Origin of the sequence: Mucilaginibacter sp. SG564, from assembly GCF_013149275.1 — a bacterium.
Taxonomy (GTDB): domain Bacteria; phylum Bacteroidota; class Bacteroidia; order Sphingobacteriales; family Sphingobacteriaceae; genus Mucilaginibacter.
In genome coordinates this window covers 1-230,686 of sequence record NZ_JABGNA010000008.1, presented here as the reverse complement: position 1 = coordinate 230,686, position 230,686 = coordinate 1, and the positions used below count along the sequence as shown (strand labels likewise).

Genomic DNA, 230,686 nt, shown 5'->3' with positions numbered 1-230,686 from the left:
TTAAAATAAAATGGGTTGAGTCGGCCACAGCTCCAGTAAAAACAGCTCCCTGTGATAGTTTCATTTTAAAAAAGGACATAAAATCCTTATCAATGGCCATAGGGTGTACAATAAATGTTTGATTAGCCGCTTTACCATCCCAATCATTATCGCCCGAGACGCCGCCAAGTCTTACAATGTTGGAGTTGGACCGGGTAACACCCAATACGCCTGGCTGTTTTAAGAGTTCGGCTTTTACGGCATCATAATGTTTGGCCATATCGCGCATCCAGAAAGCAAATACATGACTTTTATCATAGCCCAACTGTTTTGACCGGATAAAATTAAGCTGGCTGGTGATCACCATTGTGCCAATGATAAGTATAACCGAAAATGTAAACTGGGTAACCACCAATATTTTCCGGAAAGTAACATCACCAATCCCGGCAGAAACTTTACCCTTTAATGCTTTAAGCGGCTCAAATGACGACAGCAACAAGGCAGGGTAAATACTTGATACAATAAGCGTACCCGATATGGTTGCCAATATAACCATCCATACATGATAATCATTCAGGTTAAATACCAGTTGTTTACCCGATAGTTCATTAAACGCCGGCATCAGGGCATAAATAAGCATGATGGCCAAACCTGCGGCAATTAAAAACAGCAAAGCGGTTTCTACAATAAATTGCAAAAACAAGTGTGCTTTTGCTGCCCCGATAATTTTACGCATGCTGATCTCTTTTGACCGCAGCATTGAGCGCGCGGTTGAAAGGTTTACATAATTAATACAGGCTATTACCAATATTAATAAGGCTATAACAATAAATATCCTTACAGTGCTTATACCCCCATCGCTACCATCAAGATGATATAAGTGCATTTTGGTTAAGGGTAACAATAAATATTCCACATCAGTATCTTCTTTTTTATGGCTGATGTGAATGTCAAACAACTTGGTCTTTAAGCTTTGCGGAGCAATATCCGGGTTAAGTAAAAGATAAGTTTCATAATTAAAATTGCTAAAATTGCTATTTACGTCTTCCTTGTTATCCGTGAGTTTTTTGTTGATATGGTAACTCATCGGCATGATCAGATCCATATTAAAGCTTGAATTATCCGGAAAATCGTTAATAACACCTCCTACCGTAAAACTGGCTTTATCATCAGCTATAATTACTTTACCCATCGGGTTTTCGTCCCCAAAATATTTCTTAGCCGTTTTTTTGGTAATTACCACGGTATTATCGTTTGCAAAAGGCTTTGCTGTATTGCCCTGCACTAATGGAAAGTCAAAAACCGAGAAAAATGATGGATCGGCAAAAACAACGTTCTCATTACCAAAAACTTTATCCCGGTATCTGAACATCGAAAAAAATTCGTTGCCTGTGATACGTACCTGATCCTTTACGCCCGATAATTGTTGCTTGGCCAGCGGCCCCATCGGGGCAACATCCTGCGTCCAGATCTGCCTGCTGGCCCCGGTACCGCCAAAAATTGCCATTCTGTAAATATTAGGCGCTTTTTTGTGAAAGCTGTCAAAGCTTAACTCGTTCTGCACCCATAATAATATCAGTATCCCGATAGCCAGGCCAACAGTTAAACCAACGATATTGATAGCAGAGTAAAATTTGTTTTTTAACAAATTACGCCAGGCGGTTTTGAGATAATTTTTCAGCATTGTACAAATTTATATCAGCGTGCCTGCTAAGATTATGCCATTCGCATAAACAATTAATTATCAACCAATTAATACAAAACACATTATAAAGCTCCGTACGGATATATTATAGTAATTGTTCGGATGCGGACGGTTTATCATATGTTAGGTAAACGTAAGGTAATTGGAGCATGCTTGAAAATAACCTCGGTGCCTCTATTTCGAAAAAAGTAAAATAAATTTGGATATCTACGAAATATTCGTAGATTTACGAAACAATCGTAAAAACAATGGAAAAATTATCGCAGCAAGAGGAAGAGGCCATGCAGGCGGTGTGGCAGTGCGGCCCCGGTTTTATAAAAGATTTTCTGGATCAGCTGGCAGAACCCAAGCCTCCTTATACCACCCTGGCATCAACGATCAAGAACCTGGAACGCAAAGGCTTTTTAACAAGTGAAAAGATGGGTAATTCGCTCCGCTATATTCCTGCTATTAAGGAAGAGGAATATAAAAAACGCTTCATGAGTGGTTTTGTGAGCGATTACTTTCAAAATTCATACAAAGACCTGGTTACCTTTTTCGCCAACGAAAAAAAGATAAGCGCCAGCGATTTGCAGGAGATCATTAAACTAATTGAAAAACAATAAAACCTAATACCATGCCAGCATTGTTTGTTTTTTTACTCAAAGTAAATACTGCTCTCTTGCTATTTTGCGCCGGCTATTACCTGGTGCTCAGGCCACTTACTTTTTATACGCTTAACCGTATTTATCTGCTTGCAGCCATCGTTTTTGCCAGTGTTTACCCATGGCTAAACTTTTCGGCATTTATACAACGGCACGAGGAACTGGTAAAACCGGTACAAAAGGTGGTTATCAACTGGCAGGCACCTGTACAAAATCTGGTAAAGCCCTTAAGCCAACCCGATTACTGGCGCTGGGCCGAGGTTATTTTCTGGTTAGGCGCTTATATACTGGCCCTTAAACTGGTAGTGCAATTATTTTCGCTATACAGATTATATAAAAGCTCCAAACCGGCCACTATTAACAACCACCAGGTGCGAATTATGGATAAAGACGCAGCACCTTTTTCTTTCTGGCAAAGCATTTTTGTAAATCCTTCAAAACATGAACCCTCAGATCTGAAAGCCATATTGTTACATGAACAGATACACGTGAACCAGTGGCATACCGCTGATATATTACTGGCCGAAATAAGCAGTATTTTCTATTGGTTTAACCCAGGCATATGGCTCATGAAAAAGGCCATCCGAGAAAACATAGAATTTATAACCGACCGCAAGATATTGAATCAGGGTATCGACAGTAAAACTTACCAGTATAGCCTGGTTTCGGTAAGTTTTAATAACCGGCAACCCGGTATAGTGAACCATTTTAATATATCAACCATCAAAAAACGCATTATCATGATGAACGCTAAAAGATCTTCAAAAATAAACCTCACCCGGTATGCCTTCCTGGTACCCGCGGTGATTACTTTGCTGCTGGTATTCAGTATATCAAAAGCCGATTTTGCCAAACCAATCAGGATAAAACTGGTTAACGTGGTTAAACCGCTTCAAAATATGGTTACTGTTGCAGCCTTACCCAGCCCTGTGGGTAAGATTTTGTTCCCTAAACCAAAAAAGGTTAGCCGCCAGGCAGCTAAAACTATGCTGGTTGTAAAACCGGATACCATCAAAAAAGTACTCGTTATCAGAGATAAAAACACCAGGGACTCTGTAGTTTATTATATCAATGGTGTAAAAGGCAGCCTAAAAAATGTAGACCCGGATAATATATCAAACGTTACTGTTTTAAAAGGCGACCGTGTAAGTGACTTGCCTCCATTTGTTAACCCGGATGATGTAAAAAATGCAGGTGTAGTGGTGGTTGTTACCAAAGATTCGCCCGAAGGAAAGGTATACTTGAAAAAATCAGATAATACATCTAATTCTGGTACGGTTTTATTAAGAGGCTCCTTAAATTATAAGCCACTTCATAAAAATTCATCTGCATCTACTGTAAAGGCCTATCCTCCAGCCTCAGCTACTACAAGCACTAGTGTAAGTGTTGCCCAGTTTGCAACTACTGTTGATACTGCTATAAAGGCAAACGTAAAAAACAATACAAAGGCCCACATTATAAGGGTTTCATCCTCTTCGAGCGTATCAGTAGATGGTAAAAACACCTCTTCTCAAAACATTTCCGTAGATAATGACAAAGGCATGCATATCGCTTTTGATAAGGATAAAACACCGCTGGTTATTATAGATGGAAAAGAAGTGCCAGCCGCTGATATAAATAAAATAACCCCTAATGCAATTGAAAGCATGACTGTTAGTAACGACGAAAGCACCCTAAAAAAATACGGTAACAAGGCAAAAAATGGGGTTGTACAGATTGCAACTAAAAAGAATACTGAATAAAGATTGTCTGAAAGGCTATTATACCTAAGGACTTTCACAGAGGAATCCAGAGGCAAAAAGTGGGTTTACATAAAACCCCATTAAACGGTAAAAAATAAAACATAAACGCCTAATTATCAACAATATAATACAGTGTAAACCATAAAAAAGTGTAAACCATGTAAACCCACTTTTGGGGTAAAATAATGGTTTGCATGTCAAAATTTGTTATACCAACTAACTGGCTTCGGCCAGTTTTTCTGTTTCCAGGAGGGTAAGCAAGGCCTTTTCGGCCTGGTTAAGTTCGGTGGCTTTTTCATCCTTAGCTTCATCAAGGCCGCTTATGTATTTAAACAGGGTACCATCCTCATAGCTTTTGATCACCGAGGGATGCACGTAATACTTTTTACAAACCGAACGGGTATTACCCAAAGTAACAGCCACTTCGTCAATTACGCTGATTATTTTTTTACGGCACTCGGTTACATTAGCAAATTCACCAGCTGCTTTAAACGCGTATAAGGCGCTTACACTGCCTGCCCAGGTACGGAAGTCCTTGGCTGTAAAATCTTCGCCGGTAATTTCTTTGAGGTAATTATTAATATCGCCAGAGTCGATACTGTGTCGTTCGCCTGCTTCATCATAGTACTGAAAAAGCTCTTTTCCCGGAATATCGCGGCACTGCTTGATCAGTCGGGCCAATTTTCGACTTTGCAGGCTTATTTTGTGCTGAATACCCTTTTTGCCTTTAAACTCAAACCGGATAGTTGCCCCTTCAATTTTAATATGCCGGTTTTGCAGCGTGGTTAATCCAAAAGAGCCGTATAGTTTTTGATAGGATTCATTTCCTACCCTGATGCTGGTCAGTTCCATCAGGCGTACGACAAGGGCCAGTACTTTCTCATGACCAAGGTTATGCCGGGCTAGGTCCTTATCCACTTGCTCACGTATCACAGGCAAATAAGAAGCGAAAGCCTGTAGCCGATGATATTTGGATTGATTGCGTATCTGGTTCCAGCCCGGGTGGTAACGGTATTGTTTCCGCCCGGCAGCGTCGATCCCGGTAAACTGCAAATGACCATTTTCATAGGGCGATATCCAAACGTTGGTATAAGCCGGAGGGATCACCAGATGGGTAAACCTGTTTATCAGTTCCTTATCTTTTACCAGTTTGCCCTCGGCATCGTAAAAACTCCAGCCTTTTCCCGATCGTTTACGGGTATAACCCGGTGATGAATCTGATACATACCTTAAACCAACAGCCCTCGCGCTGACCTTAGGGTCGCGACCAATTTTTTCCAGTTTTCGCAGCAATCGGTTCATAATGATAAACAACAAAGGCTTTATAATTAAGTTTTGCAATGGTTAGTAACGACTTAGGTACACAAGCCAACTTTTACTTAATAATGATGTTTACATTTTATAAACTTTGGTATTGTAACTAATTTCACATCAAACAAAAAACCACCAACTTATGAAATACAATTTTTTAGGCAACACCGGTTTGCTGGTTTCTGAGCTTTGCTTTGGCACTATGACCTTTGGCGGTACGGGTTTGTACGAAGCCATTGGTAAGGCTCAGCAAAAAGAGGTTAATGAGATCATGAAAACGGTTGTTGACTCGGGTATCAACTTTATTGATACCGCCAATGTATATTCCTTTGGCGAGTCCGAATCGCTGCTCGGCCAATCTATCAAAGACGTGGGGCTCGATCGCAACCAGTTGGTTATTGCCACCAAAGTACGCGCTTTTTTAAACCAGGGACAAAACAGCGGGGGCCTATCCCGGTACCATATATTTCAATCGGTTGATGCCAGCCTAAAACGGCTTCAGCTTGATCATATCGACATATTGTATGTGCACGGTGTGGATTATCATACCCCGGTTGAAGAGATCATGCGCTCATTAAACGATATTGTTTTAAGTGGTAAGGTACGTTATGTAGCCGTATGCAACTGGCCCGGCTGGATGGTGATGAAAGCCATGGGTATTGCCGAGAACAATAGCTGGAACAAATTTGTGGGTATGCAGTGCTTTTACTCATTGGCAGGCAGGGATATTGAAAGGGAGATATTACCGGTTGCCATTGATCAAAACATGGGTATGATGCCCTGGAGCCCGCTGGCCGGCGGCTTTTTATCGGGCAAGTTTACCCGGGATAATCAAAATGCCGAAGGATCACGCAGGGCAACCTTTGACTTTCCACCGATAGATAAAGAAAAAGCCTATAATATAATCGATGTCATTATAGAGATAGGCAAACAGCATAATGTATCGGCAGCGCAGATAGCCCTGGCCTGGGTGCGCCTGCAAAAAGGTATCACCAGTACTATCATTGGTGCAAAAAATAATGATCAATTGCTGGATAATATCAAATCGACCGAAATTACATTATCTGACGATGACCTGAAAAAAATTGATGAGGTAAGCGCACTCCCGGTTGAATACCCAGGCTGGATCATTGATTATCAGCACCGCTTCAGATAGGCAGGTGAGTTAATGAGTTGTGAGTAGCGAGTTTTGAGGGCCATTACACAGCTTAACAAAAAAGGGAAGCCATGATGTAGCTTCCCTTTTTTGTGTTAGATAGTAAAATTATAAGCCAAATCCATAAGCTATGCGTAAGGCAAATATGCCCAGGTGATCTTCTTTATGAGTTAAGTAATCATAATGAATACCAAAATCCCAATGTTTAGTGGCATAACCTAAGTTAGGCGACAGATCTAAACGATGAGGGCCCCAGTCCGGACCTTCCAATTTCTCAAAGGCAACACCAATTTCGCCGCCTACATATATATTGGGCAGAAAAAACTCTTTAACACCCGCTTTTATAGGTATCTCACCATAGCTTTGATATCTTTTGTCCTGTCCGGGTATTTTTTTCGGAAAGAAGTGATAGCCCCCGGTAGTAAAGGTGATAGCCAGATCGTTAGTAACACCGTACTGCAGGCGTGCGGTTCCGCCAAGACTAAAGTTTGTACCCAGTTTGGCAACTCCAGTCGGCAGACCCGATTCAATACCTAAGCTTAAAACAAAGTCTTTGGCTGGGGTAGTTTGTGCTTTTACGTTGGTTGCAAAAAACAAAATAGTTGCCATAAAAGCTACACCTATTAGTTTTGATAGTTTTTTCATTTGTAATGATTTTTAGTAAACAATATTTATATACATTACTATCTCATTTACAAATAGGTTGCCTCATTCCTAATTTATTTTTTCAAATAAGGCAAAAAGAACCTCACAAAGGAAATTTTCGCCATAGGCAACCTATTACCAAAACCCTTCGTATTTTTTGTAACGATCATCATTTAACAGAGGTTATATATCAAACCAAAAAAGTACTGACATGAAAAAAACTATCTATCCCGCGCTAATTATATTATTCATTAGCGTTTCGGCTTTTATTGCGGCAACAACCTGGAAAGTAAAGGATCCTTATGAAATAAAATTTTCTAACGGTAAGATACACGGAGAGTTTCAAGGCTTAAAAGCCAATATTCAGTTTGATAAAGCGCATCCTGAAGACGCGAAGATTTCGGCAACTATCGATGCCACTACTTTAAGCACTGGCTTTTTTATTAAAACCAGTCATTCTAAAGACGCTATCGATGTTGACCATTATCCTACTATCAGCTTTACATCAACTGCCGTGAGCAAAACCAGTGCAGGTTATGATGCCAATGGCAAGCTTACCCTAAAAGGTGTTACCAAACCTATTACCATTCATTTTACGTTTGACGACAAAGGGAATGAAGGTATTTTTAAAGGCGATTTTAAAGTGATCACCAAAGATTTCGGCATTACCAAAAACGGCTCGCCCGATTACCTGGATATTGCCTTGAGCGTTCCGGTAACCAAATAAGATATTCATGAACTTTGAGTTATGAGGGGGAAAGTGTGTTAATAACTCAAAAAGAAGGCCCGGAGCTTAAAACTCCGGGCTTTTGATTTTACATAGTTCTTATAAACTCTTTAACACTTTAATAACGTGTTCTACCTGCTCTGGGTGAAAATCCAGGTGAGTTACAAAGCGGATACGGTGTTTATCCGTGTCGATGGCTTTGATACCATGTATAGCCAGTTTGGCCAATACGGAAGTTGCAGGCTCAACGGTATCAAAAAGCACAATATTGGTTTCCACAGGCAATACATTGCTTACCCAGGATAATTTGCTTAGTTCTTCGCCTAAAATAGCGGCATGGGCATGATCAATTTTCAATCGCTCTACATGATGATCCAACGCGTAGATACCTGCGGCTGCTAAAAAACCTGCCTGGCGCCATCCGCCACCCAAAACTTTACGGATACGACGTGCGTATTTAATGGTTGCCGCATCGGCCAGTAAAACCGAGCCTACAGGCGCACCCAGTCCTTTTGACAAACAAACAGATATCCCGTTAAAGTATTTGCCGTAATCAACTGCTTTATCGCCGGTATGTGTCAAAGCATTAAATATACGTGCGCCATCGAGGTGCAATTTTAAGTCTTTTGTTTGACATAGTTCGGCGATAGGCGCAATATCGGCCAGTGTATAACAGCTGCCACCACCCTTATTTACTGTATTTTCCAATACCACTAAGCTGGTATGCGGGTAATGGATATTTTCGGCATTGATCTCAGGTGCTATCATCTCGGCGGTGATAATACCCCGGTAACCATTTAACAAACGAGTAGATACACCCGAATTGAAAGCGATACCCCCGCCCTCATAACGGTAAACATGCGCGGTTTGGTCGGCTATCAGCTCATCCAGGGGCTGTGTAAAGCATTTAATAGCTATTTGGTTGGTCATAGTGCCCGAGGGGCAAAACAAGCCTGCTTCCATCCCAAAAATGGCTGCGGCTTTATTTTCCAGTTCGGCAACGGTTTCGTCTTCGCCAAAAACATCATCGCCTACTTTGGCGCTCCACATGGCTTCGAGCATTCCGGGTGTCGGTTTGGTAACCGTATCGCTGCGTAAATCAACAGTTAATTGCATGGTAATTTTTAATTCCTATTTTAGATATTCAAATCTAAATCATATAGGTACAATTTTACTATTATTGTGTATTTTATGTGTTACAGGTACACAGCAATCATATTAAATTTCACAAAATCACGTTCTTCGTTTTTAAACTCATTATGCGCACAACTATACTTCTTTCATTGATCGTATTGAGCTTCACATCGGCACAGGCTCAAAAATGGCAGCCCGGTACTTTTACTGATGTAAAAGGCAACCGCGAAACCGGCTTTATCAGGCTTAACCCTCCCGGGAAAGGACCTATAAAAGATGAAGGCTTTATTGAATTTAAAGAAACCGAAAAGAACAATCCCTATAAATTAAGCGCCAGTGATTTGCGGTCATTCATCGTAGCTAAAGATAGCTTTGTAGTGGCCCATGCCCCTCAAAATGGCGCCTGGGGCAAAGAGGAGACCGATTTTGTAAAAGTAGTGATAGACGAACCTACCAAACTCTATGTAGCAGAGGGTGGCAAAGGCAGCGGCGGTGGAAGCGGCTTCGGCATTTCACCGGGTGTTGGTCTGGGTTATGGCACCGGTGGCTATGGCGGTGGCGTAGGCGGTGGTATTGGGATATCACTTGGTGGCGGGCGTGGCCGTAAAGGTGGTAAAACAGTTTATTATTATGGCACCAATACTGCCGAAATGAAACAATTGACCGACGAGAATTTTGAGGACATCATGACCGACATTATGGGCGATGACCCCGATGTGGTTGAAAAAATACATGCTCACCAATATGGCTTAAAAAATATAGATAAGCTGCTGAAGTATTATAACGAAACAAGGCTTAAAAGTGCCGCGCCCTAAATAAGAAGCGTCAGGCCGAATTTATTTCGGCATCCCACACGTTAAGCTGCGTCATATATGATTTAATATCCTAATGAGATGCTGAAACGAGTTCAGCATGACAGTGCTTTTTCCTAATCTATCTTGATGCCCTTATAATATTCTGCATTCTTATAATCTTTCCGGAGCGGGAAACCCTCCCAGTCATCGGGCAGCAATATCCGGCGCAGATCGGGGTGGCCTTCAAAAAATATACCCAACAGATCATAGGCCTCGCGCTCATGCCAGTCGGCGGTACGGTATACGGTGGTTATGCTTTTAAATTCGGGCAATTCGGCGCTTTCCCTGTTGTGTGGTTTGCTCACTTTAAGTGTGAGCTGTGTTTTATAGGGTATTGATGCCAAATGGTAAACCACACCGTAACGATTATCCTCATCATTGTAATGCACACCACTCAGGCTCGACAAAAAATCGAAATAAGTTTTATCGTTATTGCGCAGCTCCAGGCATACAGCCGTAATATCATCAGGTTTGATCAACAAGGCAGGCTGCAGCCCGCCTGTTTCTTCGCCTGTAATTACAGTTTCGCCAAATTTTTGAATAAGCAATTGCTTAATATCGTTAAACATCATGGTGCCAAACGTACTTTTTTCCAGCTTTTTTTATCAACTTTTTTATACAGGATCCGATCGTGTAAACGGCTTGAACGTCCCTGCCAAAACTCAACCAGTTGCGGGTTCAGGATATAGCCACCCCAAAATGATGGTTTGGGCACTTCCTTACCTTCATATTCTGCTTCCAGCTCGCTCCATTTTTTTTCCAGACCTTCACGACCTTCGATCTCCTGGCTTTGCGGCGAAGCTACAGCCCCTATCTGGCTGCCTTTTGGGCGCGAATGGAAATATCTTTCGGAATCTTCCTTGCTCAATTTTTCTATCGTACCCTCAATACGTACCTGGCGTTCCAGTTCGCCCCAAAAAAAAGTAATAGCTCCCTGTGGGTTCTTGGTGATCTCTTTGCCTTTACGACTTAAGTAATTGGTATAGAATATAAAACCATGCTGGTTAAACCCTTTTAATAATAAAATACGAGCTGATGGCTTTCCGTTGGTGGTAGCTGTTGCCAGCGTCATGGCATTGGGTTCATGCAATTTTGCGGCTAAAGCTTCGTTAAACCATTGTTCGAACTGATTTATTGGGTCGCCCTTGGTATCATTTTCGGATAATGTAGCGGCAGTATAATCCTGCCTTAAATTTTGTATTTCCTGCTGATTCATTGTATGCAAACTTACAAATTAGTATCAAGTAGTTAGTATCAAGTATCAAGACAGTTTTTAAAAGTAACATTTATAATATAAAAGCATCTTAATACTAACACCTTGATACCGAAAGCGGGTACAGAAATTTTAATTTAATAATTGAACATATTTTTATTATGCTTGTTGTACTTTTTAAAAACTGAACCTTATGTTAAGTCCTATACCTGCCGCCGCGGGGCGTCTGCTTATTTCGGAGCCTTTTATGATGGATCCGAATTTTAAAAGATCGGTTATTTTACTGACGGAATACTCTGCTGAAGGTGCTATGGGGTTTATTTTAAACCATCACAGTGAATATATGCTGGGCGATGTATTACCTGATGTTTCTTACTCAGAAATGCCGGTTTATGACGGCGGACCGGTAGCCAAAAACACTTTACATTTTATGCATTGCTGCCCCGAAAAAATAGAAGGTGGTATTGAAATAGCCGAAGGGGTGTTTTGGGGCGGAGATTTTGAACAGGCAAAGGAATTAATATCCAACTACCAACTGACAGAAAACGAGATCAAATTTTTTGCAGGATACTCCGGCTGGACCTCACAACAATTGGAAGAAGAAATACTACAGGACAGCTGGATAGTAGCCGAAAAGTTCAAATCAGAAACATTATTTTCCAATGACGAGCAAAACCTATGGAAAGAGGTTGTTATAGGCCTGGGCCAACGTTATGCCCACATAGCCAATTTCCCGGAGAACCCGGCTTTGAATTGAGCTTTTAGATGAGGTTTTACGTTGGACGTGTTACGTTATATGTATAAAAAACGTATAACGTAACACGTAAAACATATAACGTTCACTATCCTTCCATTTCCTTAGCAGAATCTTCTACTTTTTTCTTAAGATCTTCTTTAAAGTTGATGAGGTTTTTAACCAGGTATTCATCAGCCGTAGATAATATCTGCGCGGCAAGGATACCGGCGTTTTTTGCCGCGTTAAGGGCCACAGTAGCCACAGGGATGCCATTTGGCATTTGCAATATAGATAGTATCGAGTCCCAGCCATCAATAGAGTTGCTTGATTTTACGGGCACGCCGATTACCGGCAGATGCGTTAACGATGCAACCATACCTGGCAAATGCGCGGCACCACCGGCGCCGGCAATAATCACCTTAATACCCCTATCAGCTGCAGCACGGGCATAACTGAACATCCTGTCGGGCGTACGGTGTGCCGATACTACGGTGATCTCATAATCAACACCTAATTCTTTTAAAACATCAGCGGCATCCTGCATTACGTTTAAATCCGATTTGCTGCCCATAATGATGGCTACTTTTGGTTCTTTCTCTAAGTTCATAGTTGATGGTTCATGGTTCATGGCAAAAAATCGTCAGATTGAATTTCGGAGTGCTGTGATCATTTTTACCAATACCTCATATTCATTATATAGTACGTTAAAATCCTCTTCTTTCAGATAGGCTCTTCTTCTTGCGATAAATAAACAACTAACAACTTCTATCGCAGATCTTAGTGAGTAGCCTAAAAATACTTTAAAAACAGCTTTGCTTTGCCCTGTTGAGCCTTCGGCAATATTTAGCACTACCGAATCAGCGGCCCTTTTTATCTGGGATATTAGGATATATATTTCTTCTTTGGGAAAGGTTTTAGTCAACTGGTTGATTTGTTCATCTAAGTCCATGGCCTTCTGCCACACCTGGAGATCTTCAAACCTAAATGCCATTTATCTTTTATTTATTGAATATCTAAATAACCTGTTCTACTATGAACTATGATCCATGAACTATGAACCAAAACCTAACTAATCACCTTCAACGTCTGCTGCACTAATCTTGCTTTTTCGATGGCTTTTTTCCGATCGGCATCAACAATGGTTACGTGACCCATTTTGCGGAATGGCTTGGTTAAGGCTTTTCCGTATAAGTGTACATATACACCCGGAATTTTCAATATTTTTTCGATGCCCTGGTATATGGCCGGACCTTCATAACCTACTTCACCTAAAATATTCACCATAATGGCATTGTTGAGGCAGGCTGTATCGCCCAGTGGCTGGTTAAATATGGCCCTTAAATGCTGTTCAAACTGCGAAACCACATTGCCTTCAATAGTTTGGTGGCCGCTGTTGTGTGGTCGTGGAGCCAGCTCATTCACCAGTATTTTACCATGCTTATCTAAAAACATTTCTACCGCCAGTATACCTACAATTTTAAGACTCTCAGCAATCTTTTTGGCTACCTGTTCAGCTCGTTCCAGTATTTCGAATGGTAAGGTTGATGGCGATATCAGGAACTCAACCAGGTTGGCCTGTGGGTTAAACTCCATCTCCACTAAGGGGAATGTGCTTATGTCGCCATTCTCATTCCGGGCTACAATTACGGCTATTTCCTTTTCAAAATCGATCCATTTCTCGATCAGGCTGGGTTCTTTAAACGCGCCTGATAAGTAGCTTTCGTCGGCTACTTTATAAACACCTTTACCATCGTAACCGTCTTTACGCAGCTTTTGAATGTACGGGAATGGTATAAAGCTTTGCTGTAATTGCTGTGGCGATGATATGATCTGGAAATCGGCCGTAGGGATACCGTTTTCTTTAAAGAATTGCTTTTGCAAACCCTTATCCTGTATCAGCCGGATAATCCGCGACTGCGGATAAACCATCACGCCCTCTTTTTCTAATTGTTCCAAAGCGTCAACATTCACCTTTTCTATTTCGATGGTGATCATGTCTACATTTTTACCAAAATTGTAAACAGTTTCATAATCGCTCAGAGAGCCTATAGTAAACTCATCACAGAGTTTACGACAAGGCGCTTCCCGGTCGGGATCAAGAACTTTTATGGTAACATTATAATTTATGGCCTGTTGTATCAGCATACGACCAAGCTGGCCGCCGCCCAGGATACCTAATTTTAAATCTCCGTAGAATGCTTTCATGTTGAAGATGCAAGTTTACCTGAAATCTTTCAAAAAGCCATAAAATGCTTAAAACATCTATAGCAAACTACCGCTTTTTAACCAGCAAATAATAAAACACAGCGTGTACAACCAGGAATATGCCACCTGTTATGAGGTAAACCATTCTGCCGGCAGGAGTCATTTTCATGCTCAGGGCGGTAATAATAAACACTACCGATCCGCCAAAATACAGCAGAAAACGTACAATGCGGTTATTCCAGTATTGTGGGTTAACCAGGAACATGGCAGGCAGGGTCATTACAAAAATGATGATATTTAAAAAGGTGACATTCTCCATGATCTTAGGTAATGTCTTGGTATAGTCGTCGCTCTTTTGCTCTATATTGTAATAAACGCATACGGCAGCTATAGACAGGATAACTGAGAATAAGAAGACCCTGAAAAGTTGTTTAGGAATTGTTTTCATCTTGATATCAAATATAATAAATAAGCCCGGTTATGCGCCGGTATTATGGCTGCAAAGAAACGCATATGCGCCCGAAAAGCTTTAATCCTATTGTCACAAATTGGGATACAGTAAGCCTTATGTCCCCCGAATACCCCAAAAACAGCTACCTTAGCGCCGTTTTTACATATAAATACACGTTCTATGAAAACCAAAATAGCAGTAGCCAACGGCGATGGGATAGGTCCCGAGATAATGCAGGCCGTACTTAAAGTTTTTGAGGCCAATGATGTACCATTGGAGTATGAATTTGTGGAGATGGGTAAGTCGTATTTTGATGCGGGGCACTCTACCGGCATGACAGCTAAGGCAAAAGAAACCATTGAAACCCTGGGCCTATTGTTCAAAGGCCCTATGGAAACCCCAAAAGGTAAGGGCGTAAAAAGCATCAACGTAACCGCCCGTAAAGTTTGGAATACCTATGCCAACCAGCGCGATTTCAGGACTTTAAATGGTGTTGATACCGTTTTCTCCAAAGCAGGTATCCCGATCAACCTTACCATCATCCGCGAAAACATTGAGGATACCTATGGCGGCATTGAGCATTTGCTGACTTACGACGTTGCTGTTGGTCGCCGTATTATTACCCGCCCGGGCTCGGCGCAGGTGATCCGCTATGCTTTTGAAATGGCCAAACGCAAAGGCTTAAAAAAACTAGCCTGCGGCCATAAAGCCAATATCATGAAGCTTACTGATGGTCTTTTCCTGGAAACTTTTCAGCAGATAGCCAAGGAATATCCTGAAATTGAGGCATCAGACATTATCGTGGACGACCTGTGCATGAAGTTGGTAACCCGCCCGGAAACGTTCGAGGCCATTGTTTTAACCAATTTACAAGGCGATATCGTATCAGACCTTTGCGCTGGTTTAGTAGGTGGATTGGGCTTCGCGCCATCAGCCAACATTGGCGATAATATATCCATATTTGAGGCCGTACACGGTACCGCTCCCGATATCGCGGGCAAAGGCATAGCTAATCCTACCGCTCTATTGCTGTCGGGTATTTCGATGTTACGCTTTTTAGGTTTCTCCAAAAACGCGGCGGCCATAGAAAATGCGCTGCTGTATACCCTGGAGCAAGGCGTACATACAGGTGATTTTGGCAACAGGTCCATCCCAGCATCCAATACCAATGCCTTTACCGATGCTATTATTGCCAATATAGGCCAGGTACCGGCCAACGGCGGTGTTTTTTCAAATCCCGATTTTGAGGCCCGCGTGAGCCATCTGCAACCCATAAAAAACAAGCTTACCGTTACCAAAAACATCAAAGAAGAGATGATTGGTGTAGATGTGTTTGTGGAAGCACGGGTACAACCCAATGAGCTTGCCGAAATGGCCAAAAAGGTACTGACCGACAATTTTGAACTGGTGATGATATCCAATCGTGGCACCCAGGTTTGGCCTACAGGCTCCATTTATACCGAGCTGGTGAACGAGTACCGCGTACGTTTTGAAAAGAAGGCCGGTAAAGAGATCACCCAGAAAGAACTGCTGCACATAGCGGCCGATTTTTCGGAATTGGCCAAAGTTTGCTCTGTAGAATTCCTGATGAACTTTGATGGTAAAATTGGTTACACGTTGGCACAGGGTCAATAAGTATCTGCTTTACATCAATATAAAATGAGCCTGTGACTGATCACGGGCTTTTTTATGCCATTTAACTAATAAGGTATATCAACCAAAAATTGATAAAAAGTGGGTTTACATGGGTTTACACTTTTTAAGGTCAACATTAATTCAATTAATTGATAATCAGATAATTAAATTCTATTTTGCCAGATTTTCTCAAAAAAGTGTAAACCGTGTTTTTGGGGTAAAAAGGCTGTCATGCTGAGCGTCGTCGAAGCATGGTGGCCAGGCCTCTGCGCCCTACCCTTCGACGGAGCTCAGGGTGACAGTTCACCTTTTTGAACATTTTCATCCATTCTCTTACATCATAGGGCATTTCATCATGGGGAGGGGTTTCTTTGCGCGATGATAATCCTGTTTCATAAACCCCTTCCTCCCCTTCCCGCACTATTATTTAAGTTAAGGAATTTTTCAAAACCCATCGGGGTTAAAGCTTTGTAGAAAAAGTCGATTCCCTTGCAGTGCCGTAGGTACCGTACTCAGGTTGCATACCTACAGCATGCTAAATGATGGTTGTTTGCTTTCTACAAAGCTTTTACTCCTATGGAGTATCTTAAATAATGGCATTACCCTTCCCCCGACGGAAGGAATCGCACGGGGCCGGGGCTTTTTTGGAGGGCTGTCATGCTGAGCCCCGTCGAAGCATGGTGGGCAGGCCTCTACGCCCTACCCTTCGACGGAGCTCGGGGTGACAGCCCTCCTTTTGAACATTTTCATCCATTCGCTTATATCATAGGGCATTTCATCATGGAAAGGGGTTTCTACCCGCGATGACTGATCTATCCCATAAACCCCTTCCTCTCCCGCACTATTATTTAGGTTAAGGGACCTTGCAAACCCCATCGGGGTTAAAGCTTTGTAGAAAAAGTCGATTCCCTTGCAGTGCCGTAGGTACTGTACTCAGGTTGCATACCTACGGCATGCTAAACGATTTTTGTTTATTTGCTACAAAGCTTTTACTCCTATGGAGCATCTTTAATTAATGGCATTATTCCTTCCCGAGGGAAGGAAGCGCACAAGGCTTTGGTTTTTTGATCGGCTGCCGTGCTGAGCTCCGTCGCAGCATGGTGGGCAGATCCTAATAAACCGTGTAATTCGCCCCCATTTGTGTAATTCGTACAATTTTTACTTCCCTCTTTCTTAGCGGTTTATACATGAATTTTAATTATTTAAAAACCATTCATTGTAATTATAAGTTATAAATCTACATAAATCGAAATGAACTATTAATTTAAACGATAATTTATAAGAGAAACTGCTACTCATTTACATGCTAATTACTAACAAAAACAAAAGAAAGATGAACATGAAAAAGTCAGTTTTAATTGCTATTGCATCACTTACTATCGGTTTTTTATCAACCAATGCAATTGCCCAAACACAGCAACAAGACACAACTAAACGCGATACAACTAACAAAACCGCTCCTGCCTCAACTGCTGCTCCTTCCGCAGCATCGGGCGATGTGGTTGGTGTGCTTTCCAGCTCTACCGCTTTTGCTCCAATGGCTCTGGCCATTAAGAATGCCGATTTGGAAGCTACCTTAAAAGCTGCCGGACCATTTACCGTTTTTGCACCAAACGATGTGGCCTTCAGTAAAGTACCCAAACCAACTATGGACGATCTGATGAAGGATCATGCCAAGCTGGCCAAAGTTTTAAAATATCACGTAATAGCCGGTAAATACACCAAAACCGATATCATTAAAGCGCTTAATGCCGGTAAAGGCAAGGCTGTTTTAAAAACTATCGACGGTGATGCCATAACCCTATCGGTTAACGATAAGAGTAACCTGCAACTCACAGATGCCAAGGGAGGTACCGCGGTTGTAGTATCATTTGATGCATTGGCCAGTAACGGTGTTATACACGGTCTCGATGCAGTGTTGTTACCTCAGTAAAAAGTTCGTTTTGTTTAATTCTAAATCCAAAAGAGTCTCGGTATGCAGGTACCAGACTCTTTTTTTTTTGATTATTTTTTAGATAGAGCAGCAAACTTACCTTGCTTCAGGTGCCTGTCTGCTATAAGGGCTATGGGCAAGCCCAGGCAAATGATCAGGATGGCTATACCGGTTACCAAAACAGGTAATTTAACAACCGGAAAGGCCTTTTGCGTAACCGGTATAACGCCCAGGTTCATGATGATCCAGGCGGTAAAGCCGTACAAACATGCAATGAGGTAGGCGTTCCTGAGCCCTTTTTTAAAGAAAGGGTACAACAGATAAAACGCGCTGGTAAACAAAATAGCGATCAGGTAATGAAATACCACGCCGGCAACCACCATTTCGGCCCCGCCTTTAAAAGCAGCCTTGCCAAAGGCGGCGCTGGCTATAAATTTAAAAATTATGGCAGGCTGTATTTTGTAGTTCAATAACAGGGCTGCTAAACCATCAAGCGTGCCGGTTATTAACCCAATACCCAAAATATTGAGCACAATGTTATTTATACGAGGTATAGTAGCTTTTTCTTTTTGCATCAGGAAATTTGATTTGGCTAATTTATGTTTTTTATAAAGTTACGATATGAACATTATTAATTTATTTTTTGCGTTTAAGTAAATTTTTGTAACAGATGCTTATTTTTATGGCAATGAATAATAGCACCTGCCTTATTGAGGTTCCGGCTTTGCTGAGTAAAAAAACGAGCAGGATACTGACGTTTAAAACAGAAAGCCTGATCATCGAAAAACCCACAGGTATAAAACCGCCCGATTTTATACCCGCAGCTACCATTGCAGGTTTCCGGTATGGTGTTAGTTGGGTGCGCGGCTATGCATTTACCATTGGCAGACAGTACTTTATTGAAATTCAAACCGATCAGCAAAAAGTCATCAGCATCAAATTGGGCAGTTATTACAGCATCCGTAAAAAGCTGTATGACCAGCTCTGGTCAGAGATCATTCATCAGTTGTGGCGCTATTACTTTGTAAACCAGTACAATTACTATTATGATCTGTACAAGATAAACCAGGCTTTTGAACTTTGCGGCATTTATTTTCATCCCAATGGTATTGGCTGGGATGCGCTCAACATTTTGCAATGGAACGAGGTAGGTATTAGCAGCTACTACAATTATTTCATGATCTACAATCGTAAAAACAAAAAACAATACAAAAGCCGCAGTTTTGCCAAAGACTGGAACGCCGTGGTGCTGCAAGCTGTTTTGAAAGAGATAGTCGACGAGAAAAAAGTAGTGTTCTAATTGTTAATTTCTTACCTTCTCAACACTTTTTAAACCTCGGGTTTTAACAAATTTCTATTCAAAATTGAGTCAAAAACAGCTTAAAGTCCTTCCAATAATTTTCATTTTACCGCTTTTAACAAATTTCAATACGGTTTCGGCAGGTTTTAAAAAGTTTAAAAAGTATTATTTATCGGCTATCAAACACCTACATACCAAACGGTCGGTTTTTTTTTCGTTTAATAAAACAGCCGGGGCGCTGTTAAAAGGTGCCCGGGCTGCTGATATAACTATACGAAATTTCTGGTGGAGTGTTGATGACTCCGATAAAATATTGTCATGCTGAGTGGAACGAAGCATCTGTTTGTGCATTATGTATGCTAACTGAAGAAGATCCTTCGTTACTCAGGATAACAAAAATGGTGCTAAAAGCTCCCAACTAACTTACCCTTCCAAAATCATAACTTCATCGGGGATGATCGATTTGCCGCCTTCGGCTTTCTTTTTGGTAAGATTATCAACCCTGCGCATTAAAAGGATAGCGATGATGGAGATCGCGACAATGACATAGCCTACTATGTTATAATGTTGCAGCGGGGCGCCTTTGCCCGGCTGCGTTACAATCATGCCCGCAACCGCGGCGGCAACACCACCCGCAATTTGCTGTAACGAGGAGTTGATGCTCATGAAGGCGCCACGATCGGCCATATCGGGTATGGCGCTGGTTAAGGCCGATGATGGTATCATCCTGCTCATTACGCCCATCATCATTAATATATTGTAAAAAATAACCAACGGAAACGCGGTAACTCCCAAATTGGTATACAATACACACATCAGCATCATCCACACGGTAGCCATTGTAAATATTTTAAACTTGCTCATCTTATCGCTTAGCTTACCCACCACTGGCATGATCACCAATGCGCTCAGGCCCGATATCATAAACAGGATAGGCAATTGTCCGTTGGTTAGTCCCAGGTTATTGATAGCAAAAGCGCTGCCGAAAGGCATCATCATAAAGCCACCTATAGACAGCAAGGCTGTAGCCGCAAAGCCTACACGATAATTGCTTTTGGTAACCGTGTGTAACAAATGTTTAAAAGCCGTTTTTTCGGTTTTTATGAGTAAATGCGCTACCACGGGTTTCATTTTAATGGCTATTAAGGCTGCAATGCTGATGCTTAACAGGGCTACCATCCAAAATGGAGCTTCCCAACCCCAGGCGTTGGCTAAATAAAGACCGATAGGCACGCCAAGAACCTGGCTTGCGCCAAAGCCCATCTGTACAAAACCCATCACCCGTCCGCGTTGTTGCAGGGCAAACAGATCGGTAATAATAGCCATGGATATAGAGCCTATAACCCCGCCAAACAGGCCGGTAATGATACGCGCGGCAACCAGCACGGCATATGATTGCGCCAAACCGCAAAAAACAGTACCGGTAATAAAGCCCAGGTAAAAGAACAGCAGCAGCTTTTTACGATCAAACTTATCGGCAAAGCCAGCGGTTAGCAAGCCTGATATACCCGCGCTAAAGGCATAAGCAGATACTGCGATACCAAAGGCCGAAGGTTTCAGGTTAAGCGATTTCATCAATATATCGCCCAGCGGCGACATTACCATAAAATCAAGTATCACGGTAAACTGGGTGATAGCCAGCAGAAATATAATGAGTTTTTGGTAACCTGTAAAAGCTACCGGTTGTTGATTATCCATAATGTACTTTAAGTTAGTTCACAGCATTGATAGCCATGATGATTTATAATTTCAATAATTTGTGTATGCGACAATGTTTCTGATATGATGCGCAATACATAGTCGCTATCCTCCATGTCGATATTCCAGCATTGTACCGCAGGATGCTTATCCAGTAGTGTATGCAGCAGCTGCTTACCTTTATGGCTGCTGATGTTGGTTTTAAACAGCAGGATATGATTAAAATTTAAAGCTGTTTCCATCAGTTTTATTTTTTTAAGGATTTCACAACCAGGTCAAACGCCCGCCAGAGTACCTCGTCGGTCATTTTAAAGGGCTTGCCACCAAGGCTTTTCCCCTCCATATCAAAGCGGATAAGGTTATATAAAGTACCGAACGCTATTGACCAATACACCTCAAAAGGCATGGTTTCTATTTCGCCACGCTCTGTAATATTGTGCATAAACCTGGTCATGGCGCTGATGAAGCCGGGCATAAAGCCCGAAAGAAACTCTTCCTGGTAACTTGAACTGCGCAGCTGATCAAAAAACTGGTTCATCTTAGGCTTTTCCCTGGCGTAACGGTAACGGTTTTCCCATTGTTTACGCAAGCCCTGTTCAAAAGGCTCTTCCGGATCAAAGTCTCTGATAAAAAATTCTTCCATCACCCTCAGCTCCTCCATAGCCACTTTCATGATCAAATCGTCGCGGTCTTTATAATATATATAGGGCGTACCTACCGAAATTTTACAAGCCCTGGCCAGTTTATTCATACTAAAGCCTTCTAAACCATCCTTGATGATGAGCTCGATAGCTTTTTGCTTTACCAATTCTTCCTTGTCTGTATTCCTTGATCGCATAACGATACAAAGATAAATAAATATTCATTCATTTATAATGATGTTTTATTTATGTGACTATTTTGACAATTAGAAAGCATACGTTTTTGCTCCTGACGGGAGATTCCGGGAGTGGTAGCTCATGATTAGACTCAGGAGAAGTTCTACGCGGGATGATCATCCTATTCCATAAACCTCTTCCTCCCCTTCCCAAGGGAAGGAATCGCACAAGGCCTTGCTCTTTGAATCCTCAAGTGTGGGAGTTCTTAACCTTTGTCGAAAAACACTATGGTCAATTTACCATAAGGTAACATTACCGCTTTACTTTTAAGTGTAAGTATGGACCACCATTTAAAACAAAAACCATGAAAAATTTAAAATTGAAAGCATTAGACCTGGGTGCCAGCGAAGTGCTGAACAGAGCTCAATTGAAAAAACTGACAGGCGGTGCCAGCGGCCCAACCTGCAGCATTAACCAGGGTGGCTGCAATACCAGCATTACCTGTGCCGGCGGCGAAATATGCCGTTGTACCGAAAACCCATGCTGGTGCGGCTGCAGGGGTTAAGCTAAGGTTCCCAGACTATTTTTCCCCTCCTCTCTGGCTCTCGCTGAGAGGAGGGAGCTTAGACAGAAGCAGAAACCCCTTCCTACCCTTCCCCAAGGAAGGAATCGCACGAGCCAGAGCTTTTTTAGATCGTGTTTTCCAGTTCCCTCCCTTGGGAGGGGTGCGGTTGGTTTGCGCGATGGCAGGGAGGGGTTTATACGTGCGGCAGATTAACCAATTTATTAAACTCCGCAGTCGCTCGGCTCCAGCCGAGTGACGACTATTTGCAGGCCTTTGACCTGCTAAACAAATATAATCTTGCTTTTTACAGCGGCCGGAGGCCGGGTAATAATCGTCACTCGGCTGGAGCCAAGCGACTGCGGGAATTTTTAATTAAATTTCTTCATAAAATGCAAATACAGTAAAATCGTGCTTTTCATTTTCACTGTACTCATTCACTAATTTAATTTTTAAATAAACCAGCAGATCCGGGATGTGTGTCTGGCTATTAGTTTCTATATCATCTAATAACTCCAGCTCCAATTCTGAAGGAGGAGAGGTGTAATAAGCCGTTAAATGGATCTGGTGCATATCCAAATCGACATCAAGATATATACGCCTTAAATTTTCAGTTATCTTATGTGATAGAAACCTGAGAACTGTCCGGTACAATTCAAATTTTTTCTCTTCTTGTGTCATATTGTATTTTGTCCCCTGCTGGATTTTACCCATCAATATAACAACCGTCATCATCATATCTATCCCAATTAACCGATGGCTTTATACTTTTGATGATATCATACTCGAATATAATATCAAAGTCCTCGGGATTTTCGTAATTACAATGCGGGCAAATATTATTTTCCAGGGCTCCATTACATATAACCCGGGGTAAGTTGGGCTTGCCCCTATCGTAATATGGTTCTGCTCTTTTAATTTTGTCACCAAGTTTATACTCATATTGCCAAACCTCACCAAATTTAAACTGTACACGGTACATCATTACACCACCGCAATTGTTACAATTTGCCTGAATAGTCAATATGTTAAATGCGCCCATAGCCTGTTAAAAAACATTTAAAGCTTTATTAACTCTTTTATATATGAATAGCTTTCTGCGGTCCGTTTTAACTTATCTCCAATATCGCAAATCAGCAGATAAGTTGCCTCAGTTATCTCGATATCATATTCGTGCATTTGTATGAGGATATGATCAAAACACAAGCCTGTTTCATTGTATTCAAGAAACTCTTTCGCGATTATGATAGCTTGATTATTTAGTCCGGATTCTTCGGCTACATCCAGTAATGCTTGTAATTTTTTTTTAAGCTTGTTCACAAACCACTTCATTCTGCTTACCCTCTCACCCAATGTTCCTGCTCAATTTTCTTTTGCAGTTCAAGGATGGAGCCGATGAGGGCCTCGGGGCGGGGTGGGCAGCCTTGCACGTATACATCCACAGGGATCACTCTGTCCACGCCTTTTACAACATGGTAGCCATGCTGCCAGTATGGACCGCCGCAATTGGAGCAGGAGCCCATCGAGATCACATATTTAGGGTCGGGCATTTGTTCGTACAGGCGTTTAATGCGCTCGGCCATTTTAAAGGTAACGGTACCGGCTATGATGATCACATCGGCCTGACGGGCTGATGGGCGCGGAAATACGCCAAAACGATCAAGGTCATACGTAGATGCCATCGACCCCATCATTTCAATAGCACAGCAGGCAATGCCAAAGCTCAGGGGCCACAGGGATGACAGGCGCGCCCAATTAAGCAGATCGTCCAGTTTGGTTACTACAACACCGCCGCTTTCACTTGTTATATCACTGCTCATTTCCTGGCTTTTTAAAGGTGGGTTTAAACATGGGTTTGCGGATAGGCGCGGCTTCGGCAGGTGCTTCGGCAACGGCTGCTTCGGCAGCTACAGGCTCATTACCCATGCTAAAGGGTTTCACCACAAATTTCCCTTGCTCCATATTTAATTGTTCGTATAAAGATGCGGGAATGGTGACATCGGTTACAGGTACTACGGGTTTGGCTTTTATCCATTCCAGGTCGCCTTTGCGCCAAACGTACACCAGGCCCAATATCAGGATGCCTAAAAACACAAACATTTCGGCCAGCGAAAACCATCCCCAGCGGGCATCCTGCGCGATGATTTCATGACTGCCAAATACCGTTGCCCAGGGAAAAATGAATACCATTTCTACATCAAACAGCAGGAATATGAGGGCAATCACATAAAAACGCGAATTGAAGGGCAGCCAGGCATTACCGGTGGGTTCTTCGCCGCATTCGTACGAGGTTAATTTTTCGTAATTCGGATTTTTTGGAGCAAGCAGGCGGTTAATAAAAAATATAACACATACCATAATTATTCCGGTAATCAGGAAGATGAGTATCTTGCCAAATTCTGATATTTGCGAAACATCGGTCATGACTACAAATTTAACAAAACAAACCCATTTTGATGCAATAATTATTGGCGGCGGCGCCTGCGGGCTCATGTGCGCCGTACAGGCGGGCTTTTTGGGAAAGCGCACGCTGATACTGGAAAAGGCCGATCGTGTGGGTGCCAAGATACTGATCAGCGGGGGCGGCCGCTGTAACTATACCAATTTGTATGCTACCGATCAGCAGTTTATATCGCAAAACCCGCATTTCTGCAAATCGGCATTTTCGCAGTGGACGGTGGAGGATACCATCAGCTTTTTTGAAGCTTATGGTATTGAAGGCAAGGAGAAAACACTGGGCCAGCTTTTCCCGGTGAGTGATAAGGCTAAAGATGTGGTACAGGTTTTTATTGATCTTTGTGCCGATATGGATCAGGAGATCTGGTGTGATGCCGAAGTAAAAATGGTGGAGAAAACTGCCGATGGCTTTACCGTTCGGGCCGAGGTTGATGGCCGGCAGGAATACATCAGTGCGCCCAGTGTGGTGATTGCGGCGGGTGGTTTGCCTATCCCCAAAATGGGCGCTACCGATTTTGGCTTGCGTACGGCCCGCAATTTCGACCTTAAAATTGTAGATACCGCCCCTGCCCTGGTTCCGCTCACTATTACCGGGAAAGATCAGCCCTGGTACGAACAGCTGAGCGGCAACAGTATTTTTTGCCGGGTTTGGAACGACAGGATCAGCTTTGAAGAAAATATACTGTTTACGCATTGGGGACTGAGCGGACCAGCCATCCTACAGATCTCCTCCTACTGGAAACCCGGCGAATACATCAACATCGACCTGCTCCCTAACCAAAACATTGCTGATCTGCTGCTGCAGGAAAAAGAAGCCAACGGCAAAAAAATGCTGCTGGCCTACCTGGCAGGCCTTTATACCCGCAAATTTGCCGAGGCCCTGAGCGATAAGCTGCCCGTGGAGAAAAACCTGGCCTCGCTCACCAAAACCGATATCGAAAACATCAGCGAGCTGATACACGAATTCAAAGTAAAACCTGCCGGTGACAAAGGGTACGACAAAGCCGAAGTAATGCGCGGTGGCGTATCCACCGACGAATTATCCTCCAAAACGCTGGAAGCGAAGAAAGTGCCCGGTCTGTTTTTCGGCGGCGAATGCGTGGATGTTACCGGCTGGCTGGGCGGCTACAATTTTCAATGGGCCTGGGCCAGCGGTTTTGTGATAGCGCAGAATCTGTAGGGTTGTCTGAATCAGAATTTCCAGAATTTTAGAATTAACAGAATTTTTCAGTTCCCTCCCCACGGGAGGGGTGCGATGGGTACGTGCAATGGCAGGGAGGGGTTTATGCGCGATGCAAATTTATATGGTGTAGAAACCCCTTCCTCCCCCTTTCCGAGGGAAGGAATCGCACCAGGCCCGGGCTTTTATTTTCAAGCCAAAAATACAAGCCATCCTCAACTTATTTCAGGATTCCACAGGACAGGTTGACCTTCAGGCTGTACACCTTGCATATGGGGTTCCGAAACAAGTTCGGCATGACTTGGGGAGGTAATCAGAAAATCTTTTAATCTCGAAAATCACGGTTCTGACAAATAACGTATAAGATCTCTCCTCGTACCTCGTTCGAGATGACACTTATTGCTATTCTATCAGCCCAAACTGTTTCATATGATGGGTAAAGTGCTTACCGTGCCATATAAGCCATTCGTGATGATTCATGGGGCCGAAACCGCCATGGATAGCCACGATGCCGGGCTGCTCAAAATAACGGTCAAAGGCTTCCAGTTCTTGCATCAGTTGGTTAACGGCGGTTGCTATATTGGGGTACTGGTAATACTCAGGGGGCTCTTGAAAAACTACATTTCGCCCGATCTCCTTGTCGGAGTATACCATTAGCTGTTTCATTTGGGAAGCCTTGTCGGCCGGCTGCTCACAAAAAGGTGTTTTTTTGCCGTTTGTCCATTCCACCTGGTCAACCAGGTGCTCTACCATTTGCTGTGCCTTCATTTTACCCCAGATAGGCGTGGTATCCGGATCAAGTGACAATAATAATCGGCGTAGTTCTGCCCGGTTGTTGATATCAAAAAACTGAGCCATAATTACTTTATCGTTCAACAATTTCATAATTCCGGTATTCGCCTATGCGCCAGCCGGTCAGCTGTTCAACCCTTTGCAGGAATTTACGGCGAAAGGTCATGTTTTTACGAAGCGCCTTGGTGCTGAAATCGATCTTCCAGTTGGTGGCGGCTATACGTTTTTGCATGGGCGCTGGGTGTGTGCCGGTAAAGTGCACCAGCTTATCGGCATTGCCATAGTCAAACTCATAGGTTTCGGGCAGGTTTTGCTCCATCCAGGCATCGTCGTGATAAAACTTATTGAAATTTCGGATCTTATTATTCAAGCCTTGTGGTGGTTTGGCCCAGCCGTAATGATAGATGTATGCATCGATGAGTTTTACCTTAATCTTACGATCATTAAGCCGGAAACCTTGCGCATCGCGATAAGCGCGGATACCTTTAATATTCTTCACCAAACGGATTTCGCGGCGATACCAGCGGCGCGAATCGCCATAATAATCATAGGAACCATAAAAGTGCAGGTATTTAAACAGCAGGCCCTCGATGTTTGGTTTATTCAGTGCCTCCTCCATTTCTTTTTTAATGAGGGGATGATATTTTTCGTGCACGGCCTCATCGCCCTGAATGTAGAAAGCCCAGTCGGCATCGGGCGATATGGCATCAAAGGCCTTGTCGGTTTCTACGGCAAAAACCCGTCCGCCATCTTTCAGGGTATCGTCCCAAACCGAATCAATGATCCTGATCTTGGGCGAGCCAATAGCTTCGATCAACTGGCGCGTGCCATCATCAGAATTTCCGGACATCACGATAAACTCATCGCACAGCGGCAAAATGGAGGTGATGGCTTCAACAATGGGGTAATCATTTTTAACCGCGTTTCTGATAAAGGTAAATCCGGATACTTTCATTAAGCCAAAGGTATTTAAACAAGGGGTAATTTTGATAAAAAGTAAGATGATATTTGTTGAAGCTAAATTTACCTTGTGCATTTTGTTCACTCAATCTTCATGTTATTTTACAACCTTCAGTTGTTATTTACGTAATACAGTTAAATATCCATCTGCCTCATAATTTTAAAGAAATCAATTAATTATTAAGCTAAAGGTTTAATCTTTTACTAAACCTGTATCGTCCCTGCAACCAATTTACATATGGATATCATCAGAAGAGATAACATTACTTATGAGGAATTTATGGAAGAGCATTATAAACCCGGCATACCGTTGGTGTTTACCAATGCCGCCAAAGTGTGGAAGGCTAACGGATTGTTTAGTCCCGATTGGTTCCGGGCCAATTACCCCGACCGTAAAACCGATTGCCGGGGCACCACCTATACTATGCAGCAGGTGATGGATATGGTAGAGGCCGCTACCGAAGATAAACCCGCTCCCTACCCCATTATTTTTGATATTCCAGCAACCCTGCCCGAGATATTGCCCCTGTTGGATCCGCTGGATCTGAACTATGCATCGCCCAACTGGCTCAAAAATAAAATGTTCAGCGTTGGCAAATGGGGCGGCGCTACCGAAATGTTTGTGGGTGGCCCGGGCGGCAGGTTCCCCTACATGCATATTGATTATTACCACCTGAATGCCTGGATAACGCAATTGTATGGCGAAAAGCGCTTCACCGTTTTTCCGCGCGGACAGGAACATATGCTTTACCCCCGCCCGGATGATCCATGGCGCTCGGAGCTCAATGTATTTGAACCCGATTATGAAAAATACCCGCTGTTTAAAGATGCCACGCCCATAAATTTTGTGGTTGGCCCCGGCGAAACTTTATTTATACCCTTTGGTACCTGGCATACGGCTTATTCGCTTACGCCAACCATTTCGGTCGCTTTTGATACCCTCAACAGCAAAAATCACAAGGAATTCATGAAGGATGTATGGACCTTTAAAAAACGCGACAGCAAGCTGAAAGCTGTAGCCATGTACGCTTATGCGGCGCTGGCTACGCAAAGCTGTAAAATTGGGGAGGTGTTGAAAGGGAGGTAGCAGAGTCGACTCACCCCGACATCGCTGCGCTCGCCACCCCTCTCTCCGCCTTTGGCGCATAGAGGGAATTGAAAAGTTATAAAAGAAATTTGTCATCCTGAGGAACGAAGGATCTATTCTGCGATTGCATAATGAACAACAGATCCTTCGCTTCGCTCAGGATGACAAAAAAGAAGTAAAGCCCCCTCTATGCGCGAAGCGGAGAGAGGGGTGGCGAGCGCAGCGATGTCGGGGTGAGTCGACTATATACCCTCTAAAGACTACAATTTTTATAGATTTTTATCCCGATAAAACCAAAAAAATGTTGATTTTTGAAACCTACAAAACAGCATACAACATTGGTGATCACAAACCCGAAATACGAAGAAGCTTTAAATAACTACCATAAAAAAATAGCGGAAGCCAGCGTGGAGGATATGGTGCTCAATATGGGCCCGCAGCATCCGTCTACACATGGCGTTTTGCGTTTGGAGCTGATCACCGATGGCGAAATTGTAAAAGAGGTTATCCCGCATATCGGTTACCTGCACCGCTGTTTCGAGAAACATGCCGAATCATTAACCTACCAGCAAACTATTCCATTTACCGACAGGCTGGATTACCTGGCATCCATGAACAATAGCCATGCTTTTGTGATGGGTGTGGAACGGATGATGGGCATTGATAAAGATATCCCCAAACGGGTGGAGTACATCCGCGTGCTGGTATGCGAACTCAACCGCATTGCATCGCACCTGATAGCCATTGGCACTTATGGTATTGATATAGGCGCTTTTACCCCTTTCCTGTGGTGTTTTAGGGACCGCGAACATATTATGGGTATGCTGGAGTGGGCCTCGGGCTCGCGCATGCTATATAACTATATATGGGTGGGCGGTTTATTTTACGATCTGCCGGTAGGCTTTGAGGAACGCTGCCGCGAGTTTGTAGAATATTTTAAACCTAAAATGGCGGAGCTTAACCAGCTGCTTACCGATAACCAGGTGTTTATATCGCGCACGGCCAATGTGGGTGTGCTGCCATTGGATGTGGCTATTAATTATGGCTGCTCGGGCCCCATGCTGCGGGCATCGGGTTTAAAATGGGATCTGCGGCGCATTGATAATTATTCTGCTTATCCCGAACTTGATTTCGAGATCCCAGTTGGCACAGGCTTAATGGGTAGCGTAGGCGACTGCTGGGACCGCTACAAAGTGCGTGTGGATGAGATTGAACAATCCCTGCGCATAGTGGAGCAATGCCTTGACCGCCTGCAAAACGAGCTAAAACGCACCCCCGATTTTGACCCGCGGGCTAAAATGCCGCGTAAAATAACCCCCAAAGCGCAGGATTACTATGTGCGCTGCGAAGGCGCCAAAGGCGAACTGGGTTTTTATTTTATGGCCGATGGACGATCGGAGATCCCTACCCGTGTAAAAGCACGCGGACCAAGTTTTAACAATCTTTCCGTATTACCCGAAATTTCCAAAGGCGTACTCATCGCCGACCTGATAGCCATTGTAGGCTCCATTGACTTTGTACTGGGCGAAGTGGACAGGTAACATCAGTTTCACATTTTGTCATCCCGAGCGCAGCGAAGGATCTATTATTGAACAGGCACCTCGCATAATAGATGCTTCACTTCGTTCAACATGACAATTTATTTTATATAGAAATCCATCAAACAAAAAAAGAGGTCCCTTACGACACCTCCTTTTCAATTATTAATTTTTATTGGTTGGGCAAATTATTGATTGTAAACTTTAACCATGAAAACATAGTCTTTAAGTTTTTTCAGCTGTTGCTTACGGCTTAAACCAGCCAGCGTGTTTTTGGTGCTTAAGGTTAATGATTTACTTAATGAATCTGAAGGTATATTCTGGATAGCTTTTAACAGGTATGCTGATTTTACAGCAAATGCTGCTCCTGCTATCTGTGTTTGTTTAGCGTTGATGATACCGATCACATTACCTTTCTCATCCAATAACGGACCGCCGCTGTTACCCGGATTAACAGGAATAGAAACCTGATACTCGGTAGTATCACCTTGATAACCGGTGGCTGATGTTAAAGCCCCCTGTCCAAAAACAACCTTACCATCCGGATAACCAAAAGTAATTACGTTTTCGCCAAGGTCTGTAGATGAGCGTTTAAAGTAATAAGGTATCGCACCCAAACCTGTAAATGCATCATCATTGATCTGTAATACAGCGATATCATTTACAGGTTCGGTATAAATTACTTTACTGTGAAAAGATTCACCGGCAGCGTTTTGAACATATACAGAATCGGCGTCTTTAATGACATGATAATTGGTAACAATATATCCGTTTGACGAAAGCGCGAAACCGGTACCTCTGAAATTACCGGGGTTAGATGGCCTGGCTTTGGGTTTAACAGGTAAATTATTAATAAAAGTATTTGCCTGACCTTCCAACTTATCTGTTTTATACTTAAGCCTGCCTACTTCCTGGCTCAACTGCTCAAAATTCGATTCATGATTATTCAGTTTACCGGTAAAAAACAGCGTACCCAAAATAGCAAAAATAGCTATAGATGCCGCTACAGATATTTTGGAGTGGTGGTTGCGCCACATACGTACTACCCAGGTTGGATGGATGGTTACTTCCTCTTTCAGGGCGTGCACATCTATCTCATCGTGAATAGCGTTCAGGCGTTTTTCCAGCTCCAGGCGTTCGCCGTATTGTTTTAGTAAACCAATAAACTGCATGTGCTCGGTAACCCGGCTTTCTACAGTCGCGTCGTTTTTGCGGAGCAATTCAAACTGGGTACGTTCGTCGGCGGTCATGCTGCCGTCAAAGTACCTTTCAATTAATTCCGTAAGTTGGTGATCACTCATCTCTTTGCTTTCCTTCCTTATTTTTGCTGAAAAAACAGCTTTTTGAGCCTTTGCAAGCATTTATATTTTTGTGTTTTGGCATTATCGGCATTGGTATAGCCAAAACGTTCGCAGATATCCTGCATAGATCTGTTATGTATATAAAAGTCTTCCATAATGGTTTTGCAGGGTTCACCCAGCAATTGCAGGGCACTTTCCATTTTTCCAAACTGCACATCCCGCTCATTATGGTCGTCAACCTCTTCGTCAACAGGCAGGTACTCTTCAAAATCACGAATATCGCCTCCGTACCTGTTCATGTGGCTCAGTCTTTTAAGCCAGAGCCTGCGGCAAACCGAATAGATATACGTTTTAAGCTTACTGCTCAGTTCAAATTTGCCCGACTTTATCTTATTATAAAGAACGATGATCGCTTCCTGATATACATCTTTGGCATCATCCTCATCCCCGTTGTTATTGATAATTAACTGCAGTATCATCGGAAAATAGGTAGTGTATAACTTTTTTAACACTATCTCCGAGTTGTTGAGTATACCAAGAACTATCTCGCTATCTGTTGGTGCCGAAGCTTTTAACTCTTTATTCACTCTTAATACTATTTATATAAAATTGTAACCCATCATCATAAAAAATAATTTACCTAAAATAAATCATTAGCATCAACATGGATATTTAGTGTTGTAACAATTATACGCCCGAATGTTCAATTCGTTTTTTAATACCCTAATTTCAACAAGGTAACCCATCGCCTCCGCCCCTCCATTTTTTTTATAAGATGGCAAATCTGCAATAAAAAAAACCGGCCTCAAAACATTTCGTCAATCGCCGGTATTCGCAGGTCATCTCCTTTAATGTAAGGCTAAGGTTACCTTTTTATTTCCACTGTATTAATACCAAAAAAACAATTAAAACTTAAAACGTACTAAAATGAAAAATTCAATCAAAACCGGTTTAGCCGCGTTAGCTATCGCTATTTCTTTTACCGCTTGTGGTGGCGATGCATCAAAAACACCTGTCGATTCTGCTAAAACCAACGCAACAAAAATTGATTCAGCTAAATTAGACTCGGCCAAAACTCTTGCTGCCGATTCTGCTACCGCTGTTCTTTCTGATTCGACTAAAAAATAACCGAAGAATACAGTAAAAAAAAAGCCTGTTTACTTTTCCCTTGTTTATCAATCATTTATAAACAAGGGAAAAATATTTTTATTTTTTTTAAAAACTTGGGTTACCTTTTTTACATACCGGTATTAATACCTGAAAACGATCACAAAATATTTAAATTTTAAAACTCACAAAATGAAAAATTCTTTCAAATTAGGTTTCTTAGCTTTAGCTATCGCTGTTTCTTTCGCTGCTTGTAAAGGTTCTGGTTCAGCTTCAAACGCTGATTCTGCTAAAGCTGATTCAGCTAAAGTTGACTCTGCAAAAACTGATTCAGCTACTAAAGTTGATTCTACTGCTAAAGCTGGTGCTGCTGCTGTTGATTCAACTAAAAAAGATACTGCTGCTAAAAAATAATTATACCATGATATAAAAGTGCTTGAAACATAAATTTCAATCGCTTTTTATTGGTATTTTAGTTATTCTTTAACTTAAAAGGTAACCCGTGATTTTTAATTAAAAATTATGGGTTACCTTTTTTTGTTTTAGGTATTAACAAGAAAACTATATAATCACTTATTAAAAATTAAACATGAAAAATTCATTCAAACTTGGCTTTTTAGCCCTGGCTATCGCTGTTTCATTTGCTGCTTGTAAAGGTTCTGGTTCAGCTTCAAACGCCGATTCAGCTAAAATGGACTCAGCTAAAATGGACTCAGCTAAAACTACTGCTGTTGATTCGGCTAAAGCTGACACTGCAAAAGCTGACACAGCTAAAAAAGACACAGCTAAAAAAATGTAATTTCTCATTTTTTAGAAACAAAAAAACGCCCTGGCTTACCGGGGCGTTTTTTTGTTTCCTTAATTTTGTTGCGTAAAACAATTTGGATAGATATTACTTCATATGATAAGTTTAAATTATATGAAATATTCCGAATGGCAATCACTCAGTACAGACGAACGCAAAAGCATAGGCTGGCACCGGCATCCGCATATTAAAACTGCTACACTTTTCAGCATCGCTTTTATTATCGCTTTTATAGCTGTGGTTTTCGGCATCAGTAAAAATAGCATGGTACACCTTAACCGTAAGCCCACTGCACAGGAAGCCTTCAATATGGCCAGGGGTATTGTAAAAGATCATCTGAAACAACCTTCAACAGCGCAATTCCCAGGTCATGATTTTAAGCCGGTGATTGATACAGCCAACAACAATTACCAGATCCGGTCGACCGTAAAAGCTTTAAATATTCAGGGCAAAACCATAAACGCGGAGTGGGTTGTGGACATGCATTACACCGGCGGCGATTGGTCTGAAAAAACAAGCTGGCAGGTTAAATCAGTAAGCATATCGCCCGACATCAATTAGCAAACTTATTTCCTAAAAAAAAGACCAGCTGTTTGGCTGGTCTTTTTTTTAGGAAAGGCAATAATTATATTTCTATCGAACCTGGTCGCGCAGCGCTTTTATTTCATCATGAGCATCGAGCAGTTTATCCAGTTGTGCACTCACTATCTGGAGTAAGTGGGCGGGCAGGGATTCTTCTTCCAATGCTTCACGATAAGCTTTTACAATAGCATCTTCTCCAAATTCACATTCCTCCAGTATATCGTGTGTATCATGAGCGGTGAAGGCAGCTTTAACATCAAGCCACGTTCTGTGAATTTTACCACTGGTGCTTGTGCTGGTATCTATGTCTTGTCCTAACACCTGAATCTCGGTACCCAGTTCAATTTTAAACCGGTGGCTATCGCCGATGAGCGTAGTGAAAAGATCCTTAAGCCCACCCTCATTATCTTTCAAGTCTTTCAAAGCGCGTTGATACCCCTCAATGCGATCATTATTAATTTGTACCAGGTCATTTAATATCCCGGCTGTTGCTTGTGCATTTTCCATAGTTATAAGTTTTATACAAAATCAACAGCACAAAGGTTAAATTGTTTAATTTTAAATAAAAATATTATCCTATTTATAAATAAAATTCTATGATTTCCCTCTGAATAAAGAGATGATCCAAACTAATATCAAGATAACTACGATTACAGCTACGATACCCGCAACCGCGCCGGCTTTAAAGATCCCTTCAATCACCGAACAGCCGCTCAAGGTGAACAGTAGCAGGGTAATAAATATCAAATGTGCGTTTTTCATATGTTGGTTATTTGTGATTATTTGTTTAACTATACTATTTACTACACCACTGCCCTGTTTTTTGTTTGCCATGAAATAAGATGAAGGTAGCTGCGCTAAAAAAGACGACCCAGAAGTTAAACTTTTATACTGTTGATTAAAAAAATAGACTGCCGCTATAATTTAATGTTACACCAAATATTGGAACGATTTATGCATACAGCTTAGATATAATTAATAAAAATTTTAATTAAACCTTCGGGCGGTTTAACAGTCGAAATGAGCAACGTTGGAAAAAATAATCCGGGTGAACAATGTATAAGTGATTAGGATATTAACTATCAATTAGCCAAAAAATAATTTTCAGTATTAAAATATAGATTTTGCTAATTGAAAGTTAAAGCTTACATACTTATAGTGCATGTTTTGATCAAACACTAAAGCTAACTGAATTAATTTACATAAATTTGCATTACATTTTCCTTAATAAAATATACCTAATAATATGAGTTTACAAATACAGCCAAATATCCATTGCGAAAATTGCATTAAATGTGGTGCACGTCCACAAGTTCAGCAAATAAAAAAGTATTGGATCATTTCATGCCCTAATAACGATTGCAAAAATATTGTAAAAGACGAGATCGTTAATTTTGCGGCCTGGAACAGACTGAATAAAACCAACACCAATATTAAGCCTAACCAAACGCTTAAAAAAATAGCTTAAGTATCAGGCTTATAGTACTGCATTACTAAAAATTAAGTAAAACAGTACGGCTTTTTAAGGCAGATAAGTATTTTTACCCCTTACTTATAAAGCCATGCTCAAGATGCTTTTTTCAATAAACAATGCTACCGTAAGATTTCTGACCAACACCCTGTTCAATAATCTTACATTCAAGATAAATAAAGGCGAACACTGGGCTCTGATAGGCGAAAGTGGTTCAGGTAAAAGCGCTCTGCTACAAACTATAGCAGGGCGCTTTAATATTACCGGAGGTACCATCAATTACTATTTCCAGAATGATGTTTCGGGATTGCAGGTGGCGCAAAATGGCCAAAATCTGCACAGCAAACTCATATCCCTGGTTGAACCCAAACACCATTTCCGCAACCTGTCAAACACTACTGATTTTTATTACCAGCAACGATACAATTCCTCAGACTCCGAAGATGCCTTAACTGTTAATGATTACCTGTTATCGGTAAAAAGCATTCCGCGCCCTGGAATACACTGGACGCTGGAGAATATCCTTAGCTTGTTAAACCTGCACGCCTTACGCGATAAGCAGCTTATTAAGCTCTCCAACGGCGAAACCAAACGTTTAATGCTGGCCGCCGCCCTGCTTAAAAATCCCATATTATTACTGCTCGACAATCCCCTGACCGGTTTGGATGTAAAAACCAGACAGGAGTTTAATGGCATTATTGAGCAGATCACCGCGTCGGGTATCAGCATTATCATGGCTACCTCTGTACATGAAATACCCGAAGCCATTACCCATATAGCCGTTTTAAAAGCCGGCGAAATTGTTCATGAAAGCACCAGGGAAGCCTTTACCCCCGAACTGTTTGCGACAGACACATCAGATCATATTGACAAACAGGAACTTGCAGAACTACTCAATATCAATAAAAACCCGGTTACGTTTAACCAGGTAGTAACCATGGATAAGGTACATATTCAGTATGGCGACAAGGTGATATTGGATAATGTAAACTGGCAGATAACAACGGGCGACAGGTGGGCACTACTTGGACCCAACGGCGCGGGTAAATCAACCCTGTTGAGCCTGATCAATGGGGATAACCCGCAGGCCTATGCCAATAACATTATCCTGTTTGACAAAAAACGCGGTACCGGCGAAAGCATATGGGATATTAAAAAGAAGATCGGTTTTGTATCGCCCGAGCTGCACCAGTATTTCCCTACCGATAACAGTTGCCTGCAGGTAATTGAATCGGGCTATTATGACACCCTTGGGCTATTCAGGCCAAGTAACCCCGAGCGGGCGGCCATTGCTCTGCGATGGATGAAAGCCCTGGAGATTGATCGTTATGCCCGCACCCTTTTAAAAAACATTCCGGCCAGCGCCCAGCGTTTATGTTTACTGGCCCGGGCGCTGATCAAAAACCCCGCTTTGCTTATTTTTGATGAACCCTGTCAGGGCATGGATGATCATCAGCAGCAGCATTTTAAAAACCTGGTTGATACCATTTGCAGCCTGAGTAATGTTACCCTTATCTACGTAACCCACTACCAGCACGAAATACCCAACAGTGTTGATAAAGTACTGCGACTAGATAAAGGTAAAGTAGTTAATTAGCGTGTACAATAAACACTACATGCGCTGTAGTATATCCCCGTCATTGAAAGTTAAATTTTACATAATAGTTAAATTAAACTTTATTAATTCTTATCAATTTTTTCTTTTAAATGCCATTTATTCATTCATTTTGTTCATTAATTTAAACACTATATCCTTCTGATAAAACACACGTAATAAACCGTAAATTACTTATTAGTTTAATAGCTGATAGGAATATCTGTGGTTATAACCTGCGTTTTATGAAAAGCTTTTTACGTTACTGGATATTGTTGCTGATACTGCTTGGCTTACAGGTAACAAATGTAAAAGCGGCTAATAAATCATGGGCAGGCGGAGCCGCGGGTGATGTGTCTAACTGGAATAACGGAGCTAATTGGCAGCCGGCAGGAGTACCCACAGCCGCAGATGACGTAAACATTGGTGCGTTGCTTTTTTTCACCAATCCTCCTATCGTAAATGCCGGGGATAACGTATCCTGTGCGTCCATTACGTTTGGCGTGATACTAACTTTAACCACTGTACCTTTAACAGTGAACGGCACCTTAAATGTAACCAATTCCATTACCCAGCAACCAACTTTATTAATTTCCTATTCGGTTCCATTATCCGGTACCGGTACCCTTAACTGCGGTTCTATCCAAATTAACAATAATTCAAACCCCGGTAGCGCTTTATTAGGTATCTTCCCGAGTTTAAATTTTATAGTAACTCTTCAAAATTTAAATGTTAGTGGAAACGTAACTGTTAATTCAACTACTGTTGTAGCCCTTGTTATCCCATTGGGGGAAATTGACGGAAGGTTTTCATTAGTAAGCGGAACTACTACTATTGGCGGACAAATACTTACACAAAACACCCTGTTTCGCATACTCGGCCTCAGCAATAGTGTAGGAAATCCCGTATTTAGTATCGATCCTCCTACTGGTTCCACTGCTACATTAATACTCACCAATGCAAATCCTATCAATACAACACCTGTTTCCGGATCAACGTATGCAGGCTCTATCGATTTTTATAACAGCACAGGAACAGGGCAAGCAACCGTTAATTACGCGTATCCAGGTGCAGGCATACAAACGGTATATGCAACAACCGGTATTAGTAATTTAGATATAAGCCCGGCATTATATCAAAATCTGACATTTACAAGCACAGGTAATAAGCGTCCTACTGTTACATCCGGCTTGCTAACCGTTGCCGGTAATATAGATAATTCTGCAAGCTCGCCTATTGATTTTGTTACCAATACCAATACAGTTCAATTAACCGGTCCGACTGGTATTACCCAAACCATCGCCGGTGGGTCATATGTCAACACAGGTTTGCCCGCCTCACCCGTTGGTACTGTATTCTATAATCTTACTTCATCAGCCACAACTGCAACCTTAAGCGGACGTAATAATATAGCCGCCAAGGGAACTTTGGCCTTTTTAAAGACGAACAACACTACCATGAATGTGGATGCTACAGCATCCAATAGCCTCACCCTATTATCAAACAGTACCGGCGACGCCAGTATTGCCAGTTTAAGCGCCGATGCCAGCGCCGTCGCCATCACAGCCACGGTTACCGGTACCATTAACGTACAGCGCTGGGTAAAAGGCGGTGGTGGATCAACCGGGCCGCGCCGTTATATGCTTATTTCCTCGCCGGTTGCCAATGCTTCGGCCAGTACATATAACCTGCAGCCATTTTTTGCCACTACCTATATTACCGGTCCGGGTGGTACGGGCAATGGTTTTGACACCTCGCCTCAGAACAACCCATCCGTTTTTATATATGACGAAAATGCGCCGACTACACCAAATCCCAATGTAGTAACTGGCAACGAATTTAAAGGCTTTGCTACCATGAACGAAACCGTACCCATGGGCAATGGTGTAGAATTTTATTTCAGGGGCAGCCGTACGGGTGTGCCTGCTTCTACGGTATTTCTGAGCCCCTTCCCTGCTCCTGATAATGCTACGTTAAATTTTTCGGGCGCTGTGTATAAAGGCGCTGGTACAAACGGTGCTTTCACGGCAAGTATAATTAACTTCCCTGCCACCCCACCACCTTATTATAGCTCATCGGCGGTTACACTTTCAAACAATTTATCACGTAATAGTTCGGCATCAACAAAATTGGGACTTAACCTGGTTGGCAATCCTTATCCATCGGCAATTGACCTGCAAAAGGTTTATTCTGTTAACGCTAATAAATACAAGTTTTACTATATGCTGGTTAAAAACGTAACTACTGGCCCCAATAGCTTCTCCACTAAGTATGCTGTTTATGACGCGACGAATGCAATTATACCTGCTGGAGCAAGCAGATACGCCGTATCCGGACAGGGCTTTTTTATAGTTGCCCCTACCACAACTTCAACGCTAACATTTGATGAAACTATGAAGGCGCCTTATACTTCATATTCTTCAACCAGTCCGGTGTTTAATGTGATACGTAACCCATCTGTGGTGGCTAAAACTTTGGCGGTTAGCCCTGATAAAAATGCGACGCAGCAAATTGCCGCTTCCAGCTCACCGGCATCTGCCGAAACCGTTACAGACCCTATGCCCCGGTTACGCTTAGAAATGATGCGGGATACCAACATTTTGAATACCGCCGACATCGCCTTTGATAAAAACTCCAGCGCCAAATTTGTGCCCGGCGAAGATGCACCATACATAGCTGCGTCGGGGCAGGGCGATTTCTTCTATTCACAATCGGCCGATTCTGTTGCTTGTTTTGCAAACTATACCGCTAACCTCGAGAAACTGAAACGCATCAATTTGTTTATCGCGTTTTCGACTTTTGGCCAGTACAAAATTACAGCGCCCGTTAAATCAAACATCGACGAACGCTATACCATCTATTTAAAAGATAAATACACCAACGATTCCCTGGATGTGGTACACAACCCGGTTTATACTTTTAATGTTGATCAAAACCCGGCCAGTTACCCCCGCGACCGCTTTTACCTGAGCATTGGCATCGCACCGGGGCATGATTATAAACTGTTGGACTTTAGCGGCACAAAAGTAACAAGCGGTATACAACTTACCTGGAAAACCGATAATGAAAGTAATTTTACAGGCTTTGCGGTTCAAAAAAGCATTAACGGGGGTAAGTCGTTTATGATGATCGATAGCCTGCAATCAACCGGATCCGGGAATTATACCTTTACAGATCCGGCGCCGGGTACCGGCCAGATCACTTACCGGCTGGCGCAGAGCCTGGTAACCGGCGATATGCAGCTGTCAAAAAACCTGGTATTTGATTACAATAGTGATTTGAATGTTTTAAAATTTATGGTATATCCTACAAGCACGGCCCAGGACATCCACATTAAACTGGGTAAAACCTACACCAATAACATCAAGATCAATATTATAAGCGCCACCGGCGGCATGGTAAAAACCTTAACCTCTGCCAACACCGATTCGGTACAGGAAAACGTGGCCGGGCTTATTAAAGGACTTTACATTGTAGAAGCTATTGATACCAACACGGGCAAACGCATCGGCAGCGCCAAATTCTTTAAACAATAATAAATCCAAAAACCGGTTTGTTATAATTTGGCAAGCCAAGTTGGTCTGTTTCTTTAAAAATTGACTAAAAGCTCTTGTCTTGTTCATTTTATTCACTCAAAAAGATGTCTTTAGGCAACAAAAATGAAACTCTGACGAAAGTTTGGTCGTATAAGTTCTATATTATAGAAGCTTAATATACAAAACATTGTTACTCCCGAATTCGCAAAATCGTTTACCAAAAATCCTCCTGACTTTTATTTTCCTGATCATTATCCAAAGTAGAGTTCTTGCTGCCTATACTTTTAATTGGGATGGTAGTAGCTCAACCGCCTGGACAACCACCGCCAACTGGACAGTTACCGGAAGCGGAACCGGTACAGCAGACTATCCCGGAAGCGGGGGCAGAACAGATGATATTGTGCTATTTGGGGTAAGTACTTCGATCGGGGTTTATACTAACCAGCCAACTTTAACCCTAACTGCCAATCAAACCTTAACTATAGCCTCTATTACGTTTGGGACAAGGCAATACAGTTCCTCAACACCCGGAACAACGTTAACTGTAAATGGCAACACCGGAACATTGATAGTAACGGGCGATATCACCCAAAACCCCAACACAAGCAACGGCAACGGAACAACCATCAATAACTTTATAAACGGCACCGCAACAGTTAAATGTGTTAACATCAGGGTTGGGTTAAATGGCACTACTGGTGGGCAAAATAGCTTTTTATTTTCTCATATAGCCAATTTGAATGTATCAGGGAATGTTATTATCATACCCAGTACCAGCTTAATAAACGGCAGTGGTTTCCGGTTGGAAGATGGTATTATGCGACTGGATGGACAGATAAGCATTACCAATCCAAATGGCTATACTTCTGGTAATAACCTAGCTTACTTTACCGTAAATGGCACATATAACACCAGCGCGCCAAAGAGTAGTCCTACATTATACCTGAACAACGCCAATGCGATAGGCGCTCTGGCGGCGCCATATGGCTCTATAAATCTGGATGGTAACAGACAAAGCGGAACGCTTGGTGGACGGGTAACCATTTATTACACAGCTCCTAACGCGGTTGTATATACTTCTTCAACACAGGGTTTTGGCCCAAATGGCGGCAAAGTAAGTACAACCGCCTCAACCGATGTTACTTATGATAATCTGGTTATCCAGGGGAGCAACGCTGTCATTGGTGGTCCGGTTGTTGGCAGCACAATTCCGGCTCAAACCAGTTATTTAAATATAGATTCGACATTTACCACATCGGCCAATGTAACTTTCGGTACCGTTAATACTACTACAACGATTGGAATAAGTACTTCAACAGCAGCTACCTGGACAAATAATTCGCCCGCAGTGATCACAGGTGGGGCAGGCAGCACAGACATCAACGGGAGCCTCATCAACGCCGGAACCATGAATATGGGTACAGGCAACCTCAATATAGCTAAAGATTACAATAATACCGGTGTATTTACGCCAAATACCACTGCTATTATCACTTTTGATGGTGCCGCCGGACAAACTTTAACTGATAAAACCACTGCAGGCACAAAATTCAACAATGTGTTTTTTACCAATGGTTCAACAAGTGCCACAGGCAAGCGGATGATAGGAGGCAGTAATTTTTTTATTAATCCCACTTATACCATCAACGTAAACGGATCGGGTATATTGACGGTAGAAAATACGCCTGCAACCTATACTTCGGCCCTAACGTTGCTTTCTACATCTGCTGGTGATGCCAGTATCGGCAACTTAACCGCCGGTACCATCGCCGGTAAAATTGAAGTGCAACGCTTTATAAAAGGCGGCGCCCGCAGGTATATGCTTATTTCATCGCCGGTTGCTGATACTACCAATACCGCTATAAGCAGCACCTCCAACAGCTACAGCCTGAAACCAATCATATTACCGGGGGCGGCAGGTACCAGCACCATTGTTACCGGGTTAAATGGCGCTGCTAATGGTTTTGACAGCGCCCCGGCTACGGGTAACAGTCCCTCTGTTTTTGTTTATAATGAAAACGCGCCAGGCTCAACAGACCCTAACCAGGTGGCCGGCAACGAGTATAAAGGGCTAACCAATACCAGTGTATCTATACCCATGGGTAACGGCATATTGCTTTATTATAGAGGAAGCAGGGCTCTGTTAAACGCGGCCACGGGAGCGCCTTTTGTAAAACCCTTCCCCGCTGCCGATGATGGCACATTAACGTTTTTCGGATCGGTTATCAAGGGAACAACAGCCACCAACTCCCCGATGACGCCTAATATTATTAATTTACCCGCCACCACGTCAGCAGACGCGTCAACATATCCTTTAACAGGCACTGCCTTTAATCTCAACACGTTATCATTTCATACCACAACTTCAACGACAAAAAGAGGGTATAATTTAGTGGGTAACCCGTACGCCTCTGTTATTGACCTGGCCAAAGTTGGCGCCGGTAATACCACCTTGAAATTTTATTACTTACTCATCAAAAACGCTTCGACCGGGCCAAACAGTTCATCCACACGGTTTGTGCTATGCAATACAACTAATACGGCTTCACCGGCTGTAGGAACCGGGGGCAGTCAATACGTATTATCGGGTCAGGGCTTTTTTGTGGTGGCACCGGCTGCAAATACCAAGATCACCTTTGATGAAGGCATGAAAGTAGGCTACTCAACTTATACCGGTACTACCCCTCCTATTTTTAATGTTAAAAAAGGCGGCCCTTCGGTTGTAAAAACACTGGCTGTTAATGCCCGTCATGATATTAACCAGGCAGCCAGCTCATCAACTACAGCAGCATCGGCCAATAGCGATACCACCCCTTGGTTAAGGTTGGATATGATGCAGGATTCGAGCACCTTTAGTTCAACCGATATTTATTTTGATAAAAACGCACAAACAAAATTCGTTCCTGGTGAGGATGCGCCTTACCTGGCTTCATCGGGCCAGGGAAACTTCTTTTTTTCGCAAACAGCCGATTCTATAGGCTGTTTTGCCAACTACACCACCCAACTGGAGAAACTAAAGCGGGTGAATCTGTTTATTGCCTATGCCAGCTTTGGCACTTATAAACTTACCGCGCCCATAAAACAAAACATTGATGCACGCTACTCCGTTTATTTAAAAGATAAGTTCACAAACGATTCTTTAGATGTGATACATAATGCCGGATATACTTTCAACGTAACCACCGATAAGGCCAGTTATGCCCGCGACAGGTTTTATTTAAGTATTTCTATAGCCCCGGGTCACGAATATAAATTGCGTGAATTTAATGGGATTAAACAAACCACCGGCATAAAACTAAACTGGCAAACCGATAATGAAAGTAATTTCACCACATTTATTATCGAAAAAAGCACTGATGGCGGCAATTTATTTATAGCTATTGATAGTTTACGATCAACCGGGGTGGGTAATTATAGTTATACCGATATAACACCCGGCAGCGGCCAGGTACTTTACCGTTTAAAACAGGAATTAGTAACAGGGCATACCGACGTTTCGAAAAACCTAACATTTAACTACCTCAATACAAATCCTTTAAGGTTTGTTGTTTACCCCAGCACGGCTTCGCAAAGCATCAACATCAACTTTGGCAAAACCTATAGCAACGCTATTAAGGTGACTATCGCGAACACATCCGGAGCGGTGGTAAAAACCATAACAGCCAGCAATACCAATTATTTACAGCAAAATATTGGTAACCTGTTGAGCGGCCTTTACGTAATAGAGGCAGTTGACGAGTCTACCGGAAAAAGGATCGGCAGCGCTAAATTTTATAAACAATAACATCACCATGAAATTAACTGCCTTTGTAAAAACTATGTATAAAGTTTTACCGGGGATATGTCTTTTATTGCTAACCAGTAATTGTTTTGCCCAATCAGATCCGGGTGGTGGCCTTTGCGACGGAAATGATGGTGGGCCCGATGGCTGCCCATTGGATACCTGGGTAATTGTATTGGTAGTGATGGCCGTTATTTTTGCTGTTACCCATTTACACCGCCAAAAAAAATCCCTTCAGGCTTAACCTAAAAGGGATCTCTTCATTATATTTTCTTCTTGCAGGAATGAATGTGAATGTGTTGTTGGCCTTATACTTTTCGTATTTGCGATGGGCTGATCTGGTTTACTTGTAATTGTTTCAATACACCATCAACCACTTTAGGTAATTCGTCGAGCGTTCTTTGCGGGTTACGCAATTCGCCTACACCAAAACCTCTCCATACTATACGGCCGGTGTTACGGTCAATCAGGTCAATAATAAGGGTACCCTCTTTGTAAGGCACACGGGCATAAGTACCGCCGTAGCCGTATGGATAGCCCCAGCCACCCCAGCCGCCGTAGTAGCCGTAAAATCCGCGTGACCGCCAGCCCCAACCCCAGCCCCAGCCACCCCAGCCGCCCCAACCGAAGCCGCCATAATAAGCCGGATAAAATTCTGTTTTAACACCTCTGCCGGTAATAGTAGAGTAGCTTACCAACAGATCGGGATTGTTTTCCTGTAGTTTTAAGCCTTTGTTTTGTAGTGCGAAGATGGTAGCATCTTTCACCCTTTCATCAGCGATTTCTTTTTTAACAACACCCCCTGCCTTGTTACTTGTTTCGGGTGCTACCCAGGCAAATGTGCGGTAAGATGAGAGATCGGTTTTGTTGCGGGCTGCTGTGTAGTAATTGTAACTGCTGCAAGCAGACAGGGCCGAAACCAGCAATAATACCAGCCCTGTGTAGATAGTTTTTTTCATTTTAATTCACTCCCTTATATTTATTCATTAGACTATTGAGCAAACAAAGGTTTAATTTAAATAATTATTTATTTAAATTAACTAACTGAGCGTATAACTTTTCTGTAGGCAGCCCCACCACGTTGGTATAAGAGCCATTAATGCGTTCGATACCTATCAGGCCAATACGCTCCTGTATGCCATATGACCCGGCTTTATCAAGCGGGTTATACTCAGTTACGTAACTTTCTATCTCCTGGTTGCTTAGTTTACGAAAAAACACTTCAGATACATCAAAGAAGTTGTTATAACGGCCCTTATATAACAAACAAACCCCGGTAATAACCTGGTGTACCTTGCCCGATAAAATCTGGAGCATTTCAACAGCATGTTGTGGTGTTTCGGGTTTGCCTAATATCAGGCCATCTATACAAACAATGGTATCGGCGGTAAGCACAACCTCATCGGTTACGGTACCATCAAATGCTTCGGCTTTTTTACGGGCGATGTAAACCGCCACCTCCTGTGGTGTTAACCCATCGGGATAGGATTCGTCCACGTCCTTTAAAACAACCTCAAACTCCATATCCATCAGTCGGAGCAGATCCTGCCTGCGCGGTGATTTTGATGCCAGGATGATTTTGGGAATAGACGTTTGGTTCATAGTTGATGTTTTTATAGTTGATAGTCCATAGATCATGGTTCATAGTAAAAAGCTAACTATTTATACCTTGATCACGTAAGTTGATCCATGAACCGAAATTACACTTCAATCACATAGGTTACCATGAACCATCAACTATGATCCATGAACCTCCTCCCCTACCAGCTATAAGCCTGCTCGCTCATCCACTTGCCTTGTACTTTAAGTACTTTTTCGATGATATCACGGGCGCAGCCTTTACCACCGCCATAAGGCGATACATACGTGCTTACCGCTTTTATTTCTTCAACAGCATCGGCAGGGCACACTGGTAAACCGGCCAGTTTCATCACTTCCAGATCGGGTATATCATCGCCCATGTATAACACATTGGTAGCAATAATAGCCTTTTCTTCGAGGTATAAATTAAAGCGCTGTGATTTGGTATGTGTACCCATATAAACATCCTGAATGCCCAGGCTGTTTAAACGATATATAGCGCTTTTAGAGCGGCTGCCCGATATGGCGCATACGTTATAGCCGCATTTAACAGCCAGTTGCAGGGCGTATCCGTCTTTGATATTAAAAGCCCGGCTTTGCTCTCCGCTGTCTGTTACAAAAACAGAACCATCTGTAAGCACACCGTCCACATCGAAAATAAACGTGGTAATATCTTTTAATTTTTGTAAAAATGACTCCAACGAGGTAATTATTGAATTAATGAATTAGTGAATTAGTGAGTTTTGAATTAAATTAAACTTAATCCACCCACCACTCATTACTTACTACTCTCCATTATTGATTATCGCGCCATTCATAAACCCAGGCCGATTGGATCTGCTCCAGGTGCCCTTCGTTTGATTCGGCTTTTGTGCCTGCAAAGTTAGGTAATGATAAAACCCATTCCAGCAATTCGGTAAAACGGATGCGGTATATTTTTGATTCGTCAAAATCATCGCCAAACTTTTCATAAAGTTCTATAGCAATGTCCTCGTAATCGTTCCAGTGAATAGGTAAGGCAAATTTATTGTCGCTCATTTTTTTGTTGTACGTTTTACGTGGTACGTTATACGTTCTTTTATATTCTTATGTTTATTAGCTTCACGTCAAACGCAAAACCACTGTTTAGTGCCCCAGGAATTGTGACTGATCTGGCAGGGTTACTTCTATATCACCGTCAACTATCACGCACTGGCAACCCAGCCGGGAGTTAATACGCGGATTTACAGCCCTATCAATAAAATCTTCCTCTTTATCAGATATTTCCTGGATGTTATCCATCCCTTTATTTACGTAAATATGGCAGGTACTGCATCCGCAAACACCGCCGCAATTATGTTGTAGTTCTATGCCGTTTTCCAGGCAAACATCCAATGCAGATTCTCCTTCGGCTATGGGCAGTTCAACTGGTTCGTGCCCTTTTTCCTCGAAATTTATCTTTATTTTAAAAACGTTCATTTAGGCAAAAGTAACAAAATTACTTGTCCCCGTGCCCTTCATTATTGTTTTTGATAATACCCTGACTTAATAAAGTATAAAGCTCCTGCCAATGCGGCTCAGTCTTAAGCATTTGCAGATGCGCATTCATGGTAACGCGATCGTTTCGTACAGCAGGACCGGTTTGTACACTTGCAGGTAATTGTGTCTGCACTTTCTGCGCTGTTTCCAGTATCAACGGTTTCAGCATATCAAAGCTCAACTCATGCGCCGCCAGTAACTGTTGTGCTACCGCATATAGGTAATTGGGGAAATTACAGGCAAATACCGCGGCCAGATGCAATATTTTACGATCAGCTGAGTTTACATCATATACATTATTGCTGATCGTGGTGGCCAATTGTTTCAGAACGGCTTTGATATCATCATTAGCCGCTTCTATACATAAGGGCACAGTCCAAAAATCAACTTCTTTGATTTTACTGAAGGTTTGCAGCGGATACAGTACCCCCGCTTTATCTGTAAAAGCCATTATATCATTCAAATTGGTTGAACCTGATGTATGTACTATCAATTTTTGATATCCGGCCAGTGTTTTTACCATTTCTATAATGGCATCGTCCTTAACAGAAATGATAAATATATCGGTATCGCTGTTTATAGTTGCCAGGTTATCAATAGCTTCGGCGCCAACATGATAAGCCAACAGGGCGGCATGCTGGGCATTGCGGCTGTACACCTGTATTATACGATGGCCCGCGTTTTTTAAGGCCGCGGCCAGGTGCGTGGCCACATTGCCAGATCCGATCAGGGTTATACGCATACTATTTTTACAATTTAAATATTCTGTAATCTATTGTAATTTAAATATTTCTGTATTTTAGCGATCATCATCTCTATCTACCTGCTGCCTATGAAAATACTTAAAGTAAGTATCATCATTATCATTTTCCTGTCGGGAGCTTCGGCCCTGATATTATATGGATTTTACGAATATAACAACAAGGAAAAAAAAGTTTTAACCGACGCCGATCGCAAAAATATCGATGGCAAATTTATTAAATTAAGTCAGGGCATTACGCATTATCAGCTGGAAGGACCTGAAAATGGCGAAGTGGTGATATTGGTTAATGGCTTTAGCGTTCCGTACTATATCTGGGATGGCACCTATGAGTTCCTGGTGAGGAATGGCTACAGGGTATTACGATATGATATGTACGGCCGGGGCTATTCGGACAGGCCCGCGACTGTTTATGATAAAAACCTGTATAACACTCAATTGCTCGACCTGATAACCGCCCTCAAATTACAAGGTCGTGTAAACCTGGCCGGTATGTCATTTGGCGGCCAAATGATAACCAATTTTACCTGCCAGCACCCGGCTATCATCAACAAAGTGATCCTGATTGATCCGGCTTATGAAAGCTTAAAGCCCGGAGCCCCCCGTTATGTTACCCTTTATAACGAGGCTGTAAACTCCAATAAGCGGGCCAGGGATCAGCTGAACGATTTTTTGTACCCTAAAGAGCATCCGGGATGGGTAAAACGCTATCTGCCGCAGATGGAGTATAAAGGTTTCCGCCACGCGCTGGTATCAACCATGTATGATTATGACCAGCACGGCAGGCAGAGCAACCTATGCCTTAACAGCGCCAATAAACCGGTATTACTTATCTGGGGCGAAAAAGATGGTGTTGTACCTTTCCGCTACAGCGACTCCATCCGCAATGTATTGAAGGTTGATTTCTTCCTGGTTAGAGGAGCTGCTCACCTGCCATCTGTTGAAAAACCCGATACCGTGAACAATAAAATATTATCGTTTTTAAAGCAGCGGTAAAGATTGGCACTGGTCTACACCGCAAAAATTTTGTAATATTAGGTAATGAACCCTAAGTTACTCCTGTTTTTATTTTTATTGATGCATCCTGGCAGCTACGCCTGCAGCCGGGAATTGAGTTGTGGATTGGATACAATCAAACATCATCAAAAGAAACGGGTTTATACTCCGCATGTACAATATACCCGGTCACATACTAAAGGTTACAAGCCCTGGTTTGATGACTGCAAATTCAGCAACCGGTATAGTCTGCAACAGCGGCTAAAGCAATATCCTTTTACTCAGGCAACCAAAATTCTGGTAGTGTCTTATGCCGGCTCCGATGATAATTCTCCATTAAATCCATCCCATCTGGATGAACAGCATTTAAAAGGACTGGTGATTATAAAAAACCGGTTGGATTACTCAACACTATTAGAAATAAGAACAGCAAATGACAGCCTTATACGGCGATTAACCAATATCATTTATAATTACGATTATAAGGTAACCATTAATGATAAAAACGTTGCAGAACCTGGGCACTCTTGTTATAATCCGCATAATGCTTTTATATTTCTCGACCGCCAGGGAAATGTAATTGATTATTTGGAGGTTTGTTTTGAATGCGAAAATTATAAATCAATGCATGACAAAATATTTATCGGGGATGATTGTAATCAGAAATACGAAATGCTTAGAAAATGTTTTGTTGACCTGGGCATAAAACATGGCACACAGCCTTCGTCTCGCAGAAAATAACGATATGCATAAACCCTTATCCATGAAAATAAAATTACTCACCTACCTGCTCCTGCTCGGCAGTTGGAGTTATGGTTTTGCCTATACACTTACAACTGATACCGTTAAGCATCAAAAAACAAAATCTGTAAAAAACCCGGCTACCAGGAAACTCACCATCCAGGAGCTTGAAAAGATGCACAAACCGTGGTTTGATAATTGCACCTTTACCAACCAATACACACTTGGGCAACGTTTAAAAAAATATCCTTTTTCAAAGGCGGCAAAAATACTGGCGGTTTCGTTTCGTTGCCTCAATGTACCAGATGCCCCCTCAATGCAGGACAGTTTAAAAAAAGGCCTATTATCGGCCAAAGCAAAAAAACTAAGAGGCGGCCTGCATATCGTCAAAGACAGTTTGGATTATGTTACCTTACAGGAATTTAAACAATTAAAGCAGGACCAGATCAACCATCTTACCAATATCATTTATAACACTAATTACCGAAAAACAGGTTTCAACACCATAGAAGGAGCCTCTTGCTACGATCCCCGTAATGCCTTTGTATTTTTTGATAAAAAGGGTAAGGTTTATGATTATCTTGAAATTTGCTTTGCCTGCCAGCATTACGCATCTAAATCAGACAGATTAGATGTGGGGGTTGTATGCACACAAAAGTACGATATGCTCCGCAAGTATTTTATAAATATAGGCGTAACCTATGGTACGATAAAAAACATGAAAAGGAATTAACCATCTCCATATAAACTAACTATGGCATTAAGCATCACCGGCTAAAACCGGCAATACTTAATAACCATAGCCATATTCAGCACCTACCTACGGCACTATGCTCCATAGTTCGGCATCGTATTGATTTTCGTACCATTGCTCTAATTTTGTGCCTGGTGTAGTATTGCTATTGGGTACGTTAAGCGCCAGCAGACTGCGGCGGCTAATAATTTTGAAATAACCACTACCCATGTCCTGTACGCGCCATTCCTGCGCAGTACCGCCAATGTCGTTCCATTCAATAAGGATATTGCCCGCGTTTAATGAGGCGCCCGCATCATCCAAACATAAATTACTGGCAGCCGATTTAACTTTATAATAGCCATTACCCAAACTGGTGAACACCCATTTTTGCGCTATGTTGCCATTGTCCGTCCACTCCTGCAACTGCGTTCCTGGTGTTGTTGAACCGCTGGGCACATCCAGGCACTGGCCGGTAACTTTTGATTTGATGCGATAGGTACCGTTGGCTATAGGCATGCTGTAACTTGGGTCGATAGCGGGTGCAGGTATGGGGATCCCTTTTTCGATAGGATAACCAAAGTAAGGCACATCGCCATCCCATGAAAACTGTTGGGTCATGACCCTTCTGTCCCAGCCCGAGCCGTCGGCATTGGCGGCATGGTATACGATCCACCACTGGAGATTATCCGGCGATTTCACAAACGACGCGTGGCCCGGACCAAATACATTACCAAACTTTAAAAATGCCGGGGTGGATAGCTTTGTCCAGGATGCTTTTGACATTAAATTACCATTAGTACAGGTTAAACGGCCCAGGCAATAGTCATTTGTCCAGCTACCGCTGGCCGAGTAAATAATGTTAACTGTATTGCCGCTTATCAGTGTTTCGGGTCCTTCATTAACGGTTGGTGTACCCACCTTTTCCCAGGCATAATCGGGACGCGAAATTTCAACCCTTTCGCTATTGATAGTATAGGGGTTACTCATGGTAGCGATATACAGGTATTGCGATACATTGGTAGTCCCTTCCCATCCCGACCATATAAAATAGGTTACCCCGTTATAAACAAACGGCGAACCATCAATCGCCCACCTATCGGTAGTAGCGGCTAATTTAGCTTTATAGTTATAGGCGCCATTCAACGGATCGTTAGCATCGGCCCCGCCCTCTAAAACATGCATACGGTGGTTGTTATTATTACCGTCATCAGCCGCGAAATATACATACCAGCGCCCGCCCAGGTAATGCAGCTCGGGCGCCCAAAGATCGCCGGAGTACATTGTACCCGAGGGTGGTGTAAAAATGTAGGTTTTACTTTGCTGCAGAATGTTTTGTAACGTAGCTGATTTGGTTATCCAAAGCCGGCCACCATCCGAGCCGCAATAATAGTAGTAACCGCCAACCCGTATCACCCAGGGATCATAATAACTACCATTATCAGCCGATGGCAAAGCATTGGTAAAGATGGCCGACTGGCTGTTTCCCTTTGCTTTTGATGCCTTAGCCTCAGCAAGGGCATTAGTTTTTGATTTTTGGCAGCTGTTAAGTAGCACCAGCGAAGTCGCAGCCAAAAGAATAAAAAAGTTGTTTTTCATATTTTAAGTGGTTTTGGTTAGCATACTTAAAATTCACGAACAATGCTTTCATCTACCTCACTGGCAAATCAGCGCAACCCGTACTACTTGACCAGAAGGTTTTCCCCATCATTATGATGAACGAAACATACCCACACGGATTTAACCCAGGAAGATGTTAAGCAATAATTATTGTTTATAAATTGGTGTAGACGGCTTAAGAATAAGCCAGACAAATAAATTGATTTATTTAAAAACCACTGAGTATCAGCGTATCAATAGTTAGCAAAATCGTATCAATTTTATGGGGACCGATGGAAAGATCTTCCTTTATAATGCAGAAACCCCTTCCTACCCTTCCCGAGGGAAGGAATCGCACAGGGCCTGCGCTTTTGATCGTGTTTTTAATTCCCTCCCCGCGGGAGGGGTGCGATGGCTTGTGTTGTGGCAGGGAGGGGTTTATACGCCCTGTAACAGAGATATTCAAAAGCCTTCTCTTTTGGAGAGGGCTTTTGATACCTTAAACCACCTTCAATTCCTTTTTCCTACGGCGGATAGACATGAAGAAACCGATCACCATAATGATGGTACCTGCCCAGAAAAAGTTGATATATGGGAACTGGATGGCTTTCATCACAATAAATTTCTTCTTGCTTTCGGGTTGCTGGTACACCATGATCTCTACCTTCTTGTTCTCGGGTATCACCTTGCTGAAACGCAGTTTCAAGCCTGCATCATCAACTTTACGGGCAAAATCAAACACGTTGCCATTTTTAATCATGTATACCGGCACAACGTTATAGTGGTTACCATGGGTTACTACCTCCAGGTTGGCGCCAATGGCCACATCGCTGTCGCTTAGCGGGATGTTTTGTACTTTGGCTTCTTTGTTTAGCGCTTTTACTAAAATATAACCGTCACGATATTTGATGGTATCGCCGGGTTTTACTTCGTGGCTTACCGGTGTATCGTAGTTTTTATCATCATCAACCTCGTCATGAGCGCTTTCGGAACCACCCTCTGTGGCGCTGATAGCGTTTGACATGGTGATGTGCGTGTACATGTCATGAAACAGATAATGCTTGGTATCTGGTGATGAAGCCAGCTGACCTTTATTTACCTGAACTTTGGGTTTCAGCACAAACTCGTTGGTCACCTTACCATTAGCATCTACTTGTTTGTAATCAACCTTAAAGAAATGATTAGGGGCCGAGATTGAGTCGCCGGTATAGGTTACCAGGAAGTCGCCCATTTTTACGGGCTGATTGCGGTAAACTATAATATTTTCACGCGGGTTTTGCTCTTTGGCAAACTCGGGAGAAAAACCTTCGCCGGTATTGTTAATAGATATCACGCTGCTGGTACCCGCTGCTATCAGTGCGCCTACCAGTAGTAAACCAAAACCGATATGCGCCACAGCCGAACCGGCAAGTTTGTACTGACCTTTAAACGCATCGCCCAGTATTTTGGCGTTGGCCACTACCGAATATACCGAGCCCCACATTACCAGTATAAATACCGCGTTCAGCTTGTAAACGCCGGTTCCATAAACTACCAGGGCGGTTATTAAAGCCGCGAAAAGCAGGTACAGACCTGTGGTAATAAAAAAGCGGGTAACATCGGTTTTTTTATATTTTAAAAACTGCGCAATGCCAGTAAGTATCGTTACCACAAAAGCAAACGACGACTGGATAACATTGTAATGCTTAATTACATCAGACGGCGGCGCTATTTTGGTACCAAACATGGCATTCCATACCGGTACGGAAGTTACAACCAATAAATGGAAGCACGACAGACCCAAAAATACCGAGCCTACAAACATCCAAAATTCGCGCGAGTAAGTGTCTTCATCTTTTTTGGTGATGGGCAACTGTTTCCAGCGAGCCACCAGCAATACCACTGAAATGATCAGGAATATCAGCACGCTAATAACCAGTTGCCAGAACATGCCGTTATCTGTAAAAGAGTGCACCGAAGTATCGCCAAGGATACCGCTGCGCGACAGAAACGATGAATACCATACCAGTACAAAGCTGATCAATACCAGGAAGGTAGCGGTAAAGTAAGAGTGACCAGTGTTTTTATATACAATGAGTACGTGCAAAGCGGCAACCATGGTGATCCATGGGAAGATAGAGGCATTCTCCACCGGGTCCCATGCCCAGAAACCGCCAAAATTCAGTGATTCATATGCCCAGAAAGCACCCATAATAACGCCGGTGCCCAGTATCATACCGGCAAACAGTGCATATGGTATAGCGGGTGCAACCCAGTCTTTATAACGTTTTTGCCAAAGGCCAGCTACCGCGTATGCAAAAGGTACTACTATCGATGCAAAACCCAGGAACAAGGTTGGCGGGTGAATGATCATCCAATAGTTTTGCAGGGATGGGTTCATACCCTGGCCGTCTTTTATAAACGAAAGATAATCGGGATTTTGGAAGATAGGCGCTTCCAGTGCTTTACGTAGCAACAGGAACGGTGAGCTACCAATGCGGGTACCCAAAATTTCGACACCCAGTACCATGGTGGCTAAAACTATCTGCGAAAAAGCCACCACTGTCATTACGGGGCGTTCCCATGATTTGGCCCTGCGGATGAGGATATTACCTAAAACAGCCTGCCAGAAGGTCCAAAGCAGGAAGCCTCCCTCCTGTCCGTTCCAGAAACCGGATACGATATAGTAAACCGGCAACGAACGCGAGGTATAGGCCCAGGCATAATGATACTCGAAATAGTGGTTATAAATAACATAGAACAGGCATACGCCCATGCCCAGTATAGAGATAGAATTAACGTAAAAACCGATGCGGCCCATGCGCTGCCATGAGCTATCGTTTTTGCCGGCATCTTCGGTAGTAGCGAAATAATAGCTGATAAATGATATAAGCGCCGCGCCAAAAGAAAGAACGATAAAAAACTGACCTATCTGGCCGGGTAAAAGGTGTTCACCTTTAAAAACTGTATCCATATTTTAAGTCAAAATTCAAAAGTCAAAAGTTAAAAGTCAGGCAAGTATGCTTTTTTTGACTTTTGAATTTTGACTTTTAACTTTATTATATACTGGCCTGCGTGGCCTTTGCTTCTGTAATTTCTAACTTGTCCTGAGTGTATTTAGAAGGGCATTTCATCAGGATCTTGGAGGCGTGAAACTCCTGGCCAACCATGGTGCCGGTTAATACCAGCTGTTCGCTGCGTTCAAAGTCTTCGGGTTTGGTGCCTGTAAAAATCACTTTACGCTCCTCGCCTTTGTTATCCTTCATGTAAAATGAAAAGTAATTGGCATCCTTGGTGGCATCATAGTACAATTGTTTTGTTTTGTTCAGGTGCCCTACAATATGCAGTTCGCTGGTGGTTTTTGTAGCATCGCTAAAAGAACCATAAGTACTGGAGTTGGAGTAAACACTAATGATAACCGCTATAGCAATAGCGATAACTACAAGACCAAAAATTGCACTTTTCTTCATTCCGAGGCTTATATATTATAAAATAGTACGCAAAAATACAAAACATAGCGCTAATAAAATTCATTACAAGTCATATATGTTATTTAGAATTATTCTTGATAGAGAAAAGAATCAAAAATCTAAGAGTCAGGAATCAGGATTTTGGGGATTTGGCGTTGGCTTACCTGGCATCAATGGGTCATGCTGAGCTCGTCGAAGCATGGTGGGCCGGCCTCTGCGACGCCCTTCGACAGGCTCAGGGTGGCAGTCCCTCCTTTTTAAGCCAATTTACTATATTTACTTAAAGCAATTACCATGAATAATACATGCAGACTAAAATTGGAATGGATACCGGAGGCGTACAAGGAGAATGAGGATACTTCTTCAAAATCTATTTCTGCCTCGCAAAAGTTAGTTAAGCCATTGGTAGGAGAAAAGCATAGTTTGAAAATTAACAAAGGGAAATATAAAAGATAGATCTGTATAGTTCGCGATTGCTTCGTCGTTCCTCCTCGCAGTGACATAGCAAAAGTAAGAAAACAAAAAAGGGCGGATTTTTCAATCCGCCCTTTTGCATAAATTTTGTCATCCTGAGCATAGCGAAGGATCTATTCTCAAATATGCATACCAGCAAATAGATTCTTCGTTCCTCAGAATGACAAGGAAATTATTTACGGCCAAACACCAAGGTTTTGGTATGATACGGCGATTTTGTTGATAGCGCCTACCATGGCTGCATTACGCAAGGTTTCGATCTTAGGATTACTTTTGTAGATTTCCCTGATCTCGTGATATGAGCGGATCATGGTATCTTCCAGTCCGGAGTTTACCAGTTCCAGTTCAGATGCGCCTTTGATAATGGTTGAACGCTGCATCGGGGTAAGAGATACCCCGGTGATGCCTTCTACCATGTTCACCAGGTTCAGGTTGGAATTTTCTTCAAACCTGCGGTTCATACGGCCAAAAGCTACGTGGCTCAGGTTTTTTAACCATTCAAAGTAGGATACCGTTACACCGCCGGCATTGGCATACATATCCGGGATGATTAAACCGCCATTGGCATAAAATATAGCTTCGGCTTCTGGCGAGGTTGGACCGTTGGCACCTTCGGCGATAATTTTAGCCTGTATGTTACGGATGTTGTATTCGGTGATCTGATTTTCCAGAGCGGCCGGTACCAGGATGTCGCATGGCTGCTCCAGACCTTCCATGGTGTTGGCAAATTCGCGCAGGGCGCCTGCATAACCTAAAATTGAGCCGGTTGCTTTACGGTGTTGGAAAACAGCTTCAACGTCAAGGCCGTCCTCATTATAAATAGCGCCTTCAAACTCGCACAAACCAACAATGATGGCGCCAAACTCAGCCAGGAATTTAGCCGAATAGTAGCCCACATTTCCCAAGCCTTGTACAATTACTCTTTTACCTGCCAAACCTGGCAATAAGCCCAGTTTCTGCATATCCTCGCCAACGCTTACACACTCGCGGATGGCAATAGCCACACCACGACCGGTAGCTTCCCGGCGACCAGCGATACCATGTAACGCGATAGGTTTACCGGTAACGGCACCCATAGCATCCAGCTGACCTGGGTTCATGGTAGCATAGGTATCAGCAATCCAGCTCATTTCGCGCTCGCCCGATCCATAATCCGGAGCAGGTACGTCAATACTTGGACCAATAAAATTTTTCTTGATCAATTCCACAGTGTAGCGGCGGGTGATGTTTTCCAGCTCGCTTACGGTGTAGTTTTTAGGATTTATTTTGATACCGCCCTTAGCGCCACCAAACGGAACGTTCACAATGGCACATTTGTAGGTCATTAAAGCGGCAAGTGCCATTACTTCATCCTCGTTCACCATTTCGCTGTAGCGGATACCGCCTTTGGTTGGCGATTGGTGATGTGAATGCTCAACCCTCCACGCGTCGATCACCTCAAACCCATTGCCCCTGCGGATAGGGAAACGGAAGCGGTAAACACTGTTACATGATTTGATTTGGTCTAATAAACCGGCATCGTGTTTTGTAAACTGCGCTGCGTAATCGAAGTTTTTACATACGTCGCCGAAGAAGTGGGTATCCTGATCAGCAACTAAAATATTCGTAGCCATAATTGTTATATAAATATTAAACTCTTAAAAAAGTGCACAAATTTGGTACAATTTTTATCAATATCGCAAATATTTTATTGTTAGTGTTTCAGATACACCTTATAACAACGGTACAAAAACCAAGTTTAAACAAGATAGGCAAATTATTTGAACTATTTTTCTTTTTCGATTTTTTTTAATCGACGGTCGATAGAGAACAGATAAAAGGCCAATCCGGCAAAAATTATCACTATAGTAACCACTACAACGTATATTTTACCCGAGCTGCGCAACGCGTTATCCATTTCAACCGTAACGCTTTGTTGTGCAAAAGCACGCGCAAAATTTAACAGCAGCAATACTAAAACTGTAAGCTTCTTCATTATTAATTTTCGTTCTTTTTATATTCAATTAAACGGATACGGTAACGTACCGAGGCTATCCAGATGCCCATAAAGCTCCAGGCAATAAAGGCAGGATATAATACCATACGCATGCGGTTATCCAAATCCAGCTTACCAAAAGCAGGGTTACCACCATTACCCGGGTGTAACGAATCAGTCATCCGGGGCAATACCATGATCAGTACGATCATCACCGGGAAAGCAAAAATGTTATAGATAGCCGATATTTTGGCGCGTTTCTGTTCCTCGTCAATGGAATTACGCAATACCGAATAAGCGCAGTACAACAAGAAGGCTATGGCGGCGCTGTTTTGTTTAGGATCGTTGCTCCAGAACTCGCCCCACGTATATTTGGCCCAAAGCATGCCGGTTATCAGCCCCAGCACAAAAAAGAACAGGCCTGTATTGGCGCATTCAACTGCGATAAGGTCGTACTTTTCTTTACCGGTATTTAAGTATTTGATGCTGTAATAAACCGAAATGGAAAAAACCGTAAACATGGCCATCCACATAGGTACATGGAAATAGGTATTTCTGATTGTTTCGTGAACTATAGGCAGCTTGGGCACCCCAAGCAGTAAACCGGCTATCAGTGTGTAAATAATTACGATCACTGTTAAAACCTTCCACCAGGATTGATAAATAAATTTCATATTGATTGATGGGCAAAGGTAGGTATTTTGGTTCATTAGTTTATTAGTGTCATTGGTTCATTTGTTGGTTCACTGGTTCATTAGTATCATTAGTTCATTAGTAAACACTGAAAAATTACTACGAACTGATAAAACCTCATTAGGAACCACCTCTAAGACCAATGAACAAGTGAACTAATGAACAATCATACTAAGACCAATAAACTAATGAACCAGTGAACCAATGAACGATCATGCTAAGACTAATGAACAAGCGAACCAATGAACAACGATCAGTCCCCCGGCTCGTAATCTACGGGCAGCAGATCGGCCAGTTTAGCTTTGGACCAGGTACCTTCATAAAGCGGACTTGGGTTTGATATCACAATACCGTTCATATCAAACAAGATATAGTTACCGTAGAGGGTTACAATACTGGCTTCATAATTACCCATATCCAGGGGGCGATAAACATCCCTAAATTCGGTAGTCTCTTCCTTTTTGGTATATACCACGTATAGCAGATGAGGAAAAACAACGGCATATATCCCCTTTTCGGGTGTTTTACGCAATATTTCCATAGATTGATAGGGTAAACGGACCAGATTTTCCCGGTTCCATTTGGTAAGGTTGTTGAGCCTGTACCAGTTGGCCAGCGAATCGCGATTAGGAGCGATATCCCTGTATCTTTTGATCTTTTGTAATATCAGGCCTTCGTCGGGCCGTTCGCGGTTGAGCATGCGGGTAAAATCATGCGCTTCAAAACCTTCCTCTTTCAACCTATCTTTATATAACGAACGGTAAAAATGCTGTGCCGAGCCATAATAAGCCAGCTCACGTTTCTGTTTCCAGGCTTTCTTTTGTTCTGCCGATCCGGGCAGTTCTTCAAAAAGGGCCTTACCTGCGTATTGTATGGTATGCTCGATGCCATCACTCAAAAAGTTTTTGAGTAAAAACTTGGTGCGATATCCCAGCGCGTGGTTTTCTACCACCAAAAATTCATCCCCGGAAGCTTCCAGCTGCTGTTTGTTGCGATGATAAATCAGATTGAGTATGTGCGGATTAACTACCCGGCAAAGTTTGGAGTTTTCGGTAGTGCCAATAAACTCCCGCCTGAATTGTTCGTAATTCTTTTTCCAGTCGGCTGCGCTGCTGATCACTACTTCGCGCAGCATTAATACTTTTTGGGTAAGCTCGATATTCAATTTCAGCGGCGCGCCGCTCACCTGTATGGTTTGTGAGTAGTCTTCGTACCCAACGGTGGTTACTACCAGCTCATACTGGCCTGGTTTAACACCGCCAAGAGTAAATGAGCCATCTTCGGCTGTAACCGCGCCATAAGTGGCATTGCTTAAAAATACGCTGGCCCGGGCTATCGGGTTTTTACCATTGGCATTAACAACCGTACCCGTAATGGTAGTATTTTGAGCAGCTACCACAAAAGGGCATACTATAAAAAGAAGAAGAATGATCCAATAAGGCCGCATTAATGAGGGATAAATTTTTTTTCAAGGTACTAAAAAACATAATTTTTATGAACGCTTGATGAAATTGCCCGCATTTATTTATTGATACAAGAAAGTTACAGTGGATGCCATTATTATCTTTTGCCCATCAATCTCGCCAAAGGAAAGGGAAAAGCAAAAGCGCGGTGGTAATCACAATGGCATTAATGGCGCACAAAACACCGATGTTGCCCAGGCTCAGGCTTCTGTCTATCCCATCCATCGCGTTTTTACTGAGGCGGATAAGCACCAGGATCACGGGTATAATAACAGGAAAACTCAGAATAGCCATCAGTGTACCGTTATTACCCGCTTTGGAGGCGATAGCCGATATCATGGTGAACACGGTAGAGAAACTCAGGCTACCCAACAGCACGGTTAAAAAGTAAAACAAAGGATCTCCAAGAGTATTGGTAAAAAACACCATGTACACCAGTAAAGCCAGTATGCTTAACAGGGCCATCAGCAAAACATTGTATATGGTTTTTGACAGGATAATAGCCTGCGGACTGGCTATAGAATAATAATAAAGCAAACGACTCTTGCTCTCCTGCATAAAGCTTTTGGCTATGGCGTTAACCGATGCAAACAGCATAATGATCCAGAACAGTACGTTCCACACCACTTTGTAACCATTGCTGCCGCTAAAACCCGGGGTAAGGTTAAAGGAAATATAACAAATAAATACGGTTGATACCACGTATAACAAAACACCATTAAAAGCATATTTTGACCGCCATTCGAGCAAAATTTCCTTTTTAAGCAGGTGCCAGGTTTCGTTAACGAGTTTCATGGCGTCAAAGGTAATTATTTGGTTCATTTGTTCATGGGTTTATTGGTGCATTGGTTTTGCTTGCGGTGGGCCATCATCACGCTTGGCCTCTCTTCGCTTGCGGCCCTTTCCCAACACGTCATTGCTGTAAGGAGTCTCACCCAACCCTCTCCAAAGAGTAATAGCCCACAAAAAGGCATAATGAAAAAAAATGAAAAAAAATGGGTGTCATCCTGAGCCCCGTCGAAGGATAGAGCGCAGAGGCCTGCCCACCATGCTTCGACGGGGCTCAGCATGACACCTTTTTTGGGTAGCGGCCTCTTGATGGGCTATTACTCTCCAATGGAGAGGACTTAAAAAAAGAGTTTTAAAATCTCCCCCTTTGGGGGAGATTTAGAGGGGGCTCCTGCGCTTGCAATGACGCGCTTTTTATGAGATCGTCCTGACGCAAGCATTTGCTCAATCATTCCAATTGCCTTAAATTTGAAAAAGAAATCACATTGCCTACGGCAATCCATTATCAACCTGTAAAAATAAAATTCATGCCCGTTGCTTACTGTAATACCCCGCTTGGCATAACCCGCATTACCGAAGAGGATGGCTTTATTGCTTCCATATCGGCCCGGGACGAGGAGTATGAAATTACCCCTGCACCAACCCCATTATTGCAAAAGGCTATTGACCAACTGGATGAGTATTTTAAAGGTGAGCGCAAGGAGTTTGATCTGCCGCTGAAACAGGCGGGCACTCCTTTTCAGCAACAGGTATGGGACGAGTTATTGCAAATAAAGTACGGACGTACCATTACCTATGCGCAGCAATCAAACCAAATGAATAGTCCGCTGGCCATCAGGGCCATAGCATCGGCCAATGGTAAAAATAATCTGTGGATAGTGGTACCCTGCCATCGGGTTATAGGTTCAGACGGCAGCCTTACCGGCTACGCGGGCGGCCTTTGGCGTAAAAAATGGCTACTGGAACACGAGGCCAAAGTAATGGGTATCGGCCAAACCAAACTCGAGTTTTAGTACTCATACCACTACCTTTAGCAACTGGCTTATTTTTTCGTGCAGCTGATATGGCTGGAATGGTTTTGCCAACACATCATTCATACCTGCGGTAAGCGCTTGTTCCTGCTCATGCCCAAATGAAGATGCTGAAAGGGATATGATAGGGATGCTTCTTTTGGGCTCTTCAAAGTCAACACGTATAGTGCGGGCAGTTTCATAACCATTCATTTCGGGCATATGGGTATCCATTAAAATAAGATCGTATTTTTTGCTTTTCAGTTTTTCGATCAGCTTACGTCCATTATCTACCATATCAACCTCCACGCTCCAGTCCTTCAGCATTTTCGATAGCATAAACTGGTTCACCATATTATCTTCGGCCACCAAAACAGTAACATTGTTAAATGGATTAAGTATTTTATCGGGTTTACTGCTCATTTTTTCAACCGGCGCAGCTGCAATGGTATGCCAGTTGATAAAATTAAAGGTGCTTCCTTTACCTAATTGACTGCTCACGGTGAGTTCACCGCCTTTTAATTCGGCCAGTTTTTTTACAATGGTTAAGCCAAGTCCCGTACCGCCGTATTTGCTTACGGTATCTTCTTCGGCCTGTTCAAATGATTCAAATATTTTGCTCAGCCTATCGGCCGGAACACCAATACCCGAATCTTCAACGCTATACTTCAATTTAACCTTATCGTTATGTTTTTGCAATACCGATACCTTCAGTTTAACATACCCGCGTTCGGTAAACTTGATAGCATTGCTCAACAGGTTCATCAGGATCTGATTCAAACGCAGGGAATCAACCATGAGGTTTGCCGGCACATTATCCTCTATCTCCAGTATAAATTCAATATTGCTTTCATCGGCCCTGAATTTAAGCAGATCAAACGCGGCCCGTATAAGCTCGCGTATATTATTGGGTGTACGTACAATGTTAAACTTACCAGCTTCTATTTTGGATATGTCCAGCACATCGTTTATTACCCCCAGTAACGACTTGGAGGAAGTTTCGAGCAAATTGAGCATGTTTTTTTGCTGCTCATTCAGTTCGGTACGCAGCAAAAGGTTGGTAATACCTATAATACCATTAACCGGGGTACGCAACTCATGGCTCATGTTAGCCAAAAAAGTTTCCTTTACCTTTTTGCTGTATTCGGCGTTTTCTTTTGACTTGATCAGCTGTTCCTGGTAGCTCTTTTGCGGCGAGATATCGCTGATGTTTAAAAAAATAATTTTATTATGATAGGATGCACGGCACTCTACCCATATCACCCGTTTATCAAAGGTTTCAAACTGTAATTCAAAAACGGCAAAGTTCAGGTTGTCCTTGATGATCTCGCCCAGCTTTTTGCGAAACAGCGCCTGCTGGTTTTCAACCGCCAGGTTAACAATTCCTTTACCCAGCAACTCTGCCGATTTAAAACCCATAATGGTTTCAACCGCGGGGTTAATATTGCTGATGCGGAGATTTTGCGCGTCGACCGAGCAAATGATATCGGCAGAGTTTTTTACCACGATAGCAAAATTCTGCAAATCTTCGTTCTTTAGCCTGATCTCGGCCTGGGTACGCGCCAGGTGCACAAATGAATCAACCTTGGCCGATGTTATATACGGATCAAGCGGTTTGTACAAATAATCAATAGCGCCGGTACCCAAACCTTTCACCGCGTATTTAGCTTCTTTAGATATGGCGGTCACAAATATCACCATGATATCTCGTGTACGCGGATTTGATTTGAGCATTTCAACCAACTCAAAACCATCCATTTCGGGCATCTGCACATCAATAAGGGCAATAGCAATATGTGTGTCCCAGGCAATCTTGAGAGCTTCATTTGGCGATGTTGTAGAAAATATACGAATATCATCGCGCTTCAATAATGCTTCAAGCGCAACAATATTTTCTTCTCTATCATCAACAATAAGAATATTAACGGGACTCATTTAATGCTAATGTAAGTGAATTACTGTGTATGTAAAAGTTTAAATATCTCATCTGTACGTAATATATACCGGGCGCCTCCATTGTTAATGGCCGCTGTAGGCATTTCATCCATTTCTGCATCCTCGGGATGCTGGGCAATGGTAACTGCCCCATGTCTCCTCAATTTTAACATCCCATCGGCACCATCCTGGTTGGCTCCTGATAATAAGATGGCCATACATCGATCATGGTAAACCTCGGCGGCGCTTTCAAAAGTTACATCAATTGAGGGTTTTGAGTACCAGACCGCCTCGGATACATCCAAACTAAAATACCCGCCCTTTTCAATAAGGGTATGGTAATTGGCGGGTGCTATATAAATCGTATTTTTTTTCAGAACGTCTTTATCTTCAATTTCGCGGAGGGAAATACGGGTATTCTCTGCAAAAAGTTTCGCTATTTCACTAAAAAAGTTCCGCTTGCGATGGATAACGATGATTACCGTTTTATCCAGATCATCAGGCAGCAACTTTACCATCTGGAACAATAGTTTAAACGATCCGGCCGAGCCACCCAGTAGTAATAACTCGGTGGTGCGCCAGCGGTCGAGTAAATTTTTATCAGGTCCCAATTTTTTGATAAATATTTTCCTTGTGATTGATCACTTTGAACTTTCGTTTAAAAGCTTCAGACCGTATGGTTTCTTTACTACCTAAACATAAATAGCCCAAGGGGCACAAGCTTTTATAAAACAATTCCAATATCCGTTCCTGCAGTTCGGTTTCAAAATAAATAAAAACATTACGGCAGCTGATGAGTTGGAACTCGTTAAACACATCATCAGACACTAAATTATGCACCGAAAACAGGGTATTCTGCTTCAGCTCGTTATGTATCGACGCAGCATCATACAAAATAGTAAAATTATCTGATATAGAGCCTTTTAAACCCGTAAATTGATAATTTTCGGCGTAACTTTTTATATTGCGTAAACTATATATCCCCTTACGGGCTTCCCGCAATACTTCGGTATTTATATCGGTACCGTAAATGAATGATTTTTTGCTGAGCCCTGCCTCGCGCAGTAGTATGGCCAGGGAATAAACCTCTTCGCCTGTTGAACAGCCCGCACACCATATTTTGGCATGCTGATAAGTTGACAGGTAGGGCATCACTTGTAAGCTAAGCGCTTTATAAAACGACGGATCACGAAACATTTCGGTAACGTTCACCGTAATCTCCTCTAAAAAATACTGAAAAAAATGCTGATCATTAACCAGGATATGTTTCAGATCATAAAACTCCATTTTTTTCAGCTGCATTATCCTCACCACCCGCCTTTTTAACGAGGCTTTGGTATAACCCGAAAAATCAAACCCGTGTACCCTGCGTACCAGATCTATCAATTCGGTTATTTGGGAGGATGTTATAACAACAGAAGTATCACTCATATTAACTTTAACTCTCTAACCATAATTGCATCAATGCAATAAGCCTGTCCATATCAACCGGTTTGGTGATATAATCATTGGCGCCGGCAGCTATACACTTTTCGCGGTCGTCTTTCATCGCTTTCGCGGTTAAGGCAATTACCGGTAGCTTGGCCCATTTGGCTTGCTTACGTATGTACCGGGTAGCTTCATACCCATCCATCTTAGGCATCATGATATCCATCAGTACAATATTAATGCCGGGTACTTCCTCCAGTTTGGCAATAGCCTCTTCGCCATCATTGGCTATCTCTACAACCAGGTCATAACCTTGCAGCGCGCTGCTTAAGGCAAAAATATTGCGCATATCGTCATCAACAATAAGCACTTTTTTGCCTTTGAGGGCGCCTTTTCCTTTTGAAGGCAGTTTAGCTTTGGTAAATGCCGGTGCAGGTTCGTTCTGGGCACTGCTTGATTCGCTGATCTTGTTCAGGAACAGATTCACCTCATCTATCAGCCTATCGGCAGATTTGTTGGTTTTTACCACCATCGCGTTGGCATATTGCATCAACCGGTTAACCGATGCCTTATCCAGCTCCATGGCTGTGTTTACAATTACCGGAAGCGAGGCAAAACGATCCACCTCTTTGATCTTATCCAACAGGTCGAGCCCGGATATATCGGGTAGGTTCAGATCCAGGATCACGCATTGGTATTCGTTTTCATGCAGCATCCTGAAGGCCGATTCGCCATCAAATGCCTGGTCAACGGTAATACCCTGTCCCTGCATCATATCTTTCAAAGCCTGGCTCTGGGCTTTATGATCCTCCACCAGTAATATCTGTTTGAATTTGGTACCACTTTGCAGCATGATATCGGCAAAAAGCTTATCCAGCGTTTCGGTGTTGATCGGTTTCTTCAGGAAGCTGATAGCGCCTTCTTTGCGTACCCGGTTTGCTGCCGCGTCGCCCGCCGACATCAAATGCACCGGTATGTGCATGGTTGCTTCGTTATGCTTCAGCTCTTTCAATATCTGCCAGCCATCCTTACCCGGCAGCATAATATCCAATATCACGGCATCGGGCATATGTTCTTTCACGGTTTCAACAGCCGTGGTTCCTTCATGAACCATTACCGATTTATAACCATGGTCGCGCGCGTAATCCTGTAGTATGTGGGCAAAGTTTTTATCATCCTCCACAATCACCACTAATGGCTCGCGGTCACTATGCACTGGTTTAACCGCATGCGCCAGGGCAGCGCTTTCGGCTTTAAAGGTTTGCGCGGTTGGCAATATCTCATCTTCATGGGGTACCGTTTGTATGGCTTTCAACGGAATGGTTAGCACAAATTCACTGCCTACCCCCTGTTCGCTGGTGAGGCTGATACTGCCGCCCAGCAGCATGGCCAGTTCACGACTTATAGAAAGACCCAATCCGGTACCACCATATTTACGACTGGTTGATCCGTCGGCTTGCTGGAACGCCTCAAATATGATACGCTGCTTTTCGGCCGGAATACCGATACCCGAATCTTTAATGGCGAAACTAATAGTTGATTCTTTTTCGCCCGGGCGCGCGGTAATGGATATCGATCCGTTTTCTGATGTAAATTTAAACGCGTTGGAAAGCAGGTTTTTGATCACCTGCTCTACACGTACCTTATCAGTAAATATGGTTTTGGGCAGGTTTTTACTAACACTGGTGGTATAGTTAATCTTTTTGTTGCTGGCCACCTCGGCAAAAAGCATTTCCATATCTCCCAAAATATCGGATACTTTGATATCCTCATTTTGCATATCCAGTTTGCCCGACTCAATTTTCGATAAGTCGAGAATATCATTGATCAGCGTAAGCAGATCATTACCGGCATTAAATATAACGCTGGCATATTTTACCTGGTCTTCAGAAAGGTTCAGTGGTTTGTTGTCTTTTAGTATTCGTGCCAATACCAGGATACTATTCAATGGCGTACGCAGCTCATGGCTCATATTGGCCAAAAACTCCGATTTATATTTACCGGTTACTTCCAGTTCATCAACTTTTATATTGATGGCGGCCCGGGCCTGTTCAATAGCTTCGTTCTTTTCTTCAAGCAGGCTTGCTTTTTCTTCCAATTCGGCATTTATGGTGCGCAACTCTTCCTGCTGAACACGCAGCTCCTCTTCCGATGCCTGCAACATTTCTGTTTTGTTCACCAGCTCTTCGTTGGTAACGCGCATTTCTTCCTGTTGTGCTTCCAGTTCTTCGGCTTGTTGCTGGGTTTCCTCAAACAGGTCGTGCATAATGGTGCGGGCCTGGGCGGTATTTACAGCAATACCAATATCATTGGCTACAGCTACAATGTAATCTTTGCTATGCCCTGGCAGTTCGCCCACATAGGCTACTTCCAGCACGCCTTTTAACTTTTTATCAAAAAAGAAAGGAACAATAAAGTTTTCACTTAAGGTTTCTTTGATCACCGACGATTCCAGGTCGAGTTTCTCATTCAGTTTACCTTTAACAACCGCGGCTTTCTGATCTTGTGCAACCTGCCCCAGCCAACCTTCGGATAACTGGATCGTTTTTTTAATAAAGTCGGGATTATGGAACGCGTATGATGCATAAAGCTCCAAACGCTGATGAGTTTCGTTATACAAGTATAGCGTACCTGCGGCAGCCTTGGTGTAGGTACAAACTTCGGTAAGCACATTGCCCGATAGTTCCCTTTCACTTTGCTGGCCCTGCATTTTTTCATTAAGTTGACCTGTACCGGTGAGCAGCCAGTTTTTGGCCTCGTTTTCGGCAAGCACTTTACCCAGCTCAATATTCGCCACCTTAATTTCGGCCTCAATTTTTTTCTGCTGATCAAAAGTACGCTGTATGTAGAAGAACAGGATCAGGATAATAACCAGGAATATCAGGGAGCCACCTACAATAACATAGATAGCCGTGGTAGAAGCCTCCTCGGAGCTTTGCTTGCGGGCAGTCAGTAAATTATTTTCGGCATCGGTAACATGCACCACCAGCAGCCTGATCATGTCCATGTTTTGCTTACCATTCAGCAGCATATCGTTGCTTACCAAAAAATCAAGTCCTTTGGCTTCGCGCGTGTCGATATTGGTTTTGAGGATGGTACGCTGAGCGGCAACAAATGATGTTAAAGAATCGATCCTTTGTTGCTGAGAGGCATTATCAACCGAAAGGTCACGCATGGCCTGCAGATCAACACCTATGCGCGGCAGGGCTTCGTTATACGGATCGAGAAATGATTTCTTACCAGTAGCTACGTAACCCCGCATACCGGTTTCGGCATCGATCATGTGCTGCATCAGGCTGTTTGCCGATTTGATGATCTTTTGGGTATGATCTACCCATTGATTATCATCTTCAAACTTACGGATGCTGTTGTACGATAATACGCCAACAGCTAAAACCAGGATAATGGACACCACAAAGCCAGCTAAAACCTGCTGGCGGAAAGAAAACTTTAACATGCAGACCTTTTGTTTATATTACAAATATGTTCAAAAAAAAACTTTTTATTATTTAAAAAGGACAATAAACATTTAAGGAGTAGGTAATTGAGGAAGCCAGACTGGTGATACAGAACCAAGAGATAAGAATCAAGAATCAAGACTAAAAATGCTGTTTGCTTAAATACGTCGCCTTTAATTTAAATCAAAATTCGGGAGGAGGATTTATTGCTTTTCCTTATTCTTATCTCTTGGTTCTTAACTCTTAATTCCCTATTCTAATTCTCCGCCTCTTCGGCTACCGGCTTAATATATATATTGGGTTTGCTGCTTAGCGCGCCCAATACAGCCAGTATCGCTCCGGAAAAAAGCACATACCAGCCCCATTTAAACCGCACATGGCGGGTTAAGTAAGCATCGAGTTTTTTAAAGGGAATAAAGCTAAAAGCGGTTTGCACTTTAAAAATAGAAGCCAGCAACAGCAACACTACCAATGCCAGCGCCAACCACGAAGCTATACGAATAAGTTTTGGCTGATTTAAAAACGAAGCCGCCACGCCAACCACGGCAACCAGGGCCAGTACTAAACCATAGGGCTGGTTAAGCTGATAAACATTCCAGTTAAATAAACCAAGCGGCCGCAGCAAAGGGCAATAAGTACCGGCAAAAAGCAGCACAAAACCCAGGAAAGATAAAATAGAACTGATACGCATAAGGTAAGGTTTTTAGTATCAAGTAACTAGTATCAAGTATCAAGACCTCTTTGCAAGTCTCTTAAAACAAATGCAGCTGTCTTGATACTAATTACTTGATACCCTATACAACTAAAGTTAAATTTATTGTTTTATTTCCATTTTGTCGGCAAAGTGGGCGCAGTAGTCGCGCAGGTCTTCAACGATGTTTTTTTCGCCGGTGGCGCGTAAAAAGCTGTCGCCCATGGTTTGCAGGGTTTCATAAAAAAAGCGTTTCATTTCATCAACAGGCATATCCTTTGTCCAAAGGTCAATGCGCAAGGTATTTTTATAGCTTTGATCCCACAGGGCCAGCATCATTGATTTTACCGGCAGCGCCTCTTTGTTTTGCGAGTCCGTTGATTCCCACATAATGGTTTCCGGTACATTGTTATCATCAAGGCTTATGGTGAGCTTTATTTCAGCAGTTTTCATCCGAAAATAATTAGTGATTTATGGAGTTAATGAATTTTGATTTTTTAATCCTCTGTAAAAATCATATAGAGGACTTACTGATTAATATTTTTATAAATTTTCCGGCCGCAAGTATCTCAATTTTTAAACAAAGGGCATATAATGGGTTTGTAATTTATTTTAGCATTGCACCGCCATCTACTTCAAATAATTGCCCTCTTAGTGGCTTTATTCAAAAACGGGTGTCATGCAGAGCTCCGTCGAAGCATGGTGGGCGGGCCTCTGCGCTCTACCCTTCGACGGAGCTCAGGGTGACACCCTCTTTGGATTTTTTTTATTTACCAATCATTTAACCAGCAAGAATATAACCGTTACCAAAGCTATAAAACACAGCTCTATGATCCATAACTTTTTCAACTCGGCAAAAAAGTTACGGAATATCAGATCCAGGAAAAACACTACCGCGGCAAACAGCAAAAAGATCCAGCCAATAGTGGTGCTCCAGCTTTCCAGTGGCCTGCCCGCGATATGGGCACCGTAGATCCAGATGTAAACCGCCGCCACAATAAAAAAAGTAGTGGCAAAATTCAATGGGGTAATACGTAGCTTCAAGTTAATTATTGATTTATTGAATTATTGAATTATTGATTTTTTCTCATCTGCACATTAAAACGGCGAAGCCTTCAACGTAGTTAATCCGCACATCTGCATACCTACACATCCACACATCTATCATTATCTTTTTTTCCTTGATGGTTTACTTTTGGGGTTTTGTTTGCCTACTTTGCCGTAACGGGCTTTATCCCGGGCGGCATCAAACTTTTTGCGCTGGTTAAGGGTTTTCTTCTCGTGAAAGGCGCCTTTAAAGTCGGGATCTTCCTTGCGCTTTTGCATGTCGATCTCCTTGTTCTGCTCCTGCCTTTCGTCGTAACCGGTTTCCTCCACAAATACATCATCAGGGATAGTGGATACGGGGATACTTTGCTTGATGAGCTTTTCGATCTTTTTAAGATAATACTCCTCCGCGGGGCCACAAAAAGTAATGGCTTCGCCCGATTGCAGGGCCCGGCCCGTACGCCCTATGCGATGCACATAATCCTCAATCACCACCGGCACATCAAAGTTAATCACATGGCTCACATCGCTCACATCAATACCCCGTGATGCCACATCGGTAGCTACCAGTATCTTCACCTTATCGTTGCGGAAGGAGTTGATGGAGTTGATTCTTGTATTTTGCCCTTTGTTGGCGTGCAATACTTTCACCTCCTTTTCGCCATACTTGCGCAGCAGAAATTTGTACACATCCTCTGCAGCCACACGGGTTTTGCAAAATATGATGAGCTTGGTGATATCACCTTCCAGATCAAGCAGCTTTTTGAGCAGGTTGATCTTGGTTTTCATATTAGGCACATGGTATAAATGCTGATTTACCGTTTGCGCCGGGGTAGCCTGCGGGGTTACCTCGATAATGGTGGGATATTCCAGGAAATTATTGGATAGCTCATGGATCTTATCGCTCATGGTAGCCGAAAAAAGCAGGTTTTGCCTTTTCACGGGCACCACTTCCAGTATTCGGTTTATCTGGGGCATAAAGCCCATATCCATCATCTTGTCGGCCTCATCCAGCACCAGCACCTGCAGGGTTTTGGTTACGATGTGCCCGGCCAGGTAAATATCCATAAAACGGCCTGGTGTAGCTACAATGATATCAACCCCTTTATTGATCTGCTCAATTTGTGTTTTAGGACCAAGGCCGCCGTAAAGCACCACCACGCGTAAGTCGGTATTGGCGGCAAATATTTTTACGTTCTCCTCTATCTGCATAGCCAGCTCGCGCGTTGGCGATACAATGAGCGCCCGCGGACTTTCGCCCTGGGCATACTTCAGCTTCATGATAATGGGCAATACATAGGCCGCCGTTTTACCGGTGCCAGTTTGCGCAATACCCATCACATCCTGCCCGTTCAGTATCGGGGGGATGGCCTTTTGCTGTATGGGCGTAGCTTCGGTATAACCGGCATCAGCTATCGCGTTCAATATTTGCCGGTTAAATTTAAATTCTTCAAAAGTTACAGCCATGGCGCAAAGATAAGCTTTTGGGGAAAGAGTCAAGAATTAAGAATCAAGAGGTGGGGATAAGAGGCGGGAAACAAGAAGCAAGAGTCCGGATTGAGCATTGATTTGTAAGGGTAAACTCAGACCGCCTACGCTTCGCTGGGCAACCCTCTCTCCGACTGCGACTCCTTCTCCCACACGTCATTGCGAACGCAGTGTGGCAATCGCCGAGTAGCAGGGCCGCTCTGTAAGTAGGGGATTGCCACGTCGTTCCTCCTCGCAATGACGCTCGTAGATAATTTCTGCCCCCTCTTTACGCCGCAGGCGAAGAGAGGGATGTCGAGCGAAGCGATGACAGGTGAGTCGATTATACGCTATACAAACCAGGTAGGCTTTCAATCCCAAACCAACTTTCACATTTATATCCTAAATTTGCCGCACAATAAATCCGAATTCGAACATCCAAATCCGAAATATAAAACATGTCAACAATCCTCATCAAATCAGCAACTGTAGTAAACGAAGGCCGGCAATATGTAACTGATATCCTGGTAAAAGATGGTTTTATTGAACGGATAGATTCAAACATTGATACTCCTGCCGATGAGGTGATCAATGCCGAGGGCCTGCACCTGCTACCCGGTTGTATTGACGACCAGGTGCACTTTCGCGAGCCGGGCTTAACACACAAGGCCAATATTTATTCAGAGTCGCGCGCGGCAGTAGCCGGGGGTATTACCTCCTTTATGGAAATGCCTAACACCGTACCCAACACCTTAACACAAACTTTACTGGAAGATAAATATGAGATAGCTTCGCGCAACTCGCTGGCTAACTACTCATTTTTTATGGGTGCATCCAACGATAACCTCGACGAAGTACTGCGTACCGACGCGGCCAATGTGTGTGGGGTGAAAGTATTCATGGGTTCATCAACCGGGAATATGCTGGTGGATAATCCGCGTACGCTGGATAACCTGTTTGCGCAATCGCCCATGCTGATAGCCGTGCATTGTGAGGACGAGGCTACCATCAAAAGCAACCTCAACCATTACAAACAGCTGCTGGGCGATAATCTGCCTGTGAAGCTTCATCCTAAGATCAGGAGCGCCGAGGCTTGCTACTTATCGTCATCACTGGCTGTGGAGCTGGCCAAAAAGCACAATACCAGGCTGCATATTCTGCATATATCTACCGCGCTGGAAACGCATCTTTTCACCAATAAAATCCCGCTGAAAGATAAACGCATTACCGCCGAAGCCTGCATACATCACCTGTGGTTTAGCGATGCTGATTATGATACCAAAGGCAACTTTATTAAGTGGAACCCGGCTGTAAAAACAGCCCAGGATCGTGATGCTGTTTTAGAAGCCGTGCTCGACGGTCGCATAGATGTGATCGCTACCGACCATGCCCCGCATACGCTGGAAGAAAAGGAGCAGCCCTATCTGCAGGCACCATCCGGCGGGCCACTGGTTCAACATGCCTTACCCGCCATGCTGGAGCTGTATCATCATGATAAAATAAGCCTGGAACAGATAGCCGAAAAAATGGCGCATAACGTGGCTACCCTTTTCCGGATTGATAAGCGCGGCTTCATCCGCGAAGGCTACTGGGCCGACCTGGTACTGTTGAATTTGAATAAACCCTGGAACGTGAACAAAAGCAATATCTTATACCATTGTGGCTGGAGCCCTTTTGAAGGAACCACCTTTCGCTCGCAAATTGCCTATACTTTGGTATCGGGCAATATAGCTTACAGCAATGGAAGCTTAACTGAAGGTAAAGCTGGTAAACGTTTGAATTTTAATTATTAATAAAATTTATATTTTTCAAATACAGAACTTTCTGTAGAGGAAATAGGAAATAAAATACAAAATCCGTCATTGCGAGGAGGAACGACGTGGCAATCCCCTACTTACAGAGAGGCTCTGCAAATCGGGGATTGCCACACTCCGTTCGCAATGACGCGTTGAGGTAAATTCCGGGTTCAGGTTACCTACTCCACCGCTACATAGATCTCAACCCGTGCATCTTCCTGGTTGCAGCCACTGCAACCGTATACGTCAAAATCGGCGGTGTACTTACGGTTAAGCGGTTTGTTCCAGATGTATTGCCAGGTTTCGGCTACGCGATTGGGCAACCAGCTTTTAGCCGTGAATTTCACATAGGTACCGGGGGCTACCGCCAGACTTACCAATCCCTCCGGAACATTATCCAGCGAATTTACCTTGCAGCCCAGTACCGCGGTATACGGCCCGGTATGGTCTGTTTCGTAATCTGTGTAAATACAATGCACCTCGTCGCTTACCCGGTCTTTGATCTGTGGTAAAATGTTATCGTCCATAAAGCGGCACCAGAGGTCGCCAATGTCTTTAGCCGCCTGTCCGCCCTGATTGGTTGTACGTGTGGAAATTCCCAGCAAAAAGAACCCAATCACATCTATCTTGTCCATAATTCTAATTATCACTATTTGTTATACCGGTATATAATTAATTTTATACCAAATTTTTATAACGTTTATATAAATTATTTATTTAATAAATAATTACTCGATCATTTTGCGTAATCCGTCAAAAACACCTTTCCAATTTTGCGCCGAATGCTCTTTGGCGGCTTCGTCTTTGATATTATCCTGGGTGATGGCGAGGGTGGTTACACCATCTTTTTCACTCAGGCTGTAGGTAATATCGGCATAATTTTCGGGTTTATCTTCGGTGCCGCCCATGCTGCTCCAGTAATTATATTTCACATATCTGCCCGGGTCTATCTCCAGTATGGTACCGTGATCGCGGTAGGCCTTGCCATCCCATTCGCCGCTGAATACAATAGGCTCCCCTACCCTCCAGCTCGATTCCAGTTTGGTGCCAAAAAAGTATTCTTTTACCATTTCCGGATCGGTAAGCCCCTGCCATACTTTGGCCATAGGCGCTTTGAATGTTAGCTCGATGCTTAATGTTAAATTCTTCATGATGTGAGTTTTTAATGGTTTATATCACCGCTCTTTCAGAGATGGCGGTCTTTATCATTTGCTTTTTGATCAGTTCAAAATCATGTTCGCCTATTTCCAGGAAACCAAAACGAAAGGGGTAACCCCATGATTTTTTGTTGATGATAAAATCAAGCTCATCAACCAGCGGGATGATGGGCGCCTCGGTGCTTTCATAAAACCTGATATTGCGGCGCCAGGGTATAAAATCATCAAACATTTTATGCTGATAGATCTCCTCGTCAGCAGCCTGCCCGATAGCTGTAAAAGCCTTGCAAGGCTCGGTACCGTTCATGGTTTGTTTAGGCGAATAAAATAACACCCAATCACCGGCATGTACCCTTTTTAGTGCAGCCTGCTTACCATGATTGGCCTGCATAAAGCCTCCGGCTATGCCACGGGCTATATGATCTTTTGATGCTACAGTTATCCAGTACTTCATAATTAGTGAATTAATGATTTAGCGAATTAGTGATTTCATGCCTTTGTAAAAAACCACAAAAACACGACCATAAAGCCAAGTAAAGCCTTGACGTCACAAGATCTGTTCTCTTTTTCAACTCAGAATTTAAGACTTTCGACTAACGACTTTAACCTGATGGTTAGGCAAAGTAAATACGGGGGAATGACAACCTTATGTCAACAGGAAAAGTTAACGTTTAATTATTTTTTTGAACAATGGCCGCGGCTATGGTTTTAACCTGATCAATGAGTTCCTGGGGTTTTACAATTTCGGCACAATCGCCATACATCATAAACCAACGGGCAAAGCCCTCGATAGACCGCGTCAGGAAAGTCATCTCGATCTTATTGCCTACCACTTTATCGGATACAAAACCGCTGTAATATTTTTGGTAATCCAGATGGCGGGCTATCTCTTTATCTACCCGGATCAGCACCGTTTCCAGTTGCTTTTCTTTGGCCGTTTGTTCAATATAGGCTTTCAGGGTAGGATGCTTGCTATGGTTGTAAAAGGCATCGGCTATCACCGCCTTGCGCATCCTGTCGACCCGGAAATCGCGGTAATCATCACGTAAGCGGCAAAAGGCGATCAGGTGCCAGAAACCATCCGCAAAAAAAATACCCACCGGCTCTACATTTCTTTTGGTGGCCTCCTGGCTATGTGCAGCAAAATAGTCGAGCGTGAGCAGTTTTTTTTGCGCGATGCTATCCAGTATGGTCTGGATATGATCAGTATTGGCCGAGGGCTTGTGGTACTTGTTTTTCAAAACCTCTATGCTGCCATCCAGGTTTTCGAGCATATCCTTTTCAGCCGTTTTCAGGATAGCCCGTACCTTATACATGGCCGACTGATGATGCTTCATGGTGCTGGTATCCGTCATCTTCTCCACAAACTTTTCGGCGGTTAAAAAGGCGGTGGCTTCCTCGCGGGTAAACATTACGGGAGGCAAGCGGTAGCCATCCATAATGGAATATCCCACACCGGCCTCTCCCATGAGCGGAATGCCCGCTTCTTCCAGCGTTTTCACATCGCGGTAAACCGTACGCAGGCTGATATTAAAGCGCTCGGCAATATCAGAAGCTTTTACTACCCTGCGCGATTGGAGCTGTATTAAAATAGCCGAAATACGGTCGATGCGGTTCATAACTTCAAATTAAGCAAAAAACAAGCTACCTTTGATAGAATAATTCACTAAAAGAATCAAGATATAAGAATCAAGAGTCAAGATCGAACCAAAAGAAGCAATCATCCTTAGTTTTTTTCTTGATTCTATATCTTGATTCTTATATCTATTTTAAAACCATGGCCAACCCTACAGATGATAAGATCATAACCCTCGAAACCTATTACGATGTAATGCTGGCACACCTTATGCGCACCAAGCTGGAAGATAACGGTATCCCCTGCTTTATTGCCGACGAAAATACCATAGGTGCCAATCCTTTTTATAACCAGGCTATTGGCGGCGTAAAGCTTAAGGTTTTTGAACGCGACCTGGAGCGCTGCCGCGAGATCCTGGCCACCGAAGGTGATCTGCATGACCAGGACCATATAGAAATTGATGAAGAAACCAATAACATGATCATCTGCCCGTTTTGTGCCTCAACAAACATCGGCCCGGCAGATCCGGGTAAGTTTTCTACTTTCCTTTCTGCTGTTTTTCCATTTTATAATACCAAAGCCTGGCATTGTTTTAATTGCCAGCAGGATTTTGAATAGGGGCTGGATCGCGGTGCGGGTGCGAGAGCATGGGGGGTAGGTGTGTATGAATGGTGACAGATTAGGGTTATAATACTCTTATCTGGAATATAACTTCCGCACCCGATCCGCGCAACACGATCACGATCCCCAATCCCACACCCGACTCTCGCACCCCGATCCTCGAATCAGCCTCCCGCTCTCACACTTCACTCTCGATTCCCACATCCGGCTCCCGCACCTCACTCCTCGATCCCCGGCTCCCACACCTCACTCCCGCACTCGCTCCCACTCTCCACACGTACCCAAGTTTTTTATATATTAGCAGCATGTACAACCGTCGTAAGTTTATCAAAATGTCGGCCGCGGGCGCTTCGCTTGCCGCATTATCCAACTCCGCTGTAGCTAAAGCCATTTCGTCAACCACCGATACCAGTTTACCCGTGGTAATATCTACCTGGGATTTTGGTATCATCGCCAATAAAGGGGCCTGGAAAGTGCTTTCGGCCGGCGGTCGCGCGCTGGATGCCATTGAGGCCGGTGCACGCATCCCCGAAGAACAGGATATTACCAACCATACGGTTGGTCGTACGGGTTTGCCCGATCGCGATGGCCATGTAACGCTGGATTCCTGCATTATGGACGAGAACGGTAACTGCGGTTCGGTAGCCGCTATGGAAAACATAGCCCACCCAATTTCCGTAGCCCGTTTGGTGATGGAAAAAACCCCTCACGTGATGCTTGTAGGCGAAGGTGCCACCCAATTTGCGGTGGAGCAGGGCATGAAAAAAGAAAAACTATTGACGCCGGAGTCTGAAAAGATCTGGAAAGAATGGCTTAAAACAGCCAAATACAGTCCGGTAATGAATATCGAGAACGGTAAAAAACCGGGCGATAAATACAATCACGATACCATCGGCATGCTGGCTATTGATGCCAAGGGCAATATATCTGGCGGATGTACCACCAGCGGCATGGCCTTTAAACTGCATGGCCGTGTGGGCGATAGTCCCATCATTGGCGCGGGTTTATATGTAGATAATGAAGTAGGCGGCGCCACCTCAACCGGTGTAGGCGAAGAGGTGATCCGCAATGTGGGTAGCTTTTTAGTGGTGGAGCTGATGCGCCAGGGCTATTCGCCCGAGGATGCCTGTAAAGAGGCCGTTAAACGCATCATCAAAAAGAAACCCGAAACCGCCAAGCAGATCCAGGTAGGCTTTTTAGCTATCAACAAAAAAGGCGAATACGGTGCATACGCCATACAAAGCGGCTTTTCCTTCGCGGTTTGCAACGCGCAGCAACAGGATTTGCTGATTAAAGGAAAGAGCTTTTATTGATTTGATAGTTCATGGTTCATAGATCATGGTTCATGGTAGGAAATTTATCCGTAGTTCATGGATCATAGTAAATTTAAGCCGGTCAGGGGTACTCCAGGTACTATGAACCATGATCTATGAACCATCAACTATGGACTATAATACACGACTAACGATAATCTTAACCAACTATGATTAAACCCGTTACTCTTGAAGTTTGCGCTAATTCGGTAACATCGGCACTGGCAGCCCAGGAGGGCGGCGCTGTGCGGGTGGAGCTTTGCGAAAATTTAAAAGAAGGTGGTACCACTCCCTCGCATGGGCAAATACTAATGGCCCGCAGCTTACTGCACATTAAATTATATGTATTGATCCGGCCGCGGGGCGGCGATTTTCTGTATTCCGACCTGGAATATCAGATCATGATGGCCGATATCCGGTATTGTATCGACGCAGGCTGCGATGGCGTAGTGATCGGCATACTGAATGCCGACGGCTCTATCGATACCGAACGCTGCCTGGAAATGGTACGCCTGGCACGCCAATGGGGCTTAGGTGTTACCTTTCACCGTGCTTTTGATATGTGCGCAAACCTGGATAAAGCACTTGAAGAGATCATCGAAATGGGCTGCGAACGCATCCTTACTTCGGGCGGTAAAAGCACCGCCATGGAGGGCGCTACGGTGATCAATCACCTGGTACAAAAAGCGGCGGGTCGTATCAGCATTATGCCGGGCAGCGGTGTAAGCGAGGCCAACGTGGCCGATCTGGTACACTTTACCGGCGTAACCGAAGTACATTCATCGGCACGCACCAGCGTACAAAGCAAAATGCAATACAAAAACGACCATATCCTGATGAGCAACGAACCCGGCGATGAATACAGCATTGACCTCACCAGCGTTGACAGGGTAAAAAAACTGGTAGAGCTGGCCAATAGCTGAGGGGATGGAATCAAGAGGTTAGAGGCAAGAATTAAGATAAAAATATCACTGTCCTTGCGCTCATTGGAAGACATAAGCCCGTTGTCATTTCGAACGAGGAACGAGGAGAAATTTTATAAAATTTGTAGTTAAAGCTTTGCATCGCGTATAAGATTTCTCTTTCGCACAACGCTCAACCCTGTCCCTGCTCTATCGAAATGGCTTTTTTATATTTTTTTGAAATCAAACGAAGCATTTCCAATTCCTTCCCCACGGGAAGGGCGCGATCAGCATAAGCCTAAAGGCAGGGAGGGGTTTAACCGCTTGCAAAGAAACCCCTTCCTCCCCTTCCCAAGGGAAGGAATCGCACAGGCTCTGGCTTCTTCTTCAAACCCAAAAATGCTTTTTTCAGTTCCCCTCTTGAGAGGGGGCGCATGGGATGGTGTAGTGGCTGGGGTGTGTTTATGAAGCGAAAAAACACACCCTTCCACCCCTCTCAAGAGGGGAATCACACTGGCCCAGGCTTTTCCTCAATCACTAATTCACTAACTCACTAATCCACTAATTAAAAAAACGTCACCGGTAAAACCAATTCTATCCTATTCCTGCCCGTGCCGCCGAAAAAGTCATCATCCAATAACCTGCTGTACCTGATGCCAAACGAGATGCTGTTCTGGTTAAAGAATTTGGTATCAAAAAACACCCCCGCACCGGTCGACCGAAAGTTTTGCTTAAAGCTGGCGCCATTAGTAAAAAAGTTATCGGAAGTGGCCCGGGTATAGTCAAAAAACAGCTGTCCCCGTAAACGCAGCAGGTATACGATGTTGCCAAAACCAGCGTCGGGATAGGCAAAAGGAAAATGGTAATTAAGCCCAACCTTATTCATATCATCCAGGCTTTCGGCAGTGTAACCCTTACTGAAGGGGAAATCGTTCGAGAAACCGATCACGTTATTCTTGCCTTTTTGCTGATGCGCTACATTGACTACGAAGCTGTGATTGGTTGCCAGTCCCGGGAAATAGAACGAACCCTGCGCCAGCAATTGGGTGGCCGCCCCGCCTGATACCCCGGCTTTATAATTGAGGCTGATGCTTTGTGCCAGCATGGGGTATATATTTTGCCTGGCCACCAAACGCTGGTTGCTGAAGGAGATATAATTGTTCAGATAAGCATAATCCCTGTCCTTGAACCGAACGGCATTACCCTGCTGAAAGCGTGTTTGGTTATAATACAGGTCGCTGCCAAAGGTAAGGCCGGTAGTATGTTTGCCCGCGCTGAAGTTGAGCGGAACTTGGAGCCCACCATGTATGGATGTTTCATTCCAGTACACATAGCTGCCCTTATAAAACTGACGGCGATCAAGCGTGTAATCAACCCCGGCAGATATATAAGGATATAAAGCGCCATAGATAGCCTCAAAGCCAAATTGCTTATAGCCCTCGTTACGGTTATAATCAAAGGATATCTGCGACTGGAAAGTATTCAGCACGTTTTCGCCGGTAATAGCGAAGGAATAATTCGGGTCGCTGATGTTGGGGATGATGCTGTGGAAATTAAACAAACCATGCCCTTTGGAATAAGGTGTAACCGGCAGCGGCTTATCCACCACCTCGGCCAGCATATCGGCCGATGAATCGCGGCCCAACGCGCTAATCCCCATCGCAGGCAAATGACGTACATACTGCGGACCGGCATCAATCCATTTCAGTTCCTTTTTGTTCACCTCGTTAATCTGGTAGCCAAACGCGGTAAAACCAACCCAGGCCAGTTTGCTATTACCTACCGCAGGCTGATAATGACCTATGCCGGTATCATGACCGGTAGGCAGCAACTCATAGCATTGGTTATTCTTTAGTTTCAATACAAACAGGCGATCGTTCACATCCTCGGTTTGGGTAAAGTATACATCGTCATTTTTAACCGTGGTAAAACCAATAGGGCGATAACTGAAAGGCACCAGGAATTTAGCGCTCCCGGTGGCGATATCGATTAGCGCCAGCGTCATTTTACCCTGCGGGTCACGTACCGCGGCAATCAGCTTGTCATCGCCATAAAATTGCGGGTAGGTATAAAACAAATGCTGCGGATTAGGCAATACTTTGATCAGTTCGCCATCGGTGTTTAACAAATGCAGCTCGCTTGCCCCCGAAGTAGCCACCTGCGACACAACAATACGTTTACCATCGGGACTAAAAGCGGGCGAAAAATATTTTGTTTTTCGGGTGATGCGATGCTCCTTGCCGCTGGCAATATCCAGGATCATCAACTCGCTGTAATTGCGGTAACCCCAGCGCGCATCCGGGCGGTAAGTGGCATAAACCACCTTGCCGTCATGATAATTAAAGTAATTATCTAACGATGACGACCGCGTGCTGATCTTGCGCTCCCGGTTACCCGTACGGATCACAAAAGCCGGGATATGATCATACGGGCTTTTCATGTAAATGAGCGTACTATCATTAATATAGGCGGGATACTCCCTGTCGGCATCAAAATGTTTGGCTTTGGTGGCTGGCGTTTTATCATCATCCTTAAACACCTCTTTAAAATGATTGAGCCCGTTATTGGTAAAAGTTTTAAAATCAGTACCGGTGTATTTATTGATGGCCCGTTGAAAAGGATAAAATCCTCCTTTAAAAGCTGCGGCATCATGCGTTACCTTTTTCCAGAGGTTATCGCCATATTTTTCGCGCCCGTAAGATACCAGCATATAACCCAGTGGGTAATGATCGGGCGTATAATCAAGGTACGATCCATTACGCAGCTTCATGAAGCTGTAATCACGGTCGGCCGCCCAAAGGGCCCGGTAGCCATTAAAAAACCAGGGCAGCCGCCCACGGCCCTGTCCGCTTACATGAGTTTCGTTAAATACGGCATCACCCTCAAAAAACCAGTTGGGTACGCTCAGGTCGTTGCCCAGTGCCTGCCCGCCTTCACCAAAAAGAATATGCAGCACATGCGAAACACCCACATTAAAATTATTATACTGCTGCACGTGCCTAAACTCGTGAATGGCCAACTGTTGTGCCCAGGGCAAACTGCCAATATCAAAGCTATTTTGCTCGGGCGTTAAAAAAAATTCGCTCCTAAAAGGCGCTAACCCCACATAGCCATTGGCAATAGTGGTTTGGTTTTGCAGCACAATGCTTACCTGCTTTTGCTTAGCGCCAATGGTAGGCTTAATAAGCCCGTTCATTTGTTGTATGATGTTAGCCACCCTCAACCCCGCCGAATCCATCCCCGTCGGGAAAATAATGCGCGCCGCCGGCGTATTTACCTGCTTCCACTTGATCGATGGCGGATTGCCCCCAAACTCCTGCGAGCGGGCAACAGTAGCGGTAAATAATAGCGCAGGCAGCAGTAATATTTGTAAGTTTTTTTTAACGGCGGGGTAGTTTTTCATAGGTTGGCTCAAAGTAAGCACAATTTGCAATTTAAACAACAGCCTCACCCCAACCCTCCCCAAAGGAGAGGGAGCTAAAAATCTGCATTTGTCATCCTGAGCGCAGCGATGGATCTGTCTTAACCATGATTCATTTGCGCTTTTGTCTTGATTCTTGTCTCTTGGTTCTCGCCTCCAAATAATGGCGTTACCTTCGGCCCGCGCTATCCGCTCATACGCCACCAGGCCTTAGCCATGGGCCGGTATCCGCTGCTATGGCTAACGCTTTTTTAATTATTGAATTAGTGAATTAGTGATTTCTGAACCTTGATTTTTCGGATTAAAGGATTACATGATTTCTTTTATTTTCTCCGTCAGCAGATAAGCTTCGGGCGAAAGCGGACAGAACAATGGTGGCCCGGCGCGGTTGCAAGGGCATAGCGAACCTTACCCGAAGCCTGGGTAATGTGAGCGAACGAAGTGGAGGTAAGGTTTAGCAGTCCGTGGTTCTGCCCGGTTTGCAGAGCAAGGGCCATGTGCGGCAAAGAAGCATTTCTGCTGACAGCCTTTTTGGTTACTTGTGGCGACAAACGGCGAAGCCTTCTTGAGTACAAAAAAAACAAACCACAACGAAAAACGTGACTGGCCCTCCCGCGGCCAAGAGCGGGTATGCGCCATACAATGTCGCCTTGTATAGCATAGAGATTATTAATGTTTTGTTTGTTTTATAGGTATTAATGAGCTCCCTCCGGTCGGTTGTCTTCGTTCCTCAGCAATAACGCAGGGGAGAAAACTTTGTTAACCTCCGGAATTTTCGTTATATTTGTATACACCACAGCCCGGTTTCCGATCAAAAAGGAAAGTCGGGCTGTTTGGTTAAAGGAAAAACCAGACCAAAAATTGGCTATTCTAAATATAGTTATTTGAAAATCAATAATTTAATACTTTTTAAAATTTAAAACACGCATCAAAACCACGCTAAAATTTGTTAAAAAATGTTAAAACGAGGTTTTTTTGATCAATTTTAAGCTCTTTTCACCCCGTTTTGAGCAGAAATTTGTTAAAATTTAAGGTTTAAAAAGTTTTTTGGCACCACTATTTATTTTCCTAAAAATAATTTAAAATGTTTTTAACACTCAATCGTCTTTATCTTTAAAGGAGTGAAAAAAATTGATAACCGCCATAATGCCCGACGATAAGAACAGCCAAATTATACATACCATTAAAGCGTATGGTAAAAGCCTGTTGGGTTTTATTCGCCGGAGGGTAAAGAACGATGCCGATGCCGAAGACATTCTGCAGGATGTCTGGTACCAGTTTAGTTCGGTGATCAATTCAGAACCTATTGAACAAACCAGCGCCTGGCTTTACCGGGTAGCCCGCAATAAAATAACCGATAAGCATAAAAAAAAGACGGAAACCCTGCTGGATGATATGCTTACCGGCGGCGAGGAAGATGAAGAGGGCACAGCCGATTTTAAGGCTATCCTGTTCACCGAAACCAGCACCCCCGAAACGGAATACCTGCGCAACCTGTTTTGGGACCAGCTATTTATTGCGCTTAACGAGCTGCCCAACGAGCAAAAAGATGTATTTGTATGGCACGAACTGGACGACATGTCGTTCCAGGAAATTGCCGACATCACAGGCGAAAAAATGCAAACCCTGGTATCGCGCAAACGGTATGCAGTGCTGCATCTGCGTAAACGCTTACAACAATTGTATAAAGAAATAACAGAATATTAAAGGGTGACGTGTATAATACCCGTCGCACAAAAAATTAAAGATTAAGAAAATGAGAAAAGTATTTTATAGAGGGCGTTTTATATTTATCCCGCTGGCAGTTGCCGCCATCCTGTCGCTCATCAGCTTTGTAGTGATGCAGTTGTGGAACAATTTGTTACCAGACATTTTACACCTGGGTACTATTACCTTCTGGCAGGCCATGGGCATATTTATTCTATGTAAGTTATTATTCGGCTTTGGCAAAGGTGGCGGCCGCCCCGGCTGGGGTGGCGGTGGCGGATTTATGAAAGCCCGCATGGCCGAACGCTTTAAGAATATGAGCCCAGAGCAACAGGAGAAATTCAAAGCCAAAATGCGCGACCGTATGTGCAACTGGAATGACCGCGGCGGCCCGGGCTTTGGAAAATTTGACAGTGAATGGAACGACTTTAAAACTGAAGAGGAAAAGAAGTAAATGGTGAATAGTAGTGAGTGATCTCAAATTGATAGAAAACAATTTACATCCATTCACTACTCACCACTCACTAATCCACTAAATCAATAATTCAATAATTAAAAAAGATGGATGTACTGGTATTTTCAACAAGCGTTAAGGGACAAAAACAGGTAAGCAAAGTAGGTACCTTGCTTACCAAAATTCCGGCTATCGCTCAATGGAGTTTTGATCTGGAAGACTGTGATAATATATTGCGAATAGTAGCCAGCGGCGTATCTCCCAAATACGTTGAAACGCTTTTGCAAAAGGCAGGCATCCAGTGCCAGGAACTTACCTACTGAAAATCTCAATCATGACAAACGCACAGGAACGAAAGGTTATCCGGTGGATACATATTATTCTGAGCATTCCGGTAGTTGGTTATATCTACGGTCCTGTAGCTTCACTTCCCCATGCTTCAGCAGCGGTTAAATGGATCTTTTTTCCAGTAATTGTATTGTCGGGCTTTTGGTTGTGGAAGGGGCATTGGTTTAAAAAACAGCTTAAAAAACTTTAAGATCCCTATTTCGACTTTGCCGGGCTATTGATCTCTATCCAATATCCGTCAGGATCCTGAAAATAAAGTTGCAGTACACCATCAGGCCGTAAAGTTGGTTCCTTGCTATCACCCTTCCAGTTACCATAAGGAATATGTAACTCATCAAGCTTTTTGGCAAACTCTTTAACGGAGCCTACAGCAAAGCAAAGATGCTCGGTGATGTCATGTTTATAGCTGCAATTACCTTGTATAGCATGTAGTTTTACATGATTACCCAGGCTGTACCATTGGTGCAGGGTATCGGCAAAAGGATTGGGTACCTTTTGCAGGTGCATTACCTCGGTATAAAAGGCGGTACTTTTTTTAAGATCGCGTACGCAAATGGCAATATGGTCAACTACCGGGGCAGCGTCCGTTGCGGTTTGAGCCTGGCAAAAACAAGGTAAAATAAATGTTGCCAGCAAGATTGCCCATTTTAACCTATCTGCTATAATGCCACTTAAATTCAGAAAAATGTTCATGTGAAGTTTTGGTTTTAGAGCCTAAAGATATAGGTTTAAACGAAGTGACGGCTAAAGTCAGCAAATTGTTACTTAGCAGGATACCTGAGGATTAAAATCACGACAGGGTACATAATACACAGAATTGTTGCGGTTCCAGTCCTCTATATCGATCAACCCGGAGCGGGTCTGATAATGCCTGTCGTCATTAGGACATTTAACCACATACAAGCCCGCCTCGGCAGCCTTGATCACCGGCCGTGCCCCGCATACCTTGCAAAGTTTGCAGTGGATAGATTTAGGTATGGTCAAATAGACATTCATAGCGTTTTTACAGGCAATATCCTGATGCAGTTACGTTCGTACTCTAATTTACAGCATAAAAATGGATTATAGTGGAAAGCATTTTATTCATTTATTTGACTATTGCAATTACGCTTTGTTGAAATGTGTTTGGGCATCACTTTCTTTTATTATATTTAAAATCATTTAAACTTTATGCAACCCTCCTTAGAACAATTAGCGATTACCTATAAGAACCTACCCGCCGATAAACTTATACGTCTGGCAGTTACCGATGCAGCCGGCTTAAGACCGGAGGCCCTTGAATTACTAAAGGCCGAAATAAAAGGCCGTGGACTGGATGATGGTATTCTCCGGGGTATAGATGTGCAGCTAAATCATGTAGATGACAGCCAGTTAAATAACTACCTTGCCCTTGTACGTAATCAGGCCTGCCCTACCTGCGGTGATCAATCGCAACAACTTAACGCAGTTTTAAGCACTACTGTTATTAGCGCTATTATATTCACACACTACAAAAAAGCATTTTCAATTGGCTGCCCTACTTGTTTAAAAAAGGCAAATCAGAAAGCTACTTTAAAAACAGCGTTGTTAGGCTGGTGGGGACTTCCCTGGGGACTTATGCGTACGCCTCAGGCTTTGATATCTAACACAAAGACCAACAAACGAATAAATACAGGCGAACCCACACCTATTTTGGTGGACTTTATAAAGAATAATATCGGTATTATTGAAAGCATCAAAAACAACGATCAATCTTTACAGGTTATGCTAACTAACCTGAACAACAAACAGCATTACAATAAATATCACATCATCAAACATGGAGCAAACCGCCACCCAATACCAAGCCGGTAAACCTGCAAGCATTTACGCAGCAGGTGCAGGATTAGTTGTATGGTTTGCATTGATCTTACAGTTTAGTATATCGGTACCAGCTTATATACAAACAGGTCATAGCTGGGCAGGTGCTATTATACAAATACTTAGTTTTTTCACTATTCAAAGTAATCTGCTGGCTGGTGTTTGTTTGTGGGCCTTATTATTACAACCATCAAACACGCTGTACATTTTTTTTTCAAGAGGGTATGTTATAGCTGGTATCTGTCTGTATATCATCATAGTTGGTCTGGTATACAATATCATACTGCGCAGCCTATGGCACCCCGCCGGTTTATTTAAGTTGGCCGATGAGCTACTGCACTCTGTAAATCCATTATTATTTGTTATTTACTGGTTGTTTTTTACACAGAAGACAAAGCTAAAGTGGACACAGTCGGTAAACTGGCTTTTGTTCCCATTTATATACCTCATATATACACTTAGCCGCGGAGCAATAACGCGGTCTTATCCATACCCTTTTATTGATGTGGTTAAACTGGGATATGGCCGGGTGCTTATTAATTCTGTAGTACTATTAATTGTTTTTTTAGCACTTGGTCTCCTGCTCATTTTTGTAACCCGGCTGTTCAAACGTCGTATATGAACCAATACTCACCAAGTAACATTAGTATGACTAAAGCCTGATATTTAAACATTTACAGATTGAGAGTGTTGATTTTATAACACCTATTTAAAACGTAAGTATTATGAAAACTTCCATATCCAGGTCTATAGCGCTGCTTATATTAGAGGCAATGGCCTTTACCAGTTGTTCGGCTGAATATCGTGAAAGAAGAAGGCACCGCCATGATCATGATGTAGTTCATGAACGTGTTATTTACAGAAACTAATGATATATGTATAAAAAGGAGAAGCCCGGCTATCAAGCCGGGCTTCTCCTTTTTATGGTGTATTAACTTTTAAAATTTATATTAAAATATGGGTGTTTAATCGTTCCATAGATAATTTTTATGTACCGATTTAGCCAGTTTATTTTGGATAAAAAAATCTTCTTTTTGTAAACACTCATTGGTGTGTATATCTTCGTCGGCGTTAATTTTTATTACGCTGCCTGCTACTTGTTCAACTATACTTGATAAAGTATGTACTTCGTTGTCGGGGATCTGAATTGTTAATATGGCCATAATAGTAGATGTTTGATGTTGATGTTTGATATTCAAAAATATGCAATTGCTATTTAGGCAATGTTTAAAAAAAGTAAAATTAGAGCCATAATTTGATGACAATTTTACATTTTTTGCATTTTATAACTCAAACGTTCCATCCAAGGCATGTATTATGTTTGCTGCAACTTTGTTACCCTTCTTTAACAATTTTTAACAACAAATTACTCCTTACCCGTGGTAACCAGCACCCAATCAACAAATACTTTGGCCTGGCCAGCTTTTATCTTGTCAACGGTACTTGCAGACATCCCATAATAGGGTTTGGTAACCTTATTATATCCGCCCGGATATCCTCCACCCAAAGCAAAATTAAGGATGATGAACTTTTTGTTATCAAAAGCCCAGCGGCCATATTTTTCGACCATAGATTTAGTCACAGTATAAGTTACTTTACCGTCAACTTTAAACACCAGGCTGGATGGACTCCAGTCAACAGAATAAATATGCCATTGCGTAACATCTGTACCACCCTCAAAATGTGCCCGATAAGCCAACGGCGTATTACCAAAATAGTTGGGACCGTGTAAGGCATGGCTCACCCAACTGGAATCTCCCACGGTTTCCATCATATCTATCTCACCGCAATCGGGCCATTTACCATTACCCAATGCCCAAAATGCAGGCCATAAGCCGGCGCCGGCGGTCATTTTCATCCGTGCCGAAGCAGTACCATAGGTAAATTCCATTTTGCTTCGTGTATTTATCCGGCCCGATATAAAATCATACTTTTTTTGCTCCTTGCTGGTAAAACCGGGTTTGTACAAGGCTTTAAGCACTAATGCTCCGTTCACCGCTCCCTCCGCATCCTTCCCTTTTACCATGTATATAGTAGCAGCCGAATCAACATAAGCTTGTTGTTCGTCATTTACGGTATGGCCGGTAACCTCCACATTCCATTTGCTCCTGTTGAGACTTTGTTCATTAAAATCCTCAAAAAATACAGTGTCAGTTTTAATTTGCTGGGCGTTGGCGTGCAAGGCCATCGACAGGCCGGCCAATAGTAGATAATATAATTTCATTATGCTGTTTAATTAAGGCTAAAATACTGAGTTAGATTCAAGAGACAAGGATCAGGAGTCAAGAAAAAAATATTAGTTTTTGGTAATGTCATTGTATTGATTCTTGGCTTTTGCTTTTTGATTCTAATACTTTGGCCCTTAATTCTTGATTCCAATCCACTTCTTTTTTTAAATTGCAGGCTTATACCTATTTATATGCACGGCAGCGGTTTCTTAAAAGTATTTCTTATTATTTCGGCCATCAGTTTGTTGTTCGATTGGTATATTTTTTCCGGCCTTAAAACACTAAGCTCCGATTGGCAATCGCCGCTATGGCGTAACATTATGCTGTTTGGCTACCTGTTCATTGCAGTTGGTGTTGTCGCTTTATTCCTCATCGGTTTTGGCAGTTTTAGCACGGCCAACGGTATGCGCCCCTTTCATGAGTGGATACTGAGTTTGTTTCTCACATTCTTTATAACCAAGCTTGTATTTGTTATAGTTTTATCCCTGGGCGATCTGGGGCGGTTTATTATTGGCCTGTTTAACCTTGCCAGCCGTTCTGGTCGTGAACCTGCATTCCCTGCCCGTCGTAAATTTATCAGTGAAATAGCCGTGCTGGTTGCCGCAATCCCCTTCTCGTCTATGTTTTATGCCATGTTTAAGGGTAAATATGACTATAAACTTCACCGCACCACGCTTTACTTTGACGATCTGCCGGATGCTTTTAATGGCTTTACGATAACCCAGCTATCAGACATCCACTCTGGTAGTTTTGACAATACCGAAGCCATGCAGCGGGGTATTGATATGGCCAAAGCTCAAAAAAGCGACTTATTTGTTTTTACCGGCGATCTGGTTAATAATGCTGCCTTTGAAATTGAACCTTACATTGACCGTTTTAGCCAGATCAAGGCGCCGTACGGCCAATTTTCGATACTGGGAAATCACGATTATGGCGATTATATCCACTGGGATAGTGAGCAGGCGAAAGCTGCCAATCTGGATAAATTAAAACAACATCACCATACGCTAGGTTATCGCCTGCTATTGGACGAGAATGTAACCATCGAAAAAGATGGTCAAAAAATATCGCTCATTGGCATACAAAACTGGGGGCGCGGTTTTATACAGATCGGCGATCTGAACAAAGCGCTGCGAGGTGTACCCAAAGATGCTTTCAAGATATTATTGTCTCATGACCCAACGCATTGGGAAGAACAGGTTAGATATAACGAAACCAATATTCACCTCACCCTTTCCGGTCATACCCACGGAGCGCAGTTTGGTGTCGAAATTCCGGGATTTAGATGGAGCCCTGTAAAATACCGCTATCTGGATTGGGCAGGCCTTGCAAACGAAAAAGACCGGTATTTGTATGTAAACCGTGGTTTTGGCTTCCTGGCATTCTCGGGCCGATTGGGCATATGGCCGGAAGTTACCGTTATTGAATTGCGAAAAAAGGCATAGGCAAATCCGACGCTATTTCTTACCGGGCCGGGACATACTTTTAATGGCCCCTATTATCAAAGATATACCTAAACGCATCTAAACCTGGTTAAAAAAAAGACAAAGGCATCAAAATATAATAGCTAAATATTATTAGCTACTCGATAAAACCTTCGGTGAAAACACCGTGTTACAACACGCAAAAATACGGTGTTTTCACGGATTGACTCGTGATCATATATTTCAGAGTTTTAATAAATCAAACCCTGATATTATTTAACGATGCCCTTACAAATAACCGGAGTGAACAGCACGATTGGTGAGTATGATAATCCTTACCTGGCTATTAACTCATTAGTGTGGATAGACGACTACACTCAAAATCGCGGAATTACCACAAGAGATGTGCTTTTTGACTGGATCAATGACAATGGTACAGCCTATGTTTTAGACGAAGAAGGGAATAAAGCCAAACTACTTACTGCAACCACCAAAAGTGGCTACAAGTATGTAAAAACAGCTTTTGATGAAACAAAACCTGATAAGTTGCTAAAACTGCTGGCTACAAAATAGTAAAATACCTTAACCTTATCGTACTTGCACCCGTCACTCAACAATGATGGGTGTTTGTTTTTTATGGGCATCCCGAATTCCATGATTCCAGCCCCTTTCTTCTTCAATAAATTATCACTACTACATACCGCAAGTTTCGGGTTTAATACCCAGCTTCAACAGCATAATTTTGAATAAAATAACAAAATACAATTGCTTATTTATTCGATGTTTTTCAAAATAAAAGTCGGATACGCTCATGTTTACCCGCTATTAAATCCGTTTAAGCTAAACTTTTAGCAGACACTTTAAGTGTAATTCACATTTGAACGGTCAAAATACACGTTTAAACACTAAATAGATACTTTTGTCGAATTAAATTCATTTTTTAATTATTATATTGAATTTAATTCATAAATTATATAACATTACAGAATGAACAGTGAAACAGAAATAATTTTAGATAAAACAGACCTGCACATTTTACGCCTGATGCAGGAAAATGCCCGAATATCAAATGCCGATATGGCCCGCGAATTGGGCATGGCGCCATCGGGCGTGCTGGAGCGGGTGAAAAAGCTGGAGCAAAAAAACGTGATCCAACAATATACTACCCGTATTAATCCAGCTGCCTTACAGCAAAAACTGCTGGCCTTTGTATTTATGAAAGCAGCCGACGGACCAGGTTATAGCGGCGCGACGCTGGAGCTTGCCAAAATACCCGAAGTACAAGAAGTGCATCATGTGGCTGGCGATGATTGCTACCTGGTAAAGGTTCGCACTTACGATTCTGCTTCATTGATGAGCATTATGCGTAACCAGTTTAGCAAAATACCCAACATCATCAGTACTCGCACCACCATAGTGCTGGAAACAGTAAAAGAAGAACAACAGTTAGTTATACCCGAAAAATAAATATCATCATGGCCTTAACACCTCAAAAATCCGCATCACCATTAATGGTTATCATCGCCTTTGCAACAGTTTATATTGTTTGGGGCTCGACGTACTTTTTTATAAAAATGGCTGTCGATGGGTTTCCACCGTTGCTGTTAGGCGCCCTTCGATTTCTTACTGCCGGCGTTTTGCTATTAACCTGGTGTAAAATTAAAGGCGAACAAATCTTTATTAAACGCAATATTGTTCACGCTGCTGTTACCGGCTTTTTACTGCTGGTAATAGGTAACGGCGCCGTGATCTGGGTTGAACAAACACTCCCCAGCGCCATGGTGGCCATTATGGTATCATCGGCACCTATTTGGTTTGTACTGTTCGACAAACAAAACTGGCGTGTAAATTTCAAAAGCACATCTACCATTGTTGGTTTAATCATAGGCTTTGCCGGTGTTATTTTATTATTCAGCGAGCAAATACGCGGCTTGTTTGATTCTTCCACCGGGCTTGCAAAATTGCCGGGAATGTTATTATTACTCATAGGTGCCATGTCATGGGCGTCGGGATCATTGTATTCCAAATATCATAACACACAGGGATCGGCTTCGGTAAATACTGCCTGGCAGATGCTGGCCGCTGGTTTTATATTTTTACCATCGAGCTTTTTAAATCACGAAGTGCAAAACCTGCAATGGCAAAACATTCCAAGCCATAGCTGGCTGGCTCTACTTTACCTGATAATTTTTGGTTCAATAGCCGCGTTTAGCGCTTATGTATGGCTTTTGCAGGTTCGCCCTGCAACGCAGGTAAGTACTTATGCTTATGTAAACCCTGTTATAGCGGTTATACTCGGGGTGGTGTTTGCGCACGAAAGCATAACACTTTTACAGGTAGTTGGCTTGGTGATCATCCTGGGCAGCGTATTGCTCATCAACCTCAGCAAATACCGCAAAGAGAAACAGGCTAAGTTGGAACTGGCATAAACTGAGAGAGTCAAGAAATAAGAATCAAGAGTCAAGAAAAAACAAATGAGGTGATCTAATACCCCCTCTTGATTCCTGATTCTTATTTCTTGCTTCTCTTTTACCCCTCCCATTTCCCAAATTCAAAGTACTTATTGATATTGATACTAACCTTACTCCCTTTGGGATATTTGCCCCTATCGTAATTGGTTACCTGCAGGATAACGCCCTCGCGTTCAATAATTAGCTCCTCATAAAAACCTTTGAACAATACCTGCGTCACCAGCCATTTACTGCCCAAACCACCTATCCTGACGTGTTCGGCATAGATAACCACTACTCCGCGCCTGCTTTTGATACCGCAAACCTTGGCCTGGGTTGATGTAAGCTGACTGCAACTAGCCAGTATCTGCGAGGTATATAGTAACTTAGGCGAATGATACAATTGCTCCGGACTACCGTTCTCTACAATCTCCCCCTCTTTCAATACGATCAGTTCATCAGCCATGGACAGTATTTCGGCAGGGTCATGCGATACCAGCACCACCGTAACTCCCCAGGCTTGCACTATGTAGCGGATATCGTGCTGTAAACCTTCCCGATAAGTAGCATCAACCTGGTTGAAGGGCTCATCCAGCAATAATACTTCCGGACGACTGATCAGGGCCTTGGCAATGGTTACCCGCTGTTTTTCGCCGCCGCTTAATTTACCGAAGGGCTGTTCTTTGAGTTGATAAATATGAAGCATATTCAAAGCTTCAGTCACTTTTTGTATAGTAAGGCTTTTATCTTCCTCTTGCAGTCCGGCACTTACCGTGTCCCAAACAGATAATTGCGCATCCATATCAATTCCGTTTTGGGTAACCAGGCGCATTACCTTGTGGGCGTGCTGCAATCCATGTTCCCGGCTTAAAACCTGCTCTTCCTTAAAAAATACCTCCCCATGATCGGGTTGCAAATGGCCGTACAGCAAATTGAGCAGGGTGGTTTTACCACTGCCACTTTCGCCAACAATGGCGGTAACTTTACCTTTGGGTATAAATATGGTTATGTTGTTAACACCGGAAGATTTATTGCCAAAAAAGTTTTTGGTAACGGAGATAGTTTCCAGTATCAGGTCATTATTCATTTTGCAGGGGCATTTTAATTAGTTAATCAGCTCGTATACAGATGAGTATATCATCGTAAATAAAATACCTAATCTATAAAAAAGTTCAGGTTCAAAAAATGCTGATATGGGTATATTTTAAAATGACCAGTATGCCGATTCGAGGGGTGCCAAAAAACTTTTTAAACCTTAAATTTTAACAAATTTCTGCTCAAAAACGGGGTGAAATGGGATTAAAACTGATCAAAAAACCTCGTTTTAACATTTTTTAACAAATTTTATCGTGGTTTTGATACATGTTTTAAATTTTAAAAAGTATTAAATTATTGATTTTCAAATAACTATATTTAGAATAGCCAATTTTTGGTCTGGTTTTTCCTTTAACAAAACAGCCCGGTTATCCTTTTTGATCGGATAACCGGGCTGTGTGTATACAAATATAACGATTTTTTTGGTGGGATAAAAGTTAAAATGCAGGGCGTATACCCGCTCATGGCCGCGGGAGGGCCTAGTTACTTTTCCTTGATGAAAAGTAACCAAAAATCAAGTCATCAGAAATGCTTCTTTGCGCTCATAGCCTTTACCCCGAAAAGCGGGTAGAACCAGGGCTGCAATTATTTGCCCAACTTCGTTCGCACAAAGCCTTGACAAAAACTTCAATCGAAATCAAGGTAATCCCGGCATCCTATAAACGGCGTAGCCCTCTTGAGTGCCGTTAAAAACAATGATCGATAAATCAAGGTTCAGAAAAAATCACTAAATCACTAATTGGTCCCGCCTATTCCAGCAGCAAGGCATCTTCATCATCGGTGAGGCTCAGTTGTATGGAATCGCTGCCGGCAATGCCTTCTACGCTACCTTTGATGTGGGCGGCGTTCAACAATACCTTATCCAGCTGTTTCTCGCGCGACTTCCACATTTTTTCCATCGCGTCGCGTTCTTTTTGTATCGACAGGCGCATGCTCATATAGCCTTCGCGGATGGCTTTCCATTGTTCAGAAAACTCGCTGCTGGTTAAATAATCATACAGCAGGTGCATTTTATCGCCTTTATTGTCTTGCGAGCGGGCCTGATTGGATAATTTGATCACCCCGTCGCGCAGGATGTAGGATACGGCTTTCACTTCATCAAAACTACAGATCCAAACCCCATCTTTTTCGCCAAAGCAGTCCATCCCTTTCGGGTAGCACTGGGTAACAATAACGGCAACATCCACACCTATGCTACGCATATCTTTTTTCAGCTTCTCGATCCAATCGGCACCGAAAGTGGCTGTGCGTTTACTTTCATAAATAATCCGTCCGCATTCCTGCCCAAACTGGTTGCGCACCGTTTGGATACAATCGGCCCCGCGCACGCCTTTCCCTACCTCACTGATCATATCAAACGGGAAATAATTACGCAGCAATTCTTCCAGGATCAGCTCCTGCGCCTCGCCCTGTAGCTGCATAGAGCCTTGTTCGGCCTTGCGTTTCATCTCTTCGGCCAATTTTTTCTGATCGTCGAGCTGTTTTTCGAGCTCCTTTACCTTCAGCTGGTATTCGGTATCTTTTATACTGTAGCGTTCGTTTTCCTGCTTACGAATCTGTTCGCTCAGCTCGTTACGCTGTTCCTGCAGTTTGCGCTGCAGGGCCAATTCCATTTCTTCTTCTTTTTGCTGCAGCTGTTTTTCGCGCTGCATAAATTCCAGCTCTTTCTGGCGCGAGAGTTTTAGCTTTTCTTCGGTTTCCTGAGCCGATGTTTGGAGCATCAGCAACTGATTCTCGTAATCCTGACTAATGGATTTACGCAGATTTTGCTCCATAGCCAGTTGCAGCTGTTTTTTTTCGTCAGTTAACCGCAGCTCAAAAGCTTCCTTTTGCTGGCGCTCCTTGGTTAAAAATTCTTCGTCTTTTTTACGGTATTCCTCCTCTTTTTGGCGGGTATAATCCTGCATTTTAAGCCTAAGCTCCTTCTTATACTCCTCTGCCATCACTTCCTCTATCGGGAAACCAAAACCACAACTGGGGCACTTAACTTCTGTAGCCATATTATCAATACTGCGAAAAATAGTTCTTCAGATCAAAGATAATGATTTTTGGAACAAGGATTTTTGGAACAAAGAGCAAGTACCTTTAGAACAGATTTTTTTGGAACAACGGGTAAGGATTCTTGTTTGAGTTTGGAAAACCCTCGCCAATGTTAGTGTTGTCACCAACAACGGCGAGGAGAGCAAGGGTTCTTATTTTGGTTTCAGGAAATATGTTTTGTCCCACCTTTCCAGCGAAATAGCAATGTCATTATTTAAAAATACTTCGTAGGAGTAAAAGCTTTGTAGAAAATAAACAACAAGCATTTAGCATGCCGTAGGTATACAACCTGAGTACAGTACCTACTGCACTGAATTTGAACCGACCTTTTTCTACAAAGCTTTAACCCCGATGGGGTTTGCAAAATCGCTTAACTTAATGACATTGCGTGAATTGAGAGAGAGAGTTGTCAACACCAAGCAATTTTTGGCTAAAATTTTGATTAGCTTATACACAAAATGCCATGGTTGCAGTTATCAATTATAATGTCGAAATTTAAACGATGCAAATTTTACAAATAGGGAAGGCAATGTGGAGCTATGATCATGAAATTGCAGCATGCACATTAATTGACGCGGCTGGAGGGCTTTTTGCGCTCACTCCGCCCCCACACCATCGCGAAGGCGAAATTATATTAACCCCGGGTACCCTGGTTATTGATGGGTACAACTACTTAGATATTCCCTTAAATCAGCTGGAACAGGTTTACCTGGGCTTTGATGATGTGTACAAACGTTCCCTCATCAAAAACAATGGCACATTTTGGCAGCCACTACGGCTTCGTTATAAAGTTGCCGACGGGCACCATACCATATACCTCATGATAGACAATAGCTTTTTCGGCACCAAAAACCAGCTTTGGTTTGATACGCTGAAACAATTATTGGCCGATGAGGACATCTGATTTTTTAGACCAAAGATTTTGGAGCAATGAACAATGATTTTTTCCTGAAACAAAGATTTTGGGAACAAGGACTTTTTTTGAACAAAGCTATTGGGAGCAAAGAACAAGGATTCTTGAAACAATGCAAAAACCTTCGTAAGCAAGTCCTTGCTGCTTTCTCCAAAAAACCAAGCTCAAAAAACAAGGATCTTTGAAACAATACCAAACACCCTTTTTAATCGGTCTTTGTTCCTTGCTCCAAAAATCCTTATTCTATCATCGAAACAATGCAAAAAACCTCCCCGAGTTAGTCCTTGCTCCTTGTTCCAGGAATCCTTACTCCAAAAAATTATTTTGCTTTAGCGAATTCGCCGTTAGCTTTAATAGTTACTTCGTCGCTTAACATAGCAGCGCCAAATTTACTACCGAAATTAAAGTCAGAACGTTTGATAACACCGGTTAACTGGAAACCTGCATCATCGGCTTTACTCATTGGGTTGGTGATAGTACCACGGTACCATAAATCAAAAGTTACCGGTTTGGTAACACCTGCTAAAGTAAGGTTACCTTTCAGCGCGTAATGTTTATCAGATGTTTTAGTGATACCTGTGCTGGTGAAGGTAAGTGTTGGCTTATTGGCCACGTCAAAAAAATCGGCACTTGAAAGGTGTTTATCGCGATTCTCGTTTTCGGTACTTAAAGAAGCTGTTTGTACAGTAAAAGAAACTTTAGCATCGCTAAAATCGGGTTTTGCAGCAACTATAGTAGCATCGTAGTTTTTAAAAGTACCGTCAACATCATTTACCAGCAAGTGAGTAACAGTAAATTTAACGTTTGAGTGATTTTTGTCAACCGTCCAGGTTGTTTGTGCCGATGCAGCCGTGTACAAAAATGCTGAGGCTAACAGGATAAAGATCTTTTTCATTGTGTTAATTCTTTTTAAATTTCTTTTGTTTATGTACCAAAAGTATATATTTGAATTGATCTTTTTAAAAATAAATGTTTAAACATCTTTTTATTGAAATTTAATGACAAAACTCTACCATTTTAGTGGACTTTATGTCGATACATATCAATAAGGAGATAACTCATAATTGACTCAGCCCCTTTCTGCACAAGCTTAAAGATTATATTTTTTTGTCATCCTGCTTCACTGCGTTCAGCATGACAGATCTATTTTCATATCCCCTTTTCAGTACAGGGACAGAACAGGCCGGTTTGCTCCGCTACTTTACTATTCATCGGCAAAATGCTCATCAATAGCCATCCCAATCTGCTCCAGCGGTATAACAGCCGACGATGGCTCATGCTTAATATAAACCCAGTTACCGGCATCTGTTTTTCCGATGGTATAATTGATCTTTTCATTATAAACATCAAACAATTTGGGGAATGATGAATGAAGACCCACCTGGTAATCTATATTATTAACGGTTACTACAAAAGATTCCATAGTAATTGGGGTTAAAGCTTATACTAAGTTAGTGTTTTTTACAGCTTTGATAAAAATTAACGGCTTACCACTTCCGGTACAACTTATATGACTGCGTACAGTATCCAAAAAGCACGATAATGTTCATAAAACGACAATAAAAATTACTCTTTATGAAAACTTTTTACGCGTAGCAACGTTAAGTTTGCGATAATTAACTAAAACACTAAAAATTTGTAAACTTAAAAAGTTACTATGAACATCAACAATTATTATACAAAAGCAGTAATGCTGGTTATTTCATTAGGATTGATCACTGTGCTACAATCATGTACTAAAAGTAGCGAACTCCCTGATGCTACAGACGATACCAACCTGTTAGGCGCATGGAAAATGACTATACACCGGGCCCCAAAGGGCGATAGCGTACAAACCGTTTCTTTTTATGAAGGACAGTTTGCAACCTTTCAAACCGATGTTTATGCCACTCCTTTAACTACCAGTGCAACCAGCACACTTTACAAAGCAACGTATAATACCAGCGGCACTGTACTTTATGTTAATTTGAATCAGCAATTAAGTTCCTTAGATCCTAATAGTAGCGGTACGCCTGTAAACCAAACCCTTTTTAACAAGCTTCCGTACAAAATAAGCGCAAGCCAGGATACACTTACGGTTACTTCTGGCAGCAACGCATTGAAGTATGTGAAAGTGAAGCAATAAAACACATTCCATTTTAAACAAAAAAGCCGGACCATAAAGGTCTGGCTTTTTTGTTTAAACGATACCAATATTTAACTTATCTGCCCTCCAGGTTATCTCTGTATTGTTTCAGTGCTCTTAAAATAGACCTGGCTATTTCAGTTTGGCCCGAGCTTGAATTTAGATATTCCTCGTCAGATGCATTATTGATAAAACCGGTTTCAACCAATACAGCGGGCATACCACTTTGTGCCAGTACCAATACCCCCTGCTCCTTTACCCCATGGCTGCGACGGCCATCCGTTTTTTTAAATTCATGATCAACCAGGTCGCCAAACTGAATGCTCTGCTTACGGTACTTTTGCTGAAAGGCATTCAGCACAATGGTATTTACCACCGCATCGCTGCCATAACCGTTGTATTTATCCTTGTAATCCTTTTCAATATAAATAGAGGCGTTTTCGCGCAGGGCTTCGCGCTGTTCCTGGCTGCGGTGAAAACCATAAACCAGCAGCAGGGTTCCCCGCTCGGTACTGCGTTTTTGAGGCGATGAGTTGCAATGAATGGATATAAACAAGTTGCCATGATTGTCATTAGCAATATCGGCGCGTTTATGCAGCTCTACAAAAACATCGGTACTGCGAGTCATTACTACCTTAACGCCGCTCATTTCGTCGTTAATCAAATCGCGCAGCTTTTTGGCAATGCTGAGGGCCACATTTTTTTCTTTAGAATAAGCACCATGCGCGCCCGGGTCTTTACCGCCGTGCCCGGCATCAACAATTACCGTTTTAAATTTAAACGTGCTGTGGCTGGTAGCATCCTGTGCAAAAGAGCTATTAATGCAAAACAAGCCAGCTATAAAAAACAGAATAAAAGCTATATAATTACTTTTTAGGTAAATGGCAGGCATGAATATTATATTGGTATAGGTAGTAAAACATTTCTTTTTAATTACATTATTAGAGTATTGTTTTACGTGTTTAGTTTAAAAGTATTTAAATTAATATGGCAAAGGTAATATTACTTAACGTGTTAGCACAGCTTTTTATACTTTCGGTTATTAATATATTTCAAGTAATCATACATTTACGGGGTCGGCGCCATCATTGTATGTGCCGATTACAACTCTTATTTTAACCTTTATGAAACTATCATGAACTAAATGTTCACAAACCGGAATGAGTAATACGGCTCATGATAGCTTCATTACCTTTAAAAAAACAATTTACACTAATGAAAATTCAAAAATCACGCTACCTATTATTTGCCTGCTTATTAGGAATATTTTCTGCAAGCAATGCCCAGGTAAAAACACCCTATGGTGATAACACCGCGGCAGGGAAATACTATAATGTACGTGGCATAAAACTGTATACCGAAGTTTACGGCAGCGGTAAACCACTACTGCTGATACATGGCAACGGGGGCAGTATGGGTAATTTTGCCGGTACCATCCCCTATTTTGCCAAAAAATATAAGGTTATTGCTGTGGATAGCCGGGCGCATGGCAAATCAAAAGATAGTCGTGATTCTTTAAGTTTTGAAATGATGGCCGATGATTTTGCAGGTTTGCTGGATGCGATGCATGTTGATTCGGCCTATGTTATTGGCTGGAGCGATGGGGGTATTAACGCGCTTGAACTGGCCATGCGTCATCCTGATAAAGTAATTAAACTGGCTGCTACCGGCGCCAATTTATGGCCCGATTCTACCGGGCTTATCCCCTCGTACTGGAAACAGGAACAAAAGGATTACGAAGCCAAAAAGAATACGGTATTTAAAACTGCCAAAGAAAAAAACGACTGGAAGGTATTTCTGCTCGATTGGTTTCAACCCAATATTAAGCTTGCGGAGTTAAAAGCAATTAAATGCCCCTCACTGATCATCGGTGGCGATCATGATCTGATCCCCACGCAGCATACGGTACTTATTGCACAAAACATTCCCAATGCTTATTTATGGATAGTGCCCAACTCAGGCCACGGTACACTGATTGAGCACCGGGATGAGTTTAACCAAAAGGTTGATGAGTTTTTTACAACCCCGTTTAAGAAGCGATGACACTGTATTTAAAATTTATAAACAAGCGAAGCTAAGCCGGTAACCGAGGTATAAAATGTACCACCACTGTTGTTCGCTTTTTTTAGCGGGGCATAAAAATTATAGGTCGATTCCACACTTACACCAATGTGATCGCTAATGCCAAAGATCAAGCCCAAACGGGGAGCTACATAAAAATTCTTACGCTCGGGAGTCACTACGCTACCTCCCTGATCGCTATTGGGGTCAAAAATCAGGTAGGAGTAATCGGTATAATAGCCACCCAGGTTAGCGCCGCCATACAATCTTGCTCCATCGGCTATATCAACGTTATAAACAACACTTGCATAACCCGAGAATACCCTGTAGTTGGAAAAAACAGTAATTGGGCCCTGGTCCGGGGTGCCATTATCTTGCTCGTTCGCAATTTCGATGGTTATTTTTTCGGGATTAAAAGCGTCTTTAGGCTGATAATTATGATAGCCCACGTTAAGGCTTATGGTAAATTTATCCATAAAACGTGCCACCCCTAAATTAAATGCCGCGGAGGGTTTATAAATATCCTTGAAATAATTCAGAGGGGCGTCAATACCGGCACCAAACGTAACAGCATAGCCCGATTCAAAATTATTGCCACCGCCGCTACCACTGCCGCCGCCCCAGGTTAACGCTTCGTGCGATCGGTGCTGCCCCATAACCTTCCCGAAAAAGCAGGTAAACATTAAAATTAACACTGTTTTTAAATAAGGCGCAGCTTTAAACGGGTTCCTGTTAAGGCGCATAAAGCCAACGGTGCAAGGGTTAAATTGATCAAGGTTCATTACAGTAAAAATATAAAAAAACCTTAATTCATTACTATAAGTACAAATATTACCTCATTTAACCGTGGCAACAAAAAATAAAGCCCGGCTTAAATATACCGGGCATAAGGGTATCAAATAATATAGGTTTATAATTGGCTTATATTTTTATAGCACCAGCTATGCAAATTTAATTTATCCCTAAAACGGGATCAGACTCCTGCGATACCTGTACATTGTTACTACTCCGCTCCTGCCTTTGATGGTACCAGATACCTATTGTGCAAATGGCAACAGTTAATAATAAAAAGCCCTCTACATACAGATGGGTTGGGGAGATCCGCTTCACCGGGAATATAAATAGTGATGAAAGATCCGGAATAAGTAATCCCAGCAGCGGGAAACTCGAGAATATTCTAAAAATCGCTATTTCCTCCATAACTAATAATTTGATATCCCTAATCTACACCTTTTGGGAATACGATGCAAATTATTTTGCTTAAAAAGTAAAATAATATTTCAAACAGGTTAATTTTACATCGTTTTATCGAAATATTTTAATTATTTACGAATAAAACTTGCGTAAATATTTCCATTTTGGCATTATTATTACACGTAAGCAGTCCAAATATTCATTATTTTGAATATAAATCGATTTATTTAAAATATCATTAAAAATGATACGGCTTAATCAGCATCAAAAAGGCATGGCCCTTACCAATTCAAACACATTATTGCGTACGGCCGGGTCGTTATCTATAATTTGCTCCAGTTCCGTATCTGACGATACATACACAATAATAAAATTACGGGCCTGGTTCCAAAAATTACCACTTAACAATACTTTACCCATATTTTTAAGGTTTTCATAATAGCTAATACGTTCATTTACAAAAGCGTGCTGTGTGTTTGCAATTTCTTTCTCCTGAAAAAACAGCATAACATGGTGGGGTGCTTTATAAGCCGATGCTTCTACCATAAGATGAAATAATTTAAATTTTTGATTTAACTTTCGATTAATTGTTACACGTGGCAGGTAACTTCTGTAAGCAAATTTCCGGGCGCGTTAAAGTAAAAACCAAAGCTGCCACGTAAACTACCGGGCGGATGCTCCGTAGCATATCCACCGGCAATCAGCCGGTTATATATATTTGTTACCTGATCCCTATCGTCAACAAAAAATCCGATATGGAAGGCGTCGGGATAAGCGGTGTTACCATTGCGGTTAAAGCTATTGGCCATTAGTACCAAAGTAAAGCCATCCGCGCCCTGTAAAACGGCTAATAGGTTATCGCCCTTTACTTCAACACATTTAAAATTAAAATACTGCTCAAAAAAGCTGATGCAGGCGGCTACATCGGTTACGGGCAGGTTTATATGATTTAGTTTCATGGTTATTAAAATTATAAGTGAATGTTCATTTATTTATATAGCTAAATTTTTTAAGGTTTTAGCGCCTTTAATACCAATTGAAGGGTTTGCATAAGTAAAGCTTCCGTAAGTTCAAATTTATTATTAACGTAGCTATTACCCTGGTGATGGTATTTTACCAGCTGGTATAATGGCGCAAATGCTATGGACCAGTATACCTCAAATGGCAATGGTATCAATTGCTTTTTTTTGATGGAGTTTTCCATAAATGGTCCTAAAATCGCCCCAAAATTGGTAGTAAGCGCCTTGCTTACCTCCTGGTAATAATGCGTGTACCGCATTATTTCAATAAACTCCATTTCGGCCGGAAACTTTACAAAGTAATCCATCCTGTTTGTCCATTGTATTTTAAGGCCATCGGCAAAATCCATTTCCGGCGAAAAATCTTTAAAACTAAAATCCATCATTTTACCGGCCACATCAATACAAAGCCTAATGATCAGATCATCTTTATCCTTGTAATAAATGTAGATAGTAGCCGGTGATACACCCGCAGCCTTTGCCAGTTTGTGTACACTAAAACCATCAATTCCATGAGCTACTATGATCTCAATGGCTTTTTGGCGTATTAGCTGTTCCTTATTTTCGTCGCGTGGTCTCATATTTTCATTACAAATATAAATGAACATTCATTCATTTAAAAATAAATTTGAAAATATTTTTCCTCCCCTTATTCACTCCCTTTTCATACTCTAAAAACTTTTTTAAAAAATTTGAAAACTTTTTTTTATCTGGATTGTAGTACGAATTAGTTTGTTTTTTTATTTAAATAATAATGATTTAATGCGTACCTTAGCATTATCATACTAAATGTTAATAATTATGGAGAAATTAATAATATTAAGAATGTTCTTTTGTTTTCCATTATTTGGATTACTCCTGCCAGATGCAGGTATTTTGATCTCCAATACTCCGGGCCATATCCCCCTTATTCATTTTATTATTGAAATTTTTGCTATTTCCTGTATTCTCATTTGCACGGCATTTATCTTTTATAATAAAAGACGCGTCCAAAACCACGCAGACAAAACAAACGAAGCATCCTACTTCTAAGCTCCACCCTGCTTACCTATAGGTTAATTACTCCTGTCGAATATTGTCTCAAAAATTAATTCTGGGGTTTTTATACCCCAAATACGCTTAACTCAATGTTATAAACCGTTTTTAAAACTCTATTTTAAGCGTTTTTATTTTCGGTATGGCCTTTGTTGTGTGCTGTATTAGTTTTACTGAAACTTGAAAACCGGTATTCATCAATGAAAAAACTTTTACTCCTTATCCTGTTCCCTTTTGGCGCATTTGCCCAAACGGCAAATACCTATATACAAAATGGCAATGCCCGGGCCAATGCAAAAGATTACAATGCCGCCGTACAGGAATTTACCAAAGCCATACAATTGAACGATGGTAACAATGAGGCTTATTTTTACCGTGCAAATGCTTATGGTAACCTTAAAAATTATGAGGCCGCCATTGCCGATTATACTAAAACCATAAGCCTAAGACCAAATTTCGCTACAGCGTATTATTACAAGGCCAATGCCGAAAGCAACTTAGGCAGTTACCACAATGCTATTGATGATTTTAATAAAGCCATCGCGCTTGAACCGCAGAACGCGAAAATGTTCCAGTACCGTGGCAGTGCCAAATCAAATCTGCAGGATTACGCGGGTGCCATTGCCGATTTTTCTTTTGCCTTAAAACTTAATCCCAATAATGCCGAGCTATATGAATACCGGGGCCTGGCCAAAAACAACAAAGGTGATTTTACCGGCGCCATTAGTGATTATACTACGGCTATAAAACTAAACCCGCAAAAAGGCGACTTATACAGATACCGGGCAGACACCAAGGCAAGCATCAATGACTATAACGGGGCTGTGGCCGATTATACTACAGCCTTAACTGTTAACCCTCAAAATGCTGAAGCTTACCTTTACCGGGCAAACACCAAAGGAAACCTTGGCGATTATAAAGGCGCGGTTGACGATTATAAAAAAGCAGCGGCACTGAATCCTAATCTCAAAAACCTGTTCTTTTACATGGCCAATGCCGAAAATAACATGGGCGACAGCAAAGGGGCGCTTGATTACTTTAATAAAGCCGTTACTCAATACCCCAACAGGGCCGATGTATATTTATACCGGGGACTGGTAAAAAGCAACCTGAAGGATTACAACGGTGCTATGGACGATCTGGACCATGCTATAGCACTCGATCCTAAAAATCCGGATGCTTACCAAAACCGCTCTGCCGTTAAACTGGAGCTTAATGATGGTGAGGGCGCCAAATCAGATGCGGATAGCGCCATATTGTTAAACCCGCAAAGTTTAAAGGCTTATATAAGCCGCAGCAAGGCAAAAATGGCTTTAAAAGATACTGCCGGTGTAATAGCCGATCTTACACAGGCTATCAATATCAATAACAAAAGCGATGAGGCATACCTGGTGCGTGGCGATGCCTATCGTAACCTGGGCAACAGGCAGGCTGCTATACGTGATTATACTACGGCCATACAGGTAAACCCCAATTATACCTATGCCTATTTAAACCGGGGCATCGAAAAAGATAAGACTAATGACCATGCCGGAGCTGTAAAAGATTTTGAAAAACTTTTATCCATTTCGCCGCAGCGCCAGGACGTTTATACACGCCTGGGCCGGGTGACCGATTTTTTCAAATACACTACAAAAGGTGTGTCGTTGTTTACAACAGCCATTAGCTTAAACCCAGCAAACTCCAATTTTTATCTTTTCAGGGGCGAAGCGAAGGCTGCCGCAGGCGACATGCAAGGCGCCATGGCCGATTATGACGCCGGAATTGTTAAAAACCCTAAAAACATTTCTATACTGTTAAAACGCGGCCTTAACCGTGCCGACCTCCTGGATAACAGTGGCGCACTGGCCGATTTTAGCGCAGCTATAAAAATTGATTCCATTTCTGATTCTTCGGCAGTGGTATATCAGAACCGCGGGCATATCCAGTTCAGGTTAAAAAACTATAAGGCAGCCCTGGCCGATCTGGATAAAGCGGTGGCCATTTACTCTAATGACGAAACTTTTCTGTTCAGAGGCGATGTTAAACTAGCCTTGAAAGATTATGCCGGGGCGGCAGATGATTATCATAACGCTACTTATATCAATAACAATAATGCCAAAGCCTATGCCCATAGCAGTATTGCCAAAAGTAAACAGGGCGATGAGCAAGGCTCAACCGAGGATTTTGACAACGCCTTAAAATTTGGCGACGGCGCCTACGTATATACCGATCTGGCCGAGTTAAAACTTGACCTTGGTGACGCGCAAGGCGCGCTTAGTGATTGCGTTACCGCTATAACCCTAAACACTAAATATGCGGGCGCCTATTTACAAATGGCACTCACCAAAATAGCCCTAAACCAAAAAGCAGAAGCCTGTACCAATTTTAACAAAGCCGTTGAACTGGGTTTAAAAAAGGCAACTATCATAGCTAGCCGCTATTGCCGGTAAAAACCTCGCAATAAAATAAAAAGGCCATCCCTTACAAGGATGGCCTTTTTATTATTTCAATTTTTTAACTGTAAAACTATCCGGCTTTTTTATCCACCTGTAAATGATCGCGCAGTTCTTTGATCTCCATTTCGTAGGCACGCATACGGGCATGTAAAATATCTACTTCGGTGCGCATCATCTGGATCTCGGTAATCAGTTTAGCCGATTCGGGCTTGTCTATCTTTTTTTCGCCGGTACCTAAAATAAGCCACTCTGGCGAATATTTTAGTTGAAAGCAAAGCTTACGGATCAAATAATAGCTGATATCCTGCTTTTGATTGATCACTTTACTGATAAAACCCTGGTCAACCCCTATGGCACCTGCAAGGGCCAGCTGCCCGCCATGCTCCTTTACAATCACTTTTAACCGTTTTATTATTGCTTCGTCAGACATATGCAACTGCAATAATAAACAATTTGTTTATTTGGCAAATATTTATTTACTTTTTGATATCACCGCCCACGCCAATGCTCAGGCATCCTATAAATAATCATCGCTACTCCATCCTTTTCAGCAATTCATTAAGCTCATTATTATAGGCTTGCATGCTTATTTGCCCACGATTATAATCGGCAGTTATTTTTTTGAGTTGATCGCCCATTTCACTTTTGGCCGAATGCCGGGTTATCACCTCATTCAAGCGGTTAACCTTTTGCTTTAAACTTTCCATGAGCAGCAGCGGCTCCACATCACTGATTTTTTTTAGCAGCATTTTTTGCTTATGGCGTTGCTGTTTATCAAATTTTAAAATAAGATAAACCACCAGCGAGCCTACGATCAGAAAAAAATAAAAAAAACTCATCACATCAATACATTTATATATCACCTGTTATTACGACATTTTTAATCAATAGGTTACCTTTTCTTTAACCACATATAAAAACTGTGGTTTAATCTTTACTTAACCATTGCATAATTTATTCGTGATATTTTTCAATTGCGGTTTAAAAAGCGGTACTTTGTAGTGTATTATGGCTGCGTGTAAAATAAAACGCAACTCAAATAGCATATACGATCATGAAACCAGGAGACAAAGTAATTTGCGTAAATGATAGGATAGATCCTGAGAAAAGCGAAGAAATAAGAAGGGATTTTGAGATCTGGATAACCAAGGACAAGGAATATACCATCCGCGAAATATTGGATAATAATGGTATAGTAACCGGCGTATTATTAGATGAGGTACACAATTTTCCCAAATTTTTTAAGCTGATTAACCGTTTCCAGGAACCGGCTTTCGCTCAATGGCGTTTCCGCAAGTTGAACTACGCCAGCCAGCCAGCCGAGGCCATCAGTGAGGTTGAGGAATTAGTAGAGGTGGAAAAAGAAGAGAAACAACAGGTAAGGGTAAAATAACCGATCGCTGCAGGGCGATATCAACCTCTGTAATTTCACACATTATATTTAAACCAAAAAGCGCCTTAGATAAGGTTATTTCCTTCGCTAAGACGCTTCTTTTTACTATGTAAAATATGCTATTTGGCATAATAAAATACATAAAAACGAGCTTAATCATAAATACGGGCAGCTTCGGTTTCAACAAGCTGGGTTAGTATCGTTTTTAACACAGCTTCGCGGGCCCATTGCTGCTCAATAACGGCAGCATCGTTCTGATACCATTTAAGCGGGGTATTTATTTCAATACGCGCCTGGTATACAAAGTTTTTAGTTGGGTGCATTTTACTGCCCTCATAGCTGTTCAGCCCTTCGCTTTTGATTATTTTGGCAAATTCACGTGCCCTAATATCTACCTGCAGGCACTCATCGAGTGAGTTTTTGTAGTCCTGCTTATCTTCCAGCCAAAGGGTAAGCGTATCATCATTTAAATCATGGTCGGCAATGGCTATCCGGCTGTAATTATAGTCCACTGATATAATAAGCCACCATAATTGATCTTTTAGTTTCTGTGCGATTTTTATCATTGTATTGTTTTTTTGTTTACTGAATAAGGTGTATTGTGTTGGGCGATGAGCTATCGGAAAGCGGGTGTCCAGCCGGGGATATACTTTTGTATAGCAGCTATTTCATTACTATACTTTGCGCAAGTTTCGATATACGCCTGGTAGCGTATAACACGTTCATGATTGGGGGGAACGGTGGAATTTTGCTGTTGCTGATCATCTTGTTTTTGAATGGCGGAGTAGGCTATATACATGGTAAATTTGTTTACAATTCTGGTATTCTTGAAAGTTGATTTCGATAATTGAATTTTTCTGTAATAAAAATTCTTTAATTTCTTTACTAAATATGTTTGCAATTGTAAAAAATTGCCGTACTTTAGTAGAATCAACAGAACAAATATACAGAATAATCTTTATTTAAATAAAGAAATATCTTTAAAAAGTTATCAACATGGACGAGACCCCAAAAGCCAGCAAAATCAAAACCATACGCCCGGAAACACTGGAGTTTATTATACTTTATAATCAACTTAAGGGAAAAGCATTTATAGGAAATGCCCAATTATCCGAAGTTCTTGGGTTTAATTCGCCAAGCTCCATTACCGAGATTATAAAAAGCCGCCAGAACATCGATCCAGAAAAACTCAGAATATTTAAAGAAACATACAGCGAATTCATCACGGGTTCAAAAGCAGGTGTTATTCAAGAAAAAAATACAGAGAAAAAAACAGAAGACGGCATCCCTATGTATGAGATCTCGGCTACCGCATCAGGGGTTGAGGTTTATAATGATATTAATGATTCCATGCCGGTTGGCCGTATGAATTTTCCGGGAATTGAGGATTGCGACTTTGCTTTACCCGTTTGGGGCCACTCTATGTACCCCTATCTGGAAAACGGCTGCTGGGTAGCGCTTAAGGTGATACATGATAAAAAGATACTTCCGGGCGAGGTATACTATATTGAATGGGGCGAATACCGCATGTACAAAAGACTGCTGGCCGGCGATAGCGCAGAAGAAGTAGTTGCCCATTCAGATAACACTACAGAAATGATTGGCAACCGGCTCAAATACGCTCCGTTTATCATCAAAATAGCCGACATTAAAAAACTTTGCCTGGTGAAAGATATTCATAAAAAGCACAATCATTAATGTTTAACATCATAAGCCTGTGAGTGTAAACCCCGCGCTTATGATGTTTTATACTACACTATTAAATAAGTGGCTTGTTTCTAAATAAGTGGCTTGTTTCCCTGCTCAATCCGGAAGATCATGCAATCTAAATCTGTTTTTATATTTTCAAGAACCTCTGCCAGGTTTGCCTTAGACAAATCATTTCTAAATTCATCGCGTTTAGTGTTGGCAATATATTGCAGGTATGTTGTAATCATAAGCGCATGTTTATTATCCAGGCGGGCACCGTCATACGCTATTATTTTAAACAGCTGCTCCAAATGGGTGTAATAATTACGTATGGTCAATTGCTCTAACCCCTCCGACTCACGTTTAAGCCATTTTAAAAATTCAACAAGGGTCATGGTTTATGTATTTAAAGGAATTATTTTGCCGTTCGATAGTAAATATATAAACAATGAGCGATATCATGTGTTCAACTGTCGCAGCTTTATATCAATATATTAGCATCAACATAAAATCCTGCGCGTTTTGAAGTATAAAATTACTATTTTTGAAACTGTAAAATACTGTATAACAAATAAATAAAACCTAACCGATCTTAACACACTACAATTGACATGCTGGCTAAAGCCCTACATTCCATCGATTGCGCATTTAGTGTTGGCAATAAGCTACAGAACATCGCATTTTATAGCATAGTGTTGCTGATGATATGGATAATTGTTGTACAGTTAAAAACCAGGCAACGCAAACCTTATAAATAGCCAGAATTTAACTCCCTCACTATCAATAACTGTCCCTCGCATATAATTAAAAACTGGCCAATTGCAGGTATATATTAACTAAAATTGAGTGATCTAAAATTCTATTTTTATAATTTGGCGGCCAATTACATCGTAAACATTTTATGCCGATCCGCCTCGCTACGCTACAAGACATCCCTCAGATCATGGAACTTATTGCCGAAGTTGTACCCGCCATGATTGCTTCCGGTAACCTTCAATGGGACAATAACTACCCTAATGTTGCCGTATTCACAGATGATATTAACAAAACCCAGCTTTGGGTAGCCGAGGCCGAAGGACAAATTGCCGGTATTACCGCCATAACAACCGACCAGGAGCCTGAATATACCAAAGTTGGCTGGGATATAACCGAAGCAGCCGTGGTTACGCATCGCCTTGCAGTAAGCTCTCAATATCGTGGATTGGGGATAGCGGCTGCGCTATTGCAGCAGGCCGAAAACGAAGCACAACGCCGAGGGATTAAAACATTACGCGTAGACACCAATGCCAGCAACCAGGCCACACAAAAGTTATTTCCTAAACTGGGCTATATATATGCCGGCGAAATCGAGCTCGATTTCAGGCCCGGATTAAGATTTTATTGTTATGAAAAACGACTTTAGATTCTTGTAAAAATATAAGTGTGGTATCTTATTCGCGAAAAAAATAAGTTAATCAAGTAGGCATAAAACACAAAAACATGTTTCATTTTTTTAACTGAGAGGCAAAAATTGGATATTTATCAACATTTCCCTGATTTATCAACATTGTAGTAATAAGTAACATATAATACTCATATATTTATTTTAATAATTGCTGCTCATTTGAAGCAACAATAACCCAATTAGAAAACTAAAAAGATGGAACCTGTAATGATGTTTGTAATTACCGCTATTATTGCTGCGATACTTTTAGTTGTATTTAACAAACAACAGGAAAGTAAAGTAAGCAATCACCTGTACACCAATGAGGTACAGAAGATTTATCTGCTTGCCGCTGCTGAATACAAAATTAACATGCTGGAAGAGAATCAGCAGCAATTAAATAATATTACCACTGAACTGGGAATAGCAACCCCAAATATTTCGGCAGAATTAAATCTACTTACTACCGCGCTTGAAAGTGGTGAAATACCACTAAACGAATTAAATTTAAGACTCGACCATTTATTGGATACCGTGAATATACATAGTTCATCCATGGTTCAGGCTTTTTAATTGCAAGGGTTTATTATAAAAATAATAAACCTTCAAACAAAAAAAGCCGGAAAATCCGGCTTTATCAAAAAAGAATAACTTTTAGCTTATCGGTTAATTACGTTTAAACCCGCCTTTTCCGGCTGCGTTACCGCCACCATTAAAGCCCGGCCCCTTGTCTTCCGCAACATTAACAGTAATACGACGACCATAGTAGCTTGCACCATTCATGCACCTTATGGCTTCTTTCGCCTCATTATCGTTAACCATCTCTACAAAACCAAAACCCCTACTCTCTTTTGTTTCGCGATCCTTAATGATCCTGAGCGATTTAACTGGCCCAAAATCACCAAAAACTGCTGTTAATTCGGCCTCATCTACTTCTAAAGGAAGCCCTGCTATAAATACTTTCATTAATCTCCTTAAAATTTCCGTAAAGGTACTAAAAATAGGGCACATTTTGGTCAGGGATGCAAGTATAAGTGCGATATGTTAGTCTTTTTTACCTTTAAATTACGCAATAAAAATTATTAAATGATTATTGAAAAATAAGGCGATGAATTATGGAGGAGTTAAATTATTTAAGCTGGAGTTCAAAACTACCCTCAACTTTGTAAAATGGGGAATTAGCTTTATCGTCCTTAGCTAAAAAGGTAAAGAAGGTACCTTTAGCAATCAGATTATCATTGTTATACTTTTCAATACTGATAGTTCCGAAATCATCCTTACCTCCGTATTTGGTTAATGTATACTGTAATACAGGGCTTTTATCATCTACTTTGAAAAGAAACTGGCTGCCTGCTATTTTATTAACTGTATTAGCCGCAGCAAAACCAGCAGAGCTGATACCAAAGCTCATGGTATGCGCTTTATTTATAGCCGTGATACCAAAATACTTACTGTCGCCGCTATGTACATTGATAAAAGCTACGGAGTCTTTAGCCGCGTCAAAAGTGTAAGTAGAATCTTCAATGGTGATCTTCAGTGTTCCACTGCCTGCTAAAAAGTTTCCAGGGGTATTAACACTCAGGGTTGAGGCGCTATCGGCAGCAGCGATTGACTTATTGGAATCCATACCCTTTACATTCTCATCCTTCTGGCATGACGAGATAGTCACCAGGATGAGCAAAAGAGCAGAGAATAACCATTTAGTAAACCGAATACTGTTCATAGGCTAATAGATGGCTAAATTTAATGATAAATAGTTTTAATTTTATCAATTTGACGACTTTAAGTGAAAATTTAACATTTTTTTACATTTAATCGCCATTATTATTAACCTCGCAAAAAATATGATATTAGTGCATCTATAAAAAAGATAATTATAAAATAATATCTTTAAAATACTTCGCCAACATTAATGAACAAGCCCCTGGATCCTTCGCGACCGAAGCCATAATCGATGGCGATGTTGGTTTTGGATACTTTATTGAGTTTGATGCGCAAACCAGGGCCAAAACCAGGCTGTATACTTTGCAATCCGGAGCCGGGAGCTGCCGAGAATGACTGCGCGTTCACAAAGGCCACTCCTCCCAATAATCCGTTACGGGTGATCTTAAACCTATACTCGCTCTCCAGGTAAACCATCTGCGCTCCCCTGAATCGCCCCTGGATATAGCCACGGCCGGTAGTGTTGTTGGGATCATAACCTGTTGCCGGCAGATCGAGATAAGCTGGACGCCCATTGATCACCAGCCAATCGTACGACCAAAAAGCCAATACGTTATCAGACTCTGCCGGGAGTTTGTAATACTTGCGTACATCGATAATTAAGGAGCGCCACGGACTTGTACTGCCCAGGAACGAATAGTTATCGCGGTATTGCATCGAGGCGTAAAACCCGCGGGAAGGATTTATGGGGTTATCGCGGCTATCAAACAGGGCATTAAAGGTGATCCCTGTCGAAATAGAACGGGTAATGGGCCCGTATCGCCTGTAATCCGAAACCTCGCCATTAAACTGCCCCCGCTCAGACATATTCCACCGGTCATCAAAAATATAGCCCAGGCCTGCGTAAAAATTACCGGAAACCTGCTTCAGCACGGTTTCGGCGAAGCGAAAGAACGAATAATCGAGCGGATTTTCATCGGCCAGATTAGAGTGGCTCCCCAGGCCGTAAGTACTCTGCGGATATTTGTAAAATCTAAGCTCGCCAATAAAGTCAAAATTATTGTCCTTAGTCCAGATGTTTGATAGTAAAGGTATCATTACCTGCTTTTTTTGCGTGTAAGCCGGATTGATGGTAATGGTAGATATACGCGTATTTGGAGCTGTGCGAAAAATAACATTGCCGGATAAAGTACCCGCCAGGTTGGTTTGCAGGGTATACCCTATTGCCGGTACAATGGAGAACACGGGTTTGGTGGTAACAGAGTCGGCCTTAGTTTGCTTGTAGTTTTTATCAAATAAAGATTTAATAACATCAAAAATATCTTTATCAAAGGTAGTATCGGGATGAACAACCATTAAGGTATCCTTATACTTGGGATGCCCCAACGGGATATATCTTTTATCCTGTGCATGTGCTTTTTCATTACCGAAAAAGAAAACTGCTAAAGTAAAAGTAAGAACAAGTATTTTTTGTATACGCATTATGATAGTACCAGGGGTAGATAAATGGTTATCAGGTGCAAAAGTAAAAATAATAAGCCGAAACCTGGTTTAATAAACTAATGTGACCGGCATCAAACAAAGCTCTGGCTAAATTTTATTTTCACAATCCCTATTTACCTTTGTTAAGACTTATAAACACCTATATAGTTACAAAAGTTTTGTTTCGCCCCTGATAACAGCAATCGTTTCTGATTAACAACCAATCACTTATACTAAAATACCAAAATAATTAGCATTTTACATTTTTATTTCCGATATTTGCTATTGATTATTCCATTCGGAATTTTATTCATATTTTTCCGAGCAAGGATTTAGGGAACAAGGAGCAAAGATATTGCTATGTAAATTGAAGATTTTCATCGGCCCTAATTTTACTGACCTTGTCCCTTGTTCTCAAAATCTTTGCTCCAAAAGTCCTAGCTCCAAAAATCTCTGTTCCAGGAGTCCTTACTCCAAAAATCTTTGTTCACTAATTCATTAACCTATGAAAATACATGCCTATTATTCAAAATCAGCGGCGATATTAGCCCACCGTATCGATAAGTACTTTAAGTACATTGATGGTACATTCCATATGGAACAAAAAACAACCAGCGGAAAAGATCCGGCCTTAACCACACAAAAGGTATGGGATCGAGAGCCCGAAACTGCCACCATCGCCGGTATGGCCCTTTTCCTGGGCTTTAGCAGCAAGCAGGAGTTTGAAGCTTATGAAGTTAGCGGCAAACATGCTGATGTATTAAAACGCGGGCGCCTGCGCCTGGAAGCCGCCTATGAGTCGCGTTTATATCAAACACCTACGGGTGTTATATTTGCCCTTAAAACATTGGGCTGGAATGATAAACCAGAAATACAAAAGCCCTCCAAAACCGGCAAAACACTCCAGGTAGAAATCCGGAACACCGGCCTCATACCCGCTGGCAGCGAAAAGGAAGTGATGCTTTGATTTCGGATTTGGGAATTGAGATTTCGGATTCTGTCTGAACCGTGATTTCCCTGATTATGGGATTAAAGGATTTTACCGTCAAACAGAAATCGTGGTCACCATACAATCCTAAGAACGGCGAAGCCCTCTTGAGTACAGTTAAAAAACAATAATCGAAAAATCATGGTTCAGAAAAAATCTCAAAATACATTTTGAATTAACTAATTTTTTTAGTATTTTTGAATTCATTTATGCCAACTGGCATTTTAAACACATTAAACATAACGCTTTCCTGCGCCATGTTTACAAGATCACTTTCTTAAATCTATACATCATGATGGATGATATCAATGCGCCTCCGTTTAGCGGCCTGGGAGGATCGGTACTTTTTGGGCAAAATTATTTCTCCCGCGCTCAGATAGTTGTAAATCAAGGGGGCACCAGTTCGGGCAAAACCTATGCTATTGAACAAGTGCTCTTTTGCCTGGCCTGCCAAACTGCTAAATTGGTAATAACCGTAGTGGCCCAGGATGTGCCCAACCTCAAAGCCGGTGCCCTGCGCGATGCTTTAAACATCTACCAGCAATCAGAAGCTTTACAAAACGCGATGAAAAATTTTAATAAAACCGACAGGGTATTTGAGTTTACTAATGGCAGCATTATCGAGTTCAAAAGCTACGATAATGCGCAGGACGCGAAATCCGGGAAGCGCGACTATCTGTTTGTTAATGAAGCCAATGGCATAAGCTGGGATATTTACCATGAGCTGGCTTTGCGCACCAGGCAACGTATTTTTATTGACTACAACCCCAATACGGGCTTTTGGGTACACGAAAAATTGATAGGACAACCCCATGTGCAACTGATCATTTCCGATCACCGGCATAACCCCTACCTGGATCAGTCGGTACGGGATAAGATCGAATCATTAAAAAAGGATGATTTGGAACTGTGGAAGGTATATGCCCGTGGCCTTACAGGTAAAATTACCGGTTTGATATTTAACAACTGGTATCTTTGTAATCAAATACCCGATGATGCCCGTTTGATAGCCGCAGGTTTGGATTTTGGTTTCACCAATGATCAAACCGGTTGCCTGCTGGTATACCGTCAAAACGGGGAGCTTTGGGTAAACGAGCTCTTTTATGAAACCGGCCTAACCAATGCCGATATAGCCGACAAGCTTAAAGCATGCGGCGTAAATAAGACAACGGAAATTATTGCTGATAGTGCCGAACCCAAATCAATAGAGGACCTTAAACGCATGGGGTGGCATGTCACCGGCGCTAAAAAGGGTGCGGATAGTATCAAAAACTCTATCGACATTCTTAAACGGTACAAAATAAATGTAACACGCACCAGTATTAACCTACGTAACGAGCTTAACCGTTATATATGGCGCGTAGATCAATCGGGCAAAACCATTAACCAACCGGTTGACAAATGGAACCACCTGATTGATCCTTTGCGGTATGTGGCGCTCAACAAACTAAAAGTCGGCGGTGAAGGCAATAAGATAAAATCGCGTTTACCCTTTGTGCCCAGGCCCCGTTCTTCAGCCGGAATTTTTGAACAGATGATTGGTTAGTGGCTTATAGTTGATGGTTCATAGTTCATAGACTACGAACCATCGACTTTCGAAAGCTATGAACCATCAACTATGAACTATGAACCCAAATAACTCATGATCCAAAAAACACTCAAAACCATCACCGGTAAACTATCGGTAACAATTCCAACGGAGCTGAACGAGGTAACACTCGGGCAAATCATGGCCATGCAACAAAAGCCCGATCTGAACGATATAGAAGCCATCAGTATACTTTCAGGCATTGCTATTGAAGAATTACAGAATGTAAAAAGCATCCACGATTTCCAGGTATTTACAGATACCGTATTGGCTTTATCGCACCAGATCAAACACCTGTACAACAGCGAAGTAATACCCAAAGAGGTTGTTTTTATTTTGCATGACGCGCAGGAAAAACAGGTACAGAAAAATGTAAAAGTAAGCCATGATCTTTCGGTTGAACCAGCCGGAGCCTTTATGGCTGCCCGGGATATTATTGCCGAGGAAATCAATAACCATATTAAACAGCATGGCCAGGACGACTGGCAGGAGCGTTTTAATCCATCATTAAGCGCCTGCTGTCAGGTGTTGGCCCATTATTTTTTCTGTAAAGTTACCGGTCAACAATACAATGAATACCAGGCCGAGGAATTTTGTAACGAGATCAAAAAGATGCGGGTAACGGAGGCACTGCCCATAGCGCGCCATTTTTTTTCCTGCTTTCCCAACTTATCGAAGCGGAAAACGAGCTTCTGGCATCGGCTCCTACCGCGCTGGAAAAACGGGCAGGTATTCAGTCGTTCGAGAAGTTCAAGTATATCAACACCATCAACTCACTGGCCGGCGGCGATATAACCAAATGGGATATCATCCTGAACATGCCTTACGAACGCGTGCTCACCAAACTCCTGCTCAACAAAACCGAAGCTGAGTATCAGCGGAGGTATAGTGAGGTGGTGAGTGGTTAGCGGTGAGTGGTGAATTTTATTGAAATGTTGGATACTACCATTCACTACTCACCACTTACTAATTCAATAAATCACTAATTCAATAATTAAGCCCTATGCGCAATCAAATAGAAGCTATTGTACAAACCTTAACAGGCAGCCCCACGTTTGCCTATGGTACCCAAGCAGAACTCAACACCCTTGCCGATGATATGGCGGCCTTTCCGTGTGTATTTATGTACCCTTTGCAGCCCATTGAGGTATCGCCCCAGGTAAATGGTTCGGTAGATAACGTTTTTACGGCCTACATCGAATTCCTGTACCAGACCGAGTTTGGACAGTACACTGCCGAAAACGAAACCTTTGTAAACCAGGCGCTGAGGCTGGCCAATGAATTTATTGTAAAGGCATCCAGGTATCGTGATGGTGATGGCCGGTACTTCCGTATCAAAGCGGGCAGTAAAGCCAAATGCCAGCCGGTTTATAATAAGTTCGATGCTAATACCACGGGTATTGGTTTAACTATTTCCCTATCAACCATGTACGGGATTAATTATTGAATTAGTGAGTTAGTGGATTAGTGAATTGAAAAGTGTATTAGCTAAACCCCAACCGTATCATTTATCTATTAATTCACTAATTCACAATTCAGTAATTCACCACTCACTAAATCACTAATTCACTAATTCACTAATTAATCACCCATGAGCTTAAGAGCTATCATAGAAGAAACCAACTGGGTAAGCACCTACCCCGATCAAAACGGTGGCGAAATTGATACCGCCGACGTGTTGGTATCCATCATCGACACCGATACCGGGCAATACACCAACGGCAATAACTGCGTGGTAACCTACCAGGTTAATACGGATGGTTTTAGCAGTACCGAAACCGTTACGGTACCGGGCCAATCGGTAAAAATATACAGCGGGGTAGTGCGCGAAAGCCATTACAGTCCGCAGGGCGATCCTATATCCAGCACCTACACCACATTTTCCATTGTTTCCTTACAGCCGGGAGATGGGCCGCCACCAACAAATCCGGCGGTTTGTGATCTGAAGATCAATTATGTTAATGTAGATAAGCCCGAGTCGGCTGTGGGCGCTGCCGACGCGCAGATCACCATAAACGCTTCATCCAGCTACGGGCCTATTCAGTACAGTAATAATTTTGGCACCTCCTGGCAGTTATCGCCTACGTTTACCGGACTAAGCGGCGGACTGGCGCAGCCATCGGTAAAAGACAGCAATCCGCTGGGCTGTACGGCCCAAACGGCAATTACTATACCCACCACATCAGGCTTATTGATAGATGATCCCTCGGTGAACCTTGGGGGAGGGCATATCTCCCGCTGGAACGCGGCTTTTAACCCCATCGTATTTACCTATCAGCGTAAGGATTTTGGCATTATCAGCATTACGCAGGACAACGAAAAAGGCTACGCCAAAATAGCGGTAAATACCGCCCTGCTTGATCCCCAAACAGCCAAATACAAAGTTGCTGCCGGTAATAAGGTATATGTGAATGCCGGCGCATACCAGGGTGTATATGTGGTTGACAAGGCAGGCAACAATAACGAAATTACCATTACCACACCGTTCAATGGTAACGCTGCCGGGTATATCAACATTAACAGCATGCGACCTTATTACAACGTCATTACGCGCATTACCTACCAGGATAAGCTTACCGGCCGCCAAAACACCATCACCGCCACCAACAGACCAAACAATGAAGGCATCATCAAAGCCGACCTCTCTAACTTTTTGCAAAGCTTACTGCGCCCGGTTGATAACAGCGATTTTACGCTGAGCAATTTCAGGGATGATAACTTGAGCGCCAGCTATCAGATCGAATACGCCGAGCATTATGACGATGGTACAACCGATGGCTTTACATCGCCTTTTACAGCACTGCCCTATCCGTTTTACGTAATGTATGCCGCCAAACAACTGGGCGAGCGTTATGGTGGCAACCTGGCTGCTTACGTGCCTTTTAAAGCCATGAGCAATCCTGCATTGCTGGCCCGCTGGGTAACTGATTTCGCGGAGCCTGCCTACTCCAACGGCTACCCTTTTGACATTGGTTTTATTTACAGCGAAGATCTGCTGGGCTTACAACTTTATGCCGAACTTACTTTACTGGATATTAACCGTAACCCGCTGGCGGGTGGCAAGCAAACCAGCTACCTGCTTAACGAGGATGGCTCCTGGCTGTTGAATGAAGATGGCAGTTCGTTTATTATTGCCGATCAAACCCAGGTAAACACGCCTTTGGCGGCTCAGCTGGGACTTAACCGCCTGCGCATCAACGGTAGTTTCCCGCGGGAGGCTTTTTATATGAACCTCGCCCTCAAATACAACGACGAGCAGAACATTCCTCATACCGTTACCCAAACCCAAACCATCAGGATTGATGATGCGGTTGACGATAATTCCGTTTACCTGCGCTGGATAGGTTTAAGCGGCAGCTGGGAATACTATCGGTTCGTGTTTAACCAGGAGCTAAGTCTGGACGTACAGAACGCCGTGATCATCAAAAATTTTGTAAGCGACTGGGAAAACCAGGAAGGTATTGAACAGGTGATCAGCAAAACAGCCGGGCAAAAAATGAAGGTAATGGCCGCGGATCTGTCGGTAAATGATATCAAGGGTCTGCAGTCTATCAAATACTCGCCTAAGGTGCAGATGCTGGTGAACAAAAACCCGGTAAAATGGCAAACCATCGTGATCAATACCGCAACCTACGCTGAATACGAAACCCGCAACGGCCGGGCACCATTCAGCGTAACGTTCAACATGCCATCTATTAATATACAAACGCAGTAGGGCTATTTGGGATTTCGGAATTTCTGAACCTTGATTTATAGGATGATAGGATTCCCATGATTCCGATTGAGGGAAAAATCCTTTAATCAGGCGAATCAAGGTTCAGAAATTCTCAATTCCGAAATCAAAATAAATCCGAAATCGAACATCCGAAATCCGAAATCAACATGAACCAACTACAACTATATCTCAACAATCAACTGGTTGATTTGAGCGATGACAGCCCTATTGCGCTCACCTTCCAGATCAATAACCTGGCCGAGGTGAAAAATCAGCAGGGCAATACCAGCAACCAGTTTAAGCTGCCCCTTACCCAGCGTAACCGGCAGATATTGGGCTTTCCGGATGATGTGGCGTTCACTACCAACCTGCCATACGATAATTACGAAGCCCGGATCATACAGGATGGACTGGAGATCGTGCCATCGGCTATAGCCCAGCTCAATCTTATTGAGCAGGATACCGCCAGCGTTACGGTACTCAGCGGCAATGTTGATTTTTTTGATGCGCTGGATGTGAAGATATATGACATGGGCGATACCACTACCGATATAGGTAAACAAGGCGCTTTTTTACCTTATCAGCATACATGGGATCTGAATACGGTGGTCTATTCGCAAAAAAACACCAGCGGCTATATATGGCCTGTGATTGATTACGGCCGGATAGCTACCGATTTTTCAAATAACCCACAGATTGATGTCCGCTATCAGCGACCGGGCTTTTTCCTGAAAACAGCTATTGAGCTATTCGCGAAAACCGCGGGGTATAAGATCGATCAAAGTTCGTTTCTATTGAGGCAGCCCATGTATGATAAACTGATCGTTCAATTTGCCAATGATAACCTGGAGCATGGTACCGATTACCAAAACTCCACAACGCTTGGTGTAAACGCGTCGTTAGGCAATGATTTAAATGTATCACATCCCACCGTTCAAAACAATATCGGCACCGTGGTTTTTAAAAACATCATCAACAGCGACTCCAATTACCAGGCATCGGCAGGCAGATATGTGGCCAAAGCGGTTACTAAGGTTACCATTACGGTAAAAATACCTTCCTTCTATTTCTACGGTAAGTTTGCCGGTAATTATGCCTCCAACCTCGATATCAACATCATTTACACCGACCCGGTAAATGGCGAGGTAAAGCTGGCCACCCAAAATTTCGATCTGAAGGATAATATCGTTATCGATAAGCAATCGGGCTTCCTGAATTTGTACGCCCATAAAAACACTACCGATCCGGTGACGCTCTCGGCCGATGCGGAATTACCCATTGGCGGGCAGCTGCATGTGGGTTACGAATTTAAGGGCTACACGGGTTCGCGGTTTAGCATGCCCGGCACTACAGAGCTAACTATTAAGGCCGATAACCAGGATACTTTATTTGGGCAGGATATCCAGTGCGAGCGCATTTTTCCTGATATTACCCAGAAGGATCTGCTGAAAGATACCCTGCAGCGCTTTGGCATTATTTGTCAAACCGATAACACCACACGCACAGTTACATTTTCGTCCTTTCGCGATATTGTGCATAATATACCTGTGGCCACAAACTGGACAAGCAAATGTGTTGATCAGGGTAAAACCGTTGCCTTTCAGCTGGGTAATTACGCCCAGGTAAACACCATGACCTATAAGGAGGATGATGCCATTTTGCCCAAAAACTTCGGCAACGCGCAGATCAATGTGGCAGATAAAACCCTGCCATTAACTACCGCCCTGTTCGAGAGTCAGTTTGCTCCTACCCTTAACCGGCCATACATTGGTGGTAACCTGGCGCAGATATTAAAGATTGATACCTCGCAGGATGCCGATGCTGTTGATTTCAGCATCAGCACACAGCCGCGTTTACTGATAGATCAGAAGGTCGACCTGCGCCAGCAAAACGGGACGCCATCCGTTACCTTTACCGATGGCACCAACCGCATTACGGTGAATGATGTGATCTCGCTGCCCTATTTTTATAAACCCGGCGGTGAGCATAGTCTGCTCTGGGAAGATTTGCGCATAGCCTACTATCCCGAACTGGAAAAAATACTCCAGCAAACCAAAAAGGTGGTACGCTACTTCCTTTTAACCCCGCGCGATATCCTGGAGCTTAACTTCCTCATCCCCGTTTACCTGGAGCAGGATGGCTGCTACTACTACATCAACAAAATTGACAGCTGGAGCAGCGGGCAACCAACTAAGGTAGAACTGGTAAAACTGGGTTAAGAGAACAAGCCATGTGTGATCTCCTCTACCGAGTCGTCTCCATAAAACAAAATGGTGAACGAGCCCGGGATCTGGGTAATAACCAATATATCCTCGCGTTTGATGTGGTTTTCGTTGATAAAACGGGTAAGGCGCTCATGCGTACTGAAGTAATCGGATTTTAAAACGATCATACGGTTGATTTTTCAATAGGATGATGAACCCGCTATTTTGTTACAGATTTTGAACTGGGGTATTCGATCTTATCGCCGCAATATTATCCACAACTTTAATTATTATTTGCAATTAATTATTCTATTGTTTATTTTTACTAAAATAATTAGCAAAACCCAAATTACTACTTTACCTAACCCTCAATGTCAAACAAAAAGAAATACATAGTACTTAGTATCGCAGGATTTTTAATATTATCATCCATTATAGCTTTCTATAACCGTCAATTAATTATGGCCTGGTATGATAATGCCAAAAACAATCCTTTTAAAACAGGGGACAAGGTATATGCTCATCAATATTTTATTTTAGACGATAATAAAAGTGAAATAGCATTATTTAGGATAATTAAGTCAACATCATCATTCATTGGCACATACCTAAAAAATAAACTTTTACCAATTTCTGTTGATACTTTAAGCGGTATAGTAAGATTATACGCCATAGATCCAAATCCAAAAACAATAAACAGCAATGATACGATCCCGAAGGCCTTACCAAAAGGATATATTTTTGCTGATAAATATCTTTACGTTTTTTGGGGCGCCGTTACAAACAAGGAATTAAACTCCTTTGAAAAATAATTGATGGATAATACTTCTTTTATTTTTTAAACTATGCCAATAAGCATTTTAAACATAATAATAACACCAATATATGCCTAATCAAAATAATACTGTCTGTATAACTGACGATGACATTAAAAAAGCAAAGGACTATAGAGATGCGATGGACGCTTTGCAAAAGTCCATAAGCGGGGTTAACAGTAAACTACCAGAGTTTTCTGAAGGCTTGGAGGCCGGACTTAAAGCAGTCGGCGAAAAATTACCCGAAGTAGTTGACGCCATGGTAAAATTGAATGCTCAAAATAAAGAACTTGCCGCATCTGGCCAGCAACCTAAAAGTGTCCTTAAAGAATTAGCTTCTATTCCTTAACTATTCCTCTTCGTAATAAAATATTACAAAAGTGGCGTCATCTTGAGTTATAGTTATAATATCTTCTCTCTTGATATTGCGTCCATTAACGAACTCTTCAAGGTCTTTTAGCGACCTAAAACCACTGAAATTTTTTGTTTTGAAAACTTTCATAATTATAAAAAATAGGCCTCTGCTAGCGCACGCGTGTCGCGTGTGCTTCTAATAAATAAATTTTCCATTAACACATGCATGTATTGAGTAAACGAGTAATTACGAGTAAAGCTGTAAAAAATTCCCTCTGCTGGCGCACGCGTGCCGCTTGTGCTTCTAATAAATAAATTTTCTATCAACACATGTATGTACTAAGTAAACGAGTAATTAAGAGTAAAGCTGTAAAAAATTCACACTATTCTAAAACATAATAAAAGAGGGTAAATGCCCCTCCAAATGAATCTATTTTAAGAATATCTTCTTGTTTGATATTATTCTCATTTATAAATTCCACCAGTTTTTTCCTGCTCGAAAATCCTGTAAATTCTTCAAACTTTAATCTTCTCATTTTCTTCTGCATTTAGCTTAACAAACAATTATAACAAATAATATGGCAAACGATAATAACATCTTCAATGATAGTGATGGGCGAGAAAAATTAGATCAATACGCGCGTTCATTTGATAGTTTACCCCGTACTGGCGCACGCGTGTCGCGTGTGCCCCTTTAACTGTATAAGCACAAACGACCATCTACACCAAAGAAATAAACCAGCTCGAATAAGTAGCACAGCATTCACCATACTATGATGCTACTTATTCCTCTTCATAATACCACAAAACAATCCAATATTCAGTCTGAGTAATTACTACTATATCATCCTTTGTGAGCCTAAGATCATTAGCAAACGATGTCAGTTTGTCTAAATCTTTAAACGCCTTTGCTTTTAATATTTTCATAACAATTAATTATTTACTAAACCTATAAAAATGGCAGATGATAACAAAATATCCCGCCCATTCAAGCGCCTTCGCTTGAATGTAGTGCTATATAAGCGTCCACGCTCTATAATTAACTTTGATTTATTCGATCTTGATGAGCACAGACGCTCATCAAGATACCAGTTTAAGCGGAAGATATTTGGACTGGTGAGGAGGGTCTAATCTATTCAATTGTATAATAAAAAAGCAATAATCCACCGGATGCGGTATACATAATTTTCAGGATATCTTCTTTTGTAATATTGTTTTCATTAACAAATTCAACAAGCTTTTTCTCGCACCCCCATACATCAAAATTTTTAAAATTTAATTTTTTCATAACTATTCAAATCTATATCAATGTATAACAATAATAATAATTTATAATGTAATGGCAGAAGAAAACAAAATCTCCGTTGAGGTTAATATTAGCAGCGACGGGCAAAATCAAATAAACCAATACATAAAGGCATTTGATAGTTTGCGCAATTCGGTCGTTGGCCTTTCACAACCATTTAATTCTTTGTCAAATGGCTTAAATTCGTTAGATAAAAACCTATCAAAATATGCGGATTCTTTATCTAAAATTAATGCTCAAAATCAAGAATTAGTTTCATCTGGAGATAAAGCTGACAATAAGATATCAGATCTATCTACTTCTTTTTTGACGTGGACAGAGGTTGTCAAACTTCTAAGGGCAGCAACTTTATCCTGGCAAACAGCTTTAACCGGAGGGTTAGCTATTATTACTGCTTTCCTTCCCGAAATTATAAACTTTGCCAAAGCACTATTTATGGGAAAAGATGCATTGAGCGCCATGGTTTCAAACTTTAAAAATCTTAATGATGTAATGAAGTCATCGAATGGCGAAGCCTCTTCCCAGATTACACGTTTTCAAATTCTTTACAAATCAGCTACAGATGTTAATAATTCATACAACGACAGGCTTTTAAGTGTAAAAGAGCTGAAGAAAGAATTCCCTGAATATCTAAAGGCTTTAAGTGATGAAAGTATTATGAATGGTAAGGCTAAAAAAACTTGTGACGAGCTTACTAAATCATTGGTTGAAAATGCGAGGGCGAGAGCTGCTGAAGCCAAAATAGAAAAACTTAGTGCACAAATGCTGGATGCCGATTTTCAAAAGAAAAAAATATATAGCGCACGCCAATCTGAATTGGCGAGGATCATCACACCAACAGCTGAAAGCCTAAAAGCAAGTGGCGCATCTGAATCTCAAATAGCAAAAGCAGCAATCCGAAATTTTGGAGCCGTTGAAAAAGACGCATTAAGAAAAACAGTTAATGATCGTGCGGATGAGGCAAGAAAAATACAGGATCAGAGAAAACAGGATTTACAAAATCAAATTGATTTTCTGAAGCAATTTGCAGGAGGCAACAACAAAATGGCAAAAGCTATGGCTCAGGATAATAATACAGAATTAACAACTCCTTCGAAACTTAAAAAAGCCCACGTTAAAAAAGAGGCTCCCCAAACCCGCAGCGCCGATTTACTCGAAGCCCAATCCATCACTTTTGCCAAACAAATTGAACTGGATAAACAGCATTACGATACCGAGCTGGCTTTATTAAATGATCAGTTGAGTAAAAAACTGATCAGCCAGGATGATTATAATAAGCTGGCCGAGCAACTGCAGGAAAAATTCCACCTGGCCATTGGCGATAAGGTGCAATTTTTTAATAAAAACGATTTTGACGAAGCCAAAAAGCACATGCAGGACATGTTTACTGCGGCCGAGCAACAAAGATTGACTATAGATAACGACCAAAAGAACGTTGATAAAGCCATCCTCCCCGGTCAAAAACTGGATGCCGAAAAACAGCTGATCACCGATAAATACAATTATGAAATAAGCCTGGCTGCCGGCAATGCCGATAAGATCAAGGAGCTGGAAACAAAAAAACAGCAGGAAATTACGCAGCTTACCCAACAGTACGAGCAGCAGCGCCAGGATTTTGCCATGCAAAGCGCCCAACAGGTAGCCAACGCGGCGTTTTCTATCCTGCAAAACAATATCAAAAACCAAAGCGATGCCAAAATAAAGGGCCTGGAAAAAGACAAAGCCGCCGAGCTGAGCAACAAAAGCCTCACCAACACCCAACGCCAGGCTATCGAAGCCAAATACCAAAAGCAGGAAGCCGCCGAAAAGGTAAAAGCCTTTAAATCGGAGCAAAAGGCATCCATACTACAGGCGGTTATCAACGGTGCATTGGCGGTTACCAAAGCTACTTCGCAGGCGGGTATGCTGGCTGCATTTGTTATTCCGGGTATTATTGCTTCAACAGCTATACAGGTAGCCACCATCGCGGCTCAAAAACCACCGCAATATGCCCAGGGCGGTCTGCACTACCAGTCGGACGGGCGCGGCGCCCTGCTGCCCGGTTACAGTAGTACCGATAATACCAATGCCTACCTGCGTTCGGGCGAGGCTATAGTAGTATCCGAAGCCATGCGCAATCCCTGGGCACGTAACCTGGTGAGCGCCATCAATGTAGCCCATGGCGGCAGGGATTTTTCGATACCCAACCCAAGCCGGGGTTATGCCATAGGCGGTATATTTACCGATGGCGGCAATGCCAACCGCTACTACAACCAACCGGTTAATGATGTAAAAGAGCTGGCCAATACCCTGGCCTACCAAATGATCAACAACTTCCCCCCTGTTTACGTAGATGTAAAAGACATCAACAACCAGCAAAACATCCTGGCCCAAACGGTTAACAGGGTGAATTTGTAAGCCCTTGGCTTTAAGTCAAAAGTTAAAATTCAAAAGTCAAAATCCTTTATATCGGCGATACAACTATGCCAAACACCATAACAATCATTGCCTTTTGCCTTTTGCCTTTTGCCTTTTGCCTTTTGCCTTTTGCCTTTTGCCTTTTGCCTTTTGCCTTTTGCCTTTTGACTTTTGACTTTTGACTTTTGACTTTTGACTTTTGACTTCCCTCTCATGAACATCCAACTTGCCAACACGCTGTTTGATGAAGGCGTATTTACGGCCATGTACAAGGCCGGTTTCATCACCACAAAAATATTTACCTATCGCGAAATTTACCTGTGGGTAGATGCCCAGATGCAAACACGCGGCCTCAGCAAAAACCAGGCGGTACTGGAAGCCGAAGTCAAGTTCGGCAGAGATGAACGCACCATATGGCGGGCGCTGAATTGCTTTTCGGAGTAAGTTGTCTGAATTATTGTCTGAACCTTGATTCCTGGGATTAAAGGATTACCCAGATTAATAGCCATGCATATCAAAATCCCAAAAATCTAATAAATCCGTTTAATCCCAGTTCAGACAAAATTCACCCACTGACAAACCACTGTCACCACGCCAATAAATAATTGTTCCGATATTTGAATATCAATTAGTCTGAACCTTGATTTGTAGGATTCTAAGATAGCCTTGATTCTAATTGCAAGAATCCTTTAATCCTGAAATCAGGAAAATCAAGGTTCAGAAAAAGAAATCACCCACTGACAAACCACTGTCACCACCAAACTAAAAACAAATCACGATCTTTGAATTATGCCAATCAGCATATTAAACACGTAAGCAAACCTGCTTCACATTTAATAATGGCACATCTTCAAAAACTCCTGTCTGAATCAGAATTTTCAGAATTCATTAATTCACAGAATTATTCTGTCCATTCTAAAATCCTGTAAATTCTGATTCAGACAACACTCACACCTAATATCTCAACAACATGAGCTACAAAATTTATTTACATGATACCGAAACCGACTGTATAGGTTCGGGCACCTTATCATCAGCTTACATCCAGCAACAACTGGAGGCTGCAGCCGGCGCCGATGTAGACGTACACATCAGTTCGGTAGGCGGCAGCGCGTTTGACGCCATCGCCATTTATGATCTGCTAAAAAAATATCCAGGCAAGGTAACTACTTATATTGATGCGCTGGCCGCCTCGGCAGCTTCGGTTGTGGCCATGGGCGGCCAGCAGGTGGTGATGAGCAAATATGCCCTGCTCATGATCCACAAACCCATGGTAGGCTCGGGCGGTAATGCCGATGAGCTTTTAAAAGATGTGCAGATGCTCAATGTGGTACAATCGCGCCTGGCACAGATCTACATGGATAAATCTGGTCTAGACGGGATCACCATCAACAGCCTCATCAATTCCGTTACCTGGATGACTGCCGACCAGGCCCTTGATCTGGGTTTTATTGACCGCATTGACGATTACAATTCGCCCATTACCAACAGCGCCCTTATCCAAAAATACACCGATACCGCCCCTGCGGTTTACCAGCGATGCATTAACAAAATCTTAAACAATAAAAACAACATGAACATCGAAAACAGAGAACTTATCGAGAAAACCACTTCGGTTTTGGATAAGATTATGAACTTCTTTAAAAAAGTGGTGAACAAGCAAACCATTACCGACAAAGGCACCCTGCATCATGCTGGCGACATAGACCAGGGCACCGAAGTATACCAGGACGAAGACATGACCACCCCTGCCCCGGCCGATACCTACACCACTGCCGAAGGCAAAAAAGTAACCGTGCAAAAAGGCCAGGTGCAAAAGGTAAGTCCCTGCGAAACCAATATTGATGACGAGGATGATGATCTGCCTGATGATAAACTGAGATCGTCAAAAAGGCCTCTCGATGTGGAAAATCGAGTACAGCAACTCAAAGCCAGGCTTCACGCCCAAAACGCGCTGTTAAGCGAAGCCAAAGCAGCCCTGGAAACAGCCAACAACAGTCTGCAAAAAACACGCGTGGAGGTTAAAAACGAGATCAAATCGACCTTTACACCCGAAGGCTCCAAACGCAGCAACAAAGCAAAAGCCGAAGCAACCCCATTCTTCGCCCCGCAAAGCGAAATAGCTAAGAACGCGGTTAAAAAAGCGATAGGGAAATAATTCGTTACCAGTTTCGGGGAACGAGGTTCGAGGAAAACATAACTACTAAAAACACAATCATATACCGGCAACACGCCACACAAAACACAAACCAGAGTAAAAAATGGCTCAATTTACATTCACTAACAACACCTATGCCGGCGAAGCGCTGGCCGGGTTCATGGCAAGCACGCTGCTGGAAGCCGATTCCGTAAAGCGTGGCCTGCTCACCGTAATTAACGACGTCAAATCGCGCAAGGTTATACTTGATGTTGATGACGACGTGGTACTGCAAAACCCATCCGGTCTGTTTACCGATCAGGGTACAACCGCTCAGCAAACCGAAAGCTACCTTGACCCGGTAGTGTACGAATTCATGAAACAGGAACAATGGGATAAACTGGCCCAGTCATGGGAGGCACAGGCCTTAAAACCAGGCGCCTTTATGGATTATGAAGGTATTGTCGACCTGTCCGACTTTATGGTACAGCGCTATTTAACCAAAATACAGATAGCCAACGAGCGCCTGTACTGGCTGGGCAAAAGCGCTACCAAAGAAGCTGCCTTCACCGCCGATTTCGCTGGTTTACTACCAACCATAGCTGCCGCGTCTGGAGTTTATAAAGTTGATCTGGGCAAATCAGCCACCTCTATGGCCGCGACGGCTATCGACGCATCAGGTATAGTAACCGTGACCAGTACAGCCTCCCTGCGTGATGGCGATGTAGTAACCATCACCGGCGTAACCGGCAGCAGCAAGGATACGACCAATGGAGCAACAGGCATCAATGTTCAGGGACAATCGTACTTTATTAAAGTAGCCGGTGCTACAACCTTTAAGTTGGTGCGAAACTTTAACGAAGTAAACACCCGCAAACCGGCCACCTTTACAGGTACGTCAACCGCGGCAACAGTTAGCTACATCAATGCCAGCAACGTACTGGGTGTTTTAGCCGGTATTTATGCACAATTGGATCCAGCCGACCGTAGCCAATCCGACTTTAACCTGCAGATCCCTTTACACGTAGGTTATGCCTACGCCCAGGCACAGGCAGATAAAGCGGTTAATGTACTCAATGCCTTCACAGATCCTAAAAAGATGGATTACCTGGGTTTACCGTTACAATTGATGAATCACTGGCAGGCCAACACCATCCTGGGTGCCCGTTCCTCAAATCTGTTCTTAGGGGTCGACTTATTGGGGGATGCATCCGAACTATCAACCGTTTACATGAAGCCCTACACCAACGACAACGTAGTACGCATGAAGGCCCGCATGAAGGCCGCCGTAAACTACAAATTTGCTAACGAACTGTTCTACCTAAGCGCATAAGCGCGCTGCGCAATTGCTGAATTATTGATTTATTGAATTAGTGAATGAAAAAAATCTCTATTACAATTCAATAATTAAAAACCTAAACCCAATCACTAATTCAATAAATCAATAATTCAATAACTACCCTCAATCACTAATTCAATAAATCAATAATTCACTAATTAAAAGTATGTCAATTTATAATAAAATAAATGCGGGGTTTAAGCTGGGTATAGCCGAACCTATCACCGCGGGTATCGAGGATGTGGTTTACATCTTTAACCAGGATGATATTGCACTAACTTATGATATCACCAATCCGCTTATCGTTACCGGTTTAACAGCGGTTAGCGCGGCCAAAGTTTACAAGTTTGAAGGCACCAACAACAGTTTTGGCACTACATCCAAACTGGCCAAAACACAGGTCGGTCCGCGCTATACCGAGGAGATCGATTTTAACATCGCCGGCTTATCAGTCGATATCAAAACACAGTTAACCGCTATGGGTTACGGCAGGGTTTGCGCCATTACGGTTAACAATTACAAATCGAGCGACTCGGCCATTGAGCTTTTTGGGGCCGTGAACGGATTGATCCTGACCGATGCGGAACGCAATGCTGCAGATGAAACACTGGATGGTGGCTACAAACTAAAACTCACCAACCCGGATAAGCTGAAGGAACCATATCCTCCACGCGCTGTATCAATAGCTCCTCAAAGTGGCACAGCAACCTACGCCAGTACAATCGCGGCGTTAGAGGCTTTGGTAGCCGCATAATCATCGCGTCATTCGGTCATTAGTCATTATAAAATGGCTAATGACCATCAAATTCATCAATTCAAACTAATGACCTAATGACTAATGATCTTATGACCAAAAAATATATCCTAAAACCCGGTAAGCATCAGTTCGCCCCAGGCTCGGCGGCAGTGCATGATAATGACAATACCAGCGATGAAGAAGCAGAATGGTATTTGGAAAAGTACCCGCACATAATAAGTCTGTTTGCCCCCCAGCCCCCTGAAGGGAGTGCTAAAAAGCAGGGGCAAGAAATAGGCGACCAAAATACCAAAAAAGTAAAAGGGGTTAGTTCGCTAACTCCCCCTTCAGGGGGTAAGGGGAGCCTATGAAAACCTATCTGCCACAAATTGAACGGCGAATATTGGTTCGGCCAAACCAAACCTACGGCATTCTGAACTATGACCTGGACAATGCCTATCCGCAGCGAATGCTGGGGCTGGTAGCCGCTTCGCCAACAGCAAAAGACTGCTGGAACAAAAGGGCGAAATTTATAAACGGTAACGGCTTTGAAGGGAAAGATCTGGGTAAACAAATGGTGAACGAAAAAGGCTTGACCTTAGCTAAACTATTAAAAGCCTTAGCCACTGATAAAGCCCTGTTCACCGGTTTTGGAATCCATGTAAACTATAACGCCAACTTTAAGATATCATCCATAAACTATGTAAAGTTTGAGGATATACGCATGGGTGATACGGATAATGTGGATACCGCCGATAAATACGCGCTGTACTCAGACTGGGGCCGTAAAACCTGGAAAAACATCATGCGCAGCAAGATCACTTTCCTGGATAAATACAATCCCGATCCAATAGTGATTGCACAACAGGTTGCCAATGCTGGTGGCTGGGAGCATTATAAAGGCCAGCTCTTATATTTTAACCCCGAGGTGGATGATTACCCTTTGATTGAGGCTGATTCTGTTTGGGAAGATTTTGAGACCGAGGCCGGCATCAAGATTTTCAACAATCGCGAAGTTACTACGGGCTTTCTACCATCGACTATGCTATTTATGCAAGCTCGACGGGAAGAAGCCGATAATAGTCGCCCTGGAGCCGACGAATATGGCGGACTAAACACACCATCGCAACTGGAAAAAGACCTCGGTGCTTTCCAGGGAACAAAAAGTGCTCAGAAAATAATTGTTATTGAGTACGAGGATGAAAACACAAAACCGGAGTTTAAAGCCTACCCTATCCAGAATAATGACAAACTGTTTGAAACTACAGAACGGTCGGTTGAGGCGCGTATCATTAAAGGTTTTTCTGTACCCAAAGAGCTCATCAACTCTGAGAAATCATCAGGACTGAGTAACGGCAGCGAGAAAAAAGAGGCTATTATTGAATTTAATGACAATACCTCAACCGACAGACTGGAACTTTCCGAAACATTTGCCGAGCTATTCAGTCACTTTCATATCAATATTAACCCGGCCGATAACTGGAACATCATACCTGTACCAACTTTAATTGCCGATGACAATATTGGTGTTAAAGCAGGAAGCAGTATCAATGATCTGTTGTTATCAAATATCCCATCTAAAAACAAAATAGCAACCCTGGTACATGCATTTGGCTTTAAACAGGCAGAAGCCGAAGCCATGTGTATCTCTTAAATGTTCATTGGTTTATTAGGCATTCTCAATGACCATAACAAACCATTCAACAATGAACCAGTGAGCCAATGAACCAATAAACTAACAAACCGATGATCTATCTTATCAACAAAACCACTTTTCAGCAATACGAGGATATTACTGTAAATATAAAACCCGAGCGTCTCAATGTGTTCATCAAAAAGGCTCAGGACCTGGATTTGAAACCCTTCCTGGGGCATGCGTTCTATTATGATTTCCTAACTTATTTCGATGCCGATGGCAGTTTGAAAGATGAAACACCGCAGCAATATAAAGATCTGCTGAATGGCGCGGAATATCTTGATCAATATGGGCATATTGTATTTTACGAGGGATTGATCCCGACACTTGTTTATTTCACCTTTGCACGCTTCATTGAAAACGATGCTATACACTATACACCTACCGGGCCGGTGATCAAGCATCATGAAAACGGCGATCCCCTTTCAGCATCCGCCATTGTAAAACTGGTACAGCAGCAACGCAGCACAGCCAATGCTCATGCCAATGAGGTGGAGAAGTTTTTGTGGGAGAACAAAGAGAACTTCCCGCTGTGGCGATATAATGAAAAGAATAACAGTGCCAGGCAAGCCGGCCCACGCATCAGAGGGATCGATAAAACAGATTTTAACTACCCCGGCGCGTACAACAACTATAAGTTATCTATAACCGAATTTTTAAACTGATGGCAAGCGATAAAAAAATAAGCGATTTACCAGTAGCGTCGACCATTAGCGCGAACGACAATTCAATCTTGATAAAAAACGGCACCGATTATCAATTCGCGTTTGAAACACTGTTGCAATTTATCAGTTCGGAATTAGCTGTTGGTGCTAACATTACTTTTGGCGTTACGCTTCCTCCCAATAATACGGGTAAAAATGGTGATGTGTTTATCAATACCAACAACGGATCCTTTGCACAAAAGCTCGCTAACATCTGGACAGTTGTATACATTTTACCGCAGGGGAATAATACTACAGATGGAACTGTTTTATACGGAAACAGCAATCCCGGATCTTCCACTGGCAGCAATAATGATACGTATATCAATACAACAACCGGCATTTTCTTTAAAAAATCGGCAGGGGTATGGAGCCAGGTATTTTCGATGCAAACTGGTCCGGCTGGGCCGCGAGGTAATAGTGTACTAAACGGTTCAACAGACCCTACTGCAGCTATTGGTCAAAACGGCGATTTTTACTATAATACCGCAACGCAGTACATATTTGGCCCAAAAACAACCAATGCGTGGCCAACCGGTGTCCGCCTGAAAGGTGCGAACGGTAATACGGTATTACACGGCTCAACAAATCCATCAAATCTTACCGATGGCATTGATGGTGATTTTTATATCAACACCACTACATACAACCTATCCGGCCCCAAGCAAGGAGGCATATGGCCCGCACCAATCGCCTTGGTATATGATCCGGGTTACATCCCCGAAAACCCTGCAAATAAAAATCAGCCAAATGGCTATGCGGGGTTAGACAGTTCCGGGAAAGTTACCTCATCTCAACTACCCAGTTATATAGATGATGTGTTGGAATTTACCAGCTATGCAGCATTACCATTAACCGGCGAAACCGGCAAAATTTACGTCACTCTGGATACCAATTTTGAATATCGTTGGAGCGGATCTACTTATATCCAGCTCGTAGCATCACCAGGCAGCACGGATAATGTACCCGAAGGTGCAACGAATAAATATTTTACGGCGGCCAGGGTACTAAATACATTTTTAACAGGTATTAGTTTTTTAACTAACAGTGCTGTTTTGGCCACCGATACTATATTGCAGGCAATAGGCAAATTGCAAACACAGTTTAATGCACTGTTTAAAATACCTGCAGGAGGAACAACAGGCCAGGTGTTAGCAAAAACAAGTAATGCCGATGGGGATACACATTGGATTGATATATCTGGTGATGCAACAATAGATCCTTATCCAAATTTACCAACAAATGCTGGTAAAGATGTAGAAATATTCGGAACTAGCATTTCGGCTGGCGATGGCATTAATCTACCTGATTATCCTTTTGGCGCTTTGTTCGCCCAACAAACAGGGATGCAAAATTATAATAATCGGGCGCAGTCGGCAACCAATTGTTTTTCAGCACTCAGGCAATATTATGCATACATGCCGGTACTAGCCAACAGGAATGTTATTAGCGTAATCGAGATGGGCTTCAATGATTTTAAAAGTGCCGACAACGCTAAAAATTGTTCCAAGATATTCGGATGTTTAAGTTCAGCTTTAGTAAGTAGTTTCACCGAAGTGATATATGCAGGAAATTATACTTTTATGCAAAAAACGGGAACATGGACGGATTACGATACCAGCGTACACGGAGGTAAGGCGGCTTATATTACACCCAATCAAGGGCCAACCTCAAAAGGAATATCTTCCAATGTCGCAGGCTCTACCTATGCATTTAGCAGCACTGGAGCACCTTTAGTTATTGGCACTTATGCTGATGATGGTTCGGGCACGAATCCACTGGGTGGTTTTACTGTTTCTATAAATGGTGCCGTTGTATATACATATTCACCAACCGGTAAAACAAACGGCCAGCAGGATAGGCTTAATTATGATGAAAGCATAACTCCGTATCCAGTATTTATTAAAAGTCAGTATTCCGACGCTGTAATTAAAATAACTACACTCAATAACCTGCCAACCATTATTGATTATATTGCTTTTTTGGGTGATTGCAACATATACCCACCTGCTTTTGTGGCGCTGGTGCCTGAAAAATCAGATTCAGAGTATACTTTAGAAGGCCCACTTACAAGTAAAACCAAAACTGCAGAAGCCAATGCAGCTATAAAAAATGCAGTAGCTCAATTTGCAGGCTATCCGGTTACCATATACGACCCGAAGAGTAGTGGATATGATCCTAATAATATAGGTCATAGCGCAGATGGGGTACACCCGACAGTTTTAGGTCACCGCTTGTTTTTAGAAAGTCTTTTAAAAAAAACATTGCCTATTGTAGGATACCCTATGCCTACATTACAAGGGAACGCCACAGAGAAAATAGTGAGTGTGATGGCTACTGGGCCGATATTAAACTATGATGTAGTAAATATTTTTGTTGCACCTACCAATTTAACAACTGCTGATTGGGCAACAGGTGTTGCCGCTGTTACGGGAGTTATTGGTCAGGAAAGTGCTGATAGCAATTATCGTTATAAGTGTATAGGAGTAAATCAATGGATACGTCAGTTAATTAGCTTTCCTTCCATTCTAGATTACTACATCGGTACTATTGATGATACAGGTGGTGATATAACAAGTGCAACTTTACAAACAGCATTTCCTACCGCTTTGGTTGGACAGCACGTAAGAGGAGTAAATAAAATGTATGAAAAAATTAACAGTACCGACTGGATTAAAACAGCAATAGCAGTAGCATAGATATGGGAACAATATATAAATCAGGAGACCAGTTATTAGGTATAAATGGCTCTATTTTTAAATTTAATATATCCATGGTAAGTATTATTAAGCCACTTACTCCGCAACGATCTAGCATCAAAGATATGTGTATTGATGCTGTTAATAATAGGTTGTTTGTATGTGCTGGTGCCGAAGTGTGGGTTTACGATACCATCACCTTAACCAGGACAAATGTCATAACTGGTTTTCATTCTACTAACCTTATAAGAGTAGATCCCAATCTTACAAATAATCGAATTATGGTATATGATTTTGGTGATGATTCCATATTTAGATTTATTGATAGAAAAACTTTGATTCTAAATAACAATACAGTGTCTATAGGTTATTTAAGTGGGGGTTTTGAATTCGATCAGGTTACAGAGCGGAATCAGGTATTGGTAATTTCAAGTCAAAATAGTATAGGGATTCTGGATACAACAAATTTTGCTTTAAAGCAACAAATAATTGATCCACAATTTCAAGGATTAGGAAAAGTCAAGCGTAATGCTCATAATTTAGATGAACTTTATATCTTCTCTAATGGAGGCACAAATGTCATAGTGTTTAATATGGGTGATTTTTCTTATACAATTAAATCATTTTCAGGGGGAGTATTTGATGCTGATTCCGATCCTAATTTGCCTAACAATAGAATTTATACCGCTAGTTTTGGTGCCTCCGCAGCGTATACAGCGTCAGATTTTGGGTATATACAAAACTTAAACCTTCCTGCAGCAGCTACTGTAGTCGTAGCTGATCCTGTTCTGTCTAATCATAGATTATTTTTTGGAGGAGTTGATCTTTTATATTCTGTTACGTTGGGTTAAATATATATATTCGTAAATGTCCGAAGTTATAAATTACCCTAAACACATATCACAGGTAGATTATATTAGAGCTATAGCATCTTTGATGGTTGCAGTTTTCCATTTGGGAGGAAAGGCAATGCCTCTACTAAAATTTGGGTGGTTAGGCGTTCAAATGTTCTTTGTTCTATCGGGTTTTATAATATGTTGGGCTATTCCCAAAGGATATAATTTAACAATGATCAGCAAATTTATTTATAAAAGATTGCTAAGAATTGAACCCCCTTATATTATTTCGATAGGCTTGGTTTTATTGGTTAATATCTTTTGGGTAGAACAGTATAAAATAGACTGGACAAACGTATTGTTACATTTTGCATACTTAAACAGTTTTGTTAATCGTCCGAGTCTTAATCCTGTTTATTGGACATTAGGCATTGAGTTTCAATATTATATTTTTATAGCTCTTTTTTTTCCATTAATAATAAGAAAGTGGGGAGCATTGACATTACTGTTACTTTGTATAATATCATTATCTATCCAAATTCCGGTTCTCTCATTACTCAGCATGTTCTCTTTTTTTGTTTTAGGCATATATTATTTCTTATATACAAAGGGCCTAAAAAGCTTATTGGAAATAATTTTTTTAGGCTTTGCTGTTATAATTATAGGGGTGTTTAAAAACGGATTACTAGAAATAATAACCGGGTTAATTACAATATTATTATTAGTCTTACCCTTAAAGACTAATGTTATTGTTAGATTTTTCTCAAAAATATCATTCTCCTTATATTTAACTCATGATATTATCGGGAGTCGGTTAGTAATATATTTAGGAGCCATTCTACCACATAATTTGACATCAAAGGCTATTGCCTTTAGTTGTGGAATGATAACAAGTATCATCGTAGCATACATATTTTATAATCTAATCGAAGCCCCATTTTTTAAACTTTCCAAAAAAATTAAATATCCTTCCCAAGCTTAAATAATCACAAATTACTTTATTTTAGTTACCAATAGTTTTTACTAAAGATATCTACTTGTATCAATAACCAGAAGCATCTCCCTAATCTAATACTCTCAAATTAGGGTATTCCTTTCATTCTTTAAGAAATCCATCAAACTCAATCACCATGAAACGATATATCATTTTTATCGGGGGCCTTGTCGTGCTCAATTCTTGCGTTGGCCGACGGCAGTATAAACTGGAGCATGCGGCTTTGGATAACGTACGAAAATTCAACGCTGCTGGTGCTATAACTGATAGTATTTACATCACCTTAGAAAATAAACCATGCAAAAAATAACTTCAAACTTTTTAAGTCTAAACACTCAGGATTTTATTAAAGGCCTAATTGTAACCATAATCAGCGCGGTGTTTACGCTTGTTGCGGAATCTGTTCAGCAAGGTCGGTTTACATTTGATTTCACTACCATATGGCATACCGCATTTGCGGCAGGCATTGCTTACCTGGGCAAAAACCTATTCACAACAGCTAAAACCATAACACCGGTATCATGATGAAGATTAGCAAAAATGGCATTGCCCTCATCAAAAGTTTCGAGGGACTGGTACTGCATGCCTACAAAGACATTGCAGAGGTATGGACTATAGGCTATGGTTCCACCAGATATCAGAATGGTGAGCCAATAAAACCGAGCGACAAGCTGAACAGCGAAGAACAAGCTAACCTATTATTACAAAACACGCTTGGTAAATACGAGGCTGCGGTGAATAGCTATGTGCTTGTTCCGCTTACACAAAATCAATATGATGCGTTGGTATCTTTTACCTATAACCTGGGTACCAATGCACTGTTACATTCTACCTTATTAAAAAAGCTCAACGAAAAAGATTATGCCTCGGCGGCCGATTGGTTTGCTCCGTGGAACAAAATAACAGATCCCGAAACGGGTAAAAAAATAACAAGTGACACATTAACCAAACGGCGCGCCAGGGAGAGCGCTTTATTTAAACAATCATGACAACTATAGAACATCGCGAAATCAAAGGCATTACCCTTAAAAATATCCTGGTAACTGTACTCAGTACCATCAGTATAGTTATGTCTGTAATGACAACCTATTTTCAATTAAAAAGCGACATTAAAGATGTCCGCTCCATTCAGGAGACGCAAGCACGCGTCAATGAAATAAGATTGAAAATTTTGGAGGGACAGGTAGCCGTATTGCAACAAGACGTAAACAAACTTAAAGAAAGCAGAAAACGATGAGCTTAAACACCTTTTTAAAAAAGATCTGGAATCAGATTGCAAGTCTTTTTGGAGGGCTTCCATCAGAGATCAAAACAGCGTTACAAATCGGGATTACGATAACAGAGAATATCAAAAACTTTGTCGATTCTCCTCTTGCGGATATTTTCACTTCCATTATACCAGGAAACATTGATGATATTATCAAAAACAAACTCAGGACATCTCTCCCTATATTCTTAACCGAATTAAAACTGGTGGAGGGTTCTTTAAATTTAACTCAGCCCGATCTGATCGTAAAAGCCGCGATCTCGGTTATACAAACCATGGATAAAAATATTAAACCGGGCATTCTTCATCAGCTGTCTATACTGGTGGCGCAAATTGCAGCAGATGGTAAACTAAGCTGGAGTGATGGCGTACTTTTATCCCAGTGGTATTATGAACATAAGTTCAAAACAATTGAAGAATAAAATACGGTTAGTGTTTGATTGTGCCCAGAACGAGATTCGAACTCGTACATCCTTACGAATGCCACCCCCTCAAGATGGTGCGTCTACCAATTTCGCCACCTGGGCTTTTCCTTAAAAAAATAGTAGCCTTAAATAATTACTTAAGGCTACTCAATCAAATCAGGCGTGCCCGAAGAGAGACTCGAACTCTCAAGAGACAATTCTCAACGGCTTCTGAGACCGCAACGTTTACCAATTTCGCCATCCGGGCTTATCGCTTTGATGCTTCAGGATTTCATCCGCATCAATTAATTAACAAGCGTGCAAATATAAACGTTTCCACCAAATTGCCATCTAAATAATATAAAAATTGATAAATATTGTCATTTGTAGCCATTTAAATTAATTTCGGATAAAACTGTACTCTTTTATCTGATTCCATGAAAGCAAGATATCACCTCATTACCAGCATTTTATTTCCACTTCTATTTATATCATCAATCGCACGATCACAAAGTATTACGCTTTTACAGCAAGATAAACCTACCAGTATTCGGGGGTTATCTGTTGTTAATGATCAAACAGCGTGGATAAGTGGCAGCAAAGGATATATAGCCATAACCAATGATGGAGGCAAAACATGGGACTGGCAGCAGATAAAAGGTTATGAAAAAGCCGAGTTTAGAGATATTGAAGCATTTTCAGACAAAAAAGCGGTGATCATGAGCTCCGGTACACCGTCATTAGTACTAAAAACTACCGACGGCGGTAAAACCTGGCAGGAGAAATATCGAAAAACCGATACCACTTATTTTTTTGACGCCATGGATTTTGCTGATGAACAGCATGGATACATTCTTGGAGATCCGATTAAAGATAAATTTTTGTTAATGGAGACTAAGGATGGCGGTGAAAGCTGGACTAATATGTCCAACCCTCCCACTGCGTTATCAGGCGAAGCGGCTTTTGCTGCAAGCGGTACCTGTTTCAGGGTATATAACAAAAACTTATTTATTGTATCTGGAGGGAAAGCCAGCAGAATGATCACCGCTATCAATGGAAAATCTGAATATAACTATGCCGATCTTCCACTCACGCATTCAAAACCCAGTCAGGGGGCGTTCTCTTTGGCTATCAAAAAAAACAAGATCATAATAGTTGGTGGCGATTATGAAAAGGATAAAAAAACAGATTCGATTGCCACCATTTTTACAACTCCCCCGCCTGCTTTCAACGCTCCAGCCCAAGGCCCCGGAGGATTTCAATCAAGCGTAGAATTCATTAAAGATGATACATTTCTTTCTACGGGTACCTCCGGAACTAACATAACGTTGGATGATGGTCGCACCTGGAGACAGATAGACAGTACCAGTTTCAACGTTTGCAGCAAAGCGAGGCATGGAAAAATGATTTTACTTGCTGGGAATGGAGGTAAAATAGCAATTTTAAAAATATAGTTTATTGGCAATGAATGCCTTAAAAAATACTTGCAAATTAATTCAAAAAAAGACTTGCGGCATATATCAAATACTCCTATATTTGCACCACTTTAAACGGAAACGATAACACAATCGAAGAAGTTAAAAGAAAGATTCCGTAGCTCAGCCGGTAGAGCATAACACTTTTAATGTTGGGGTCCTGGGTTCGAGTCCCAGCGGGATCACGGAAAATGAAGACAACGCCTTGTAAGTCAGACACTTACAAGGCGTTTTTCGTTACAGGTACAACATAGGTAAAACATTTCGGGCACCCGATTTTTCTTTCAGTTTTTGTGATCCTCACAGGGCCCGTGCAATTCCTTTTTGGTGTTTTTTAGCAGAAAGGGAATATAAGTGGTTCATGCTCTGATCTTGCGCTCTTTTTTATCAAAAATGGACATGGCTTTGTCCAACTCCATATTCAGTATTTTGGCATAAACCTCGGTTTGTTTAACTGAAGCATGCCCCATTAATTTGGAAACATATTCGATCCGCATACCTTTTTGCAATGCTCTTACCGCCCAGCTATGCCTGGCAGAATGAAATGATATCTGCTTATCTATCTTAGCCCGTTTAGTTAATTCTCTTAGATTCTTGTTGGTATACGCTGTAGCTGAAGATATGGCTCTGAATATCCTTAGCTCATCTGTTTCATTTGGGCGAATTTTTAGTAGTGGGAATATGAAATATTCGGGTAAAACATTTTGGTCGCCGAATTTCTTTTGAGCCAGGGATCGGTAAAATAGTAAGATAGATAACGCTTTCTTGGGCAACTTGATGCTAAGATCTTCTTTGGTCTTTTTGATCTGAAAATAAAGATGCTGTCCATCAAAATTTCGCCAACGCATCAGCAACAGATCGGAAATTCTTATACCGCCAGAATAAGCACTGAAAATATATAAGTTCCGATGGTGGTTAATCATAGTCGATTCAACCAGTTCCAGGTTTTCCAATCGCTCCAATTCATCATCCAGCAAAAATTCTCTCCTGGTTTTTTCACCTCTAAGCTTGACTTTATTGAATGGATTCCTTTCCATTGGGATCATCTCTTCCCCCACTGCGTATAGGATGATCTTCCTGATGATTTTAAGATTGGAGTGGATCGTATTAGCCTGGTTGTTCAGCTTATCCTTTAAATACTCCTGGTAATCCTGTATAAACTTTACATTAATCTCATCAAAAAAAAGCTGCTCGTTTTTACAGAATTTTTTGAATTTTTCAATGGCGCCATCAGTTTGCCTGATTGTTGATATTTTCAAATTCTCCAACAGGTTCTTCCGGTGCATCTCCACAAATCCGAAAAACTCCGCTGGCGCCTTTCCGATTATCTTAGACTTAATATCGTAAGCCGTAATGAATTTGGATTTGGTTTCCATTTCCAGTGCCAAGGCTTCAGCTTCGGCTCCTTTGGCTGCCAGGAAACTATTTATTTGACTTGCATTTTTCGCCCCGGGCTTTACTTTACCAGTTTGTGCGTTCCAATGCTTGGGATCGATATAAACATCTAAAGCGATGTATTTAGATTTGCGGTTCTTAGTTAGACGAAGGTACATAGGTACCTTACCTTGCTTATTTGCTTTGTCCAGTCTAGGGAAAATTTTTACTGATGCCATATTAAATTTGAATACTTATTATTAAAATCAATAATAAATATACAAACAGGACTTATACAAGGCCCTTTATATCTACAGGATAGGAAAAATGGTTTTCAAAGTATCACTTGGGTTTAGTAAATTGGATTTCCTTTTAATCATTCGTAATGCGATATCCATTCCCAAAAAGCAGGAGCTGATAAGATGGCGGAAGATATGGCTAAAGGATACAAATGGCAGTCAACAGTATCCTATCGTGATACGTTGGGTTCACCGCCGAAACTACATGAGAGCATAAAGAGTTAATACAATTTAAAATACTTTTGTTATTACTAATAACACACATAATGAACTTAACTCATAAAGTCAAAGCCTTTCAGGATCTTAATGTAGGCGAGTTGTACGAACTCCTACGCCTCCGCAGTGAAGTGTTTGTTGTTGAACAGAACTGCGCGTTCCTGGACTTAGATTATAAGGATCAGCAATGCTTTCATCTTTTACTATTTGCCGATGGTGCCCTTGCTGCTTACAGCAGGTTGGTACCAGCTGGCTTATCCTATCCGGAAATAGCTATCGGCAGAGTGGTTACTTCGCCGGCTTTCCGAGGGAGCGGCTTGGGAAGAAAGGTAATGGAACTGGCAATTCAAAGTTGCCGGGAATTATTTAGCCCCGGCAATATACGTATTGGAGAGCAGACTTATGCCCTTCCGTTTTATAATTCTCTCGGCTTTGTCCCTGACGGTGATCCTTATGATGAAGATGGCATTGAGCATGTGGAAATGGTAAAAAAATTATAGAACGCTGATAATAGCAAGTCACTCAAATACAATAACCATCTTATAATAAGATGGTTATTGTATTTATATCATATTTTGTTTTATTAATAATCAAAAGCTCCCAAAAAAGCAATAATTATTTTAGTGTTTTCGATATCATACCAACGGCAGTGAGAAATAAAACGTCGAACCTAAGTTTATTTCACTTTCAACCCAAATACGACCATTATGATGTTTAATAATTTCGGCACTTAAATATAGTCCAACACCAAAGCCCGAAATATGACGGGTATACTCACTGTTAACACGATAGTAGCGTTCGAATAGCTTTGGTAAATCCTGCGATTGGATTCCCATGCCCTTATCGCGCACGCTCACAATAACTTCGCTATCTTTCACTTCGCATCCAATCACGATTTCACTGGCCCTCAACGAATATTTAGCCGCATTCGATAATAGATTAGAGATCACTGATCCGATTTTTTCCCTATCTGCATGCACTGTCAATGGCACGCAAGATTGTACGATAAAATTATAACTTGAAGCCGCGGGGCGGATCTCTTCGACCTGCTCACTGATCAAAACAGCGAGATCAAAGTCTTCCTTATCTATAACTAACTTTCCCGATTCCAGACGTGATACGTTGAGAAACCCGTTAATCAGGCTTGTCATCCGCTGTGTTTGGCGTACTGCCCTATCCAGAACAGATGGTAAAAAAGGGTCTTCACTTTCACGCAGTTTCTGTTGTAATACCTGGATCATTACGCTGAGTGAGGTTAGCGGTGTTTTTAGCTCATGGCTGGCCATCCCGATAAAATCGTTTTTACGTTGTTCGTTCAATTTCTGCTCGGATATGTCACGGGCGATCTTAGATACCCCGATAATATTCCCCTGCTTATCTAAGATCGGTGAGATGGTTAGTGACACGTCTATCAGGCGCCCGTCCCGGGTACGGCGTCTGGTCTCATAATGTTCTACACGTTCCCGGGCTTTGATACGTGCGATGATAGCGGGTTCTTCATGATGACGTTCTTCCGGAATCAACTTTAGAATCGACTCTCCCACCATCTCAGCTTCGGCATAACCGAATGTACGCTCAGCACCCTGATTCCAGCTGGTGATAATTCCTTCCAGGCTTTTACTGATGATCGCATCATCAGAAGTCTCGACGATAGCCGCCAACTTAGCGCTTCGCTTATCCGCTTCTTGTAGTTCATCAATAAGTTCCTGCAGCCGGCGTTGATGCTCCGCCAATTCTTCATTCGTCGCCTGTAATTCCTCATTTGACGCAGTAAGCTCTTCATTAAGCGCCGACAGTTCCTCATTGAGTGCCATAGTTTCCTGCTCACTATCCAGCAAAGCTGTGGTTCGCTCTTCCACCCGCAGCTCCAACATTTCGTTGGCTGAGGCAAGTTCCTGCCTGGCCTTGGTCAATTCTTCATTGATAGCCGTCAATTCTTCATTCGCCGCCGTGATCTCTTCATTTGCAGCGGTCAATTCCTCATTAAAAGCCGCTGTTTCCTGTTCTTTTACTATCAAATCAGCCCGTAGACGATCTTTTTGCCGGATATCACGCAATACATGAATATAAGAGTAGGCAGCGATTAATACGCCGAATATAATAGCGACCAGAATTAAGGATGGCGTCCATTGTGCAAAAGCGCGTAATCTCTGTGTCCGTGTTGTAAGCAACCTTTGCTCTTCCTGCTCAGCGCGATCAACAGCGCCTCTTAAGTCGTCCATAGCTGATTTCCCAACTAGCAGATCCATAGGTGTAATAGCACTCCCTCTTTGCTTCTTATCGATGAGTTCCTGTAGCTTATTCAAACGGTGGGTTAATATCCCCTTAACATTTGCCAGGTTACGCTGTTGTTGCGTATTATCGCTTGTTAACTTAAATAGCTCATTTGTTAACGATTCTGCCTGATGGTAACTGCCCTGGTATGGTTTCAGAAATTGTTGGTTGCCTGTAAGCAGGTAGCCTCTTTGTCCCGTTTCTGCATCCTTCATAACCGAGAGTAATTTTTCCAGTTTCTGAACTACGAGGTTACTATGAGCTACATCCTGATTACTCAATAAAAGACTATTTACTGTTAAATAAGCGAACAAGCCAATTATGGCTAGCATCAATACGGAAAATCCATAGCCGAGCTGTAAGATGCGATTAAATTTCGATGTCATAGCTCAGCAGATAAAAGCCTGCAAACAATAAAAAAAGTAAAAAATTGCATAAGGTAATTTTTTATAATTGGTTTAATAAACACTCCAGGACCGTTTTATAATTACAGAAAGCGCCTTTGCGTCAGCTCTGATATATTAAAAAAACAGGGCAGTTTTCGCTGCCCTGTTTTTTTAAGTGTGTCATTTATTCAGTTTCAGCGGCGGCAGCCTCATTTACATAATTTTCGGCTACGCCGGTTAACAAACTATCAGCTTTTTTTTCTTCGGCCAATGTTTCATCCAAAAGACTTTGTGCTTCGTTATAACCCAATGTACCTGCTAAGGTGCGCAATGTTCCATATGAAGCAATCTCATAATGCTCTACTTTCTGCGCAGCGGAGATGATCGCTACATCGCGTACTTCGGTACCTTTATCGGTATCAGACAGCAATTCAGTAGCTTCATTTAATAAGCCTTCCATTGCCAGGCATTTTTTGGCCGTAGCTTTTTCCCCGATGGACTCAAATACACTTTCCAAACGTGTCACATGGTTTTTTGTTTCCTCCAAATGCGTAGTGATGGTTTGTTTCAGATCTTCCGAAGTTGCGCCCTTGATCAATTTAGGCAGCGCTGTCGCCAAATGCTTTTCGGCCCAGTAGATGTCTTTGATCTCATCAATAAATAATTCTTTCAGCGCACTCTCTGCTTCTGGTGTACGACTGGCTGCTGCTGCAGACTTGTTGTTGTTTTTAATAGGCATGATGATGTGTTTTATTTATTATTAAAATGTATTTCTTAGAAAGCAAAATCTATTCCAAAAAGTATAGAATTAGTCAAAAAATAAACTTATCTTTAAATCGTATGGTTTGAGGACCTGATTCCGGTCAATTTGCGAAGATGTGCATTACCACCGTTCTTCCGCGCGACTTTATCGCTTTCAGCTTTTTGAGCTAATCGCCATACTGCAAGCACTCCTCATGAAAAAGATTTTGTTATTGGATGATAGTCTGGATGTTATCCAGGTTGTCGAAGAAGTACTGGTTTACGAACAGTATGAAGTAGAAAGCGTCATGGAAGGTGCAGGTTTCTTATCAATCATTGCAGACTTTCGCCCCGACCTTATTATTATGGATTATCGCTTATCAGATGGTAACGGCGGCGAGCTTTGTCAAACGCTTAAAGCTCATCCACAATATCAGCATATCCCGATCATTATTTTTACCGCTTATGTACAACCTGGACTTGACTTATGGAGCTTTGGTTGCGATGCTGTCATATGTAAGCCGTTTGACCTTGAATACTTTCTGAAAACAATACAGGGCCTGATGTCAGCCAGTACTACAATGCACAAATCTGATCCGTTATCGTAGAAAAGTTTTCAATTGAGGCGTTAGGTTTTCACCTTTTTCATTAAAAAACTCAACCGCCCATTATTTTCTATCAGAATCTTATCTACCGGATCTATACTATCCTGCAATGGATTTAATTCCTTATTAATTCACTTGCCGCAAACGACAACCGGCTTCTTCAGCTCGGCTACTGATTTATGATGACTTATCCAGATTATGATAATCAATATCACTATCATGGCCAGCACAAGCAGGGTTCTCTTGCTGTTCATTGATTTAATAGTTTGATGGCCTGACTTGTGGTTAACCGCGCGGTAACTTTAAATTTCTTGCCCGCTTGCTCATTGTAATTTTCAAAAAAAGCTTCAATCTGGTCAATGATCATCTTTGGCAATTCCTCTATATTTTTTATCTCTGAAAATAATTGGGATACATCCGGAATACCAACATACCGGTCATTGCGAATTGTTTTACCATTACGTTCAGTCTGCTCGACCATCAACATCCCGATAATCCGGCAATCCACCAGGCAGCCAGGAAAAGTAGGATCCTCAGAAATTACGATGATATCAAGCGGATCACCATCTTCTCCTTTTGTATCTGGGATCATACCAAAATCAAAAGGAAAAACGAGCCCAGCTGGCAGGATCTTATTTAACTTAAAACGTTTTTCCAGCGGATCATAATCAAACTTCTGGTTTGATCCTTTCGGGCTCTCAATCATTACGGTGATTACCTTTGCCTGATTCATTGCTTACGTGTTTTGCGATTGCCTGATTTCTTTTTCTGATTTTCCTCTGCAGCATCAATGGAGTGTGTACGGGTCAGGTCACTTTCTCTTTCAGCCAGGTCAGATAACCGGATATAAAATTTATAAAGATGATCCAGTTCATCTTCATTCAAATCCTCAATATTAACCATACGGTTACTGGTTCCTTCATGCGAAGCCAAGAGTTCATTTAGTTTCAGATGAACTGCCTTGGAATCTTTGTTCTGTGATTTCTGAATGAGAAAAACCATCAAAAAAGTAATAATGGTGGTACCTGTATTGATCACGAGCTGCCAGGTTTCGGAATAGTGGAACAAAGGACCACTGATGGCCCATACAACGACTGTAACAGCTGCAATAATAAAGGCTGCCGAACTGCCGGTGGCTGTGGTTGCCCAGTTAGAAAATCGCTCAAATAAATTTATTTTCTTTTTCATAGTCTCATTTCCAGTCGATATGAATTTCGCTGTCACCGGCAACAGTAAATTCCAGGTGTCCCTCCTTGGTTTTCTTTCCCTTGATCGTTTCTTTGCTACCCTTAAACGTAACAGCGAACTCCGGCATTTTTTCTTTACCGGTTTTAACCAGCATCACACGGCTGGTCAACCTGCCGTTGCCAGCGAGTTTAAAATTTGCAGGTCGATGCTTTTTAGGTGAAAAGCCATAGGTTGGATAATCCGTATAGATCATAAATGACTGACCTTCTACCTGCATATAGTGGCGCGGCAGAATGCCAAAAGCATTGCCTGCCCCGTAAACCTCCTGACCGACTTCGCCGGATTTTTCCCAACCATCGTGCATATCTTCCAGCGCGACCCACAGGTTCGGGTCGACTTCACCAGTCTTAACCTCGTCTGACAACATGTCCTTCGGCAGCATCGGCGGATAATAATACACTGCCCGCTCAACTACAAACCGGATGTATTCGGCTAATAATAGCCGTGCAGCCGGCAGGATATCCTGCCCTTCGGCGTGTTTCAGGTAATCATGAAAAGCGCAGAAAACTTCCTGCTCTTCGTAAACTGCCGTATAAGGTGCATCGTTCAGCGGAAAAAGCGCGAAGAACGACGGGAAATTTCGCCCGTATCCATAGTTACAGTCCCACAGTTGAACATTTTTAAACAGGTTCGCCAGACACAAATAACTTAATTCTTTATAAACCTCTTTTTGGGTTACTTTATAAAGCCGCAATAAAGCACCTGCTGAGAACGCGGTATTATTGGCCTGGTAAAATAATTCAAATCCCAGACCTCTTAGTTTTAATGCGGCTTTTTCCGCTTCTGCCAGGTAACGTTTTTCGCCGGTCAACTCCCAGGCCTGCAGCATGACGTGTGCATATAGCCCGGGTACGTCTTTTTCACCACCTTTGCCAGGCTGGGTTTCGGCCTTGATCACTTCCAGCGTATCCATTTTATAAAACACCGGCCACGTATAATTAAAATGACGGGCCACTTTAATGGCATAGTCCAGGGAATCCAGGAATAGCTTTTTTGCCACCTGATCACCCTTAAGCGCCAGCCTTGACAGGTTAAGCAGGGGGTGGTTCAGGTACCAGGAATCCATAACCAGGGGCTTTTTATGTTCTTCCTCAGCATCCATGGTATCCGCCACTTTCGGGTGCCAGCGCATGATGGTTCCGAGTTTCTCGTCATAAAACGCGGGCAGGCCGTCCTTGATCTTTTTCATGATCGCTAACTGTGAGTCGTTCCATTCCACATAATCGAGCAAAGGCAACAGCACAGCTAATTGAACCATGATCTCTGGTGGTGTTGCATAATCGCAGACATAGGCATTCAAATAATGATTCCCATCTACCTGATTCCAACAGCCGGGACTTTCGTTCAGGTCGGTCAATCCTTTTTGCAGGATATCCGGCCAATGTTTATAAGTAGTTGTTGGCTTGGGCAGTTGTAAGTAAATAGCTGCCAGCAGATCTAAATACTGCTTCGCCATAGCTGGTTCGTCGGCCGGCACCTCATCTGATAAAGCGATATAGGCATCGCTTAGTGTGTAGTTTTTATCGGCCTCAAGCGCTTTATTCTTTAACGTTGGCGGTAAAGCAAATCCAATCTCCGGCCATTCACCACCTACCGTATCTCCGGCCGAGGTTTCTGTTTGTTGGTTATAATCTGCCAGCGCCGTCAGGTTTTGCAGATATAATGCCGAACCTGCTTTAGGCTGGCTTAAGTTAAAATAAAGCAGGCCTGACCGGTTACCAACCTGGCTGATCCTAATCTCGCCTTTGGCTAAAAAATCGCTGCCGGCTGCTCCCAGCGGGGCAATATCACGGGGCCAATAAGGAAATAACAGCGGGGCAGAAGTTTTAAGTGTAGTTGTCAGCCGGAACACTGGATGATCCCCGACAGGTAATTCCAGGTCAGATTGATAGTCGCCTATTAAGGACGAAATATGGAAAGTGATTTTTTTATCTTTTCCAGAGACTTTCTTAAGCTGCAGTTTGTCATTGGGCGAATAAGCCAGGCGGAAAGCGATACGGCTACCCTTTGGCCATGCTACAACGAGCCAGCAGGAATCACCGATCAAATAAACTTTAAAGGTATAACCCAACACTTCCTGATCATAGACGGCCTCCAGATCAGAATTGTTCAATTGGGCGTTAATGGATAAGAGCCAGGGAGATACTGCATTCATAGTAAAATTGATCGTTTAATAATGCTTTATTAATCCGTGCACGCCGCGAATAGTGCAACAAGAAAAATGTATGTACTTAAACCGAATTAAATATCAATTGTTTTAATTTTCATATTTAAAAAAATATTTAATTAAAACTATAGTTTTGGATCTAAAATTGTAAGCGTAATAGTTCACCATTAAAATCTACTATTATGTTTCACCACGTCAAGTCTTTACAATTCAATGCCAGGGTATCCCGTCCTGATCCGCGTTTTGCCAACTTATTGTTGGAGCAATTCGGCGGCGAAAATGGTGAGCTGGCCGCGGCCATGCAATACTTCACCCAGGCATTCGGCGCCAAAGTGCCACACCCCGATAAATATGATATGCTGATGGATATCGCCACGGAGGAGTTCAGTCACCTCGAAATAGTTGGCGCTACGATACAGATGTTGCTGAAAGGTGTTAACGGCGAGTTGAAAGATGCCGCCGACAATTCAGAGATAATGCAAGTAATGAACGGAAAAGCAGCTAAGGAAAACATTATCCACGAGGCACTAACAGCCAACCCACAGTTCGTTATGATCACGGGTGGTGGTGTAACCCCGCGCAACAGCCAGGGTATTCCATGGTGTGCGTCCTATATCCACTCCAATGGTGACCTAACCGTCGACCTGCGCAGCAACCTCGCATCGGAGTCAAGAGCCAAACTGGTTTACGAACACCTGATGAAATTTACCGACGATCCATATATCCACCAAACATTGTCTTTCCTGATGACCCGCGAAGTAACGCACTATAAAATGTTTGAGGCGGCTCTGGACAGTATACAACCTAATTTCCCACCTGCTGTGCTGGCTGCTGATCCGAGATATCTGCAACAAACTTATAATTTTTCTGAAGGCACCGTTCGCGGACCCTGGAATGAAGGCGAAATAAAAGGGATGGGTAAAGAATTTATTTACATCGAAAATCCCTTGGATTATGTGCAGGAAACCGATGGTCAGACCAAATTGCCAGATGATTATACCACGGAACTGAAAGCAGCGGAGAAACTTGATAAAGAGATGAGTGCTGTTAAAAGCGCCGAAGTGAAAAACGCGGAGCCAAAAGGTGTTGCGCAATGGAGCACCTACGAAGCCACCCGGGTATAATCCGAACCGCGATGAAAAAAATGAAGCAATCATATACCTTTCAGGCCATGTTCAAAAATCAATAAGCCAATGGATAGTATTTTTTTGCCAAAAGGGCAACGCGTCAAAACGCCCGATGGACCGGGCGAGGTGGTCGAACTTATCGGGGATAAGGTAGTGATCAAGCTGGATAATGGTTCCATCACTACATTTCCTTCGGACAAAGTAGAAGACGATAGCAGCGCAGGATAAAAAAAATAAAAACTAATTAGAAATAAAAACACCTATGGAAATTTCAGAAAAATCACTTGATGTGATCAATGATCTGATCAAGATCAATAATGACCGCGTAGCCGGTTTTCAAAAAGCAGGCACCGATCTCGAAAACGCTGACAACGGACTGATCACAGTCTTTAATAAACTAGCTGATGAAAGCCGGCAATATGTTGTGGAACTCACAGATATTGCCAGGCAGTACGGAGGGGAAGCCGCTGAGGGCACCAGTACCTCAGGTGATCTTCACCGTGCCTGGATCGATATTAAAGCGACGTTTACCGGCCATGATCTGCTTGCCATCCTTAACGAATGTGAGCGTGGTGAAGATGCAGCCAAAGCTGCCTACCGTGACGCGCTTGCACCCGCGAGTGAATTAACGCCAGAGTTGACCCAGGTCATACAAATACAGCAACAAGGAATCAGGGAAGGTCATGACCTGATTAAGTCTTTGCGCGACCAGGCAAAATCTGCAGAAGAAACACAGGAAAACAATGGAAGTCATCTAACATCCGGAAAACCAGCTCACCAGGAACAGTTTACAGAACAACCATCCTACGAAGCAGCGGCCGGTGAATATCAAGCCCCGAGAGCCTATGTTCCTGAGCCGGAAAGTTTGGAGCAGGAGGACGCCTGGGACGAAAGTCAGGACGCGAATGCAGGTAATTCTAAATTGTCGGAATTCTTTATCAATGAACTTAAAGACCTGCTGTGGGCCGAACGTGAACTGGTGGATACTTTGCCTGATTTGGCGGAGGCAGCTACTTCAAATGAACTAAAGAATGCTTTTGAGGAGCACCTGACAGAAACGGAAGGCCATGTGTCCCGGCTGGAACAAGTCTTTGGTATCCTGGGTCTGGAACCTGAAAGTCGTAAATGTGAAGCTATGGCTGGGATCGTCGATGAGGGTGATGATATTATCAGCGCGACTGAGGAAGGCACCGCACAACGCGATGTGGGCCTGATCTTTGCCGGGCAAAAGGCCGAGCATTACGAGATCGCCTCCTATGGCGGCATGATCTCCTTAGCCAAAACATTGGGTTACTATGAAGTTGCCGAACTGCTTGTAATGACACTGGACGAAGAAAAAGCGGCCGACGCGAAATTAACGGAGATCGCTGAAAGCCATACCAATTACGATGCCAGTACCGAACCAGGTAAAACTAATTATCTATAAAAACATACAACCATGAGATCAATTTTGTATATCATAGCAGTTATCCTGATCATAGGATGGGCTATCGGAACTTTTGCTTATGCGGCAGGCAGCCTGATACATGTTTTATTGGTGATCGCCGTGATTGCCTTTGTATTGGGTATCCTGAGAAAAGATACTCCAGCAGTGTAATTTTAAAGCCCGGTTTGCTATGCAAACCGGGCTTTATATTTATTTTTGAATGTACATTAAATGGCGTTTTGACCTCATTACTGGAATATTTCCGGTGTTCGGTGATATCAGACACTTGAAATAAGCCACTAATACTTCCTCTTTTATGTCAACCAACACCAATATCCCTGTCAATCCCGTTGCCATTTGCCGGGGTTCTTGATTGAGACAAAAATGCGTATCATATGCTTTTGGAAGGTGACGGGTTTTGGGGCGGGAAAATGCCGGGGTCAATGTGATCGTAACCATATCGTTGTCGGAACCACTTAATGTTGTCCGTGAAAAACAATGCCGGTAACCTTGACCGGTCAAAAAGTCCAATAGTTCAGAGGTCAGCTGCAACTTCATTTTTTGCGCTATTATGGCCGGATGATTGAACGGCCAGGCGGCCCGCAAACGCTTACCCGCCGCCGGTCGCTGGAGAGTAAGTAAATAGTATGTCTCAAAACAACTGACAATTAGCACAAATGTTTCATTCGCTTTCAGTTCACCACTAAATTGGAGAATCACTCTTTTGTCTTTAATTTTGTAAAAGCCCGCAGGGTCTTTTTATGAGCCGATCCAACAGCCCGCTTAAGCGGGCTGTTTTTTTAATAATCTTTCAATGTAGATCTGTTGATTTAGCTATGGGTTTCTTCTCTAGCTCAGTTTACTTAAAATTTCATCGATGGAAAAATGCGCTCCGCAGACAAATTCATCCGCAGCGCCATAATAAATGGTCAGACGGTCGCCATCCAGCACGTGGCCATTTGTAAATACCACATATCCAAAAAAACCACTTAATTCATAGGTCTCCGTCGGCACCATGATCGGCTCGATTGTCCGGGAGATCACCTTGGACGGATCGTTAATATCCATCAGAAAGGCGCCCAGACAATACTGGTGTTCTGTGTTCGCACCATGGTAGATCTCCAGCCAACCCTGTGCTGTCCGGATCGGCGCGGCACCTGCACCAACACGTGCATTGTCCCATAACCCTGCCCTGGTTTTGATCAGACATTGATGGTTACCCCATTGCCTGCCATCAGAAGACTCTGCCAGCCAGATATAATTACCACCTATTTCCTTGCTGCTGGGCCGGTGCAGGCAATAATATTTTCCGCCGATCTTTTCTTCAAATATCGCGCAATCTTTATTGTGAGGCGGCAGGATCATGCCGCCGGATTCAAAATGCTGCCAGTCTTTGGTTGTTTTTAAGCCGACGCCAACACCACTGTCAGATACGGCAGTATAGGTGAGGTAATAGGTGTCCTCTATTTGGCTCACCCGGCAATCCTCTATACCAAAACGCTCCAGGTAGCCTTGCCCGAATAGCGGGGAATACCCATCCTGTTCTGAAAAATGTACCCCGTCATCGCTGGCCAATAATCGCAGGTGCGATATCGTGGTTAAATAATCAAGCCCTTTGTAGTTGATCACCCGTGCATCGGTAGCAATGAGGTCGGGATCATTTAACGGCACCTCGATGATCTCCGTATTGCCCGTTGCATTCAATGCAGGGAAAAAGAGCACACCTTCCTTTTGCGATACACCTTCAGCCACCCGTACCAATAACCAGATCTTACCGTCAAAACGGAATACACCCGGATTAAGTAAGCTGATGACTTGCAGACCTGCTCCGCTTGGCTTCAGATCCTTAGGTAGCAATAGTGGGTTTTCAGGGAAGCGCTGAGCCAGATCTTTTATACGTCCTGTCGGCTTATTGCTTATCTTTGACATCGTCTGCTTTTTTTAAGATTTGATAACCGATCCCGGCAAAAACCGCGAAGACAAGGTGTGCAGGCAAAAGCTGCAGGTAATATTTATTAAAACTTAGCGCAGGTGGCAATGGGTGCACTTTAAAAGTTGTTTTCCAGACTGCCACTGCCAGCAAGCCGCTGAGACCGCCCAGCCAAAGACTTGTTTTCAGATCAGGTTTTAATTTTCCACGCCGCCAAAGCTCTACATAAACCAGGGCGAATAACATACCTACTCCATAATGACCAAGCCAGCCCAAAGCCTGGCTCTGTTGCTTGTCCAGTTTTGGAATAAGGCGACCGGTCAGCTGGCCGAGACGCTCTGGTTCACTAAAGTTTTCTCCATCAGCCAGCGATACGAGATAGCTGAACAAAGTCATAAAAGTAGTGCCGGTAATTCCACTGGCTAATATCTCCTTAGTTTTCATAACTATCGATCTTAGGTAGATTTTTGGTTGCTGGCCCGGTTAGTACGTTTCCGTTAATATCATACCGCGCACCATGACAAGGGCAGTCCCAGCTTTTTTCTTCAGCGTTCCAGTTCACGATACACGCCGCGTGGGTGCAAACAGGGCTAACTGCATGGATAACTCCCAACTCATCGCGGTAAGCCGCTATCTTTTCTCCGTCTATCTCTACTACTTTCCCGGTTCCCGGCTTTAACCTTTTTAAAGAATCGGTTTCATGGATATGGATACGGTCTGCCATAAAATGATAAGCGACGTCAGAGTTTTCTTTCACGAATTCGCTGAATCCATCTATCGGTTTGATACGTGCTGGATTGAATAGCTCTTGGTATTTATTGGGTCGCTTTCTGATCAGGTCGCTGAGTATTTTACCTGCAACACTACCCAGCATCATTCCGTTTCCATTATAACCGGTAGCACAGTAAATACCATCCGCAGCAAGCGGCATTCGACCAATATAAGGCAGGCCGTCTACCGGCACATAATATTGGGATGACCAGCGATATTTTATAGAGGACGCGTTGTAATATTTCCGGACATATTTTTCCAGGTCGGCAAAGGCCTTTTCTGGATCTTCATGTCCTGTCTTATGATCTAAACCACCAGCGATCAGCAACTGCTGACCATCGATAATATGCGATCGAACATAATGATATGGTTCCTGCGAATCATAGATCAGAGCTTCGGGGTAAGTTTCATTCTTTAATTTAACAGCCATTACATAACTGCGATAAGGTGCGCACTCGAAGTTGAACAGATTTAGATTGGGTGGCATATGCGTAGCATAGATGACTGCTTTAGCACGGATAACTCCTGCCGGCGATGTTGTAGTATGAATGCCCTCGAGGCTTTTAATATCCGTGATCAATGTATTTTCTAAAATAACACCACCGATCGCGAAGTATGCTTTTTGCAAACCTTGCAAATATTTTAATGGATGAAATTGTGCCTGATCTTCAAAAAACAGGGCTTTTGCATATTTCACAGGCGTAGGCACATCTTCTGTATAGCTTACCGCGACACTGACTTTTACCGCCCCTTCGTAGATCTCATCCAGTTGCTTAACCTCTTCTTCATTCTCTGCATAAAGAAAACCTGGCTTGACTTCGTAATCGCAAACAATTTTGTACGTATCTATGTGGGATTTAATTATCGCATAGCCTTCATTAATGGCATTTGCAAAGAGCTTAGCACCTTTCTTCCCAAAAGCACTTTCTGCTTCCGGATAGGTGGTATCTGCAAACGTATTGATATGTGCACTTGTTCCACCGGTAGTTCCGAAACCGGGAGTATGCGCTTCTGCTATTACCACCTTTTTACCCGCTTGCTGCAACAACAGTCCTGCCGTCATGCCTGTAATACCAGCACCAACGATCAGTACATCATAAATAATTTCCGGGTTGATTGAAGTCGGCATGATCGTCGCGGTTAAGCCGGTTTGCCATGGGCTTTGCAGCGCCCCGTCGCGGTTGCTGATGATTTGTTGTTTATGCTTCATAACTCTACTACAAATACAACAACCACACTGTTTGTTAATAGTTAATATATTTTAAAACAAATAATTATACTAAAAGTTAAATATATACATCTCTAAATAAATAATCCATTATTGTATGAAAGCAGCAGTATTTCAAAGGTCCGGATTATTGGTCTGCCTCACTGGAAACATTTAAAGGAAAATCATTATGATAACCAAAGACAAAACATCCAAAAAACAAAACCGGCAGCCAGGCATCGAAGCAAAGATGAACCCTGCTCCGGAATATATAAAGAAAGATTATAAAGCTGCCGGCAAACTTCAGGGTAAGATAGCGCTGATCACAGGTGGCGACAGTGGCATCGGCCGGGCTGTCAGCGTACATTTTGCGCAGGAGGGGGCCAATATCGTTATTGTTTATCTGGACGAAGATGAAGATGCCAAAAACACCAAAAATCTCGTTGAAATAACCGGGCAGCAGTGTATGTTAATCAAGGGCGATGTGAAGGATCAGGTTTTTTGTAAGAAAGCCGTGGAGCAAACTGTAAAAGAATTTGGCAAACTGAATATCCTGGTGAATAATGCAGGGATGCAGTTTCCCCAAAAAGATGTTAAGGCAATTGACCCTGAACAACTCGATACTACCTTCCGCACCAATATTTTTGCCTATTTCTATTTCGCGGAAGCAGCCGTTGAGCACATGCATGAGGGCGATTGTATTATCAATACTACTTCAGTTACGGCTTATCGCTCATCTCCCTCACTTATCGATTACTCTTCTACCAAAGGTGCTATAACCACATTCACAAGATCATTGGCGACCAACCTTGTGGGTAAGCAAATCAGGGTAAATGCTGTAGCTCCAGGTCCGGTGTGGACACCTTTAATAGTGTCCACCTTTGATGAGGAGAAGATCAAAAAATTCGGAAGCGAAACAGCTATGAAACGGGCCGGGCAACCCTCAGAACTTGGGCCCGCTTATGTATTCCTGGCCTCTGATGATGCCTCATTTATTACCGGCCAGGTAATCCACGTCAATGGCGGCGAAGTTGTAAACGGATAAAAACAATTGGTTACATGGAAAATTAGCAAAAAGCAACAGGTTAATCGATGGTGAAAAATATCAAATAGATCAATTAATCCATCCCATAACAAAAACCAATATTATGACAAAATACTCAGAAAAAGCACAGGACAAGGTTCATAAAGCTTTACACGAAGAAAAAGAGGGCACCCTGAAAAGCGGCCGCAGTGGTAAAAAGGTTACATCAAAAAAACAAGCAGTGGCCATTGACCAGTCTGAAGCACGGAAAGAAGGTGCTAAGGTTCCCAAAAAGAAAGACTAATAAAGAATATTAAAACCTTTTCCAAAACATCATTTATTTATATAAAACATCAAAACTATGAGATCATTATTGTATATCATCGCCGTCATCCTGGTTATAGGTTGGGCGATCGGGACTTTTGCTTATGCAGCAGGTAGTTTAATTCATGTCCTTTTAGTTATTGCCGTTATAGCCTGGGTATTGGGCTTTCTTCGTAGAGATACAACCACCGTTTAATGCAATGATAAAGAACCCGGGTTATTGAATAACCCGGGTTCTTTTAAGTCAGTAATTTTTAACCGATAAACACTCCTTATGTAGGGCTTGCCCGAAGTGTCCAATATAGTGTCCTGTCATCGCCGCCCTGCAACCACAACAAGGCTCTGTTTTTTAGAGCGATGAGTATAATAATACATTATCTTTGCATTATTATTTCGATAGCCATGAAGAATATAACTGCATTCAGAATGCTGACCTTATTGCCATTGATAGGAATTGCATTACCACTGGTTACAGCCAAGCTGACCGACTTTAATTACCCAATCCCGGCTTTGCAACTGATCACCGCACTCGTGCTCCTGGCGGTGTTTTGCCTATCCTTGCTATTCCGGCAACGGAAAGATCATGATCATGCAGACCTGGCTTAACCTTATATCGCACGCCATTAAAAAATGTGACCATGCTAAACATGAGCCCTTATCCGATATGCCGAAAATGCGGGCATGCTTATGTTCGTCGAAAGCCGAGGGGATTTATTGTTAAGACATTTCTCTTCTGGTTGCCCGTCCGTAAATATTTCTGCTCCACTTGCCTAACCAGCAGGTATGTCTTTATCCGCTAAGCAATCATCACTACCTGAATAGTATGGTCTACGATTTAAAAAATGAGTTACAAATATGGGACAAAACTTTTGTAGCCGGCCAATAAGCAAATCCTCGTTACAAAGCGATACTAAGATTCTTTGAATTTGATAAATATCAGGTACGGACTTAGCTGATCAATACATTTAAAGGCGTTTGATACAGAATAGCTGATTTAGAATCCTGGCTTGTTCTAAAACACTTAAATAATCAAATGCTGTCCCTTCAACTACTCTTTATATCAACAGAAAATAGATTAGCGCTACCGCAGCTATAGCCATCAGGATCAGCGTCATGGTCCCCAAGATATTGGAGAGCCGTGAGTTGGTCTGCTCCTTCATGATTTTTTTGTTATTGCCTATATGCAGCAATACAGCGATCAAGATCGGTGCAGTCAGTCCATAAACTACGGCTGTATATAATAGGGCTTTTACCGGGCTCACTCTGAAAAAATCCAGGGACAAACCAACGAGCAGGGAGATAATGATCGAAACATAAAAAGATCTGGCCTGACCGAATTTCTTATCCAGGCCGGCCTTCCATCCAAGCGTTTCTGCCAGCATGTAAGACTGCGCTCCGGCGAGCACTGGTATAGCCAGCATACCCGTCCCCAGGACACCCAGGGCGAATATGGCATAGGTCAGATTTCCGGCCAGTGGCTGCAGCGCCTTCGCTGCCTGGTCAACCGTGTCAATGTGATGGACACCACCCTTGAACAGTACACTGCCCGTGGTCAGGATCATAAAGAACATGACCAGGTTAGAAAGCAGCATACCAGAATTGACATCGATTTTCATATTACTCAACACCGTATTATTAACCATATAGCTCTTCTGACCATGAGCCTGGTCTTCGGCCTCCATGGTTGTTTGCCAGAAAAAAAGATAAGGTGAAATCGTCGTTCCAAGTATAGCCACAAGAATGGATAAAAATTCTTTATCCATTTTAATCGTTGGAATAAAGGTATGGCGCGCCACCTGTACCCAGTCCTGTTTGACCAGGAAAGGAACGATGATATACAGAAGCAAGGAAAGGCAGAGCCATTTGAGGATAGCCGCGATCTTTTGGTAAGGAAAACGTATGATAATATAGATCAGTATGGCGGTGATGGCTACACTGTAGGCAGGAGCGGGAATTTTTGGGAAAAGCATATGCCCGACAGCGCCCATGCCTTGTATGTCAGCGCCGATATTAAGCGTTATTGCCGGAAACGTAAAAAACAGGACACTATAAAGCAGCCATTTGGGATAATGTTCCCGTATGGTAACGGTTAAGCCCTGTGAAGTTACCAGGCCAATCCTTGCACACATGCCCTGAACCGCAGCCATTAAAGGAAAGGTAATTAAAGCTGTCCATAAAGTTTGCAGGCCGAATTGAGCCCCGGCCTGGGAATAGGTGACAATGCCTGAGGGATCATCATCACTTGCTCCGGTAACAAGGCCCGGGCCGAGGATACGCAGGAAGCTGACGAACCGGGACTGCTTTTGCTTTTTAGGTGATTTCGCTTTGCTCACAATGAAAGTCTTAATGAAGGTTTAGATTAATCACGGACAAAATTGTTCTTGCCACTTGCTCAATCGTCAGGTTAACGATCTCTTCCGGCGAGCCGGTAAATATTTTCTTGCGGTCATGGATTTCGCCTTTAAAGTAAACGCAGTAGAACATGGTGCCCACGGGTTTGCCGGGCCTCTCACTTCCGCCTTCGGTGGTCAGACCGGTAACCGCTACAATGACATCAGTATCAATAACCTTTTTTAGTTTCAACGCCATTTCACGCGTGATCTCTTCGGATTCGGGTGTGAAGGTTTCGATCAATTCCTTTTCGATGCCCAGAATATCCTCTTTGAGGCAGGCGTCGTAGCAAACCAGGCCTCCTTTAAGGATCTGACCGGAGAATGCGGTTTTTGAAAATTCGTAAGCCAGTTTCCCTGCGGTGGCGCTCTCCGCGAAAGATATGGTCAGCTTCCTTACGGCCAGCTGCTCGCAGCAATCATTCAATAAGGTCTCCAGGTCTTCCATCATATAGGTGTTCGCGGCTTCTGCGTTGAAGCATATTTATCAATCATCTGCCGCACGATCAAATAAACAGGTTTAGCCAGGTTTTGTTTACATGCAAGCGGGTAGCACAGAGTAGGGCTAAGTGCTGGAGCATCGGGGCTCCTTTTCTAGAACATTGATAATACAGTGAGCACCCGGGGAGTGGTTATTTACTTTGCAGATTTGGATATTGATAGATATATTAGCATTCTACAGTAAAACGAAAGTTTTACATTGTGATAAGGTTTAGGTTTAAGGTCCGGTCAGCGAGTGATCCGGACCTTATATTTTAGACACACGGTAGTATTGTATATTTGAAGAACAGCAGCCATGAATCCTAGCGAACATATCAATCCGCAAATGATCCTTGACCTCATTCTCGCTTTGAAAAATGCCGAGGAAGAATATCAGGAAGCACGCAGTGCTCAAAACGTACCCCAACTTGATATTTTATTGGAAGAATTGCCCATATCCTTTGGGAAACTACTGTCGAGCCTGGACCTGATCGATGCCTTTGCCCGGATTGGCAGAACGGTGAGAAGCTTTGCAGATGCTCATGAAATACTGCTGAAATTAAATATCATCATCAACGATAAGCTTGAACTTGGCCAGTCGGAAGAAACCAAAGCACAGGTAACCAAAATGTTTCAACTATGCGATGAAGTAACGCTTATTAATACAGCTCTGGCAAGTCCCTCGCGCCTGAGATACCCGGATGATTTCCTGCCGGGAGAAGGACCGTTTTCTGAAAATTAGACTTGATTGCTTTTGTTTCTGCATCGAGCTCTCCGATACCGCTATTCCTGAAATCAGTACCGTAGCCCATTCTTTTTTGCTTCAAAGACTCTGGCTGCGTTCTTTATTAAAACTGAAATCTGTTTGTTCTCAATGATCCTTAATGTCAACGCTATATAAATTGAGAAATAGATATGTAATTTTTTTGACCTTAAATAACCTCGATTTTAATGATCGAGAGCAATAGTGTTATGTTCATTTGCCCGTATCAATATCGAATGAATATCTTTTTCATTTCCAGAATTTCGATAAGTACGCAAGTCGTCCTGTAGTGATCGTAATAAAGATTGCCTGGCCTTTATATAACATACTCTCTTTAGGGCTATAGGTGCCCCTTTTGATGTTAATATATTTATTTTGCTTTCTATAAAGCATATCTTTTGCATTGACTTAGAATATATATTTTGATTAAGGTCAAGTAATCCTTCAATTATAGCATCATATCGCTCCAATAATGATTTAAGCGGCTTTACATTTTGAATTGAAAATGATTTGATATCATTTAAACTATTCAATAATTCAATAAGTTCAACCTCAATTTGATCCATATTAAAAAACTTAAATGCCTATCAATATACGTAAATTTAATTAGCTAAATAGAAAAGTAAGCGCTAGATCACAACGATAGGAAAGTCTGGTATTAATTGAATTCCTTTACTGCCAGACTTCCAGTGATTAGTTTTGTAAACTATTTGCCTGCTTCCTTTGTTGCTAATTCATAAAACGATTTTAACATGGCAAAGCAAGGACAAAAAGTGGAGCGTAAAGAGATCAACTCCAGCCAGAAATATGAGCTCAAGTACGAAGCGGAAAAGCTGGGTGTCAGTACCCAGGCCATTGTCGGCGCTAAAAGAGCGACCGGTTCCAATGACCGGAAAGTGATCGAAGCCTATTTGAAAAACAAACAAAAAAAGTAAGCCCCGTAAGGGGCTTTATGCATTTATGAGCCTGGTCAAATACAAACAAAAACGGTCGGAAGACAAGACAGCAGAGCCTTTTGGGGGTAAGCCTTCTAGAAGAGAACTGCGTTTCGTTATCCAAAAACACGATGCCTCGCACCTGCATTATGACTTCCGCCTGGAGATGGATGGCGTATTGAAAAGCTGGGCGGTCCCTAAAGGCCCGTCGACCGATCCGGAAGTTAAACGACTGGCGATGATGGTGGAAGACCATCCTTATGACTACCGTAATTTTGAAGGTATTATTCCCAAAGGCCAATACGGCGGCGGCACGGTGATCGTTTGGGATGAGGGTACGTATGAACCTGCCGAACCTGTCGAAGGTGATCTGAAGAAGCAGGAAAAGAATTTGCTGCACCAGCTCTATTCCGGTAAGATCAAATTTGTGTTACATGGCAAAAAACTAAAAGGTGAATTTGCATTGGTAAAGGCTCATGGACGGGGAGAGAATGGCTGGCTCCTGATGAAACTGGAAGACAAGTATGCCAATACTGCGGATATTACCTTAAAAGACAAATCTGTCATTTCTAAAAAGACCATTGCCCAGGTGGAGAAAACTTCCACTAATATTTACGGCAAAAACATCATCAAACGGGATAGTACAGTAAAGGACAAGAAAGCTCCAACCAAGACGGCAGCGAAAAAAGTAAAAGATCAGTTGGATGCTTCTCCGGCACCTAAACAAGTAAAAGCTATAGAAAAGACTATGGCAGTCAAAAGCAGCCAGGTAGGCCAGGCCGGAAGCAATTTAAAAGTACTGCTTAAGAAAGCGCGTAAAGAACCTTTCTTTACTAAGATAGAACCAATGCTGGCGACATTGGTTGATAAAGCCTTTGATGAACCAGGTTGGCTTTATGAAGTAAAATGGGATGGCTACCGTGCTGTCAGCTTTATGAATAAAAAGCAAATCGAACTCAAATCCCGTAACGATAAATCTTTCAATGATAAATTCTATCCGGTCTATGAAGCCTTAAAAGAATGGAATATCAATGCTATTGTTGATGGTGAGATCGTGGTCGTAGGCGATAACGGGCAGGCGAACTTCGGTGCGCTTCAAAATTGGCGCAGTGAGGCGGACGGCACGCTGTTGTACTATGTATTTGATATCCTCTGGTACAACGGCTATAACCTGATGGAATTGGAATTAGCAGAAAGGAAAGCGATCCTGAGCGAGCTGAGATCTGAAAGTTCCATCATTCAGATCAGTCGTGATTTTGAAACATCCGGCATCGAGTTCCTGGAGGCGGCAAAGAAAATGGGGCTTGAAGGGATTATGGCCAAGCGAAAGCAAAGTGCATATAATGCCGGTGACCGTACGCGGGACTGGTTAAAGATCAAAGCCAATAAACGGCAAGAGGTAGTGATCGGTGGCTATACCCAGAACGTGGGCAGCAGTAAGCCTTTCAGCTCTCTGCTGGTCGGTGTTTTTGAAAAAGGTAAATTTATCTATACTGGCAAGATCGGTACCGGGTTTAATACCAAACAGCAGAAAGAAATGCTGGCGCAATTCAAGCCTTTGGTGGTTAAAAGCCCGCCGTTTACAGAGGAGCCAGATATCAATAAGCCCAGCCGGTTTCGGCCAAATCCGCCAAAAGCCACAGCTACCTGGTTAAAGCCGAAGCTGATCTGTGAAGTAAGCTTTGCCGAGATGACTTCTGACGGTGTTATGCGACACCCGTCATTTGAAGGTATGCGAGAGGATAAAAAGGCCTCTGAGGTCGTATTGGAAAACGAGGCAGATACGGACGCTATAGTCGGAGCCTCTGAAACGGAGAATCCTTATTATATCAAGCCCGTTGCAAAAGGATCAAGGAAAACCTTGTTAAATCCCAAAGATGATACCCAGGTTCGCAAGGTTGGCGGTCATGAGCTCAAATTCACCAACCTGAGTAAGATCTTCTGGAAAGAGGAAAAAATCACGAAACGAGATCTGATCAATTACTATTATCAGGCGGCACCATTCATCCTGCCTTACCTCAAAGACAGGCCGCAATCTATGAACCGGTTTCCGAATGGTATTGAGGGAAAGAGTTTTTACCAGAAAGATGTTACCGGCAAGGCGCCGGATTGGGTAGATACTTACGCGTATCATAGCGAAGGCGATGGCGAAGATAAGCAATACCTTATCGGTAATAATGAAGCAACCTTGCTGTACATGGCCAACCAGGCCTGTATCGAGATGAATCCATGGAGCAGCACCACTAAAAACCTGGATCATCCGACCTGGTGTATGATCGACTTTGACCCAGACAAAAACACCTTCGAACAAGTTATTGAAGCTGCCCGGATTACCCATCAGATCCTGGACGACATGGGTGTCCCCTCCTATCCGAAGACCAGCGGATCGACCGGCCTGCATATCTATATTCCATTAGGTGGTAAATACACCTATGAGCAAAGCAAAGAATTTGCGCGGATCATTGTAACCCTTGTCCACCGTGAGATTCCGAAGTATACCAGCCTGGAGCGGGCGGTACGGGATCGTAACGGGAAGATGTATTTGGACTTTCTACAAAACCGTGCGCACGCTACCATTGCGGCGCCTTATTCTGTACGCCCTAAGCCCGGTGCAACCGTATCGATGCCGCTGCATTGGGATGAAGTTAAGAAGGGATTGAAGATGAGGGATTTTACGATTAAGAATGCCATTGAGCGAATGCAAAGCGAGGGAGATTTGTTTAAGCCGGTACTAGGCAAGGGTATCGACCTTATTAAAGTTCTTCGAAAAGCCAGTGGAAAAAGCGATTGATGAGTTGGTTGGTGAAGTCAAACCATTTGATACTAGGAATGTTCCGATAAAAAAGGAGGACTTATGCCGTGGGTTAAAGGCGATTATCCGCCATCTTATAAAAATCAGCCGATCAAAATCAGGGACAAAGCCGTAGAGATTGCTAATGAGCTATTGGCTGACGGCGCATCTGAAGGCATTGCTATAGCTACCGGGCTAAAAAAGGCAAGGGAGCACTTCGCAAAGAAAGTAAGTAAAAAAAGGTCAAAAATAACTGGGACATCAAAATAAGGTCTTTTCCTAATTAATCATTAGCTTGTCTGTCGATCGGAATATCTCAAAACATTATAAAAGGAGCATTAATTGCATCTAAATTGGTGCGATTGTTAAAAATCAAGATTTATTTTGTTTTAAATCTCAGGGTTCGTACATTTGTTGTATCGAAAAGTTCATTAAAACGAACTAAATAAGTTCAAAAAAAATGGTGACCCAACTGGTGACCTGATTTTTAAAACCTTTGAAATAACGCCATTTAGGCCGTTTTACCATATTTTTAGTGGTCCCAGCGGGATCACAAAGACCACCCAACAGGTCGAACGTTTTGAAGGAAGAGTCTCTTGAAAAAGAGGCTCTTTTTTGTTTAAACGCGATTTTTGAGCTAAAAATCAACTTTTTCCAAAGTCACAGCTCCTCTTTTTAAAAAAATTCAATTTAAGTTAGTTCAATGTAATTCAAAGTAATCGGTGACCTTTTCATTCTTCCGAAATTAGGTCACCGAATTTGTACGAGCGACGTGTACCGGTTTGATTTTCAGTTTAAAAACCCATGGTTTCATTTTTTAAACAAAACTCATGAAAGTAAATGAAGATCATGAAATATGTAAAAACTTTGAAGCAAATTATTGACCGTACTATCGAAATTTGAAGACTTATTAAATAGTTATTTCCTTCAGACAATCCTGCTCATATTAATTTACCCTCCGTTGCATATTGCGCCGATGAGTTGCACTTGTCAGCTAATTATTTTGGCGATTTAATCAAAACAGAAAAATGTGCATAGGAGTATATTCAGAACAAAATCATTGATATTTCTAAAAACAAGATTTCCGACAGCAATAAAACGATCAATGAAATTGAGTTTGAATTTAAACGATGTTAATGAGATTAAGCCATTAACGCTTTACTATGATAAAATAAATATAGTTGATGATGCTACCACCAAGTTTCGATAACCCAGCCATCTCTTTTGAAAATACATTTTTACCATCAAAAAAATCAGCACGCTATAAAACATTTCTGGTCCGAGTTTATTTAGATATCCCGGCTGAGCATCGAATTGGTCCTTAATGAATGTTCAGCTAATTTACACCTGTCTTATATGATGCAGTATAGCCGTATTTTGATATACTTTTGGTTCAATGTACAGTAAGTATACATAAGGATTCTGATATTTGAGCATTATTGAAACTTCTTTTTATAAGATATAGAAAGTCTAATATGATTGGAGATTCCGCGTTGATAGATCATCACATTCTACGCTTTTTGATAACCAACAAAACATTAAAGACAATCTTTGGCAGACTAATAAGTAATTACTTAAAATGATCAATTTTCAACAGAATAATTTGATCTGATTTTCAGAACAAAGTAATCTTAAGTTCCAGAACCTCCAATTAAATTACCAAAGAGTACATTTTAACAGTTTTCCTTCCATTAATTTATGTTCAATTGTGCGTTTGCAATAGCTTAACTGCCCAAATTTCTTAGTCGCAAACGTTTGTGTCAAACTTACTTAAAGTTTTACGAAATTTTGGATATCAAACTGTTATAGGTCATGATTGAACGACAAAATTGATATTTTATTGTATCAAAAAGGCCGGTAACAAAAATAATATATGTCCATAGCCCGCAATCGTTTGTGTTTAGATATTTCTCCTAATTGAAATTAACTCCACATACATTAGGATTAACCTAAGCTTAACCAAAAGGGTAAAGCTATAGTTAACCGCGATCACACGTCAACTTCAAAAATCATGAATAGGCTAAGGACATCTAAATAGATGCACAGTGTCGCTTTATAATTCATTACTAAAATCTCATGAAAATATTTAATCAAACTTCAATTAACCAAATCACTACTCAACTAATTAATTATGAATGTAAAACGCTACAAAAAATCCTATGGAGTAAAGTGGGTACTTTTGATGGCTCTCCTGCTATCATTTACAACCGCCTTAGCGCAGGTTAAGGTAACCGGAAAGGTAACTGATCAAAATGGCCCATTACCGGGTGTCACCGTACAAATAAAAACCAAGCCCGGTACTGGAACAATTACAAATGTGGATGGTGAGTATCATTTAACCGCATCGGATAATGATATCCTGGTGTTCCGGATGGTCGGTTATCAAATAAAAGAGCTACCCTTAAATGGAAAAACCCAGCTAAATGTAAAACTGGTTGGATCAGAAAGCGGTCTTAATGAAGTTATTGTTACCGGATATAAAAATATTGACCGCCGTAAAAACACTTCGGCCATATCAAGCATAACCAGTAAGGATATTGAAAATTTGCCTGCAGCTAGTCTGGATGTTTTGTTACAGGGAAAACTATCTGGCGTTAACGTTCAGAACTTTAGCGGACAGCCGGGTGTAAAAACATCACTTGTGGTGCGGGGAAATACAAAAATTTCAGCTTCAGCTTCCGGGTTCGACGGCGATAATTTGTATAGCAATCCGCTATACGTGATAGATGGAGTCCCGATCTCTGACGATGAGGTTAGAGCATTTGATCAAACAGGTACAAATTTCCTTGCAAGCCTGAACCCCAATGATGTAGAATCGGTGGATATATTGAAAGACGCGGCAGCAGCGGCCCTTTATGGCTCAAGAGCGGCAAATGGAGTGGTATTAATTAAAACTAAAAGAGGTAAAGTAGGTGCTCCTCGCTTTAGTTTCAACACGTACCAGGGTATTACGCCCAGACCCAGCAAAGTATCAACATTGATTGGTGCAGCTGAACGCAGCCAAAAACTTGACCTGATATACAATTATGGGAATGCCACCCAAATACGGGACAATATCCCCCAAATGCTTACTGATAGCTTAAATCCCGCATTTAATAACCATAATGATTACCAGGGGCTTTTTTATCAAACTGGCTCCATTCATAACTATGACATCTCCGCGTCAGGAGGGTCAGAAGCGGTAAATTACCGTATTGGAACCGGATTATATGACGAAAAGGGTGTAGTTATTAATACCGGGTACCGGAGGTATTCGTTAAACAGTAATGTGGGCATCAACTTTTCTAAATCGCTGGAATTGCTTACCAGTATCAGGGCATCAACAGGCAAAAGATTAGCAGGTAAAGGAGGTGGCTATCGTGATGTTTTCGCTATAAACCCCATCAGCATGCCCTCCTCCTTATTGCAAATGAGCGAGCAGGACCTGAAAAGTGTGGTCGACCCCTACTCTTTTCAACGCAATGATAATATCAATACAGATATCAGCGCTAATGGAGAACTGCGCTATAGTTTCTTAAACGATTTCAGGTTCAGTACCCGTGCAGCGGTAAATTATTCTACGCAAAAAAATGATTATGCCTCCCCTTCTACTTTAAATACGGATGGATTGGCTTACGCCAGGTCAAACTATAGTCAATACACCAAATATGTGTTTACCAATAACCTGCTCTGGATAAAAACCATAGCCAAAAAGCATAATGTAAATATTACTGCGGTTCAAGAGTTTGAAAGCCGGCGCAATGAAGCTATTTATTTAGAGGGTGTTGGAATACCCAATGATAATATACAGGTGGTAAAGGGAGTAAGCAATACCAACTTAAAAGGCTCTTCTGATCTTTCTACTTACTCCAAGCTATCCTTCCTGGGTGCTGTTCATTATGATTTTGAAAATAAATATTTACTAGATGGTGTTTGGCGGGCCGATGCTTCATCAAGATTCGGAAAGAACAACAAATGGGGTTATTTTCCATCTGTATCAGTAGGCTGGTTAGCATCTGAAGAAGAATTTATAAAAAAGATCAGCTGGATAAATGAGTTAAAAGTACGGGGAAGCTGGGGCCGCGCAGGCGACGAAAGCAGTATAGGTGATGAAGACCGTTACAATGCCTATATAGCAGGAAATGCGAATTATCCCGGGTCAAGCGCAACCACATATGGTGGAGGTACTGCAATAATCCCTAACTATAACGGCATAACTAATGATAACATCAGCTGGGAAAGATCAGAAGAATGGAATATTGGGGTTGACGCGGCATTATTCAGGGGCAGGTTAAATTTTTCGATAGATGCCTATACCCGGAATACCACGGGGCAAATGCTACGGATTACTATTCCGGAATATACCGGCTATACCAGCACTTTTACAAATGCCGCCGGGGTACGTAACTCAGGTCTGGAGTTTACCTTTAACGGGAAAATACTTTCAGAAAAGAGTGCTTTTCAATGGAACCCATCAATCAATATCTCTTTTAACAGAAACAAAGTAACCGCCTTACCTAACGGCAACCGCGATCTGTACTACGACAGAGCGGTTTATATTGTTGGCAAGCCTTTAAATATGTTTTATGGTTATATTGTTGATGGTGTAATTAATTCGCCAAGCGACCTGATCGTTAATCCATATACTGGCGCGGTAGGTGCTACCAAATGGGGAACCCTAAAACTAGGTTACCCAAAATGGCGGGATGTTAACGGCGATTATTACATATCTGATAATATTGGCCAAAATGACGTTACTTTTTTTGGTGACCCCAATCCCTTCGTAACCGGTGGTTTTACAAACTACTTTAGCTATAAAGGCTTTTCTGTACAAATTTTGACCACATTCACTTTTGGGCGCGATATCATCAACAATACACTGGCGCAACGTCTTTCAAACGGTTTGTTTTACGGAAACCCTAAGGATTTTGCCAAGGCATCAATAACTGATATCAGCAAATATAATTACTGGCGCCAGCCGGGCGATAATGCTACCCTGCCAGCTTTAAATCCCTTTATGGGCTTGTATGCGTGGCGCTCCGGACAATCCATATTTAAAGAACCAGGATGGTATGTACGTATCAAGAATATTAACCTGGGCTACCGGTTTAACGCGCAAAACAATAAGTGGATGCAGCGTGCCAAGATCACAAGCTTAAGGTTATACAGCACCATTGACAATGTGCATATGTTTCAAAAATTCACAGGCATTGATGCGGAACGCGTTGACGGACAGGGCTATGATTACGGAGATGGTTATCCATTACCAACCAAGTACACTTTTGGCTTACAGATAGAATTTTAACTTATTGACTTACAGATCATGAAATATTATAGCATACATAAAACCATAGTTTTTACACTGCTCCTGCTTGTTTTAACAGGATCTACCTTTTCCTGTAAAAAAGCGCTGGAGAATAAACTAACCAACGATACTTATGCCGATACTTTTTGGAAATCAGCAGGCGACGTAAACGGGGCTCTATTGGGCGCATATGGCCTGTTCAGAAAAAGCATGAACCAAAATAGCTGCTTTTTTATATGGGGTGATGCGCCGGTTGGCCTCTTCAATTCAGATGAAGGTTCAAACTTAAACAGGGTATATTTAGAAGGATTTTTTGGGGTACCCTACCGCGAAGAAGGCGCCCATAACTGGACCAACTGGTACAGGGTTGTTGATGTAAGTAACCTGGTTATTGAACATGTCACTAAAATGCCCGACGATAAATTTACAGGTGATCAGAAGAAGCTGTTTTTAGGCGAGGCCTATTTTCTGCGCGCCCTATCCTATTTTTACATGACCAGGGTGTGGGGCGATTTACCCTTGCAGCTTACTGCCACCACTACTGCCGATCAGGCAAAATATATTGGAAGAACGGATGCCGCCACTATATTAAAACAAATTATTGCCGACGCGCAAAAAGCATCATCGCTACTTAGCTGGGAAAGTTTGACTAATTATGCACGGCGCAGGGCAAGTAAAGGCGCTGCACTGGCATTACTGGCGCATGCCACGGCCTGGCAAAATGACTACGCTAATACGGTACGCTATACAGATTCATTGATCAGCAGGACCGATCTGCTTCATTTGCAGCCTCGGGGTTCCATACGGCAGGTGTTTAAAAATACCGATGAGCCCGAAAATATTTTTGTCATCTCTTCAAAAAATTCAGAAAATGAGGCAAGTGAATGGACAGAGTTTTCATTTTCGGCAACTATTGCTTTTATCACGGTTAGTAATGGTTACATCGCAAATATGCCTATGAGTGTACCTCAGTATTATCCCCCAAAATCAAAGATAGATATCTTATATGGGGCCGATACTACTGATACCCGTAAAGGTGAATTTTTTAAAGCAAGCCCTTTTGGTGATATAAATAAGCCTTCGTTGGTTAAATACTCCGATATAGCTTATCAAAACCCTTCAACCAAGTCCGATCCGCGTTCTGAAAGCAATTTGATCGTATTCAGACTGGCCGATATGATCTTATTAAAAGCCGAAGCTTTAAATGCGCTAAGCAGAGATGGCGAGGCCCTTACATCTGTAAATACGGTAAGGGCCAGGGCCGGTGCAGCTCCTTTAGCAAGTTCAGGGTTGGCACTGAAAAAAAACATTCTGGAAGAGAGACAGCGGGAGCTAATCGGAGAGGGCCATAATTATTTTGATATCATAAGGAACAGTTTTCAAATGGATAAAGGCGGTCCTAATTATTTTACTCAATTAACACCTTGGGCAATGTCTGTTGAGCGGTTTAAACAAAAAGGGTACCTGTGGCCAATTCACAATAGTATTTTAAATGCCAACCGCTTAATTAATCAAAATCCATGGTGGATGGGAAAATATTAATTCAATACTCAAAACTAACACAACATGAAAAAAATGATATATATACCTATTGCCTCACTTATAATGATGCTGGCAATCAATTCCTGTAAAAAGGATCCTGTTATTGATGGAGGCCTTTCCGTTGCAAAGGTAAATATGAGCACTTATGACTTTCTGAAATCAAACAACAAGAATATGTTTGATACCACATTACTGATCATTGATAAAGCCGGGATGAAAGATATAATCAATGGACCGGGTACCTTCTTTGTTCCGGATGATTATTCCATTGCTAATTATTTATCGTCTAAACAAACCGAAATACGAAAAATTGATGAAAGGAATAATTTCACACTTGATACCTTATTTAAGTATTACTCAGCCCAAATGCTTAAAGATTCTATGGGCATTTATTTCTTCCCGACCAAACTTTCCAGGGATGAACTTTCTGCAACCGGGGCCTTGTATCAAACCAGTACACCTAATATCAAATTGATGATTTCATTAGAGGAGAATGCTGACGATTACCAAGTGGGAGGTGTTATATCAACCAAACCAAAATACATTTATTTAACAAAAATCAGGGGGGAAAAGGACCTGGTAAACAGTAATGGAACTGCCTCTGATCCGTCAGGCAATCCACAAAAACTGGATATTAAGGTTTTATGCCAAACAACCGGTATTATAACCAATAATGGTATTGTGCATGTATTATCCAACCAGCACATCTGGACATTTAAACAATAATTTCTCTTTAATTCTTAAATATAATGAAGAAATATATAAAACTATTAAACCTGGTACTGTTTGCGGTAGCCGGTATATTAAGCTGTAAAAAAACAGCCCCTGGTTTTTTAAGTGACAATGTGCGCTATTCTGCTGACCCTCTTGTAGTTAACCAGGGCGTATTCCTCATTTCAAACGGAATAATACCAGATAACTCTACTCCGCCTTTTAAAATCACTTTATTAAACGTACGTAATATGACCACGGGTGCAAGAGAAGAAACCTTTTTTAAGGAATACGATGTACCTGTTTGGAAAACAGCTTATGATCCGATAACTGACACAACCTTAGATCTGATCAACAAAAAAAGGGCCTTTGAAAAGAAAGTTCCATTCTCTGTTTTGGAAAAAAGTGGACAATTCCTGTTTACACAAGCAACAGAGAACGTGCCTCCGGGTCAATACCTGATTGATATAAAAATTGAAAACCCGCATGGTACTAAAACTTATATGGGGGTATGCAAGGTGATTCTCAATCCTATTGTACAATATGAATATGTGAATACACCTTATTTTATTGCCCTGCCTGCAAATAGTGAAACAGGTATACGATTTGCATATGACGATCAATGGATTGATGCAGACAAAGGACAATCAACAACCATTACACTTAATATTAAAAGAGTTGCGGCGAGCCCAAATCAGATAGTTTTAAAAGTTCTGGATAAAAATGGGGCCGTTTTCCCGGGCGCTGCATTGGAAAGAAGGCCCAGCGGTAACAGCTTTTTAAAAACCCTATCAACATTTGCTTATAAAACAACGGTAACCGATACCGCGGTATTATATGATTATGCGCAAACAAGATTTCCTGATGTCTATTGGGATTCACAAAGCAATGGATTGAACTGCTATTACCGCATATATGATAAATACATTGCCTCAATCGATACTGCCGACAGTAAAAATTGGAATCCTCCGGGTCAAATTCCTTATGGTACCTGGAATAAACAACCTGTTAAACTAAATATCAGATTTAACACTAAAATAAATCAGCCGGGTAAGTACATCTATGAGCTACGGTTAAAGGCTACAAAAAAGTAAATTACAAAATGATAAGGGTGCCTTTAACCGGGCACCCTTTCATACAGAGGCTAGGTGTTCAAAGTATTCCCGCTCATAGGTGCATTCACTCGCGCAAACACATTACTTATACTTCAATCACTTGCAGCCAATCAGTATAGTTACAAATAATAACAGCTAATCGATACGGGAACTCCCAAGGTCCGGCACTCTTCGGAAGTTATCGTCAACAGTTGTATAGAACAGCGTATTTATAAATGCTCACCTTTTCCGGTTTAATGAAAATTTCGACCTTTATGAAAAGCACCTTCGGTAGTTATCGCCGGAGCCTTGGAGCGCCCATCATAATTGATAGGCTGGGTAGTCTCGTCACTACGCATCAGGGTTTGCGGCAGATCGATTTCGGTTAAACTACGCAACAAGATAGTGAGATTAAAACATTGGCGTACAACCAGGTGAGTTACCCCATCAGCTATTTGGAGTTTACCCGCCACCATTAATAATTTAGACTGGATGATCTCCTTACGATATTGATCAAACAACGTCTGCCAGACCACCAGGTTAGCCGAGCCCGTTTCATCTTCAAGTGTCATAAACAGTATACCCTTAGCTGTTCCCGGCCTTTGCCGAACGGTAATTAATCCTGCGAGTCGTACAAAATCACCGTCTTTATACCGCACCAAATCCCTTATTCTTACATTATGCAGATTGCTTAACTGTTTCCGCAATAACCCTACCGGATGATGTTTTAAGGAAAGTCCTGTCGAAATATAATCCTGCACCACATGTTCCCCGCGTGTCAGCAGCGGTAAGGGAACTTTATCCTCCATCGCTGTTTCTGAAACCTGCCCATCAAATAAGCCAACAGGCCGGTCAGCCAGGGCAGATACTTCCCAAAGTGCCATACGGCGGTCTGCGCCAATGGAGCGGAATGCATCGGCGTCGGCCAGTTTTTCCAAAGCGGCTTCCGGCACACCCACCGCCCGTAATTGGTCAACATGCCGGTAACCCGCTTTACGCATACCTACCAATAACATCATATCCTCTTCCCGTAATCCTTTAACCTGTCTGAAACCCAGACGAACGGCATGGTATTTACTACCCTTACTTTCCAGGGTATTATCCCATTCGGAAAAGTTGATATCTACGGGTAAGACCTGCACCTGATGATTGCGGGCATCCTGTACAATCTGCGCCGGTTGATAAAACCCCATCGGTTGGCTATTGAGTAGCGCCGCGCAAAATACGTCCGGGTAATAACACTTCAACCAGGAGGAGATATAAACTAACAAAGCGAAGGAAGCAGCATGACTTTCAGGAAAACCATACCCTTCAAAGCCCTGCAGCTGCTTAAATATCCTCCGAGAGAAATCCTCTTCGTAGCCCCTCGCCATCATACCCTCCACCAATTTCTTTTCATATAAATGCAGCTTGCCATTGGCTTTAAAAGAAGCCATACTACGACGCAGCTGATCAGCCTCGGCTGGCGTAAAACCTCCGGCTACAATGGCTATCTCCATCGCCTGCTCCTGAAAAAGCGGAACACCCAGCGTACGTTTTAAAATTTCTTCCAATTCTGGTTTAGGATATTCTGGTAACTCTTCTTTGTTACGCCGCCGCAGGTATGGATGCACCATATCGCCTTGAATAGGCCCAGGCCGCACGATGGCGACTTCGATCACCAGGTCATAGAACTCCCGCGGCTTAAGGCGGGGAAGCATAGACATCTGCGCACGGCTTTCGATCTGAAACACGCCAATCGTATCTGCCCGGCAGATCATATCGTAAACCAGGGGATCATCCTGTGGTACGTTAGCTAAAGTAAGTTTACGGCTGTAATGCTTTAATACCAGGTCAAATGCCTTACGGATCATAGTCAGCATCCCCAAACCCAACACATCAACCTTCAGGATCTGCAGGTCCTCCAGATCATCTTTGTTCCATTCCACTTGCGTCCTGTTCTCCATCCGGGCATTGAGGACAGGACAAAGGTCAGATAAACGTCCTTCAGTGATCACAAACCCACCTGTATGCTGGCCTAATTGCCGGGGAAAGCCAATCAGTTCACTAGTAAGCTGCAATACTTTCAGTATCAGTGGATCTTTGGGGTTCAGTCCCTGCTCACGAAGCCGGTTTTCATCAAAACCTTCTTCGCTGAAACTCCAGATCGTTCCGCCAATACGTTTGATGGTATCCTCCGATAAGCCCATGGCTTTCCCCACATCGCGTATGGCGCCCTTATGTCTTTCCTGCGTAACCGTCGCTACGATAGCTGCCCGGTCCCGCCCGTAATCGTTATAGATAAACTGGATAATTTCTTCCCGCCGTTCATGCTCAAAGTCTACATCGATATCGGGCCATTCATCACGCGCATCCGACATAAAACGGGAGAACAGTAAGCGGGATTTGGCCGGATTTACCGCTGTAATACCCAAACAAAAACAAACCGTAGAATTCGCGGCCGAACCTCGTCCCTGGTGTAGGATACCCAGATCTTCTGCTTCCTGGGTGTAATGATACACGCGCAGGAAATACCAGGCCAGCCGGCGTTTCTCAATAAAGTCTAGTTCAAACGCGATCTGTTGTCTATGTTTTTCAGGAACAGGTTCCCCAAACCGTTCTTTAGCGCCGTCCCAGGTCAGTTTAGCCAGCCGCTGTTGTGAACTTAGCCCTTCTACTACCTGGTCCTCCGGCGTGATATATTTGAGTTCATCCAATGAAAAATTGCAGGCATCCGAGATCACACGGGTATTTTCCAGCGCCTGTGGATAAACCCGGAATAAGCGGGTGATTTCTTGCTTTTCCTTCAAAAAGCGCTCTGCATTGGGATACAATTTAAAGCCTGCTGTATGGATAGTACATTTTTTGCGGATGCAAGTCAACACATCCTGTAACTCCCGCCGCGCCGGAGTATGATAAAACACATCACCGGTAGCCACCAGGGGTACACCTGTTTCCGCCAGTCGGAATAGCCGTTTGGCATCCTGCCCCTGGTAATTAAAAGAAGCGGCCAAATACAGGGATCCACCAAAATGTTTCCTGTATTCTGACAAATCAGCCAGAAAGCCGGCATCCAGTTCAAAATTACTATTTAAGCTGTCCGGTGGTACCACCACCCATAAAATACCCTCACGGTATTGATAGATATCAGCTTTATACAATTCACATTGTCCTTTTTCTGTCCGCAGGTTGCCCAATGTTAATAATGCAGACAACCGGCCGTAAGCTGCTATATCAGTGGGATAAGCCAGTAAACTGGCGCCATCCATCAAATCCAGCCGACTGGCGGGAATAAAACGGATACCGGCTGCTTTCGCCGCCACATGCGCCCGAACGATGCCAGCCAATGAGTTCCGGTCGGTAACCGCGATAGCCGAATAGCCTAGAACTGCTGCCTGTTCTATCAATTCATGCGGGTGCGAACCTCCGCGCAGGAAGCTAAAATTCGAGGTAACCTGTAATTCCGCATAAATCATGTTTATTCATTTTAAGCAAAATAGCCATGTAAATACCATTGCGCATCACCACCATCATAATGTCCCGAGCGGAACAGCCAGTAACGCTGCCCTTCACTGTCTTCTACCACATAATAATCCCGGTGCTCTCCGCTGTCCTGCCACCATTCCCTCCCTATCCGTTCCGGGCCATCGGCTTTGGTGATACTATGCCTTTTGCCTTTATGAATAAACCATTTGGGAGGATTGTCCGGCACCAGCGCCATCACCTCAATCATTTCGGGTGGCGTCAGTAAGCGCATGGGCCGCATTTGCCTGGGCCAGGCGATTTGCGGCTCTTCGGTTATGGAGGTGGCTAATCTGACGGAGCGTTCCGGCCAGTAATGTTCCGCAGGTAAAAATCGCTGGATGGCCTGCGCACCTATTCGGCAAGCTACCCGGTCAAGCAATTCCACCAATGCCGTATCTGCCAGGCCTTTATCCAAAGCCCAGAGCTGCTCTTGCGGGGCATCCATTTCTTCTACTTGAGGTACCTCCAGCACAAACAGCTCGATTCCCAAGGCCGGCTCAATCCTGGCGACCTGCAGCTGAAACAGTTTTAACAAATGCGAAACGCTGTGCGAGCCACGGTTTGTACTGATATCCGTTTGAACCATTTTACCATCAACCCGGACACACTTCAGCACGGCCTTGCGCACGCCTTTACCTTCCGCCTTTAGGCGCTGACAGATCTCGGTCAATAATTTTTCGATAGCGATCTCAATACCCGACGCGTTACGGATCGGCTCCAGGCAAGGTAGCCGTTCGACATAAGGTACTGGTGGCACCAACGGATTCAGGTATTCATCTGCCCTGCCCAGGGCCTGATCCAATCTTAACAACAAACTTTTTCCAAAACGCCGCCTCAAAGCCGAAACCGGCAAGTCCAGTAAGGGTCCGATGGTACGGAAACCTAATTTTTGCAGCCGTTCCAATATTTCAGGCTCTAATCGTAATGCTGCGGAAGGCAAACCAGCTATCGCTCTTCCCTGCATTTCGGACAGAACGATTGGTGAAACCCGTGCAAACCGCGATACAGCCCAGGCTGCACCGGCCGTGTCGGCAATTGCCGCACGCGCATCAAAGCCCGCATTGCGCAGTTTCAAAATCACCTCTTTCAGGTAACCACGTTCATCTTCCCAAAGATGGGTACAGCCTGAAATATCCAGTAGTAATCCGTCCGGCAGATCAACAGAAACGATGGGTGTATAACGAATACACCATAAACCCAGCAGTCGTAATAATTTAGCGGCTTTCCCGGGAGTGTCATCAACGGCCAACAACTCAGGAACCGCGGCCCGCGCGTCCGCTACCGCCATGCCCCGGAAAGCACCTTGTTGCTCCGCCAAAGGACTGACCCCGGTAATAACCATCCGGTTCTTGACCGGCGTAACCAATACGAAGGGCAATTCTTTTAACTCAGGCCGACGGAGCGCCAACCAGTCCGTCAGTAAATGCCGGAACCAGATTGCCATAAAACGTTTTTGCATCGCTCACCCCACCTGCCTTTCTGCTAAAACCATATTTTCTTCAATTGTATTAAATCGCCCGTTTTTCCATTCCAGTACCCAGCTTCCAGTTTGCCCATTACGTACTTTTAAAAGTTCTACCCGCCAACGCAAAAAACCCACGCCGGGCAAGCCATTCAAATCAGCGCTGGGCAGGGGCTTCACCCGCCAGCGTGCAGCACAGGCTGTTGAACCCAATTGATCGGCGGCATTACGCAGCACAAAACCCGATACCCGGCTTTGTTCCACCGCCAGCTGCAACCGCCGCGACTGCTTGAAGTTCAATTCGCGAACCTCACAGATCACCGCTTTCAGTCCTGAACATTTCAACGCTTCTTCCATCACCCAAAGCGCCTCCTTATCTTTAGTCAGACTGATAAAGATGACACGGTCTGGTTCTACGCCGAAGATCGTCAGCGCAGGCGCGAACAAATGCCTGGCCCTGCCGATCCAGACACTCACCCCGCCCTGCCTCAGCAGAACGGATAAAATACCCGTCACTAAACCACCTCCAGCCGCGGCCTGCTCGCTGCTGCCGCAAACTAACTCATGCACCGCCCCCATTGGGAACACACCATTGGGAAAGGCCGCTTCGACGGGACCCAAACCGACCAGATCGCCCGCTCCCACCGATGGCGGTTTATAACCTTCCCATTGCAAAATATCTTTCTGCAGCCTTTCGATCAGCTCTTTTTTCGCGACGTACATATCCTGTAATTTGGAACAACAAAGCTATGCTAATATTTTTAGCATTTCATAGAAAACTTTTATATTTGTTTTATGAATGCCCGGATTACCCGAAAACGACAGCCTGATCAGTCGGTCATGCCCTTTTCGAATATGCCATGTGTCAATACGATCCTGATGTATCATTTATATATGACTTATGACAATGGTTCCTGGGTAGAATTTATTAGAGAAACAGGCTCACCAGGCCTTATGATAACCATGGATTGATCGTCAAAGAACGCAGATAGCAATCCGGCAAATCTATTTAATACAGTATGGGGTTTTATGGAACAGTTGAGTTTTTTTACTGAGGCAGGTCAGAGTAAGGGGCTGCCTGATGAATTATTGGAATACAGGGCAGGGTTTATTGATCCGATCGCCAGCGACGAACTGCTGCAAAAGTTCATTACGGAAATACCCTGGAAGCAAAGTAGGCAAAAAATGTGGGATAAGGAGTATCTCACACCTAGGTTAACTTCCTGGCATGGGGATGTAGGTACTGATTATTCGGTATCAGGGAGAATTTCCAATCCCAATCCCTGGACACCGGAGCTCCGTTATATTAAATCATTAGTCGAACCATTAGCTGGCATTCAGTTTAACAGTGTGTTGTTAAATTATTATCGCGATGGTAATGATTCCGTAGCCTGGCATAGCGACCGGGAAAGCGTTTTAGGAAAGCATCCTATTATTGCCTCCGTAAGTTTCGGGCAGGTGCGCAGCTTTGACATCCGAAACAAGACAGATCATGCCGAGCATTATTCCGTAAGGCTGGAGCATGGCTCTTTCCTGCTGATGAAAGCCGGTTTACAGGAACAATGGGAACATCGTATCGCTAAATCAATTAAACCAATGAAGGCACGCATCAATTTAACTTTTAGAGTAGTGATCTGAGATCTTAATTATATTTACCGTATGAACGAACTGCTTAACAGAAAGAGCCTCTGCGCATATATTCCCCTAATTGTCGGTATCTTATAATCTTAAATTATTTCACTGTTACGTATTCGTAACGCATTTGATCTTGCATCACCATGGTTATGTACAAAGGGTTGTAAAGCGACCTGATTATCCCAAACCAGGGAGCAGGCCACTGTTATTTTTCTGCTCAATATTTATACTCTAACCGAACCAACTGCATTATTTCCTGAAGATGTGCTGCATTGGCAGATACATAGTCGGGGTTCAACATTACAGGGTGCGCTCCTTTACCCTGATAAATTAAATAACCATTATGAGTACTGTCTTCCCAGTTCCTGTTTTTGGAGGCGGTATCAAGCGTTTCCTCACACTTGACCTGATGGATCCGTGTGTTGATCAATCCTTCATCCATTTTATCGTTCATGAATTTCGAATAATTAAACATTTTGTCCAGCGCTCTTTCCCGAATCGTTTTAAGATATTCTCCATCTATCCCAAACATCGACAGATCAATATTCTGCATTTGCAGATCGGCTGAACTTTTCAGTTCCTCATCTGTTTTATTATCCGCATCCCATCGTTTATAGCTATCAATTAAAATCAGGTCTGATACTTCCAGTTCTTTTGTTTCCAGGTATTTAGCTACTTCAAAAGCAAAATTACCGCCTACGGAATAACCCAGTAAAACAAAAGGTTGATTGGGCTGCAGTTCATTCATTATTTGAAGATATTGTTCCATTCTGTCGTCGCGTTCTATAAAATGAAAACAGCATAGCGTATAGTCTGGCAGGTAGTCTGCAAGAACAGTATATAAAAAAGAATACCCAATAAATGGCGGGAAGCAAAAGATAATCTGTTGGCATCCAGGGTTTATTACAGAATAAGGCAATTCCTCTTCCATTTTGTCGAGAGCTTCGCTTACCCGGATGTGTTCCGCCAGTTCTTTTACAGAGGCATATTTAAAAGCAGTTGCCAGGGGAAGATCAATATTTAATTCCCGTTTAACCTTGTTTAATACCTGGATCAGTTTAATAGAATTGCCACCCAGTTCAAAAAAATTATCAGATACTCCGATACGATCCACATTTAAAACGTCTTCCCAAATGCTTACCAGGCTTTTTTGAATAGCGCCAATCGCCTCTTCATAGATGCGTACGGGCATAAATTGATTTGGGGCCAATGACTCTAATGCTTTTCTATCTATCTTACCGCTGCTTGTAAGAGGTATAGCAGGCAGATGAATACAAAAGTCGGGTATCATATAATTGGGCAGGTAGTTGGCAAGGAAAGCCTTTAATTCTGCGTTATGATGCTCTTTGTCGGCATTATAGAAAACAACCAGTTGCTTTTCCCTGTTGGCTTCGGTCAAAATAGCGGCTGCCATTTTAACTCCCTCCAATTTGAGTAAGGTATTTTCAATCTCACCTAACTCAACACGATAGCCTCTTAATTTTACCTGGTTATCCATCCGTCCTATATACTCGATACGGCCATCCGGTAACCACCGGCCCAGATCTCCTGTTTTATAAATCCGATCAGCCGAAAACCGCGGATCCCTGAAAAACTTTTCAGCAGTTAGCCCTTCATTATTAAAATAACCCCGCCCAACACCCGGGCCCGAAATGCATATCTCTCCCGGGATATTTATGGGTTGCAGATTGCCATGTGGGCTTAAAATGAGGATCTGTTCGTCGACCAAAGGTTTACCAATGGTGATCCTATCGTTTATTATTTCTGCCGCGGTGCTCCAGATACAGGTTTCTGTAGGACCGTAAACATTGAATATCCGGGTTTTATCAAAGTTTTTCAGCGTTTGGAATAGCTCCATAGGCATAGCCTCGCCGCCAATTAACAAAGTTTTAATGCCCGATATAAATCCAGTCCCGAGGGTATGCTGCAAGAGTAAAAAACGGGAAGGAGTTAATTGTAACACATTTATTTGCTGCTGTTTGATCAGGTGGCCTATCTTTTCAAAATCGTTAACCTCCATATCATCTGCAAGCACCACGCTTACCCCTGCAAGCAAGCTGCATAATATTTCCAGTACAGCAATATCAAAAGTGATATTGGTAACAGCCAGAATTTTATCACCAGGTATTATCCCGAAAACGGGTTCAAGATTTTGTGTAAACGAAACCACATTGCCTTGTTCTATCATCACTCCTTTTGGAGCGCCCGTTGAACCCGAAGTATAGGTTATATAAGCCAGATCCGAAGAGGTGATCGCAACATCGTTGATCTGAAAATGACCTGCCTCTACTTTTTCTTTAAGAGTGTTAAATACGGGTATATCATAATCCGATTGCTGATCAGTAACGATCAAACTGCACTCACTGTTATCAAGGATATAATTGATGCGTTGTTGCGGAAAAAATGGGTCAATTGGAATATAAGCGCCCCCTGCTTTTAGTATGGCCAGCAAGGTTACCGGCAGGTTTAATGTCCGTTGTAACATAACGGCCACTTTGCTGCCTGCTTTTATGGTATAAGTATTTTGCAAATGAGCGGCTAATGCCGAAGCCCGCTGATCCAGTTCTTCAAATGTTAAATGCTCATTAGCTGTTTCTATGGCAATGCGTGTTTTATATCGCAATACCTGATCACTCCACAAGCCATGAATGGTTTGGGGTGTACTTTTACCGGCGATGCCGCCGAATTGGGTTAATACCCGTGTCTCTTGTTGATCAGGCAAACGAATCTGCTGTAAAGGAATTTCCGGGTTTACTAAAACCTGATTTATAATATTGATAAAGTGTACGGCCAATCGCTGTATATGGGCTGCGGTAAACAAGGCGGTATTATAATTAATCAGGAACCGGATATTTTCCTGTAGTTGAATAGTTTCAAATGTAAGATCAAATTTGGCAACGGCAACATTTAACGGATAAGCACTAAACTTTAATTCCTGCTCTTCGGGCTCTGGTTTAGGGCCCATAAATAAAAACATGGTATCAAATAATGGGTTGCGGCTGGTGTCTCTTTTCAATTGAAGAGATTCAACCAGCTCCTCAAATGGATAATCCTGGTTTTCATAGGCAGCCAGCGCATTTTCTTTTACATCGTTAAGGAATGTTTCAAATTTTTTTTCGGCTTCAGGGTAATTTCTGAGTGCCAATGTGTTTACAAACATACCCATCAGTGGTTCCAGATCGGCATGGGTACGACCCGCTACCGGAGAACCAACAATGATATCTTCCTGCGAGGTATATTTTGAAAGCAGAATATTATATACCGCAAGCATAAACATATTAAGGGTAACCTTTTTTTCGCTGATAAAAGCAGATATGCGCCCTACGGTATTGATATCAAGGTCAAACTGATAGTTCCTTCCTTCAAAGGTTTGAACTAATGGACGGGGGAAATCAGCAGGCAGATCCAACTGAGGCAGGGCACCTTCAAATTGCTTCTTCCAGAAATGTTTTTGTTGTTCAATAGCAGCGGTATTAAAAAATGATTGCTGCCAAGCTGCATAGTCTTTATATTGTATAATAAGTTCAGGAAATTGGTGGCCATAATATATCTGCCATAATTCGCTGAAAAAGATATCTAATGAAACCCCATCAGCAATAATATGGTGCATATCAAACATCACCAGATGTCTGTCGTCAGATACTTTAACTACCTGCGCCCGGAATAAGGGAGCCTGGTCAAGCTCAAATTTCCTGATGAAGCTTTTGACCAATTCTTCAGCATCTTCTTCAATACCTTGCATATACTTTAACCGAAAAACAATCTCGTCATGCACAATTTGCACCGGTTCATCATTCACCATACGGAATGAGGTTCTTAAAGTTTCGTGCCTGTTTACTAGGATTTGAAAACTATGTTCCAGTTTTTGCACATTAAGGTCACCCTCAACCCAAAATGCGGCGTACATGTTATAGCTTGTTTCAGCTCCCTGAAAATGGCTCATCACAAAGATCCTTTTCTGGGCTGATGAAAGAGGGTAATGTGGCTGTTTGGCTATTGGGTTAATCGAAATGAACCGTAAGCCCGATGCGCTGCTTAGATATCCAGCCAACGTTTTTACTGTGGGGTTATTGAAAACATCTTTTAAGGAAACCTCTATATGAAATGCCTTTTGTATCCGTGAAACCAGTACCAGCGCCTTTAAGGAATGTCCGCCTGATTCAAAGAAATTTTGAGTTATGCCCATTTCATCTACTTCCAGCACATCTTTCCATATCTTCAATAGTGCTTCTTCCATTTCACTTTCGGGGGCAACCATAGCTGCATCTGTAACTGATGCAATTGGCTGTGGCAATGCCTTTTTATCGATTTTGCCGTTATTGGTGAGCGAAAAGCGATCCATTTGGATCAAATAGGCCGGTATCATGAATGAAGGCAACCGGGCTGTTAAAAATGCTTTTAGCTCAACAACATTAATGGATTGGGGGGATGTAAAATAAGCTGCTAAAGCTTGGGTTCCGGACTTACTTTCTATAACAGCGGTTACTGCTTCTTTGATGTCCGGGTGATCAAGCAGTATGACTTCTATTTCGCCCGGTTCTATGCGGTAGCCGTTAATTTTCAGCTGTTCATCCTTGCGTCCATAAAAGATCATATTACCATCGGGCTGCCACTTGCCCATATCCCCGGATCTGTATATCCGTTCATTTGAAAGCGAGGCTACGGTACAGAATTTTTGGTCAGTGAGTTCCGGCTGATTCGAATAACCGGTAGCCAGGCCTGCACCAGCAATACATATCTCGCCCATGATGCCCGGTGGGCAAAGCTGGTTGTCATTATCCAGCAGATAGATCCTGGTATTATCAATAGGTTTACCGATAGGTACCGTTGTAAATGGATCTTGCGGATCAAATGGATAGATCATACAGCCCACTGTGGCTTCGGTTGGCCCGTATTCGTTAAAGAGGGTGATTTCACCGCCGAACTTTTGATAGATATCTGCAGATATCCGGCTATCCAGAGTCTCGCCGCCCACTATCAATGCTCTGAGCCTGTTATTAGGTTGCCTGGGAAAAGGTTCTATATTGTTCAGGATATTTAAATGCGCGGGGGTGAGTTTTATAACATCAACCCGGTTATCGGCAATGACCTTTTCAATCAGTAAGCCTTCTTCCCCCCCGTTGTAAATCACAATTTCATTACCGGTGCTCAAGGGCATAAATATCGAGGTTAAGGTAAGATCAAATGAAAGGGAAGTAAACAAAGGCATAGCGCCAGGTTGTCCTTTCAGATAATATGAATTGGCCCAGCTGATATAGTTTACGATGGAACCATGGTCAATCATAACGCCTTTGGGTTTTCCGGTTGATCCAGAGGTGTAGATGATATAGGCATGGTCATTTGCAGAAACCTTAGGCAATTCAGGATTTTTACTGATCAGTTTTGTATTTGGATCTATTATCCTGATTTGTTTTTTTGCGATCAGTGCGGCTACAGGTTCGGTAATATCCGTGGTTTGCAAAAGATAAGCGCAGGCAGTGTCTTCCAGCACAAAAGCTATACGTTCAAGTGGATAGTTGGGATCAACCGGTAAGTACACGCCACCGGCCTTTAATATGGCCAGTAGGTTAATGATCAATTGCTCATTTCGTGTTGCAAGCACGGCAACCACGTCTCCTTTTTGTAAACCGCTGTTTATTAAAATAACGGCCAACTCATTTGATTTTTTATTTAACTCCGTATATGAGGAGGTATAACCATTACAAGAAACGGCGATAGCATCTGGTACTATGGCAGCCTGTTCTTCAAACATTTGATGAATGGTATGGTAGGTAACCGCCTTTTGCGTGTTGTTAATTGCAGATAACAGATGCTTTTGGTCACTGTTATCCATTAAACAAATGCTGCCAATAGATTTTCCGGGCGACTGGACTGCTTCTGTTAAAATATGAAGATAATGCCTGCCCATTTGTTCGATGGTTGATCTTTTAAACAGGTCTTTGGAAAAGTTAAAAGCCACTATCAATTCGTCACCGGCTTCCTGTACCTCTACGGAAAGATCAAACTTGGCGCCGCTATTATTGATATTTAGGGCCTTTACAATAAATCCGGGCATTTGTAGTTCCTCCAAGCCAATGTTCTGATAGGCAAACAGGGTATCAAAAAGGGGATTTCGGTTAGGCGTTCTTTCTGCCTCAATACTTTCTATTATTTCCTCCAAAGGATATAACTGATTATCCAGGGCCTTAAAAAAGCTGTCTTTAAGCTGAAGCAATAAATCAGCGAATGACCATTCCGGCTCTAACTGGTTTCTTATCGGAAGGGGGTTCACAAACATGCCAATGATGCTATCAAGATCAGGATGTACGCGTCCGGCAACGGGTGTGCCCACTATTATATTCTTTTGTCCGGAATATTTATACAGCAGTATTTTATACGCGGCAAAAGTTAGCAGAAAAAGCGTGCTTGCCTGGTCATTAGCCGTTTTTCGCAAAGTAGATACCTTGACTTTATCAATAGTAAAGAAAACATTTTCCCCATCAAACGTTGGTTCGTTTGGCCGCGGATAGTCGGAAGGAAATTCGGCAGATTTCTGCTTGTCGGCAAAAGTATTAAGCCAGTAATTTTTTTGCTGTTCAAAGGCCGATGTTTTCCGGTACTGGTCAAGCCAGTATGCGTAATCTTTATATTGAATTTTTAATGGCGACAACGATTGTCCTCGGTGCACATTAGCAAATTCAGTTAAAAACAAGCCTATGGACATGCCATCGGATATGATATGGTGCATATCCATAAGCAGAACGAACTCGTCAACCGCTTTCTGTATAAAAAATACCCTTAACAGTGGCGCATGGCTCAAATCAAAGTGACGGATCAGATTGAGTATCTGCCGCTCAGGATTGTTATCAACGGCTTGTATGACTGATAGTTCAAACGGAACTTCTTTGTATATTTCCTGAACAACAACCCCATCAATAACCGTAAAGCTGGTTCTGAATGCTTCCTGGTGTTCGATGATCTCTTTAAAAACTTTTTCAAGCTTGTTTACATCAACAGTACCCTTAAACTCGAATGCCAGGGGCATATTGTAATTGGTTACTTCTTTATTTAAAAGATAACTCAGGTATAATCTTCTTTGAGCCGATGAGGCAGGATAGCGATCTGACACCGGAGCCTGATGGATCTGAAATTGAACCGATCTTTCTGCTTTTTCAATATATGCGGCGAGGCGTTTGATGGACCCACAGGTAAATATTTGCCTGAAGGGAACTTCTACATGAAACTCCTGCAGAATAATGGAAATAAGCCTGGCCACTTTCAAGGAATGACCACCTAATTCAAAAAAGTTTTCATGCACACCAATTCGGCGAACATTTAACAGTTCTTGCCATATGGATACCAGTTTCTCTTCTGTCTCGTTGGAGGATAAGTCATGGGCCCCAATAACTTTTTCCACACTTTCCGGGCGGGGTAGTTTTCTCCTGTCGGTTTTTCCATTGGCGGTAACGGGAATCTGTTCAATGGCCACAAACCGGGGAGGCACCATATACTCGGGTAACAGTTTTGATAAATAACTTCGAAGTTCGGATGTCGCGACTTCTGATAATGGCACAAAATAGGCGCATAAATATTTGCTTCCCATCTCATCGTCAAAGGCGCATACAACAGCTTCTTTTATTTGGGGATGGTTTACCAGAACAGATTCTATTTCGCCAAGTTCTACCCGATAGCCGCGTATCTTGACCTGGTTATCTTTTCGGCCAATAAAAATGATATTGCCTTCCGGCGTCCATTTAGCTAAATCGCCGGTTTTAAACATTTTTTCGCCCTTGTGAAAAGGATCATCTATAAATTTGAGCGTATTTAATTCACTGTTATTTAGATAACCGTGCGATACGCCATCCCCTGCAACACACACCTCCCCCGGTACCCCTGCCGGAAGGGGTTCAAGGGCATTATTCAATATGTATATCCGGTAATTGGGAATGGGAGTTCCGATAGAAACATTTTCACCTACAGGGATTTGTGGTTTATAATTTAATGCGCTGCAGATAACGGTTGTTTCTGTTGGCCCGTAGGCATTAACAATATCAATGTCCTTTATTAATGTACAGTAATCATAAAGCAAAGTATCCTTAATGGCTTCAACGCCAACAAATAATTTATTGAGTTTAATTGCAGAACCAAAGGGCTTTAAATCACGATGAAGATCTTTTAATAATACAGGAGGTACATAAGCAAACGTAATGTTTTCCTGTACAATAAAAGTGGCCAGTTTGGTGGTATCAAAAAGATATTCCGTATCCAGGATAACCAGTGTTGATCCGCTTGTTAAGGCCATATAGATCTCGCCCACGCTTGCGTCAAAGGCAATATTGGCCAGGGCAAGGCAGCGGTCATTTGTATTAAAGCCGGTGGCATATAAGTTTTTGAATGCCAGCACCAGGTTAACAAAGCCCTTGTGCAAAATAGTAATGCCTTTCGGCCTGCCGGTTGAGCCTGATGTGTAGATGATGTACGCCCGATCGTCGGGCGTATTTTTTATACTAAAATCAGCAACAGCTGTTGAGCCGGCTATATCATCCAACAGAATGATCTTATTTGCATGATCGACAAATAACTGGGGTTTTGAGGCCAGCACGTCTTTGGTGGTCAGGATGGTTTGAGCGGAGCTATCTTTCAAAATATAATCAATGCGTTCATCGGGAATATCTGCATCAATAGGTAAATAAGCAGCACCCGCTTTTAACACACCCAGCATTCCGGTGATCATATGTTCCGACCGGTTGCAGATCAATGCTACTACGTTATTGGTTTGAATGCCGTTGTCCCTTAATAGCTTGGCCAGCTGTAATGACCGTGATTGCAATCCTTGATAGGATATCTCAGTTCCGTTGAACCGAATTGCTGTTTGCTCCGGATTTTGCAATACCTGTTTTTCAAACATTTCTATAACAGACATATCCCTCTCTGCAAATTCGACCTCGGTACTATTGAACGTTTTTAGAATATTTCGCCTTTCATCTGTAGATAAAAGCGGAACTACGGCTATTTCTTCTGTGGGATTGTTGGCTATAAAAAACACAATATGCATCAGATGATTGCCCAGTTGGGAAATAAACCAATCAGCATAATTACCAGTGTATCCGATCTTTATTTCAAATGATTCGCCCGTTTTGTCAATAGCAAAGGAAAGCCTTGATTGTTCTTCAAATTCATTTTTACCGGTAAAAGGGATATAAGTAAACGAACAATTAAACAATGAAGATGTTGAGCCGTTATTGATGCTGAATTTTTCTTTGAACTTTTCAAAGGGATATATTTTATGATGGTTGGCTTCTTTTAGTTCCTTTTGTAAAGTAGAAAGTAAATGCCTGATATCGGCCTTTGCATCAATGTTCGTCTCTAAAAACAACGGGGCTATTATCGCTGACTCACCTGCCAATACAGGCGCCGGGCTTGCTATCAGCACATGTGCAGCATCTGTATATTGATGAATAAGAATATTTAATGCAGCAAGTAAAAACACATAGATTCCGGCATCCTTATCGTTACTTATTTTTTTTAAGATAGCAGCTGTTTCCCCGGGAAGTATGAACGACTGAAAATGTCTGGCCTGAGTGGAGCCAAGCATTGTTGTAGCTGCAATTTCTGAAGGTTCATATCGTCCGGTTTTTTCCAGCCAATAATCAATTGCAATTTTATGTTGGAGGGCGTTATCGTTATTCATTTCGGTAGATGGCGTTAGGGGGCTTTTTTAAATTCATTTAAAAATTGAACGAAATATCCAGATCATCAGGCTCGCTAACCATATCAGCGGCTATTTTAACAGATAGTTCATCAATTGTTTTATCAGGGCCTGCAAAAACACTATGCAATAAGGCGATGAATCTTTCTTTCATCAGCAAAATACTTTCTGCCTCAAACAGCGCAGTGTTATATTCAATTTTTACGGGCCAATTGTCTCTGCTTTCATTGATTTCCATCAGCAGATCAAATTGCGCTATCCCGGTATTGATGGGGTGGTCGGTGATGGTTACCTTATCCAGTCTGATCTCTGGTGAAGCAATATTCTGAAGTACGAACATCACATCGAATAATGAATTTCGTGAAGGGTCTTTTTTCAGGTTCAGTTTCTCAACCAATAAAACAAAAGGATAATCCTGATGCTCATACGCATTTAATGCGCCGGTTTTTACCTCATCCAGAAACTGTACAAATGTTTTTTCTTTGGCCGGGTTATTTCTTAATACCAGGGTATTTACAAACATGCCTACAACATTGTCCAGGCCATTATGTGAGCGGCCGGCAATAGGCGAACCTACCACAATATCTTCCTGATACGTGTATTTATATAGCAGGATATTATAAACCGCCAGTAAAAACATAAATGGCGTTACACCTGCTGCGGACGACATGGTCTGGATGTTTTTTACCTCATCGGCAGAAAGTTCGAAAAGTAATTTATCACCGTTAAAGGATTGGGTAGCTGGCCGGGGTTTGTCGGTTTGTAATTCTAATACTGGCACTCCTGTAGCAAACTGTTGCAGCCAAAACTGCTCATGCTGCCGCATAAAACCGTTTGCAAATAATTCCTGCTGCCATACCACAAAATCCTTGTATTGGATCTTCAATTCCGGGAGTTCCTCATGGTGATAAAGCTTCACCAATTCAGAGGTGATAACGGCGGATGAAACACCATCTGAAATAATGTGATGAATATCCAGCAGCAATAAATACTTGTTGGGTTTAATGGTTAACAGACCGACCCGAAGCAAGGGCGCTTGTGTCAGATCAAATGGTTGAAGAAACGCTTTGAATGCTTCATTCAGATCTCCGCTGCCCGTGACCGTTTGTATAGAGAAGGTAACTTCCTGATGCACCATTTGTACAGGCTGGGCATTTTCCTCGTGAAAGCTGGTTCGCATGCTTTCGTGTCGGCTGATCAATGTACGGAAAGCATTTTCTAATCGATCCACATCAAGTTGGCCTTCGAGCATCAGCGCAGTTGGCAAATTATAGGCCGTTGTATCCTCACTCATCTGGGCTATCAGCCATAAGCGTAGTTGTGCTTCGGATAAAGGATAATAAGCCTGTACAGGGGCGGGTTGTATTTCCTGATAAGACGCCTTTTGCGTACCATTAGCTATGAGCTCTTCTACACCCTTGGCCAGGCTCTTTACAGTAGCAAAAGTGAAAATATCTTTAAATACCAGCTTAATTCCAAACTCTTTTTCAATGATGGAAATAACTTTAGTTGCCATTAAAGAATGGCCACCCAGTTTAAAGAAATCGTCATCCAGGGAAAGCTCTTCCAGTTTTAAGGCATCTATCCAGATAGCTGCAATCCGTTTCTCCATAGCCGACCATCCCTCGTGAATAACAGCCTGATTTTTCTGGATGTTGATGGTGGTTTCAGGTTCTGTTTCAGAAATATGTTTTGGCACATCAAGAGAATCAAAATTTTCCGGTTTTAAAGGTTCTTTTAACCAACACCTTATTTTTTCAAAATGATAAGAAGGCAAGGCCACTTTCTTGCTATTTGATGGAGTGTAAAAGGTAGTCCAGTTGATAGGGAATTGCAATAAATACAGCGCTTGTATGATTTCGAGCGGGGAGTTTTCCAGATGAATAACGGAGTAAAGAAATTCTTTATCCGGATAATTTAACTGAAGCAAACCTCCCGATAAAGCACCTATTGGACCTAATTCAACAAATGCTACTTTACCGTCCTCTGTCTCCCTTTCAACCAGACTGATGAGTCTTTTATCCATGTCATTGGCCAGCGGTTCATCATCAGTGCATTGTTTGATGGCATCTTCCAGCGATAGTTCATTCAAAATGGTTGCTACTACCAGATCCCCTGTTCCAATGCCTAACAAATTCTCGGTGGTTATTCCCATTTTTTCTAAAAACCGGAACAATGCATATTGAAGTACAAACCGGTTGATAGCAGCATTTGCGACGGTGTAGTGTACTGCACATTCCTTAATGTATCTATTTAATTCGGGATGATTGTTTGACAGGGTTGTTAAAAGCAGATCACTTATGATAGAGTCACCGGAGAATATAAAGATCAATTTTTTTAGCGGTTTGGCCGTGATGATTTCCGGCCGCGTTTTAATTTTTCGGACTAATTCTTCCCGTGAAGAAGCAAGTATAGAAACGCGGTGTTGATAATGTTTGCGCCCCGTATTCAGCGTATAACTGATATCGGCTAAAGCCTTATCCTCATTTTGGATCATATATTTTGAAAAGGCTTCCAGATAAGTATTTAAACTACTGGCCGACTTTGCCGAGAAATTGAAAAGAAGCTCTCCGGGAAGATTATTTTTTAAATGAATAGCTGGTGCCTCCTCTAACAATACATGACAATTGGTTCCGCTAAGGCCGAAGGAACTTACACCCACTTTTCTCGGAAATGGAGCATCCCAGGTTTTATAGCCGGTATTAATATAGGTAACCGAGTTTTTAAAATCGATAAATGGGTTGGGTTTTTCAAAATGAACCGAGGGATATAGTTCCTGATATTGAAGGGATAATACCGCCTTGATTAAACCAGAAATACCGGCGGCTCCACCGGTATGCCCAATATTGCTTTTAATAGAAGATACTGCACAAAAATGTTTGTTGCCGGTAATGCCTTTGAATGCCTGGTCTATCCCGGCAATTTCAATGGGATCGCCCAATTTGGTACCACTACCATGGGCTTCTATATAGGTGATCGTAGCCGGATCGACCTTGCTTTTTTTCCATGCTTTTTGAATAACCTCGGCCTGGGCCTGGCTGCTGGGAGCAGTCAAACTTCCGGATAGCTGCGCATCCTGGTTCACTGCTGATCCTTTGATAACGGCATAAATAATATCATTATCTATCAGTGCTTTATCAAGCGGTTTTAATAACACACAACCTACAGCTTCGCCCGCTCCGGAGCCATCTGCATCAGCCGAAAAGCTCCTGGTTTTACCATCGGCCGACATGATTCCCAGATCAACAGTTCCGTTTTTTTCATCAGGGAATAAAATAAACCGTACACCGCATGCCAAAGCATAATCTGCATCGCCCATAAAAAGCTCATTGCAAGCCATGTGCACAGCCACCAGAGAGGATGAACAGGCCGTATCCACCATGGCAGCACTGCCTCTTAAATTAAAGAAACGGGATATCCTGCCTGCGGTAGTGGCGCTGGTTGTTCCGGTTACCAATGTGGGATCAAAGCGCTCAGCCAGTTGATAATAGTCCTGTACAGTGTCTCCTATGAACACAGCGGTTTCCGAGCCATTAAAAAAGTCAATATCATAACCGGCACTTTCCATGGCTTCATAAACAACCTCCATCAGTATGCGCTGGTGTGGGTCCATATTTTCAGCTTCGCCTTTAGAGATATTGAAAAACTTATGATCGAATTTATCTATATCTTCTATAAAGCCAATTCCCATAAACGCTTTGTTTAAAGCGAGGGAGGTAGCCGATTTTCTTTCAAAAGAGATCAGCCGTACGCTGTCCTTCCCCTGAATCAGATTTTGCCGAAACTCAGTTAAATTATTGGCTTCCGGAAACCTTCCTGAAATGCCTATGATCGCGATATCTTTCATTTTCCTATGGTAACTTTTATATACTCGGGGTATGCGATAAAATCAGTTAAAGGATGCACCAACAGCACACCACCATTCTCCAGCTTTCCCGCTTCTGCAAATCCTGCAAACTTGTAGGTAACGTACATCAGCCGGTTCCTGTCGGTTGGTAAAAACTCAGCGTGTAATTTTTTTTCGTTTTCTTTAGCCAGGTTCATGATGTAGTTTAACAATACACCACCTACGCCCCTTGACATTACCCTGCACGACATCAGTAGTAATTTCAACGTCCATATATCATTTTCACAGGCTACCATGGCTACGCCTATTTTGCCGTATGAGCCATATTTGTCTGTCAGTTCGGCCACAAAAAGATGATGATTTGCCGACTTGATCAATTGCTCCAGTTCGTCATAGGTATAGGCATAACCCGTGGCATTTAACTGATTGGTGCGCAGGGTGAGCTCCTCCACTCTCCGCAAGTCGTTTATTGATGCCGGTTGGATCAGAAAATCAAGCTGTAAGGATTCTAAAAACTGCCGATTGTTACCAATCTCCTGCTCTTCCTGGTTACGGATATCATCATCCTGATACATTTTACGACGCAAGGCCGATTCTTCAGTGATAAAACGAGGTTTAAACATCTCAGGAATGTTATCGATTTGATCAATGTCAAGGCAGGTAACCTGATCATAAACAAAGGATACTTCATCTCTTTCAAAAGGCTGGTCGTCTATAAATGCAATGGCATCCATGCCGATGTTCAGCTTTTCTTTTATTTTACCGATCGCATTTGATTTTAAGCCCCAGCCAATTTGCGGATACAAAAAGTACTCCCTGATACCGAAGCTTTCCAGCATATGAATAGCATCCTCAGGGTTGTTTTTACTGGCGATGGAATTGATGATGCCCCAGCTATCCAATGTTTTAATGATATCAACAATGCCCTGGCGCAATTCAAGCCGGTCGCCTTCCAAAAGAATGCCATGCCATATGGTATGGTCAAGATCCCATACCACGCATTTGATCACCTTCTTTTTCGGTGTTTTTTTTAATTCGGCTACTTCGCTTTTCATAATTGTTTTTTCATCCATATTTTAAACCTCCATTAACAAAGTGCTCCATGCGGCTACCGGACTGTTGTTCATGATCAATATCTTTTCCCCTTTTTGAAATATTCCCGATTCCATACCGGTTTGATAGTTCAGAAAAATATCCCCGGCTCCCAGGTGCCCATACTGGGTAAGATTCATAGCGCATATCGGGGAAATCCGGATATCAAAGGCCGATTGATAATATTCATATGCTCTTGATGAGATATTCTGTAACATAAAATGGCTGATGTCCTGTACCGAAAGTCCGTTGCGTTTTAAGATAGAATCGTTGATCTCCTTGAAGCGATTTTTACTTTCAATGGCCAGTTCAAAGCCATACTTTCTGATATCGCTGCACTCTTCTTTATATTGATCAAAGCTTTTACCACGATATTCCAGTTTAAACAGGTCCCAGTAATGCCCGTTTGTCTCTATATGCAGGTCTGTGATCTGGTGGTCATCTGTTCTGGAAATCAATGCTGCTACGCCACCGTCGCCCATAATGGTAACCGGGTAACGAAAACGGTAATTGGAAAATAACTTATTGCCATAACAGATCAGCACATTTGTGGCTTTACGGTTGGCAATCAAAAAATCTTTAGCAAGTTTTAAGGCCATCGAGCTATCTGCGCAACCCAGGTTGGATATGGCAAAGCTAAGTGCCTTATGTGCTTTGATATCATATTGTAAACGGGTTGCTTCTGAGCTGATAAAATGCTCGGGCATCCTGCTTTGTAAATAAATGATCAGGTCAATAGATGAGGCTTCTGTTCCGGTTTCCTGTAAGAGTTTTTCGCAGGCGCCTTTGGCTAATTCATAGCTGGTAATATCCCCGGAATCATAAATAGTATTTATGCCGCAGGTGTTAAAATAGACCAACTCACTCTCGCTCAGTGATTCCTTTTCCTGTAGGGTATTGATGGGCAACGGAGTGCCGGGTGTATATGTTTTGATAGATTGAATGCCTGTCATGCTGTTGATTATAAAATGGAGCTTAAACTTGCTATGCCATGGTCGGCAATGAGTATCTGTTGAATCTCTGTTGAGCCTTCAATAATTTCCATAATGCGGGCATCACGGAAATAGCGCTGGATGGAAAGACTGTCATGACACCCTATGGCACCATGTAACTGTACCGCGTCTGCTGCAATAGTATTGGCTATTCGTGATGCATGATATTTAGCTACATTGGTTTGTATAATACTATAGGGGTTTTTTTTATCACGCAGATAACCGGCATTGCGGCACAAAAGACTGGCTGCTTTTACTTCGATTATCATATTGGTGATTTTTTGCTTAATGAGTTGATGATCTTTCAAAAGGTGACCAAACTGGCTTCGTGTTTTAGTGTAATGGATACTGTCTTCGAGACAAGCCCTGGCTATACCTAATGAGCCGCAAGCCACACTATACCGCCCGTTATCCAAAGCGGTACTTACTATTTGCTGTAATCCCCAACCAATTTTGCCCAATATGTTTTCGGCAGGCACCTCGCAGTTTTTTAAGTATATTTCACCTAACATCGAAGCCCGGGTTCCTAAAATTCCATCCAAGGGCTTTATGGTTAGGCCGGGCGTATCACGGTCTACTACGAATGCGGTTATGCCATTTATCCCTTGTGCAATGATCACAAACAAATCTGCTATCTGCGAAAAGGTGATCCATTTTTTATGACCGTTCAATACATAGCCCGAACCTTGCTCCTGGTATGCTGTTTTGATGCTTGCCGCATCGCTGCCTGCTTCAGGTTCTGACAGGCCGAAAGCCGCCAGTTTTGTGCCGTTGGCAAGCAAGGGTAACCATTTTTCTTTTTGTGCTTTTGTTCCCCAGCGAAGTATGGTTTCGGCGGTGAGCGAGGAGTGCACGGTTATTAAACTCCGTGTTGATGAACAGGCCCGGCCTATTTCTTCATTCAGAATGCCATAGCTGATCTGATCTATCCCCCGCCCACCGAATTGCGCCGGGATGGTAGCTCCGAGATAACCGCTTGCGCCAAGTTTTTGAATAAGCTCCTGGGGAATAAAACCCTGCTTATCATATTCATTAGCCTGATGGAGCAATTCCTTATCCACAAAGGCTTTAAATTCAGCTTTTAGTTCTTTTTGTATGGCGGTTAGTTCCAGATCCATGAGTCAGGATATTATTAGTTTTTCTTTTTTTGAATAAACTGTTCCAGGTTATTCAATGTGCTGAAGTTGTTCAGGTTTAGGTCTTCATTTTCAACGGTTATGTTGAATGTGTTTTCCAGAAACACCACCAGTTCAAGAGCGAACAGCGAGTTGACAAGGCCAAGTTTAAAAATGTCGTCCTCGTTGGTAAAACTTACTTCGGAGCCTATTCTTTTTTGAAGAAAATTTCTGATCGTTGATTTGGTGTTTGTTTGGGTTGATGATGTCATTTTTTAGATTTTTTGGATGTATTTAGTTGTATTTATAAAAGCCTTCGCCACTTTTTCTGCCATGCAAGCCGGCATCGACCATTTTGGTAAGTAGGGGTGCCGGTCGGAATTTGGTATCGTTATAACTGCTTAACAATACATGAAGGGTATACAGAATAGTATCCAGCCCGATCAGGTCGGCTGTTTCCAGCGGTCCCATTTTATGACCAAAGCATTCCCTGAATATCTTGTCGATGTCTGCCGCTCCCGCTACGCCATCCTGTAAGGCAAAAACAGCTTCATTTACGGTGATCATCAGCACCCGGTTGGAAATAAATCCCGGCATATCATTTACTACAACGCCGGTCATATTAACGGCTTGTAAAAGCTCTTGCGTGGCATCAATGGTTTCAGAAGTAGTGTGATATCCTTTAATCACTTCAACGGTGGGCTTTAGATGCACCGGATTCATAAAATGAATACCCATTACATTTTGCGGATGCTTTAAAAAGGAGGCCAACCGAGTTATAGACACCGCCGACGTATTTACAGCCAACAAAGCATGATCGGCTATATGCGCCTTTATTTTCTGGTACAGCGTTTCTTTGAGCGTTATATTTTCGGTAATGTTTTCAATAATGAAATCTGCTGTGGAAAGGGTAGAGAGATCTGATGTAAAAGTTATCTTATCCAATACATTGACATTGCTTGTCGATTTGTGCAACATTTTGTCAAGGCGTTCAATATTCCGGATGTTTTTTCTGGCATTTTCCAGGGCGCTGTCGGCAATATCAATCAGTGTAATGTTATAGTTATACTTTGCAAATTGATAGGATACGCCCTGTCCCATTACGCCGGCACCTATTATCGCGATGTTTTTGATGATCATTATTGATTTTATTTTTAGGGGTTAAAACTCTACTCTTCTTGCTTTTTTGGTGTTATCTATACTATTTACATGATTTTTTAACATGACAGAAGCCTGCTCCCGGATGGTGGGTTTATCAAACAGATCATTTACTTTTAAGACCTCCCCCATCGAATCTTTGACCAATCTGAGCATATTGATCACTTTCAGGCTGTTGCCACCGAGTTCAAAAAAGTTGTCGATAACGCTTATGCGATCAAGTTCCAATACGGTTTTCCAGATCTCCAATAACGTTCTTTCGGCCGCATTGGCCGGCACCACCAATTCATGATTAAGCGATTTGGTTTCTGTATCAGGCATTGGAAGTGCGTTACGATCAATTTTTTCGCTTTTGGTTAATGGGAAGCGTTCCAACGTAATAAAGTGAGCCGGTATCATGTAAACTGGCAATTCCCTGCTCAGGTAAGTGCGGTATTCTGTCGATGGTAATTGTTGAGTACTGACAATGTAGGCACAAAGAAACTTGTTTCCGCTGTTGTCTGTTTTATCTATGACCAGTACCTGCTTTACTTCGGGATGAGCCATCAGCTTTGCTTCTATCTCACCCAGTTCTATCCGGAAGCCACGGATCTTTACCTGTTGGTCTTTTCTCCCGATGAAATCGATATTTCCGTCGGGCAGCCATTTAACTAGGTCGCCGGTTTTGTATAGTTTTTGTCCGGGTTCAAACGGGTTGTCAATAAATTTTTCTTTGGTTAATTCGGAATTGTTCAAATAGCCCCTAGCCAGTCCTACTCCTGCAATGCAAAGCTCTCCCGGCACACCCACCGGCTGCAGTTTCATGTATTCATTTACCACATAAAGGCGTACATTATGAATAGGTTTGCCAATCGGCACGTTACCACCTGGCATATTTGCTAAGGTGTATGGATAACAGGCGCTAACTATAGCAGCTTCGGTAGGGCCATAGCTATTTACGATTTGCAAATCCCTCTTCAGACCGGCATAATCACGCAAAATATCATCCTTTACAGATTCGGCGCCTACATCTAATTTATTGAGGTGCAATGTCTCTTTGTTTTTTAAAACCTGGTAAAGCGGGCGAAGCAAAGATGGTGGAACAAAGCTGAAGGTAACCTGTTTTTCAACCAGGATATCTGCCAAAGTATGAACATCATATACATCTTTCCGGGGAACGATAACCAGCTTAGCGCCAAAGGCCAATGGAATAAATATTTCCAATACACTGGCATCAAATGAAACGGAACTGAAAGCAGTACAGATATCATTACCGCTAAACCCGTTGTTATATATTGCTGCGTTAGAAAAAATGAAATTATATAACGACCGGTGTTCGATCTGTACCCCTTTGGGTTTACCGGTTGAGCCGGAGGTGTATATCACATAAGCAACGTCACTAGGCGATCGGTCGACACGTTTTACTGCTTCGGACGATCCATGTAAATCATCCAGGAAAAGTTGATTAACAGCGGATGGAAGATTTTGGCTTAGCTCGCTTTGAGTGATCACTAAAACGGCAGCGCTGTCTTCCAGCATGTATTTAATTCGATCCTGCGGATAATCCGGGTCAATAGGCAAATAGGCCGCTCCTGACCGGAGGATAGCGAGAATGCCGGCTATCATATCAACAGAGCGATCAGTATATAGTCCCACTATTTTATCCGGGGCGCAGCCTTTACTAATTAAAATATCCGCCAGCTGAATTACGCGTTCACCCAAAATCTTGTAAGTGATGGTATCAGCCCCTGCTTCAACGGCTACGTTATCAGGATAACGGGCAGCGATCTCCTCAAACAGATCATACATATGTCTGGCGTCCTCAATTTTAGGGCCACCGGTTTGATAATTAAACTGATGAATGAGCTGCTCTTTTTCTTCTGCGGTAACTAATTCAATGTCTTTTAACTTGATGTGAGGATTGATGACGATCTGTTCCAGTACCTGGTTGAAATGCAGGGCCAGTCTTTTTATGGTTTGCGGCTTGAAGAGCGTGGTAGCGTATTCTATGACGGCGAAAAGACTGCCTTGCTCCTCTTCCACTATTTCTAATGACAGATCCATTTTGGCGACATGCTGCGGCGCCGGGATATTTTTTAAACGAAGGTCGGCTACTTGTAACTCCTTGATATTGTCTGTACGGTAAGTGAATAGGTGATCAAAAAGCGGGTTACGGCTCACGTCGCGTTTGATCTCCAGGTCGTCAAGCAATTGCTCGAACGGATAATCCTGATTTTCCAATGATTTTAAGACGTTTTCTTTTACTTCAAGTACGAAGTCTGTAAAGCTTTTATCACCGGCCGGAAAGTTTCGTAAAGGAAGCGTGTTCACAAACATGCCGATCAGATCCTGAACATCAGCATGGGAACGACCGGAAACCGGGGTACCAACAATGATGTCCTCCTGGCTACTATACTTGGAAAGAAGGACATTATAGGCGGCCAGCATCACCATGAAGGGGGTTGCGCCGTTTGCCTTACAGATGTTCTTTATATCCGCAATAAGTTGTTCAGGGATCTGAAAACTAAACACATCCCCTGCATATGATTTGGTAAGTGGCCGGTTAAAGTCGGCCGACATATTTACAGGTTGTATCTCGTCTGCAAATTGCGATTGCCAGAATGCTTTTTGCGCACCTGCACCTGCCGAGGATAGCCAGTTTTTTTGCCAAACCGCAAAATCCTTATACTGTATGTTTAATGGAGATAACGCCTCCCCACTATACATAGCAGAAAGCTCACGAATGAAATTATCTACAGAAACTCCATCCGCGATGATATGATGCATATCGATCATGAAAAAATTTTGTCCGGAATTTGTTGTTAACAAGCTCGCCCTTATTAAAGGAGCTTTGGAAAGATCAAAAGGCTCGATAAATGTGTTGATAGCAGTTGTAAGCGCGTCATCGTCGCCATTAATGAGCGCCACATCAAAATGGATATCCCCCTTTATCTTCCGCACTACCTCCTTGTTTTCGATAACAAAACAGGTTCTCAAAATTTCATGTCTGTTCGTGATGGCTAATACTGCCTGCCGGAATTTTTCGATGTCGATATTGCCATCAATGGCATATACTCCCGGAACGTTGTAAGAGACGCCGGAGTTATCGATCTGATTCAGGATAAACAACCTCTTTTCTGATGATGATGCCGGATAGCTCAATTGTACCGGTGCCTGCTCAATGGTATGGTACAATGACTGGGTTCCATCGCTGATCAATGCAGCCAGGTCGCGGAAATAAGGCGTAGTAAATATATTTTTGATGGATACCTCTACCTGAAAATGTTTATGGATAAGAGCTACTAACTGAGCCGCCTTTAACGACTGCCCCCCCAGCTCAAAAAAATGATCATTTAAACCCACCCGTGATACGTTCAATACTTTCAGCCAAAGTTCGGCCAGTTTTTGTTCTACTGCGGTCACAGGGGCTTCATAAACTGCAGCGGATTGATCTGTTCCTTCAGGTAGCGGCAGGCGCTTTCTGTCGATTTTTCCATTGCCTGTCAAAGGAAAACTTTCCATGATCACAAAAAAGGCCGGGATCATGTAGTCGGGGAGAAAAGTCGCCAGGTGCTTTCTTAATTCAATACTCATCAGCGGCCCGCTTTTTACGATATAGGCGCATAAATATTTAGTACCGGTATCATCGTCTTTGTCAATAACAAGTGTATCATTTACTTGCTGGTGCAACAATAACTTGTTTTCTATCTCGCCAAGCTCAATCCTGAAACCGCGTATTTTTACCTGGTGATCTATACGGCCCAGGTATTCAAAATCGCCGTTGGGAAGCATTTTGGCCAGATCGCCGGTACGATACACTTTTTCACCGGAAATGTAAGGATGGTCAATAAATCGCTCCGTGGTTAACTCAGGCCGGTTAAGATAGCCCCGGGCCAGACCGGCGCCGCTAACATGGAGTTCTCCGGCTACGCCTCCAGGAACCAGCTTGGCATCACGATCCAATATCACCAATGAAAGCGTTGGGATCGGTTTGCCGATGTTACTGGTGTTGCGCGCAATTTCCCGGCTGGTTATTTCTTTATAAGTTACATGTACCGTAGTTTCGGTAATGCCGTACATATTGATCAGCCTGCAATTTGGATATCTTTCATTCCAAGGCTTTAACTTTCCGGGCTTTAAGGCCTCACCACCGAATATCACATAGCGTATATCGATAGCTGATTCGGGTTGATCCATCTCTTCCTCGATAATATTATAAAAAGAGCCGGGTGTTTGGTTCAGTATGGTGACTCTTTGATCTTTCAATAGGCGCAAGAACTCTTTGGGGCTTTGTGCTACGATTTTTGGAACAATAACCAGCTTGCCTCCAAACAATAAAGCGCCGTACATTTCCCAAACAGAAAAATCAAAACAATAGGAATGGAAAAGTGTCCAGGTATCTTTTTCTGTAAAATCAAATAGATTTTTATCGTTGAATAACAACCGTACCACATTCCGGTGTTCGATCATAACTCCCTTGGGCTTGCCCGTAGAGCCCGATGTATAAATGATGTACGCCAGATCATCCGGCATAACCGTAACGCCAGTATAAGACCCGAAACTTTCTAACCGATCTATTTGTATGATCGTACCATTGTAATTAAAAACGGAGTTAATGGCCGAATGGGTGATCAGTACAGGGGCTGTACTATCATCCAGCATATATTGGATACGCTCCGCCGGGTAATCGGGGTCGATCGGCAGATAAGCACCACCGGCTTTCAGGATACCCAGCAGAGCTACGATGATCTCCGGGCCCCTATCCAGAAGAACGGCAATGATGGGATTTTTTGCCGATGGTAAAGCAGATCGTATGGCGGCGGCAACGCAGTCAGCTTCTGTATGGAGTTCTGAATAACTGATCTCCTGCCCATTCCACACTAACGCCGTTTTTTGGAGAAACCTGGAAACCTGTTCTTCAAATAGCTGATGCAGGCATTTATCCGCAGGGTAATTAGCAGCGGTATTGTTAAGATTGGTCAGGATCTGTTTTTCCTCTGCGGGTGTAAGGATGTTGATCTCGCCAATGGTTTTGTTAAGATTGGGCATGATCTCCCGGAGCAGATGCTCATAATGATCAAGGAGCTGCGAAGCGGTATGATCACTGAAAAGATCGGTGCTGTACTCCAGTATCAGATCAATTCCCTTATCGGTTTTAGTAGCCTGTAAAAGCAGGTCGAACTTACTGCTTTCATCAATATTGCTGATCGGTTCAAAACGAGCATCCCCCAGGCGAAGCTCTGCTTGCTCTTCATGAAAAAAGGAAAACATGACATCAAACAAAGGGTTGCGGCTCATGTCCCTCTTGATATCCAGTTTATCAATCAGCAACTCAAACGGGTAATCCTGATTTTTCAGAGCTTCAATACTGGTTTGTTTTACCTCGGCTAAAAAATCTTTAAAAACTTTACCGCCCGAAATGGATGATCTTAGGGCAAGCGTATTTACAAACATACCCAGTGTATGATCCAGCTCGGCCCGGGTACGCCCGGCTACGGGTGTACCCACTAAAATATCCTCGTTACCCGAATATTTATAAAGCAGAACCTTAAATATGGTTAACAGTAATTGGTTAACGGTATATCCCCATTGGTTACTCATTTTTTCCAGGTCGGCGCAAATAGCATCGGCCAATTGGCGGTATTTTTTCCTGCCACGGAAGGACTTTAGGGTTGGCCTTGCAAAATCTGTTTCCAGGTTGAGCACCGGCACTTCATCTGAAAATCGTTCCAGCCAATATTTTTCCTGTTCTTTTATTGTTTCGGATGTCAGGAACTGATTTTGCCATACCGCAAAGTCTTTATACTGGATATGAGGGATTTCCGGTTTTTCGCCGTTATACAGCCTGATCAATTCCCCAGTCAATAAATTTGCAGAAACACCATCCGAAATAATATGGTGCATATCCAGCAGGAACAGTTTTCGCTGATCTTCAAAATCATATAAATGAGTACGCAGTAAGGGTGGTGCAGACAGGTCAAAAGTTTGCACAAAGGAGCTGATGATACGATCTATATCTCTACCAGATGGGGTTGTACGTTCGATCCTAAAAGAAACCTGATCTTTAACGATCTGTACTGGCTCCCCATCCCGCATGGTAAAAGCCGTTCTTAATATCTCATGTCGCGCAATCAGATCAATAAAACATTGTTCTAACCTATCCGCATCGATATCTCCCTGTACCCAGAAAGCATTGGGCAAGTTATAACTATTTTCTGAGCCCTCTATCTGATGCAGGAGGTATAATCTTTTTTGGGAAGACGATAAAGGATAATAACTTTTGCCCTGTACTGGTTTGATCAGTTCCCGGGTTTCCTTTTGTTGCCGGTCAATATATGCTGCTTGAGCCTGTATAGTTGGGTTGTTAAAGAAAATATTCAATGGCAGGCTAACCTGAAAGGCCTTGAATATGCGGGCAACGGCATTGGTGGCTTTTAAGGAATGACCACCCAATGTAAAAAAGCTATCCTTTGTACCGATATGAGTCCTTTTTAAAATATTCTGCCATATGGCCAATAGTAAATGCTCCGTTTCGGTTTCCGGGGTATCCGTTACCTGGATATCACCATCTATATATGCCAATGGATCGGGCAATGCTTTCTTGTCGATCTTACCATTGGGTGTTAAAGGGAGCTTATCGAGCAAAATAAAATGTGCAGGCACCATGTACTCCGGCAAATGCTGCTTTATACTCCCCTTTAGATTGGTAATAGGATTGCCCGTTTTGCTGATATACCAGCCTATCAATTCTTTCTCGTTTTCGGTTCCGTGAATTGTAACGATCGCCTCCTTTATACCTGGTTGTGATAAAACAATACTTTCAATTTCCTGCAGCTCGATACGGTAACCGCGTAGTTTTACCTGGTCGTCTTTACGACCCGCAAATTCGAGGTTGCCATCGGGAAGCCAGCGTACTACGTCTCCTGTTTTATAAATTCTTTGATGATCATGGGGGGCTGTTATAAATTTTTCGGCTGTTAAAACCTCTTTACCTAAGTATCCGCGCGCAATGCCATCGCCTCCTATCAGCAACTCCCCAGGTACACCAATTGGCACCATTTGCTGTGTGCTGTTACAAACCCGGTAGGTATAATTTTCAAGCGGTTTGCCAATAGGCGTATTGCCTGATGTGGGCAATGCATCTGCGCTGGCCTCATAAAAACCCGAATCAATACAAGCCTCGGTAACACCATAGCTGTTGATGACCCTGATCGCTGGGGCATACCTTTCTACCAGCTTTCTGAAGTGAGCTATAGGGCAGATATCTGAGCCCAGGATCAGTAATTTTAAAAAGCTGATGTCTTTGCTGTGCGCATCAATATAATCCATCAGCGGTATGATCAAAGCGGGTGTAGATTCCAAGATATTTACCTGGTGTTCATGGATAAGTTCATATAATGATGCTGGCTCCAAACGGGTCTCCGACGGACAAATAACCAGTTTGCCGCCGTTGGTGAGTGCCCGTATAACATCGCCGGTAAATACGTCAAAGGAAAAGCTCGCCATTTGTAGCAGCGACACCTTAAACGTGTTTAAGCCATAAGCCTGTGTCCAGGCACGGGCTATGTTATTCAGGGACTGATGCTCAACCATTACCCCCTTGGGTTGCCCGGTTGTTCCCGAAGTATAGATGACGTAGGCGAGCTGGTGCGGTTTCACCGGTCTTTTTTCAGGGAGACGATCTGCCTTGATATCTTCAATGATGACCACTTTTGTGTCAGCGTCTGATCGTTCCTGCCATGTGGCATGTGTTAATAATACGGACGCTTTACTGTCGCTTAATAGGTAAGCTATTCGTTCCTGTGGATACTCATGATCAATGGGTAAATATGCGGCGCCTGCTTTTAAAACACCCAGTAACGCTATGATCATCCACGCCGAGCGCTCCACCATTATGGCAACAATATCTTCGTTTACAATACCCAGCTTTTGCAGATGTGCCGCCACCATATCTGATCGGGCATCGAGATCAGCATAACTTATTGTTTTATTCCGGAAAACAATGGCTGTGTTATCAGGGTGTACCCTAACCTGATCTTCAAAAAGCTCCAGAATATTCTTCTCTGCTTTTTGACCGGCGTGGTGACCAAAAGCTTTGAGTTCTGACAACTCATCGGCAATTAAAAACTGAATCCTGTTTAGCGGAAGGTCATCATGTATAATTTGTGTTAAAATATGGCGGATACGCGCCAGGAAATTCGTTCCGTTAAAAATGCGTTCATTATAATCGAGCTTGAGTTCAAATGTATCCGGCATTTCGGCAATCCTTAGCTCCAATTGATTATCCATCAGGTGGTAAACCTGTTGCAGCGGACTTATAGCCGACTGTGTGTCCGGTGCGCTGAAATATTGGTAATTATAAAAGAACGATAACTTTTCGTCGCCAATAATACGGTTTTGTAGAGACAGGGAAATATGCTGAAACTCGTTAGCAGAGTTTTTTTGTTGTTTCAGATATTGACATAGCTCAGGAAATGAAAGCGTGTTTTTAACGATGTCATGTTCAATAAGCAATGGGAAACAATGAGATAAGCTCCCAATCATAGCTGATTGCCGTCTGCTGCGGCCGGCCAGGTTTTCGCGGATGCAGAAATCATGGTCGGCATTACAGTAATATCTGACAAGCAATGCATAGATCGCCTTAAAAAAAAGCGGCGGTCTTAGTTTATGATTACTGCAATAATTGCTAATCTGCAGCATTTCATCATCGGAAAGATACAGTACATCTGATACGATCTGGTCATCTGCTGCCAATGCCCCCGCGTAAGATAAGGGCTGCGTATTTGATAATTGTTGTTGCCAGAATTGTTCGGTTACATGGGTGTCAAATTTGGTTAGATGATTAAAAACATATTCCCGATAAGGAACTATCGGCTGAATTTCAAAAGCTTTCTCTGCTTTAATCAAATGGTATTCCGCATCTATTTTTTCAACCAGCAATTTGAACGAAACGCCATCCGTGAAAATATGATGCGCGCTTGTTGCCGTTATAAAATGCTGTTCATTTATTTTGAATAAATAATGCTTGAAAAAAGGTTTGTTCAGATCCTGGTTATCATCGCAGTATTTTTTTACCAACAGATTAAGATCATCAATTTTTTGATCGCTCACATCAAAAAAATCAAAGCTGATTTCGGCTTCTTTTTTTACTCCCTGAAATACTTCGGTATCCTTAATGATCAGAGCGGAGCGTAAACTATCCTCCCGCTTTGTTACCCTTTCAATGGCCCTTTTCCAATCGTTTTCATCAATATAACCTGGGATCTCAAAGTAAGCCAATAGGCGTAAACCACCACCCTGCGGATCAAGTACGCTGGTTAAATAAATATCGCGCTGAGATGTTGTAAGCGGATAGGTTGATTCAAATACGGCCCCGGAAACGTCCAGGTGGTCAAAAAGTTCCGGCTCGTTGCCAAATGAAAGTGCATAATGATCAATATTACTTACTGTATTGGCGGTCACCTGTGTGGCCAGGTTATCAAAATACCGGCCTATAAGTTTGATATAACTGCTGGCAAACAAGCTGGTATCATATAGTATCCGGAGTTCTAAACCCTGTTCACTGGTGTCAAAGCTAAAGATGATATTGAACTTGGTTACATTATAAACATCGTTTAACAAATCGAGGATAGGATCTGTTGTGCTGAAAATATCATTGCTGCTTTGCAGTTTTTGGTCATCCACAGAGATCATCACATCAAACAGCGCGTTTGTTTCCGGTTGAACCAATTCAACAACTTTATCAAATGGCAGCAATTGATTTTCCAATCCTTCCAAGGCCGTGGCTTTAGCCTGTTGCAGAAACGCAGCAAAAGTTTCATGCCCTTCAACCTGGTCATATAACGCAAGTGTGTTGATCAACAAGCCTGCTATTTTTTCCGTTTCCTCTTTTGTTCGGCCGGATACGGCAGTACCAATGATAATGTCGCGTTGCCTGGTAAGCTTAAAGAGCAGAATTTTCAATAAGACCTGTAGAATTATAAACAGGGTACTTCCTGATTGCTCTGCAATTTGTTTGAGCCCGTGTTTTATCTCAGGCGAATAATTGACCGTATAAATGGCACCTTCTTTTTGCCCCTCCGTATTATTACCGGCGTAGCGGGCCAAAGAAAACGGTTGAGTGTTTTTCAGTTTGTTTTGCCAGTAGCTTTTTTGTTTTTCGCCTTCCGGCCCATCAATCATTTTCTGAAGCCATGCGGCATAATCTTTATATTGAAATTGTTGGGCGTTGTTGATCGGTTTTCCCTGAATCAGCAATTGATAGCTTTCCGTTAGTTCGTCAAGTAATAACTGTGTAGTCCAGCCATCGGCAATAATATGGTGAAGGGTGAATACCACAAGTGATTTTTCATTACTCAAATACGCCAGACTAACCCTGAAAAGAGGTCCGTTTACCAGGTCAAACCGGGTATGCAGGTGTGAGGCTAACAGATTAGCAACCTGGTTATTTATATCTTTATTAAAATGACTGATCTCAATTTGGGGCTTTATTTCTGCTTGTATGTTTTGATATGGAAGCCCGCCAATTTCCGTAAAAGAGGTACGCAAAGCTTCATGCTTGTTAATAAGGGCATCAAATGCTTTTTGTAATGCGTTAAAATCAAGCTTGTTTTTTACTATAAAGGCGAGCGGGATATTGTAAAGTATTTCATGTCCACTGCGTTGCGAAGTAAGCCAGATGCCATTTTGCGATGGCGATAAGGGATAATGATCACGCTGGGGAACCTTTACAAATTCGGTCAAAACTGTTTTTTGTCCGGCATCGATCAGTCGCGCCACATCTTTTAACACAGGTGATTGAAAAACCGCTTTAAATACCAGCTTAATACCCGTTTGTTTATACACCCTGTTGATAAACCGGCCAACCTTTAAACTATGGCCACCCAACTGAAAAAAGTCGTCTGTGGTGCTGATTTGTTCAACAGCAAGTAATTCCTGCCAGATGGCAGAAACCAAAACCTCGCTTGGAGTTGCCGGTTTTACAAATTCTTTGGTTGATCCCGATGCGATATTACTTAACAACGCCTTTTTATCTATCTTGCCATTTATAGTAAGCGGAATTTGGGGTACAATAAAAAGCCTGTCGGGAATCATGTAATGCGGGAGGCTCTTTTTCAAAAAGGCATGCAATGCGTCAGCTGTCACATCACTTAGTGTAACGATAAAGGCATACAAACTCTTTTCGTTTTCAGGAGATTCGTTTATCACAACAGCAACGTTTTGTACCGCCGCATGAAGTTTTAAAGCTACTTCAATCTCTCCGGGCTCAATCCGGTGCCCCCTTATCTTTACCTGGTCGTCTTTTCTTCCTGAATATTCGATGTTGCCATCGGCCAGCCACCTACCAATATCTCCAGTTCTGTATAACAGTTTACCCTGTTCAAAAGGCGATGGGATAAACTTTTCGGCAGTTAACTCCGGGTTATTCAGATAGCCCCTGGCCAAACCTATTCCCGTAAAGAAAATTTCGCCGGGAACGCCGTATGGCAATAATTGCAGATTGTTATCCAGTATAAATGCCAGTGTATTACTGATGGGCTTGCCAATAGGCACATTGATATTTGTATTATCTGTTTCTTTATAAAGGGTAACACATATAGAGCATTCTGTCGGACCATAACCATTGTAATATTCCTGATCGTCGCGGAGTTGTAATTCTTCCCGGGGGATTGCGGCTTCCCCGGCAGTAATTAATACTCGGACCTTTGACAAACATGCCTTGTTCAAATTTCGGAGGTAAGAAGGAGGCAATACTAATACATCGATGCTGTTTTCCTTAATGAAGGTAGCAAAGCTGTTAAAATCAGCAATAATATCTTTTGATACCGGGAATAAGGCTGCCCCTGAAAATAAGGTCATGAAAATATCCAGCACCGAAACATCAAACGATAAGGAGGCAAATTGCAAACATCGTTCTGTTGGTTGAATATGAAACGCCCTCATATAATCGAGCACGATATTCACCACGCCTTCATGTTTAACCACTACGCCTTTGGGTTTACCGGTGGAGCCACTTGTGTAAATTATATAGCAAGGATCAGTCAGGCCATGGAGCGGTAAAAGATCAGTTTTACTTTCAGTAAGGTATTCCTGTTGATCCACAAATAAAGTTTTGCCTTTGAATGAGAGAATCCCGGTATCACTTTGAGCGAGTAATAAGGAGGCTCCTGAATCTTCCAGCATGTATAGTTTCCTGTCTTCGGGATAAGCGGGGTCGATTGGCAGGTAGGCTGCACCCGATTTCAGTATGCCCAAAATAGTGATGATAGCACTGTTTGATTTTGGAATACTGAACGCGATAATCTGCCCCGATGATACTTTAAATTGATTGCGCAGGTAATGTGCCAAAGCGTTTGATTGCTTATTCAATTCAGCATAGCTCAGTTTTTCACCCTCAAATTCCAGGGCCAGGTTGTTACCATAGTCTTTGACTGCCTTTTCAAATTGTGCTGTTAATGTACCGGGGGATATTTTGGTTACAGGCCCGGGCCTGAGTAATAAAGCTTTTGTTTGTTCCGGAATGATCTGCACTAACCCGATAGCCTGTTCCGGATTGTTGATCAGGGTTTCTAATAAAAAAAGGAATTGTTCTAAAAATTGTTCGATGTAAAACCCATCCCAATGAATGGAGTTAAAGTCAAGATCAATATAAATATGCTCATCATCAGCGTTTTCTCGTACTGCAACGGCGAGTGACATTTTTTTTGCATTGCATTGTAAATCAATTATTTCTGTCATATATCCGTTAAAAAGAATATCCTTCGCTTGTTTTTCAACAGACAAGGAAATAGCAAATAAGGCTGAGGGATCGGAGCCCGCAGCTTTTACTATATTTAAGATCTCACCCGCCGGGAATTGCTGATGTGCAGTAGTTTCTGAAAGCACATTTTTAATGAAGGAAAGCAGCTCAGTAAAAGTAGTTGTAGCTCCGTAATCCATTCGCACCGGCAAGGTGCGGTAAAAACAACCCAATGTGTTTTTAAATGCGGGATTATCAAACAAAGAGGCCCCTATAACCAGATCGGTTATTTGGTTTATCCTGGCGAAATAAGTATAAAGTAAACCAAGAAAAAAGTGAAACGTGGTGACTCCCTGCTGTGCGGTCAAGTGCTGTAATTTTTTATAATAAGGCCTGCTGATAGACAACTGCTTTCTTATGTTCTGAGATTGAACCTGGTCTTTTTTTTGATCCCGGATACCTACTGAAATGGCTTTGGGAGCGGCTGAAAATTTTGCTGTCCAGTATTTTTTATCCTGCTCAAACTTCACCGAATTGAAGTAATCCTGTTCTTCCTGAATATACGCAGTATAAGATGCCGTTGTTATTTCTGCAATACGCTCATCCCTGATCAGTGACTCATATATAGAGGCCAGTTTGCTAATCATCAGGCCAACGCTATAAGCATCGGCAATAAGTTGATGGATCTGCAGATACCAGTAATATTCGTTATCAGCCTTTTTAAGTAATACGAAGGAATAGAACTCATTTTTTGCAAACGACAAGGGTTGGTAGGACTTTTCAATCATCCAGGCCATGCAAAACTGTTCGCTGTTTTCCCGACCTGAAAAATCCTGAAAATTTAAATTGAAAGCTACGCCAACTGCCCGGATGCGGACATGCAGTATACCCTCCACTTCGCAAAACTCGGAGCGTAGTACATCATTCTGTGCTATAAGTATATTTATAGCCCGTTCAAATAAAGTTGTATCAATATTTCCCTTAATGCGCACCCCTATATTGATATTATATGAGTTGGCATCAGGAAACAGTTTTTGATCAAACCAAATGATTTTCTGGTTAGACGGAATGGGGAACATAACAGGTATCGATGTAATCGGTTATATTAAATCATTAACTTTATTGAGTACAACTCCCGTGCATATCGTTGTTCAAGGAGGGTTTGCTCAGATTAACAGGCATCCAGGCAGAAATAAATTCCTGTTTAAACTTTATCGGTCACGGTATCTTATCCAGCGGTTTCATTTTATGAATTTTAGTTAATTGAGTAATATTCAAATGAGTATTTAATATCACCTCAGCACATTAAACCTTCATCTATAAATTCGGGAATCAGCTTGTCTTTTTGAATTTCGTAGGGCCTGGTTGTAGTAGCCATTATACAGCAATATGTCGGATCGATCTCTATTTCAGTTAAGAAAAACAGCTCCTGCCGGTATAACCAAACACCTTTGTGCAGTATTTCAAAACCGGTCATATCACGTTGTATGCCCAGGCCTTTTGCTTTTAAAATGGCCTCTTTGGCTGTCCATATTTTAAAAAACTCAAAATTTTTGCGCTGCGACTTTTTAACATAGGCGAGCTCGCTTGGCGATAACGCACATGAAAGTTTATCAGGATCGATCTCTACAATTTTTTCAATATCAATCCCGATCTGCTGCTCGTTGGCCACGGCGCAAACAACATAATCGCCGGAATGACTAATGTTGAATGATACACCGGCGCCATTAAGTAATGGTTTGCCATTTGCCGAATAAGTAAACGCTGACAGATTCTTTTCGACGCCCTCAAATTCGTTAAGCGACTGAAATAAAAGCAACTTACCCAACAGTGATGCCTGTTTGTCTTTTAACCGGTAAAGACTTTCAATTTTCTGCCTTTCCTGATCCGGTATTATAGAAAACAGGTATGCTATTGCCGCTGCTGACAGCTGGGCCCTGTTTTCAGCATACATCAATTTAATCATATACAATTTTCTTCTGTATTCATAGAGAATCCCTAATAGTTTGTCGGTACCTATATCTCTTAAAAGCTCATCAATAATTGTTTTGATCAACTTGGGCGCATACAATATTTTTATACTTCATAGTGTCAGATGTTATGAATGGTTTGTTTTAGTCAGAATGATCGGCATAGTCAGTTGCAAACAGGTTATCTCATAGCTTTAAAAGCCGGCGGCAGGATTCAGATAATCTCTTTTTTTAATGCAGTTAATAGAAAAAGCGGTTTTAGTAAAGGTTAAGTATTGAAAAAATATCTTCGCTTTAGCTTTCCTTCTTTTTATAAAAGTGAAACTTATTTACGTATTGAGCAATCCGTGTTTTCACTGAATTTGATACCGTGAAAACACAGGTTGTTAACGTTCGCTCATTCGCATAATTAAGTACCTTCTTTAATACCATGTTTCCATTTCTATCTTTATATTCTTTCACTATCTTTTCAGCATCGTAATGGGTGATCTTTCCTAACCGGGTAAAAGGTATTCCCGTTATCGCAAAGGGTCTGCAATTTACCGTATGAAATAGTTTAAGTTTAGTCTGTATTTCTATTAAGATAAAAAAGGCACCTTAAAAAACACCCGGTTCGATTGATTTATCCTCAAATACTTCCCGCAAATCATTTAACATTATCAATATGATGAGATGATACTGTGACATAACCCTGAACCAAATTTTTCAGCTCAAACTATTTGTTGTTTTTGGGGTTTTAAACTATCGATGACTTCGCTATCCAATCAGCTCCATCCTTCAACACGATCTATTGCAGAACGCGATGGACGTTTTCGCGCCTTGGTCACTGCTATTTCTGATATAGTTTATGTAATGAGTCCGGATTGGCGTGTTATGTATCAATTAGATGGCCGCGGCTTTTTACCCGATACACCAGAGCCGAGCGATGACTGGATGCAAAAATATATTTTAGCAGATGACATGGCCATCGTGCAGGCCGCTATTGTGGATGCCATTGAAAACAAAAGGATGTTTCAGCTTGAACATCGTGTATTGCGCGCGGATGGTTCACCTGGCTGGACTTTATCAAGAGCCGTACCTATTCTAAACGAAGAAGGCGAAATCATTGAATGGTTTGGAGCCGCCAGTGACATCACTGAGCGCCATCAGATACAAGAAGAGCTGCGTACGAGTATCGATCATGCGGAACAACAAAAACGTTTATACGAAACGATCACCAGCAGCACACCTGACCTGATCTATGTCTTCGACCTGAGTTACCGCTTTACTTATGTTAATCGGGCATTGCTCAATATGTGGGGCAAGACCTGGGATACGGCCATCGGCAAAGGGCTTCGTGAAAACGGTTATGAAGAATGGCATGCCCAAATGCATGAAAGGGAGATCGACCACATCAGGCTAACTAAACAACCAATCCGCGGCGAGGTCTCTTTCCCCCATGTTGAATTGGGAAGCCGTATTTATGATTATATCTTAACCCCTGTTCTAAATGAGGAAGGCGAGGTTACTGCCATTGCAGGCACCACGCGCGATATTACCGATATCCGCAAGGCCGAGGCCAAATCACTGGCGCTTAATCAGGAATTGAATGCTGCCCAGGACCAATTAAACTTTGCCCTGACAGCTGCGGGCATTGGTACCTGGGATTTGAATATTGCCACACAAGTAGTTCTTTGGGACGATCGCTGCCGGGAATTATTTGGTTTCCCACAGGATTGCGAAACAACATACCGTGAAGTATTGCGATACATACATGATGACGACCGCCGTCGCATCGACAAGGCGGTACAAGCAGCGTTGGAACCGAATTCGAATGGTTATTATGATGTACGTTACCGCACCGTCGGTGCGACAGACAAACGTCTGCGCTGGGTGCACTGCAAGGGCCGGGCATTTTTTGACGCAGAGAATCAGCCTTACCGCTTTGCAGGAACTGTGCAGGACGTAACCGATGAGGTTATCGCCAGGCGACGAGAACAGCAACTGCTTAGCCTGGTCAGTCATAACAGTGATCACATGTCCATTGCAGATATGGAAGGGCGGATGATCTATATGAATGAATCTGCAAAGCAACTTTTAGGTGTAGATCCAGATGAAGATTACACGCTGCTCCATACGAAAGACTTTTATGAGCCAAAAGAGCTGGTCCGCATACAGCATTTACTCTTGCCGGGCATCGATCCGGAAAAAAGCTGGAAAGGCATCACCCGGCTGAAAAACAAAACCACCGGCGAGGTAATTCCCTGCGAGGTAAGCTATATGCAGGTCACCGATCCAGATACCGGCGAGGTGATCGGGCACGGAGCAACGGTAAGAGATCTTCGTCCGGAGCTCAAAGCACGCGCTGAACTACAACGCCTGGCAACTATGGTAGATGTTAGCGAAGATTTTTCCAACTACTGCGATACTGAAGGCCGGACGCTTTACCTGAATCAGTCAGGTAAAGAATTGATCAGTTTGAATGAACATGAATTTAAGGATGTGCCGCTATATGATTATCATAGCGAGGCCTCTAATCACCTTATCCGCCAAACCGTGATCCCCACCATCTACCAGGAAGGTCGTTGGTCGGGGCGTTTGGAACTGGTGAATCAAAAAACCGGCGAAATCATCCCGATCCATAAACAGATGTACCTCATCCGGGAAGATATCACCAATGAGCCGGTGGCCATCGCTGGTATCGCCCGTGACCTTCGTCCTGAAATCCAGGCGCGGGAGGCTTTAAATAAAGTCATCCGAGAGATGGCCTTTCTGGCAGATGCTATCCCGGCAGTAGTTTGGACAAGCACGCCCGAAGGACAATTGGATTACGTCAACAAGCGTTGGCATGACCTGCACCCGGGACAGAAAGATACCCCATTGGGTGATGCCTGGTTAAGCAATTTACATCCAGATGATGCGCAACGTGCCCAAATAGCCTGGACACAGGCGATCAATACTGGTGAACCCTATCATATTGAGTTTCGTATACGTGAAGGAGAAGAATATCGATGGTATCTTGTTCAGGCTTTACCGCTGCATGATGATGAAGGCAGGATCGTCAAATGGTATGGTACGAATACAGATATCCAGTTCCAGAAAGAATTACAGGCGCAAAAGGACAATTTCCTGGGCGTGGCCAGTCATGAGCTAAAAACCCCCGTTACCAGCATCAAGGCTTATGCGCAGGTTCTCGAGCGGATTTTTCAAAATAATGGTGACGCAAAAAGCGCCGAACTTGTCGGTAAAATGGATCGGCAGATCAACCGCCTGAACAGTCTTATCAGCGACCTGCTGGATGTGACCAAGATTAACAGCGGCCGGATGCAATTCAATGAATCAGTCTTTTCCTTCAGCGAACTTGTCGCGGAGATGGTGGAGGATATCCAGCGTACGGCGGTCAACCATATCATTAAGCGGGAACTGAATTTTGATGGTGAAATTACGGGCGATCGGGACCGGCTGGGTCAGGTGATTACAAACCTTCTCACTAACGCGATCAAATATTCACCAGACTCGGGCCGCATTATGGTTTACACACATCGGGAAAATAACGAAATCCAGTTATTTGTCCAAGATTTTGGCATAGGGATCAGCCCGGAAAAGCAGGACAAAGTATTCGAACAGTTTTATCGGGTCAGCGGGACGCGCGAGCACACGTTTCCAGGTCTGGGGCTGGGACTTTACATCTCAGCCGAAATTGTCCATCGTATGGGTGGCCGTATCTGGGTAAACTCTACGGAAGGCAAAGGATCGACCTTTTGTGTCGCGTTGCCTGTAACTAATTGATCAATTAAAAAAAGCGAGATATTGAAACGAATTTTATTAGCAGATGATGATGAAGGAATTGTAGACGCCACCATAATGATGCTGGAAATGGGAAATTATGAGGTGATGCCCACTCTGTCCGGGCAGCGTGTAATTGAATTGGCCCGGCAACAAATACCGGACCTGATCGTCATGGATATCTGGATGTCGGGCATCGATGGACGCGACGTTTGCCGTGCATTGAAAAACATACCGGCATTAAAAAATATTCCCGTATTGATGATCTCCGCCAGCCGGGAAACCCGACAATCCGCGCTGGATGCCGGTGCTGCCGATTTCATCGAAAAACCCTTTGATATAGATCACCTCCTCAATAAAGTGGGTATACTCATGGCGAGTTAACAGGAACGATAATTGAATATTTCGTACATCACCCTAAAGATTCGCTATGAAATATCTGAAAATCATGACAGAAATAACCAGGTTTCCATACATTCAGATGAGCAGTATGCGGACCGCTGAACAAGTCAGCATGTTTTTATACTTTTATTAAGGGAATACAAAAGTTCTTATCCATTTCCCGTTTCAGGTGAGCCGGGACTTCTGTGATTATAACTTCCAGTGTCGGGTGAATAATACTCTCAAGTAAATGACCTCCATGGGCGGCACCATCGCATTTGCCGAGTACGGCATTAGCATGAATCTGTGCCGGTCTTTGTACATAGAGATATCGCCGGTAATGCTAAACACTTCCATTTGTTCATTAAAATCGATTTTCTCATGGTCCTTTTTCTCAAAGTTGAAAAAACCGACCGTAGTTTCACTGAACGCACCGATAAAAGTAAAGGAAGCGGCGGGTAGTTTTTGTTTGGTAGCGAATGTTTTCAGACAGGCCATGACCTCATCATCCGTTTCGAGTATTAGTGCGAAAGTTTGCTGAGGATTATTGTTCAATAGTTTTCAATTTCGCCAACAAAATACGATCCCATCGAGATCACAAAGAGCCTCACAAATGTGAGGCTCTTTGTATTTATAGCATGTTTAACCCGCCAATCAGGCCTTTAAAATATAGCTCACTATTACCCCAACAATTGCGGCCGATGAAAAACTAATCAAAGTGCCTACCAAAATATATTCCGTTTTCTTTTGCTCCCGGTCATCCTTATCACCAAAACGCAATATAGATTTAGCCGCCATTAAAAAACCTAAAGCGGTATATTGATTACTTATAATAAATGTCAATATCAAAACCCGTTCACATCTACCAATCCACATACCGGCTTTGCTCAATCCTCCGGCATTCATGCCGGCCTCTCTTTGCCATTTTTCTGTTGCTTTACCAATAGCGATTCCCAACGGACCAATTACCAAATAATAGGACAATATTAATATCCAGAAATGCGATGAGTTTAAGTACTTAATTGCCCATTCCACTATCACATGGCTATTAAAATAAACAGTTATCCAGATCAGAAAAATAACAGCCAGGTGCAGTAACTGATCAAACAAAAAATAAATAAAGTTATTAAGACGATGACTTTTCCAGATATCTATCGCCAAATGACTCACCATTACAATCAATGGGATATACCACTTGCTCCAATCCCACAAAAGCACATAGGTTAATATGGTTATTACCAACACATGGTAATACATTTGCGGCGCTTTTCCCTTTTTCCTTTCTTTAGCTTTCACCCAACCCTGGGGCTGAAACAGAAAATCACCCAATAGATGCGCCAATAGTAACCGTAATAAAATACCCAATTCCATTATGTAAAATATTGCTTGTTTAGTTCACTATTTATATAACTGATGCCCTTTTCAACTTCCTTCCACCTTGCTGCTCTTAAACTTTTGGCAACAGCAGGCTGACTCATTTTTAGCGTCTTCGCTATTTTGTCCTGCGTGCTATCTTCTATACTTAATAACTGATATATAGTTTCCGCCTGGCTTATCGTCCAACCCTTTATAATCAGGTTAATATACATTAGTATCACCTGGTAGGTATTAGTTTTAGCCTCATCAAATATAGTGAGCCTCATGATCTCCTCTTTATCCATCTTATCAAAGTTTCTCCCCGAAAGATGAAACGCTTCTCCATCAGAATCCAGAACATTTTTACCAAGATACGCTATTTCACCAATTCCAATCGAAAGCCTGGTACCTAAACGGGTAAGACTATCTTTTCCAGAATTCAGCCTAAACCAACATATCAATCGGATACATTTGTTTAAAACCTCATTGATATCATCTACTATAAATTGATAACTATCGCCCCTAAATATCGCCGCATCCGAGGGGTGCTTAACCATCGATCTTAATAGGTGCTCGGTATCGCTAACTAATTTACCACGTTTTTGATCTGATAACCTGGTAAAGTTTTTAATATCCCCCGTAACCACTCCATATATCTTCATAATTCTAATATTAGCATATACTAAATTATAACTAATTTTAGTTATATCAAAATATAATAACCTTTTTAAGTTATAATCATAAAAAACAACCAAATTAAGTTATATTAAACAATTATAACTTCTCAGGCAAAGTCCCAATATAAGCCCCAGGGTACGCTTGATTGCTTTACGCATATTGATAACTTTGTAACATGTCAGCCTCTCAAAACATTAAGGTAGCCGTTGACGCGGTTGTATTTGGATATACTTCAAAAGAAGGATTATCGGTACTATTGATCAAGCGAAATATCAAACCCTATAAAGACAACTGGGCCTTACCAGGCGGATTGGTTAGCGATAATGAATCGCTCGAAGACGCCATTCAGCGCGAACTAAAGGAAGAAACAGGTATCAGCATCAATTACCTGGAACAACTATATAGCTTTGGCAAACCAGATCGCGATCCGCGCAACAGGGTAATATCCATTACGTATTATGGCCTGGTAAAACCGGATGCATTTGAAATTAAAGCCGATACCGACGCCAGCGATGTGGCTTGGTTCAATATCAAAAACCTGCCTCCTTTGGCTTTTGATCATGACCAGATAGTTAATGTGGCCCATGACCGCCTTAAAAGCAAAATGCTTTACCAACCCGTGGGTTTTGAGCTACTGGAAGAAAAGTTCCCTTTTTCTGAACTGGAAAAATTATATATGGCCGTTCTCGACCGCCCAATCGACCGTCGTAATTTCAAAAAAAAGATCAGCAAATTTGGTTTCCTGGAAGAAACCAATGAAAAGCAAGCGCTCGATGGTGCTGGCCGGCCAGGAAATCTCTTCCGTTTTAACGAAAAGAAATACTACCAGCTGCAAAAACAAGGCATCAACTTTGAAGTTTAAACACTCAGGATTAAATAAAAAGTAAAAAATAATTTGCGTATTAAAAACGCATATTTATATTTGCGTATAATTAACGCAATTAGTTATGAAAACAGGAGTAATAATAGCACGTTTCCAAACCCCATATTTACATGAGGGGCATCGCCAGTTAATAAAACAGGTAAGTGATAACCATAACAAATTGATCATCCTGCTGGGTGTTAGTCCGGTAGCTGGTAGTCGCAAAAACCCTTATGATTATCATACCCGAGAAAAAATGATCAAAAAGGATTATCCCGAGATCATTGTATTACCGGTAAGCGATCATCCGAGCGACAGGGTTTGGTCCGAGACATTGGATAATCTATTAAAAAGTGTTTTCCCATCAGAGCATTTTTGCTTGTATGGCAGCAGAGACAGCTTTATTCCCTATTACTCAGGCAGGTTTGAAACCGTAGAGTTACCTGAACATGGCGATTATAATGCCACCGAACTTCGTAAACAATACGCCGATAAAGTATTTGATTCCAATGACTTTCGGGCAGGTATATTATACGCCTACTATAATCAATATACTAAGGTTTACCCTACGGTTGATATAGCCATGTTTCGCAATGACAAAACCGAAATACTGCTTGGCAAAAAAGCGGTTAACAACAAATGGCGCTTTATCGGCGGTTTCTCAGACCCGGAAGATGCCGACTATGAAAGCGCGGCCAAACGCGAGCTAATGGAGGAATGCGGCAAAATGGAGATCACTGAAATGACCTACGAAACTTCCCGCAAAATAAACGATTGGCGCTACCGAAACGAAGCCGACAAGATCATAACCCTATTATTCAGCTGCGATTACATAGCTGGCTCGCCAGCAGCACAGGATGATATTATCGACCTTAACTGGTTTAATATATCCGATCTGCCGCAGATGCTTACCGATGGATTTATCAGCGATGAGCACCATGAGTTATTTACCTTCATCATCAACAAATACCTAAAACACTAAAGCCATGAAACGTGAAAATCTGATTCTTCTGGCCGACGCATATAAATACGCCCACCATAAATTTTACTACCCCGGCACCACTCAAATATACAGTTACCTGGAAAGCCGCGGCGGACTTTTTGACGAAACCCTATTTTTTGGTTTACAATATTTTCTAAAAGAATATATTCAAGGACAAGCATTTACACAACAGGATATTGATGAAGCCGATGGCTTTCTACAACAGGTGTTTAGCCGGGGTGATGTATTTAACCGTGCCAAATTTCAATACATCCTGGATAAATATAACGGCCATCTGCCCATCAAAATAAAGGCAGTAGCAGAGGGTACAGCCGTACCCACCGGCAATGTATTGATGACTATCGAAAACACCGACCCGGAATGTTACTGGCTCACCAACTTTTTAGAAACCTTGCTCATGCAGGTATGGTATCCATGCACTGTAGCCACGCTAAGCAACCAAATCAGGAAAGTGATCACTCAATACTTCCAGGAAACCGCTACCGACGGCACGGAAGCAGGTATTGATTTTGTACTGAACGATTTCGGTTTCCGGGGTGTGAGCAGCGTAGAGAGCGCCAAACTAGGTGGAGCCGCACATCTCATCAACTTCAGCGGAAGCGATAACCTGGCCGGCAGCAGTATGGCCATCAGTTATTATGATGCCCAAAAAGTTTATGGATTGAGTATCCCAGCAACTGAACACAGCATTTGTACCCTGCTGGGTAAAGAGGGTGAGCTGGAGGTTTTCAGGCATGTATTGAAAAGCTTCCCTACGGGTACTATTGCCTGCGTGTCTGACAGCTACAACATTTTCAGGGCTTGCGAGGAATACTGGGGTACAGAACTGCGTGACGAGATCCTGAACCGTGAGGGCACGCTGGTTATCCGTCCTGATAGCGGCGATCCAATTAGGACCTTGCAGGAGATATTTGAAATACTTTTCCGCAAATTCGGATACACCGTTAATGCCAAAGGTTACAAAGTTTTACCCCCACAATTGCGGGTAATCCAGGGTGATGGTGTTAATTACGCCGAGATCAAAAACATTTACAAAACACTAAAAGAAAACGGCATCAGCGCCGAAAATCTTGTATTGGGCATGGGTGGAGCCTTATTGCAAAAAGTTGACCGCGACACCCAAAAATTCGCCCTCAAATGCAGCAGCGCCGTAATCAATGGTAAAGAAGTGGCTGTAGAAAAAAGTCCGACTGAAATGGATGCCCAGGGCAACATTACCGAAAGCTACAAAAAAAGCAAGGGCGGCCGTTTAAAACTGGTAAAAATAAACGGCACATTTAAAACCGTTAAAGAACAAGAACATACCGACCTCAACGATCATCTGCAAACTGTTTTTGAGAATGGCAAACTAATAAATACTATTACTTTTGAGCAGGTAAGAGCAAATGCCAATTGATATATCCATGAAGAAGTTACTATTTAATATAACCGACTACGAGTACCTGGCCGAAAGAGTATTAACTTCCGGCTTGTTTGAAAAAGGCGAACTGGAAGTAAGCCATTTTACCGATGGAGAACGCTATCAGCGCATCATCTGCAATGTAGAAAATCGCGATGTGGTACTGCTTGGTGGTACCGTATCTGACCAGGCTACGCTTGAACTGTATGACCTGGCATCATCATTGGTAAGCTATGGTGCTAACTCACTAACCCTGGTAATACCCTACTTTGGCTACTCAACCATGGAACGCGCGGTATTAAGCGGCGAAATTGTAACCGCCAAAACCAGGGCAAGGCTTTTATCATGCATCCCCCGCTCTAATCGGGGTAATAAAGTTTTATTGTTCGATCTTCATTCCGAAGGTATCCAATACTATTTTGAACACGGCTTGTATCCTGTGCACGTTTACTGCAAAGATATCGTAATAGCCGCAGCCCGTGAATATGGTGGCAACAATTTTGTAATGGCCAGCACCGATGCAGGCCGCGCCAAATGGGTGGAGTCGCTGGCCAACGATATGGGCGTAAACGCGGCCTTTATCCTCAAACGTAGACTCAAGGGCGATCATACCGAAGTGAGCGCCATCAACGCAGATGTATCAGGCAAAACCGTGATCATTTACGACGATATGATCCGCTCTGGCGGCAGTATCATCAACGCCGCGCAAACCTATAAAAATGCCGGTGCAGGCGATATCTACGTGATCACCACGCACGGGCTTTTTGTGAACGACGGTATCAACAAGCTCAAAAATTCCGGACTGATTAAGAAATTGATCTGTACCGACTCACACGTCAATACCCAATACATTGCTGATGATTTCACCGAGATACGAAGTATAGCGGGACTCATCAGTTCCAATCTATAAAGCTTAGCAGAGACGCGAATATGCGTCTCTGCAACCTATGACCATTACATCAATAAGCTATTTCAACTGTAGTTCTGATAATTGCAGGGTTATTGATGTTGTGAACAACAAAATGTGCCACATCTGCACGCGATATTTTCAGGCAGTTCTTTAGCCAGTCATTAATAGCCGTACGGTAATGCCCTGTTGCCGGTTGATCACTGAGCTGAGGGGGCCTGATGATCGTCCATTTTGCCTCGCTTGCTTTAACAATGATCTCCATCCGGTGCAGATCGGCATACATATATTTTAAGAGTTTCTGGATAATGTATTTGGCTATAAATTGAACAAAGCGCGGTATTACCGGACTTATTTCAATAGCCGAGGCCGATATAAAGAAAGCCCGTTTAACTCCCACATTTTCCATCGCGTGCAAAAGGTTCGCGTTTCCCTCAGAGTACAAAGTAGTAGGTTTATCACCAAACATTCCTCCCTTAACACCAATGGCCGATACAACAGCATCTTTGTCTATCAGGTATTTTTCAAATGTGCCGGGTTTCAGCAGATCGCCCTGAACCACCTCCAGGTTCGGGTGCTTGAGCGGCAGGTTAGCCCGGTTGCGAACCAGGGCGGTAACGCGGTGCCCCGCATCCAGGGCCAATTCAACGCATTGCCTGCCAATGCCGCCATTAGCTCCTATAATCAATAATTTGTACGGTTGATTTTCCATTCAGATATGGGTGGTTGTTTTGATGATCAGTTGAATTTAAATACGCTCAGAAAAACGATGAGCAGAAAAAGACATAATTGCAGCAGGAAAAAGCGGTTTAACCGCTCCCGCAAAACAAATGCTTCCGCTATCAGTATGGCTCCTGAATTGGCTACTGCGTTTCTGAGTTTGGTTCCTTGTCGACGGCCGGTAAGTATCCCGTTAAGTATCAGAATAATCACCAGGCCAAATTTTATCCTGAACCATAGCTGTTCGCCAAAAACACCATGAGTTATAGCCATCATGCCTATACCCGTTAGTACAAGCAGGGCCGCTCCAATACCAATCAACCTGGATGAATTGGAGGTTGATTCCATCAATCCGGCAGGGTTAGAATTGCCCTGGTCAATCTGTTTCCAAAAGGTTTTAAATACCGAGTAATCAACAACGGTGGTACCGGCCATCATAACCAGGCCCGAAAGATGCAGCACAAGCAAGTTTGAAGAAGGATCTGTAAGTTCATAAAAATGAGTTAAGTTTTAATGATAAAACCAGAAAACAAATACGATCAGTTGAATAGATGCTTAATTCAAAATACTTTCTTTTGGTTGTATTTTGAAATCAAATTTATACCTTTTAGCACTAATAAAGATAAAATATTATGCCATTTTTATGTAAATTTGCTACCAAAAGGAAGTAATTACATTGAATAAGACGGTAGAATTGGTTAAGCTATGGGGCGCCTATGAGGAGCAAAACCCAAATGCTACATTAGATAATTTTTTCAGACATCAACTATCGCTGATCGCAAATGCACCCGAAAAAACCGATCAGCCTGAAAAACTAATACCGGACATCAATGGCCGCCTGATGATCCTGCTGCGGAGGATAGCGAAATACCACATCACTTACTCCAACAAAGCGCTGGAAGGCACCGGCTTTGACCAGATAGAAGAATTTGGCCTGCTGGTGACCATTTATAACGAGGTAAACCCCATCAAATCCGAAGCTATTTATAACAACATCATTGAGCTTTCAAGCGGTACCAATATGCTTAACCGCCTCAAAAAAAGGGGGCTGGTAAGTGAGTACGCCGATACCGAAGATAAACGTGTAAAAAGGCTCCAGGTAACCGAAAAAGGCAAGCAAGCCTTAATGGTAGCCAAGGACAAAGTACAGCGGGTAGCCAGGATGATGACACACGGTTTATCAGACGAAGACAAGCAAATGTGCATCCAACTGCTTACCCCAGCCAATGATCGCTTCAACGGTATGTTCCAGAAACAAAAGAGCAAATCATTTGACGAAATATTTAAGGAGATGACCTCCTGATATAGCATTGGAGTTTAGCGGGTATTGTTTAACTTTATGGCAGTACCACTTAAACCTGAACACCTATGCCCGCCAACACCATTAATGAGGTCATTAACGCCCTGCAAACCATTATTACCGATAGTATTGCCACCAACAACCGTTTAGGATACTTCGCTGCGTTGTATTATAAAGTTACTGCCGCCGTGCGCGATGGTATTGCTAAAGGCCAGTTTGAAAATGGCCCCCGCATGGAAAGATTCGACGTCATTTTTGCCAACCGTTATTTGAATGCGCTGGACGCATGGAAAAAAAAGAAGCCCCTGAGCGATTCCTGGCGAGTAGCTTTTGAAACCGCCGAAAGATCATCACCCCTTGTATTACAACAATTACTACTAGGGATGAATGCCCATATCAACCTCGACCTGGGTATTGCCGCGGTTGAAGTATCCAATGGCAATATGGATGGTGTACAAAAGGATTTTGACGCTATCAATACCATTATTTCGGCGTTAACTTACGAGGTGATCAGCGAAATCAACCGCATATCGCCCCTTATTTCTTTACTGGGCCTGCACTCCTCCAATTATTCTATCATTATCCAGTTTAGTATTAGTAATGCTCGCGATGGCGCCTGGTGCTTTGCCGAGGACCTGCTCGGCAAAACAGGCTCTGCTTATACCGATTGCATCAACGCCCGCGATAAAACCATTACCCAATTGGGCGTTGGACTTGCCCATGCCACCGGACTTATGCGCATTACCCTTTGGCTCATCCATGTTTTTGAATGGAAAAATCCGGCAAAGATCATTAAAGAACTGCATGAGTATCAGAAAGAAAAAATAACCGTAAACCCTGTTACAACAGCCCCTGCCGTGTAAGCTATCTTGCTTTCATTGTAGCAATTCCGTAGTTTTATTGATCTATTACAGTAGTATTCTGGTTAGTATTCTCATTTGTCGCAAAGAGCCCTTTAATTGTCGGATATGCCCATTTAGCAATCAGATTAGTGGCTGTACATTTGGATATGAAATTTACAACGATGAAGAACGCAATCAGTAATAAACTCACTCACATCCCATTAATGATTATGGCCATGATGACAGCCGGCAGCGCCACACAAGCCCAAACAATAGCACCAGGTAAATACGCCAACGTAAACGGCATCAAAATGTATTATGAGATACACGGGACCGGGAAACCTCTGGTATTGATACATGGTGGTGGTTCAACCCTGAGCACATCTTTTGCCCGCATCATCCCTATACTGTCCAAAACTCACCAGGTAATTGCTGTCGAAATGCAGGCCCACGGTCATACCAGCGATCGCGACGCTCCTGAAACTTTTACCCAGGATGCCGATGACGTTGCCGAACTGCTACGCCAGCTTAACATTACCAAAACCGATGTACTTGGTTTCAGCAATGGCGGCCAAACAACGCTTGAAATAGCCTTGAGGCATCCCAAACTGGTCGACAGACTCATCATAGCTTCGGCGTTTTATAGCCGCGATGCCGTACCGGCAGCTTTCTGGGAAGGTTTCAAAAACCCAAAATACAGCGATATGCCGCAGATTTACAAGGACGAGTACCTGAAAATAGGCAACCAGGCTGGGCTCACTAATATGTTTAATAAAGACGTTCAGCGTATGAGCGTTTTTAAAGGCTGGACCAAAGAACAAATAGCATCTATCCAGGCACCAACCCTGGTAGTCATCGGCGATCATGATCTGGCCACTCCTGAGCACGCCGCCGAAATGTCCCGCCTTTTACCTCACGGTCAGCTGGCTATATTGCCGGGGCACCATGGCGAGTATTTTGGCGAAGCCTTTTTCCCGAACGCCAGCAACAAAAAGGTCGAAAGTTTTAGCATGATAGTTGAGGATTTCCTTACAACATCTAATTAAGGAAATATTGAACACCAAACAGGGAATACTGAATAATGAAGTAAAAAATCGGTGTTGGGCATTTAAAATACAACATTAAACCACTCTAAATCAAAGCTATAACAACATGTCATTTCAAGGATACCTGACCACCATCAAAGCCAAGACCGGCAAAGATGCCGCGGATTTCAGAAAACTGGCCGAAGAAAAAGGCTTTACCAAAAACGGCGAGCTCAAAGCCAAAGCCGGCGATATTACCAACTGGCTTAAAGCTGATTTTGAGCTGGGCCACGGTCATGCCATGGCCATCTACGCATTGCTCAAAGGCATCAAGAACGAGAGCAGCCAATAAAACGGCGACCAACATATACATCCTGCCACCATGCCCGTTTTTTCACGGGCATTTTTGTTGCTGAAAAACTTTTTAAACCTTAAATTTTAACACTTTTCTGGCCAAAAACGCGGTAAAAACGGGTCAAAATTCACTCAAAAACATCGATTTTAACACTTTTTAACAAATTTCAACGCGATTTTGAGCTGTTTTAAAAACTTTAAAAAGTATTAATTTATTGGCTTTCAAATAAACACATACAGATCGATTTTTGGGCCTAATTTCCCTTAATCAAGCAGCCCGGTTTTCTCTTCTTTTTGGGAAGAAAGAACCGGGCTGAGTATAGGTATAAAGATACCGAAAATTGGGGAGAATAAAAAATCAACTCTAAGGTCATGCCGAATTTATTTCGGCATCCCATAAGCCTGAGGGATCCTGAAACAAGTTCAGGATGACGGATTTAATTATTGAATTAGTGAGTTAGTGAATTATTGAATTGGGTTTTAATTAAACAAGTCTCCTTTTTCTTCCCAGTCAGCAGATAAGCTTCGGGCGAAAGCGGGCAGAACAATGCTGGGTGATGCGGCTGTAAGGGCATTGCGAACCTTACCTGAAGCGCGGGATAATGAGCGAACGTAGTGGAGGTAAGGTTTAGCAGCCCGCGGTTCTGTCCGGTTTGCGGGGCAAAGGTTATGAGCGCAAAGAAGCATTTCTGCTGAAGCGTTTTTGGTTACTTTTGTCGCGACAAAAGTGACTGGCTCTCCCGCAGCCAAGAGTAGGTATACGCCATGTCCTTAAGCTCTGCAAATCGGGGATTGCCACGCTATCGCTCCTTTAGATTAGCATAATTATTATATTGAATTATTTGATTGAGAAAGAAGCAGGGTAAACTATGCTTCGCTCCGGGTTAGTGACTCACATT

213 protein-coding genes, 3 tRNA genes and 1 pseudogene (1 of these 217 cut by a window edge) are annotated in these 230,686 nt (G+C 42.5%); 104 read left to right on the top strand and 113 right to left on the bottom strand.

Translation table 11 applies throughout. The annotated features are described in order from the left end of the window. Window positions 1-1,663, bottom strand: partial view of an ABC transporter permease gene (locus tag FHW89_RS19590; protein WP_172336738.1) — the 5' portion only. 695 nt of this gene lie to the left of the window's left edge; the window shows 1,663 of its 2,358 coding nt (coding positions 1-1,663); its start codon is at window positions 1,661-1,663; its stop codon lies beyond the left edge, outside the window. A gap of 269 nt (window positions 1,664-1,932) precedes the next feature. Here FHW89_RS19590 and FHW89_RS19585 point away from each other — a divergent pair, with 269 nt between their 5' ends. Continuing rightward, window positions 1,933-2,289: a BlaI/MecI/CopY family transcriptional regulator gene (locus FHW89_RS19585; protein ID WP_172336737.1), complete on the top strand. Its 357-nt coding sequence runs from the start codon at window positions 1,933-1,935 to the stop codon at window positions 2,287-2,289. A gap of 11 nt (window positions 2,290-2,300) precedes the next feature. After that, a complete protein-coding gene (locus FHW89_RS19580) occupies window positions 2,301-4,070 on the top strand; it encodes a M56 family metallopeptidase (protein ID WP_172336736.1) in 1,770 nt (589 codons plus the stop codon). 216 nt (window positions 4,071-4,286) lie between these two features. On the opposite strand, the gene FHW89_RS19575 is transcribed toward FHW89_RS19580, so the two are convergent. Then, entirely contained in the window at window positions 4,287-5,372 is a 1,086-nt protein-coding gene (locus FHW89_RS19575; protein ID WP_172336735.1) for a DNA topoisomerase IB, read from the bottom strand. A 151-nt stretch (window positions 5,373-5,523) separates the two neighbouring features. Here FHW89_RS19575 and FHW89_RS19570 point away from each other — a divergent pair, with 151 nt between their 5' ends. Continuing rightward, the gene (locus FHW89_RS19570) at window positions 5,524-6,537 is read left to right on the top strand and encodes an aldo/keto reductase (protein ID WP_172336734.1); all 1,014 of its coding nucleotides are present in this window, start codon (window positions 5,524-5,526) and stop codon (window positions 6,535-6,537) included. A gap of 108 nt (window positions 6,538-6,645) precedes the next feature. Here FHW89_RS19570 and FHW89_RS19565 read toward each other — a convergent pair whose 3' ends face one another. Next, window positions 6,646-7,182, bottom strand: a complete 537-nt coding sequence (locus FHW89_RS19565; RefSeq protein WP_172336733.1) for a hypothetical protein — start codon at window positions 7,180-7,182, stop codon at window positions 6,646-6,648. Window positions 7,183-7,393: 211 nt separating this feature from the next. Between FHW89_RS19565 and FHW89_RS19560 the strand changes: the two genes are divergently transcribed. Further along, window positions 7,394-7,909, top strand: coding sequence for a YceI family protein (locus FHW89_RS19560; protein WP_172336732.1), 516 nt, complete (start codon window positions 7,394-7,396; stop codon window positions 7,907-7,909). Window positions 7,910-8,008: 99 nt separating this feature from the next. Here the strand turns inward: FHW89_RS19560 and FHW89_RS19555 are convergent, their stop codons facing one another. Further along, window positions 8,009-9,025, bottom strand: a complete 1,017-nt coding sequence (locus tag FHW89_RS19555; RefSeq protein ID WP_172336731.1) for a low specificity L-threonine aldolase — start codon at window positions 9,023-9,025, stop codon at window positions 8,009-8,011. A 143-nt stretch (window positions 9,026-9,168) separates the two neighbouring features. On the opposite strand from FHW89_RS19555, the gene FHW89_RS19550 reads away from it, so the two are divergent. After that, the gene (locus FHW89_RS19550) at window positions 9,169-9,858 is read left to right on the top strand and encodes a hypothetical protein (RefSeq protein WP_172336730.1); all 690 of its coding nucleotides are present in this window, start codon (window positions 9,169-9,171) and stop codon (window positions 9,856-9,858) included. 113 nt (window positions 9,859-9,971) lie between these two features. On the opposite strand, the gene FHW89_RS19545 is transcribed toward FHW89_RS19550, so the two are convergent. Together FHW89_RS19545 and pdxH are read right to left on the bottom strand one after the other, a co-directional pair. Continuing rightward, entirely contained in the window at window positions 9,972-10,469 is a 498-nt protein-coding gene (locus FHW89_RS19545) for an NADH-quinone oxidoreductase subunit C (RefSeq protein ID WP_172336729.1), read from the bottom strand. Next, window positions 10,466-11,113: a pyridoxamine 5'-phosphate oxidase gene (pdxH, locus tag FHW89_RS19540; RefSeq protein ID WP_172336728.1), complete on the bottom strand. Its 648-nt coding sequence runs from the start codon at window positions 11,111-11,113 to the stop codon at window positions 10,466-10,468. The genes FHW89_RS19545 and pdxH overlap by 4 nt, the downstream gene beginning before the upstream one ends. Window positions 11,114-11,303: 190 nt before the next feature. On the opposite strand from pdxH, the gene FHW89_RS19535 reads away from it, so the two are divergent. Beyond that, window positions 11,304-11,867, top strand: coding sequence for a YqgE/AlgH family protein (locus FHW89_RS19535; protein WP_172336727.1), 564 nt, complete (start codon window positions 11,304-11,306; stop codon window positions 11,865-11,867). Between the two features lie 85 nt (window positions 11,868-11,952). On the opposite strand, the gene purE is transcribed toward FHW89_RS19535, so the two are convergent. From purE to FHW89_RS19515, 4 genes are all read right to left on the bottom strand, one after another. Further along, on the bottom strand, window positions 11,953-12,453 hold the full coding sequence (gene purE / locus FHW89_RS19530) for a 5-(carboxyamino)imidazole ribonucleotide mutase (protein WP_172336726.1): 501 nt from the start codon (window positions 12,451-12,453) through the stop codon (window positions 11,953-11,955). 33 nt (window positions 12,454-12,486) lie between these two features. After that, window positions 12,487-12,837, bottom strand: coding sequence for a four helix bundle protein (locus tag FHW89_RS19525; RefSeq protein ID WP_172336725.1), 351 nt, complete (start codon window positions 12,835-12,837; stop codon window positions 12,487-12,489). A gap of 74 nt (window positions 12,838-12,911) precedes the next feature. After that, the gene (locus FHW89_RS19520; protein ID WP_172336724.1) at window positions 12,912-14,051 is read right to left on the bottom strand and encodes a 5-(carboxyamino)imidazole ribonucleotide synthase; all 1,140 of its coding nucleotides are present in this window, start codon (window positions 14,049-14,051) and stop codon (window positions 12,912-12,914) included. Window positions 14,052-14,118: 67 nt separating this feature from the next. Further along, the gene (locus FHW89_RS19515) at window positions 14,119-14,499 is read right to left on the bottom strand and encodes a hypothetical protein (RefSeq protein WP_172336723.1); all 381 of its coding nucleotides are present in this window, start codon (window positions 14,497-14,499) and stop codon (window positions 14,119-14,121) included. A gap of 183 nt (window positions 14,500-14,682) precedes the next feature. Between FHW89_RS19515 and FHW89_RS19510 the strand changes: the two genes are divergently transcribed. Then, window positions 14,683-16,137 carry an NADP-dependent isocitrate dehydrogenase gene (locus FHW89_RS19510; protein WP_172336722.1) on the top strand — a complete coding sequence of 485 codons (1,455 nt, stop codon included), beginning with the start codon at window positions 14,683-14,685 and terminating at the stop codon, window positions 16,135-16,137. Window positions 16,138-17,476: 1,339 nt separating this feature from the next. Then, window positions 17,477-18,070 carry a fasciclin domain-containing protein gene (locus FHW89_RS19505; RefSeq protein WP_172336721.1) on the top strand — a complete coding sequence of 198 codons (594 nt, stop codon included), beginning with the start codon at window positions 17,477-17,479 and terminating at the stop codon, window positions 18,068-18,070. A 71-nt stretch (window positions 18,071-18,141) separates the two neighbouring features. Here FHW89_RS19505 and FHW89_RS19500 read toward each other — a convergent pair whose 3' ends face one another. Continuing rightward, window positions 18,142-18,645 (bottom strand): DUF1440 domain-containing protein, encoded by a 504-nt coding sequence (locus FHW89_RS19500; protein ID WP_172336720.1) that lies wholly within the window; start codon window positions 18,643-18,645, stop codon window positions 18,142-18,144. Between the two features lie 107 nt (window positions 18,646-18,752). Between FHW89_RS19500 and FHW89_RS19495 the strand changes: the two genes are divergently transcribed. Further along, complete coding sequence (locus FHW89_RS19495) at window positions 18,753-19,370, top strand: hypothetical protein (protein WP_172336719.1); 618 nt, start codon at window positions 18,753-18,755, stop codon at window positions 19,368-19,370. 423 nt (window positions 19,371-19,793) lie between these two features. Here the strand turns inward: FHW89_RS19495 and FHW89_RS19490 are convergent, their stop codons facing one another. Genes FHW89_RS19490 through FHW89_RS19480 form a run of 3 tightly spaced genes read right to left on the bottom strand, consistent with a single transcriptional unit; the run spans window position 19,794 to window position 21,906 of the window. Continuing rightward, window positions 19,794-21,068, bottom strand: coding sequence for an MFS transporter (locus FHW89_RS19490; protein WP_172336718.1), 1,275 nt, complete (start codon window positions 21,066-21,068; stop codon window positions 19,794-19,796). Between the two features lie 8 nt (window positions 21,069-21,076). Then, the gene (locus tag FHW89_RS19485; protein ID WP_172336717.1) at window positions 21,077-21,310 is read right to left on the bottom strand and encodes a hypothetical protein; all 234 of its coding nucleotides are present in this window, start codon (window positions 21,308-21,310) and stop codon (window positions 21,077-21,079) included. A gap of 5 nt (window positions 21,311-21,315) precedes the next feature. Then, on the bottom strand, window positions 21,316-21,906 hold the full coding sequence (locus FHW89_RS19480) for a TetR/AcrR family transcriptional regulator (RefSeq protein WP_172336716.1): 591 nt from the start codon (window positions 21,904-21,906) through the stop codon (window positions 21,316-21,318). A 344-nt stretch (window positions 21,907-22,250) separates the two neighbouring features. On the opposite strand from FHW89_RS19480, the gene FHW89_RS19475 reads away from it, so the two are divergent. Continuing rightward, complete coding sequence (locus FHW89_RS19475; RefSeq protein ID WP_172336715.1) at window positions 22,251-22,451, top strand: hypothetical protein; 201 nt, start codon at window positions 22,251-22,253, stop codon at window positions 22,449-22,451. 372 nt (window positions 22,452-22,823) lie between these two features. On the opposite strand, the gene FHW89_RS19470 is transcribed toward FHW89_RS19475, so the two are convergent. From FHW89_RS19470 to FHW89_RS19450, 5 genes are read right to left on the bottom strand one after another with little or no spacing between them, the layout of a single operon-like run. After that, a complete protein-coding gene (locus FHW89_RS19470) occupies window positions 22,824-23,186 on the bottom strand; it encodes a hypothetical protein (protein WP_172336714.1) in 363 nt (120 codons plus the stop codon). Next, on the bottom strand, window positions 23,155-23,490 hold the full coding sequence (locus FHW89_RS19465; protein ID WP_172336713.1) for a hypothetical protein: 336 nt from the start codon (window positions 23,488-23,490) through the stop codon (window positions 23,155-23,157). The genes FHW89_RS19470 and FHW89_RS19465 overlap by 32 nt, the downstream gene beginning before the upstream one ends. Before the next feature lie 17 nt (window positions 23,491-23,507). Then, window positions 23,508-23,768, bottom strand: coding sequence for a MafI family immunity protein (locus tag FHW89_RS19460; RefSeq protein ID WP_172336712.1), 261 nt, complete (start codon window positions 23,766-23,768; stop codon window positions 23,508-23,510). A gap of 17 nt (window positions 23,769-23,785) precedes the next feature. Further along, window positions 23,786-24,268, bottom strand: coding sequence for an NADH-quinone oxidoreductase subunit B (locus tag FHW89_RS19455; RefSeq protein ID WP_172336711.1), 483 nt, complete (start codon window positions 24,266-24,268; stop codon window positions 23,786-23,788). Next, complete coding sequence (locus tag FHW89_RS19450; protein ID WP_172336710.1) at window positions 24,258-24,872, bottom strand: NADH-quinone oxidoreductase subunit A; 615 nt, start codon at window positions 24,870-24,872, stop codon at window positions 24,258-24,260. The genes FHW89_RS19455 and FHW89_RS19450 overlap by 11 nt, the downstream gene beginning before the upstream one ends. On the opposite strand from FHW89_RS19450, the gene FHW89_RS19445 reads away from it, so the two are divergent. Beyond that, entirely contained in the window at window positions 24,871-26,085 is a 1,215-nt protein-coding gene (locus FHW89_RS19445; protein WP_172336709.1) for an NAD(P)/FAD-dependent oxidoreductase, read from the top strand. The two genes, FHW89_RS19450 and FHW89_RS19445, sit on opposite strands and share 2 nt — an antisense overlap. 402 nt (window positions 26,086-26,487) lie before the next feature. Here the strand turns inward: FHW89_RS19445 and FHW89_RS19440 are convergent, their stop codons facing one another. Together FHW89_RS19440 and FHW89_RS19435 are read right to left on the bottom strand one after the other, a co-directional pair. After that, window positions 26,488-26,970, bottom strand: a complete 483-nt coding sequence (locus FHW89_RS19440) for a hypothetical protein (protein ID WP_172336708.1) — start codon at window positions 26,968-26,970, stop codon at window positions 26,488-26,490. Further along, window positions 26,951-27,832 (bottom strand): glycosyltransferase family 2 protein, encoded by an 882-nt coding sequence (locus FHW89_RS19435; protein WP_172336707.1) that lies wholly within the window; start codon window positions 27,830-27,832, stop codon window positions 26,951-26,953. The genes FHW89_RS19440 and FHW89_RS19435 overlap by 20 nt, the downstream gene beginning before the upstream one ends. Before the next feature lie 243 nt (window positions 27,833-28,075). Between FHW89_RS19435 and FHW89_RS19430 the strand changes: the two genes are divergently transcribed. Together FHW89_RS19430 and FHW89_RS19425 are read left to right on the top strand one after the other, a co-directional pair. Further along, window positions 28,076-28,924: a cupin-like domain-containing protein gene (locus FHW89_RS19430; protein WP_172336706.1), complete on the top strand. Its 849-nt coding sequence runs from the start codon at window positions 28,076-28,078 to the stop codon at window positions 28,922-28,924. A gap of 344 nt (window positions 28,925-29,268) precedes the next feature. After that, complete coding sequence (locus FHW89_RS19425; protein ID WP_172336918.1) at window positions 29,269-30,465, top strand: NADH-quinone oxidoreductase subunit D; 1,197 nt, start codon at window positions 29,269-29,271, stop codon at window positions 30,463-30,465. A 185-nt stretch (window positions 30,466-30,650) separates the two neighbouring features. On the opposite strand, the gene FHW89_RS19420 is transcribed toward FHW89_RS19425, so the two are convergent. Both FHW89_RS19420 and FHW89_RS19415 read right to left on the bottom strand, forming a co-directional pair. Then, entirely contained in the window at window positions 30,651-31,763 is a 1,113-nt protein-coding gene (locus FHW89_RS19420; protein WP_172336705.1) for a S1C family serine protease, read from the bottom strand. Between the two features lie 17 nt (window positions 31,764-31,780). Next, window positions 31,781-32,350 (bottom strand): sigma-70 family RNA polymerase sigma factor, encoded by a 570-nt coding sequence (locus FHW89_RS19415; protein ID WP_172336704.1) that lies wholly within the window; start codon window positions 32,348-32,350, stop codon window positions 31,781-31,783. A gap of 340 nt (window positions 32,351-32,690) precedes the next feature. Here FHW89_RS19415 and FHW89_RS19410 point away from each other — a divergent pair, with 340 nt between their 5' ends. From FHW89_RS19410 to FHW89_RS19395, 4 genes are all read left to right on the top strand, one after another. After that, window positions 32,691-32,891, top strand: coding sequence for a hypothetical protein (locus tag FHW89_RS19410; protein WP_172336703.1), 201 nt, complete (start codon window positions 32,691-32,693; stop codon window positions 32,889-32,891). A gap of 171 nt (window positions 32,892-33,062) precedes the next feature. Then, window positions 33,063-33,284, top strand: a complete 222-nt coding sequence (locus tag FHW89_RS19405) for a hypothetical protein (RefSeq protein WP_172336702.1) — start codon at window positions 33,063-33,065, stop codon at window positions 33,282-33,284. A gap of 175 nt (window positions 33,285-33,459) precedes the next feature. Continuing rightward, on the top strand, window positions 33,460-33,669 hold the full coding sequence (locus FHW89_RS19400; protein ID WP_172336701.1) for a hypothetical protein: 210 nt from the start codon (window positions 33,460-33,462) through the stop codon (window positions 33,667-33,669). A 120-nt stretch (window positions 33,670-33,789) separates the two neighbouring features. Next, window positions 33,790-34,236 (top strand): hypothetical protein, encoded by a 447-nt coding sequence (locus FHW89_RS19395; RefSeq protein ID WP_172336700.1) that lies wholly within the window; start codon window positions 33,790-33,792, stop codon window positions 34,234-34,236. 72 nt (window positions 34,237-34,308) lie between these two features. Here the strand turns inward: FHW89_RS19395 and FHW89_RS19390 are convergent, their stop codons facing one another. Continuing rightward, window positions 34,309-34,764 carry a PA2169 family four-helix-bundle protein gene (locus FHW89_RS19390; RefSeq protein WP_172336699.1) on the bottom strand — a complete coding sequence of 152 codons (456 nt, stop codon included), beginning with the start codon at window positions 34,762-34,764 and terminating at the stop codon, window positions 34,309-34,311. An 87-nt stretch (window positions 34,765-34,851) separates the two neighbouring features. Next, a complete protein-coding gene (locus tag FHW89_RS19385) occupies window positions 34,852-35,019 on the bottom strand; it encodes a phosphatidate cytidylyltransferase (protein ID WP_172336698.1) in 168 nt (55 codons plus the stop codon). Between the two features lie 484 nt (window positions 35,020-35,503). On the opposite strand from FHW89_RS19385, the gene FHW89_RS19380 reads away from it, so the two are divergent. The 5 genes from FHW89_RS19380 to FHW89_RS19360 all read left to right on the top strand — a co-directional run bounded on the left by FHW89_RS19380 (window position 35,504) and on the right by FHW89_RS19360 (window position 44,883). Next, window positions 35,504-35,725: a hypothetical protein gene (locus tag FHW89_RS19380; protein ID WP_172336697.1), complete on the top strand. Its 222-nt coding sequence runs from the start codon at window positions 35,504-35,506 to the stop codon at window positions 35,723-35,725. 94 nt (window positions 35,726-35,819) lie between these two features. After that, the gene (locus tag FHW89_RS19375; RefSeq protein WP_172336696.1) at window positions 35,820-37,325 is read left to right on the top strand and encodes an ATP-binding cassette domain-containing protein; all 1,506 of its coding nucleotides are present in this window, start codon (window positions 35,820-35,822) and stop codon (window positions 37,323-37,325) included. 242 nt (window positions 37,326-37,567) lie between these two features. Further along, entirely contained in the window at window positions 37,568-40,858 is a 3,291-nt protein-coding gene (locus FHW89_RS19370; RefSeq protein WP_172336695.1) for a hypothetical protein, read from the top strand. Window positions 40,859-41,045: 187 nt separating this feature from the next. Further along, window positions 41,046-44,642, top strand: a complete 3,597-nt coding sequence (locus FHW89_RS19365) for a hypothetical protein (protein WP_172336694.1) — start codon at window positions 41,046-41,048, stop codon at window positions 44,640-44,642. 7 nt (window positions 44,643-44,649) lie between these two features. Then, window positions 44,650-44,883, top strand: a complete 234-nt coding sequence (locus FHW89_RS19360) for a hypothetical protein (protein ID WP_172336693.1) — start codon at window positions 44,650-44,652, stop codon at window positions 44,881-44,883. Between the two features lie 64 nt (window positions 44,884-44,947). Here FHW89_RS19360 and FHW89_RS19355 read toward each other — a convergent pair whose 3' ends face one another. The 6 genes from FHW89_RS19355 to FHW89_RS19330 all read right to left on the bottom strand — a co-directional run bounded on the left by FHW89_RS19355 (window position 44,948) and on the right by FHW89_RS19330 (window position 48,480). Next, the gene (locus FHW89_RS19355; protein WP_172336692.1) at window positions 44,948-45,598 is read right to left on the bottom strand and encodes a DUF4136 domain-containing protein; all 651 of its coding nucleotides are present in this window, start codon (window positions 45,596-45,598) and stop codon (window positions 44,948-44,950) included. Between the two features lie 64 nt (window positions 45,599-45,662). Then, a complete protein-coding gene (locus FHW89_RS19350; protein ID WP_172336691.1) occupies window positions 45,663-46,241 on the bottom strand; it encodes a Maf family nucleotide pyrophosphatase in 579 nt (192 codons plus the stop codon). A gap of 158 nt (window positions 46,242-46,399) precedes the next feature. Next, a complete protein-coding gene (locus tag FHW89_RS19345) occupies window positions 46,400-46,921 on the bottom strand; it encodes an HAD family hydrolase (RefSeq protein ID WP_216650630.1) in 522 nt (173 codons plus the stop codon). Window positions 46,922-47,015: 94 nt separating this feature from the next. Then, window positions 47,016-47,258: a Fe-S cluster assembly protein IscX gene (iscX, locus tag FHW89_RS19340; RefSeq protein WP_090468940.1), complete on the bottom strand. Its 243-nt coding sequence runs from the start codon at window positions 47,256-47,258 to the stop codon at window positions 47,016-47,018. 87 nt (window positions 47,259-47,345) lie between these two features. Continuing rightward, on the bottom strand, window positions 47,346-47,678 hold the full coding sequence (locus tag FHW89_RS19335) for a 2Fe-2S iron-sulfur cluster-binding protein (protein WP_172336690.1): 333 nt from the start codon (window positions 47,676-47,678) through the stop codon (window positions 47,346-47,348). A 19-nt stretch (window positions 47,679-47,697) separates the two neighbouring features. Further along, window positions 47,698-48,480: a Rossmann-like and DUF2520 domain-containing protein gene (locus tag FHW89_RS19330; protein ID WP_172336689.1), complete on the bottom strand. Its 783-nt coding sequence runs from the start codon at window positions 48,478-48,480 to the stop codon at window positions 47,698-47,700. A 90-nt stretch (window positions 48,481-48,570) separates the two neighbouring features. On the opposite strand from FHW89_RS19330, the gene FHW89_RS19325 reads away from it, so the two are divergent. From FHW89_RS19325 to FHW89_RS19315, 3 genes are read left to right on the top strand one after another with little or no spacing between them, the layout of a single operon-like run. Next, window positions 48,571-49,494, top strand: a complete 924-nt coding sequence (locus tag FHW89_RS19325; protein ID WP_172336688.1) for an alpha/beta fold hydrolase — start codon at window positions 48,571-48,573, stop codon at window positions 49,492-49,494. Window positions 49,495-49,539: 45 nt separating this feature from the next. Next, entirely contained in the window at window positions 49,540-50,235 is a 696-nt protein-coding gene (locus tag FHW89_RS19320) for a hypothetical protein (protein ID WP_172336687.1), read from the top strand. A 22-nt stretch (window positions 50,236-50,257) separates the two neighbouring features. Further along, window positions 50,258-50,968 carry a hypothetical protein gene (locus FHW89_RS19315; RefSeq protein WP_172336686.1) on the top strand — a complete coding sequence of 237 codons (711 nt, stop codon included), beginning with the start codon at window positions 50,258-50,260 and terminating at the stop codon, window positions 50,966-50,968. An 87-nt stretch (window positions 50,969-51,055) separates the two neighbouring features. On the opposite strand, the gene FHW89_RS19310 is transcribed toward FHW89_RS19315, so the two are convergent. The 8 genes from FHW89_RS19310 to FHW89_RS19275 form a co-directional block, all read right to left on the bottom strand. Then, a complete protein-coding gene (locus FHW89_RS19310; protein ID WP_172336685.1) occupies window positions 51,056-52,567 on the bottom strand; it encodes a family 43 glycosylhydrolase in 1,512 nt (503 codons plus the stop codon). A 499-nt stretch (window positions 52,568-53,066) separates the two neighbouring features. Continuing rightward, window positions 53,067-55,520, bottom strand: a complete 2,454-nt coding sequence (gene ccsA / locus FHW89_RS19305; protein WP_172336684.1) for a cytochrome c biogenesis protein CcsA — start codon at window positions 55,518-55,520, stop codon at window positions 53,067-53,069. Between the two features lie 85 nt (window positions 55,521-55,605). Beyond that, entirely contained in the window at window positions 55,606-56,016 is a 411-nt protein-coding gene (locus FHW89_RS19300; protein WP_172336683.1) for a cytochrome c maturation protein CcmE, read from the bottom strand. Between the two features lie 650 nt (window positions 56,017-56,666). Next, window positions 56,667-58,103 (bottom strand): Glu/Leu/Phe/Val dehydrogenase, encoded by a 1,437-nt coding sequence (locus FHW89_RS19295; RefSeq protein ID WP_172336682.1) that lies wholly within the window; start codon window positions 58,101-58,103, stop codon window positions 56,667-56,669. Between the two features lie 152 nt (window positions 58,104-58,255). After that, complete coding sequence (locus tag FHW89_RS19290; protein WP_172336681.1) at window positions 58,256-58,465, bottom strand: CcmD family protein; 210 nt, start codon at window positions 58,463-58,465, stop codon at window positions 58,256-58,258. A gap of 2 nt (window positions 58,466-58,467) precedes the next feature. Next, window positions 58,468-59,139, bottom strand: coding sequence for a cytochrome c biogenesis protein CcsA (gene ccsA, locus FHW89_RS19285; protein WP_216650629.1), 672 nt, complete (start codon window positions 59,137-59,139; stop codon window positions 58,468-58,470). 272 nt (window positions 59,140-59,411) lie between these two features. Continuing rightward, window positions 59,412-60,605 (bottom strand): carboxypeptidase-like regulatory domain-containing protein, encoded by a 1,194-nt coding sequence (locus FHW89_RS19280; RefSeq protein ID WP_172336680.1) that lies wholly within the window; start codon window positions 60,603-60,605, stop codon window positions 59,412-59,414. Between the two features lie 127 nt (window positions 60,606-60,732). Next, window positions 60,733-61,416, bottom strand: a complete 684-nt coding sequence (locus FHW89_RS19275; protein WP_172336915.1) for a heme exporter protein CcmB — start codon at window positions 61,414-61,416, stop codon at window positions 60,733-60,735. Between the two features lie 521 nt (window positions 61,417-61,937). Between FHW89_RS19275 and FHW89_RS19270 the strand changes: the two genes are divergently transcribed. After that, window positions 61,938-62,423 (top strand): methylated-DNA--[protein]-cysteine S-methyltransferase, encoded by a 486-nt coding sequence (locus tag FHW89_RS19270; RefSeq protein WP_172336679.1) that lies wholly within the window; start codon window positions 61,938-61,940, stop codon window positions 62,421-62,423. A 3-nt stretch (window positions 62,424-62,426) separates the two neighbouring features. On the opposite strand, the gene FHW89_RS19265 is transcribed toward FHW89_RS19270, so the two are convergent. From FHW89_RS19265 to FHW89_RS19230, 8 genes are all read right to left on the bottom strand, one after another. Then, window positions 62,427-64,355: a response regulator gene (locus tag FHW89_RS19265; protein ID WP_172336678.1), complete on the bottom strand. Its 1,929-nt coding sequence runs from the start codon at window positions 64,353-64,355 to the stop codon at window positions 62,427-62,429. Window positions 64,356-64,375: 20 nt separating this feature from the next. Continuing rightward, window positions 64,376-64,966: a chemotaxis protein CheB gene (locus tag FHW89_RS19260; protein ID WP_172336677.1), complete on the bottom strand. Its 591-nt coding sequence runs from the start codon at window positions 64,964-64,966 to the stop codon at window positions 64,376-64,378. After that, entirely contained in the window at window positions 64,956-65,786 is an 831-nt protein-coding gene (locus FHW89_RS19255; protein WP_172336676.1) for a protein-glutamate O-methyltransferase CheR, read from the bottom strand. The genes FHW89_RS19260 and FHW89_RS19255 overlap by 11 nt, the downstream gene beginning before the upstream one ends. Window positions 65,787-65,793: 7 nt before the next feature. Further along, on the bottom strand, window positions 65,794-69,240 hold the full coding sequence (locus FHW89_RS19250; protein ID WP_172336675.1) for a response regulator: 3,447 nt from the start codon (window positions 69,238-69,240) through the stop codon (window positions 65,794-65,796). A gap of 257 nt (window positions 69,241-69,497) precedes the next feature. Then, window positions 69,498-69,932, bottom strand: coding sequence for a hypothetical protein (locus tag FHW89_RS19245; protein WP_172336674.1), 435 nt, complete (start codon window positions 69,930-69,932; stop codon window positions 69,498-69,500). 123 nt (window positions 69,933-70,055) lie between these two features. Beyond that, window positions 70,056-70,385 carry a gliding motility protein GldC gene (gldC, locus tag FHW89_RS19240; RefSeq protein ID WP_172336673.1) on the bottom strand — a complete coding sequence of 110 codons (330 nt, stop codon included), beginning with the start codon at window positions 70,383-70,385 and terminating at the stop codon, window positions 70,056-70,058. A gap of 324 nt (window positions 70,386-70,709) precedes the next feature. Then, entirely contained in the window at window positions 70,710-70,976 is a 267-nt protein-coding gene (locus FHW89_RS19235) for a hypothetical protein (RefSeq protein WP_172336672.1), read from the bottom strand. Between the two features lie 123 nt (window positions 70,977-71,099). After that, complete coding sequence (locus tag FHW89_RS19230; RefSeq protein WP_172336671.1) at window positions 71,100-72,446, bottom strand: DEAD/DEAH box helicase; 1,347 nt, start codon at window positions 72,444-72,446, stop codon at window positions 71,100-71,102. A 458-nt stretch (window positions 72,447-72,904) separates the two neighbouring features. Between FHW89_RS19230 and FHW89_RS19225 the strand changes: the two genes are divergently transcribed. Beyond that, window positions 72,905-74,239, top strand: coding sequence for a dihydroorotase (locus FHW89_RS19225; protein ID WP_172336670.1), 1,335 nt, complete (start codon window positions 72,905-72,907; stop codon window positions 74,237-74,239). Window positions 74,240-74,421: 182 nt separating this feature from the next. Here the strand turns inward: FHW89_RS19225 and FHW89_RS19220 are convergent, their stop codons facing one another. The 4 genes from FHW89_RS19220 to FHW89_RS19205 form a co-directional block, all read right to left on the bottom strand. Then, window positions 74,422-74,877: a GyrI-like domain-containing protein gene (locus FHW89_RS19220; protein ID WP_172336669.1), complete on the bottom strand. Its 456-nt coding sequence runs from the start codon at window positions 74,875-74,877 to the stop codon at window positions 74,422-74,424. Between the two features lie 93 nt (window positions 74,878-74,970). Further along, window positions 74,971-75,393, bottom strand: coding sequence for an SRPBCC domain-containing protein (locus FHW89_RS19215; protein ID WP_172336668.1), 423 nt, complete (start codon window positions 75,391-75,393; stop codon window positions 74,971-74,973). Between the two features lie 19 nt (window positions 75,394-75,412). Then, the gene (locus FHW89_RS19210) at window positions 75,413-75,853 is read right to left on the bottom strand and encodes an EVE domain-containing protein (RefSeq protein ID WP_172336667.1); all 441 of its coding nucleotides are present in this window, start codon (window positions 75,851-75,853) and stop codon (window positions 75,413-75,415) included. A 217-nt stretch (window positions 75,854-76,070) separates the two neighbouring features. After that, on the bottom strand, window positions 76,071-77,018 hold the full coding sequence (locus tag FHW89_RS19205) for a YafY family protein (RefSeq protein WP_172336666.1): 948 nt from the start codon (window positions 77,016-77,018) through the stop codon (window positions 76,071-76,073). Window positions 77,019-77,176: 158 nt separating this feature from the next. On the opposite strand from FHW89_RS19205, the gene FHW89_RS19200 reads away from it, so the two are divergent. The 3 genes from FHW89_RS19200 to FHW89_RS19190 all read left to right on the top strand — a co-directional run bounded on the left by FHW89_RS19200 (window position 77,177) and on the right by FHW89_RS19190 (window position 79,832). After that, window positions 77,177-77,593: a DUF2007 domain-containing protein gene (locus tag FHW89_RS19200; RefSeq protein ID WP_172336665.1), complete on the top strand. Its 417-nt coding sequence runs from the start codon at window positions 77,177-77,179 to the stop codon at window positions 77,591-77,593. A gap of 308 nt (window positions 77,594-77,901) precedes the next feature. Further along, window positions 77,902-78,909: a N(4)-(beta-N-acetylglucosaminyl)-L-asparaginase gene (locus tag FHW89_RS19195; RefSeq protein ID WP_172336664.1), complete on the top strand. Its 1,008-nt coding sequence runs from the start codon at window positions 77,902-77,904 to the stop codon at window positions 78,907-78,909. 170 nt (window positions 78,910-79,079) lie between these two features. Beyond that, window positions 79,080-79,832 carry a copper homeostasis protein CutC gene (locus tag FHW89_RS19190; RefSeq protein ID WP_172336663.1) on the top strand — a complete coding sequence of 251 codons (753 nt, stop codon included), beginning with the start codon at window positions 79,080-79,082 and terminating at the stop codon, window positions 79,830-79,832. Between the two features lie 544 nt (window positions 79,833-80,376). Here the strand turns inward: FHW89_RS19190 and FHW89_RS19185 are convergent. Together FHW89_RS19185 and FHW89_RS19180 are read right to left on the bottom strand one after the other, a co-directional pair. Beyond that, window positions 80,377-83,214 (bottom strand): hypothetical protein, encoded by a 2,838-nt coding sequence (locus FHW89_RS19185; RefSeq protein WP_172336662.1) that lies wholly within the window; start codon window positions 83,212-83,214, stop codon window positions 80,377-80,379. 353 nt (window positions 83,215-83,567) lie between these two features. Beyond that, complete coding sequence (locus FHW89_RS19180; protein ID WP_172336661.1) at window positions 83,568-83,783, bottom strand: hypothetical protein; 216 nt, start codon at window positions 83,781-83,783, stop codon at window positions 83,568-83,570. 595 nt (window positions 83,784-84,378) lie between these two features. Here FHW89_RS19180 and FHW89_RS19175 point away from each other — a divergent pair. The 4 genes from FHW89_RS19175 to FHW89_RS19160 all read left to right on the top strand — a co-directional run bounded on the left by FHW89_RS19175 (window position 84,379) and on the right by FHW89_RS19160 (window position 85,931). Next, window positions 84,379-84,939: an RNA polymerase sigma factor gene (locus FHW89_RS19175; RefSeq protein ID WP_172336660.1), complete on the top strand. Its 561-nt coding sequence runs from the start codon at window positions 84,379-84,381 to the stop codon at window positions 84,937-84,939. A gap of 49 nt (window positions 84,940-84,988) precedes the next feature. Next, on the top strand, window positions 84,989-85,393 hold the full coding sequence (locus FHW89_RS19170) for a DUF3106 domain-containing protein (protein WP_216650628.1): 405 nt from the start codon (window positions 84,989-84,991) through the stop codon (window positions 85,391-85,393). 107 nt (window positions 85,394-85,500) lie between these two features. Next, window positions 85,501-85,716: a hypothetical protein gene (locus FHW89_RS19165; protein WP_172336659.1), complete on the top strand. Its 216-nt coding sequence runs from the start codon at window positions 85,501-85,503 to the stop codon at window positions 85,714-85,716. Between the two features lie 11 nt (window positions 85,717-85,727). Beyond that, the gene (locus FHW89_RS19160) at window positions 85,728-85,931 is read left to right on the top strand and encodes a hypothetical protein (RefSeq protein ID WP_172336658.1); all 204 of its coding nucleotides are present in this window, start codon (window positions 85,728-85,730) and stop codon (window positions 85,929-85,931) included. Window positions 85,932-85,936: 5 nt separating this feature from the next. Here the strand turns inward: FHW89_RS19160 and FHW89_RS19155 are convergent, their stop codons facing one another. Continuing rightward, window positions 85,937-86,434, bottom strand: a complete 498-nt coding sequence (locus tag FHW89_RS19155) for a VOC family protein (protein ID WP_172336657.1) — start codon at window positions 86,432-86,434, stop codon at window positions 85,937-85,939. Between the two features lie 72 nt (window positions 86,435-86,506). Then, window positions 86,507-86,737: a hypothetical protein gene (locus FHW89_RS19150; protein ID WP_172336656.1), complete on the bottom strand. Its 231-nt coding sequence runs from the start codon at window positions 86,735-86,737 to the stop codon at window positions 86,507-86,509. A 174-nt stretch (window positions 86,738-86,911) separates the two neighbouring features. Between FHW89_RS19150 and FHW89_RS19145 the strand changes: the two genes are divergently transcribed. The 3 genes from FHW89_RS19145 (at window position 86,912) to FHW89_RS19135 (ending at window position 88,449) form a co-directional block, all read left to right on the top strand. Beyond that, window positions 86,912-87,574, top strand: coding sequence for a hypothetical protein (locus FHW89_RS19145; RefSeq protein WP_172336655.1), 663 nt, complete (start codon window positions 86,912-86,914; stop codon window positions 87,572-87,574). Beyond that, on the top strand, window positions 87,540-88,202 hold the full coding sequence (locus tag FHW89_RS19140; RefSeq protein ID WP_172336654.1) for a Pr6Pr family membrane protein: 663 nt from the start codon (window positions 87,540-87,542) through the stop codon (window positions 88,200-88,202). The genes FHW89_RS19145 and FHW89_RS19140 overlap by 35 nt, the downstream gene beginning before the upstream one ends. Window positions 88,203-88,305: 103 nt before the next feature. Then, complete coding sequence (locus tag FHW89_RS19135) at window positions 88,306-88,449, top strand: hypothetical protein (protein ID WP_172336653.1); 144 nt, start codon at window positions 88,306-88,308, stop codon at window positions 88,447-88,449. A gap of 96 nt (window positions 88,450-88,545) precedes the next feature. Here FHW89_RS19135 and FHW89_RS19130 read toward each other — a convergent pair whose 3' ends face one another. Next, window positions 88,546-88,743, bottom strand: coding sequence for a hypothetical protein (locus FHW89_RS19130; protein WP_090466280.1), 198 nt, complete (start codon window positions 88,741-88,743; stop codon window positions 88,546-88,548). Between the two features lie 203 nt (window positions 88,744-88,946). After that, window positions 88,947-89,804 (bottom strand): family 16 glycosylhydrolase, encoded by an 858-nt coding sequence (locus tag FHW89_RS19125; protein WP_172336652.1) that lies wholly within the window; start codon window positions 89,802-89,804, stop codon window positions 88,947-88,949. Between the two features lie 195 nt (window positions 89,805-89,999). Between FHW89_RS19125 and FHW89_RS19120 the strand changes: the two genes are divergently transcribed. The 4 genes from FHW89_RS19120 to FHW89_RS19105 all read left to right on the top strand — a co-directional run bounded on the left by FHW89_RS19120 (window position 90,000) and on the right by FHW89_RS19105 (window position 93,661). Next, window positions 90,000-91,253: a metallophosphoesterase gene (locus tag FHW89_RS19120; RefSeq protein WP_172336651.1), complete on the top strand. Its 1,254-nt coding sequence runs from the start codon at window positions 90,000-90,002 to the stop codon at window positions 91,251-91,253. A gap of 261 nt (window positions 91,254-91,514) precedes the next feature. Continuing rightward, entirely contained in the window at window positions 91,515-91,805 is a 291-nt protein-coding gene (locus tag FHW89_RS19115) for a DUF3892 domain-containing protein (protein ID WP_090466287.1), read from the top strand. Between the two features lie 414 nt (window positions 91,806-92,219). Then, entirely contained in the window at window positions 92,220-92,699 is a 480-nt protein-coding gene (locus FHW89_RS19110) for an Lrp/AsnC family transcriptional regulator (protein WP_172336650.1), read from the top strand. Between the two features lie 8 nt (window positions 92,700-92,707). Next, on the top strand, window positions 92,708-93,661 hold the full coding sequence (locus FHW89_RS19105) for an EamA family transporter (protein ID WP_216650627.1): 954 nt from the start codon (window positions 92,708-92,710) through the stop codon (window positions 93,659-93,661). A 100-nt stretch (window positions 93,662-93,761) separates the two neighbouring features. Here FHW89_RS19105 and FHW89_RS19100 read toward each other — a convergent pair whose 3' ends face one another. Then, a complete protein-coding gene (locus FHW89_RS19100; RefSeq protein ID WP_172336649.1) occupies window positions 93,762-94,769 on the bottom strand; it encodes an ABC transporter ATP-binding protein in 1,008 nt (335 codons plus the stop codon). A gap of 757 nt (window positions 94,770-95,526) precedes the next feature. Further along, window positions 95,527-96,777 carry a DUF2130 domain-containing protein gene (locus FHW89_RS19095; RefSeq protein ID WP_172336648.1) on the bottom strand — a complete coding sequence of 417 codons (1,251 nt, stop codon included), beginning with the start codon at window positions 96,775-96,777 and terminating at the stop codon, window positions 95,527-95,529. Window positions 96,778-97,319: 542 nt separating this feature from the next. On the opposite strand from FHW89_RS19095, the gene FHW89_RS19090 reads away from it, so the two are divergent. Then, window positions 97,320-97,721 (top strand): hypothetical protein, encoded by a 402-nt coding sequence (locus FHW89_RS19090; RefSeq protein ID WP_172336647.1) that lies wholly within the window; start codon window positions 97,320-97,322, stop codon window positions 97,719-97,721. Window positions 97,722-98,049: 328 nt separating this feature from the next. On the opposite strand, the gene FHW89_RS19085 is transcribed toward FHW89_RS19090, so the two are convergent. Continuing rightward, complete coding sequence (locus tag FHW89_RS19085; RefSeq protein WP_172336646.1) at window positions 98,050-98,625, bottom strand: YceI family protein; 576 nt, start codon at window positions 98,623-98,625, stop codon at window positions 98,050-98,052. Window positions 98,626-98,934: 309 nt separating this feature from the next. Beyond that, window positions 98,935-99,153, bottom strand: a complete 219-nt coding sequence (locus tag FHW89_RS19080) for a hypothetical protein (protein WP_172336645.1) — start codon at window positions 99,151-99,153, stop codon at window positions 98,935-98,937. 234 nt (window positions 99,154-99,387) lie between these two features. Between FHW89_RS19080 and FHW89_RS19075 the strand changes: the two genes are divergently transcribed. Beyond that, window positions 99,388-99,855 carry a hypothetical protein gene (locus tag FHW89_RS19075; RefSeq protein ID WP_172336644.1) on the top strand — a complete coding sequence of 156 codons (468 nt, stop codon included), beginning with the start codon at window positions 99,388-99,390 and terminating at the stop codon, window positions 99,853-99,855. A 76-nt stretch (window positions 99,856-99,931) separates the two neighbouring features. Here FHW89_RS19075 and FHW89_RS19070 read toward each other — a convergent pair whose 3' ends face one another. Next, window positions 99,932-100,747, bottom strand: a complete 816-nt coding sequence (locus tag FHW89_RS19070; RefSeq protein ID WP_172336643.1) for an N-acetylmuramoyl-L-alanine amidase — start codon at window positions 100,745-100,747, stop codon at window positions 99,932-99,934. A gap of 323 nt (window positions 100,748-101,070) precedes the next feature. On the opposite strand from FHW89_RS19070, the gene FHW89_RS19065 reads away from it, so the two are divergent. Continuing rightward, the gene (locus tag FHW89_RS19065; protein ID WP_172336642.1) at window positions 101,071-101,898 is read left to right on the top strand and encodes an alpha/beta fold hydrolase; all 828 of its coding nucleotides are present in this window, start codon (window positions 101,071-101,073) and stop codon (window positions 101,896-101,898) included. Window positions 101,899-101,906: 8 nt separating this feature from the next. Here FHW89_RS19065 and FHW89_RS19060 read toward each other — a convergent pair whose 3' ends face one another. The 5 genes from FHW89_RS19060 to FHW89_RS19040 form a co-directional block, all read right to left on the bottom strand. Continuing rightward, window positions 101,907-102,698, bottom strand: coding sequence for a hypothetical protein (locus FHW89_RS19060; RefSeq protein ID WP_172336641.1), 792 nt, complete (start codon window positions 102,696-102,698; stop codon window positions 101,907-101,909). A gap of 169 nt (window positions 102,699-102,867) precedes the next feature. Beyond that, window positions 102,868-103,116: a hypothetical protein gene (locus FHW89_RS19055; RefSeq protein WP_172336640.1), complete on the bottom strand. Its 249-nt coding sequence runs from the start codon at window positions 103,114-103,116 to the stop codon at window positions 102,868-102,870. Between the two features lie 258 nt (window positions 103,117-103,374). Further along, entirely contained in the window at window positions 103,375-103,656 is a 282-nt protein-coding gene (locus FHW89_RS19050) for a YciI family protein (RefSeq protein WP_172336639.1), read from the bottom strand. Window positions 103,657-103,700: 44 nt separating this feature from the next. After that, entirely contained in the window at window positions 103,701-104,069 is a 369-nt protein-coding gene (locus FHW89_RS19045) for a VOC family protein (protein WP_172336638.1), read from the bottom strand. Between the two features lie 50 nt (window positions 104,070-104,119). Next, window positions 104,120-104,710: a TetR/AcrR family transcriptional regulator gene (locus tag FHW89_RS19040; protein WP_172336637.1), complete on the bottom strand. Its 591-nt coding sequence runs from the start codon at window positions 104,708-104,710 to the stop codon at window positions 104,120-104,122. A gap of 654 nt (window positions 104,711-105,364) precedes the next feature. Between FHW89_RS19040 and FHW89_RS19035 the strand changes: the two genes are divergently transcribed. Next, window positions 105,365-107,596, top strand: a complete 2,232-nt coding sequence (locus FHW89_RS19035; protein ID WP_172336636.1) for a tetratricopeptide repeat protein — start codon at window positions 105,365-105,367, stop codon at window positions 107,594-107,596. Window positions 107,597-107,672: 76 nt separating this feature from the next. Here the strand turns inward: FHW89_RS19035 and FHW89_RS19030 are convergent, their stop codons facing one another. Together FHW89_RS19030 and FHW89_RS19025 are read right to left on the bottom strand one after the other, a co-directional pair. Beyond that, entirely contained in the window at window positions 107,673-108,032 is a 360-nt protein-coding gene (locus tag FHW89_RS19030) for a helix-turn-helix domain-containing protein (RefSeq protein WP_172336635.1), read from the bottom strand. 103 nt (window positions 108,033-108,135) lie between these two features. Beyond that, window positions 108,136-108,441 carry a hypothetical protein gene (locus FHW89_RS19025; RefSeq protein WP_172336634.1) on the bottom strand — a complete coding sequence of 102 codons (306 nt, stop codon included), beginning with the start codon at window positions 108,439-108,441 and terminating at the stop codon, window positions 108,136-108,138. 215 nt (window positions 108,442-108,656) lie between these two features. Here FHW89_RS19025 and FHW89_RS19020 point away from each other — a divergent pair, with 215 nt between their 5' ends. Further along, a complete protein-coding gene (locus FHW89_RS19020; protein ID WP_172336633.1) occupies window positions 108,657-108,995 on the top strand; it encodes a hypothetical protein in 339 nt (112 codons plus the stop codon). 152 nt (window positions 108,996-109,147) lie between these two features. On the opposite strand, the gene FHW89_RS19015 is transcribed toward FHW89_RS19020, so the two are convergent. Both FHW89_RS19015 and FHW89_RS19010 read right to left on the bottom strand, forming a co-directional pair. Beyond that, window positions 109,148-109,561 carry a hypothetical protein gene (locus FHW89_RS19015; RefSeq protein ID WP_172336632.1) on the bottom strand — a complete coding sequence of 138 codons (414 nt, stop codon included), beginning with the start codon at window positions 109,559-109,561 and terminating at the stop codon, window positions 109,148-109,150. A 50-nt stretch (window positions 109,562-109,611) separates the two neighbouring features. Next, the gene (locus FHW89_RS19010) at window positions 109,612-109,794 is read right to left on the bottom strand and encodes a hypothetical protein (RefSeq protein WP_172336631.1); all 183 of its coding nucleotides are present in this window, start codon (window positions 109,792-109,794) and stop codon (window positions 109,612-109,614) included. 197 nt (window positions 109,795-109,991) lie between these two features. On the opposite strand from FHW89_RS19010, the gene FHW89_RS19005 reads away from it, so the two are divergent. Further along, window positions 109,992-110,693 (top strand): S24 family peptidase, encoded by a 702-nt coding sequence (locus tag FHW89_RS19005; RefSeq protein ID WP_172336630.1) that lies wholly within the window; start codon window positions 109,992-109,994, stop codon window positions 110,691-110,693. 80 nt (window positions 110,694-110,773) lie between these two features. On the opposite strand, the gene FHW89_RS19000 is transcribed toward FHW89_RS19005, so the two are convergent. Further along, window positions 110,774-111,079 (bottom strand): hypothetical protein, encoded by a 306-nt coding sequence (locus tag FHW89_RS19000; protein WP_172336629.1) that lies wholly within the window; start codon window positions 111,077-111,079, stop codon window positions 110,774-110,776. 506 nt (window positions 111,080-111,585) lie between these two features. Here FHW89_RS19000 and FHW89_RS18995 point away from each other — a divergent pair. Both FHW89_RS18995 and FHW89_RS18990 read left to right on the top strand, forming a co-directional pair. Then, window positions 111,586-112,086, top strand: a complete 501-nt coding sequence (locus FHW89_RS18995; RefSeq protein ID WP_172336628.1) for a GNAT family N-acetyltransferase — start codon at window positions 111,586-111,588, stop codon at window positions 112,084-112,086. A 237-nt stretch (window positions 112,087-112,323) separates the two neighbouring features. Then, window positions 112,324-112,680: a DUF2489 domain-containing protein gene (locus FHW89_RS18990; protein ID WP_172336627.1), complete on the top strand. Its 357-nt coding sequence runs from the start codon at window positions 112,324-112,326 to the stop codon at window positions 112,678-112,680. Between the two features lie 93 nt (window positions 112,681-112,773). On the opposite strand, the gene FHW89_RS18985 is transcribed toward FHW89_RS18990, so the two are convergent. The 3 genes from FHW89_RS18985 to FHW89_RS18975 all read right to left on the bottom strand — a co-directional run bounded on the left by FHW89_RS18985 (window position 112,774) and on the right by FHW89_RS18975 (window position 115,251). Then, a complete protein-coding gene (locus tag FHW89_RS18985) occupies window positions 112,774-113,073 on the bottom strand; it encodes an RNA-binding protein (RefSeq protein WP_172336626.1) in 300 nt (99 codons plus the stop codon). Window positions 113,074-113,236: 163 nt separating this feature from the next. Beyond that, window positions 113,237-113,830, bottom strand: coding sequence for a hypothetical protein (locus tag FHW89_RS18980; protein ID WP_172336625.1), 594 nt, complete (start codon window positions 113,828-113,830; stop codon window positions 113,237-113,239). A gap of 167 nt (window positions 113,831-113,997) precedes the next feature. Continuing rightward, on the bottom strand, window positions 113,998-115,251 hold the full coding sequence (locus FHW89_RS18975; RefSeq protein ID WP_172336624.1) for a BamA/TamA family outer membrane protein: 1,254 nt from the start codon (window positions 115,249-115,251) through the stop codon (window positions 113,998-114,000). A 505-nt stretch (window positions 115,252-115,756) separates the two neighbouring features. On the opposite strand from FHW89_RS18975, the gene FHW89_RS18970 reads away from it, so the two are divergent. The 6 genes from FHW89_RS18970 to FHW89_RS18945 all read left to right on the top strand — a co-directional run bounded on the left by FHW89_RS18970 (window position 115,757) and on the right by FHW89_RS18945 (window position 123,761). Further along, window positions 115,757-116,218: a terminase small subunit gene (locus FHW89_RS18970; RefSeq protein ID WP_172336623.1), complete on the top strand. Its 462-nt coding sequence runs from the start codon at window positions 115,757-115,759 to the stop codon at window positions 116,216-116,218. 313 nt (window positions 116,219-116,531) lie between these two features. Next, on the top strand, window positions 116,532-117,785 hold the full coding sequence (locus FHW89_RS18965; RefSeq protein WP_172336622.1) for a PBSX family phage terminase large subunit: 1,254 nt from the start codon (window positions 116,532-116,534) through the stop codon (window positions 117,783-117,785). 96 nt (window positions 117,786-117,881) lie between these two features. Continuing rightward, window positions 117,882-118,622 carry a hypothetical protein gene (locus FHW89_RS18960; protein WP_172336621.1) on the top strand — a complete coding sequence of 247 codons (741 nt, stop codon included), beginning with the start codon at window positions 117,882-117,884 and terminating at the stop codon, window positions 118,620-118,622. A 208-nt stretch (window positions 118,623-118,830) separates the two neighbouring features. After that, window positions 118,831-119,274, top strand: a complete 444-nt coding sequence (locus FHW89_RS18955; protein ID WP_172336620.1) for a hypothetical protein — start codon at window positions 118,831-118,833, stop codon at window positions 119,272-119,274. A 144-nt stretch (window positions 119,275-119,418) separates the two neighbouring features. Further along, window positions 119,419-121,542, top strand: coding sequence for a hypothetical protein (locus FHW89_RS18950; RefSeq protein WP_172336619.1), 2,124 nt, complete (start codon window positions 119,419-119,421; stop codon window positions 121,540-121,542). 167 nt (window positions 121,543-121,709) lie between these two features. Then, window positions 121,710-123,761, top strand: a complete 2,052-nt coding sequence (locus FHW89_RS18945; protein WP_172336618.1) for a hypothetical protein — start codon at window positions 121,710-121,712, stop codon at window positions 123,759-123,761. On the opposite strand, the gene FHW89_RS18940 is transcribed toward FHW89_RS18945, so the two are convergent. Further along, window positions 123,758-123,934 carry a hypothetical protein gene (locus FHW89_RS18940; RefSeq protein ID WP_166088684.1) on the bottom strand — a complete coding sequence of 59 codons (177 nt, stop codon included), beginning with the start codon at window positions 123,932-123,934 and terminating at the stop codon, window positions 123,758-123,760. The two genes, FHW89_RS18945 and FHW89_RS18940, sit on opposite strands and share 4 nt — an antisense overlap. A 183-nt stretch (window positions 123,935-124,117) precedes the next feature. Here FHW89_RS18940 and FHW89_RS18935 point away from each other — a divergent pair, with 183 nt between their 5' ends. Together FHW89_RS18935 and FHW89_RS18930 are read left to right on the top strand one after the other, a co-directional pair. Continuing rightward, window positions 124,118-124,558, top strand: coding sequence for a hypothetical protein (locus tag FHW89_RS18935; RefSeq protein WP_172336617.1), 441 nt, complete (start codon window positions 124,118-124,120; stop codon window positions 124,556-124,558). A 73-nt stretch (window positions 124,559-124,631) separates the two neighbouring features. Next, window positions 124,632-124,910, top strand: coding sequence for a hypothetical protein (locus FHW89_RS18930; RefSeq protein ID WP_172336616.1), 279 nt, complete (start codon window positions 124,632-124,634; stop codon window positions 124,908-124,910). Window positions 124,911-125,298: 388 nt separating this feature from the next. Here FHW89_RS18930 and FHW89_RS18925 read toward each other — a convergent pair whose 3' ends face one another. The 3 genes from FHW89_RS18925 to FHW89_RS18915 all read right to left on the bottom strand — a co-directional run bounded on the left by FHW89_RS18925 (window position 125,299) and on the right by FHW89_RS18915 (window position 126,203). Further along, window positions 125,299-125,451: a hypothetical protein gene (locus FHW89_RS18925; protein WP_172336615.1), complete on the bottom strand. Its 153-nt coding sequence runs from the start codon at window positions 125,449-125,451 to the stop codon at window positions 125,299-125,301. A 247-nt stretch (window positions 125,452-125,698) separates the two neighbouring features. Continuing rightward, window positions 125,699-125,842, bottom strand: a complete 144-nt coding sequence (locus tag FHW89_RS18920) for a hypothetical protein (RefSeq protein WP_172336614.1) — start codon at window positions 125,840-125,842, stop codon at window positions 125,699-125,701. 205 nt (window positions 125,843-126,047) lie between these two features. Beyond that, window positions 126,048-126,203 carry a hypothetical protein gene (locus FHW89_RS18915; protein WP_172336613.1) on the bottom strand — a complete coding sequence of 52 codons (156 nt, stop codon included), beginning with the start codon at window positions 126,201-126,203 and terminating at the stop codon, window positions 126,048-126,050. Window positions 126,204-126,656: 453 nt separating this feature from the next. Between FHW89_RS18915 and FHW89_RS18910 the strand changes: the two genes are divergently transcribed. The 16 genes from FHW89_RS18910 (at window position 126,657) to FHW89_RS18835 (ending at window position 141,448) form a co-directional block, all read left to right on the top strand. Next, window positions 126,657-128,618 carry a hypothetical protein gene (locus FHW89_RS18910; protein WP_172336612.1) on the top strand — a complete coding sequence of 654 codons (1,962 nt, stop codon included), beginning with the start codon at window positions 126,657-126,659 and terminating at the stop codon, window positions 128,616-128,618. Window positions 128,619-128,831: 213 nt separating this feature from the next. Continuing rightward, entirely contained in the window at window positions 128,832-129,062 is a 231-nt protein-coding gene (locus tag FHW89_RS18905; RefSeq protein ID WP_172336611.1) for a hypothetical protein, read from the top strand. A 526-nt stretch (window positions 129,063-129,588) separates the two neighbouring features. Then, window positions 129,589-130,776, top strand: coding sequence for a head maturation protease, ClpP-related (locus FHW89_RS18900; RefSeq protein WP_172336610.1), 1,188 nt, complete (start codon window positions 129,589-129,591; stop codon window positions 130,774-130,776). Window positions 130,777-130,879: 103 nt separating this feature from the next. Then, a complete protein-coding gene (locus FHW89_RS18895) occupies window positions 130,880-132,088 on the top strand; it encodes a hypothetical protein (RefSeq protein ID WP_172336609.1) in 1,209 nt (402 codons plus the stop codon). 172 nt (window positions 132,089-132,260) lie between these two features. Next, window positions 132,261-132,848 carry a hypothetical protein gene (locus FHW89_RS18890; protein ID WP_172336608.1) on the top strand — a complete coding sequence of 196 codons (588 nt, stop codon included), beginning with the start codon at window positions 132,261-132,263 and terminating at the stop codon, window positions 132,846-132,848. Window positions 132,849-132,925: 77 nt separating this feature from the next. After that, on the top strand, window positions 132,926-133,201 hold the full coding sequence (locus FHW89_RS18885) for a hypothetical protein (RefSeq protein ID WP_172336607.1): 276 nt from the start codon (window positions 132,926-132,928) through the stop codon (window positions 133,199-133,201). Then, window positions 133,198-134,484 (top strand): hypothetical protein, encoded by a 1,287-nt coding sequence (locus tag FHW89_RS18880; protein ID WP_172336606.1) that lies wholly within the window; start codon window positions 133,198-133,200, stop codon window positions 134,482-134,484. Before FHW89_RS18885 ends, FHW89_RS18880 begins: the two co-directional genes overlap by 4 nt. Window positions 134,485-134,576: 92 nt before the next feature. Further along, window positions 134,577-135,191, top strand: a complete 615-nt coding sequence (locus tag FHW89_RS18875; protein WP_172336605.1) for a hypothetical protein — start codon at window positions 134,577-134,579, stop codon at window positions 135,189-135,191. Beyond that, window positions 135,191-137,929: a hypothetical protein gene (locus FHW89_RS18870; protein ID WP_172336604.1), complete on the top strand. Its 2,739-nt coding sequence runs from the start codon at window positions 135,191-135,193 to the stop codon at window positions 137,927-137,929. The genes FHW89_RS18875 and FHW89_RS18870 overlap by 1 nt, the downstream gene beginning before the upstream one ends. 2 nt (window positions 137,930-137,931) lie before the next feature. Beyond that, complete coding sequence (locus FHW89_RS18865; protein ID WP_172336603.1) at window positions 137,932-138,780, top strand: hypothetical protein; 849 nt, start codon at window positions 137,932-137,934, stop codon at window positions 138,778-138,780. A gap of 16 nt (window positions 138,781-138,796) precedes the next feature. After that, a complete protein-coding gene (locus FHW89_RS18860; RefSeq protein ID WP_172336602.1) occupies window positions 138,797-139,747 on the top strand; it encodes an acyltransferase in 951 nt (316 codons plus the stop codon). A gap of 148 nt (window positions 139,748-139,895) precedes the next feature. Further along, window positions 139,896-140,069 carry a hypothetical protein gene (locus FHW89_RS18855; RefSeq protein ID WP_172336601.1) on the top strand — a complete coding sequence of 58 codons (174 nt, stop codon included), beginning with the start codon at window positions 139,896-139,898 and terminating at the stop codon, window positions 140,067-140,069. Further along, entirely contained in the window at window positions 140,057-140,284 is a 228-nt protein-coding gene (locus FHW89_RS18850; protein ID WP_172336600.1) for a hypothetical protein, read from the top strand. The genes FHW89_RS18855 and FHW89_RS18850 overlap by 13 nt, the downstream gene beginning before the upstream one ends. Continuing rightward, on the top strand, window positions 140,281-140,748 hold the full coding sequence (locus FHW89_RS18845) for a lysozyme (protein ID WP_216650626.1): 468 nt from the start codon (window positions 140,281-140,283) through the stop codon (window positions 140,746-140,748). The genes FHW89_RS18850 and FHW89_RS18845 overlap by 4 nt, the downstream gene beginning before the upstream one ends. After that, window positions 140,745-140,996, top strand: coding sequence for a hypothetical protein (locus tag FHW89_RS18840; protein WP_172336599.1), 252 nt, complete (start codon window positions 140,745-140,747; stop codon window positions 140,994-140,996). Before FHW89_RS18845 ends, FHW89_RS18840 begins: the two co-directional genes overlap by 4 nt. After that, window positions 140,993-141,448, top strand: a complete 456-nt coding sequence (locus tag FHW89_RS18835; RefSeq protein WP_172336598.1) for a hypothetical protein — start codon at window positions 140,993-140,995, stop codon at window positions 141,446-141,448. Before FHW89_RS18840 ends, FHW89_RS18835 begins: the two co-directional genes overlap by 4 nt. A gap of 21 nt (window positions 141,449-141,469) precedes the next feature. Here the strand turns inward: FHW89_RS18835 and FHW89_RS18830 are convergent. Both FHW89_RS18830 and FHW89_RS18825 read right to left on the bottom strand, forming a co-directional pair. Beyond that, window positions 141,470-141,553: transfer RNA gene (locus FHW89_RS18830), tRNA-Leu, on the bottom strand. A 61-nt stretch (window positions 141,554-141,614) separates the two neighbouring features. Continuing rightward, window positions 141,615-141,698: transfer RNA gene (locus tag FHW89_RS18825), tRNA-Leu, on the bottom strand. A 169-nt stretch (window positions 141,699-141,867) separates the two neighbouring features. Here FHW89_RS18825 and FHW89_RS18820 point away from each other — a divergent pair. Continuing rightward, window positions 141,868-142,884: a YCF48-related protein gene (locus tag FHW89_RS18820; RefSeq protein WP_172336597.1), complete on the top strand. Its 1,017-nt coding sequence runs from the start codon at window positions 141,868-141,870 to the stop codon at window positions 142,882-142,884. 133 nt (window positions 142,885-143,017) lie between these two features. Continuing rightward, window positions 143,018-143,090, top strand: a tRNA-Lys gene (locus FHW89_RS18815). Between the two features lie 174 nt (window positions 143,091-143,264). On the opposite strand, the gene FHW89_RS18810 is transcribed toward FHW89_RS18815, so the two are convergent. Next, entirely contained in the window at window positions 143,265-144,518 is a 1,254-nt protein-coding gene (locus tag FHW89_RS18810) for a site-specific integrase (RefSeq protein WP_256367808.1), read from the bottom strand. A 326-nt stretch (window positions 144,519-144,844) separates the two neighbouring features. On the opposite strand from FHW89_RS18810, the gene FHW89_RS18805 reads away from it, so the two are divergent. Next, window positions 144,845-145,294, top strand: a complete 450-nt coding sequence (locus FHW89_RS18805; RefSeq protein ID WP_172336595.1) for a GNAT family N-acetyltransferase — start codon at window positions 144,845-144,847, stop codon at window positions 145,292-145,294. A gap of 135 nt (window positions 145,295-145,429) precedes the next feature. Here the strand turns inward: FHW89_RS18805 and FHW89_RS18800 are convergent, their stop codons facing one another. Next, entirely contained in the window at window positions 145,430-147,454 is a 2,025-nt protein-coding gene (locus FHW89_RS18800) for a CHASE3 domain-containing protein (protein ID WP_172336594.1), read from the bottom strand. Between the two features lie 184 nt (window positions 147,455-147,638). After that, the gene (locus tag FHW89_RS18795; protein ID WP_172336593.1) at window positions 147,639-148,193 is read right to left on the bottom strand and encodes a ferritin-like domain-containing protein; all 555 of its coding nucleotides are present in this window, start codon (window positions 148,191-148,193) and stop codon (window positions 147,639-147,641) included. Window positions 148,194-148,410: 217 nt separating this feature from the next. On the opposite strand from FHW89_RS18795, the gene FHW89_RS18790 reads away from it, so the two are divergent. Then, window positions 148,411-148,803 carry a PleD family two-component system response regulator gene (locus FHW89_RS18790; RefSeq protein WP_172336592.1) on the top strand — a complete coding sequence of 131 codons (393 nt, stop codon included), beginning with the start codon at window positions 148,411-148,413 and terminating at the stop codon, window positions 148,801-148,803. A 128-nt stretch (window positions 148,804-148,931) separates the two neighbouring features. Here the strand turns inward: FHW89_RS18790 and FHW89_RS29000 are convergent, their stop codons facing one another. Genes FHW89_RS29000 through FHW89_RS18775 form a run of 4 tightly spaced genes read right to left on the bottom strand, consistent with a single transcriptional unit; the run spans window position 148,932 to window position 152,203 of the window. Then, on the bottom strand, window positions 148,932-149,054 hold the full coding sequence (locus tag FHW89_RS29000) for a hypothetical protein (RefSeq protein ID WP_256367807.1): 123 nt from the start codon (window positions 149,052-149,054) through the stop codon (window positions 148,932-148,934). After that, window positions 149,051-149,533, bottom strand: a complete 483-nt coding sequence (locus tag FHW89_RS18785) for an inorganic diphosphatase (protein WP_172336591.1) — start codon at window positions 149,531-149,533, stop codon at window positions 149,051-149,053. Before FHW89_RS18785 ends, FHW89_RS29000 begins: the two co-directional genes overlap by 4 nt. After that, complete coding sequence (locus FHW89_RS18780) at window positions 149,530-149,988, bottom strand: low affinity iron permease family protein (RefSeq protein ID WP_172336590.1); 459 nt, start codon at window positions 149,986-149,988, stop codon at window positions 149,530-149,532. Before FHW89_RS18780 ends, FHW89_RS18785 begins: the two co-directional genes overlap by 4 nt. Before the next feature lie 4 nt (window positions 149,989-149,992). Next, window positions 149,993-152,203, bottom strand: a complete 2,211-nt coding sequence (locus FHW89_RS18775; RefSeq protein ID WP_172336589.1) for a hypothetical protein — start codon at window positions 152,201-152,203, stop codon at window positions 149,993-149,995. A 194-nt stretch (window positions 152,204-152,397) separates the two neighbouring features. Between FHW89_RS18775 and FHW89_RS18770 the strand changes: the two genes are divergently transcribed. From FHW89_RS18770 to FHW89_RS18750, 4 genes are all read left to right on the top strand, one after another. Then, window positions 152,398-153,339: a manganese catalase family protein gene (locus FHW89_RS18770; protein ID WP_172336588.1), complete on the top strand. Its 942-nt coding sequence runs from the start codon at window positions 152,398-152,400 to the stop codon at window positions 153,337-153,339. 69 nt (window positions 153,340-153,408) lie between these two features. Continuing rightward, window positions 153,409-153,570, top strand: a complete 162-nt coding sequence (locus FHW89_RS18765; RefSeq protein WP_172336587.1) for a hypothetical protein — start codon at window positions 153,409-153,411, stop codon at window positions 153,568-153,570. 34 nt (window positions 153,571-153,604) lie between these two features. Further along, the gene (locus tag FHW89_RS28870; RefSeq protein ID WP_253952275.1) at window positions 153,605-154,768 is read left to right on the top strand and encodes a DUF892 family protein; all 1,164 of its coding nucleotides are present in this window, start codon (window positions 153,605-153,607) and stop codon (window positions 154,766-154,768) included. A 12-nt stretch (window positions 154,769-154,780) separates the two neighbouring features. Then, entirely contained in the window at window positions 154,781-154,939 is a 159-nt protein-coding gene (locus FHW89_RS18750; protein WP_172336586.1) for a lmo0937 family membrane protein, read from the top strand. A gap of 39 nt (window positions 154,940-154,978) precedes the next feature. Here the strand turns inward: FHW89_RS18750 and FHW89_RS18745 are convergent, their stop codons facing one another. The 4 genes from FHW89_RS18745 to FHW89_RS18730 all read right to left on the bottom strand — a co-directional run bounded on the left by FHW89_RS18745 (window position 154,979) and on the right by FHW89_RS18730 (window position 158,679). Beyond that, the gene (locus FHW89_RS18745; RefSeq protein WP_172336585.1) at window positions 154,979-155,488 is read right to left on the bottom strand and encodes a hypothetical protein; all 510 of its coding nucleotides are present in this window, start codon (window positions 155,486-155,488) and stop codon (window positions 154,979-154,981) included. Window positions 155,489-155,617: 129 nt separating this feature from the next. Then, window positions 155,618-156,697, bottom strand: coding sequence for a glycoside hydrolase family 130 protein (locus FHW89_RS18740; protein WP_216650625.1), 1,080 nt, complete (start codon window positions 156,695-156,697; stop codon window positions 155,618-155,620). Continuing rightward, window positions 156,678-157,142: a hypothetical protein gene (locus FHW89_RS18735; protein ID WP_172336584.1), complete on the bottom strand. Its 465-nt coding sequence runs from the start codon at window positions 157,140-157,142 to the stop codon at window positions 156,678-156,680. The genes FHW89_RS18740 and FHW89_RS18735 overlap by 20 nt, the downstream gene beginning before the upstream one ends. Beyond that, window positions 157,132-158,679, bottom strand: coding sequence for an FAD-dependent oxidoreductase (locus FHW89_RS18730; RefSeq protein ID WP_253952274.1), 1,548 nt, complete (start codon window positions 158,677-158,679; stop codon window positions 157,132-157,134). The genes FHW89_RS18735 and FHW89_RS18730 overlap by 11 nt, the downstream gene beginning before the upstream one ends. Window positions 158,680-158,866: 187 nt before the next feature. On the opposite strand from FHW89_RS18730, the gene FHW89_RS18725 reads away from it, so the two are divergent. From FHW89_RS18725 to FHW89_RS18710, 4 genes are all read left to right on the top strand, one after another. Then, window positions 158,867-159,721, top strand: coding sequence for an SDR family oxidoreductase (locus FHW89_RS18725; protein WP_172336583.1), 855 nt, complete (start codon window positions 158,867-158,869; stop codon window positions 159,719-159,721). 103 nt (window positions 159,722-159,824) lie between these two features. Further along, window positions 159,825-160,004: a DUF6496 domain-containing protein gene (locus tag FHW89_RS18720; RefSeq protein ID WP_172336582.1), complete on the top strand. Its 180-nt coding sequence runs from the start codon at window positions 159,825-159,827 to the stop codon at window positions 160,002-160,004. Window positions 160,005-160,061: 57 nt separating this feature from the next. Continuing rightward, the gene (locus FHW89_RS18715; RefSeq protein ID WP_172336581.1) at window positions 160,062-160,220 is read left to right on the top strand and encodes a lmo0937 family membrane protein; all 159 of its coding nucleotides are present in this window, start codon (window positions 160,062-160,064) and stop codon (window positions 160,218-160,220) included. A 206-nt stretch (window positions 160,221-160,426) separates the two neighbouring features. Next, a complete protein-coding gene (locus FHW89_RS18710) occupies window positions 160,427-160,630 on the top strand; it encodes a hypothetical protein (protein ID WP_172336580.1) in 204 nt (67 codons plus the stop codon). A gap of 449 nt (window positions 160,631-161,079) precedes the next feature. Here the strand turns inward: FHW89_RS18710 and FHW89_RS18705 are convergent, their stop codons facing one another. Further along, entirely contained in the window at window positions 161,080-162,357 is a 1,278-nt protein-coding gene (locus FHW89_RS18705) for a divalent metal cation transporter (protein ID WP_172336579.1), read from the bottom strand. A gap of 10 nt (window positions 162,358-162,367) precedes the next feature. Continuing rightward, entirely contained in the window at window positions 162,368-162,865 is a 498-nt protein-coding gene (locus FHW89_RS18700) for a CinA family protein (protein ID WP_216650624.1), read from the bottom strand. Between the two features lie 345 nt (window positions 162,866-163,210). Here FHW89_RS18700 and FHW89_RS18695 point away from each other — a divergent pair, with 345 nt between their 5' ends. Then, complete coding sequence (locus FHW89_RS18695; RefSeq protein WP_172336578.1) at window positions 163,211-163,636, top strand: hypothetical protein; 426 nt, start codon at window positions 163,211-163,213, stop codon at window positions 163,634-163,636. Window positions 163,637-163,842: 206 nt separating this feature from the next. Here FHW89_RS18695 and FHW89_RS18690 read toward each other — a convergent pair whose 3' ends face one another. Further along, window positions 163,843-164,223: a hypothetical protein gene (locus FHW89_RS18690; protein ID WP_172336577.1), complete on the bottom strand. Its 381-nt coding sequence runs from the start codon at window positions 164,221-164,223 to the stop codon at window positions 163,843-163,845. Between the two features lie 186 nt (window positions 164,224-164,409). Here FHW89_RS18690 and FHW89_RS18685 point away from each other — a divergent pair, with 186 nt between their 5' ends. From FHW89_RS18685 to FHW89_RS18655, 7 genes are all read left to right on the top strand, one after another. Beyond that, window positions 164,410-164,592, top strand: coding sequence for a DUF3606 domain-containing protein (locus tag FHW89_RS18685; protein WP_172336576.1), 183 nt, complete (start codon window positions 164,410-164,412; stop codon window positions 164,590-164,592). A gap of 25 nt (window positions 164,593-164,617) precedes the next feature. Then, window positions 164,618-167,383 carry a DNA ligase D gene (gene ligD / locus FHW89_RS18680; protein WP_172336575.1) on the top strand — a complete coding sequence of 922 codons (2,766 nt, stop codon included), beginning with the start codon at window positions 164,618-164,620 and terminating at the stop codon, window positions 167,381-167,383. Window positions 167,384-167,446: 63 nt separating this feature from the next. Continuing rightward, on the top strand, window positions 167,447-167,653 hold the full coding sequence (locus FHW89_RS18675) for a hypothetical protein (RefSeq protein WP_172336574.1): 207 nt from the start codon (window positions 167,447-167,449) through the stop codon (window positions 167,651-167,653). A gap of 1,861 nt (window positions 167,654-169,514) precedes the next feature. Next, the gene (locus FHW89_RS18670) at window positions 169,515-172,667 is read left to right on the top strand and encodes a SusC/RagA family TonB-linked outer membrane protein (RefSeq protein ID WP_172336573.1); all 3,153 of its coding nucleotides are present in this window, start codon (window positions 169,515-169,517) and stop codon (window positions 172,665-172,667) included. A gap of 18 nt (window positions 172,668-172,685) precedes the next feature. Continuing rightward, entirely contained in the window at window positions 172,686-174,209 is a 1,524-nt protein-coding gene (locus tag FHW89_RS18665; protein ID WP_172336572.1) for a RagB/SusD family nutrient uptake outer membrane protein, read from the top strand. Window positions 174,210-174,233: 24 nt separating this feature from the next. Further along, window positions 174,234-174,935, top strand: a complete 702-nt coding sequence (locus tag FHW89_RS18660) for a hypothetical protein (RefSeq protein WP_172336571.1) — start codon at window positions 174,234-174,236, stop codon at window positions 174,933-174,935. 23 nt (window positions 174,936-174,958) lie between these two features. Beyond that, a complete protein-coding gene (locus FHW89_RS18655; RefSeq protein WP_172336570.1) occupies window positions 174,959-176,014 on the top strand; it encodes a DUF5007 domain-containing protein in 1,056 nt (351 codons plus the stop codon). 254 nt (window positions 176,015-176,268) lie between these two features. Here the strand turns inward: FHW89_RS18655 and FHW89_RS18650 are convergent, their stop codons facing one another. Genes FHW89_RS18650 through FHW89_RS18640 form a run of 3 tightly spaced genes read right to left on the bottom strand, consistent with a single transcriptional unit; the run spans window position 176,269 to window position 181,703 of the window. Continuing rightward, window positions 176,269-179,469 (bottom strand): error-prone DNA polymerase, encoded by a 3,201-nt coding sequence (locus tag FHW89_RS18650; RefSeq protein ID WP_172336569.1) that lies wholly within the window; start codon window positions 179,467-179,469, stop codon window positions 176,269-176,271. 11 nt (window positions 179,470-179,480) lie between these two features. After that, on the bottom strand, window positions 179,481-180,962 hold the full coding sequence (locus tag FHW89_RS18645) for a DNA polymerase Y family protein (RefSeq protein WP_371742469.1): 1,482 nt from the start codon (window positions 180,960-180,962) through the stop codon (window positions 179,481-179,483). An 18-nt stretch (window positions 180,963-180,980) separates the two neighbouring features. Then, window positions 180,981-181,703: an ImuA family protein gene (locus tag FHW89_RS18640; protein WP_172336567.1), complete on the bottom strand. Its 723-nt coding sequence runs from the start codon at window positions 181,701-181,703 to the stop codon at window positions 180,981-180,983. 306 nt (window positions 181,704-182,009) lie between these two features. Between FHW89_RS18640 and FHW89_RS18635 the strand changes: the two genes are divergently transcribed. Next, window positions 182,010-182,618 carry an alpha-ketoglutarate-dependent dioxygenase AlkB gene (locus FHW89_RS18635; RefSeq protein ID WP_172336566.1) on the top strand — a complete coding sequence of 203 codons (609 nt, stop codon included), beginning with the start codon at window positions 182,010-182,012 and terminating at the stop codon, window positions 182,616-182,618. 214 nt (window positions 182,619-182,832) lie between these two features. On the opposite strand, the gene FHW89_RS18630 is transcribed toward FHW89_RS18635, so the two are convergent. From FHW89_RS18630 to FHW89_RS18590, 9 genes are all read right to left on the bottom strand, one after another. Continuing rightward, the gene (locus FHW89_RS18630) at window positions 182,833-192,285 is read right to left on the bottom strand and encodes a non-ribosomal peptide synthetase (RefSeq protein ID WP_172336565.1); all 9,453 of its coding nucleotides are present in this window, start codon (window positions 192,283-192,285) and stop codon (window positions 182,833-182,835) included. A 37-nt stretch (window positions 192,286-192,322) separates the two neighbouring features. Next, window positions 192,323-196,150, bottom strand: coding sequence for a condensation domain-containing protein (locus tag FHW89_RS18625; RefSeq protein WP_172336564.1), 3,828 nt, complete (start codon window positions 196,148-196,150; stop codon window positions 192,323-192,325). Continuing rightward, window positions 196,147-197,223: an HAD family hydrolase gene (locus FHW89_RS18620; protein WP_216650623.1), complete on the bottom strand. Its 1,077-nt coding sequence runs from the start codon at window positions 197,221-197,223 to the stop codon at window positions 196,147-196,149. The genes FHW89_RS18625 and FHW89_RS18620 overlap by 4 nt, the downstream gene beginning before the upstream one ends. A 3-nt stretch (window positions 197,224-197,226) precedes the next feature. Further along, window positions 197,227-198,195, bottom strand: coding sequence for a 3-oxoacyl-[acyl-carrier-protein] synthase III C-terminal domain-containing protein (locus FHW89_RS18615; RefSeq protein WP_172336563.1), 969 nt, complete (start codon window positions 198,193-198,195; stop codon window positions 197,227-197,229). Between the two features lie 8 nt (window positions 198,196-198,203). Further along, the gene (locus FHW89_RS18610; RefSeq protein ID WP_172336562.1) at window positions 198,204-199,352 is read right to left on the bottom strand and encodes an acyl-CoA dehydrogenase family protein; all 1,149 of its coding nucleotides are present in this window, start codon (window positions 199,350-199,352) and stop codon (window positions 198,204-198,206) included. A gap of 14 nt (window positions 199,353-199,366) precedes the next feature. Further along, entirely contained in the window at window positions 199,367-199,621 is a 255-nt protein-coding gene (locus FHW89_RS18605) for an acyl carrier protein (RefSeq protein WP_172336561.1), read from the bottom strand. Window positions 199,622-199,643: 22 nt separating this feature from the next. Beyond that, window positions 199,644-200,489, bottom strand: coding sequence for a 3-hydroxyacyl-CoA dehydrogenase family protein (locus FHW89_RS18600; protein WP_172336560.1), 846 nt, complete (start codon window positions 200,487-200,489; stop codon window positions 199,644-199,646). A gap of 21 nt (window positions 200,490-200,510) precedes the next feature. Next, entirely contained in the window at window positions 200,511-214,304 is a 13,794-nt protein-coding gene (locus tag FHW89_RS18595; protein ID WP_172336559.1) for a non-ribosomal peptide synthetase, read from the bottom strand. Window positions 214,305-214,522: 218 nt separating this feature from the next. Continuing rightward, window positions 214,523-215,191, bottom strand: coding sequence for a 4'-phosphopantetheinyl transferase superfamily protein (locus FHW89_RS18590; protein WP_172336558.1), 669 nt, complete (start codon window positions 215,189-215,191; stop codon window positions 214,523-214,525). 751 nt (window positions 215,192-215,942) lie between these two features. On the opposite strand from FHW89_RS18590, the gene FHW89_RS18585 reads away from it, so the two are divergent. Further along, window positions 215,943-218,963 (top strand): PAS domain S-box protein, encoded by a 3,021-nt coding sequence (locus FHW89_RS18585; RefSeq protein ID WP_172336557.1) that lies wholly within the window; start codon window positions 215,943-215,945, stop codon window positions 218,961-218,963. A gap of 21 nt (window positions 218,964-218,984) precedes the next feature. Further along, entirely contained in the window at window positions 218,985-219,344 is a 360-nt protein-coding gene (locus FHW89_RS18580) for a PleD family two-component system response regulator (protein ID WP_253952273.1), read from the top strand. A 136-nt stretch (window positions 219,345-219,480) separates the two neighbouring features. On the opposite strand, the gene FHW89_RS29170 is transcribed toward FHW89_RS18580, so the two are convergent. The 4 genes and pseudogenes from FHW89_RS29170 to FHW89_RS18565 all read right to left on the bottom strand — a co-directional run bounded on the left by FHW89_RS29170 (window position 219,481) and on the right by FHW89_RS18565 (window position 221,359). Then, complete coding sequence (locus FHW89_RS29170; RefSeq protein WP_371742468.1) at window positions 219,481-219,645, bottom strand: PCC domain-containing protein; 165 nt, start codon at window positions 219,643-219,645, stop codon at window positions 219,481-219,483. Between the two features lie 20 nt (window positions 219,646-219,665). Further along, window positions 219,666-219,896, bottom strand: a pseudogene (locus tag FHW89_RS18575) (PPC domain-containing DNA-binding protein); the annotation flags it as partial. 99 nt (window positions 219,897-219,995) lie between these two features. Beyond that, entirely contained in the window at window positions 219,996-220,712 is a 717-nt protein-coding gene (locus FHW89_RS18570; protein WP_172336556.1) for a DUF3307 domain-containing protein, read from the bottom strand. Continuing rightward, window positions 220,712-221,359 (bottom strand): hypothetical protein, encoded by a 648-nt coding sequence (locus tag FHW89_RS18565; RefSeq protein ID WP_172336555.1) that lies wholly within the window; start codon window positions 221,357-221,359, stop codon window positions 220,712-220,714. The genes FHW89_RS18570 and FHW89_RS18565 overlap by 1 nt, the downstream gene beginning before the upstream one ends. A 191-nt stretch (window positions 221,360-221,550) precedes the next feature. On the opposite strand from FHW89_RS18565, the gene FHW89_RS18560 reads away from it, so the two are divergent. The 4 genes from FHW89_RS18560 (at window position 221,551) to FHW89_RS18545 (ending at window position 225,549) form a co-directional block, all read left to right on the top strand. Beyond that, window positions 221,551-222,237, top strand: a complete 687-nt coding sequence (locus FHW89_RS18560) for an NUDIX domain-containing protein (RefSeq protein WP_172336554.1) — start codon at window positions 221,551-221,553, stop codon at window positions 222,235-222,237. Between the two features lie 85 nt (window positions 222,238-222,322). After that, window positions 222,323-223,219: an NUDIX domain-containing protein gene (locus tag FHW89_RS18555; protein ID WP_172336553.1), complete on the top strand. Its 897-nt coding sequence runs from the start codon at window positions 222,323-222,325 to the stop codon at window positions 223,217-223,219. Between the two features lie 4 nt (window positions 223,220-223,223). Continuing rightward, window positions 223,224-224,636, top strand: coding sequence for a nicotinate phosphoribosyltransferase (locus FHW89_RS18550; RefSeq protein WP_172336552.1), 1,413 nt, complete (start codon window positions 223,224-223,226; stop codon window positions 224,634-224,636). Between the two features lie 7 nt (window positions 224,637-224,643). Continuing rightward, on the top strand, window positions 224,644-225,549 hold the full coding sequence (locus FHW89_RS18545) for a ribose-phosphate pyrophosphokinase (RefSeq protein ID WP_172336551.1): 906 nt from the start codon (window positions 224,644-224,646) through the stop codon (window positions 225,547-225,549). A 49-nt stretch (window positions 225,550-225,598) separates the two neighbouring features. Here FHW89_RS18545 and FHW89_RS18540 read toward each other — a convergent pair whose 3' ends face one another. Together FHW89_RS18540 and FHW89_RS18535 are read right to left on the bottom strand one after the other, a co-directional pair. Next, a complete protein-coding gene (locus FHW89_RS18540; protein ID WP_172336550.1) occupies window positions 225,599-226,258 on the bottom strand; it encodes an NAD(P)-dependent oxidoreductase in 660 nt (219 codons plus the stop codon). Window positions 226,259-226,284: 26 nt separating this feature from the next. Continuing rightward, window positions 226,285-226,728 carry a hypothetical protein gene (locus FHW89_RS18535; RefSeq protein ID WP_172336549.1) on the bottom strand — a complete coding sequence of 148 codons (444 nt, stop codon included), beginning with the start codon at window positions 226,726-226,728 and terminating at the stop codon, window positions 226,285-226,287. Window positions 226,729-226,942: 214 nt separating this feature from the next. On the opposite strand from FHW89_RS18535, the gene FHW89_RS18530 reads away from it, so the two are divergent. The 4 genes from FHW89_RS18530 to FHW89_RS18515 all read left to right on the top strand — a co-directional run bounded on the left by FHW89_RS18530 (window position 226,943) and on the right by FHW89_RS18515 (window position 229,785). Further along, a complete protein-coding gene (locus FHW89_RS18530; protein WP_172336548.1) occupies window positions 226,943-227,569 on the top strand; it encodes a MarR family winged helix-turn-helix transcriptional regulator in 627 nt (208 codons plus the stop codon). A 65-nt stretch (window positions 227,570-227,634) separates the two neighbouring features. Continuing rightward, window positions 227,635-228,429, top strand: a complete 795-nt coding sequence (locus tag FHW89_RS18525) for a DUF5995 family protein (RefSeq protein ID WP_172336547.1) — start codon at window positions 227,635-227,637, stop codon at window positions 228,427-228,429. Between the two features lie 161 nt (window positions 228,430-228,590). Then, on the top strand, window positions 228,591-229,454 hold the full coding sequence (locus tag FHW89_RS18520; RefSeq protein WP_216650621.1) for an alpha/beta fold hydrolase: 864 nt from the start codon (window positions 228,591-228,593) through the stop codon (window positions 229,452-229,454). A 106-nt stretch (window positions 229,455-229,560) separates the two neighbouring features. Beyond that, the gene (locus FHW89_RS18515; protein ID WP_172336546.1) at window positions 229,561-229,785 is read left to right on the top strand and encodes a DUF4287 domain-containing protein; all 225 of its coding nucleotides are present in this window, start codon (window positions 229,561-229,563) and stop codon (window positions 229,783-229,785) included. Window positions 229,786-230,686 lie beyond the last annotated feature (901 nt).

What these genes read in the sequence shown, in the direction of transcription:
- FHW89_RS19185 (WP_172336662.1), bottom strand. Translation starts at nt 83,214, where the DNA reads ATGAAAAACTACCCCGCCGTTAAAAAAAACTTACAAATATTACTGCTG.
- FHW89_RS18645 (WP_371742469.1), bottom strand. Translation starts at nt 180,962, where the DNA reads ATGGCAATCTGGTTCCGGCATTTACTGACGGACTGGTTGGCGCTCCGT.
- FHW89_RS18720 (WP_172336582.1), top strand. Translation starts at nt 159,825, where the DNA reads ATGACAAAATACTCAGAAAAAGCACAGGACAAGGTTCATAAAGCTTTA.
- FHW89_RS19270 (WP_172336679.1), top strand. Translation starts at nt 61,938, where the DNA reads ATGCCCGTTGCTTACTGTAATACCCCGCTTGGCATAACCCGCATTACC.
- FHW89_RS19230 (WP_172336671.1), bottom strand. Translation starts at nt 72,446, where the DNA reads ATGGCTGTAACTTTTGAAGAATTTAAATTTAACCGGCAAATATTGAAC.
- FHW89_RS19090 (WP_172336647.1), top strand. Translation starts at nt 97,320, where the DNA reads ATGCAAATTTTACAAATAGGGAAGGCAATGTGGAGCTATGATCATGAA.
- FHW89_RS18620 (WP_216650623.1), bottom strand. Translation starts at nt 197,223, where the DNA reads ATGGATGAAAAAACAATTATGAAAAGCGAAGTAGCCGAATTAAAAAAA.
- FHW89_RS18545 (WP_172336551.1), top strand. Translation starts at nt 224,644, where the DNA reads ATGAAGAAGTTACTATTTAATATAACCGACTACGAGTACCTGGCCGAA.
- FHW89_RS19165 (WP_172336659.1), top strand. Translation starts at nt 85,501, where the DNA reads ATGGATGTACTGGTATTTTCAACAAGCGTTAAGGGACAAAAACAGGTA.
- FHW89_RS19200 (WP_172336665.1), top strand. Translation starts at nt 77,177, where the DNA reads ATGGCCAACCCTACAGATGATAAGATCATAACCCTCGAAACCTATTAC.
- FHW89_RS18885 (WP_172336607.1), top strand. Translation starts at nt 132,926, where the DNA reads ATGACTAATGATCTTATGACCAAAAAATATATCCTAAAACCCGGTAAG.
- FHW89_RS19255 (WP_172336676.1), bottom strand. Translation starts at nt 65,786, where the DNA reads ATGAGTGATACTTCTGTTGTTATAACATCCTCCCAAATAACCGAATTG.
- FHW89_RS18630 (WP_172336565.1), bottom strand. Translation starts at nt 192,285, where the DNA reads ATGAATAACGATAACGCCCTCCAACATAAAATTGCAATTGATTATTGG.
- FHW89_RS18625 (WP_172336564.1), bottom strand. Translation starts at nt 196,150, where the DNA reads ATGAAAGATATCGCGATCATAGGCATTTCAGGAAGGTTTCCGGAAGCC.
- FHW89_RS19330 (WP_172336689.1), bottom strand. Translation starts at nt 48,480, where the DNA reads ATGCGTATAACCCTGATCGGATCTGGCAATGTGGCCACGCACCTGGCC.
- iscX (WP_090468940.1), bottom strand. Translation starts at nt 47,258, where the DNA reads ATGAGCGACAATAAATTTGCCTTACCTATTCACTGGAACGATTACGAG.
- FHW89_RS18880 (WP_172336606.1), top strand. Translation starts at nt 133,198, where the DNA reads ATGAAAACCTATCTGCCACAAATTGAACGGCGAATATTGGTTCGGCCA.
- FHW89_RS19250 (WP_172336675.1), bottom strand. Translation starts at nt 69,240, where the DNA reads ATGTTAAAGTTTTCTTTCCGCCAGCAGGTTTTAGCTGGCTTTGTGGTG.
- FHW89_RS19535 (WP_172336727.1), top strand. Translation starts at nt 11,304, where the DNA reads ATGTTAAGTCCTATACCTGCCGCCGCGGGGCGTCTGCTTATTTCGGAG.
- FHW89_RS19125 (WP_172336652.1), bottom strand. Translation starts at nt 89,804, where the DNA reads ATGAAATTATATTATCTACTATTGGCCGGCCTGTCGATGGCCTTGCAC.
- FHW89_RS18670 (WP_172336573.1), top strand. Translation starts at nt 169,515, where the DNA reads ATGAATGTAAAACGCTACAAAAAATCCTATGGAGTAAAGTGGGTACTT.
- FHW89_RS19065 (WP_172336642.1), top strand. Translation starts at nt 101,071, where the DNA reads ATGAAAATTCAAAAATCACGCTACCTATTATTTGCCTGCTTATTAGGA.
- FHW89_RS19390 (WP_172336699.1), bottom strand. Translation starts at nt 34,764, where the DNA reads ATGGAAAATGCACAAGCAACAGCCGGGATATTAAATGACCTGGTACAA.
- FHW89_RS19440 (WP_172336708.1), bottom strand. Translation starts at nt 26,970, where the DNA reads ATGAAATTGTTGAACGATAAAGTAATTATGGCTCAGTTTTTTGATATC.
- FHW89_RS19465 (WP_172336713.1), bottom strand. Translation starts at nt 23,490, where the DNA reads ATGGGCGCATTTAACATATTGACTATTCAGGCAAATTGTAACAATTGC.
- FHW89_RS18900 (WP_172336610.1), top strand. Translation starts at nt 129,589, where the DNA reads ATGAGCTACAAAATTTATTTACATGATACCGAAACCGACTGTATAGGT.
- FHW89_RS19205 (WP_172336666.1), bottom strand. Translation starts at nt 77,018, where the DNA reads ATGAACCGCATCGACCGTATTTCGGCTATTTTAATACAGCTCCAATCG.
- FHW89_RS19555 (WP_172336731.1), bottom strand. Translation starts at nt 9,025, where the DNA reads ATGCAATTAACTGTTGATTTACGCAGCGATACGGTTACCAAACCGACA.
- FHW89_RS19510 (WP_172336722.1), top strand. Translation starts at nt 14,683, where the DNA reads ATGAAAACCAAAATAGCAGTAGCCAACGGCGATGGGATAGGTCCCGAG.
- FHW89_RS18710 (WP_172336580.1), top strand. Translation starts at nt 160,427, where the DNA reads ATGAAGAATATAACTGCATTCAGAATGCTGACCTTATTGCCATTGATA.
- FHW89_RS18795 (WP_172336593.1), bottom strand. Translation starts at nt 148,193, where the DNA reads ATGCCTATTAAAAACAACAACAAGTCTGCAGCAGCAGCCAGTCGTACA.
- FHW89_RS18850 (WP_172336600.1), top strand. Translation starts at nt 140,057, where the DNA reads ATGCAAAAAATAACTTCAAACTTTTTAAGTCTAAACACTCAGGATTTT.
- FHW89_RS19290 (WP_172336681.1), bottom strand. Translation starts at nt 58,465, where the DNA reads ATGAAGAAGCTTACAGTTTTAGTATTGCTGCTGTTAAATTTTGCGCGT.
- FHW89_RS19575 (WP_172336735.1), bottom strand. Translation starts at nt 5,372, where the DNA reads ATGAACCGATTGCTGCGAAAACTGGAAAAAATTGGTCGCGACCCTAAG.
- FHW89_RS18835 (WP_172336598.1), top strand. Translation starts at nt 140,993, where the DNA reads ATGAGCTTAAACACCTTTTTAAAAAAGATCTGGAATCAGATTGCAAGT.
- FHW89_RS19420 (WP_172336705.1), bottom strand. Translation starts at nt 31,763, where the DNA reads ATGAGTGATCACCAACTTACGGAATTAATTGAAAGGTACTTTGACGGC.
- FHW89_RS19080 (WP_172336645.1), bottom strand. Translation starts at nt 99,153, where the DNA reads ATGGAATCTTTTGTAGTAACCGTTAATAATATAGATTACCAGGTGGGT.
- FHW89_RS18525 (WP_172336547.1), top strand. Translation starts at nt 227,635, where the DNA reads ATGCCCGCCAACACCATTAATGAGGTCATTAACGCCCTGCAAACCATT.
- FHW89_RS18655 (WP_172336570.1), top strand. Translation starts at nt 174,959, where the DNA reads ATGAAGAAATATATAAAACTATTAAACCTGGTACTGTTTGCGGTAGCC.
- FHW89_RS19455 (WP_172336711.1), bottom strand. Translation starts at nt 24,268, where the DNA reads ATGAGCAGTGATATAACAAGTGAAAGCGGCGGTGTTGTAGTAACCAAA.
- FHW89_RS19325 (WP_172336688.1), top strand. Translation starts at nt 48,571, where the DNA reads ATGAAAATACTTAAAGTAAGTATCATCATTATCATTTTCCTGTCGGGA.
- FHW89_RS19385 (WP_172336698.1), bottom strand. Translation starts at nt 35,019, where the DNA reads ATGAAAAACGCACATTTGATATTTATTACCCTGCTACTGTTCACCTTG.
- FHW89_RS19560 (WP_172336732.1), top strand. Translation starts at nt 7,394, where the DNA reads ATGAAAAAAACTATCTATCCCGCGCTAATTATATTATTCATTAGCGTT.
- ccsA (WP_172336684.1), bottom strand. Translation starts at nt 55,520, where the DNA reads ATGGATACAGTTTTTAAAGGTGAACACCTTTTACCCGGCCAGATAGGT.
- FHW89_RS18515 (WP_172336546.1), top strand. Translation starts at nt 229,561, where the DNA reads ATGTCATTTCAAGGATACCTGACCACCATCAAAGCCAAGACCGGCAAA.
- FHW89_RS19435 (WP_172336707.1), bottom strand. Translation starts at nt 27,832, where the DNA reads ATGAAAGTATCCGGATTTACCTTTATCAGAAACGCGGTTAAAAATGAT.
- FHW89_RS18945 (WP_172336618.1), top strand. Translation starts at nt 121,710, where the DNA reads ATGAACCAACTACAACTATATCTCAACAATCAACTGGTTGATTTGAGC.
- FHW89_RS18675 (WP_172336574.1), top strand. Translation starts at nt 167,447, where the DNA reads ATGCCGTGGGTTAAAGGCGATTATCCGCCATCTTATAAAAATCAGCCG.
- FHW89_RS18560 (WP_172336554.1), top strand. Translation starts at nt 221,551, where the DNA reads ATGTCAGCCTCTCAAAACATTAAGGTAGCCGTTGACGCGGTTGTATTT.
- FHW89_RS18730 (WP_253952274.1), bottom strand. Translation starts at nt 158,679, where the DNA reads ATGAAGCATAAACAACAAATCATCAGCAACCGCGACGGGGCGCTGCAA.
- FHW89_RS18935 (WP_172336617.1), top strand. Translation starts at nt 124,118, where the DNA reads ATGTCAAACAAAAAGAAATACATAGTACTTAGTATCGCAGGATTTTTA.
- FHW89_RS19585 (WP_172336737.1), top strand. Translation starts at nt 1,933, where the DNA reads ATGGAAAAATTATCGCAGCAAGAGGAAGAGGCCATGCAGGCGGTGTGG.
- FHW89_RS19210 (WP_172336667.1), bottom strand. Translation starts at nt 75,853, where the DNA reads ATGAAGTACTGGATAACTGTAGCATCAAAAGATCATATAGCCCGTGGC.
- FHW89_RS19275 (WP_172336915.1), bottom strand. Translation starts at nt 61,416, where the DNA reads ATGAAACTCGTTAACGAAACCTGGCACCTGCTTAAAAAGGAAATTTTG.
- FHW89_RS18715 (WP_172336581.1), top strand. Translation starts at nt 160,062, where the DNA reads ATGAGATCATTATTGTATATCATCGCCGTCATCCTGGTTATAGGTTGG.
- FHW89_RS19545 (WP_172336729.1), bottom strand. Translation starts at nt 10,469, where the DNA reads ATGATGTTTAACGATATTAAGCAATTGCTTATTCAAAAATTTGGCGAA.
- FHW89_RS18520 (WP_216650621.1), top strand. Translation starts at nt 228,591, where the DNA reads ATGAAGAACGCAATCAGTAATAAACTCACTCACATCCCATTAATGATT.
- FHW89_RS19295 (WP_172336682.1), bottom strand. Translation starts at nt 58,103, where the DNA reads ATGGCTACGAATATTTTAGTTGCTGATCAGGATACCCACTTCTTCGGC.
- FHW89_RS18925 (WP_172336615.1), bottom strand. Translation starts at nt 125,451, where the DNA reads ATGAGAAGATTAAAGTTTGAAGAATTTACAGGATTTTCGAGCAGGAAA.
- gldC (WP_172336673.1), bottom strand. Translation starts at nt 70,385, where the DNA reads ATGAAAACTGCTGAAATAAAGCTCACCATAAGCCTTGATGATAACAAT.
- FHW89_RS18855 (WP_172336601.1), top strand. Translation starts at nt 139,896, where the DNA reads ATGAAACGATATATCATTTTTATCGGGGGCCTTGTCGTGCTCAATTCT.
- FHW89_RS19225 (WP_172336670.1), top strand. Translation starts at nt 72,905, where the DNA reads ATGTCAACAATCCTCATCAAATCAGCAACTGTAGTAAACGAAGGCCGG.
- FHW89_RS18605 (WP_172336561.1), bottom strand. Translation starts at nt 199,621, where the DNA reads ATGACATCATCAACCCAAACAAACACCAAATCAACGATCAGAAATTTT.
- FHW89_RS18915 (WP_172336613.1), bottom strand. Translation starts at nt 126,203, where the DNA reads ATGAAAAAATTAAATTTTAAAAATTTTGATGTATGGGGGTGCGAGAAA.
- FHW89_RS18860 (WP_172336602.1), top strand. Translation starts at nt 138,797, where the DNA reads ATGTCCGAAGTTATAAATTACCCTAAACACATATCACAGGTAGATTAT.
- FHW89_RS19580 (WP_172336736.1), top strand. Translation starts at nt 2,301, where the DNA reads ATGCCAGCATTGTTTGTTTTTTTACTCAAAGTAAATACTGCTCTCTTG.
- FHW89_RS19310 (WP_172336685.1), bottom strand. Translation starts at nt 52,567, where the DNA reads ATGAAAAACAACTTTTTTATTCTTTTGGCTGCGACTTCGCTGGTGCTA.
- FHW89_RS18665 (WP_172336572.1), top strand. Translation starts at nt 172,686, where the DNA reads ATGAAATATTATAGCATACATAAAACCATAGTTTTTACACTGCTCCTG.
- FHW89_RS18765 (WP_172336587.1), top strand. Translation starts at nt 153,409, where the DNA reads ATGGATAGTATTTTTTTGCCAAAAGGGCAACGCGTCAAAACGCCCGAT.
- FHW89_RS19115 (WP_090466287.1), top strand. Translation starts at nt 91,515, where the DNA reads ATGCCCTTACAAATAACCGGAGTGAACAGCACGATTGGTGAGTATGAT.
- FHW89_RS18740 (WP_216650625.1), bottom strand. Translation starts at nt 156,697, where the DNA reads ATGTCAAAGATAAGCAATAAGCCGACAGGACGTATAAAAGATCTGGCT.
- pdxH (WP_172336728.1), bottom strand. Translation starts at nt 11,113, where the DNA reads ATGAATCAGCAGGAAATACAAAATTTAAGGCAGGATTATACTGCCGCT.
- FHW89_RS19010 (WP_172336631.1), bottom strand. Translation starts at nt 109,794, where the DNA reads ATGTATATAGCCTACTCCGCCATTCAAAAACAAGATGATCAGCAACAG.
- FHW89_RS19350 (WP_172336691.1), bottom strand. Translation starts at nt 46,241, where the DNA reads ATGAACCAAACGTCTATTCCCAAAATCATCCTGGCATCAAAATCACCG.
- FHW89_RS19360 (WP_172336693.1), top strand. Translation starts at nt 44,650, where the DNA reads ATGAAATTAACTGCCTTTGTAAAAACTATGTATAAAGTTTTACCGGGG.
- FHW89_RS19150 (WP_172336656.1), bottom strand. Translation starts at nt 86,737, where the DNA reads ATGAATGTCTATTTGACCATACCTAAATCTATCCACTGCAAACTTTGC.
- FHW89_RS19315 (WP_172336686.1), top strand. Translation starts at nt 50,258, where the DNA reads ATGAAAATAAAATTACTCACCTACCTGCTCCTGCTCGGCAGTTGGAGT.
- FHW89_RS19475 (WP_172336715.1), top strand. Translation starts at nt 22,251, where the DNA reads ATGAAAAATTTAAAATTGAAAGCATTAGACCTGGGTGCCAGCGAAGTG.
- FHW89_RS19015 (WP_172336632.1), bottom strand. Translation starts at nt 109,561, where the DNA reads ATGATAAAAATCGCACAGAAACTAAAAGATCAATTATGGTGGCTTATT.
- FHW89_RS19000 (WP_172336629.1), bottom strand. Translation starts at nt 111,079, where the DNA reads ATGACCCTTGTTGAATTTTTAAAATGGCTTAAACGTGAGTCGGAGGGG.
- FHW89_RS18555 (WP_172336553.1), top strand. Translation starts at nt 222,323, where the DNA reads ATGAAAACAGGAGTAATAATAGCACGTTTCCAAACCCCATATTTACAT.
- FHW89_RS19070 (WP_172336643.1), bottom strand. Translation starts at nt 100,747, where the DNA reads ATGCCTGCCATTTACCTAAAAAGTAATTATATAGCTTTTATTCTGTTT.
- FHW89_RS18590 (WP_172336558.1), bottom strand. Translation starts at nt 215,191, where the DNA reads ATGATTAAATTGATGTATGCTGAAAACAGGGCCCAGCTGTCAGCAGCG.
- FHW89_RS19405 (WP_172336702.1), top strand. Translation starts at nt 33,063, where the DNA reads ATGAAAAATTCTTTCAAATTAGGTTTCTTAGCTTTAGCTATCGCTGTT.
- FHW89_RS18570 (WP_172336556.1), bottom strand. Translation starts at nt 220,712, where the DNA reads ATGGAATTGGGTATTTTATTACGGTTACTATTGGCGCATCTATTGGGT.
- FHW89_RS19500 (WP_172336720.1), bottom strand. Translation starts at nt 18,645, where the DNA reads ATGCAAAAAGAAAAAGCTACTATACCTCGTATAAATAACATTGTGCTC.
- FHW89_RS18970 (WP_172336623.1), top strand. Translation starts at nt 115,757, where the DNA reads ATGAAAATACATGCCTATTATTCAAAATCAGCGGCGATATTAGCCCAC.
- FHW89_RS19490 (WP_172336718.1), bottom strand. Translation starts at nt 21,068, where the DNA reads ATGGATAATCAACAACCGGTAGCTTTTACAGGTTACCAAAAACTCATT.
- FHW89_RS18870 (WP_172336604.1), top strand. Translation starts at nt 135,191, where the DNA reads ATGGCAAGCGATAAAAAAATAAGCGATTTACCAGTAGCGTCGACCATT.
- FHW89_RS19100 (WP_172336649.1), bottom strand. Translation starts at nt 94,769, where the DNA reads ATGAATAATGACCTGATACTGGAAACTATCTCCGTTACCAAAAACTTT.
- FHW89_RS19005 (WP_172336630.1), top strand. Translation starts at nt 109,992, where the DNA reads ATGGACGAGACCCCAAAAGCCAGCAAAATCAAAACCATACGCCCGGAA.
- FHW89_RS19335 (WP_172336690.1), bottom strand. Translation starts at nt 47,678, where the DNA reads ATGAACGTTTTTAAAATAAAGATAAATTTCGAGGAAAAAGGGCACGAA.
- FHW89_RS18810 (WP_256367808.1), bottom strand. Translation starts at nt 144,518, where the DNA reads ATGGCATCAGTAAAAATTTTCCCTAGACTGGACAAAGCAAATAAGCAA.
- FHW89_RS19565 (WP_172336733.1), bottom strand. Translation starts at nt 7,182, where the DNA reads ATGAAAAAACTATCAAAACTAATAGGTGTAGCTTTTATGGCAACTATT.
- FHW89_RS18845 (WP_216650626.1), top strand. Translation starts at nt 140,281, where the DNA reads ATGATGAAGATTAGCAAAAATGGCATTGCCCTCATCAAAAGTTTCGAG.
- FHW89_RS18550 (WP_172336552.1), top strand. Translation starts at nt 223,224, where the DNA reads ATGAAACGTGAAAATCTGATTCTTCTGGCCGACGCATATAAATACGCC.
- FHW89_RS19375 (WP_172336696.1), top strand. Translation starts at nt 35,820, where the DNA reads ATGCTCAAGATGCTTTTTTCAATAAACAATGCTACCGTAAGATTTCTG.
- FHW89_RS18840 (WP_172336599.1), top strand. Translation starts at nt 140,745, where the DNA reads ATGACAACTATAGAACATCGCGAAATCAAAGGCATTACCCTTAAAAAT.
- ccsA (WP_216650629.1), bottom strand. Translation starts at nt 59,139, where the DNA reads ATGAAATTTATTTATCAATCCTGGTGGAAGGTTTTAACAGTGATCGTA.
- FHW89_RS18650 (WP_172336569.1), bottom strand. Translation starts at nt 179,469, where the DNA reads ATGATTTATGCGGAATTACAGGTTACCTCGAATTTTAGCTTCCTGCGC.
- FHW89_RS19195 (WP_172336664.1), top strand. Translation starts at nt 77,902, where the DNA reads ATGTACAACCGTCGTAAGTTTATCAAAATGTCGGCCGCGGGCGCTTCG.
- FHW89_RS19025 (WP_172336634.1), bottom strand. Translation starts at nt 108,441, where the DNA reads ATGAGTTTTTTTTATTTTTTTCTGATCGTAGGCTCGCTGGTGGTTTAT.
- FHW89_RS28870 (WP_253952275.1), top strand. Translation starts at nt 153,605, where the DNA reads ATGGAAATTTCAGAAAAATCACTTGATGTGATCAATGATCTGATCAAG.
- FHW89_RS18905 (WP_172336611.1), top strand. Translation starts at nt 128,832, where the DNA reads ATGAACATCCAACTTGCCAACACGCTGTTTGATGAAGGCGTATTTACG.
- FHW89_RS19380 (WP_172336697.1), top strand. Translation starts at nt 35,504, where the DNA reads ATGAGTTTACAAATACAGCCAAATATCCATTGCGAAAATTGCATTAAA.
- FHW89_RS29000 (WP_256367807.1), bottom strand. Translation starts at nt 149,054, where the DNA reads ATGAACAGCAAGAGAACCCTGCTTGTGCTGGCCATGATAGTGATATTG.
- FHW89_RS19410 (WP_172336703.1), top strand. Translation starts at nt 32,691, where the DNA reads ATGAAAAATTCAATCAAAACCGGTTTAGCCGCGTTAGCTATCGCTATT.
- FHW89_RS18910 (WP_172336612.1), top strand. Translation starts at nt 126,657, where the DNA reads ATGGGAAAAGATGCATTGAGCGCCATGGTTTCAAACTTTAAAAATCTT.
- FHW89_RS18585 (WP_172336557.1), top strand. Translation starts at nt 215,943, where the DNA reads ATGACTTCGCTATCCAATCAGCTCCATCCTTCAACACGATCTATTGCA.
- FHW89_RS19160 (WP_172336658.1), top strand. Translation starts at nt 85,728, where the DNA reads ATGACAAACGCACAGGAACGAAAGGTTATCCGGTGGATACATATTATT.
- FHW89_RS18965 (WP_172336622.1), top strand. Translation starts at nt 116,532, where the DNA reads ATGATGGATGATATCAATGCGCCTCCGTTTAGCGGCCTGGGAGGATCG.
- FHW89_RS19095 (WP_172336648.1), bottom strand. Translation starts at nt 96,777, where the DNA reads ATGGCTACAGAAGTTAAGTGCCCCAGTTGTGGTTTTGGTTTCCCGATA.
- FHW89_RS19020 (WP_172336633.1), top strand. Translation starts at nt 108,657, where the DNA reads ATGAAACCAGGAGACAAAGTAATTTGCGTAAATGATAGGATAGATCCT.
- FHW89_RS19170 (WP_216650628.1), top strand. Translation starts at nt 84,989, where the DNA reads ATGAGAAAAGTATTTTATAGAGGGCGTTTTATATTTATCCCGCTGGCA.
- FHW89_RS18695 (WP_172336578.1), top strand. Translation starts at nt 163,211, where the DNA reads ATGAATCCTAGCGAACATATCAATCCGCAAATGATCCTTGACCTCATT.
- FHW89_RS19105 (WP_216650627.1), top strand. Translation starts at nt 92,708, where the DNA reads ATGGCCTTAACACCTCAAAAATCCGCATCACCATTAATGGTTATCATC.
- FHW89_RS19370 (WP_172336695.1), top strand. Translation starts at nt 37,568, where the DNA reads ATGAAAAGCTTTTTACGTTACTGGATATTGTTGCTGATACTGCTTGGC.
- FHW89_RS18875 (WP_172336605.1), top strand. Translation starts at nt 134,577, where the DNA reads ATGATCTATCTTATCAACAAAACCACTTTTCAGCAATACGAGGATATT.
- FHW89_RS18940 (WP_166088684.1), bottom strand. Translation starts at nt 123,934, where the DNA reads ATGATCGTTTTAAAATCCGATTACTTCAGTACGCATGAGCGCCTTACC.
- FHW89_RS18610 (WP_172336562.1), bottom strand. Translation starts at nt 199,352, where the DNA reads ATGGATCTGGAACTAACCGCCATACAAAAAGAACTAAAAGCTGAATTT.
- FHW89_RS19030 (WP_172336635.1), bottom strand. Translation starts at nt 108,032, where the DNA reads ATGTCTGACGAAGCAATAATAAAACGGTTAAAAGTGATTGTAAAGGAG.
- FHW89_RS19040 (WP_172336637.1), bottom strand. Translation starts at nt 104,710, where the DNA reads ATGAGACCACGCGACGAAAATAAGGAACAGCTAATACGCCAAAAAGCC.
- FHW89_RS18995 (WP_172336628.1), top strand. Translation starts at nt 111,586, where the DNA reads ATGCCGATCCGCCTCGCTACGCTACAAGACATCCCTCAGATCATGGAA.
- FHW89_RS19470 (WP_172336714.1), bottom strand. Translation starts at nt 23,186, where the DNA reads ATGATGATGACGGTTGTTATATTGATGGGTAAAATCCAGCAGGGGACA.
- FHW89_RS19450 (WP_172336710.1), bottom strand. Translation starts at nt 24,872, where the DNA reads ATGACCGATGTTTCGCAAATATCAGAATTTGGCAAGATACTCATCTTC.
- FHW89_RS18775 (WP_172336589.1), bottom strand. Translation starts at nt 152,203, where the DNA reads ATGAATGCAGTATCTCCCTGGCTCTTATCCATTAACGCCCAATTGAAC.
- FHW89_RS18770 (WP_172336588.1), top strand. Translation starts at nt 152,398, where the DNA reads ATGTTTCACCACGTCAAGTCTTTACAATTCAATGCCAGGGTATCCCGT.
- FHW89_RS19395 (WP_172336700.1), top strand. Translation starts at nt 33,790, where the DNA reads ATGAAATATTCCGAATGGCAATCACTCAGTACAGACGAACGCAAAAGC.
- FHW89_RS18660 (WP_172336571.1), top strand. Translation starts at nt 174,234, where the DNA reads ATGAAAAAAATGATATATATACCTATTGCCTCACTTATAATGATGCTG.
- ligD (WP_172336575.1), top strand. Translation starts at nt 164,618, where the DNA reads ATGAGCCTGGTCAAATACAAACAAAAACGGTCGGAAGACAAGACAGCA.
- FHW89_RS18785 (WP_172336591.1), bottom strand. Translation starts at nt 149,533, where the DNA reads ATGAATCAGGCAAAGGTAATCACCGTAATGATTGAGAGCCCGAAAGGA.
- FHW89_RS18960 (WP_172336621.1), top strand. Translation starts at nt 117,882, where the DNA reads ATGATCCAAAAAACACTCAAAACCATCACCGGTAAACTATCGGTAACA.
- FHW89_RS19445 (WP_172336709.1), top strand. Translation starts at nt 24,871, where the DNA reads ATGACTACAAATTTAACAAAACAAACCCATTTTGATGCAATAATTATT.
- FHW89_RS18805 (WP_172336595.1), top strand. Translation starts at nt 144,845, where the DNA reads ATGAACTTAACTCATAAAGTCAAAGCCTTTCAGGATCTTAATGTAGGC.
- FHW89_RS19265 (WP_172336678.1), bottom strand. Translation starts at nt 64,355, where the DNA reads ATGAGTCCCGTTAATATTCTTATTGTTGATGATAGAGAAGAAAATATT.
- FHW89_RS18920 (WP_172336614.1), bottom strand. Translation starts at nt 125,842, where the DNA reads ATGAAAATATTAAAAGCAAAGGCGTTTAAAGATTTAGACAAACTGACA.
- FHW89_RS19300 (WP_172336683.1), bottom strand. Translation starts at nt 56,016, where the DNA reads ATGAAGAAAAGTGCAATTTTTGGTCTTGTAGTTATCGCTATTGCTATA.
- FHW89_RS19175 (WP_172336660.1), top strand. Translation starts at nt 84,379, where the DNA reads ATGCCCGACGATAAGAACAGCCAAATTATACATACCATTAAAGCGTAT.
- FHW89_RS18955 (WP_172336620.1), top strand. Translation starts at nt 118,831, where the DNA reads ATGCGCAATCAAATAGAAGCTATTGTACAAACCTTAACAGGCAGCCCC.
- FHW89_RS18750 (WP_172336586.1), top strand. Translation starts at nt 154,781, where the DNA reads ATGAGATCAATTTTGTATATCATAGCAGTTATCCTGATCATAGGATGG.
- FHW89_RS19550 (WP_172336730.1), top strand. Translation starts at nt 9,169, where the DNA reads ATGCGCACAACTATACTTCTTTCATTGATCGTATTGAGCTTCACATCG.
- FHW89_RS18600 (WP_172336560.1), bottom strand. Translation starts at nt 200,489, where the DNA reads ATGATCATCAAAAACATCGCGATAATAGGTGCCGGCGTAATGGGACAG.
- FHW89_RS19220 (WP_172336669.1), bottom strand. Translation starts at nt 74,877, where the DNA reads ATGGACAAGATAGATGTGATTGGGTTCTTTTTGCTGGGAATTTCCACA.
- FHW89_RS19245 (WP_172336674.1), bottom strand. Translation starts at nt 69,932, where the DNA reads ATGCGTATCAGTTCTATTTTATCTTTCCTGGGTTTTGTGCTGCTTTTT.
- FHW89_RS19215 (WP_172336668.1), bottom strand. Translation starts at nt 75,393, where the DNA reads ATGAAGAATTTAACATTAAGCATCGAGCTAACATTCAAAGCGCCTATG.
- FHW89_RS18820 (WP_172336597.1), top strand. Translation starts at nt 141,868, where the DNA reads ATGAAAGCAAGATATCACCTCATTACCAGCATTTTATTTCCACTTCTA.
- FHW89_RS18975 (WP_172336624.1), bottom strand. Translation starts at nt 115,251, where the DNA reads ATGCGTATACAAAAAATACTTGTTCTTACTTTTACTTTAGCAGTTTTC.
- FHW89_RS18685 (WP_172336576.1), top strand. Translation starts at nt 164,410, where the DNA reads ATGGCAAAGCAAGGACAAAAAGTGGAGCGTAAAGAGATCAACTCCAGC.
- FHW89_RS19320 (WP_172336687.1), top strand. Translation starts at nt 49,540, where the DNA reads ATGAACCCTAAGTTACTCCTGTTTTTATTTTTATTGATGCATCCTGGC.
- FHW89_RS18990 (WP_172336627.1), top strand. Translation starts at nt 112,324, where the DNA reads ATGGAACCTGTAATGATGTTTGTAATTACCGCTATTATTGCTGCGATA.
- FHW89_RS18700 (WP_216650624.1), bottom strand. Translation starts at nt 162,865, where the DNA reads ATGATGGAAGACCTGGAGACCTTATTGAATGATTGCTGCGAGCAGCTG.
- FHW89_RS18895 (WP_172336609.1), top strand. Translation starts at nt 130,880, where the DNA reads ATGGCTCAATTTACATTCACTAACAACACCTATGCCGGCGAAGCGCTG.
- FHW89_RS18725 (WP_172336583.1), top strand. Translation starts at nt 158,867, where the DNA reads ATGATAACCAAAGACAAAACATCCAAAAAACAAAACCGGCAGCCAGGC.
- FHW89_RS19400 (WP_172336701.1), top strand. Translation starts at nt 33,460, where the DNA reads ATGAAAAATTCATTCAAACTTGGCTTTTTAGCCCTGGCTATCGCTGTT.
- FHW89_RS19035 (WP_172336636.1), top strand. Translation starts at nt 105,365, where the DNA reads ATGAAAAAACTTTTACTCCTTATCCTGTTCCCTTTTGGCGCATTTGCC.
- FHW89_RS18790 (WP_172336592.1), top strand. Translation starts at nt 148,411, where the DNA reads ATGAAAAAGATTTTGTTATTGGATGATAGTCTGGATGTTATCCAGGTT.
- FHW89_RS19430 (WP_172336706.1), top strand. Translation starts at nt 28,076, where the DNA reads ATGGATATCATCAGAAGAGATAACATTACTTATGAGGAATTTATGGAA.
- FHW89_RS19155 (WP_172336657.1), bottom strand. Translation starts at nt 86,434, where the DNA reads ATGAACATTTTTCTGAATTTAAGTGGCATTATAGCAGATAGGTTAAAA.
- FHW89_RS18635 (WP_172336566.1), top strand. Translation starts at nt 182,010, where the DNA reads ATGGAACAGTTGAGTTTTTTTACTGAGGCAGGTCAGAGTAAGGGGCTG.
- FHW89_RS19120 (WP_172336651.1), top strand. Translation starts at nt 90,000, where the DNA reads ATGCACGGCAGCGGTTTCTTAAAAGTATTTCTTATTATTTCGGCCATC.
- FHW89_RS18930 (WP_172336616.1), top strand. Translation starts at nt 124,632, where the DNA reads ATGCCTAATCAAAATAATACTGTCTGTATAACTGACGATGACATTAAA.
- FHW89_RS18690 (WP_172336577.1), bottom strand. Translation starts at nt 164,223, where the DNA reads ATGGATCAAATTGAGGTTGAACTTATTGAATTATTGAATAGTTTAAAT.
- FHW89_RS18890 (WP_172336608.1), top strand. Translation starts at nt 132,261, where the DNA reads ATGTCAATTTATAATAAAATAAATGCGGGGTTTAAGCTGGGTATAGCC.
- FHW89_RS18640 (WP_172336567.1), bottom strand. Translation starts at nt 181,703, where the DNA reads ATGTACGTCGCGAAAAAAGAGCTGATCGAAAGGCTGCAGAAAGATATT.
- FHW89_RS19140 (WP_172336654.1), top strand. Translation starts at nt 87,540, where the DNA reads ATGGAGCAAACCGCCACCCAATACCAAGCCGGTAAACCTGCAAGCATT.
- FHW89_RS18950 (WP_172336619.1), top strand. Translation starts at nt 119,419, where the DNA reads ATGAGCTTAAGAGCTATCATAGAAGAAACCAACTGGGTAAGCACCTAC.
- FHW89_RS19130 (WP_090466280.1), bottom strand. Translation starts at nt 88,743, where the DNA reads ATGGCCATATTAACAATTCAGATCCCCGACAACGAAGTACATACTTTA.
- FHW89_RS19485 (WP_172336717.1), bottom strand. Translation starts at nt 21,310, where the DNA reads ATGGAAACAGCTTTAAATTTTAATCATATCCTGCTGTTTAAAACCAAC.
- FHW89_RS18780 (WP_172336590.1), bottom strand. Translation starts at nt 149,988, where the DNA reads ATGAAAAAGAAAATAAATTTATTTGAGCGATTTTCTAACTGGGCAACC.
- FHW89_RS18565 (WP_172336555.1), bottom strand. Translation starts at nt 221,359, where the DNA reads ATGAAGATATATGGAGTGGTTACGGGGGATATTAAAAACTTTACCAGG.
- FHW89_RS19280 (WP_172336680.1), bottom strand. Translation starts at nt 60,605, where the DNA reads ATGCGGCCTTATTGGATCATTCTTCTTCTTTTTATAGTATGCCCTTTT.
- FHW89_RS19520 (WP_172336724.1), bottom strand. Translation starts at nt 14,051, where the DNA reads ATGAAAGCATTCTACGGAGATTTAAAATTAGGTATCCTGGGCGGCGGC.
- FHW89_RS18615 (WP_172336563.1), bottom strand. Translation starts at nt 198,195, where the DNA reads ATGACAGGCATTCAATCTATCAAAACATATACACCCGGCACTCCGTTG.
- purE (WP_172336726.1), bottom strand. Translation starts at nt 12,453, where the DNA reads ATGAACTTAGAGAAAGAACCAAAAGTAGCCATCATTATGGGCAGCAAA.
- FHW89_RS19145 (WP_172336655.1), top strand. Translation starts at nt 86,912, where the DNA reads ATGCAACCCTCCTTAGAACAATTAGCGATTACCTATAAGAACCTACCC.
- FHW89_RS19480 (WP_172336716.1), bottom strand. Translation starts at nt 21,906, where the DNA reads ATGCGATCAAGGAATACAGACAAGGAAGAATTGGTAAAGCAAAAAGCT.
- FHW89_RS18540 (WP_172336550.1), bottom strand. Translation starts at nt 226,258, where the DNA reads ATGGAAAATCAACCGTACAAATTATTGATTATAGGAGCTAATGGCGGC.
- FHW89_RS19045 (WP_172336638.1), bottom strand. Translation starts at nt 104,069, where the DNA reads ATGAAACTAAATCATATAAACCTGCCCGTAACCGATGTAGCCGCCTGC.
- FHW89_RS18985 (WP_172336626.1), bottom strand. Translation starts at nt 113,073, where the DNA reads ATGAAAGTATTTATAGCAGGGCTTCCTTTAGAAGTAGATGAGGCCGAA.
- FHW89_RS19110 (WP_172336650.1), top strand. Translation starts at nt 92,220, where the DNA reads ATGAACAGTGAAACAGAAATAATTTTAGATAAAACAGACCTGCACATT.
- FHW89_RS19525 (WP_172336725.1), bottom strand. Translation starts at nt 12,837, where the DNA reads ATGGCATTTAGGTTTGAAGATCTCCAGGTGTGGCAGAAGGCCATGGAC.
- FHW89_RS18735 (WP_172336584.1), bottom strand. Translation starts at nt 157,142, where the DNA reads ATGAAAACTAAGGAGATATTAGCCAGTGGAATTACCGGCACTACTTTT.
- FHW89_RS19505 (WP_172336721.1), top strand. Translation starts at nt 17,477, where the DNA reads ATGAAAAAGTCAGTTTTAATTGCTATTGCATCACTTACTATCGGTTTT.
- FHW89_RS19050 (WP_172336639.1), bottom strand. Translation starts at nt 103,656, where the DNA reads ATGGTAGAAGCATCGGCTTATAAAGCACCCCACCATGTTATGCTGTTT.
- FHW89_RS19135 (WP_172336653.1), top strand. Translation starts at nt 88,306, where the DNA reads ATGAAAACTTCCATATCCAGGTCTATAGCGCTGCTTATATTAGAGGCA.
- FHW89_RS19355 (WP_172336692.1), bottom strand. Translation starts at nt 45,598, where the DNA reads ATGAAAAAAACTATCTACACAGGGCTGGTATTATTGCTGGTTTCGGCC.
- FHW89_RS19055 (WP_172336640.1), bottom strand. Translation starts at nt 103,116, where the DNA reads ATGGAGGAAATAGCGATTTTTAGAATATTCTCGAGTTTCCCGCTGCTG.
- FHW89_RS18865 (WP_172336603.1), top strand. Translation starts at nt 137,932, where the DNA reads ATGGGAACAATATATAAATCAGGAGACCAGTTATTAGGTATAAATGGC.
- FHW89_RS19515 (WP_172336723.1), bottom strand. Translation starts at nt 14,499, where the DNA reads ATGAAAACAATTCCTAAACAACTTTTCAGGGTCTTCTTATTCTCAGTT.
- FHW89_RS19060 (WP_172336641.1), bottom strand. Translation starts at nt 102,698, where the DNA reads ATGAACCTTGATCAATTTAACCCTTGCACCGTTGGCTTTATGCGCCTT.
- FHW89_RS19190 (WP_172336663.1), top strand. Translation starts at nt 79,080, where the DNA reads ATGATTAAACCCGTTACTCTTGAAGTTTGCGCTAATTCGGTAACATCG.
- FHW89_RS19085 (WP_172336646.1), bottom strand. Translation starts at nt 98,625, where the DNA reads ATGAAAAAGATCTTTATCCTGTTAGCCTCAGCATTTTTGTACACGGCT.
- FHW89_RS18980 (WP_172336625.1), bottom strand. Translation starts at nt 113,830, where the DNA reads ATGAACAGTATTCGGTTTACTAAATGGTTATTCTCTGCTCTTTTGCTC.
- FHW89_RS19570 (WP_172336734.1), top strand. Translation starts at nt 5,524, where the DNA reads ATGAAATACAATTTTTTAGGCAACACCGGTTTGCTGGTTTCTGAGCTT.
- FHW89_RS18595 (WP_172336559.1), bottom strand. Translation starts at nt 214,304, where the DNA reads ATGTTCCCCATTCCGTCTAACCAGAAAATCATTTGGTTTGATCAAAAA.
- FHW89_RS19075 (WP_172336644.1), top strand. Translation starts at nt 99,388, where the DNA reads ATGAACATCAACAATTATTATACAAAAGCAGTAATGCTGGTTATTTCA.
- FHW89_RS19495 (WP_172336719.1), top strand. Translation starts at nt 18,753, where the DNA reads ATGGCAATGAATAATAGCACCTGCCTTATTGAGGTTCCGGCTTTGCTG.
- FHW89_RS18800 (WP_172336594.1), bottom strand. Translation starts at nt 147,454, where the DNA reads ATGACATCGAAATTTAATCGCATCTTACAGCTCGGCTATGGATTTTCC.